Here is a 230,686-nt window from a genome sequence, read left to right as displayed (position 1 = left end):
ACTGTATCTCTGGATTATACTGGCTCAATAGCCAATCAGGTTCAACCGCTCGTAGCCATGAGTTCAGCCGCCAGAAAGGGCCACTTTCGGGGCATGTTATCCTGCTTTTTTCTTCTTTTTGGATCTGCTGCACCAAATGTGTACCTATTTGGGTGAAATCTGCACATAAGGCGGAGAGCCATGGTCTAAACTTGCATAAGCATTGGAGAAGCCCAGACGCCTTTTTTTATCGTCCAGTTTGTGGAGGTAATCCGGGGTCGACTGCCTGCTGGTTTTCCTGCGGGGATGGCTATCTGCTAACTCAACAATGATGAAGAAACATCTTCCCGATGACGAACAATTTGTCCACGCTTTCCTCAGGCTTTTTTTACCCGCTCGAAGGCAGGGTTCGTCAATCTAGTGCTGCTGGTTGCTGGTCTGTCAGCCCAGAACCTAATCATTCACTACGGGTGCACTGACGGCACCATCCGCTATTGAATACCTTACCCATGATGAATTTCCTGAAAAAGCTATTTCAACAAGAAGAACACCGGCCAACAGAACTGGCCCCCGCCATGGCGAAAGAAGTAGCTATGCGCTTAAAGCATGCTGCTGAATTACGCCTGAATAAACAGTATGAGCTCACTATACTTGAATGCAATGAAATCCTGCAGTTCCACCCTGCCTGTCATCTGGCTTACCAGATTCGGGCTCTGGCCAAATATGATATAGATGATCAGGATGGCGCTATCCGGGACTGGAATCGGTTCAAATCGTTGCAAAAGTGGCTAAAGTAAACAGGTCTGTCAGTCGAAAAGCTGACGAGCAATCCAATAGCACGGATTTACTAGCCTTTTTTGGTGCCTTCTTTTGAGCGGCCTGGGAGTTCTGACGCAGAGAAAGGTTGTCCTCAATAAAAACGCCAGAACTCGAAACGCTCATGTATAAAACAAGGCTCATGGTCTAGTTCAAAAACTGGGCGTTTGGTAAGGCAATGAATGAAGCCGATAGGTGAACTAGCCTGTCAGTTGACAAAGGCCACTACGGTCAACTTACCCACTCCCTTACCACGGCTGCCGAAGCATTGGAGCAGGTTAGGACTATTACTCCGATTTTCCACGAATGAACATCGTAAACATTACCGATTGACCTCTCTCCACCTAAACCGCTTTTGAATCAACACTGAATACAATAAATCAATTGCGTCGTTGAATTATGCCTATATGCAGGTAATGTATCTACCCTAAATGGGCAAAATGTGCACCTATTTGGGTGAAATATGCACCTGCTTGTGACAACCATTCCCTAATCTTGTACAAGCATTCAGTGCCAAAAATAACGACTGCCAGAGAGGAGGCAGTAATGATACCGCGGTTGCTTTTTGAGTAGGGCGTTAATGGAGCAAAAGCGAATATTGGCCGGATGCGAGGGGCAACTCATAAGCTGACCTGTCCAGTGCTCCTTCTAGCCGGAACTAAAGAGGAAATAACCCCGCTAGCCACCAGTCGGGCGGTTGTGGCACAACGGCCGAATCGTAGCCTATTGATCTACGAGGGAGATCATTTGCAAGCCACAACTGTGTGGAAAGAAAGGGAGTTTGCTGATGGCTACGTTCGACGCATTAAGGAGTTTGCTGCGAAAATTTGACTTCTCAATTATTGCTCTTTTCTGCGAAGGATGTTTACGCTGCTTTAAGCAGATGATGGCAGCAATTATTAATGAATTACCTACGTACGACTGGTTACCATGCACTTTTTCTAGCCGTTCGCCCACGCGCCAAGGTATATTGGCAATTCGCGAAATAGCAACAGGGCCATCCGCCAGTTCGGCCACTCTTCGGGTAAATTCCGCCATTGAGTTCCGATTCGTGGAAGCTATAAAATAATGTTCATTATTTGGCGTAAATCGTGTTTTCGCTTGCGCTCAAGGTCGAAGAAAGGCGGCATTGCGACCCACTGGGAGTCGCAGGGCGGCCTGTACCGTCAGTTTTGAGAACTGTTTAGCGAGGTCTTTGCATTTTGGTCGACACAAGGATGTCACGATGCTCAGTTCTTCTCAATTCCCCAACATTTTCTCCGTGCTTTTACTTTTTCCAATCCTCTTCGCTTAATCGGGCAGGCTTGTCGAGTAAGATTTTAGTTCATTAAGGCGTTTTTGGCATTCTGTAATTTTGTCTGCATAGCGAGTGGCCATCTCCTGTGATTGACTAACTGTTATACCGCTTGACATGCGGTGTATTAACTCACTCAAACTTTCTATACGGCTGCTTAGTAACTGTCTGTGATTTTTCACCTTGTTGTGTAGGCTGGTTGAGTTACACTTTGCTCTTGTATGTATAACAAGAATTAAAAGTGATAGGTTATGTTTTTCTTATTTTTTTATATGTATATACGGAGTTTTACATAAGTTCAGATTTACTACTTATAGTGAATTGATCGTGCCTGCGCCGATAAGGATGCCGGGTTGAAATCGAACCCATCTGTGGAATCTTCGCCGACGCTCATCGTCCGCATTAACACGATCACGCAGATCTCGGACTGAACGGTAAAGGCGTTTGCGTTGCCGGCAGAATGACTGTTTTGCTTGCAGCATAAACGTGCATGAGCGAGGTAAACGAAGGTCTCGTGCTAGCATGTTTCCCAGACTTACGGACAGATTCTCAACGTGAGTTTATCGCCCGTTGATCAGGTTTTTGTGTATCATCTGCCTGAACTGATTCGGTCGCTGGCGACCCAACCAAATTTCCCTACCGACTGTTCGAAACTGATTGATTTTTTATCTCTATAGGGATAATTATGCAGGAATACCCAAGAAACAGCCTGTAGCGTACGGCGCCACGCAAGAAATCGTCCAACCCAATACTTTATGCTTTTATCCTTACGTATAGTTTTATGTACCCTGGTTGTATCACTGCTGTGCTGTAAGATGGCATGGGCACAACAGGTTGCGATCACGTCTGTTTCTCCTAATCCAGTCTGCGCGGGGTCAATCATCACGGTTGCTTACTCGAGCACGCTGTCTAGTTCAGGTAATGTCACGTTATACCTGAATAGCCCCGATGGAACAAGTGCTTCAATCGGCACTGCATCGACAAATGGCGGGAATGGGTCCGTTTCTGGAATAATTCCCGCTGGTCGGCCCACGGGGTCGTATACCGTTCGCGTCTCCAGGTCCTACGGCAACTCACCGACGGTAGACAGTCCTATCAGTGGTGCGTTCACGGTTAATGCCCTGCCTGCGGCCCCGGTAGTATCCAACCTGGCCTACTGTCTGGGAACAACGGGTGTTCCCCCCTTAACTGCCACCGGACAAAACCTGAAGTGGTATACCACCTCGGCTGGTGGAGCCGGATCGGCCACGGCGCCAACACCCCCAGCATCGTCGGCTGGAACCACCAACTACTACGTGAGTCAAAGCGTGAACGGCTGCGAAGGGCCCCGGGCTACTCTTACCGTAACCATCAATCCCTTGCCGGTTAAGCCAACAGTAACTTCCGCACTTTCATATTGCCAGAATGCCAGCGTTCCCTCGCTGGCTGCAGCGGTAAGCTCGGGTAATAACCTGAAGTGGTATGCGGGTGCGACGGGTGGCACCGGGTCAACAGCTGCCCCAACGCCACAAACATCGACTGTAACCACAACGTCGTATTATGTAAGTCAAACAGATGGCAATGGCTGCGAAAGTGATCGGGCTACTATTACCGTTACGATCAGAGCTACCCCCAATTCACCCGCGGTAACAACTCCGGTTACCTATTGTCAGAATCAGACAGCAGCCCCCCTGTCGGCGACGCCCGTTACCGGCGGTCCCCTGAACTGGTTCGGGCCGTCGAATAATTCGCTGGGTAGCACGGCACCTACGCCCCCAACAAACTCACCCGGCACGACCTTCTATACGGTTAGCCAAACAGTTAACGGCTGCACCAGCACCGCTGCTACCATTACGGTCACGGTTAATGCGACTCCCCCAGCGCCCGCTACCAGTCCGGCTAGTGCCTGTCAGGGGGGCGCAACGGTATCACTGGTCAACAGTGTGACACCTTTATCAGGCAATACGCTGAAGTGGTATACCTCCCCAACGTCGGCTAGTCTGGCTGCGGCTCCCCAGGTCGCGACCACTTCAACCGGTTCGCAGGTGTTTTACGTAAGTCAGACGAACGCCAATGGATGCGAAAGTAGCCGGGCATCCATCACCTATACGGTTTACGCCCGACCAAACCCGCCCACGGTACAGAGTCCGGTAACCTATTGCCAGAACGCGACCGCACTACCCCTGCAGGCAACGGCTTCGCCCGGCGGCACACTTAACTTCTATGGTACAAATGCAACCGGCGGGACCAGTACGACGCAGCAGACGCCACAGACCCAGTCCAGTAACATCTACTACGTGAGCCAGACGGTTAATGGTTGCGAGAGTAGTACACGGGCTCCAATCACGGTGACTATCAATGCGCTGCCGCCCAAACCCATTGTCACCACCCCTGTTGCTTACTGTCAGTTTGCGGTTGCCACTATATTAAGTGCTACGGCGTTGACCAACAATACACTTTATTGGTACGGCACTAACGCCACGGGTGGAACCGCTTCGTCAACCGCACCAACCCCGCCAACCAACGCAGATGGTACATTTACATACTATGTGAGTCAGAAAGATCCCATCGGTTGTGAAAGCGAACGCGCTACTATCAGCGTGACGATCTACCCTAAACCGGCAGCTCCAGCGGTAACTCCGGCCAGCGCCTGTCTGAACAGCATACCTAATCCATTGACACAGTCCGTTACCGCTACCGGTATACTCAAATGGTACACCAGTGCTACGGGTGGCACCGGCTCGACGGTTGCCCCAACACTGTCGACCTCGGCTACTGGCACGACCACGTATTATGTCAGCCAGACGAATGGGAGCGGCTGCGAAAGTGATCGTTCTGCGATAACCTTCACGGTGAACCCACTTCCGGCGGCTCCTGTACCAACACCCGCGAAGAATCCGCTGATTTATTGCCAGAATGAAACGGCAGCCCCTTTAACCGCGAATGGACAAAACCTGAAATGGTATTTGGCGGCCAGTGGGGGAAATCCACTGGCCAATCCGGTTATTCCATCGACGGCTGTTGCGGGCCCACCCATTACGTACTACGTCAGCCAGACGGATGGCAACGGCTGCGAGAGCCCCCGGGCCAGCGTTACCGTCACAACTATATCAAGACCCGCTCCTCCTACGGTGAGTGCTGCGCCGGTGACCTATTGCCAGTATGCCACAGCCACCCCGCTGAGTGCAACACCCATCACAGGCAATTCGCTTAACTGGTATGGTACCAATGCCACGGGCGGAACGGCTACGTCAACGGCTACCCCGACGACAGATATAGCGGATACCAAACTCTATTACGTCAGCCAGACGGATGGTAACGGCTGTGAGAGCAGCAGCCGGGCTTCTATCACCGTCAAGGTGAATGCCAAGCCGACCGCGCCAACGGTAACCACTATCACCCTGTGTCAGAATGCTACCCCCGTTGCCCTGGCTACGGCGGTGACCTCGGGCACCAATCTGAAATGGTACACGGCTCAAACGGGCGGTACGGGCTCAACGGTGGCTCCAACGCTGTCGACCGCTGCTGTAGGGTCAACCACGTATTATGTGAGCCAGACGAGTGCCGACGGTTGCGAGAGTGACCGGAGTGCGGTTGTGGTAACGGTAAAACCGTTGCCGGTTGCGCCTACGTTAACGCTTAACACCCAGAATCTCTGCCAGAGCTCAGTGCCCACCCCGCTGACGGCCATCGCCACGGGAACGTTGAAATGGTATAATGCCTCTGGTCCAATCCCTAGCCCTGTTACACCCTCGACAACCAACGTCGGGCCGACTACGTATTTCGTTAGTCAGATTGTAGATGGGTGCGAAGGCCCGAAGGCTACATTAAACGTGGTGGTTATTCCGAAACCGGTAGCGCCAACGGTTACATCATCAGTTACGATCTGTCAGGCGGCAACGCCCATTACCTTAGCCGCTACCGGCCAGAATTTAAAGTGGTACACGGACCCAACGGGTGGCACTCCATCGGCAACCGCACCAACGCCACCCACTTCGGCGTCGGGTACAACGGTTTACTACGTTACGCAGACCGATGCGAATAATTGCGAAAGCGACCGGGCGGCCATTTCGGTTCGTGTCAAGCAAAAGCCAGCCCCACCCGGTACAGCGGCCCTTAGTGTCTGCTCTAACCAGGTGACGCCCCTGACGGCCACCTTCGCTGCGGGGACTACTCCGAATTGGTATGGCACCAACGCCACGGGCGGAACGGCTTCGGTAACGGCACCGACGCCATCAACGGCCGTTATTGGTGCACCGGTTCAGTATTACGTCAGCCAGACATTGGAAGGGTGCGAGAGCGACCGGGCGTCGATAGCGGTAACGATCAAGGTACTTCCCGTAGCACCAACCGTGAGTTCGACCCCTGTAACGTATTGCCAGGATGCCGTTTCGGTACCCTTATCGGCTACGGCTACCGGTAGTTTAAACTGGTATACGACACAAGCCGGCGGTACCGCATCATCGACTGCGCCAACGCCATCGACGAACAGTAGTCTGCCACCAACCACCTACTACTACGTCAGTCAGACGGTTGATGGCTGTGAAGGGCCTCGGGCCAGTATCGCCGTAACCATTAATCCAAGACCGGCTCAACCCACGGTTGTTTCGTCATTTACGTACTGCCAAAACGCTACAGCTCAGGCATTGACTGCAACGGGGCAAAACCTGAAGTGGTATACGGCCCTGACAGGTGGAACCTCGTTAGCAACCGCGCCAACACCACCGACCACTACACCAGGCTCAACGATATACTATGTTAGTCAGACGAATGCCAACGGCTGTGAAAGTGACCGGGCCAGCATTACCGTAACGATTGTGGCTACGCCGGATGCTCCCGGTGTAACTTCATTGAGTTTGTGTCAGAGCTCAACACCGATTTCCTTGACGGCCACAGCCAGCACGAACGGTGCACTATACTGGTACGGCCTGAATGCCACGGGCGGAACGGCTACCACACTAGCGCCCACACCACCCACCGCCACAACGGGTACAACTACCTACTACGTGAGCCAGCGTGTGAGTGGCTGTGAAGGTCCACGGGCTGGTCTGAACGTTACCATTGTGCCCTTACCTACAGCTCCCGCAGTGGCTCCTACGTCGGTCAGCTACTGCCAGAACGCGGTGGCTACTGCCCTGGTGGCTACTGCTGGCGGTACGCTAAACTGGTACATCAGCCAGGGGGGCGTGGTGAGTCCGTTGGGACAAGTGTCACCAATCCCCTCGACAACGGCTGTGGGGACGACCACCTACCTCGTTAGCCAGAGCGTGAATGGCTGCGAAGGTCCCCGATCAACCATCAGTGTAACCACCAACGCGCTACCACCAGCGCCAACAGTTGCCTATCCGGCGAATACATTGAATTTGTGCCAGAACAGCACGGCCAGTCCGCTAATGGCCACGGGCAGTTCGGGGGGCGTGTTGAACTGGTACACAGTGGCTACCGGAGGAACACCCATTACGGCTCCCGTTACACCAAATACCTCGACGACTGGTACCACCATCTACTACGTAAGTCAGGTATTGAATGGATGCGAAAGCGCCCGGACAACCATTACCGTAATCATCACAGCTACGCCTGCTGCGCCGGGTACAACACCTGCCAGCTTCTGTTACAATACCGTTGCAACGGCGCTGACCGCAACGGCTGTTCCCGGGGGTATTCTGAACTGGTACACGTCCGCTACGGGCGGAACGGCCAGTACGGCGGCTCCCGTACCACCGACCAATGTGGTTGGAACGACGACGTACTATGTAAGCCAAAGCGTGAACGGTTGCGAAAGCCCGCGGACTAGTCTGGACGTGACGATCAAACCCCTGCCTGTAGCGCCAACCGTAACGACTAGTGCGCCAAGCTTCTGCCAGAATAGCGTGTCTACTGCACTGTCGGCTACTCCGATCAGTGGCGGTACATTGAATTGGTATACTGTTCCGACAGGTGGAACGGCCAGCCCAACGGCCCCCATACCGCCAACCAACGTGGTCGGAACAACAACTTACTACGTGAGCCAGAGCGTGAATGGCTGCGAAGGATCCCAGGCCAGCATTGTCGTGACCATCAAGGCCTTACCAGCAGCGCCTACGGTTTCGGCCAGTAGCGTCACGTTTTGTCAAGGTACTACTGCCACCGCCCTGACCGCGGGCTTCAGTCCCGGCGGTACGCTGAACTGGTATACAACACCGACAGGCGGAATATCTTCGCCCGTTGCGCCTGTTCCATCAACCGCTACGCCGGGCCTCACTACCTACTACGTAAGCCAAAGCGTCAATGGTTGCGAAAGTCCATTGGTGCCGATCGTGGTCATCATAAAACTTACCCCATCCGTACCAATCGTTGGGGCATCGCCAATTTATTGCCAGGGCGGAACCGCAACGGCGTTGTCGGCCACCGCACCGGACGGCGGTTCGCTGAACTGGTATACGAATGTTACGGGTGGAACACCGACAACCACACCGCCCGTTCCGCCGGTCAGCAGTCTCGGTGTGGTTACGTATTACGTTAGTCAAATTCTCGACGGTTGCGAAAGTGCACGGGTTAGCCTGACCGCAACCATCAAAGCGGCTCCGGCCGCCCCATCTGCAACGGCTTCAGTGGCGTATTGCCAGGGATCGGTTGCCGTTCCGCTGACGGCGACACCAACGGGTGGAGATGCCCTGAACTGGTACACCACACCCACGGGAGGAAGCCCTTCTGCGGTAGCGCCTGTACCCGCAACCAGCAGCCCCGGCTCGACGCTGTACTATGTAAGCCAGACCGATGCTACCGGCTGCGAAAGTGTCCGGTCGGCGGTTACGGTTAAGGTAAATGCATTGCCTGCGGCTCCGTCGACCGTACCTGCTACGTATTGCCAGGGCAGCGTTGCCACGGCCCTGACCGCTACCCTGAACGGCGGTGTGTCGTTAAACTGGTACACAGCCGCAGCCGGTGGCGTTGGTTCGCCCGTTGCGCCTACACCTGTAACGACCAGCTCCGGAACAACGCCCTACTACGTGAGCCAGACCGACGCGAATGGCTGTGAGAGTAATCGAAATGTTGTGCTGGTTACCGTTACGCCAACGCCAGATGCACCGGTCATTGCCTCCATCGCACCGGTTTGTCAGAATAGCCCGGCGTTTGCGGTGCAGGCTGCCGGACAAAACCTAAAATGGTATTCTGATCCGACCTCTACGGCCAGCCTGGGTAGTTCGGTTCTTCAGTCGACGGCGGTGCCCGGTACGTTCGTTTATTATGTCAGCCAAACGAGCAATTCGTGCGAAGGTGCCCGGGCGCAGGTTCAGGTAGTTGTTAATCCATTGCCAGCCGCGCCAGTCGTTACGAATCAGACGGGTTGTCAGGATGTGGTGGCGCAGCCGCTGACGGCTACCGGTACAAATTTGCAGTGGTACGACGCAAACGATAACCAGATCTCGGCCCCAACGCCCGTAACGAAGGTAGACCTCACGCAGACCTATACGTATAAAGTGAGCCAGACGCTTAATGGCTGTACCAGTCCAAAGGCTACCTTCACCTACACGGTTAACGTTACGCCGTTGCCAACCGTTACGCCGGTGGCCGCCTACTGCCAGAACTCGGTGATAACGCCCCTGCAGGCTACGGGTACCAACCTGAAATGGACTGATCCGAACGGGGTTGTCAGCGCCAATACACCCACGCCGTCAACGGCAGCGGTAACGTCGGGAAGCAGCTATTTTGTCACCCAGACCAGTTCGCTCGGGTGCGAAAGCCGGCCCGCCGAAATAAAAGTAACGGTCAACGCGCAGGCTGTTGCCAAACTGGATGGGAATGCGTCGGTGTATCTGGGTAGTCCGGCACTGCTGACGCTGACGCTGACCGGGGCGGGCCCGTACAGCTACACCCTGTCTGACGGAACAGTCGGCATTGCTGAAACATCGGCAAATTCACCGATAACGACCAAGCAGATTTCTGTTACGCCAGCTGCTACAACAACCTACACGGTAGCGGCTGTGTCGAATGCCTGTGGCATTGGACCTTCCAGCGGAGCGGCCACCGTTACGGTTAAAGTGCCTACGATTACGACCACCAGCTTGTCTGCGTTGTCGGTCTGTGCCGGTACGGCGCTCTCCGTCAATTTTTCAACCACGGGTGAGTTTGTTGCGGGAAATGCCTTCTCGATTGAAATTGCCAGTACGACCGGGGATTCATTAAGCCGGAAATACATACCAATCTCAAACGGGGTGGTTCAGGGATCGTTCATCACCACGACCGTTCCCAGTTCGATTGCGCCGGGACAGTATTACGTGCGGGTTGTAGCGTCGAATGCACCGTACTCGATTGCCGGTACAATCAATCCCGCTGTGCTAACCATACGACCTGTAGCAACGTCCTCATTCAGCGTCAATAAAATGGTCATCTACAAAGGAGAGAGTGTTATACTGTCGTTTAGTCTGGGTGGCGACGGGCCGTGGCAGGGAACCTATGTGGCCGGTACAGAATATAAGTACTTCGTGTCGACAACGAGTGTGTATTCGGCAACGCTGACACCGGCCACGACGACGACATACAAGTCGTTATCGATCGCTAACGGGTGCGGCAATGGGAAGATAGAAGGGGCGGATACGGTAACCGTCACGGTCAATATTCTGACGGCGGAGGAAGATCCATTCGCCAATTCGGTGAAAGTATACCCGGTGCCAGCGGATGGCGAGGTAACCGTTGATATCGATATTCCGTTACAGAGCAAGCCTGCCGAGCTTCGGCTGATTGGTCCGGGCGGCCGCACAACGGAGCAGCTGACCACGAAAAAGCGACAGACGATACTGGACTTGAGTAAGGAACCCGCGGGTACGTACCTGCTGCACATTACCGTCGGCGACCGATCGACGGTGCGTAAGATTCTCAAGTTATAGCCCGTTTTTCGGCGCATGAATCGGTTTGGAGGTATCTACTTCCAAACCGATTTTTTTTGCCATCAATCGGCAATAAGAATGGCCGTATAATCGTCGGGTCCCAGCAATTGCCGGGTGCGCAGTTGCTGCGTGTGAGCCAGAAACTGAACGGGGGAGGCCAGTGCCGTCTGGAGCGGTTGCCAGACTGATTCTTCGAAGGAGAGCTGTTTGCCTGACCAATGACGCAGATGCGCTAAAGCCCGACTACCCAATGCTGTCGGCTGCTGCGCTATTATTCGTATTGTTTCTACATCACCCTGCAGGGTGGCATAAGCCATCAGAAGGTACTGGCCTAGGGCGTCCGATAGCAAGGCGTACTGCTGGCCGGGCTGGTGCGGCCAGCTGCCGGAACGAAAGCCATCGGAGTCGGGCGGATGGAGCCAGTTGAGCAGGTAAGGGGCGGATTCGAACTGGCGTATGTCTGGATTCGCGGCCCGCAATTCGCCCGTCGATGGATTAAAACAAAGCGCTACCGCATCGCCGTATACCATCCAGTGTACGATAGCTGCCTGATGATGCAGCGTTACCAGCGTTGCCGAAGAGCCTTCGCCCATGAACTTACGCTCGATCAGGTAGTTCTGCTGGGCTTGAGGTCGATAGGCATCGAAGAACGATACCCACTCGGCATCGAGCCAACAGGCCAGACTGTCCAATCCCTCAAAAGGCTTATGCGGGACCTGCTGAACCAGATGCCGGGCCCATTCGCCGGCGTAAATACCCGTACCACCGGCACCATCGGCAACGGCCCATATGCCCGCTTCGCTATCGGATCGCCAGGCGTCTTCGTTGTCGGTATAGACCGGTGCTTCTTTGCTGACCGACTGCTGACGGTTTCTCATGAGTCGGGCTGAAGAGCAGCCGTAAAGTGCTGGTTGTGCTGGGTGGGCGTACCGATGTTCATGAATTTGACCAGAGCATCCATGTCGGCGTTGCTGCACATGCCTACGTAGGCGGTTCGCTGGTCGAGCCCGAACAGGCTGGCGATATCGGCATGGTAGGAGGCTGGCATATCGCTCGACATATCGTAGAGCAGCCGGGCGTAGGGGTCAGCGCCCAGTTCATCCGCTTTCGAAGGGAAACGAATCGTTTTGCCCTGCTCATCCGACACGTGAATGTTCATCAGCAATACATGGCCATCCGATGTGTGGAGATTTTTTAACCGGTTGCAACAGGCCAGCAGTTCATCCGTCGTGGCATCCGTCGCTACGCCATCAGTGATGTTAATAACCGTCGGCGGATAAACGTCTTTACCCGCCTGAGCGACCAGCCATTGTTCTATCAGTGATTCGGCCAGGCAGATGGCGCTTTTCATGGGCGTTCGGTGCCGATGAATGGCCTGTAACCAGATGGGACGCTTTTCGGTGGTGGTGATGACCCGCCCCCGGATCGTACGCTGTACAGTAATTTCCTCGACACGAATGGCCGCTTCAGCCAGTTCTGCCGGACTCAGGAATGTTTTTCCGGCCATACCGCCCGACCAGAGCACATTGGCTTTGTCGTCGCTGAAACCGCCGTAGCCAATGAGGGCAATGTCGTAATAGTGCCGGATCTCATCGCCTTTCTGGCAGCGGAGTACCAGCTCCAGCAGGGTTTGGTTGATGATCTGCGCCACGGCCGCGGCTTTGGACAGCGACTGGCCCCGGTAGGTCGTCCGTTCGTCCATTGAGCCCGACTGATCGATCAGAAAGATAAACGCCGTGGGCGTCTGGCGCATGATCTGCGCCGAGTAGGGGCGATGCTTGATGGGCTTTTGCAGAGCGTCCTGTAGCGCGGTCTGCAAATCGGCGGGCGATAACGAGTAAGAGGGTAAGGGTTGAAGACCGGTCATAAAAAGGAGGAGACTAGGATGCGTGAAGCAACTGCCCGAGATGGTCAATCTGCTGCTGCATCCGCTGTTGCAAGTTCGAAAAATGCGCCATTAAATCGCCTTCATGCGTCACCAGTCGATAGGATTCTTCCGCTTTCAACGTGTCAATTTCCAACTGAAGTCTTGTTTGCCGGTCAACCAGTCGCTCGTACCATTGCTGAAGTACAGCCAGTTCGTAGGTTGTTTCTGACTGATCTGTGAGCCACTGACTCTCGTTGAGTTCCCGCACCAGCCGACGGACGGCGGCCAGATCCCGCTGTTTATATACATCATTGAGCCGGGCCATGAAGGTCGCAGCCTGCACCATGCGGTCGGGATCACTGGCATGGCGGTCGGGGTGAGCCAGCATAACGGCCTGCCGATACAGTCGCCGGAGTTCGCTTTCGGCGGTTTCATCGAGCTGAGCAGGCTGGTGCGCAATAGCCTCCTGAACTACCCGGTTCGTCTGGGCAAATCGCTCCTGCCAGGTCTGCGCTTCTTCCGAATCACTCCGCCGACCGGTCTGGCTGGCCCGTCGAAGCGCCAGCTTCATTTGCAACTCGGTCGTCTGCATCAGCAGGTGGCCAAGCTGAGCCCGAAACCGTCGGTAATACTGGTCGATGAGGGATTGACAGCCTGCCTTTTCCTCTTCCAGCCGGGCAATCCGGGGGCTCAAGGCCTGAATCCGGGCTAACAGATCAGCCTTGGCGGGATGAATAACAAGCGAAGAGGGAATGGGATGAGCGTTCATTGATTTTAGTTGTGCCGAAACTACCTCAAAAGTCTTGTAATCACTGCTTTTACCGGCGTCGATGGTCAGTAGCTAGTTATCAAGCTGGATGGTTCATGTCAGAAGTGAGGGACACGAATTGCTTTCCTGTGACTTTTTGAGCAACTTAACCCGATTCCCCTTATTCATTGTGCCCGTACACAGGGCATATGGATCGCGCATGTTTCCGTCAATCAGCGAATATATACAATCTATTGAACTCTCAACCGAAACCCTACAACGGCTTAATTACCTGATTCCAGTCCGGAAGCCAGCTGGGCAGTTGTATTTCAGCAGTGGAAATTTTGCCGTGGCCTTTCGAATGCTGGACACCCGAACGGGCCAGCAGGTAGCGTTGCGCTGTTTCCTGCGGGAAGCCGCCGGTCGTCGGGAGCGACTCCGCGCGATTGCCAGCTACGTGAACGAAAACCCATCGGACTACCTGCTTCCGTTTACCGTTTATCCGGATGAACTCTGGGTCGATACGCGCTTCGGTCAGGCGCGCGACTTTGATGTGACGGTGATGCCCTGGGTGAGTGGGCAAACGCTGAGCCAGTATGTAGCCGATTGCTGCCGCAACCAGCAGGCACAGACACTCGATCAGCTGGCTCATCGGTTTGATGAACTGGCGCGCTGGCTCCTCGGCCAGCCAATGGCCCATGGTGACCTGAAGGCGGACAATATCTTGATCCAGCCCGACGGTCAACTGGCCCTGATCGATTACGACGGCTGCTTCGTGCCCGCGCTGGAGGGGCAGGACGCTACGGAAATCGGTACGCTACCGTACCGGCACCCGGCCCGTACCCCCGCGCAGTTCGACCGCCATCTGGACGATTTTAGTCTGCTGGGCCTCTCTCTGGAACTTCACGCCTTGAGTCTGAACCCCGCATTGTATACCGATACCGACACGCTGCTGCTGACGCTAAATCTCGTCACGGACCCGTTTAACGCGGATCAGTGGAGCCAATTTCGACGGTTATCGTCTGCCAAGGTATCAGCCCGGGCAAGCTTGCTGGAACACGCGATTCACGGCCCGCCAAAGCCAATTCCAGGGCTTATGGACCTGCTTCCCGGTCCGGAACCGGCCATAAATCTACCGGTAGCAACGGATTGGGCGGACACGCCGATTCCGTATCTTCAGCGCCGACAGTGGGGGTTTATCAACCGGGCGGGCGAACTGATTGGTCCGGGTGAGTGGGAACATGTTGGACCCTTTTCGGAGGGGCTGGCGGCCGTTCGAACGCAAAGCAAGTGGGGATTTTGCAATCGGCAGGGCCAGCTGGTTATTGACTGTCAGTTCGATGAGGTTCGGGAATTTAGCGGAGGTCTGGCGCTGGTTCGACAAGTAGGAAAGTACGGGTTTATCAATGGAAAAGGCCAGCCGGTTATTCCCTGCGTCTATGAGGAGGCCGGACACTTTGCCGACGGACGTGCCCTGGTCCGACAGAACAATGCCTATGGGTTTATTGATGAACAGGGGCGGGTTGTCATTCCCGTACAGTTTGAGTCGGCGGGGCACTTCAACGAAGGGTTGGCCCAGGTTCGACAAGGAGGTAAGTACGGCTTTGTCAATGCGAACGGCACGCTGCAGATAGCCTGTGAGTTGCCGTTTGCCGATGCCTTTTCGGGTGGGTGGGCGGCTGTCGAGAAGGATGGTCAGTTTGGGTTTATTAATAAAAATGGCGCCATTGCTATCCCGTACCAGTTCGATCTGGCCGGTAGTTTTGCCGAGGGACTGGCGCCGGTAAGAAAAGGGCGGAAGGTTGGCTTCATTAATGATGAAGGCACTCTCGCTATTCCCTACGAGTTCGACGAGATCATGTACAACGTGGTTATGCCCTTCAAGGAGGGGCTGGTGCTGGTGAAGAAGGGGCGTCTGTTCGGCTACATCAACCGGCAGGGACAGACCGTTATTCCGTTCGAGTTTACGGATGCGGATAATTTTTCGGAAGGCTTGGCGGCTGTTCAGGCGGGGGACAAGTGGGGGTATATCAACCAGACTGGCGACGTTGTCATTGCCTTTGCGTTGGATCATGCCTATCGTTTTCGAAATGGACTGGCGCTGGTTCGGAAGAACAACAAGCTGGTCTACATCGATCAAACGGGGTTTGTTTACTGGGATCAATCGTAGGCAATGGAACGGATGTGTACTCAAGCCAGCTTGCTGAGTAAATCAACCCACTGCCGAACCGTTTCAGGCTTGAGTCGCGTAGCGATTGTATCCATTGCCTTTGCCGTACGTTGGGCCAGTGTTAACCGCCAGTCGTGCGCCAGTACATAGGCGTTGGCTTCCGCAAACGACTGTATCTGCGCCACAATCGACGCATCAGGTTGCAGCAGGTAATCAAAATCATCCGTTTTCTGGCCCCGGTACATCCGGGAAAACTGACGGGCCAGTTCATTAGCCGGGAACAAATCTTCCAGCCATTGAGATTCCCCCAGCGTAATAACGCGATCGGGTACGTCTTTATAGATAGTCTCCTGCAGCGTTTTCGCCAGCGCAGCCGCACATGCCGTTCCATCGAGCAGCACGTAAGGCATTGCCCCTGCCTGTTGCGCCAGCAGACACGCTAACGGTTCTACATCGGCTGGTGAAGCCGTGGGAATAAACAAAAGAGTTTGGGTCGGTGGGTGATGACCCATTTTGAGCAGGTAGGATTGCATGAGTTGCAGATAGACCTGACTCGAAGCTCCGTCGACCAGCACCAGTGAATGCCCGGTCAGTATGTGATCTGACAGGGTCAGGTTCAGAGCCGCCCGAATCGGGTAAAACGAGGCATTCGTATCCGACGTCGAAGCCGAATAGGCATCGGAAACCACCGAGTGACCATCCGACCCGATGTGCAGTATATTGAGGTTGTCCAGCGCCTGACTGCCAATCATAAAGGGCGAATGCGTGGTATACACGAGCTGATTGGTCTGGGCAAGTGAATGAAGGAAGGCTAACAGGTCCTGCTGGGCAGTGGGGTGGAGCGAAAGGCCGGGCTCATCGAGGAGTAAAATACAGTTGGCGTGGCCACCTTTCTGCCCGGCCCGGAACGTCAGGAAAAAGCTAAAGAACCACTGCAGCCCTTTGCTTCGGCCGTCCAGTTCGATTTCTTCCGTTCGTTTTTCATCGCATACCCAAATTCTGAAGTGATTCCCATCCGCCTGAAACCGAAACCGGTAGGCACCCTGACGCCACCAGTCCTGAAAGGCCGCCGTGAGGTGAGCCGAAGCGGTTTGCAGGCTAACTTCCCGCTTCTTTTTGTTGGCCCGTTCCTGCTCGACGGTGTTCTCCGGCGCGGCCTCGATTTCGGTACTCTCGATCCGGCCATATGAATCGCGGGTCAGAATCGTTGTCTGACTTACTTCCGCGCCTAGTGCCAGAATTTCGTCCGGTTTGAGTTGAACGAAATCAAATAGCAGGTTGAGTGTCCGCACTTTGGCCTGTTCCCGAATGCTAAGGTCCGGACGAGTGCTGTTCTGGATAACGTGGGGCAGGTAAATCTCAGTGTCCAGGTTGTTGTACTCGGAGTAGTAAACAAAGCGGGGCAGTTGATCGAGAAACAGCCGTTGCTGGTCTGCGGAGAGCACCAGGCGCTTATTGGCCAGCAGCCGGGCAATGTTTTCCAGCGGTGTTTTTACCTGTTCATCGACGAAAACTCGAAACGGTTGCCGCCGGGAATACTTGACCGTACTGAATTCATCGATCTGAGCGACAAGGTTATAGACATCGTACTCGCCCAGGCTACCGGATTCCGGCAACAGCCCGATCAGCCGGTCAATAAACTCCCGTAAATCCTGCGTATTTTCTTCCTTATCTCTGGTGATCAGCTCACTCGTCAGATACGTTTCCCAAAAGGTACTCAGTAGCGTATGGATGTGTTTGTTCGGATACTGCTCCAGACACGAAGCCGGAAAATGTACGTTGTAGGCCCCCGTATAATACCGGGCCACCTCGACCGTTGCCAGCAGTTCCATCGGGTAGTCCAGTCCAACGATAGATGCCAGCTGATCCCTCATCTTCGCGTCGGTCGCAAACGTGGCCCGAATAAACGGTTCTTTCGCTGCGTTGTTTTCGAAGGCCAGGTAGTGCTTGCGGGGGTAATCCGCCAACGGGTCGATAGGGGCGTTATCGGCCGGGTTCAGTTTGTGTAAGGCGGCCAGCAGGTTCGTCTTTCCTGATTCATTGGTGCCGACCAGACACAGGTATTTATCTACGTGTAGCTCACCTGAATCGTCAATCGACCTAAACTTGGTGACCCGGAACGACGTCAATCTAAAAGGCATTAGGTACCAGTGATTTAGTTATCCACAAATATAGCTGAACGATTCAGGTGCTGTTTCAGAATTGGGGTGTAGATTTCTCCGTCTAACTCAATCAATTGTACGTACTCAACTTTCCGTATTGAGAAAAAAGATTATCGGGAGTAGGGAGTCTGTACACTTTATTAAATTCACCTACCGCCTGTTTGAAACTGCTTGACTTTATCGGCCTTATGGGGATAATATGCATGGTTCTGTTTCTCTGATAAGATTATACAGGGTGTATTCTAATGTACCAGAAACTAACTCATTTTTATGAATCTACTTATACGTCTAGTTGTAAGCATGCTCTTTGCGTTGCTGATAGACTGCCAATGGTAGCGCGCTCATTTATCAAGAAGGATTTTGTCTCTTGTGTTTCCATGCGTGTCCATTTGGAAAGGAATTCGATTGACTAATAATCGATTATTTGAAGCCATCGTTGTTACTATGTTGCCGATACGTTCCTAAATCTGCACTCTGTATGAATAACCTACAAAAAGAAAATCTAAAAAAAGAACAAAAGGATTCTGTTAGCAAACCCAAAAAAAACAGTAAGAAAAAGAAGAAGAAGCCTGGCCAATTTGGTGTTGTAAAAGAAGACAAAGAAGAGGGAATTTCATTAGTAGAGCAATTGGAAACGTTGAATGCCGCAGAGGCATTGAGCGTATTATCGAAGCCACAAGTTTTTCAGGTACCTGATATAGCACTGCAGCAGGATATTGTCAGCAGTTTGGAAAAGATATTAGGAGATTCGGACAAATCACTTCTTTTTATCGGTGCGATTCAATTAACGGAGCTTGAGGAAACTGATACGCTAAATGACTTAATCAAAAGTACTCAATTGGTAAATCTTAAATCTGAGTATGAAGCATCTAAAGCTGGTGAGAATGGCGATAATGCTCATGCTCTTGCTTCCAATCTAAACCTTTATAATGAAATTGATGAAACGTTGAAAGCTAAAATTATTAAAAATACCCTCACTACTATGCATGAAGCAGGCCAGTTAGAGTATTTTAAAAAGAGTGAACTAATTAACGATGAATGGAAAGTCCTGATTGAGGTTCATTATTATAGAAAGAGAGGTACTGGTAATGGAAATAAACTACACAAGGATACGCTAGGTCAAACGTTGTTTGTCAATCTTAACTACTTGAATGATCAGGAAATTGCAGGGCCGGAGTTTGTTATTAATCCGTATAGTGATGAAGAAAATCAGGCTCGTATCAAAAGCAGACTGCCCAATAAATTTGTCAAGGATTTAAAGTTAGTGGGCGATAGCTCTCCTAATGGGAGTATTATTGAAACAACGGATATTATGGCGAATGGTGTAGTAGCTTTTGTTGATGAAGCCATACATCACACTACGCCTATTGTGGAACATCGTAAGGTTACCTCGGAACAAATTGGGTCTGTATATACAGATATCAAAAAACAGTGCAAAAAGTATAACGAAGCAATTAATAGCAAACTAAGTTATTTCAAAAACACAGACCTTACCTCATATTTTTCAAAATTGGATGATAAATATAAAAATGATGCCACAGGTTGGTTACAAATAATGACTGCTCCGGGAAGCTCCCAATATAATCGACATGGTCTTAAACAACTATTGCCACATATGCCGGATGAAGAAATTGATCGGCTAATTGAGATAGGTGGGTATAAAAATTACGGTGAAGCTTCTATTCCAAGATTTCAAGGTAAAGACACAGTTTTGAAGCCAGTGCGAATGGAAGCGGTCTCACCCATGCAACGCCGGATGAGTATGCGCTTAACGAATAATAGTGCACCTCCTGACCCAACCCAGGGAGAAGCACGTAAGTTTTTTCGCACCTGGGTGCGTGCGGTGCGTAAATAAGTTTACATTCAGAAGTCTGTGAACTAATTCTGAATATACGCTCACCTCCGCAGCGTCTGTTTCTCCACTTCCTCCAGCGATTTTCCCTCTTTGTGAAATTCCCGGTTAAGGCTTACTAAAATGTCGTCCTGGGTAATCGGGCGCTTGCGGTTTACCGAGATCATAACGCAGGAGCGCAGCACGTTCATAATCAGGGCACCGGAGATAGCGAACCGTTCGGCTATTTTGTCGAAATCTACTTTCGGGTCGACCTCAACCGAGTCTCTAAACGCCTGCCGCCACAAATTGGCCCGCTTCGATGCATTCGGTGCCGGAAAATAGATCATAGACTGGAAGCGCCGGGCGAAGGCTTCGTCGATGTTGTCTTTCAGGTTGGTAGCCAGCACGATTACGCCGGGAAAATTCTCCATGCGCTGGAGCAGGAAGGCTACTTCCTGGTTCGCGTGTCGATCGTTGGACGATGTTGTTTCGGTCCGTTTCCCGAAGAGCGCGTCGGCTTCGTCGAAGAACAGAATCCAGCGTCGGCGTTCGGCCAGATCAAAAACACGGCCCAGGTTTTTTTCGGTTTCACCGATGTACTTGGAAACGATCATGGACAGGTCGATCCGGTACACATCCAGCCCCGTCGATTTGCCCAACAGGCCAGCGGTCAGGGTTTTGCCCGTACCGGGCGGGCCGTAAAACAGGGCGCGATACCCCGGTTTAAGATATTTCTTCAGCTGCTTGTTTTTCAGAATAACGTCCGAGTTATCAATCCAGGTTTTGATCTCTTTCACTTCTTCCATAATCTGGAAGTCGAGGATCAGATCATCCCAGTCCAGGGCCGTGGTGACCCGACTGGCCGGAAAATCGGTGCTGAAATCGGGGCGGTTGCTTTCGCCGGTAGTGAGCAAGGCGCGGTATTCATCGGATATGGTCAGGGAACCACAGGTTGACGGTTCATTCGGCCCCGATGGCCCAACCAGAATAATGTTCAGCTGCGTAAGCGCCGATTCATGAAACAGATGCGTTTGCAGACGAATACGGCGAGTCAGGTCAGCCCCCGCGACCAGGAACAAAATGGTTTCGACCGTCGGTAAAAAGCCGCCCCGCGTGTTATCGCGAACGCCACCGAATTCAGTGAACACCCGGTCGTAGGTGCTGTTGCTGGTGTAGAAAAAATCGAGTACCTGCGGTCGAATATGGGGCGCAAGCGCCATGATCAGCATTAAGCGCTCGTAGTTATCCAGCCCATGTTCGCGAATGAGCTGCGCGTATGCCGATTCATTGTTCGTTAAATCGGGCTCATCAATTTCTTCAACAGAGCTATACAGACCTTCCTGTTCAAAATAAAGTTGAAAACGGGCTGAAATGACGGCCTCCAGCCAGATCAATTCCTGCTCCAAGGCTGTTGCATTGACCGTAATGGCAAACAGGTCGGCACTTGTTACGTCACTCATGGTATCCTTTCGTTAGCTTGTCCAAGGCTGCCTGCTGGTTCCGGATAGCCTGTTGTTGCGCTTGTATTTGCCTGTGGTATTGCAGCCAGGCAATGCCCCGACCCAGGCCGAAGGCCAGGCCGAGTAACACCAGCATTTCGATCAGGGCCACCCAGGGATTTAGTGGATTCATGGTAAAAAGAGGGGGTTACTGTCTCGGGACTCGCCCCGGCGCATTTGTTCCTGCCAGCTACGCAACTCATCCCAACGACCATCGGCCGCCAGTAGCGCCTGTCCGGGCCAGGTAGCCGGATCGTAGGTGTGCAGCAGCGGGCCATGTTCGGCTAGCACGCGTCGAACAGTGGTCACGGGCGTTTGGGCCAGTTGCGTAAACCGGAAGACGCCGATGCTATTCAGAATGGCTTCCGCTTTTGGATTGATACCGGCAATTTCTTTTAGATCATCCCGCCCCGGTGTCGCTGAGAATACTTCCTCGACCTCCGGCTCAAGAATCAGTTCCTGCTCCAGGGCTTCTTCCAGCGCCTGCCGCTTGGCAACCAGTTGACTTAGTTTCTGTCGGAAGCGTTCGCGATAAATAAAATAAGCCAGTAATGCCGTTCCCTGAAGCATCAGGAAGTGCAGCAGACTGGCGTTTTCTAAATGAAACGGATTCAGATCAAACATACTCAACGTCGTTCTACAAGCAACGTTACCCGCCGGTTGGCTTCGCGGCCTTCCGGCAGGGCGTTGGGCGCAATGGGTGATTTATCGCCCTGGGCAACAATCCGGAGCCGTCGCCGGTTGGCCCCCTGTTTCACCAGCGAGTCCTGAACAGCCCGCGCCCGTAGAAACGACAGGCGTAGGTTACCCGCTGCTGTTCCGGTACTATCGGTATGGCCCGTAATCACCAGTCGTTCCTGTCGATGGTCGCGTAGGTAGGTGATGGCTTCACGGGCAAACTGTTCATTATCGGGTGTATGGATGTACGTTGTGCCGCCCGTCGGGAAATACAGGTGCAATGGGTGAAACAGGTCCGTATACTTCTGGTGCTGTGCCAGCCAGTTGGCGTCGATGGTGATAGCCTGAAACGCAAACGACAGCGCATTGGTCGAGTCCTGCACAAACAGCAGAGCATTGGAAGCTTCGCCCCAAACCTTGACCTGCTCGTCGGGCACCCCGGCGTTCACTAAATACTGCTTCACACTGGTGGCCCGTACAGCCCCTAGGTTGGCAACCAGCGTTTGCTTACTCTCGGCGGGCGTATGATAGCCAATTACTGTGAGTAGCCGACGGGGATTGGCTTTCAGGTAATCAGCCAGCGTATCAATGGCTGACGGATTATCTGTCGATTTAAGTTCGCTACCCGACTGCCGGAACAGATTACCGGGCAACTGAAGGCGTAGCGTAGAGCCGTCGATGATGTAGATGGGGGATAGGACAGGGTCTTCCGATAGCCGAATCCGTTTGATGTAAAACAGATGTACACAAACCGAAACGATGACCCATGCACCCAATGCTACCCACCAGACCCAAAGACGGCTCATACTACCTAATTAGCTGTTGATCGGCCAACCGGCATCATATTTAGCTGTGCCAACCGTTACTTTTTCGGCCGTTATGGATATATCTGCCGAAAAGTTGCTTGAGCCGGCGGGCTGGAAACCCTCTTTATAGCTGGTTATATACCCATTTTTGAAATCGACCGTCCGGAAGATCGCATCTTTACCCGACTGCCAGAATTCTGCTTTTCCGTCGATGGCTTTATTCTGGGCATTAATCATCGTATCAATCAGCTTCTCATTCTGGGTTATCTCAATGGTGAATGACATTTCACCTGCCAGAACGGCCGACGAAGGGCGGCCTTTCTGGTCGAAATCCCGTGAGAAAGAGGTACCAAAACTAAGAATATCAAATTCATTAGTCCCGATTGTCAGTTTTGCTGTAAAGCCTGGGTTTGCATCTGCCATATTTGTATCTGATTATAGAGATTAGAATTTATTTTTTGACAGGCCAACGCTGATCCAGCACTGCCTCCTGAATCTTTATTTTCTCGGCTGATATGGTGATTGAACAGGAATATGCAGCCCCTGCTACCGAGAACGATTCACTGTAGTTGACGATATAGGCATTCGTAAATTCAATCTTGCGGGTAATGCCATCGTCGCCCGCGTCAGTGAAAGCTAATTCTCCTTTGTCAAAGGGTTTGTTCTGCGAATTGACCATGTGCTCAAGCAACGTGGTTTTATCTGTTATTTCGACGGTGAAGGAGAACTGGCCACCCATGATGTGGCTGGAAGGCCGCCCTTTTACGTCGACACTCCGCGTGAAACCAATGTCTCCGCCAAGAATGTCGTATTCATCGGTTCCTAGTTTGATCTTACTTGAATAGGGCATGCTGTTGTCTGATTAAGAGTTTTAAATTGATTCGTTATGCCTGAAAACAGAAGCACAGGAACACATTGGTTTCATTCATTGCGTCGTGTTCCGTATGCCTCTGTTCTCAAAAAAACTAGGCTTGACCGTAGTCAGATACCCACTCTGGACTTTCCACGTCATCACCCCGGCGACCGTCTAACCGGATCACAAAGCTCTTGGCCGGGAAGTAAGGTGTCAGGCGAATATCAAGGTAGATACGATCTTTCACTTTGTCGTCGCGCTCCAGACGCATGATACGGAACTGATCGATTAACTTGTCGGAACCCTTGATGCTGTCCAGGAAACCGGCAATCTGACGGCGCAGATCGGCTTCGATAAGCGAGTTCCAGTTTTCGAACGCCCGGCGGTTCAGGAAGTCGAACAAGACTTTGGTGATGTAATCGAATACCCGAACAACGGAATAGGTCTGCAACCCCATGTTGTCGCCGTTGAAGAGGGTCTTGCTGCCGAAAGCCATCACCCGACCGTATTCGTCGATCATGGGAACCAGGTTCAGCCGTTCAACCGCCGACAGTTCGCTTTTGCGAAGGGGGAACCGCACGCCGGGTACTTCATTCATACCGCCGTGTTTTTTACCCGCCGTTACCTGCGACATCAGTGTGTAGTAAATTTTGCCGGCTAGGGCCATGGATGGCGGAACATATAAATTCTCAACCTCGCCTACTTCGGCTACTTTGCTACGGCCCACCACCCAGTTACAGGTCATGACCACGCTGGAGCGGAACAGTTCGGCACCGGTCATGTTGGCCGTGCTGAACAGGTCGATCACGTCTTCCGAGCTTTCCAGATCGGCGAAGTCGGTGAACAGAGTTACTTTATTGTTATGGGCAATTTTGGCCCATTTTTCCAGCACCGCATTCGATCCCATATAGCCAGGAACCACCATCAGCGAATAGTTCTGACGGAGGTCGAGCCGGTCATAGTTCTGCTTCAACTCATCGGCAATGTAATCGATGAAACGGGAGTTGTCCAGGTCGGTCAACTGCTCGAAGCTGGCGTTCACAACCGTAATGTTCGGTAGTTTGTCGGCTTCGGCGTTTTTATAGAACAAGGAGAGTGCACGGTAGCTGGTTTCCAATTCACGCGTCGTTTCCAGCGCCGTCAGCAGGTTCTTCTGCAGGTTTGCTTCGACTTCACTGGCTTTTTCCTTGGATGTATCGAGCATTTCGTTCTGGTTGTCGGACGAGCTGAGCACGTCGATCCAGAGTTTGAGTTTTTCTTTCAGGACCGCCCGTTCGGTTTCTTTGGTCGGGTCGCCCAGGTATATTTTTTTCCGTGCTTTACGATCAGGATTCAGGTTCTGTGAGCCGTCGATAAAGCTTTCGATAAAGGCGTAGCCGCCGTAAGCTGACAGTTCAGAAATGCCGGGAAGGGCCGCATGGCGACTAACGCCGGTAGAGGGTCTGGCATCGAGTTGTGCCGATGGTGTTGTTGGTTCGCTTTCCATAAAGGCGATAAAGGGACTGAAGGGTAGAAGAGAAGATGTTTTTACCGGCGGTTATGCGTCGGTTTTTTCGTTGGCGTCGAGTTCGGCAACCAGCGCCTGCAGCGTCTGGATCAGCGCGGCTTTTGTATCCGGATTACCCAGCGCGGTCTGCAAGATACGGTGCCCCTGTAAGCGACGGCTAATTTGTGTATACTCTTGATATTGAGCATCTAACGACCGCAGGAATGGGCTTTGGGCTACCATCTCTTTAACCCGGAAATCGGCTACGCTCCGAAACTTCATGGTTTCTTTCGTCGGCATGCCATCCAGCGACTCCATTTCGACTTCCACCTCGGGTTTGAAGTGATCGAAAACAGCCTCAACCGTCTTCAGGCCATACACAACTTCCGGATTGACTGGAGCCTGTTGCGTCAGTTTCTGTGCCAGCAACGTGCGGTTATAGGGGATGCTAACGATACCCTCTGCTGATTCTGGCTTAATCTCATTACCACCAATTTCGAAATCGAACATGTCTTATTTGGGCTGATTTTTAAGTTTATCAAAGCTATCAATAAGACGACGGGGCACAAGGCAACCCACTGACGCAGAAAGGCAATTTCAAACAAACGGTACTTTTTTTTGTTCCGCCCAATCGGGGTTCGACGGCAAGGCCCGGGCGAGCATTCAATCAAATTCTGTGGCTGGATCAGCTCACTGTTTTTGAGTTTAGTTTTTGTCATCCCGACGCAGGATCGGGATGACAAAAAACATCCTCCAACGAGTTCTTATAGACTAACGTACCTGCCAGACCAGTTCAGCCGTCTCGTCGTTCCAATCGACATGTACGGTCTGGCCGCTTTGGAGCTGACCGGAAATAATCAGGCGGGAAATTGGCCGGCGAAGCTGGTTACGAATAATGCCGGCCAGCGGGCGAGCACCGTACTGGGGCGTGAAGCCCTGCAACGCCAATTGCCGACGGGCTTCGTCCTGTACCGTTAGTTCGATACCCTGCTGCTTCAGGCTCTTGTGCAGGTGCGCCAGCTGAATGTCGAAAATACGGACGACGTTTTCTTCCTTCATCGGGGAGAACGGAATGATCTCCGTAATGCGGGCCAGAAACTCCGGCCGGAATTGCCCGGTCATCCGCGTCATCAATTGCTGGGACGTCGGCATCCGCCGGGCCTGAAACTCTTCGCTGATCCATTCACTGCCGATGTTGGACGTGAAGATGAGCAGGGCATTCGTGAAATCGCCTTCCTTTCCTAGCTTATCGTGCAATCTACCTTCGTCCATGATTTGGAGAAAGACGTCGAATACCGAATTGTGGGCCTTCTCAATTTCATCGAATAGCACCACTGAATAAGGCTGTTTTCTGATTTTATTGACCAGCAGGCCGCCTTCTTCGTAGCCCACGTAGCCCGGAGGGGCGCCGTAGAGTAGGGCGGCCGAGTGTTCTTCCTTAAACTCCGACATATCGAAGCGAATCAGCGCCCGCTCGTCGTTGAACAGAAAATCGGCCAGGGATTTCGATAGTTCGGTTTTCCCGGTTCCCGTCGGACCCAGTAGGAAGAACGAGCCAATCGGCTGGCCAGCCCGCTGTAATCCACTGCGCGATTCCAGGATAGCATCGGATAAGGCGTGCAGCGCATGATCCTGCCCGACAACCCGGCGTTGCAGAAAACTCTCCATCGTCAGAAGTCGCTCTTTCTCCTGCGCCTGTACTTTACCCATCGGAATGCCCGTCTTGTGGGCAACTACGGCGGCCAGATCGCTGGTCGTTACGGCGGCTTCCTGCTGGCTAGCCAATAGCTGAAAACGGGCTAGTTTGGCCATGATATAGTCGTGGTAAGCCGCAGCGGTTTCCAGTTCGGCGGGGTTGATGTCATCTTCCCATTGCCCCAGCAAAACCGGGCTGACCTGGTGGTGTAGCAGTGTGTCCAGCCAGCGGTATTCTTCCAGTACCTCTTCGGGGGGCAGTTCGCCTTTGGTCAGCTCGTTTACACGCTGTTCGATCTGCGTTAGTTCACTGCTGGAGGTTTCCATCGCCATCCGGATGGCCGCCATCGTTCGGTCGAGCAGATCAAGGGCGGAGTCAGGCAGGCGACGTTCCTTGCTGTATCGGCGGGCCAGCCGAATGCAGGTGGCAATAACGTCTGGCTGAATCTGCAACTGATGGTGTTGCTCATAGGCCGGCGCCAGCCCCCGCATCATTCGCTCGGCTACTTTTTCCGTGGGTTCGCCCACCGTCAGCATCTCGAACCGGCGGCTCAGGGCCTGATCGGGTTCAATGAGTTTGCGGTATTCTTCGGGCGTTGTCGCGCCGATCACGGTTAGTTCGCCCCGCGCCAGTTCGGGCTTCAGCAGGTTAGCAACCCCGTTTCCTGCTGACCCCTTCGGGTCGAGCAGCATGTGGATTTCATCGATGAACAGAATGCATTTCTCATACTGCTTCACGTCTTTGATCACATTCTTGAGTCGATCTTCTACCTCGCCTTTATACGACGCGCCGGCCAGGAGTGCGCCGGGGTCCAGTTCGAGCAGAATGGCGTTTTTCATCCTGGCGGGCACCAGGCCGGCCACGATCTGCTGCGCCAGTCCGTCAATCAGGGCCGTTTTGCCAACGCCCGGATCACCTACTACCATCACATTCGGCTTGCTGCGACGCCCCAGAATTTCGAGCATGGTCCGTACTTCCTGGTTGCGCCCAACAACGGGGTCCAGTTTACCGGCGCGAGCCTGTGCAGTTTTGTCGATGCAGAATTTTGGTTCTCCTTTCGGGGCGTAACTGGCGGTGGCCTGCCCGTTGGAGCCGGGTGCCGGGCCCTTGTCGGGGGCGGGCGATGACAGATCACGGACAAACCGGTCGAGCAGATCGCGTTCCGTCAGGGGTAGGGAGCGGAGCTGATCAGCCGTAAAGCCAATGCCGGGTTTGGTCAGCGCGGCCAGTACGCAGATGATTTCGACGTAGTCCAGTCCCAGCTTAACCCGCAGGAAGTCCGCTTCGGTCATGACCCGCTCCACCGATACATCGTACTCCGGCTCCGTTACAACCAGTGCCGTGCGCGGCATCTCTTCCATCCAGACATCGGCCCAGTCGAAAATATATGCCACATCGTGCTGCAGGGCGTTCAGAAGGGCGCTGCCTCCTACATCGTCGTGGAGTAGGGCGCGCAGCAGGTGAGCCGCCGAGAACTGTTCATTATGGTATTCACGAGCCAGTGCGCGGGCAATGTGCAGGGCTTTTTCGACGGACTGGTGTAAGGGGAGTTGGCGCATTAGAAAGAAAGGTTAAAGGCAAACGTTATTTGAAAAGGTCTTCGCTGATCCAGTAGTACGTCCGTTCATTGGACGTGAATCGGCTATTGCGGAACGTAGGTATTCGACGGAAGTAGTCGCGTCGTTCGCGCAGCAGGTACAGTACCTGATCGAGCAGCGCGTCCGACACCAGCTTGCGGTTGGTTAGCTCGTCGATAGGCAGGCGTTTGAACAGCGGATTCGGAACGGGTAAATCCAGAAAGCTATACAGTAGCTGATCGAGGGTGGTTGTGGTTTTGCCTGACAGGCCTGCTTCGCTCAGGACCTGCCGGTATCGATGCTGGAGCCGGAGCCGGTCGAGGCCACTGGCGGGGTCAATATCGTCGCCACTCAACTGGTCGAGCCACCGGCTGATCCCGTCGTATTCATCGACCGGAAGCAGGGCAATGTATTTCCAGCGGGTGCCATCGTTGCGTTTGGCCGGAGTGTAGGCCCGCGACAGATACGGATAGTCGTCCAGGCGGTTCAGGGTAGCAGCACTGGCCGGTAATTTCATTCCCGCCGACGCATAGACCGGCGACAGTTTGGGATTGACCCGGTCGCCCTGCGGTTCCAGGCGCTGAAACGTTTTCTCCAGGGCGGCCGTAACCGTCTGCGATTCGTTCGCGACCTGAAGAAACAGGCTATCCGTTGCCGCGTACAGTTCCTTGAACGGCAGTACTTTGTTCTTCCGGGGAAACAGCACCCAGCCTGGGATCATACTATGCTCAGGGTAAGCAAGCTGATACACATTCCGGTCGCCCATCCGAAGGTTAAATTCATTGGTGGGCGTTACCATATCGGGCCGGACGAGCCGGGCTTTTTTGAGTTCGCTACCGCGATCGGCAATGGCCTGAACCAGTTCCCGGCTGTGGATGATAAAATTGTTGGGGACGTCGCCCGGAGCGCCGAACACCTGAAAGGAGAGCAGTCGGCATTCTACTTTTTTCAGGGCCGCCGGAATCAGAACCCCGTTGACAACCGACTGGACGTCTCCGTTGATGCCTACCAGCACAATAATGTTGTTTTCACTCGGGTGGGCCGCAAACTGTTTCAGGGCCTCGCCAATTCCCGACCGGATGCACTTGACGTCTGTTTCCGAACGGTTTCGGGACTGGGGAGCGGTTCGGCTGATCAACCCCAGCAGGCTGGTATAGTTGGTTGTCAGGGGCATTACCGTCACTTTCCCTTTGAGCGTAAGGCTTTTGTTGTCCGGGCTTTTTTCGTATTCATTGTAGATGGTTGCGCCAACCTGTAGTGTAATCGTCCGGGTTGTGTCCTGCGTTAACTGCGTAACCGTGTACTGGATGGTATTGAGCAACTCGCCCCAGTAGGGCTGCATGGCCGAACTCCCTTCAATGACATACATCAGGTTGTAGTGGCTGCTGCGGGACCGAACCGTGGTGAGTACCTGATTCGAAATCGACCGGCCCAGGACGTTCAGAACCGGTACCTGCCGTTTTTCTACCAGGGGCGTCAGCGCATTGGTCAGGATTACCGTCTGGCTATCCGCTCGGCTCAACTGTTTCAGTACCGGATATTTGGGGCCAAGCTGGTTCCAGGAAACCGCCGGAAACGGATTATTGACCAGCGTTGAATCACGGCCTCCCCTACGTAGTGCAGAAATCGATCGGTAAAAGGCTATCGGCGGGGCCGATTGATTCAGGGTGTCGGCCTCAATGAACACGCGCTGCCCGATGGGTTGCAATACCTCAATGGGTGTCCAGCCCAGCATAATCTGTTTGACGCTGTCGGTGGGAAACCAGGACGCCCGTCCGACCAGTGCCTGCTGGCGGGTTTCGGAGAGTTTATACACGTACGCCAGCTCGTACAGACGCATTCGGGTTTCGGCGGGCGTTTGTTGGCCGGGATCGGCAAAAAGCCGGACGGAATCGTGCGAAAAATACTGGTCAGGATTGGTCAACAGGGCGGGCTGAGACAGTACAGCACTGACAATCTGCGCCCGGCGCTGGTCGGACGATCGGCTGCTCTGGTTGGCCAGCAAAAAACGGCTTTTGAGCGCCCAGCCGTAATACACGGCGGCCTTCCGGTCGGCAATGACGCGCCGGGAAAATTTATTGCCAATGGGGAGCGCCGGATCGTATTTAATGATTTTCAGGTACCCGTTTCGCTCCTTCAGCACGTAGAACGCTTCCATGAAGTTCATCTTCCGGAACGGTACTGTCCCGTTCGAACCCCGGAAGGTCGTGTTGTTATTTCGGTCCGAATACACGATCCAGGGCGTGCCACCGGGCGGTTGCAGGCTGGCTTTGAACCCCTCGGTCGAAATGCCCACCCCGGACTTGATCTGACTGGGGTTTCCCGATACCGGAACCAGATTGGCCGGTTGCCGGGCTACCCGTAAAAAAAAAGGCAACTGAGCCGTAGCCAACGGGGGGGCAATCAGCCAAAGCCCCAGAAAAACAAGCCAATACGGAAGCCGGACCAATCCAGGTGTCGGATCAGACAAAGAAAAAAGTCCGTAAATCGGCAAAAATCTCATGGTTTATGTTGAGTCACGTTTAAGCGGGTGATGCAGGACGTTGTCGAGTCAGATACGACCGCAACCCCGTCTATATGAACGCCCTGATCGAACTGAAGCCCCATGCAATAGGAGTAAAAATCGTTGGCTTTGGTGCTGTTGATCTGCACCAGTGCACCGTTCCGGTTACACAGGTATCGTCTCAGTAAATAATTGTAATGGGTATTGAAGGCCTGACCATCCGCAATTTGCTGTAGTCGCTGCCGAATATCGGTCCCGACATAATCCAGTGAGTCGACGGGTGGGTCGAACCGGTTGAATCCCCGGACGATGGTAATCTGCTTTCGGATGGGGTATTTCGTGACATCGGTCATCAGTTCGACGGTATACGTGCGGGGCCTTGAGCGATCTTCGTCGGCCGGGTAGCTGTAAATAGCCGTCTGATCGCGGGAGTCGATCTGGCCGGTGGCACCAAAACGCCACGTGAACTGACGGGCTCCCCCGCCCACCGCCGTAAAAACCAGTTTCTCGCGCTCATAACCAGTGCTCGGGCCCTGGATACGCACAAGTGAATCCCGCCGGTCGGTCAGTGGTTTGGGTCTGACTACCACCGTAAAGGTGCGGGTTGCTTCCTTGTTGACGCGCAGACGAATCAGGTACGTGCCCGGCTGGTAGTAATAAATGACACCCCGCGACCGCCACGACTCCTGCCCATTCCCAAATTCCCAGCGCCACTGTTCGGCCTGGCCGGTGCTGTCGGTATACCGGATCGGTTGGCCAACGACTTGCTGGATGGGGTACACGCGGGCCTGAATGTCGAGTTCGGAGGTGTACCAGTACAGCACGAGAAGTATGCCTGCCGTTAGCAGAAAGGCTTTGGCCGACAAGGTCATTTTACTGTTCATAACACTTACCGGGAGCTGATGATGGGCGGAGTTGTACCCGCTGCTGGTGCAGAGCCGGGAAACATACCCACGCTACAGTCGTCTAATTGTTTGCGGAACAGGCCAATGTTCGATTGCTTGCTCCAGATCAGTTTCTTGTCTACGTACATCATCCGGTAGAAATCCGCGATTTGAGCAAAGGTCCTGAACCGGGTGCCTTCCTGCTGAGGGCCCGACAGCCGCCGAATTTCATTCAGGTGATCCTCAATATCGACTTCAATGAACACGGCGTTGATTTGCGGTTGATAAGCAACGATTGAATGATAGGCCGAGTCGAGCAGTGGTATATTGTCGAGCTGGCTGGTCAGAATTCGCTCTTTCATTTTGATCTGATCCGACAGGTATTTCGATTCGTCACTGGAATAGGTTTTATTCCGAAAGGCAATCCAGCTTACCACAACGGACAACAGGCTTATGGCGGCCAGCAGGTACAGGAACTGCAGCCGCCGTTCGCGCATGGTAAGCCGAAAAAAAGTATTCATAATGGGTTAATTAATAGGCTCTTGTGCTTCTTCCTCGCTTAGCCTGCCGATTTTTTTCTACGGCCTGCTGAAGGCATCCTCTCAACTCATCCCGCAGATCGCCTTCTTCCAGCATGGACTTGCTGAGCGAGTCTTTTAGGAGAAGCATCTCGTTTACGTGACTGAACAAACGGTTATACACCACGAAATACCGCTGCGTTTTTTGCTGCTGCCCCACTAATCGGATAAACTCTTCTTTCTTCCGGGTAATCAAACGCTGCAATTGCTGATCGTCCTGGTTCTGATTAGTGTTCATCAGGCTCATATAGGTATACAGGGAGTCAACTTTATCCGCCAGCATGGCGTCGGTATAAATGACCCGATCGAACGCTTCTTTCTGCTGAATCAGTTGAGTGGCCTGCCGCGAGCTAGTCTGGACACAGGAGTAAACACAGCCGATGGTAACCAGCAACAGACTGGTAAACCAGGTCAGAAAGTGGTTGAACGCCTGCTTAATTTCTTTATGATTTAACGATTTCATCTGTTTGCCAAAATTCTTTCACCAGAAACGGGTAACTTGTTTTTTCAATAGTCCATTTGTCCGTTGATCATGTCCGCTCCCCATCAGTCGTCCGTTTCGTCCCCGTATTTTCTTGACCTGCTCGATGTCGATTTCAAGGCCGAAATTCTGGCCGCTTCATTAGCGAGTCAGCAAGTGGCCCCCGAACGGATCGTTATCAATCCAACCGGACTCTACAGCCGGGCGTATTCCAAAGACATCGAAGACGTCAGGGACTGGTTGCTGGAGGGGTCTACCTTCATCTACAACCGGATCGATACGCCCCGCGAAGGATTGTTCGATATGATGCCCCAGTACCTGTTCTTCAAGCCGATTGAACCGGCCAATGCCGGCAACGTTGATCAGCTACTGGACGATATCCGCCGGGATCGTGATGAGGAGCAGCAGGCCCGCCTGTTTTTTCTGCCCTTCGACGCCGAACTGAATTACCTCCGAACCTTAGCCGTTCATTACGACAATTCCGTTAACCACCTGGACCATGCCACGGCCATCATTGCGCAGTTCGCCGAGCAGTGGCCCATTCTGAACGACATGAGCCGCCCGCAGGCAGGCGTCTTTATTCAGATATTGCCCTGGCTGCACGTACTCCGCAGTAATCTGCCCTGGTTCGGCCGGTTCCTGCATCTCTTCTTCGGGGTTCCGGTTCAGGTTGAAACCGGCCGCCGACGACCCGAGTCAACCCACGCCGATAGTACCCTGACACTGGCCGACTTCCGGCTGGGTGTCGACTCGGTGGTTAGTGATCATTTCAGTTCTGACGAACACACCGTACAGATTACCGTTGGCCCTGTTCCGGACGCGCTGATCGCTGACTTTCTGCCGCACACCCAAACGATTGCTTTGTTGCATAAACTGGTCGATTATTTTTTGCCTGTTTCCAGTGATGTTTCTGTTTCTATCTTAACGGAGCCGGATGTTCTCCAGCCCGACAATACCTTTCTGGGCTATAACTCCTTTCTTTGAGCAGGCACCATCAAGTTCCCGAATTGGCCTGGTCCAGTCTGTGTCAGGAGCCTTATTTTGGTCTGGTACTTCTTGCTGGTGGTTGCCTGAACGGACTGCTGTATTGTAATCGTCTGTTTTTGGCTGCTTCGTAAATGATTGTTGAGCAGCCGTCGGGTTCCACCAGCAGGTAATGATTCTGCACAATCTGTCGGGTACCGACGCGACTGATGATGTATTGATACACAGTTGGCTGGGCGGGCAAAGGAGCGAGACTCGGCCAGGTAAACGTCGGTTCCTGAATAGGGCCGTCATAGACAAGTCGGAACACAACCTTGGTCGCGGTTGGCGTGACAGGAGCCCGTACGGAGTCAGAGCGAATGGCCTGGGCGCGTATCGAATCAGCCCGTACGGAGTCCATTCGTACCGAATCGGATCGAACGGAGCGGGACCGGAGAGAATCGGCCCGCACCGAGTCCGAACGGACAGAATCAACCGATGCGGAGCGCAATCGGGTAGAGTCGGCGCGCAGGGTATCCGGACGTACGATAGCCGTCTGAAGTGAATCGACGGGCTCGGCCGTTTGGCTGACCGGCTTCGTCTGACCGGGTTTGCCTGCTTTGGTGAACTTGGCCCGGCTGGGTTTTCCTTTTGCCGCCGGGGTAGCCGTTCTGGCAACCGCTACCAGACGCAGTTCGTATAATTTCAGGGTATAGGCCGGTTCACGGGGAGCCGTTGGCTGAACCTTCTCGGCTGATGGTCGCTTGTAAAAACCCAGCGTTCCCACAACGGGCTCACTCCGGCAGGTCTGCTCAAAATTATCAACCCGGGTTGTTGAAATCGAGTAGAAGAAATAGCTCGCCGTATCGGGTATCGCCAGTTGAGCGGGCCAGGTCAGCTGGGGTTCCTGAACCGTTTTATCATAGACCAGTTTGTTGCCCGGCAGGGTATAGAGCCGGAATGAGTACCGCTCTCCTTCGGTATAAATGGGCGCACTGCTTCGCCACCGAATAACCGGCTGACTGGTCGTGCCAACGTAGTACTCGTTGATCTGAGCCGGGTCAAGAATGGGCGTATAGCAACTGGGCCGGGGTGCCGTTGAAGGAGCCGCGGTAATGGTACGCGGCCGTTGTGAAGATAAAAACCGGTACGAAATCGTGGCCTGAACGCCAAGCGTTGTTAAATCGACCTGTTTCTGGTTGAAATTGTTCGTGCTGCCTACCTGCGAATACCCGAACGAGCTGAATGAGGTGTTAGCCGACAGACCAACGCCCACCTGTTGCGTCAGCTGATACTTGACACCGGCACTCGCCGTAACCCCCGCCCTGAACCGCTGGGCGCTGGGTATCGCGGCTGAAAGAAACACGTCCCGTTGAGCGTTCGTCAGGTAAGCCCCCAGAACAGGAGCGTCGTTGTAAAAGAGCCCCCCCCGGAGGTCGATATCCAGCAGTAGCCGCTGGCCAAGCGGAAACGAGAGAGCGGGACCGATCGTCAGCATGAAGCTGTTCAGGGATTTAAGGGGTAAAAAGCGGGGAGTCGGGTATTGCGGAATTCCCGGATCTTTCTTGTAGGCGTCGCTGACCGATAGGTTCTGGTACCCCATGGAAAAGCCCAACCCCCAGTAGCGTCCAGGAAAATAATCTGCCGACAGACTGGCCTGGAAACCTTGCGTCAGATAAAGATTTTCGTTGGCGTATCCTTTGGGCAGCAACCGGTTGTAACCAGCGGAACCGCTCAGCCGCCATTTCACAGGAACAAAGGCATCAATGGTTGTAGCTTGGGTGAGTGTTAACGGGTTATAGTTTAGTGAATCCTGTGCCGCCACACGATTGACCAGGACGAGAACAGCACAACTAAATATAATCCAGAAAAAGAGACGCATAAACGAAAAACAGGGAACAGGGCTAAACGCTAAACTTGTGGGGTTGCCTGAGTCAGGAACAACCGGTAGGCTGTCACCTGGCCCGACCGATGAATCAGCTTCTGATGAAGTCCCTCCATCATCACCCGCCATTCATCCGGCGTAAGGGTGCAATCCTCTGCCGGGTGCAGGCTGATATCGACGGTGCGAATCAGCCCTTCCCGTTGTGTGTTGCCGGTCGCTACGCCCTTCCTGATCGTCACGGAGTCCAGTAACCCCCCTAATTCATGGTGAAAAAAGGCCCTGATGTCTTCCAGCGTGACAATCCGCTGGTGGGTCATTAGCGCATACCGGTACGTCTGTACACGGTGAAGCGCTGATGGACGGCTGCGACCACCGAGGGTAGTTGTCAGTAGCTTGATGCTCTCGCTATGCAGACTATTTGAGCTGTACGCTTGCAGGGAGGTACCCGCGGGTATGCGGTTGGCTAATTCGCAGTTGGTTGTCCAGAAGTCAACCTGCATGGTATCGCCTTCTTCGAACGGCTTGAACAAAACGTATTGATTGAGGGCAATCGGTGGCGTAATGGTGGTATGAACCTTGCGCTCCAGTTGCTCGATCTGGTCCTGAAGCTGGGTCAGCAACAAGCGCACCGTATCCTGCCCGTACACCGCAAACGCCACCGACTCATCGCGCAGCAGTTCCAGCAGAAAGGTCAGTTGTTCGCGGGCGTTCCGAACGTCGAACCGCTCAACCCCACCCCGACGAACGGCGTACCCGCCTTCTTCGATGTGATCGGCCTTGTGGAAGGGAAATGGCGTAAAGACCCGCTCTTTACTGTCCACGACCATTCTGACCAGCAGCAGTGTTTCGAAGGGTGCCGTCTGGATCGGAAGCAGGTTATAATTGGCGTTGGTGCGGTAAAGAATTCGGTTGGCTTTTCGGTTGAGGGCCGGGAACGCATTCAGCTCAACGGCTATTTTTTCCAGCACGGTCTCATCGAAGCGGGCCGGAAACGTTACCTCCAGCCACAGCAGCGGTTCGCTCCCCAACGATTGCAGTCCCTGAGCGCCAAAAACTTCCCTAAAGGCAGCCGGATAGGGGACCCTGAACGTGTCCAGATCACCGGTGTCCAGCTGATTTATATGAACAAAGCGCGTCTGGTACGTTTGCCGGATGTCGCGTTCGAGTTGGTAGCTGATTTCGTATTCGGATAGTAGCTGGGCGGGTCCGTCGTTTTCGCCTTCACCAGCTACGGCATAGGCTGGTCCGGTAGCCGTCTGGACCGGAACCCCGTTCAGGTACCAGTTGCTTAACGCCAGCAGGGGCAGTAATGGCTGCGAGTCTACATCGCCCGGCCAGTTGAAAAAGAAATTGACCCGGTCAAGCGACTCAATGGCCGGGTTGAGCGCTAGACCGATCCAAAGCGTTTTGGGGGCCAGTTTTCGACCGGGTACGGCCTGCGCTACCAGCCGTTTACCCAGTTGGGGGTGAATCGCGTGGAGGTGAGCACTTGACGCGAGGTACGCCACCCGCCCATCGATAAGCTTCAACGAATCGACGGGCGTGAAAAACAAATCCTGCAAACTATCCAGTTCACCCATCAGCTGCGATGCGTATTTCTGCTGAAACAGAAAGCTTTGGTTCGGGCCTATTTCGACCACGGGCTCGGCCGGGTAAGCCTGCATAATGGCGTGGGCTGGCCGGGGAATGGTCAGCAAGTCGGGGGTTAGCAGGTCGGCCAGGCGCTCAAGAACCCGCCCCTCCGATTCCATAAACTCGTTGCTTATTTTATACACCTCATTGGCCAGGGTATCGATCAGCATCCTGACAAACGAATCGAGGTTGTTCAGGTCCCGAACGCCCCACATCTGCATCATGTGCAGCAGCAACCGTTGCCGAATGGCTTCTTTGGAAAAATAAGATCGTTGGTCACTCAGCGGCATGGGTGGTCGGGTAGTTAAGAGGAATTGCCAGAAGAAACGCCTGGTTAGGTTGACATCTGCCCGATGTGCAACTGGGTCGCAAACCGGAATGGCTCTTCCGTTTCGCACAGAATGGCATTGACCGTTACGGTTGCCAGCCGTCGGTATTCTTCCGGTGTTGCATCGAGCCGATGCTCAACGGGCTGGAACTGAACCGTTACTTTAGGACTCTTCAGTCGGCGTTCATGCTGCCGGATCGACGCTTCGAGTGAGTCGCACAGGTAATCGATCCAGCGGCTGTTTCGAATGGTATGATCGAACTCAATGTCCCATATTTTGCAGCCGAACGAGCGGTCGCTTCGTAGTTCACCGTACCGGGTATGCAGCAGCAAATACAGCGTCTGCGCAATCGAAACGCCCACGCCACAGGTTGGCAATTCGTTGCCGGCCATCAAAGGTCCAAATCGAATTGGGAGACGGTAAAATGGCTGATTCATAGTTACTTATGGGTCGTACGGTAGGGGGTCTTAACAAATCCTAACCAATAAACAAAATTGGTTGGGAATCGACAAGCATTTTCTTACATTCGGCGTGGTTAATTCCGGAACCCAAATTCAACCCTATTTGCCTGCTCTCTTCGGTACCTGATCAGGCGCTCTTACTCTCTCGCTTCCCCTTGCCATGTCAGCTTACTCGCTCGTTACCGAAACCACGTTACTCATCGAGGGCAAACGAATCTCGTCTTTTCGCTCGCTAACCCTACAACAGTCCATTCATTCGACGCATGAATTCCGAATCCATTTCGAACACGATGCTATTGAAGAATTGGTGACGTTGTTTTCGGATCAGTTTGACCAGCTGCAACGAAAATCCATTGACCTTACCGTCAAAGGCGACCCGTCGACAGATCCGCTGGAGTTCAAAGGCGTTATTACCCAAACCGAGCTACGGCAACAGGACGATGGATACTGGGGACTCATGACGCTGATCGGTCATGGCCATTGCGAAGCCTTACGGACCGTGCCCGGTACCCAGACCTTTATTGATAAGTCGATTTCGGACGTGGTATCGGCCTCTCTCAGTTTATACACACAGCCTAAAAAGGTAACGGCTCCGCTGGGTCCCGCCAAACTGCCATTCTGCGTCCGCTACCAGGAGTCGATCTGGGATTTTCTTAAACGGCTGGCCTATGATTTTGGCGCCTGGTTTTATTACGACGGGGCAAAACTACAATTCACCACCAGCCCCGGCACGCCGTCGGCACTAACCCTGACGTTCGGGGCCAACCTGATTCACTTTCGTACGGGTGTACGGGCCGCCCCGACCTACTTTAAGCAGTATGATTACCTGCCGGAAGAGGATCGTCGGCTGGAAACGGAAAGTGCCAAAGACCTGGCTCCGTACGGCAAACCCGAGAGCAACGGAGTCATTAACCCGCACCCGGCCCAGGCCACTGCCGATATGACGCCCTATCGCGACAACCGCAAAGCGGCCCTGGCGGCCGAGGAGAAGTATATGGAAGGGCAGGCAAAAGTGCCCGGACTGTATCCGGGCTGCAAAATCATTGTGAAGGATGCGCCATCGGGCAAAGGCGGGCAATCCGTACCCTATCTCGTCACCGATATCGTGCATTACGTGAGTGGCGTCGGGCAGTACCACAACCGGTTCCGGGCCATTCCAGCTACGGTGGTCGCCATGCCCGTCCGTAAACTGGTACGCCCCATGGCCCAGACCCAGATCGGCGTCGTTATGGAGAACAAGGATCCGAAAGGGATGGGCCGCGTGAAGGTGCAGATGCTCTGGATGAGCAGCCCCGACACAACCCCGTTTATCCGGATGACCCAGCCCCACTTCGGGGTTCACGCCGACAACAAAAAAACGCGGGGCTTTCAGTTTGTGCCCACGGTTGGCGATCAGGTGATGGTGGGTTTCGAATACAACGACCCGGAGCGCCCCTTTGTCATTGGCGCGTTGCCGCACGGGAAGAACAGCGCCATCGACACCAGTAAGCCCGAGGAAGAAAAACACATCAGCGTGGGCAGTGGCAGCACCCTGACGTTTATCGAAAAACCGGCCGTAAAGGAGATTCATGTGCAGGTCGACGACAAAAACTTTATTAAGATTACTGTGCCGAGCGGCAATGGTACGATTACGGTGCAGTCGTCTAAAGATATCCTGATAAAAGCCACGGCTAAAGTTACCGTTGAAGCACCGGAAATTGTCCTCTCGGGCACCACAGTTACGATAGAAGGCAAGCAGGCGGTGAATATAAAAGGGGCGCAGGTGAAAATTGAAGCTACAGCGCAGATGGCTGTGAAAGGCAGCATGACCGATATCGAAGGAACGGGTACGATGAACGTCAAAAGCTCCGGCATGACCACCGTGAAGGGCACAATGGTTATGATCAATTAACTCGATCCGGCTTAGCTATGCCCTTTGTTGCTACCAATCCGTTGAGCCAGCGGCTGGCCGTCATGGAACGACTCTGGCTGGAATTCCGGCGGTTGCCCAATGCTCGTCTATGCCGCTGGCTGTTTGCGCCGGGTGAAGGCTGGTTTCTGGATGTTTTTCTCCAGGAACAGGCCGGTCCCGATGCCATCTCCAACGATATATTCTTTACCCTGCGGACGCCGGTTCATCACTGGCAAACGTATTTTGAGCTGGCACTGAACGAATTAGCCAGTCAGATTGATCACGATCTGGCACTCCTGGCCGAGCGGGACTTAGTTCGTACCTGGACCGGTGAGCCGGGAAAAAGAGAAGCAGATTCTGTGATTCGTTTTGTGGACTATCTGAACCGGTTTGTCAAAGAGCTGGGTAAGTACACCGATGGGGTATGCGTGTTGTGTCTGCAGCCGCAGTCAACCGAGAGTCCGGCTGTACTGGAGCAAGTGCTGACGGCGTTGCTGCAGGGCAGGCTATCGCCCGATATTCGCCTTATCGTTGCCGATACGATTGGTGAGGAACAACTGACCACCCTGCCGGGCCGGTTCGGTGCCGTGGTGTATTCGCACGCTATTGACCTTCAGCTTCAGAAAGTGATTCGACAGTTGGCGTCGTTTGGATCGCCGACGGCCCCTGATGTTAAGTTTCGGCAATGGCATGCAGAGTTGTCCAACGCAATGGCCCAGCGTAATTTGCGGGATGTCGAGTATTTCGCCAACAACTGCCTGCTGATTTGCCAGCATGAACAGTGGTATAGTCTGGAGGGAAGTGTCCATCTGTCGGTCGCTCACGCTTACGTGAATCATCGTCGGTACGAGGACGCGTTGGACCGCTACAGTCGGGTAATCGACCAGATGGAACGGTTATTCAGTCAGGGCGATGGGGCCGCCGGTCGACTAAGCATCATAGCCTGGTTGGGTATGGGTGGCGTATATGGCGAGTTACGCCAGCGCCAGCGTGCTATGGACTGCTATAATCTGGCCAGCGAACGGGCCGAAACCCTGGAGGAGTGGCTACTGGCCATCGAAAGTCACCGCCGACTAGCCGTCGCCCACGCGCAGGAAAGCCGGATGCGCCTGTCCGAAACGCACTATCGTCAGTTGTTAACGCTGGCTGAACATCTTCCTCCGGAACAGCATCAGGCCGCCCGTCTGTCGGATATTGGCCAAGTCTACTGGCAGCAGCAACAGACGCCCGAAAAAAGACAGAACGTATCTGAACGGCTATCTCAGCTTCTCGGCCCCGGCTGGCGAAAAAAATAACGGTACCCTTAGTAACTATAAAACAGCTGATGTGCTGTCAGATTCTCAAATCTGACAGAGAAGATTTCTCAAAACCTTGTGTCGATAGGCTTCGAGAAACCTCACTTGTCGGTTGTAAGTAACCGACAGCACCATACCATCATTCCGTTACCTTCTTAGTATGCCAGAATCACCAGTATTTCGATCAGGGTTGCGCCGGTTACTTTATCCCGCTGTTGTGCGCAGCGTAGGACGGGACGAGGAAAGCAATGATCAGTTGGACGAAAGCAGACAGCGGCTGGGGCTTCGGCCGGAAGACAGCCAGGTACTTCCTGCCGCACGCCGTACGCTGGCCGGGCGATTTGTGGACATAGCCACTGGCGAGGTCCTGATTGAACAGGTCGATGTGGACATTCCGGGTGTGGTGCCGTTTCGGTGGGCGCGTTTCTGGCGTTCCAATCAGCCAATTGCCGGATCGATGGGTAATGGCTGGCGTCATTCGTATGACATTACGTTGCTGGAAGATCGGCACAGTCGTCAGGTAATCATCCGCCTGCCTGACAACCGGGGTATCTTATTTCCGGCTTTAGCCGAAGGGGAAAGCTTCCTGGACCGATCCGAAAAACGGCGGCTTCGTCGCGATCAGTACGGGTATCAGTTGCAGGGGACCGATGGCCTGATCTATTATTTTGCGACGAATCCGAGCGGTAGCCTTTGCCGGTTGGCGTCGGTCGGAACCATCGGTACTACTTACCGGCTTCGGTTCAGCTACACCAGTACGGGGCAGCTTCGGCGAATAAGTGACGATTTTCAGCGGGTTATCGATGTCGTAACGAATGCCCATCAGTCCATCAGCCGACTAGAGATCGTCTACCCCAATCAACCGCAGAAGCGGCAAACGCTGGTGGAGTATCAGTACGATGAGCTTCACGATCTGAGAGATGTCGTTGGTCATAATCAGCCGATGGCTCAGTATCATTACCGCCAGCACCGACTGATTCGTCTAACCGATTCACAGCGACAAAGTGTTTATTTCGCCTACGAAAAAATAGGGAGCCAGCATGTATGTAATGAACTGACCTTTGAGCGGGGGCAGTCACTTCAATTTCGGTACTTTGTCGAGGAAGGACGTACGCACGTCACGGACAGAGCGGGTGGGGTCAGGCAGTATATACACGAAGAAGGTATCGTTCAGCGCTCTATCAGCGCGGGTGGTCGGCAACGGGTCTGGTTTTTTAGTGCGTATGGTGAACTGCTCAGCGAGCAGAATGCGCTGGGCAACACCTCGTTCTTTACGTACGATGAGCAGGGGAACATGACCCAGGCTGCCTGGCCAGATGGGGGAACGCTCCAGATGCAGTACAACGACCTCGGTCAGTTAATTACCCTGACCGACCGCGCTGGCGGGCTTTGGCAATGGACCTATGATGAAGTCGGCCGACTCCTTACCTGCGCAGATCCGCAGGGAGCAGAAACGATGTTTACGTATGCGGAAGACGGTCTGTTACGAGAACGCATAACACCAGCCGGGCGGAGTGTATGGGGCTACGATGCCTACGCAAACCGGAATCTACACACCGACGAAACGGGTCGGCAAACTACCTGGGAATACGATTTTTTAGGTCAGTTGATCAGCGTTACCCAGCCAGACGGCGCCCGATCGGAACCAGTTGGGAAAATAGATGAACGGGCCACCGTAGCCGATAAAAAGGGAGAATCGACTGCTGCGCAGGACCACCTGACGTACGATGCGGACGGATTGCTCATTCGACTTCGGCGCAGCAATCGCCTGAACTGGCAATTCATCCGGGATGCGGCCGGGCGCGTTCGCGAATATACCCGGCCGGATGGTACGTCGACCAACTTCCATTACAATGCCGCTGGACGACTGACCGAGGTTCTGTTCAGCGATGGGAGCTGGTATCATTACGATTATCGCCCGGATGGCTGGCTTATGGAAGCCGCTACACCAACCACGATCACTCAGTTTACCCGAGATCCCTCGGGCCGGATTGTTGCCGAGACCTCGGGTTCGGTACAGATAACAACAGATTACGACAACGTCGGTCGGTTAACGAGCTGGCAATCGTCGGAGCAGGCTGGCGCGCAAAATACGTACAACGATCAAGGCTATTTAGTCCGGCAGGCGCATGCCGACTGGCAGTTACAGGTCACCCACGACCGGCTGGGTCGCCGGGTGGGGTGCCAGATGCCCGGTGGACTGGAGAGTCGATGGCAGTATAATACCGGGTCGTTGCCCGTCAATCACAAGCTTTTCTGGGGAAGCGGTTTGCAGGCTTCCCGTTCCCAAGCCTATACCTGGGAGCATCGGCGGCTTGTTCGGATAGAGGATAACCAGTACGGAACTGCTGCCATCCGGTATGACCAGTTTAACGACCCGACGGAAGTAATTTGCTCAGCTGGCTGGACAGATCGCTGGGTGGCTGAACGGGCTCACTACCAACAGCGGCTTTTAAAGCCCGCTACCGAAACGGCCGGGCTGGGCTGGCAGATGCTGACGGTCGGTACGGCTCATTTCTACTACGACGCCGACGGATACCTGCGCGAAAAACGGGTGTCGGGTCAGATCTGGACATTTGACTGGCACGAGTCCGGCGTGTTGCAGCGAGTTGTCCGACCCGACAACCGGGTGGTAACGTTCGCCTACGATGCCCTCGGCCGACGCATCGACAAAAAGATCGACGAGTATCAGGTACGCTGGGCGTGGAGCGGCCGTCAACTCCTCCACGAATGGCACCAGCCGCCGGGTGGTGAGCCGGTTCAGCTAACCTGGTATACGGCGGGTGGAGAGGAACCGACGATGCTTCAGGTTGGTAGCCAGTGGTATAGCATTGTCTGTAACGTGGCTGGTCAGCCGCTGTCGTTTCATAATCTACAGGGTGACCCGGTCTGGGCGTGGCGATGGTGCCTGTTCGGGAAAAAGCATACCCTGACGGGACCACCCCACTGGCACACCTACTTGGGAGGAGGGCAATTTGACGATCCGGAAGCGGGACTGATTTACGCCAACTTCAGGTACTATGACGCGGCTACCGGCTTGCCCGTCAGTCCAGAATATTCCAGCCCCGCCGGGTGGGTGCGAGCTGAATGGGTGCCTCCTCACGAACCAGAATCGTATCTTTCCGCTGCCCGATATATTCGAGTGTACTGAGCTTGTTCCAGAGCCTGGTAAAGACGCTTAGAAACTGCTCGACCGCCAGCATGGAACCCCCGATTTGCTGATGGTTATAGTCATGTTCGAGCAAACGCAGAAGCAATTCTTCGAACTGGCCGGGCGTCACATCGGTCCACTCGTAAAAATAGTGTAGCAATTCCTCTTTCTGGCGGGTTGGCAGGCAGTACAACTCCGTATAAATAAGGCTGGTCAGGTTGGCAAAATAACCGACCAGATATACCGGCGGATGCTGGTGATCCAGGTTACGGTACTCAAAAAAAACGGTTCCCAGGTAATCCAGAATGCGGATGCAGAACGATTGAACCCGGCGCGCCATGTCCGACGGCTGAGGCTGGTCGTGCACCTTGCGGATAATTTTGAACGAACTAACCTGAATTTCATTCAGGCCCCAGCCAAAATTCTTGTAATACTGGATTAGCCGGGGGTGGCTCGCAACCGACGCGCAGGGTGGAATGTACTGACTATCAACAACGTAATGCCCCTCGTGGTACGTAGCCTTGCCAATAACCAGATGATGATGTCCCAGATCGTGAGCGTTAATCTGCTCAGACGATACGACCATGAGCTGATAGGAATACTCCGTGTACGGATGGCGCAGGGGGGATTCTTCCGGGTCCGGATTTCCGACGGGTACTTTTCTGAACGGGTTGACAACCAGTACAATATCGTAGTCTGGCCGGAGCTGATCGTCGAGAGTTTGGTTAATTTCGAACGAAGCTGTCAGCACCGTAAACTTCAGAACATCCGGATTGATGGCAATGCGGCAGCCGCCCTGCGTAATCGCGTTACAGCGGAATAACCGAACTTCAACGTGGTTGCTGTTTTTTTCGAGCAGATCGAATTCGTGCGCTACCGACGTTCCTTTTACCGGGGGCAGCAGACCGTAATTATAACTGGTCAGAAATAGCGATACGGAGTCGCGCACCAGATCCTGAACGTGGTGATCGGTTTCGACGAAGTGCTGCTGCGACAGCTTCATGCCGTCGATCCAGTTGATCGGGAGGTGGCTCTTGGGAAATAACATAGGCTGTTAGCTGATTTCTTCCACCCGTTTGGCAACAATCAGGTAGTTTTCTCGAAGGTTATTCTGAGCGATTGTCTGCTCGAAATCAATATACGACCGAAGCCGAAACAAAGAAGGTTTCAGGCTGTAAAACAGCCAGCCATATTCGTGGGCCGTATCATCGAACGTCTGAATCGGGTCGTTCGGGAATTTGTGATTGTAATCATCAACAAATTTCTGAAACCAGGTGCCAAACGGAACATCGCCGGTTGTACGCGCTTTTACCTTAATCGGCGGTTCTTTTCGGTTCGGGTCTTTGTAAATCTGCACTTCCAGCAGCATAAGCCGGTAGTAATCAACGCCCTCCATCGTTACTTCTTCGGCGTGGCGCGGGTAATACCATAATTTATAGATTTCGTTCGGCACGTTCACCAGCGAATGGAAGGTATAAGCAAACAGAACTGGCAACAGAAAAGGTAATAAGCTGCTCGACGCCCACAAATCATACTGGAGCAACCCGTATCGGAGACTGCTCAGGTAATTGAACAGGGGAGTGAACAAAACAATGCCGAAACCAACGACGCTGGCTGTCATGAGCACCACAAAGGTGGGTCTGGTGGCAAAAGCCGGTCCCATATCGGCTATCATCCGACTCAGGAAGAGAATACCGCACAACAGACTTACCAGCTGAACCACAACGTAATAGACCGGAATGAACTGTAACCCGTTCAGGCCAAACAGTCCGGCAAGCGCCATGAGTAAACCACTGAGCAGAACGGTCAGGATCAGCCGCTTGTTGCTCATCAACTCAAGCTTACGGTTCAGCCATATCGTGGCGATGAACAAGCCTAACGTGATTAGACTAACAACGATGTAACTTAGCAGAAACGGGGATATGACATCCATAAGGAAAAATCTAGAAACCTGACTATGCGTGTTTAGCTTAACCGCCAATCATCACGGTCGGTAGCCCTAGTATAATCGAGCCTCCGTGTGCTGTCAGGTCACCCAGGCGAGCCGCTGGTGCTCCGCCAATCAGCACCGTTGCCGAGCCTTTCACGATGGTATCGGGAGGCCCTACGCAGACCAGTGAGTCGCCGACGCGGGCAGCAGGTAGGCTGCCAATCAATACCGTTGGGCAACCGGGACCAACAATGGGGCCGCCCACATGCGGAATGCCGGGTGGGGTTACTTGAGGACAGGTGTGCATATCCGTTAAACGCGCAGCGGGAGGCATAGTAGCAGGACGATGGATGACTAAATACCGGGTGCTGAGTACACCCGATACACGCTTGGCTGGTGACCAGACCAGCCCTTATCCCCAGTAAAGGTGCTGCAGTTCTTTTTTTACCATTGACCAGCGACGTCGGGAAATTATTATTTCGGTACCCGTGGCCAGGCGCAACATGGGGCCCCGGTGCGTGAGCTGTGTTTTCTGAACAAAGTTCCGGTTGATGACGCAGTTCTGGTGAACGCGAATGAAATCATCAATCGGTAATTGATTCTCGTAATGCTTGATGGTATAGGCCATAATTTGCTTGCTGCCGTCGTTCCAGTATAGCCAGCTATAGCCCCGTACGCCCTTGATCATAATCAGATCACTGATCGATCTATTTTGCCAGCCAATCCGGAGATCGTTGACGCGTACGGACAAAATAATGTTTGAAACAGACGTTCCTTCAGAAGTTGAGATAACAAAACTTTTGCTCATCGTTGATGGTAAATACAGAGTTACAAAATGGAAATATCAGCAATAGAGATACTGACTCACTTCTCAGAAGCGGTAAAGAAATGGGTTATTTGTGCGGGCTGAGTGCCTTCTTTATTTTAACAAAAGAAAGAAATGATGGTACTTTGCTTTCGTGCCTTCTTGTTTGCTAGGTGGAGTTAATTAATGCCTTGTCTAGTAGATGCGTACCATCATGAATGGATTAAATCTACACAAAAAGGAATCTTACTGTCTAAAAAGAAGCGTAGATGTATTGTATACAGATTATGTATATCATTGACTAGTAGTACTATAAGATTGGAGATAGTGTTTTCCAGTCAACAGCTACCGTTGCACAGATGTCCACTCGCGTCTGGCCTGCTATCGCTTTTGGCCTTCGTGATAACGATCTTGAGGAGGTAAGTAGGCCGTGTCGAGCGATTGTTGCGAAGCAATCCACTGGTTGTTCATTTGATTAGTTAAGTACATTGGGCTAGTTAGTAATTACTCTGGTTGTTTTTTATACCGAAGTTAGCCGAAGATCTATCCTTGAATCGCTATATGTATATCAACGACACCATTTTGGGTGTGAATGACAACTGATGATATGTGAGCGGGGAATTCCCGTAATTTAGATTTGACTATTTCTGCTGAATGGTAAAAAAGAAGGGTAGGAGAAGGGTATTGTCTGCTGGAGTGGGCATACGGGTAAACCGGTCTTAAATGAAGCAGCCCCCTATTGCCGGAAGAAAATTCTTCCGGCAATAGGGGGCTGTCTGGTAAGTTGATGAACAGGCTAGTTGTTCAGGTCGATGTTTCTTCCAGCCAGGTAATAAAGTTCGGCAACCGCTTTCTGGTACGATGCCTTGAGCGATTCGCTTTTCAGTTGCAGGTCAATCAATTTGGTTTCCCGGGAGTTGACCAGGAAAAGAGAACTCTCCCCCAGGAGAAATTTTTCCGTTTCCCCTCTGACCAGAATCCGCTGGTTTTCGACTGCCTGTTGCTGGGTTGTGATCTGGTCCACCAATGCCTGAAGCTGATTATAGGCCATCTGAACATCGTTCACGACAGATCGCCCCCTGTACTGACGATCCAGCAGCGTTTGCTGGTATTTGATCTGAACCTCCCGAAGCTTACCCCGTTCCTTGCGGAGAAACAACGGGAACACAATATCCAGTCCAACTTTGTAGTTCTGCGGCCGAAACGAGTAGTAGCTGCTCCAGTCGTAGCCAACGTCGAGAGCGGGTGTCTGGCTGAGTAAACTGGCACTCAGGGCAATCTGTGGCTGAATCATCGCCTGCCTGAACCGCTCCTCTATCGTTAGCTGCTGCAATTTACCGTCGAGTTTGAGCAGGTCCGGGTGGCGTTGAGCAGCCTGATCCAGAAGCGATTGCCGGACCAGATCAATCGACATGGCTGCGGGCATCTGCGGCAGCGTGTAAGGAGGCAACTCCGCCGGTTGCCCGTCGGGAGTCCACAAGAAAACGTTAACCTGTAGCCGGGCATTCTGCTCATCAACTAAGGCTTTTTGCCGTTGCACCTGACGATCCTGTACGGTAATCAGCGCTTCTGTTGTATCAATGTAAGCCGCATCGCCCAGTTGCGCCTGCAGGCGTAACGCCCTGAACCGCTGTTCGGCCAGCACGTACCCGTCTGTCAGTAGCCGCCGTTGCTGATGAGCCAGAAACCAATCCCAGTACGCACTGGCCGCATCGTAAAGCGTTTTGTTAATCAAGCTGATTCGATCCGCTTCGGCCAGATTTTGCGCCACACGAGCCTGTCGCACAGCATTCCGTCTGGCATCCATGAACAGGGTTCGCCCAATGGGCATACTCAAACCAACGCCCGTAAGCCCCGTTGGCGGAGTGCGTTCTTCCGGATTGATGTACCGGCCGGCCGGGTCGTTCCGGTCGTAAGAAATGTTGATATCAATGCCAGCGGGCCAGATAGGAATCGCCAACTTATTCTGCCAGTGATCGTAATACAAATCAGAGCCGAACTCTTTACGATCATAATGCGAGACCAGCTTGGGGTCAAAAGCGCCCCGGGCTTGCATCACAACCTGCCTGGCTTCTTCGCCGAATAAACCAGCCTGCCGAATAAGCGGGTGATGCTGCCGGACCAGATCATAAAATACCCGGGCCTGGAAAACCGTTGTGTCCAGGCGGGATGTGTCATTCTGGCCGTGAAGCGTAAACGACAGTACGCACAGCCAAAGAACCAGACATCTCATTAGAAACGTACGTAATGAAGTTAGTCGGATCATGAGGGGGTTGCTTTTGCAGGCTCAGCCTTTAAACTGGGTGGGAATCCGTTGAGCAATCGCCATAGTTCGTACCAGATCGGGACATCGTCGAGCATAACCCATCCGCGTACACCCGACCCGACTCGCAATTGATCTGGCCAGGGCTGGTCGCCCGGTTGCTGGATAGGACGTACCAGTAGCCGATACCGGCCATCGGGGCTGCTCACAGCGTCGATGACTTCCACCTTACCACCAAACGTACCGACCGCTACGCTGGGCCAGCCCGAAAATTGAATGGCCGGCCAGCCGTCGAACTGCAACCGGACAGTTCGACCCCGCTGGATCAGCGGTACATCCATTGCCCGAACGTAAAGCTCGACCGCCAGTTGAGGCTTGTCTGGCTGAAGGGTCGCAATGGATTCGCCAGCCGCGATGTTTTCGCCGATTCCTGTTTTGGCCGGCCGAACGATAAACCCGTTTTGAGGTGCCCGAACCACGTAGAGCCCCTGACGCACCTTCACGTTGCTGATTTCGTTGCGCAGTTTAGCTATTTCACCCGCCGTTTGTGTGCGGCTCGACACGGCCGAACTCAGGTCTGAACGAGCCTTCGCTACGTCCTCATCAAACTGAGCCTGGATTTTACTCAGGTCAAGTCGGGCATTGACCAGTTCCTGACGGGTAATGCTCAGTTTGTTCTCCTGGGCGATAACTTTTGCATTATCTTCCTGGACGCTTACCCGTCGGCCTTCCAGGTCGGTCAGTGAAATAAGTCCGCTTTGGTAAGCCTTTTCGTACCGGGCAATCCGGTCGAGTGTGATCTGGTAGTTTCGCCGAATGGCCCGTAAATCAGCCTCGTCGGCGTCCAGGCGAAACTGCGACTGCTTAACCCGGTTCCGGGCGGCATTCAGATTGACCCGAACCCCGGCTTCGAGTGCCAGGATCTGATTGTTCAGTGCCTTGATCTTGGACAGGTAAGCCTGCTCAGAGCCGACTTTAGCCGCGAGTTGTTCGTTAAGCCGCTGAATGATCGCCGGGTCAAAAAACTCATCTTTGATATCGGAGATGATCAATAGCGTATCGCCCTGCTTGACGAAATCACCATCCTTGACGTACCAGCGCTCAATGCGACCGGCAATGGTATTCTGGATAGTTTGGGGACGATCTTTCGGCGTAAGGGCCGTTAACGTTCCCGTTCCGTCGATGTTCTGACGCCAGGGTAGGAACATGACGACGATGCCGACCAGTAGAAAAAACAGCCACCAGCGCCCCAACCGCCGACTGGTGTCTGGATTGGGTAACGTGCGTAAAGCTTTGATAGGATACCGGTCGAGTTTTTTGATATCGACCCGCTCGTTTGAGATATTTAGCATAAATGATAAAGCAGCCGCCCACAGTTCAGGGCTTTTCGTGCTCAGTGTAATTCAGGTTCAACGTCGGAAGTTGTAAGCGGTAAATCCGTAACGGTGGCAATTTTCTCGACGGCTGTCAGCATATCGAATACTGTATCGACTCCTGACAAAAGTTTATCGACTGCGCCGGTTATAAGAACAATCATCACCTCGGAGGCAACAAATTGACCAAGCGACATCTGGCGGCTAACCACCAGTGATGTGCCAAGAATCAGCAAACCGCCAACGACGATAGTTTTGAAAGCCACTCCGCTATACAGAAATCGTTTGATCACCTTAAAGTGATCCTGCCGGTTCTTGAGATAGCCCGCTACCAATTCGTCCATCTTGGCCATAGCTTCGGTCTGGTCGATCGGCGGATGGTCAGGTTCCTGCCGTTGTTCCGGTAAGGCGCCAGCCATTTCTTCCAGCCAGGCTTCAACCTTGTATTTGTACTTCGATTCGGCCAGGCTGGTTCTGATACCGCTAGGGCTGAGTACCCGGATGACCAGCCACACCGCCAGGGCGACGAAAATACTGAAGCCGATGAAAATCGGGTTGTAGGCGGAGAGCAGTAATAAGCCAAAAACAATCTGAACAACGGCCGTTGTAATATCGACCAGAAGCTTAGGCATCCCTTTCTGAATCGTCAGGACATCGAAGAACCGGTTCATCAGTTCGGGTGGATGATAAGCCGATAACGCTTCGGGGTCAATACGGGGTAGCCGGTAAGCAAATTCAAAGGCGGCTTTGGTGAAAATGCGTTGCTGAAGCACTTCAACCAGTGTTGTTTGTGCTACCAGCAGCAAGCCCGCTACCACGATTCCCAGAATCACCAGGCTAATCATTACGTAGACAGAACTGAAAATGAGACCACTCGAAACCAGGGTAAAAACAGCCTGCGTACCCAGGGGTAGAGAAAGGCTGATGGCACCCGTGATTATAGCGTAGAGGAATATGTAGCCAATGTCCTTTTTTTCGGTAGTAAGAAGACGAATCAGTCGTTGAGTTGGCGAAGGCAAAGGCTCAACAATAAGTTTACTTGCCATTTGGGGAAATTATAGAGATGTTCATGCAATTATATACCAGCGCTTTTTTACCAGCTGAAGAGCGGGCGTATCAGGCTTCTTGACAAGACCATCCGGTTGTTGTTCTGATCATAGGGGTGATGTATCTGGTTGTGTTGAGGTTCTGGTTACTCGTATATATACTCAAAGATGAGCTGAATTTGTTCGTGCGTCAGTCGAGTAGATAAACGGTTGTGCTGTGCAAAATTCTGCATTTAGGATTAAAAAACCATTAAAACCTCAGTTAAATAACTCTGTTCTGCTCCAAATAATGCCCGGCTGAGATCAATTAAGAAAAAAAATAACCGGTGGCTGATTCGCTAGTTTCACCAGCATCTCCGGGTATAGCCGATAAACGTAATCCTACTCAAGTGCGCTAAAAGTGCCTTTGCTGCTTATTAGGGACGGTTTTTTTATAAATCAGGTTTCTAGATATACTCCCGAACAAACCCCGTAGCAACGCTGTGTTGTGAAGCGGGTAAGCCAGTTCCGGTCAGGCTGAACGGTGCTTACGTGAATAGATTAAAGCTATCTCCTTGTCCTGTACAGCATTAAGTAAATCCAGCTGGTAATGTCAGTAACAAGTTGACGGACACTGTTGTTGTACAAGAATCAGCTTTTATCGGTCCGTTAATTTACTTACCCTATTATCTTTCAGTTTGTGCTCTATGCATACCTCGCCATCTTCACATGAAGAAAACAGCCGATTAGAAGCCTTAAGAAGTTACGATATTCTGGATTCGTTGCCCGAACAAGATTATGATGATATTGCCAAGCTGGCTTCCCAAATATGCCAGACGCCCATTGCCCTAATCAGTTTCCTTGAGGAAAAACGCCAATGGTTTAAATCTAGTTACGGAATTGATATTCAGGAGACACCGCGCGAATATGCATTCTGTAGTCATCAGGCCCAGGCTAACCCGGAAGACCCGATGATCGTAACGGATTCGAGAGAAGACAAACGATTTTCCGGTAATCCCTACGTAACGGGCAATCCGCACGTGGTATTCTACGCGGGGGTTCCCCTGATTGATTCAGATGGTTTTTCCCTGGGTGCGCTGTGCGTTATTGACAATCAGCCCAAGCAACTGGAGCAACCCCAGTTGGATGCGCTGAAAATTCTGGCCAAACAAGTAGTAAACCTGATGGAGCTCAGAAGTTCGAACAGGGCCCTGAAGCAGAGTGAAGAGCGGTATGCTGCGTTATCCACGGAGTTGGAGCAGCAGGTAAAGCAACGAACGCAGGAACTGGCAACGGCCAATGAAGCCCTGAGCGATTCGAATAACCTGCTCTCCCGGTCAAACGAAAACCTGCAACAGTTTGCCTACATTGCCAGCCACGATTTACAGGAGCCCTTGCGTAAAGTCCAGTCGTTTGGCGATTTATTGAAAAATCAATATACGGATCAGTTAGGAGAAGGGGTCATTTATTTGGAGCGAATGCAGGGTGCGGCCTCGCGCATGTCGACCCTCATTCGTGATTTACTGAGCTACTCCCGCATTCACACCCGGCGCGAAAACACCATGGCGGTATCACTTAATGAGGTCGTCAAAGCAGTACTGGTCGATCTGGAACTGGCTATTGCCAAAAATGGCGCCGATGTGCAGACTGATCTGTTGCCTACCATTACGGGAGATGCGTCTCAACTGGGACAGCTTTTCCAAAACCTACTGACCAACGCGCTCAAGTTTCGGCGAAAAGATGCGCAGCCCGTTGTCCGGGTAACGGCTCGATGGGTCTCCGCCGATAGTCTTCCGGCGGGTAAGAAGCAAACCACAAGTGCCCTCGCTTACCACCGGATCGATGTGTCGGACAATGGAATTGGCTTTGACGAAAAGTACGTGGATCGAATCTTCCAGGTTTTTCAGCGGCTGCACGGTAAAAGCGAGTATGCCGGTACGGGTATTGGGCTGGCCGTGTGTGAGAAGGTGGCCACTAACCATAATGGGTTCATCAGCGCATGCAGCGCAGCAGGGCAGGGGGCTACCTTTAGCGTATACCTACCCGTTTAAACTAAGCTCCCGCTACCTCATTATACTAGCTGCTGGTCAACAACCTCGCAAATCAGCAGTAAAGAAGAGGTTAGTGCAACGTTAAGATAGTACGCACAGCCGTTGCCTTCTAGGTGGCGGCTGTATTTCGTTGAGCCCCATTACCTCACTTGCTCGAACCTTTCCGCCTGATATGGGTAACTATGACTTACTGCTGTATGCAGTGAATGGTGGAATGTATACAGCTGTCATCTTGTAGGTGATAGCTGTTTTTTTTTGTAAAAATTGATAAATTTTTGGGTTTGCTCTTGTGTGTCGATTTCGATAATTTGTATATTATATGGTACCTTAACTGCGCAAAAATACCTTTGTTGGCTCTATTTTTGCTGCAGATTCATAAAAAAACGTGCGTAGAGATATGTATAAATACATTGATAAACCTGATGTAATCAATGTATTGTATTATGAAAATAGTTAAATTTATTAGTACGTGAAATGACATTTTGACCAAATAAAGGTCTAAAGAGTAAAATAAAACGATTAAATGGACGGTAAAACCCACCCTGCTGACAAGTTGCTAATTGACCAATCGACGTACACAACAGTTTTAGCGAACTGGTTTGAGGCCGTCTCTACTTTTTATAACCATTACAATCAGTTGCGACCTTACATTGCTCAGGTTGGGATAAACAACGTTCCGTCTATAAATTCAGGCCAGTGTCCGGTTGGTCAATTGAGAAGGCTGCTGAGTCGAATGCATCGGGAGTTGGACATGCTGGTGCAGGATATGGACCAGATAGACGCCCCCGAATCGAATTGTACACGCCAGCAGTGCAAGAAACTTGTCAATCATACCCGTGTTCTTACCCAGCTAAACCAACGGGCGCAAACCATGTGTTTGCTCATTAACTTATCCGCTAGTTAGAATAAATACCTGCGTCGGGCTAATAATCAGCTATACTGACGTTGGTAGTTCGAAAGTTATTCGGCTTAACGATAACGCTGTTGTAGGAAGGAAACATAGGGTTACAAAGAATGTATAAGTAGTAGCCTATCGCAATTAGGTATAATAGTAATTATACTCATAGTAAAAAGCGAAAAAATTCAATATCAAGCGGCTCAGTTACGTGTTTTATTATCTATATTAGCCCTATAGAATTTTGAACGCAAAAAATTACTTAAGTAAAAGTAGTTGACGGCTACTCCGCCCATTATCAGTTACTATTTATATGAATGTTGCCCTGGCGGTGATTGTATCAGTGCTCCTGCAAGCAGCCATGACAGTCACCTTCTTCCACGAAGCCCTGACAACCAAACAGGGAACGTATTGCCAAACGAAATGCACGGCCGCTGGCCTTTTGTATCTACTCTTCGCCTGCTTACTCGTCTGGCTATATCTTACCCAACCCCTCCGCTAGCAATCAATACTTTTTTTTATTAAAAACGGCGTTGATCTCTCTGTCAGAGAGAAAACTGTAGCTCGCTTTTCTGCGTACATTGATCGAACGATACAGGAAAACGCATGAGTTACGTACTTTTCTACGGTTGGCAGGTAGGCTACCGTAAGCTCACATCCGTCCAGCTCTTCCAGGATATTTTCAGCTTACTGTCATTGACGCTTACGACCGGGCACACGCCATACTTTGCGGAGAAGTCTTCTCACTTCCCCTCGGCGATACCCAACGTGCAGAAGACGTGATCAGCCAATTCAGGGCGATCGGGGCCCTGTGCCGCCCGATCAACAGGCCACACGTGACAAGCCAACGGTAGGGGGTAGGTGAACCCGATCACAAGACTGAAGCCTGTTTGCCTAATAAAGAATAACATTATCCAGGCCACCCTGATCTGGACCGGCCCTGAACTCACCCCGAATTCTCAAATCGGTCAGGTTTGCCAATACAGACTGCATATCGGCTTTAGTTGCCTTTGCATTTCCTTTCTTCCAACCGCTAAGTTCATCCAGCTTGACCGAATAGTGTGTCCAGGTGGTGTTAGGATAGTGGCTTGTATTAAACGTCAGGGTAGTAGTCCCATCTGTCAGGATAACGTCAGAAGCATTAATCTGAGAATCGGTTGCCGATTGAATCAGATCAAATTTAAGCGTTCAGTCATAATACTTACGAGTTTCATGAACAAAGCTTCGTGAGGCAACGAAATACCAGACTCCATATGCACTATCAATTCCAACTATGTAACCGTCGGGATTACCACCTGTGGCGCTATAACTTCCAATGCCTCCTTCACTAACACGCCAGCCTTCGTTACCGGCGTCAAAACCAACGAAGCCGGGATAGCTTAAGGCATCAAAGCTTTCGTTACAACTGGTAAGAGCGAAGAAGAGCAGACCAACGAAGAAAGCTACTGTGCGAACAATTCTCTTTTCGTAGTATGGAGACATGACCATGGAGAGGCATTGACGTTCATTAGACAGACGTAAAGCTAACTTCAGTTGACTTATGCAAAAATGAAAAGCAGCCACCAAAAACCACATAAACAAAATCTTTCCCGCCAACTCATTGGCTTAGGAGTTGACGAGCCAGCCGTACGATGAACAATGAATTTGTAACGGCATAGCGTTTAAATAAACGCCGAGGCTCCATCGCCAGCCTGTGAAGCCATTCCAAACCAGCGCGCTGCACCCACATGGGGGAACGACCTTGTATACCAGCCAAAATTAGCAATGCGCCACCAACACCCACCATTACTGCTTGAATCCTTCCTCGCATTTGGGCCATCCAACGCTCCTGCTTGGGACAGCCCAGGGCTACAAAAACTAACCGAGCGCCTGTTTCATTGATGTGCGTAATAATGTCTTCCTCTTCAGATGAGGTTAACGGACGAAAAGGAGGGGATAGAGTACCCACAATCTGAATGCTTGGGTACAATTCATAGCACTTTGCTGTAACCTGCTTCAACATATCAGGTGTGGAACCGTAAAAGAAGACAGGTAAGCCCTCTTCCGCTGCCCGCCGGGTTAAGTCGGAGAGTAAATCAAACCCCGCTATGCGGTCTTGTTTAATACCAAGTCGTAAACGAAGTGCCCAAGTCAGAGGAACCCCATCGGTAGTCACCCAATCTGCTTCATTAACGATGTTGGAAAAAGCAGGATCATTGGAGGCTTCTACCGTCATGTGAACATTGGCAAGGCAAGCCATTCGAGATTCCCCTCGTTTCGCAGCTACAATAATGGATTCCTGAATTTGTTGGTATGTGCCTAAAGAGTAAGACAAGCTTAAAACGGATGCTCGATTGAACTGATCTGAATCAGCTTTAGACAATTCAGAAGAGACGAAGAATGTATTCATTAGTGGTGGAGAAAATTAAACGCGAGAAGCAACGGAGTAGTATAATTACATTTGAACAAAGCTGTTTACAAGGTTTAAACAGCGTCGATATTTATGGCTTCTTGATCAATATAAATCTATTCTTCACTTTAGCGTTTCTGTGACGCTATCGATTCATGATATAACTCTACCATTCTTTGAGCTTTGTTATCCCATGAAAGTTCTTGCTGACGAGATCTACAGTTCAAAGCCATTGTGTGTAAAACATCCTTATGAGCATATAAGTAGTTAAGTTCCTGAGCAAAATCTTCAACTGATTGTTTAGTAGTAGTCAATTTAACCTTGACACCAACTTTTTCATTTACGGAGTCCCCCTGACCACACGTATCGAAACATAGAACCGGTAAATTATTACCAATTGCTTCTAATACAACATGTGGAGTCCCTTCAGCCACACTCGTGAAAAAGAACAAATCTGACTCTTGCATCTTTCTCTGTACCTCACTATACTTTATTGATCCATACCAAAAGCATCTATCAGCAAATCCTAGCGATGCTACTAACTTTTTATAATGTTCGTCGTTTCCTGATCCAACTATATGCAACTTAATATTACTATTTTCAGTGGCTGCTACTGACCGTATACATAGCCCTAATTGCTTCCTGAAATCCATTTTACCCACCCATAAAACATTAAAATTTTCCTTCTTTTGTTTGTCAATTACTTGGCGGTCTTGAACGTAGCACCCGGTCTCGTTTAACAAAGGAGACTTTTCAAACAAAAATCTCTCAATAGATGTCTTAGAATTTGACGATGCCGCTATCAAACTAGAAGACCTACTTGCTGCTTTTTTTACTCGATGTGAAAACCTCAACTGCAACTCAGTTATAATATTTTTCAACTGGTAAAACAAGTGGTTTTTTATGCCAGAGCCTTGTAAATAGGCACTTGGGAAGCCAATTTTCGCATCAACTGGTCCCCACACAAATGGAAGGTTATCAATCTTCCATAAATATCCTGGCTCCCTAAAACCAATCATATTTAATTGATGCAAAACTTGAATCTTGTTAGCACTTATTATGTCTAAAGCAATTAGATAAGTTTTATATTGCCAATTCTTGTAATACCTGTAAAACCTCCAATCCCCTTGCCTACTTGACATCTCTCGGACTTTTTCTGGAACAGGATTATAAAAAAAGTGAATATTTTCCTTTTCGGAAAATTTCAATAACTCTTCTTCAATCTGAACTCTCCATCGCCCTTCTGTTATTATAAACAATTCGCAGTATTTACTTAAGTGAATAATCCAGTTCCATGCCATACCAGGCTCAGAACCTAAATTGGGACCGCAGGAGTATGCGTTGATCAAAACTTTCAATTTCATAGCAATTACATAACTAGCTAACAGATGAACTGTACATTATTTCAAGAAACTTGTTTTTAAATACATCAATTGTAAATTTTTGTAAAAAAGCGTTTCTAGCATTCAAGCTGATTAAAGACCTATTTGCTGGATTTGCTAACTCAATAATACAATCTGCTATCTCTGAAGGTGTGTTGTCTCTTAATACTAACCCTGTTACCCCATGTTCAATTGTTGATGGTATTGTCGCGATTCCGTTAGCTATAACAGGTATTCCATACTCCATTGCCTCAATAATTACTCGACCGAACGTTTCCAACTTATACTCTGTAGGAAATATCAATATGTCACATTTATTAAACAATTCTTTCTTTTGATCTGAATCGGCATGCCCAAGAAAATGTACTCTATCTGATAGGCCATGACTGTTAACAATGTGATAGAATTCGATCTCATCTTCTTTTGAAGCCCAACTTCCAGCAAAATAAAAATCAAAATATAAACCATAGTCTTTCAAAATTTTTGCCGCCTGTAAAGCTTTGGGCCATCCTTTAGTTTTTATCATATTAGACAAAAATAAAAGTTTAAGAATCTTTGTGTAATGTTGTTTGGAAGCAAATACAGAACTAAATTCATTATCTGAAACTTTTTGCTCAATTGCGTTTGTAAGTATCAAAATATTGCCTCTGTCAATAATATCTTCTACATCAACAATCAATTCTTCTCCTAATAAAATTACCTTTTGAGATGAAAAAACATACTTGAAGAGCTTGAGTTTAATAAATCCAATCAAGCCTTTATAAATAAGTCTCGTTCTTAAATGAAAGATTATTTTAAAATTAAAAACCTTTAAGATTAGAGCAATAAATATATCGCGCCAGAATGCAAATCCAGACGTTGCTGGCATTAAATAAACTAAATCTGGCTTAAACTTACTAGCATTAATAAATATCATTCTTAATACATTGAAGAATCCAAATATTTTTTTTAAAGAAAACTTATTTAGGTCATGTAAATTATTAGAGTAGTTAATCTTTATATTAATTACATCAAATCTAGCATCATTCTTTAGCACATCTAAACATGTTTTGCTAGATAAGGCACTTCCATAAAAAGGAGGTGGTAATGGAGTTATAAAAAGAACTTTTCGCCTATGGTTAATATTTGACGTAGTCATATATATAGAAATGTAGTTTGCTCAAACGATAAAGACATTTTAAATATCTATTTTTCAAAATAAATATCTGACCTTTGAGACTATTAGGATACTTGCGTAATACAGGTAAAGCATACATATTGTATAACCATTTATTTTCATTTTCTTGTTGAGGGTTAAGTTTGCCCGTTTGTATTTGGTCTGAAGTCTTATTATTATCTGATATTCTAAACCTTACTGTAAATTTATTTATAATAACAAGACTCAAAAAATCTGCGCATCTCATATACCACTCAGAGTCCATCATATAGTGGAACTTGACATTTAGTGGATTATTTTTTAGCAGATCAGCCTTAAATAGTGTACCTGAAGAGGGATGAGTTATGACGCGAAAAAAAGTTCTAAATTTATTAAAATTCAAAAAATATTGCCTCCTGAAAATATCATTTGTTAAGTCTTTAAAAAAAATCACATGTCCATGTATAATGTTAGCATTTTCATTCTTTGAGAATACATTAATATAACTTTGTAACGAACCAGGCATCAGGATGTCATCACTATTTAGCCATAATATCCAACTACCTGTAGCCATTCTAAACCCTTTGTTTAAGGCATCACTTTGGCCTCTGTCAGGCTCTGAGATCCACTTTATGTGATCATATTTAGCCAAAATGGTTAATGTATTGTCACTAGATCCACCATCAATAATTATGTGCTCAATATTCGAGTGATTTTGACTTAAAACTGATAAAATCGTCTCTTCAATATATCGTCCTTGATTGAAAGAAGGGGTAACAATTGAAATCTTTGAATTTTCCATTCATTTATACTTCTTTTATGAATTTTGCAGGGTTACCACCCCAAACTTGATCTCTGGGAATTGATCGTGTGACTATTGAACCAGCAGCAACAATGGATCGGGCTCCTATAATCACACCTTTACATATAATACATGAGGTACCAATAAAAACATCCTCTTCTATGACGATTGGAGAAAAAATAGCCAATTTTAAATCACTTTCAGATTTTCGCACAGATGAATCAGTAGAATGAAAGTTTGTGTCAAAAATTGTGGTACCACCACCTATCTTTACATTGTCTCCAATTATAATATAATTATGACAAACTATTGTTACTGCCGTTATTGCGACGTTATTTCCAATATTCAAATTACTATTCTTGCCAACTAAAAATTTACAAGGTCTGTTATCACCAGTATCTGAATATTTAGAATAACTCCTAAAGTGAAAATTATCGCCTATAGTAAATTTACCACTCAAAGCGACATTGACTCGAAAAGAGCCTAAAGCGTGTAAACAATCCCCATGCTTTACACCATTTAAATAGAAAAGAAAACGCGCGTACAATGACCAAAATCTTGAAAATAATAGTAGCAATAAATGCTTTTGTAATTTATAAAGGTAGATAAGAGTCTTCTGCATATTCTAAAGCTTCGTTATTCTTTTGAAGTAGTAAGGAGATAAGATGCACACAGCAACCATAAGTCTCTGTCTTATACTTATTGATTTAGTAAAGAAAAGCTTGGCTGCTTCTATCCTTAGTATATTCCTAATCCGCTTGTAAAATAATTGAAACTCAACTTCCCTGCGTAATGGTACTGCCAGTAATAAAACCTTAAAGGTAAAAACTCGTAAACTTATGTTTAGGGTTATTGGAGTTTCATTTTTCCAAAAATTAGTCAATAGTAGAAATATTTTATAAAGATCCTCAGAATTTTTCAGTTTCCAAGTTGACATTATTGAATCTTGATTGCCTCGATAATAATGATAAATTGGTTCTTTTGATAAAAAAACTTCTTTTGCAAAATATAATAATCTTAAATTAAAGTGAGCATCTTCGTGTAAGAATCCATCTAAAAATCTAAGTTTGAATTTATTGATGAGTTCTTTGTTTATTATGTATCTTTGGGATGCGCCAACTGAATATTTAGTTAAATATTCAGAAAAATATATTAAACTACTATTTTCAATTCTTCTTTCTGGAAAATTAAAATCAGCATTATCGTAAGAATAGATTAAAGTAGTTGCTATGAGTGGGTAACCTTTTTCTATTATAGAAAATACATTGTGTAAACTCCTATTTACAATCCAATCATCACTATCAATGAACCAAATATATTTACCAATAGCTATATCTAATCCCGTGTTTCTTGCCGCACTTAAGCCTTGATTTGATTGATTGATTAAAACAATATTAGGATATAAATCTAAAAACTTGCTTACGATTCCAATACTATTATCAGGTGTACCATCATTCACTACAATTACTTCAAAGTAATCTTTTGGAAAATTTTGACAATAGATACTTTCTAAACATCTAGCAATATACTTTTCAACTTTATAAACTGGTATTATAATGGACAGTTGCATGAAAATTCTTTATTTTGTTGACATTGTTCAAATTCAAAAGTAGGTATAAGGAAATAGCTACTAACACCATGTTACCACCTATAAAACAGGTAGGATAGAATATTGTAGAAAATGTTAAATATAAGAACCAAGCTTGAATATATAAGTTTCCATTTAAACTTTTAGATAAAATACTATACTTCACTAATAAATAAATTAGTAGTAGAGATAAAGGGATTCCAGCAATAAACGCCAACCCTAAAAAACCTAGGTCAACCCAATTTATAGGCTGCACATGAAGATTTACATCAGCAATATCATGCATATGCCTTCCATAATTAGAATCTCCTGGAAATCCGCTTCCGAATATATATTCCAGGTTATTTAAAAAATGATTGTTTAAAAAATAATTTAATTGAAAAAATCGGACATAGTCATTTTGTAATTTTATATCGGCTCTACTTCGTTCATATGCATGGTTTAAGCTTTCCTGAATTATAGGAATATTCAAGATCATGGCTATTGCTAACCCCGTTGCTAACCAAATAAAAAAGTTCTTTAAAGATAACTGTAAATATTTCCTTTTGTATAGAATGTATAAAAACGAAATTGATATAGCTATTAGAATACTACGTGAACCTTGCAAAATAAAATAAGATGATAAAATTATAGTATATAATAAATATTTAAACTTGAAATCTTGAGTAAATTTATTGAAGCACAATAGTAATCCTAGTGAAAGAAAGCCTTGCCCATTAAACGTCCATCGTACGTCATCCGTACTAGATTCATTTATATTTGAAAAAGAATTAAATATCTGAAAAGGAAAGATTATGAGCTGTACAATAAATAAAATATATAATAACAATGCGAACCACATAATTAGGTCTTCAACAAACTTGCGATTTGGAGCAATTATGGTAATAAAATAATAAAAAAATATTTGGCTTATGAATAAAGAAGTTTTCAAAGATACTAAAAAACTTTGTTCCCTATTTATTGAACAAAATATAAAGTTTGTTACTAGGGCAACTACAAACAGTAGATAAAATTTATTAATTTTTGATTCATTTTTATGCAAATAATTATTTTTCCTTCTGTTACTAGTTATATAAATCCATGCACCTAAAAATAAAATTATCCATTGACATAATTTTATAAAATCATCGTATTCTCTTGAAGGGAAAATTGATAAACTGAAAAAATTCAGCTGTATTATTATACTAATTGAAAATACAATGTTCTTTGTAGCCACCTTTTTTGCTAATTAGATTTTAAGCTTGGTTTTTAAGTTCCAATAGAATTCAACCGGCGGTAAAAAATTCCAAATGCTATTTTTGAGCTTTAGTTTCCTTAATTTCTCCTTTAAGTATTTTGAGCGAAAATTATTCTCTATAACTAAGTTGGTTGCAGGTAACATAGGCCATCTTCCAATTTCAGTTTCCCATTCAATTATAACGTTTTCAAATGAAAAGTTTTTTTTAATATAGTGACATGTATCTAAATATTTTTTCTTATCAATTTCTATCTTTAACAGTTTAATTATTGTTTTTGCTAAGTGTGAAGGTTTAGAATATAAACCATTTGAGTCATAAACTGTACTTATAAATCCAGGGCACCTTATTGTTGCAATTTGGCACCCCATTAGCTGCATTTCAATTGCACTGATCCCGAAAGTTTCCGTTAATCCAGATGGATTTGGAACACCAACTTTGCACTTTTTTAATATATTATTTTTTTCAATACCAAGTGTACCCAAAAAATATATAGATGGTAAAATTTTGTTAGTATCATCTAAAATATATTTAATAAATTTTGTTTCATACTCACTTTCAGCAATACCGTACTTTCCTAGCTTTAAATTTCTGTCATACAGTTTTCCGCTTCCAATCACATAGAGTTTAGCTTTTGGGACCTGTTTGAGAATTTCTTTCCAAGCCTTTGCTAATAGATGGAATCCTTTTGTGGGTACGAGACTACCTAAATAAACTACAGTGAAGTCTTCTTTCTCTAGAATATTATCAATTGGATGAGATTCTATTTCATGCATTTTTACGCCATTGTTAATGTAAACAGATTTATAAACAGACTTATAATCTCTATACAAATCATATGATTCTTTACTTACATGTATTATTCTTATAATACTATCATTATTTGCGAAAAATTTCAAATCTTTGAATTTTATAAAGTTGTGTGCCCATATAATGTATTTGATGTTATTAGCATGTTGATGCATCAATAATTTATTGTGAGTTTTATAATCTATTACTAAAAAACTTATACTTTTTTTTTCACATTGTAGTAAACAGTTTTCTAAATTATTTACTACAATGTAATTTAAATCAGGAAAACAGCCTTGTTCATCAACAAACAATAATACCTCTATTTTATTATTCCTCTTAGATAGCAAATATGATATAGATAATATTTCATATTCAGATCCACCAATTCCTGGATTGCCTTCTAAAGTATTTTCAAGATTAATTTTTGCAAAACCTTTATTTTTCAAATAAAAGCCGATTTTCATTGGAATGAAGATTTTAAATTAAGTTTAAATAAATTTAATTTATTATTTACCACTTGCCTTTCATCGCTATTTAAACCCACTATATATATGATAAAAATAGTGGAAAGGGTGGATAGTAGAGAAATAATAATCAATGACAAAAAGCTATCCGCAAGGCAACTTGCAATATAAGTAGGTACCAGTATTGACAAAACTAATACTACGAAACATCTTTTTACTACTTCATTGAAGTATCCTTTTAAGTCAAATGTAATCGTTACTTTGAATATTAATAGCCTTGCAATGTAAGCTATACAGCAGAACACTAAATGTATGATGAATACGGAATAGGGAGGAGCTCCTAATTTTAAAGCAAGGTAGGAAGCCGGTAAGATGAATAAAAGAATTATACCAATTGTTATTTCGAATAATTTAACTTTTCCTGTTGCCATAACTGATATTATTATTGGATTAGAGATTGCATCAACTACGGATGAAATTAAAATTATCCTTAAGAAGGTATCAGCATATTCTGGTATTATTTGCAGCCAAAGGGAGAGTACATATTTTGTTTTAATAAATATTGGTAAGCACAATATCAACATTAAAAAAAAAGTAAATTTAGAACTAGAATAAATCAGCCTGTGTAGATAATGGACATTTCCAGATGCGTACGATTTTGTTATTTGTGGGTTGATAGCCATTTGAAAATTAGTGAAAAACTGGCTAACTACACCTTGAACCTGTACCGCAATGCCCCTAGCTGCATTTACCGTTGGTCCAAAAAAAACATTTAGCAATATATTTAATCCTTGTATAAAAGTCATAGCAGCGAAATTTCCGAATAAATTCCATCCAGCAAATCCCGACATTTCTTTTGCTAAAGCTATATTCCTTTTTTGTATTTGTATTTTAAAATGAGTTTCCAGGAAATTGCTTTTACAATAATTTATGTAAGCTAGTCTTGTTAATAATTGAATCAGAAAATGTAAAATTGAATAAATTTTTAATTTATCATAATCTACAGTTTGCAATATATATACAATGCATAACTTTAGCACTGCTTCTATTATTGAAATAAATGCAAAAGCTTTCATTTTTTCATGAGAAACTATAACAGCATTGTATGGAACACCTACGATTATAATTACTAGACTTAGCATTGAGAAATGATACACCCAATAAGCAGCGTTTAATCTCTCTATAGGTATTGTCATGTGAGTTTTAAGAAACCACATACCTATAGTTTCACTTATTATAAATATTAAAGCGGCTATAGAAATATGGATAATTAGGCTAACCGAAAATATCTCTCGCATTTTCTTGATGTTACCCTTTTCTAGTTCAAAGGTAAGATATCGTTGTGTTGAAGAAGCCATAGCACCGTTTATGAATGCAAATGATGATATGATTCCCCCGACAACATTATATATCCCAAAATCCTCAACTCCCAACGTATTTAATACTACACGGCTTGTATATAAGTTAACTAACATCATGAACAGCATTCTAAAATACAACAATAAAGTGTTTTTAGCTATCCTTACATTATTAGATTCTATTAATACTTTACTATTCATTAACTCTTGTTTGTTTAATTCTATGAACTCCTCAAATTAGCTAAATATATGTTTATTAACTCGTATAAAGACTAGCTTGTATTTTAATATTATTAATCACATTTTTAATGATACTTTTATTGCTTACCAAGCATTTATATTACCTTTAATCATTGCTCTTAAAGTCCACCAACAAATCTTAATGTCAAGCCAAAAAGATTTCTTCCGGTTGTAGAATCTATCAAATCGAACCCGGTGCTCCATCTTGATGAGTTCGTCTGTTTCCCCCCGACAGCCACGAACCTGGGCCAGGCCTGTGATGCCTGGTTTCGTACGGTATCGGCTTCCGTATTTTGGTAGTACTCGCCAATATTGAGCATCATGTTGAACGGCATGTGGTCTGGGTCCGATAACACTCATCTGTCCTACCAAAACGTTGATGAATTGAGGCATTTCGTCTAGATTCGATTTGCGGAGAAATCGGCCAAGGCGCGTCACCCGATTGTCTTGTTTTTGCGCTTGTTTGAATTGAGCTTTGGGGTTATGGGTCATGGTTCTAAATTTCAGACAATAGAACCAGGTTCCTTTGTAGCCCGTGCGTTTCTGAACGAACAGAATGGGACCCGGAGAATCTAGTTTTATCAATATACCCAGTACGGGAATTAGCCAGGATAGTATGAATAGGGTAATCAGTAGGGAAAAGCAAATATCGAAGCCTCGTTTTCCCAGGTTGTGGTAGTCTACTCTGCGCCGTGTATGAGGCTCAGTGTACACGTACAGGGGTTTGTAGTGTGTGTCAAGACTAAGCATACAAGTTACTGTTTTGATTGGGTGGATTATGGAGTGAGGAGGGAATGTGTATTCTTCGATTGTTACCTAGTGTCGGGCATGACTAGAGCGTCCGTCCGATTCGCGTTGTGGTTAGGCGTTTTTGTTGCTTAACCATTTTTTCTTGTCGGTGCCGCCATAATAATCACCATAGTTGTAATTGTAGTAGTACGATTCTCCTTCGCCGACTCCGTTCAGTACGATGCTAAGCCGCTGGAAGCGTTGTTCTTTAAAGAGCACATCCACCATTTTAATCGAGTTTTTCGGTGTATGGTCGTGGCGTACCATAAACAGTGTGGCATCGGCATGAGGAGCAATCAATTGGGAGTCGGTTACCAGGCCAACGGGCGGTGAGTCGACCAGCACGTAATCAAACTGCTCTTTCAACTCTTCGAATAACTTACCGAGCCGGGGGGAGCTTAGTAATTCTGCCGGATTGGGAGGCAGTGGTCCCGCCGTGATAATGAAGTAATTATCGTAGCCGGTTACTGGTTGTAGGAGTTCGTCGATAGTGGCTTCGCCAATCAGGTAGTTGCTCAAGCCCATGTTATTCTCCATATGTAGACTCTTGTGGAGCTTGGGCTTACGCATGTCCATTTCCAGAATAACTGTCCGATTGTTCACCAGGGCTAGGCTGGCCCCCAGGTTGAGCGACATAAATGATTTACCTTCTCCACTGATGCTGGAAGTGAACAACACTACCTGGGGTGTATTCGGATCGCTCCGCAAGAAATGGAGGTTGGTGCGCAGGGTACGAATCTGTTCGCCAATAACAGATTGCAGCCGGGGCTTGAACACCATGTTGTCTACCGTGATTTGGCGGCTTTTAACCACCTCACCCAGAATAGGCACCTGCGTTACCTCTTCCACATCGGTTCGGTGCAGAACCCGATTATTCAGGGCATCTTTCGCTGTCAGGAAGCCTACAGGGGCTAACAGCCCCAGCAAGCCGAAGATGGCAAAAATGGTCATCTTTACGGGTTTTACGGGTTTACTACCGGCCCGGGCGCTATCGACTATGCGGCTATCCGGAATGGTAGAGGCTGCTGAGAGGGCTGTTTCTTCGCGCTTCTGTAGAAGGTAGGTATATAAACCGTTTTTGATGGCCTGCTGGCGGGTAATGTTGAGCAGCGCCCGCTCTTTACCCGGTACGGTCCGAATCATACCCTCCAGTCGCTTGTTATTGGCGACCAACAGGCCCCGGTTGCTGGTGAGTTGCTGCCGGATGGTCTGCACATTTTCATCGATGCTCGCCTTCAGCGTTTTAAGCTGGCTGTCGAGTGATTGAACCAGCGGGTTATTAGGCGACATGGTACGCGACACGTCATCGCGTTTGGCTTCCAGTTCGGATACTTTTATCAAGAGACCTGTTAAAACGGGATCGCTCAGGCCTAGGGTAGCGGGAGCCAGGCCACTCTGTCCGTCCTGGTGCTGCAGATAACGCTCGACATCGCCCAGCGCACTCAGACGAATATTGACTTCGTTCAACTGGGTATCGTTGTCTTTTACGGTGCTCAGGAAGGTTTGGGCCTGCGCGCCCAGGTCCGTAATGCCCTGGGTTGATTTGTAGAGTTCTACTTCCTTCTCCACGGTCGAGAGTTCACCCGATATCAACCCCAGACGGTTCTCGATAAAGTTGAGTGTATTACCCGCTTCTTTATTTTTGTCGATAACGGCTTCTTTATTGTACTCATTGATGATCTGATTCAGGATCGCAACGCCTTTGTCGGGTACAGCTTCATCCAGCGTCATCATCAGTACCGTGGCCTGCTTGGTGGTCGGTTCAACGGCCAGGTTTTCCATATAACCTTCTACCGTTTCTGTATGATTTCCTATGGTGGCGATAATGGGTTCTAGCTTGTTCGTCAACGGCTTACGCGTCAAGATGCGAAGTTGGCCGTAGGGTGTCTGGATGCTCTGGTTAACCGGGTAGGAAACACCATTCAGCTTTACAGAGCCAGCGTCCACGAACGTAAATTCCAGGGGTTCATCAGGTAGCTGCGCCACGGGTTTTTCCACGAGCAGGCGAATGGGCGAGTCGCCGTAAATCTCTTTTTTGATTGTTCGGGTGGGTGTGTAATAGTGAACATCCAGCCCCAAACTCGTTACGACCCGATCCATGAGGGTGTAGGATTTCAGGATTTCAACCTCGTTCTCTACCACCTTGCTGGGCGTGAAGATGTCGAGTTCTTTCAGCATACTTTCGCCCCCCATGCCTTTTTTCTCGTCTTTGATCAGCAGGCTGGCTTTTACTTTGTAGCCCGGTGGCTGATACAGCAGGTACCCGTAGGCTGCTCCCAGCGCCAGCACCAGTGATAAGACAAACCAGGGCCAGTTGCGCGCATAGCGCATAAGCATAGCCCGCAGGTTCGGCTGAGGTTCAACGTCGTATGCTTGGTAGGGGGTGTATGAATTCGTATTGGTAACCATGATAGCTGGTATTAAAGGCGCGTAACAATGATGGCGATAAAGGATAGAGCACTCAACGCAATGGGTAATAACTGGTAGGTTCGGTCGGCATTGGTGATGCGGGCCTTACCGGGTTCTACGTACACGACATCGTTTGGATGTAGGTAGTAATAAGGGGAGTTGAATACATCCCGTCTGGTCAAGTCAATGTGATTGAACGTTCGTTTCCCGTTCTCTTCCCGAATAATCAAAACATTATCCCGGCGACCGTAGATGGTTATGTCTCCGGCCAGTCCCAGCGCAGCGGGCAAAGAAATGCGTTCGTTGGGAATCGAGAAAAGAGAAGGCCGCGCCACTTCGCCCGATACCGCAATCTGAAAGTTCAGGTTTCGCACGTTGACGGTGGGTTCCTTCAGAAAATCGAGTAGTTTCGTTTTAATCTGGGCGGCCGCCTGGCTATTGGTAAGGCCTACCACGGTTAGCTGCCCCATTAGCGGCAGTTCAATTTTTCCGTCTTCGCTCACGACATAGCCGGGGGTGTAGGGTAGGGGTGTCGTTGGGGTTACCGTTTGGGGGGAGCCTGCTCGTTCGGCCAGTGTAATGGACGCATAGGGATTAAAGAACGTTGTTGCTTCGGGGCTGAGGCTGCTCACCTGCACCGACAATACGTCACCCGGCTTAATGGTTGGAATGTAGCTGGGAACCAGTGCTATGATTGAGTCACTGCTAGCGGCACTTTTCTGGTACAGTACCAGCTCTTTGCTGGAAATACAGCCAGACAGGCACGCTACCAAGCCAATAAGCAAGCACCCGATCCGGGTATACATGTTATTACTAGTCATTTGGGTTACTTTACGAAGTAGTGGATCACTGATCAGCGGTCCAGTTGGTTCTTTAAATAGCTACTGTGATACTGCCGCAATAGAGCATCCAGCTGGTAACCGACCTTGTAGCGCGATGCAATGTTGTAGCCTCGGCTATAGGCATATTCCCAGCGAAATTCTTCCGTTGTCCGAAGTCGTACCCGCTGGCTCTGTACAATTCGTCCTGGCGCCAGGGGAACGGCGAAATTGAACCCGCCCGTGCCCCCGTTTACTGTCTTACTGACATAAAAACCAATCTCTACATTGCCTAACTGCCGAATAAGATCCAGTCTCATCCCCCGGTCCTGGTGCAGGTACTGCCCACCCGACACTTTGATGGTCACATCATGCCGGGGCAGTCGATACGCTACATCGGCCAGGATCAGCACGTTGTTCATGGACTCGTAGTAAAACCCGTTTTGCGGGAAGAAATAGAAGCCCGTTATTCCTGATTCCAGGCCATACGACCAGTTTTTGGTCAGATCGGCATGGCGATACTGTACATTGATACCATACTGATCCGAATAAAATAACCCCGCTGACAGGCTCATAAAATTAACCCCATCCAGCGCCAGAAACTGGTTCAGAAAGGTCGGCGCGGGCCGGATATTCAACCCCTGGTTGTCCAGGTGATTGGCAATGGGAAACAACACCCCCCAGTTCAGGACTAATCCTCGGCTCAGGTACAACTGGCTCTGTAGCAACAGATTCGTTTTCGCTTCGACGGTTTGTTCGCGGTAGCCGAACTGCGCAATGAATTCGGGCAGCAACCGAAAATCGAACTTATAGGCCCGGCTGTTAAACGGATGCTCTTTCGCGAAGCGCTGTCGTTCGGGCCGCGACAGAATCGCGGTGGTTACCGTTGTGTCCAGTCGATACTGAGCGATGGGCACCCCCTGGTAGAGAGGCACAAATAGCTGAATACCCTTCACGGCCATAGGTTTGGCCACTTCCAGCAAACCAATGAGCGGGTTGCGATACAGCCGCTGCTCGTAATACACCCGGTGCTGCGCGCTATCAACGATCAGGTTTTCCATGTTCGACAGCCCTTTCCGCGACTGCGCCATGCTCTCGCACAGGCTGGTCGCCAGCAGAAGTCCAAGCAACCATAACGTGTGTTGCTGGTATTGCTGCCTGGTGAATTGTCTTCTACGTCTCAGCCCGCTCCTCATGATCGTTTCGGTTTACGAAGTAAGGGTAGCGCGTAAGACGTTGCCGCCGTAACCTGATCGCCGTTGAGCAAACCGGCTTGTACGGTCCAGTGCTTGAACAGTAGGGCATAAGCCCCCACATTCAGATGCTGCGAATCCCACTCGACCAGCAAACCGCCTTTCTTGTTGACATTCAGGTTAATGCCTCCAAATGGTCCGGCCAGGTAATAGTAGGGTTTGTCTCGCTTATCGGAGAGGGTGTAACCCGTGAAAATATCCGAATCCTGATCGTTTTTAACTCCTGCACGATACAGCGAGTACGGGCTCCCTACACCCAGCGTAACGGCGGCCGTAATGGACTTCGACAAGTCGATGTGCTTGGTCGCCACCAGTGCATTGGTAATGAGCGAGTTGTCGATGCCAAACGGTGCCGAAACAATAATGGCTACTGAGGGCCGTTTTGCCTTTTCCGTCAACAGAGCGTATTTAACATCGATCTGTCGATCACCTATGCCTTTATCGCCAAAACGAATCGGGCCATTTGGGTTCAGCAAATTGATGTTCACTTCCAGCCGGGGCAACACCGATAAATTGACGAAACAAATGCTCTCCGAATTTCTCCTGTTAAAGCGGAACGCGTAACTGGAAGGGTTAAATCCGTATCCGAAGGACAGGGTTCCATCGGCCACTACCTCCGCTGAGGGAATGTAGATCAGACCGCGCTTCCCGGAAATATTTACCTGCGCCCAGCCCAACCCCGGAAGCCCAAGGCTGAATACCACTCCCATCATGAAAACCTTTTTGGTGGTCTTCATTAGGACAGAAAGATCGAACGGTATGGTATATACGTTATTCATGTATCAGGTAAATAATTGCCGGTACTGACGAAAATCTTTTTTGCTGCTTAGTTAAATTTAACTTTCAGTGAGAGCCCGGCTTCGAGGCCGCTGAGACTCACCTTCTGCGTCGAGCTGCTTGTCTCACTTCTAACAACCTGGTTGTAGCTGCCCACATGATACCGGACGTCGAGCGCCAGATACAGCTTCTTCACCAGCTTCTTCTCGGCACCCACGAACACCTGCACGCCGTAGTTGCTGCCCGACTGCTTTTCGTTGACGGAGCCAGTGTTGCCCACTACCTGCCGCGAAAAATCGTTGTTGATAAAATAACGGGCCACGCTCACTCCCAAGTAAGGCATCAGGAACGGCTCCTTTGTGTCAGTGGTTGATTCCTGATTTGTTGTACGCACGGGAGCTGTTTTGGCAAAGGTGTACTTCAGATCGAGCGAGACCGGAATAATCGAGAGCGTCAGTTTCTCGGAGCGGGTTGTGCCCCCCACGGTAACATCTCCCGAAACGGCATTTTTCCAGTAGCCAACCCGGCCACCCAGGGATAACCCTTTGGTCAGGCCCACTTCGATAGCTGCGGAGGGCATGACACTACCCGAGAATGTAGCGCCTTTACCGGCATTGTAATCGAGCAGCATAGAGTTTTTGTTCCAGTAGTCGAGTGAGGGTTTCCAGTAACTGGCGCCGACGCTGATACTTTTCAGGTTGACCTGTGCCTGTGCGTCTGATGCTCCGACCAACAGGCTACCCACGAGGGCAGCAGCCGATAAAAAGAGGAAATGAGATTTCATTGTACTGATTTAGTATGAGATACGACAATACTTCTTGTAAGCGAAAGCAATGGTATATCAACCGCCATTGCCCTGGTTGTGGCAACTTTTTGTTGCATTGGCCAGCGTTGTCTTAAGTGCGGCCACGGCTGTGTTGAAGTTGCTGTTTATCGTGCTTAAGTCTTTATCCCGGGCTGCCTGGGCATTCACCAGTTTAGCGGCTCCTGTAGCATCGCAGGCCGTTTCTTCGGCTGTCTGTACTTTCGTAAACAAGTCATTGGCGTTAACCAAAGCTGCTAGATAGAGTAGTCGCAGCGGTGTGTATAGATCGCCCAATACAGCTTTATTGGCATCCAGACTAGCCATTCCAGCGTCGAAAGTCTGTTGAGTCACAGCACGTAAGGGCGTGTATTTAGCGGAGAGGCCGGCCTTACAGGGAGCGGTTTCCGCAGCTATGCTCGCCTGTGCCTGGGCATAGGTTGCGTTTATAGCGGCTGACTGGCTGGTCTGGGTTGCCTGTAGACTTGCCAGTGCCGTATTATACGCTGCGTTTGCAGCAGCCTTACAGGCATCGTCATCCTGAACTCCGGCGGTAGTAACGATAGTAGCGACAATGTTGTCACTGGAAACAGCTCCCACGCGCGCGCCAACGGCTTTACCATTCACGGTCGGTAAGGTGAAGGTTGGTAGATACGCTTTCAGAGCCGGATTACTGCTCAGGCTCGTTAACTGGGCTTTCAGATCGGCTGACAGTGCCCCTGTTGTCGACAGCGTTTTAATGACCTCGGGCGTGAAACTAGCCGAGAGTTGAGACGCGGACGCGGACGATATTGCTTTGTTTACGTCGGTAGCGGCCTGTTGTACGGCGGCAGGCACGGTACCCGTAGCACTCAGGCTGGAAAGGCCGGCACTAACGGCACCTGCAGCGGTCGAAGAGGTTATCGAAGCGGCTGTGACCGAAACAGTGGCTGGCGCAGTTGGCGTAATCTCAGGCAGTTTTGCATTTGTAAATCCTGTAAACGTGTACGTGAAAGGCGTCAGTGAATCAACGTCTTTCGTTTTACAATTGTAGAGAATAGCCGCTAGACAAAAGCCGCACAAAAACAACCTGATATTCGGTATTGCAGTTTTCATGTAAATACTTCAGTGTGATAGTGAAACGTGATTGAAATAAGAGTATATAAATTAGTTGCTTACTTGATGCGAATGGACAAACCGGTCTCATCAAGCTGACGTAAATTGCCCTTGCTATATTGGAAAATGTATTGTCTATCGAGTAATACGGGTACTTATTTTCGTTGATACTGCGTTAATACATCACACAATACCAGCATGAGAACACGCCGACCAATCAGCTGATTGGGCGCGTATAAACAGTTTTTTACCATAGCTCTGTACAAACAGAACTGCTTTTCTATAATTTACTTTTCAGGTGACGACAATGATCCCCAAAACGTCAAGAACGAACTGGCTTACAAAAACCAGCAATCGACGTTTTGATCATGTTATATGTGTAATAAACTCGGACGGTAGTACTACGGATCAAGACTGATGTAGTATGTGAACCTGGGGCGATAGTCTGTCTCATTGACATAGTGGACACAGGAAGATTAATAGATGTGGATAACTGATACGCTTATCGTGTTTACCGATAATATGATGAAGTAAATTTACGAATAATTCCGTTTAATAATGTTTTTGGTAGGAAAGGGGTGAACACAGGGATGAGTAACCAGGCATATATGATCAATCGCCTGAAGGAGTATGTATGATTTGTAAAAGGACTTCAATGTACATATTTATAAATAAAGTTGTATTTAATAGATTTTAACTTAGACTTTGTAAATAGAAAAGTATTTTTTGTTGACAGATTTGTATCTGTAAAAGTGACATAATGAATAATTAATCTTGTTTTAATTTTAATCTCTTTTTAATCTGCGTAGCTTTTTAGTATCAAATTTATGATTTAGTAGATTCGTAATTGATAGATTTATGAAAAATCAATGTAGATTAATTAGATATAAATATGCGACCGAAAAGGTACATGTAAAGTATCTAACTATACAATAAATGTATAGTTAGATATAGCAACTGTTATTCGTCTTAGTTACCTGTAAATAGGCTATTATTTAATGTATATACACTTATATAATATGGATAAATTTATACTAAAAAGATAATTTTGTATACTAATATGTATATACAAATTGCTGATCGTATGCTTATTGGGTAGCTATTGAATTAAGTGCACCACAATGGTGGCGAAGAGATTTAGTTATTTTTTCATTATAAATAATATTATTCCGTGATAATGTTAAATGGCTGTATTTGGACGATAAGCCAACTCGAACGATTCTTATGACGAATCAGCCAATAACTACAGGATAGAATAAAAAAGCCCGGCAGGCGGAAGCTGCCTGGGCAACTGGCATAGGTTAGTAAGCTTATTTAGACGACATGCCAGAAGAAAAGTTACGTTGCCCGGCCATTGAATCGCTTTGGCGATTGAACCAGGCTAGGTCATCCCCTAAACAGATATGAACTGCACAGTTGGATTAATCGAAAATTAATTCGATATGTGTGGACTGGATTCGTTACTGAACTACTTTGCCAACGACTTACTAGTTTCAGCAACACATTGTATGAGCGCTTTTGATCAGCTTGTTCCGTTACCCGGTAGCGAAAAAACGGCTCCGGATGCTATTGCCCTGCCAAGGCCTGACCGAAACGAAGTGCTGACCATTACGGTTCGAATCCGTCGGAAGCAGCCCTTGTCAGCCTTGGTCAGCACGAGTAATACCGTAGAAAACGTAGTAAGTCGGAGTGCCTATGCCAGTCAGTTTGGAGCCGACCCTGCGGTAATCAAACAGGTAGAAGCGTTCGCTGCTGCCTACGATTTGAGTCTGGTTGAGCAGAGTGCGGCTCGCAGGAGTGTGTTGCTGCGGGGAACGGTAGCTCAGATGGAACGGGCGTTTGGCGTGTCGTTAAACAATTTTCGTACTTCAGAGGGCACCGAATTTCGGGGTCGGACGGGTTCGATTTATGTACCGGCCGAATTAGTCGATGCTATCGAAGGTGTCTTTGGGTTAGACAATCGTCCGCAGGCGCGGGCTCATTTCCAGGTGTATGAGCCAGAAGACGGATATATTGCACCCAGGGCAGGTGGTGTTTCGTTTACTCCACCTCAGCTAGCCAGCTTGTATAACTTCCCGGCGGGTGTAACGGGTAAAGGACAAAGCATTGCCATTATTGAGTTAGGCGGTGGCTTTCGAAAGGCAGACATCATAACGTATTTTGCTGGTTTAGGATTAAAACCACCAACCGTTGTGGCCGTCTCGGTTGATGGCGGTCTTAACGCTCCCAGCACCGCCGATGGAGCTGATGGCGAGGTAATGCTCGATATAGAGGTCGCCGGAGCTGTTGCGCCGGGTGCTACCATTGTCGTTTATTTTGCGCCCAATACCGACCAGGGATTTCTGGATGCCATCACCACGGCCATTCACGATACAAAATACAAACCATCGGTCATCTCCATCAGCTGGGGGTCGGCGGAGAAAAACTGGACGGCCCAGGCGCTCACGTCATTTAATCAGGCTTTTCAGGCAGCAGCTGCGCTGGGCATAACGGTTTGTGCCGCTGCCGGTGATACCGGTTCCGATGATGGCGTTGGGGACGGAAAAGCGCATGTTGATTTCCCGGCATCGAGCCCGTTCGTGCTGGCTTGCGGGGGTACCAAACTCACTGCTTCTGGCAATAGTATTTCGGCCGAAGTGGTGTGGCATGAAAGCAAGACCAGCGCTACGGGGGGCGGTATAAGCGATGTCTTTGACCTGCCCGATTACCAGCAGAAGAGCCATGTGCCACCGTCGGTGAACGACAAAAAACGCATTGGTCGTGGGGTGCCCGATGTCGCGGCCGTAGCTGATCCTGCTACTGGTTATGCCGTTCGGGTGGACGGTAGTGACCTGGTTATTGGCGGAACGAGCGCTGTGGCTCCGCTGATAGCTGGCTTGATCGCTCTGATCAACCAGCAACGGACCAAATCTGTTGGCTTCATTCACCCCATCATCTATGCTAATCCGAAAGCGTTTCGGGATATAACGCTGGGCAACAACAAGACAACTACGGGCAACACAGGCTATACGGCAACCCGTGGGTGGGATGCCTGCACAGGTTTGGGCGTTCCTGACGGCAACCAATTAGCAACGATACTTGGGGGTAAGGCGACAGGCTGACAATGAGTTCTCAGCTAGCTGAATCCTTGGCAAAATCACATCAAATCAGGAAGTACAGTAGTCCCGGAACAGTTAGCAGGAAAAGAAGAATTAGCAAAAAGATAAGTTGCCAGAGTAGGCTATAATAAACATATCGGCTATTGCCAGCAACCAGGTTCATTAATTCATTTATCCAGTGGCGTATCATTCAGATAAGTAGGTGGTAACGGGGCGCGAAACTAAATGATTTCGGCATACCACCTATGTTATAAAATTGTTATGCCACGGTGTTATTTCCTGCGCTGGTAGAAGTAGATAAATTGAGTTGTCGTAAACGTTTTTTCAGTACTTGTATAATAGCCTGATCCATCGGCCGTCCAACTGATGGCTTCCCCCTGAACTTCGTAAGCAAGTGGCAGCCGCCGGGGGGGCCGGCTGAGAACACTCGCAATGGTTTCTCCCGCCCGGCGGTTATAATAGAAAACCTGCTCGTAGGTACGGATCAGGATTTCTCGGCCATCGGTCGAAATAGCCGCCGACGTAACATGGTCGAAGGGAATGCGCAGGAGGGCAGTCATCTGGGTTGACTCGGTTAGCGATTGTGGATAAGCCGCTCGGTACACGGTCGAGTAAGAACCTTTGGAGATAATGAACAGATCTTTCGTGAGCGGGTCCAGAAGAATGGCTTCTGCATTTTGCGGGCCATCGGGTAGGTGTAACCGGATGGCTTCGGCGTTGGTGATTGGCTCGTCGGACGGTTGACCTTTGCCCACGAGGGCTGGCTCGGGGAAGCGGTAGATGACTTTCTCGGAGTACCAGCCTCTGTTGTCGCCAATATCCGCAACGTAAATATAGGACTTTCCGGGTAGTGGGCCAGGACCCACCGCTATGTCTTCCCAGTCGCGGTTTTTGGCGTTTTCGACGCTGAACCGGGCCACGGCATTTCCTCCGGGGCTTATTAGCTGAATTTGATCAGAATTACCGGAATCTTCTTCGGCCCAGAGGAAGCCCGGATGGATGCGGCTCGCGGCTACACCCGATATTTCCCAGAGATTGGAGTCGTGTATGACCCCAACCTTACGGGCCTCCTTAAATAGCGTGGTGTCTTGCGTCAGTGTATCAACCGAGTAGGTTACCCAGGGTACTGTGTTCGCTGAACGATCTGCGGACTGATGATTGGATGATCCACAACCGCTAAACAGGAGGACAAGTAACGCCAGTTGGCAACGGATGAATCGGCTAATCGACATAATGGCATTCGCCCCTGGTTCAGTCTGAAGCTTGAAACTACTCATTTATTCCGCGTTCGTAAAGCCCAAAAGTCACTTAGGTATGCCATGATCTACGGTTTCTTCGTTGCCTGAACTATTTTCCCTGGAGAGCAGCCGCATTGGCCACACTGCCCGGTACTGACTTAAGTCGGGCTACACGGATACCCGACAGGCGCTTGTGCCATTGAACGTATTCGCTGATGGGATACGCCGAGACAACCACCATGCCCTGGTCTGATGAGGCATGGAGAAGGTGCATGCGGCCGTTGGGTTGCCGAACGGCTAACCCTACGTGCTTCATGTCGAGGCCGGGGCGGGCTGCAATCATCATGACAATGTCGCCCTCGTGGAGCTGGGCTTCGGCCTGCCGGACGTTCTTTGTGGGAATAAATGAAAAGGATTGCTGGCTTAGTGAAGCCTCCGTGAGTGCGACTTGCTTGAATACATCCGGGTTACTTAACAGCGGATACTTATAGGTTGCCGATGTCATGTACGAAACGGGCTTCGCAACGGTCAGACTACCAGGGAGTTCACCACTTACGTCGGCGATTAATCCTTTTCGTTCGTTATCCCGAAGCCAATCCGAGAAATAGTGTAACCGGCTGGCGTATCCATCCATTCGGCCGTTTCGATACCGTAACCGGGTCAGGAAGCTACGGAATGACTGCTCGGTCAGAGTGGGGTTTGGTTTGTTGGCAACGTCCTGCCAGGCCAGCGTGAGGGCCAGCACGCTTTCTAAATACGTAGTGCAATCGAAAGCCCGCAGGTTAACTACCAGTTGTTCCGTCAGGCCTTGGTCGAGCGTATTCGGGATATAAGGTTTGCCGAGAAATTGTTTGCCGATGGCTATGGCCGTTTCGGCCGGGGGTTGGCCACTAACGAGCGTCAGCGAACGTAGATCGCCGGATGTGGTGGTATCCTGTGCCCGTGTACTTAGAAAAAAAAACAGCAGGAAAAGTACAGTAATTAATTTTGTCATGAATGGATGGTAACGCTCGGGTACAGCCTGCCTACAGGACCATACCCGAAGTGTACCACAAATCTACACCTTAATTTCCAGCACCCGCACACTCCAGGGAGGAAGCACCAGCGGGATACCCGTTCGGCCAACGGCTTCCAGAGTTTCGCTGGTCAGGAAAATATCGGTTAGCCGGAGCAAAGCCGACGGGTCGATCCCCATCGCATCGAATGCTGCCGCAGGAATAGCAATCGTTGTGTCGTAGGTTGTGTATGGCGAAAAGTTGCAGATGATGAGCAATTTCTGACGGTCGGTATACCGAAGATAGCTATAAAGCTGGTGCGCATCGTATCCGGCGCTCTGCCCCTGATCGTTTACGTATTGCAGGTCGTAAAAATAGCCGCTCTGGATGGCGTCGGACCCGTTGACGAGGTAATTCAACTGCTGGTAAAAAGCCCGTAGCTGCCGTTGTTCGTCGGTTAGGCCAGCGCCCGTGTATTGGCCGTGGCTGAGCCATTGTTGCCATTCGGGAATGCCCCAGTAATCAAAGATGGTTGTGCGCCCATCATCGCCACTGAACCCTTCGGCACCCTCCGCCCGAACGCCGATCTCCTGACCAAAATACAGCAGAACAGGACCCGTATGCATAGTTGCCGACAGGGTCATGGCTGGCACAGCGGCCCACGGGTTGTGGGCGAAGAAACGCGAGGCAATCCGTTGTTCGTCGTGGTTTTCGAGAAACCGAAGCATGTGTTGCGAAAAATCACCGGACTCCTGTTGCCAGACCCGTGTCAGGTCGTAACATGAGCCGTGGCCTTCCATCAATCGCCGGACGGCATCGTACAGCCCAACTTTGTCGTAGAGATAATCGAAACCGCCGTCCAGAATAAAGGGTCGGTACAAACCAGGTTCGTAAATCTCCGCAATAAAAATCAGGGAAGGGTAACGCTGCTTAACCTGGCGGATGGCCCAGTGCCAGAATTCGATAGGGACCATGTGGGCCATGTCGCACCGGAACCCATCGACGCCCTTGGCCGACCAGAAAAGCAGAATGTCGAGCATTTGTGTCCAGGTTGCCGGAACCGGATCGACATGAAAGCTTCCGTTAAAGACATTGATGCCGTAATTCAGTTTAATCGTTTCGTACCAGTCGTTGCGGTCGGGGGTGGCCGTAATAGAGCCGCTACCCGTTACTTTGGCCGGATATTCGTGCAGTGCACGCGATGGTGTCTGGCTGTCAACTGGTTCGGGAGCAACGAACAGTTGCCCTGGCAGGTAATAAAAATTGTTGTTCGGCGCGAAGCCTACGGATGTGTCGTCTTGCTGGCCGAGGTCAACGACCGACTGGGGTTTGCTATCAGACTGATATTGCCGGGCTACGTGATTCGGAATAAAATCAATGATAACTTTCAGGCCGTGCGCGTGGGTGCGTTGCACGAGGGCGTCAAATTCGGCCATGCGATCGGGCACGCTGACGGCCAGATCGGGGTCGACGTCGTAATAGTCTTTAATGGCGTAGGGCGACCCGGCACGACCTTTTACCACCGCCGGGTCGTCGGGCAGAATACCGTAAGTCGAATAATCGGTCTGGGTAGCGTGCTCCAGAATCCCGGTGTACCAGACGTGCGAAATACCAAACTGCCGGATCGACTGGAGCGCTGCGTCGTTGATGTCGTTGAACTTCCCGCAACCATTTTCGGCATAGGTTCCATTCCACTGGTTTGTCGTCAACTGGTTGCCGAACAGGCGCGTAAAAATCTGATAAATAACCAGTTTGTCTATCAGCGGAACAACGGATGGCGTATGCATAAAGGGAGGTCAGTTCGATATAGAAGAGTTCATAAAGTTGTCTGACGCAAAACTATGGCCTTTTTTTGACGAAAATACTGGGTTATTTTTACGTTATTGTGCATTATTCTTAGTCTGTAACCTAATCTGACGCGTTTATATAAATCCATCTATGAAAAGAATTGCGTTTACTCTACTTATCTTTTTGTCAGCGTGCGCATCAGTTGCTCTGGCGCAGGGCGTGCAGATACAGCGCGTGAACCCCACAAACTGGTGGGTAGGCATGAAAAACCCGGCCCTGCAATTGATGGTGTATGGCCCGAATGCCGGAACCCTGACCTACACAATCAACTATGCCGGCGTCAAACTGCTGAAAACGCATACCGTCGAAAACCCCAACTACGCCTTCCTCGATATTACCGTTGCACCGACAACCAAAGCGGGCACCATTCAGATTGTGGGCAAGCGCGGAAGTCAAATCCTGACCCAGCCGTTTGACTTGAAAGCCCGTGGCAAGACCCCGAAAGGACAGGGGGTTACGGCCGCCGACTTTATATACCTGATCATGCCGGATCGGTTTGCCAATGGTGATCCGGGGAATGATAAATTCCCGGATATGCTCGATAAGGAAGCCGACACCAAAAATCCCTACCTGCGGCACGGGGGCGATTTTAAAGGTATTATTGACCGGCTCGATTACCTGAAAGACCTGGGTGTTACGGCGCTCTGGCTGACCCCCGTACTCGACAATGATGAAACCCTGAAAAAAGAAGGCCCTGATCGAAATCAGGCCGGCTATCACGGCTACCACTTTACAGACCATTATAAAATTGACAAACGATTTGGTGGTAACGCGGGCTACGTCGAACTGGCTGCAGCCCTGCACGCACGGGGGATGAAACTGGTGCAGGATGCGGTGTACAACCACATCAGCGATGATCATTGGTTTTTCAAAGACAAGCCCATGAAAGACTGGGTCAATGAGTGGCCGAGCTATACCGGCTCGACTCACAAAGAGCAATCCCTTTACGATCCGCACGGGTCTACTGCCGATAAGAAAACATTGCTCGACGGCTGGTTTACGCCTTTCCTGCCGGACATGAATCAGCGTAACCCATTTGTCGCCAACTTCCTGATTCAACACGCTATCTGGTCAACGGAGATGTTCAGCCTCGACGCTTGGCGTATTGATACGTACAAATACAATGACCTGGCGTTTATGAATCGTTGCAATCAGGCGTTGATAAACGAGTACCCGAAGATTCATTTATTCGGTGAATCGGTCGTGAATAATCCGGTGGGGCAGTCCTTTTTTGTGAAAAATACGGTAGGTTTTCCGTTCAAGAGCAACCAGCCGGGTGCGCTGGATTTTGTCCTGTACAATGCCTTCAACGACGCCCTGAATCAGAAATACGACTGGGATTCAGGCGTAAACCGGATTCACCAGGTGCTGGCCCAGGACGATGTGTATGTCGATCCCAACAAGCTGGTCACCTTTCTGGAAAATCACGATACGGATCGTTACCTGTCCGTTATTGGCGATGATTACGATAAATACAAAATGGGAGTTACCTGGCTGCTCACGACCAGGGGCATACCGCATTGGTACTACGGCACCGAGATTCTGATGAATGGCACCAAAAATCCCAGCGATGCCGAAGTACGCAAAGATTTTCCGGGCGGTTTTCCGGGCGACAGGAACAATAAATTTGAAACGGCCGGGCGAACGGATAAAGAAAATGCCGCCTTCCAGTTTGTTCGTAAACTAGCCACCTACCGTCGCGACAACCCGGTGTTGCATACGGGTAAACTTATGCAATTTTTGCCGCAGGAGAGCACGTATGTGTACTTCCGCTACGACGGGAGCAAAACCGTTATGGTGGCGACCAACACGGGGGATAAAGAAATCGGACTGGACACGGGCCGTTTCAGCGAACGAATGACGGGTTTTACGTCGGCCCGCGACGTGCTGACCGACGCTAGACTAACTGATCTGAAACTGATAAAACTGCCTGCCAAAACAGCGATGGTACTGGAACTGGTCAGGTAAATGGGCTGGTTTCTACGCCTGGTAAGCATGAACGGGTAGCCGTACTTGCCTAAATCTGGCTACCTTTGGGGCTTACTTTATACAGCCAAAAAAGCGCAAATGAGTCAGATAAAAGCTTTTCTTTTCGACCTCGACGGGGTTATTGTAGACACGGCAATTTACCATTACCAAGCCTGGAAACGACTGGCCACGGAGCTTGGCTTCGACATTTCCGAGGAGTTTAATGAGGGGCTCAAAGGCGTTAGCCGAATGGACTCCCTGGATCTTATTCTGGCTCACGGCGGGGTGACCCTGTCCGACGAGGAAAAGACGAAACTGGCGGATCAGAAGAATAACTGGTACCTCGAACTCGTCAGCCGTATGACAGCGGAAGCTATCCTGCCGGGTGTGGCTACTTTTTTCTCGCAGGTGCACAAGGCAGGTCTGAAAACAGCGCTTGGTTCGGTCAGTAAAAACGCTCCCCTTATTCTGGAGCGCATCGGCATGACCGACGCCTTCGATGTTATTATCGACGGTACCAAAATCAGCAAAGGCAAGCCCGATCCGGAAGTGTTCACGAAAGGAGCGGCTGAATTAGGCGTCAGCCCGGCGGAATGCGTCGTGTTTGAAGATGCCGTTGCGGGCGTAGAGGCCGGCAAACGGGGTGGTATGTTTGTCGTTGGCCTCGGCTCACCGGATACACTCGCCCAAGCCGATTTGGTTGCCCCATCTCTGGCAGACTTAACGGTCGATGAGGTGCTGAGCAAGAGTGAATAGGTAATGTTTTCTTTTTCAGGAGTAGACCTGATGTAAAAATACGCTGAAGCGAGTACGTCAATACGGTAACGATGTCGTCCCAAACGGCACTTGGCTAGTTGGGACGACATCGGTTAAAACGAGATCCAGCCAGAGAACTTGATGGCAAAGGGGGTGACAGGTATGCCCGTTCGGCCGAGATTGTCGCGGTAGGTGAGCCGATGAATGGCATCTACACGCAGTACTTTAAAGATATTATCGACCCCATACCCGACTTCGACGTAGGGCGTTCCGTTTAGCGAACTAAAGCTTTCTACAGCTTGTCCGGCTTCGGTTGTTGCTGGGATGACGGCTAGATTAGCCGTCGACACGCTTCCGACCAGCACTTTCGCCGTAACGAGTTCGCGCCATTTCAACCGACGCAGGCCGGGAACCCGATTCAGCAGCAACCCACCAAAATTATGCTCGATCTGGAGCGTTGCCCAGCGGTCGCAGATAAACTCAAAGTAGTTCATCAGGTTGTAGGCATTGCCAACGTAAAACGAGGATTCGTTGCCCAGTGGCGTATAGAGCAAAGGGTAGGGGACCGTAGACGGAATAAGGCCCGCGCCAACACTATAATAAGTCCTGCCCAGAATGCCCAGTCGAACAGAGTGTTTCATGTTCAGAGCAATACGCTGGTAGGTAAAATCGCTGCCAAGTACGTTCCGAAGACCCAGCGAATAACGCAGGGTGAAAATCGGTTTACGGATGGCTCCTGAACTGACCCGCACATTGTCATTTTGCAGCATGACCTCGTCGGGGGCGAAACGGGTCTCGGAAATCAGCTCCGTGATCTGGTATTGACTCCGAATGCGCTGATCATTATCCTGTAGCTGGGGCTGGAACGCAAACGGGAACAGCGGTTCGAATGTACGGCTGCGTAACGCCACTGTCTGTGTAAATCCCTGGCCTACTTCCCGACGAACGTACGCTAGCTTCTCATCCTGAAAATAAGCCCGGCGGATCGTTCCAAACCGCGAATAAGCCCCAAATAACGAATTGTTGCCAATATTGTCCGACGAGATGCCCACGCGTTCCAGATCGTAACTCTGCCGGACACCAATAACGGTCCACGGCTTGCGGCTGACGATATACTCGACGTTGGCGCTGTATTTTAGTCGTTCATCCTGCGTACCATAGGCTGCGTACCCGCTCAACTGCCACCGGCGGCTAAAACCAGCATTGGTGCGTAAACCAAGCCGGAACCGATGGCCCTCAATATTGTTGCTGGCGTACGTGTACAGAAGCGGCCCCAGTTCAATATTCCATTTGCCGAGTGGCTTATACCCTAAAACACCGATTCGGATGATCTCCCCGGCTATTTTGATAAATGGTACATTTCGAACAGAATCGACCACCTGCATGGCCCGTAACTCATTCGGCATGAGTGACGTAGGACGTACGCTTTGCCAGTAGGCAACATCCGCTTCCTTATAGTTGTCAGCTAGTTCAATCGACGGGTCATAAAAACCAACGTCTTTGGGCTGATTTTCGATAATGTTGCTGGAGGCTGTAAAAAAGCGAATCAGGGCACCCGGCGCGCGGGGAGTTGGTTCGTCCGTGTCAATGGTTACCTGCGTCTGGGTAGGGAAGCGAAGTCCGGAAGCCATGGTTTCCCAGTCCTGTTCGATGTGTAGTTCGTCGACAAAATTGATATTCGCCCGTTTGTCGACCCGGGCATCGATCTGGGCCAGCGCCCGGTGCAGGGTATCGATTAGAACCGTTCCGGTAAAAGCCAGGTCACTGGCTCGTTTGGGCGTAAACTCGATCGCAAAGCATACCGCGTTGTTGAGTAAGACCGTATCTTTTAATCGGAATGTGTAAACCGTTTCCCACTGGTTACCCATTGGCGAGGGAATATCCTTTTGCAGAATGGACAGCGAATTTCGGTAAAAGTTGTACTGTTGAAAAGAGGCCCCCGTTAACTGGGCGATCAGGCCATTATCGCTGACACCCACCCCCGTTATGTGGGATTTCAGGACGTGTTCTTTGCCTTTTATCGGACTTGTGCGGGCGTAAAAAGTAGAAACGGTTTCGGAGATAAATACCGGTACAGCGGGCTGGCCATTCACATCCGTGATGGCGGGAAGCTTCCCTAATAACCGACTAATGGGGCCTGGCTTCTTGTTGTTTTTACGCTTTTGCGTGAAGTTATTGATATAACCTTCCACTTTGGTATAGCTCTCGTACTGGTACGCGAGCAGTTTGGCCGGGTTGTAATCATCGCGCCGACGAACGGCTTCCCGCATGATGCGGTAGGCCGGGTCGCCCCCTCTGGCGTATACCTTTACTTCCTGAAGTTTAGTGGCTGCGGCCGTTAACCGGGCGTTGATGGTCTGCGTTGTCAGCGCCAAAATAGGGTAGGAGCCCGTACGATACCCCAGACTCAACACGATCAGGGAGTCAGATAGCTGAGCAAGACGGAGAGAATACCGCCCCTCCACGTCGGAGGTAGTGCCGGATGTTTTGCCTTTCACCGCAATGCTGGCAAAAGGAATTCCCTCACCCGTTGCTGCATCCGTTACTCGCCCTGTAACCACATAGGTCGCTGGTTGAGCCGTTGCCAGCAGCACTAAGCCAGGCTGCACCAATAATAGCAAAAAGCAGGTAACTGTGCCGTATAAGTTTAGCTTCATTCAATCTCAGGCAAGACAGGTATCGATACAGTAACTCTCCAATAGTCAATAGAGTTTACTATTGTACGCTGTCTAGGCCACTTTCGTTGCAGTGGGGCGTGCCGCACTGATCGCAATCCGCCCATTACTGCACCGACGGAAAGGCACGCTGGGCCGCAATGATCTGCCATTTTTTGTCCTGCTCTTTCAGTAAATGGGTATACACAGATGGCGAAGTGGCCGTCGAATTCGTGGCTGTACCATACACCAAGATCAGGTGGTCGTCGAGGATTTCAGCATGGTCAACTTTGGCCTTAACGACTTCAGGACCGGTGCGTTTCAGAATATTTTTCTGTATATCAGAGCCGCTCAGAATGGTGCCAGCTTCGGTGAGCATCGTTGTTTTAACGGGCATGATGGCCGCCAGAGCTCCGGTATCTCCTTTCGTATAGGCCGTAGCGTAAGCTGTTTCAACCGCGCTGGCAATGGAGTCGACTTTAGTCTGGGCCATCGGTCCACCGCGTGGCCGTTCGCCCCGTACCAAATCTTTACCGGCATTGGCCAGTCCTTTAAAAAACGGCAAATCAAAACCGATACCCAGGGCAAAAATGACCACAAGAACGACCGGAATAACAAACTCCTTCTGGATGGCTCCCGTCCGGCGGTTTTTGGTGTACCCCGTTATCGATGCCCAGTTATTGACAATATGAAACAGCGACGCGGCCACGAACAATACCCCAAACCAGGCGTGGGTATGATCGACCAGGTGAGAGCCCTGTCCGAAGTAAATCAAAAGGCCGGTGACGGACAGTACAAAGAATACCGCAGCAACGGATAAACTGACCAGGTTTTTGGATTTCATAGGAATGGCTGTGTAAGTGATCTGGTAAAAATACGTGCGGAAAAGGCAAAAAGAAACCCCTTCCGCAAAGCAGAAGGGATTGATCACCAACCTAATCTAATTGTCAGAAACCCCGCCAGTATGTCTGGCGGGGTGTAGTTTCATACTAGCGTGGACGACCACCGCCGGAACGGGTACCACCCGATGGAGCCGATTGTTGAGCAGGCTGCTGCTGGTTATCGCCACCGCCTTCGCCGTCTTTCACGTCGTCGTTGTTCACCGATTTTTTTCGTTTTTGTGGTGCATCGAAGCTCATTTTACCAAGCTTGTAACTGAAGGTCATGCGAACACCTGCGTTGTAAAAACTCGTTTCCGAATTCTGGCTCAGGATGGGCGACGACAGTTCTGAACGCTGGACAAATGGGTGGTTGAAAATATTTTCGGCGGCCAGTCCCAAACTCGCTCTTTTGTCGTTAAACTCTTTCCGCATGCCAATGCTGTAGAAGTACATGGCGCTTTGGTAACCCTGTAACTGGACCTGTTTGCCCCGGCCCCCGCCGAACAATTGAAAGCCCCAGCCATTGCTCAGTGAAAGACTGCTCTGAATGCGTCCGGCTATAACCAGACCAGAATTTGAGGCAGCATAAACCGGGTTTGCATTGTTATTTGTCAGGCTCACGTGGTAAACGTCGATACCACCCCCCAGCTGAAGTTTACGGAACAGTGTTCCATTTCCAAACAGATTCACTCCGTAAGCGTCCTGATGGCCAACGTTTTGGTAGTTCGTCTGAATTACCTGCTGAAACACCTGGCTGATTGGGTCGCCGATGGGCTGTTGAACAACATCCCGAACGGCCGTGATCTCACCGTTAGTTCGCCGACCGAATAACGACGCGTTCAGGTACAGTCCTTTAATGTTACCGCTGGTGCTGAACTCAATGTTATCGGTGAACTCAGGCGACAGGAGCGGGTTACCGCGTGTGATGTTGGTCGGGTTGGACGAGTTAACGTTTGGGTTCAAGAACTGAATACCAGGCCGCTGAATTCGGCGGTTATAGGCCAGTTTCAAAATCCGGCCTCCTTTCAGACTTTTAGAAATGTTAACGCTTGGAACAAGGGTACCGTAGTTCGGAATGTCTGTGGGCGTTGCTGTGGCTTCGTTGCTGAAACGGGCGTCGATGATGGTGTATTCGTAACGCGCTCCGGCTTTGATGGTGTACTTATTCTTCGTTGTCAGCGTATAGGACAGGTACGAAGCACCGATGTTCTGGTTGTAGTAGAGTGTGTTCGCTGGCCGGGAATTGTCAAGAACGAAATCGCCCGTGTCGCCCGTGGCGAGGTAGTACTGGTAGTCACTGTTTGCCTTCCGGAAAATACCTTTCACGCCAAATTCAAGCAATTGATTTGTTTTGATGGGCGTCTGGTAATCAATCTGGAGCGTGGATTCCTGGTTGTAGCTTAAGTTATCGTTGCGGATTCTGGACGAGATGGTCTGGAAATCAGTTCCCCCCAGAATATCTGACACAAAGTCGTTCGTCCGGTTGTTCCGGCTGAATAAAGCAAGAATGCTGAACTCCTGCTGCGGCTTATAAATCTTGGTGTACGTTACGTTCGCATCGACCGTACCCGATAAATCGGTGGTCTTTACGTTCCGGTCACTAACGGTCGGGAAGTAACTGGTTGGTGCGAAAGTCTGCGTCAGCAGGTTGTTTTGCTGGGTTGTGCCATTCCGGGCACCATACCGAATGCTGGCCGTGAGCGACGTCCGTTTGTCAATATCGTAATCCCAGCCCAACTGATAGTTACCAAACAGTCGCTGGCTCAGGGTCGTAGCTGTTTGCAGCGTGCGGGTAAAGGCAGAGTACGTATTGGTTGCCTGGTCGTAAGACCGGGTGCTCTGGTCATTCAAGAACGCTCCCTTTACGTTGTATTCGGCCCGCCCGAAACCACTCAGCGAGAAGCCCATCTTGCCCGTGCGGTAATTGCCGCTTAGGCCCAGGTTACTACCCCGGTTTCCTACACCACCGTTCACGTCGAGAGTAGCACCTTGCAGGGTTGTCTTTTTGGTGACAATGTTGATAATACCCGCTGATCCTTCGGCATCGTACTTGGCCGATGGCGACGTAATTACTTCGACTGTTTTGATCATGTCGGCTGGAATCTGCTTTAACGCATCGGCTACGCTGCTGGCGACAATGGTACTGGGCTTGTTGTTGATCAGGACCGTAACGTTGGCACTACCCCGAAGGCTCACGTTGCCGTCCAGATCGACCGACAGCATGGGCACTTTCCGGAGAATATCGCCGGCATCGCCCCCTTTGGCGGCAATATCCTTATCGGCGTTGTACACCAGCCGGTCCACTTTCTCTTCAATCATGGCAGCTTGCCCTACTACGTTTACTTCATTGAGTGTTCGAACGTCGGCTGCCAGTTTAATGGTGCCCAGATTGATGTCGCTGTTGCGGTCAATGGTAATGAGGCTGCTCCGTTTGTCTTTGTACCCGATAAACGAGTACTGAAGTCTGTATTTGCCGGGGGCTATTTTACCAATCGTGAACTTACCTTTTGCATCAGCCGTGGTGCCGTCAATGGGCTTATTCGTCGTGGTGTTGAGGAGGGCAATCGTGGCAAATTCAACCGGTTTGGTGTTTGCGGAGTCAGTGAGCACACCGCTGATTTTGCCATTCCCGCGGGCAATCGGGTCCGTCTCCGACGTAGTCGTGGCGGGCTGGGGCTGCGTACCCGGTGCCTGAATCAGGGTAGGACCACCCGGCGCGGTAAAATTTCCCGGAGGGGTGGTTGCTGGGGTAGTGCCAAACGGATCGGGTACCGGATTGGCGGGGGTAACAACCGGGGTTGGCTGGCTCGTTGATGGGGTAACGGCAGTACCACTGGCTGGCGCACCCGGTACTGTAGGGGTTTGAGCGAACAGCGTTGTGGAACTAACGATGAGTAAGGACAGTAGCAGGGCTTTCATGAGATTGTCTAATTAACGGGCTAAAGTTGGTCCTGCCTGTTTGCACCAAAAAAACAATCTGGCCGAATGCCGTTTTTTTTGTCCCGAAAGCAAAAAATAGCCGGGTGAAGAATAAACGGGCAGCTGGAACTTTTAGGCAGGAACTGGCTGGTCTATTAACCCGCGGGATGGCCGAACGGTTAATAAAAAGGTTTTGACCGGGCTGGTGCCTTATTCCTAAACCAGTACATTTGTCGGTTACTGGGCTTCTTGTCCAAAGCAGTTTTTACGGTTTATGACGCGACTCTTTTTATTTCTGGCTTTTTTCTGTCCCTTCTTTTTTCTGTTTACCTACAATTCTGGCTATGGTTACGATGCGTACGAATATTTAATCATTGGTCGCAGCCTCAACGAAGGGTACGTACTGTACGACTTTATTCCATCCAAATCCTACTTACTGTATTCCTCCACAAATGTTTTACTGAATCTGCTGGGGGGCTACAACCATGTCAGTGTTTCCGGGCTCATTACGTTGCTGGCAACCGGGGTGGTTGTATCGGCCTGGCGGGCAGCGCGTTTGTTTAGTGAGCGAGCGGCTCTCATTGCCGTGGGATTAACGGCCGCCAGTTGCTGTTTTATGGAAATGAATTTCCTCGAACCAGAAAGCTGGGTGTCAATCTTTGGGCTGAACGCGTTTACGCTGGCGGTAGGTGGAAAGCAACACTCAACCTGGCGCTGGCTGGGGGCGGGCGTTTTACTGGGTATGGCCATGTGTTTCAAAAGCGTTGCCGCTTTCTACGTCGTAGGATTTGGGGCGTTTATTTTCGTGCTGTTCTTGACCGGTCGACTCACGTTCTGGCCCATGGTTGGACGGGGAATGGTCGTCTTGCTGGGCTTTGCCCTACCACTCGTCTTTTCGGCCTTGTATTTTTACCTGACCAATCGATTGGAGGCTCACCTGGAATGGACCTATATCTATCCGTTCGGTGGGTACCCGGCTCACACCATCTTTCTGGTAAAATTTCTCATCAAGCTAAGCTGGTTCCTGCTATTACTGGCCGTTTCGTTTGGGCTGGTCTGGCAGCAACCTTACCGTAAACAATACCAGCAGACTCCTGCCCTCTGGCTGGCTTTACTGATGGCCGCCTTCGCCTGCGTGGCCATGCTCAAGACTCAGGCCAGTCATTATTTCTTTCCGGCAGCCGTTTTTTTTGCCCTGCACCTCGGCTTTATGGCCGATGCCTGGTTGAGCCAGTATGAGGCCCGCCATCAGACGATGTCATACCGGCTGGTATTGTTGGGAGGTGGTCTGGTAGTTGTGCTGTTGCTGATCAGCGGATTACTTTACCGGCCCGCCACGATCAAGCGGCTGGTGACTATTGCTGATTATTCGGGTGAGGAGCAGGCGGGGGCGTTTATTCGGGAAAAGGCTGGCCCAACCGGAAAGGTATTACTTTTTGATAACGCCTTGAGCCTGTACTACTTATCGGATCGGGAACCGAATGTGCCGTTTGTTTTTACCGAAATGCAGACATCGCACTACATTGAATCGCACCCCGATACATACGGACAGGCCCTGGCCGATACCAGCCTGAAACTGGTTGTGTTCGGCAACCGGTCGAGCGTTATTGACGACAGTACGGCCCTGAGTAAACCGGCCAATGCCTATGCCATTCAGCAGTTACGAGCTGGCTTGCAGAAGAATTTCGTACAGGTTAAAGATTCCCGTTTTCCGTTGCTGTACTGGGTGCGAAAGTAACCCGAAAGTTGTTTGCCCGTTATCGCTTATATTTGTTTTATGCTGCTATCTGTTCTCATTCCTGCTTACAACGAGATTCACTCTATTGATACATTATTGGCTAAGATTCAGGCTGTTCCCATAAACAAAGAAATAATTATTGTCGATGACGGATCGACGGACGGCACCCGCGAGCGACTGAAAGCCCTGGAGGCCGTGCCCAACACTAATATTCGGGTTGTTTTTCACGCCCAGAACCAGGGTAAGGGGGCGGCCATTCGCACGGCTATCCAGCACATGACGGGCGACATTGCCATTGTGCAGGATGCCGATCTTGAATATGAGCCACAGGATTACCTGGCCCTGGTGAAGCCGATTGCCGACGGTCAGGAGAAAGTGATTTACGGTTCCCGGTTTCTAAAGCCCGAGAACCGCCATTCGTATTTTAGTTTCTACATTGGTGGTCAGGTAGTTACCCTGCTGACCAATGCGCTCTTCAACCAGCGCCTTACCGACGAGCCCACCTGTTATAAGGTGTTCGATGCTGATTTTCTGCGGTCTATTCCGCTCGAGTGTACCCGGTTCGAATTTTGCCCGGAGGTAACGGCCAAAGTAGCCAAACGGGGTATTCGTATTAAAGAGTTACCCATCAGTTACTACCCACGTTCCATTTCGGAAGGTAAGAAAATTTCCTGGCTGGACGGGATAGAAGCGATTTGGGTGTTGCTTAAATACAGGGTGGTGAAGTAAGCGCAGGTTTTAGTCCTCCCGTTCCTTCAGCGCGCTCAGAAACAGCTTGGGGACCGGAACACTGAAGTGCATGGCTTGGCCCGTAATCGGGTGCTCAAACGCCAGCACTTCGGCGTGCAGCCCCAACCGACCGATGGGGTCTTTGGTGGCACCGTATTTAGCGTCGCCTACCACCGGGTGACCAATGTCCTGCATGTGTACCCGAATCTGGTTTTTACGACCCGTTTCCAGCTCCAGTTCCAGCAGGGAGTAGCCGTTGTTGGCTTTCACTACTTTATAATTCGTGATGGCCAATTGCCCATTGTCGGGGTTTTGGCTCGAATACACGATCAGGGCTTTACTTTCCCGCAGGTAAGACGTGATCCGGCCCTGTTCCGGGTTGGGTACCCCCTCCACCAGGGCCATATAGGTGCGCTCTTTGGTGGTGGCGTTCCAGGATTCCTGCATGAGTTTTTGCACCCGTTCGCTCCGGGCGAACATCATCACGCCCGATGTCTCGCGGTCGAGCCGGTGGATGATGAAAATCTTGTTTTTGGGATCTTCCTTTTTAACGTAATCGCTCAGAATACCGTACGCTGTGCGATCCCGCTCTTTATTGGTTGCCATCGACAGCAACCCGGCCTGTTTGCTGATAACAATCAGGTTTTGATCTTCGTACAAAATGGTTAAGCCCCGATACTGCGATGTTTGGGGAGCCCGGTTGGCAGCCACTGTAACGATTTGCCCCGGCTTCAGCGGGTGATTGAACTGCGTAAATACTTTTCCATCGACCAGGATTTGCTTGTTGCCCAGCAATGACTTGATATTATTCCGGTTTTTGTGCGGCAATTGAGCAATCAGAAAGGCCATTAATTCGGACGCTTCCGAAACGGACAGAGTAATATCGGTTCGCTGACCGCGCGGCCGACGGGGCGGCTGATTTGGGTTATCCATGCCGCAAAGGTACATCTTCATTTTTGATCTTACCCGCCCGCTTTCGTTTCTTATTGGCCCGACCAACTAGCATCCGGGACTAGTACGAAGGCTGGTTTACCCGGCTTATTTGCCCAGCCACTCCTTGAATTCGGTCATCCGGTCGCCACTAACGAACACCTCCTGCCGTGATTTGGGGGTAAGATCCAGCTTAAGCTTGCCCGCCGAGAATGTATGAATCGTTTGGATGGCAGGCAGCGAAACCAGAAACTGACGGCTGATCCGAAAAAAATAGCGTGGGTTGAGAAGTTGGGTAAGTTTGTCCAGACTGTAATCAACGGGGAGAGTCAGGCCGTCTTTCGTCACCAGAAAAACCACTTTCTCTTCCAGGTAAAAATAGGCGACCTCCCGCGTTTCAATGCTTCTAATCTTGGTACCCACCGTAATCATAAACCGTTCTTTGTAATCGGTATGGTTCGATTTGCCAATCAGATTGAGCAGCGTTTCAATGTCGTGTGAGGTGGATGTATGCTGGCCGAACTGCTTTTTCAGGGATTTGAATTTTTCGATCGCGGCCACCAGCTCGTCATAGTTGATCGGCTTGAGCAGGTAGTCGATGCTGTTGACCTTAAACGCCTGGATCATGTATTCATCGTAGGCCGTTGTGAAAATAACGGGTGTCGTCAGTTGCGTTTGCTCAAAAATGCGAAACCCAAGGTCATCTTCGAGGTGAATATCCATAAAAACCAGATCAACCGGACGATCTGACTCGCTAAACCAGGCTACGGCTTCGGCAACGGATGGAATACGGGCCAGAACCATGATGGCTGGATCGTATTTGTGGAGTAAACTTTCGAGCCGCTTCGCTGTCAGGTTTTCGTCTTCAATAATGACTACGTTCATAGGCTTAACAGGTGAATCGGACCGCCGAGGCCAAACAGATAAATCAGAACTACCTGCCGAAACAAGATCGGGCAACCCGCTTCGGGTACCTAATTTTAGGTAAGTAATGGGACTTTGATGATAAAATTTCCTTCACTTTCGCCAACCCAAACGGATCGGTCTGTGAGCATGGCATACCGGGTAATGATATTCTGAAGGCCCATACCCGTTGATGTTTCGGATTGGGGACGAGGCTGTAAATTGTTCTTCACGACCAGACAATCGTTGTCGAGTAGGATATGCACGCGCAACGGTTCTTTCGTCGACATGCGGTTGTGCTTTACGGCATTTTCGACCAGTAACTGGAGCGTTAACGGGGCAATACTGTAACGGGTCTGATCGGCTTCGGGTACGTTGATCACAACATCGAACTTGTTTTCAAAGCGGATATTCAGCAAAAAGCGATAGGCCTGAATAAACTCCAGTTCCGTTTTGAGCAACACGCGCTCATTGTCTTTCTGCTCCAGAATGTAGCGGTAGGCCCGCGATAACTGGTCGATGAATTTTTCCGACAACTCCGCATCCGCGTGAACCAGTGACGACAGTATACTAAGGCTATTGAACAGAAAATGAGGATTTACCTGGCTTTTCAGCGCGGCAAACTGGGCCTGCACATTTTCTTTCTCCAGCCGTTCGGCCCGTACCTGAACAAGCTCCAGTTCGCGGTAAGTACGTCGGTTAGCGGCCAGGTAGAACGCGGATAACATGGCCATTACGGTCAGGCCGTTGTTTACCCGTCGTCGCTGGTCGTTCCGTTTACGGCGTTCCTCCAGAATATTGGGGGGCAAAACGGGCTTTGGCTGGTGTATATCCTGCTCGCGGGAAATGCCAAAATTTTTCTCAATCACCGTATCCATGCCGTGCCAGATCATATAGAACGCAAAATTGAAGATCAGTGCCAAGGTGCTGGCAATGAATAGTGTAGCCAGCTGGGCCGGGATTTTAAATTCGATGAGAAACCCCTCGCCAAACCGTTTGAACAGGACCTGCTGAAGCCACTCGGTAACCGTGAGCCAGGCGAAGAAAAACAAAACGGTTAAAATCGTTTCCAGTATCCAGAAGGGAATATTTCGGCCCATGAGAAGCCAGCTTAACGACGATACATTGACGTATAACCGAATAGGCCAGTAAATCACGAATACGCTTATAGCGAGTTGCCATTTTTGCGAAGTCGTTAGCCGGTAGGATATCATGGTGGGATGAGTTTACTAAACAAAACTACTGACGACCCGTAAAAAGCAAAAAAGAAACCGGCGGAATGCCAGATTCGGGAATCTGAATGACGCCATTCTGATTATGAACGGGTAGCGAATGAGCCTGAGCCAGGCTGTTGGCCCGGAGTAATTGGCCGGACCGGGCCATTCCGTTGAAAAATACTGGGAGAAGACTGTACATTTGCCCCAAACCCCCTTTGGTATGAATCGCCTTTTCTTTGGTCTGCTGTTTGTCATGGCAGGGTGTGGCCCTTCCTCAAAAACAACAGAGAAACCGGAAGCCGGAACGATCGCTGCGGACTTTAAACTTCCCTATCGGCTCACCGCTCCCGACGAAAAATACACGCTGCCGGGTACGCTGAATGAGATTTCGGGCCTGACGTACTACAAAGACGATAAGCTGCTTTGTGTGCAGGATGAAGAGGCCGTCGTGTATGTGTTCGATACCAAAAAAGGAAAAGTAGTCAAGTATTTCGGCTTCGGTGGGTACGGTGATTTCGAGGGTATCGAGTACGTAAACGACGAGGTATATGTGCTGGAAAGCAACGGAAGACTCTATCGGTTTGCCCCGGAGTCGACCAAAATTGGCCGCACAAAAACCGATTTGCCCAAGAAAACGGAAGTGGAAGGGCTCGGTTATGATCCGAAGACAAAACGCCTGCTGATTGCCGTTAAGGAAGGCAAAGGATCGAGCGACAAAGCCGTTTATTCGTTCGACCTGGTCAATAAGGCCGTTTTTAAAGACATGAGTCTGAACGATGAACAACTGAAAGCCGCGGGCATTGACCCCAAAACGTACAAGCCATCGGGCATTGCGGTGCACCCCATAACGGGTGAGTGGTACATACTCACATCCGTCGGCAAGCGGCTGGTCATTACAAGCCGGCAGGCCAAAATTACTTATTCAGAACCGCTCGACCCCGACGTATTTCGTCAGCCCGAAGGAATTTGTTTTGCGCCAAACGGCGATCTGTACATAGCCAGCGAAGGACGGGGCAAACGGGGATACATCCTGAAATTCAAGTACCAGAAGTAATCCTGGTTATTTTTTGAACGCCAGCGCCTTAATGGGTTGAATTCGATTGATAATAACCGTGGATAACCAAAGCACCAGGCTGATCATCAGGAGGGTAGCCGCATTGAGAGCCAGGACCGTTTTCCAGTCGAAGGCAATGGGAACGTAGCTGATGAAGTAGTTTTTCGGGTCAAGAGGAATCAGCTTGAAACGTTCCTGTAGAAAGCAAATTCCCAGGCCGACGGCATTGCCGATCAGCAGACCCCAGCCAACCATGTTCAGGCCGACGAAGACAAACATGCGTCGGATGAGGGCATTAGTACCGCCCAGGGCTTTCAGTAATCCGATCATGGGCGTTCGTTCCATCATCAGCACCAGCAAGACCGATACCATGTTGAACGAAGCGACAAACGTGATCAGGCTGAGCAGTATAATCATGTTGCGGTCGAGCAGCAGCATCCAGTCGAAAAGAGGACGATACTGGTCCGTAACGCGGGTCAGGCGCATGTTGGGTGTCATAGCCTCAAAAACATTGTCGGCTGCGGATTTTAACTGATCAAAATCGTTCACGTAGATCTCGTAACTCCCCACCGAATCGGGTCCCCACCGATTGAGTCGCTGAACGAGCCTGATGTCGCCCAGGGCAATGGTTTTGTCCACTTCCTCAAGCCCGGTTTCATAAATGCCAACGACCGTCATCTTACGAGCGCGGGGCGGATTACCCAGAAAATACAACGGCACGGCATCCCCAACGTTTACTTTTAACTGGTTGGCCATCAGTTGACTTAGTAGAATATCGGTAGATCCGGAACCCGTGTCGGCACCAACGGCGGGTACATTGCCCGCCACCAATGATTCCCGAAAAAGATTCCAGTCATAATCTTTCCCTACACCTTTCAGAATGACCCCGCTCAGTTCTTCGGGCGTTTTTAGAATACCCGCTTTCAGCGCCACGGCCTGAATGTGGCGCACACCGGGAATACGGGTACTGTCCTGATAAAGAGTTGTTTTTAGCGGAAGGGCCGTTTCTTCGTAAGACGCGTTGTTGGTAAACTTGCTGACCTGCAAATGTGCCCCAAACAGAAAAATCTTCTGCTCGATGGTTCGCTTGTAGCCAAACAACACGGCAAACGCAACGATCAGGATGGCCAGCCCGAGGGCAATACTGGCTATGCCAACGCGGGTAACGGTAGCCGAGAAACTACCTTCCGGTGCGCGACGAACCTTCCGGGCCAAAAAAACAGGGACGTTCAAAATGAGTAAGGTTAATGAGTTAGCCGTGAGTTGACTCACCTAACTTCTTTGTTATGGTGCGTAAAAGTAAGAGTTTTGCATGACGCACTTCCTGCTTGCCACGATGACTTTCCTGACAAAACTCTTTTTTATTGCCTTTAGTGTATTCGCCGTTGCCTGCCAGGCGCAAACGAGCAAACGAAAAACAGTCGCTGCGCTCCAGACCGGAGCCGATCAGATGAACCTGTATCTGCCCGCGTTGCAGGGAAAACGGGTTGGCCTGGTAGTCAACCATACCTCCCGCGTTGGTGCGTCCCACCTGGTCGATAGCCTGCTTTCACGGGGCATTACCATTAAAACCATTTTTGCGCCGGAGCATGGATTTCGGGGACAGGCTACGGATGGGGAAGAGATCAGCAGCGGGCGCGATCCGAAAACAGGCATTATGATTACCTCCCTGTACGGAAAAAACCGGAAGCCAACACCCCGGCAGATGGACTCGCTGGACGTAGTTGTGTTTGATATTCAGGATGTAGGAGCCCGGTTCTATACGTACACGAGTACCATGCACTACGTGATGGAAGCCTGCGCCGAAGCAAACAGACCCATGATTTTGCTGGATCGCCCGAACCCAAACGGCCATTACGTAGATGGCCCGGTGCTTGACCCAGCATTTAAATCGTTCGTTGGCCTTAATCCGATTCCGGTCGTGTACGGACTGACCATGGGTGAACTGGCTCGAATGATCAACGGACAGGGGTGGTTGGCGGGGAGCAGAACGTGCCCGCTGACGGTGATTCCACTTAAGAATTATACCCATCAGACGCCTTACACCCTGCCCGTGCCGCCATCGCCAAACCTCCCGAACCAGCAGGCTATTCTGTTGTACCCGTCCCTTTGCTTTTTCGAGGGAACGGTCGTTAGTGTAGGGCGCGGAACCGACAAGCAGTTTCAGGTCATCGGGTCGCCTTACACCAAATACGGCCCGTACACCTTCACCCCAGTCGACAAGCCAGGGGCCATTAATCCTCCCCTGAAAGGGCAGCTTTGCTATGGCCTGGATTTGTCCACCGTTACGGTGTCAAAACAAAGCCTGATGCTCGATTATTTCTTCGACTTCTTTAACCGGGCAACGGATAAAAGCCAGTTTTTTCTGGCCAACAAGGGCATTGACCGGCTGGCGGGTACCGACCAGTTTCGGTTGCAGTTACTGGCGGGTGTTCCCATGGCGACGATCCGGAAAAGCTGGCAACCCGGTCTGAAGGCCTATAAGGTGATTCGCAAGAAATACCTTTTGTACCCCTAGCCCCGGCTCCATACTTTACGCTCTTTTGTTACTTGTGTACTACCCACTATTTAGCGACAATGAAGTACATTTGCCGCACATTAATTTTGCTGGTGAATTTCCTCCCGTAACTCCGTGAGATTTCTATTTATACTTTTATTGCTGAGTGTATTGCAGCCGCATCGTGGATTCGCACAGGTTTCCGTTGCTTTTGATCAGTGGCCCGCCCGCCTGCAACTTTACCCGCGCGATCAGAGCAACCAGTGCACGGTGGCCATTTCCGGGCGAGTACCTCTCAACGAAGTCAGCGCCGTATCTCTTGTCGTACTCAGAAACCAGGATCGCTACCAGTACGCCCGAACCACGGTAGATGCCAGTACCGGGCGTTTCGCGTTCAAGCCGGTTATCAAAGCCGAGTTGAGTCAGTACAGCTTTCAGGTATTTGTGCACCGGCCTACCTCCGGTGATTCCGTTCAGGTAGCCATTCGGGACAGCATTGTTTGTGGGGATGTGTTCCTGATCATGGGCCAGTCCAATGCTCTTGGGCGCATTAATGAAAACGCATTCAGAAGCGAATTTTGCCGCACGTTTGGTGTCAACAACGGTCCTGTGACCTATAACCCCGCCGATACTGCCTGGTGCATGACCAACACCACCGAAGGGACGAACAGCCTGTGGGGCGTTGAACTGCAACGCTACATTAAAGAACAACAAGGTATTCCAACAGCCGTCATCAATGGTGCGGCCGGGTCGACCGATATTGTCAGCCATGCCACCCGGGATGCCAATCAACCGGCTTCGATGAACACCTTGTACGGCCGTTTGTACTACCGGGTCAGCAAGGCGGGGGTTGCCGGTCAGGTGAAAGCCATGATCTGGCGGCAGGGTGAGGCCGAAGCCGCCAACGACCCCGACGTGTACATACGTGTATTTCCGCAATTGTACAGTTACTGGAAAACCGATTATCCCGGCTTGAAAAAAGTATACCATTCGCAGCTCAACCTGCTCACGAATGAGGTCATCAAAGCAGGCGCGTTGCGGGATTTCCAGCGCCGGTCGAAAGCGCTGTTTGGCGATAACGAGCCAATTGCCACGGTGGGATTACCCGGCTATCAGGGGCTTCATTATGATGAGGTGGCCTATCGTCAATTTGGGCTGGAACTGTACCGGCTCATCGCCCGCGATTTTTACGCGTCGGCTGATACCAGTAATATTGCTTCTCCCAACCTGCAGCGGCTCTATTACAACAACGCCAGGCAGGACGAGATCACCCTTGAGTTCGAGCCTGGTCAGGACGTACACTGGCCTGCCGACACAACCATTACCAACCCCGCGACGGGCCATAAGTACACCCAGAGCTTATCAAATTTCGTGTATACCGATTACCCGAATGGCGAGAGCGGGCTCGTCAAATCAGTAACGGAGCAGGGAAATCGACTGATCGTGAAGCTGACAAAGCCCGTTACGGCCAGTCACCTCACTTATCTGCCTTCGTCGTATAAAGACAATGAAATCGGGTTTTACGCCGGTCCGGTTATTCGCAACCGCCGGGGAATGCGGGCTCTGACGTTCTATCAGGTGCCAATTGCTGCACCACTGCCCGCCATTACGGATCTGCGCGCCGTGCCAGTTGATACAAGTTCGATCAAATTAACGTGGAATAGTATAGCTGACAGTACGACGCAATGGGCCATCGAACGGGCCGATAGTGCCGATCTGTTTAAGCCAATTGCGTTGCTGCCAGGTACCGCCGTCACGTATCAGGACGTACGACAGGTGAATCAGCTTAATTCGCTTAAGGTTGGGAAAATCTACAAATACCGGGTGCGGGCCACCAGCAGCCGGTCCGCATCCGACTATTCGCCTACGGCAACGGCTTCGCTGCAACTGGTTTTGAATGTTAAAGTAGGCCCCGAACTGGAACTGGGTTATACCGGATCACTGGCCAATTCGAGTTCACTAGTGTATCCTAATCCGGCAACGGACCAGGTAAATGTACGCCTGCCGCTAGACTGGAGTGGCGATGCCATTTCGCTCACACTAACCAACGAAGCGGGTAAAACGGTGCTGCAGCGCAACTATCAGGTGCCAGCAGGGACGCCGTTTTTCTCGTTTTCAGTCACGTCTATACCGACCGGTACGTATGTGTTAGCCATACGGTACAAAACTGGTGGGGTTCAGTGTCGATTACTGGTTACCCGCTAAGCATTCAGGGGTAAGGTTACGTCGGTTAGGGCGTTTTTAAGGAAAAATGCCCTAACTTTGCATTTTAGAGACCTATTCATGGCCACCGAACAGATTCTGATTCTTGATTTTGGTTCTCAGTACACGCAACTCATTGCCCGCCGGGTGCGCGAATTGAATGTTTACTGCGAAATCCATCCGTATAATCACCTCCCAACCATCACGCCCGACGTCAAGGGCATTATTCTCTCAGGCAGTCCTTCATCCGTTCGTGATGCCGATGCGCCCGAGGTCCATCTGGCTGCTTTCCGACACAAAATGCCGCTACTGGGCGTTTGCTACGGCGCTCAACTACTGGCTCATACGAGCGGGGGCGAAGTCAAAGCGTCGTCCATTCGTGAATACGGCCGGGCCAAGCTGGGCACAGTTCAAGCAGAAAGTCCGCTGATGAAGGGAATCGACCAGCACTCGCAGGTGTGGATGTCGCACGCCGATACCATCACGAGTGTACCCGATACGTTTGAGATCATTGCGTCGACGGATACGGTCCATGTGGCTGCTTTCCAGGTAGCCGGTGAACCCACCTACGGTATTCAGTTTCACCCCGAAGTAACGCACTCGCTGCAGGGTAAAACGCTTCTTCATAACTTCGTTGTTGATATTTGCGGCTGTTCGCAGAACTGGACGGCAGAATCATTCGCCGAAACGACAATAGCTAACCTGAAGCAGCAGCTCGGCGACGATAAAGTCGTTCTGGGGCTCTCCGGCGGTGTCGACTCGTCGGTAGCGGCTGTACTCATCCACCAGGCTATCGGTAAAAATCTGTACTGCATTTTTGTTGATAACGGCGTACTCCGGAAAGATGAGTTTGAGGGGGTATTGGAATCGTATAAAACACTGGGCCTGAACGTAAAAGGCGTTAACGCGAAAGATCAGTTTTACACCGCACTGGCTGGTTTGACCGATCCGGAAGCTAAACGTAAAGCCATTGGGCGTACGTTCATTGAGGTATTTGACCATGAGGCTCACCTGATCGAAGGGGTATCCTGGCTGGGCCAGGGAACCATCTATCCGGATGTTATCGAATCCGTTTCGGTAAAAGGCCCTTCAGCAACGATCAAATCGCACCATAATGTGGGTGGTCTTCCTGATTTCATGAAGTTGAAAGTTGTGGAGCCCCTGAATACCTTGTTCAAAGACGAAGTCCGCGCCGTTGGTCGGACGCTGGGCCTGCCGGAAGCTATTCTCGGTCGGCATCCGTTTCCGGGACCCGGTCTGGCCATTCGTATTCTGGGCGACGTGACCGCCGAAAAGGTAGACATCCTGCAACAGGTCGATGCGCTGTTTATTGACGGGTTGAAACGTGAAGGGCTGTACGATAAAGTATGGCAGGCGGGTGCTATGCTTCTGCCCGTACAATCAGTAGGCGTTATGGGCGATGAACGGACGTATGAACGGGTCGTAGCCTTGCGGGCCGTAACGAGCGTAGACGGTATGACCGCCGACTGGGCACACCTTCCCTACGAATTTCTGGCTGACATATCCAACGAAATTATCAATCGCGTAAAAGGCGTTAATCGGGTTGTGTACGATATTTCGTCGAAACCACCTGCCACGATAGAGTGGGAGTAGGCGTTATCAATTTACGCTATATACGTTGCCTGAAAATACCCGATGCTATAGTCGCCATCGGGTATTTTTTATGTAAAAACATATGCGACAAACTACCCATTTGTTATCCTTTTAGCTACATTTAGCGCTGGTACTTACTATTTACGAAGATGAAAACAACGAGCATAAACCGACTAATGATCTTTGCGTTGGCTGGCGTATTGATGAGTTTAACGACCTGGGCGCAGGGAGATAAAGCGAACCGACCCAGCCCACCCGCCATGGCTACCGGAAAAGTCAACGGGGCCACGATCAGCATTAACTACAGCAGCCCATCCGTGAAAGGTCGCCCTGTCTGGGAGGCTTCCAGCACGCTTGCACCCTACGGAAAAGTGTGGCGCTCGGGTGCAAACGAAGCTACAACCTTCGAAACCGATAAGGACATTATGGTGGAAGGTAAGCCGTTGCCCGCTGGTAAATACGGGTTCTTTACCATTCCTGGCGAGAAAGAATGGACCGTTATTTTCAATAAAGTCGCTAATCAGTGGGGTGCTTTCAAATACGATCAGGGGCAGGATGTGCTGCGCGTAACGGCAAAACCGGTCAAGTCAGCCCAGATGAATGAGCGACTGGTGTATGATGTGACGGGGAAAGGTGTCTTGCTGCGCTGGGAGCATGTTGAACTACCCATTGCCATCAAGTAAGTTTGCTTTGAGAAACAATGGATTGAGATCTGTTTATCGGAAAACAACAAGGCCGACCCCACTGTAGCGGGGTCGGCCTTGTTGTTTAATGGAGCGAATTATTAGTTCAGCTTCAATGCATCTTCGATGTTGTTGATGCCTGATTTCGTTGCGTCAGCAGCATCGTCAACTTTATTGTTGTACGCGTTTTTGGCGCGTTCCTGGTTGTATGTCGATTGTGCTTCGTTCTTGTATTGGTCAAACTTGTTTTCGGCTTTGTCAGCGTATTTGTTCGCTGTGTCTTCGGCCTTTCCTACAAGTTTGTCAACCTGCGACTTAATTTGCGATACACCTTCTTCCCACTGGCTTTGCAGATCATTGACATTTTGAGTCAATTTATCACGGGTTTCTTTGCCGCTACGGGGCGCTGTTAAATAACCAATGGCTAAACCTGCTAATACACCTCTTATAAAGCTCATAATCTTGTTAGTTTTGAATTTCGTTTGGGATTACCTCTATTGTCTAAAAACTATGCCATTTTTTGCAAATAGATACTAGTGACCTGTTAGTGAGGAAATTAGTCGCCCAGTTGATATTTTATATTCGTAATATCGACCATCTTTTGAGTAGTTTATTCCACAGGATAGGGGTTGTGGGTGGGCAACAAAAAAGGCCACTCTCTTCAGAATGGCCCTTGCGGATAAACGATGTATCGAACAAACAGGACTACAACTGCCGGTTTTCGGCCAGTACTTCCCGTATGTCATTAATAATCTTACCCGCCAAATGATCGGCGGTTGCCAGTGTATCTGACTCTGAATAGATACGAATGATTGGTTCCGTATTGGACTTTCGAAGATGAACCCATTCTTTATCGAATTCAATCTTAATGCCGTCAATGGTATTGATGGGATTCTTGGCATACTTGGCCTGAATGCGATCCAGCACGGCATCAACATTGATGTCGGGCGTCAGCTCAATCTTGTTTTTGGAAATGTAGTAGTTCGGATAGATTCGGCGCAGCATAGACGCAGACTTACCAAACTTTGCCAGATGCGTCAGGAAAAGGGCAATGCCCACTAGGGCATCGCGGCCGTGGTGTAAATCGGGGTAAATAATACCACCGTTGCCCTCGCCACCAATTACGGCATCTTTTTCTTTCATCATTTCTACTACGTTTACCTCGCCCACGGCAGAGGCAAAATGCTGCCCCCCGTGCTTCCGGGTCACGTCGCGCAGGGCAACCGTACTCGACATGTTGGAAACGGTGTTGCCGGGTTTATTTTTCAGCACATAATCGGCAACGGCAACCAGCGTGTACTCTTCGCCAAAGGCCGAACCGTCTTCGCAGATTAAGGCCAGCCGATCTACATCAGGGTCAACCACAATGCCCAGATCGGCGTTGCCTTTTTCCATTTCTTTACTAATGTCGCGCAGATTTTCGGGAAGCGGCTCCGGATTATGGGCAAAGTTGCCGGTGGGCTCGCAATGCAGTTTGGCGATCTGCTCAACGCCGAGTGCTTCCAGCAGCATAGGAACCGCAATGCCGCCGGTTGAGTTGACCGCATCAACCACGACCCGGAAATTGCGGGTGGCAATGGCATTCCGATCGACCAAAGGGAGGGCCAGAATCTGGTCAATATGTTTTTGCAGCCAGGTGTTATCGGCTGTGTACTTTCCTAGTTTACGAACTTCCGCAAAGTCGAAGGATTCACTCTCGGCGATGGCCAGCACGTCGGCCCCATCCTGCGCGGAAATAAATTCGCCGGTTTCATTGAGTAACTTAAGGGCATTCCATTGAATCGGGTTGTGGCTGGCTGTGAGAATAATACCGCCGGCTGCGTTTTCGCCGGTTACCGCCAGTTCAACGGTAGGCGTGGTCGAAAGGCCCAGGTCAATCACATTCAGGCCCAGACCCTGTAAGGTGGCAGCTACTAGTTTGGAGACCATTTCTCCCGACAGGCGACCATCGCGCCCAATAACAACCGACTGGCGTTCGGGATTACGTTGCCGGAGCCATTGACCAAATGCCGCTGTAAACTTAACAACATCCAAAGGGGTCAGTCCGTCTCCGCTGCGCCCCCCAATCGTTCCTCGAATCCCGGAAATAGACTTAATTAATGCCACGTTTTGGGTTGGGTAAAGAAATGTATATTAGCCTGCAAAGATAGTCGATGCGGCCTAAGCAATCGGTGTTCTGGCCTCCTAAAGTTCAACCAAAAAGGGCGCACAGACCTTGTTACATGAAAAACAACTCAGACCGTAAGGTTGAGTTAGCCCGGCCTTTAAACGTGCCGCTGATGGGCGCAGCTAACTCCGGCTTGGCCGTTGAGGTCAGAAAAATGTGCCGGTTCAGCACAAGCGAGCCCTCTGTCGGGTCAAATCCGCGCCAGCCAGCCCCCGGCAAATACACCTCAGCCCAGGCGTGCAGCTGGTGTTCCTGTTGCGGATTTCCGAACAGATAGCCGCTGACGAAACGGGCCGCAAGGCCCAGACTTCGGCAGGCAGCCATAAACAGGGTTGTGTAATCCCGGCACGAACCCTTTCGAAGGGTCAGTGTCTGCTCGGGAGGAAACGGCGCACCTAATTCCCGAATCTCATACGAGAATTTTCGCAGGGCCTGGTTCAGGGCGATCAGAAAACCCGTTGTCTGCCAGTTTGCCCCGGCCGCCAGTTCCCGAGCCCAGCTTCTGACGCGGTCCGAAACCCCTACCTGTTCCAGATAAGGCTGGAGCAGATCTTCGATGGCCGGCGGATAGCGAAAGGGCACCCGCTTGGTATCGAACGGATACAGCACAAAATCGAACGAATTGAAATCGTCGGACTGAAGTTCAATGTCAGCCGATACCCTGAGATGTTTCGTTGGGTGGTTGAAATAAACCAGTTGCTGAACATTTCCTTCCACGTCCACATTGCGGACCAGTCGCGCAGGTTTCGGGTCGATCAACAATTCATAATGCAGCAGCCGCTGGTAGGGGTAAGTCCGGGGGTACAGATAAAGCATTTGCGGACCCAGGGCCACAGGGCTATCGTAGGTGTATTCGGATTCGTGCCGAACGTGAAGCTGCATAATAGCCGATGTGTGGTATAATATGTATGATGTATTATATATGATGTTTACCCGGATTTAATATATCATATATAATACATCACAGTTCATCACTTCTTCGTAGAACGCACTTTCTCAAAAATAGGGTCCATCCAGTAAGTCGGTACTTTTCGAACCGAGTTGCCCAGCAAAGCACTCCACTGGTGAGAAATTTCGTCCATGTCTTCTTTCTCAAGCCGGTACTCCGTCATGTGAAAGCTATCTTTCGGATAAACCACCACGTCCAGCGGATAATCCACATCATTGGCACTGACGCGGGTGGCATCAAACGCCAGAAAGCCGATTTTCAGCGCGTCGGCCATGCTGGATTCGTACGATAGATTTCTGAACAACAGAGGTTTGCCGTACCCGGAATTGCCAATGATCTTAAAAGGCGATCCCTGATCTACTTCGACCCAGTTGCCCTCCGGATACAACATGAAAAGCTTATGTTCCTCGTCATCTTCCAGTTGCCCACCCACAATCGCGTTCAGGTTGAAGTTCAGGCCACTGGCGATAATAGACGTTTTGTCTTCCTGCGCCACTCGTTTCACCTGTTCCCCGAAGGCATTGACTGCCTTGTATAGTTTGTTGAACGAGCGATCCTGCTCGGCCAGTACTTCTTTAAAATAGGTAATCGCTTTATCGCGTACGGAACGCAAACCCGATGTCATGATAAACAGGGAGTGATTCTCGACCTCATGAACCGAAATTTTCCGGTTAGACGATACTTCGGAGCCCGAAGTCAACCGTCTGTCAGCGATGGCAACCAAGCCCGACGCGACTTTAATTCCTAAACAATATGTCATTCTGTGCAGTGGGAAAGCAACTCGTAAACCCAACAAATATACAGGTTGCCCACGTTTTTGTTCGATTTACGGGCCTGATTTCTCGAAAATGCTGGCGTATGCGTCCAGTCAACAGCTTACTTGAACTTACCAAAAAGAAAGCGCTTCTGTCTATTGATACCGGTGCCCGCGTCACAGAAAAACGGCCTTTCCAGGCTATTTACCAAGTTTGGCAAAACACTCAACTCACCGCTTTTTACGCTACGCGGGTTTGTTTTTGGATATTGATTGTGTTACTTTGGCAATCAGAAGGTGTTCATTCCCTCTGCCCATTTTATAATGAACTTTGACGACGAAGACGACGACGATAGCTTCATGGACTGGGATGGCTTCGATGAGGACTATGACCCTGAAGAAGCTCGTGCCGAAATGGAGGCCGAAAACCGGCGCATCAAAAATTTACCTATTCTTCGGAAAGCCAATGAATTAATGGAGTTGACGCAGGCTATAGTCGAAACCATTAATAAGGAGGAAGATGTTCTGATGATGCACGAGCAGATGCTGGCAAATGCTATGATGCTGGCGCCAAAAATTGTTGGTGCCGAAGGGGGTGATCTGTACACGCTACGTATGGAAAACGCGGTCATTATAAAGATGCACGCCCGTGAATTGCTGGCTCAAACGTCCTACTGCAAAGCCGAAAAGCTAACGCAAACGGCTTATCTGAACGTACTGCGGGAGGAAATTGAGCAGTTCAGGCTATTGTTCGTCGAATGGGTCAACAGCTTCGATAAAGATAACGATGCTCCGGATGACTGGGGTCTCTTTTACTGAATACGGCACGCGTTGATGCCGGGTTAATCAGTAAGGAAAATACATAAGCAGAAGGCCACCCGGGTATAATCCGGGTGGCCTTCTGCTTATAAAACCCTTTGTTTTTGCTACGTGCTTGCCGAAAACTAATAAAGTGGAGTTGCCTGCCTGCGGTTATGGCTGGTAAACTACATTTGTGCCATACTACTAACTTCGTTATGACGAGATATATACACGTTTTTGTCTTGGTCTTTAGGCTATTGAACCGAATACATGTAGTCTCTGTCGCTCTGTCACTCATGCTGGCCACTGCTGCGTGGGCAACCGACGATAACGAGAGCCAGACCCCAACTGTATTGACGGTATCGGTTAGTTCCGCAACCGTTTGTGCGGGTACCAAAACAGACTTAACCGCTTCGGGCTGTCCGGCCAACGGGGCCATCCGCTGGTCGACAGCTCAGACTGGAGCCACCATTACGGTAACGCCACTCCGAACAACGACCTACACCGCCATCTGCGAAGTACCTGCCACAACGGGTACCACGACCAGCACGAACGTAACGACCACCACGGCTACGGGCACTGTACAAGTCTATACGCCTATTGTGGTTACCCCCACTTCGTTATCTACGCTGTGTAACGGCGGGAAAGATGGTCAGGTAGCGATTAATGCCACCGGCGGAACGGGCGCGCTTCAATACCAATTTAACGGGCAACCTTTCCAGACAGCCAATACTACATTCGGTAACCTGACCGCGGGGACGTATGCTGTGGCGGTTAAGGACGCCATCGGGTGCGTTGCCCAGGCCACGATCGAGGTGAAACAGCCCCCGGTACTGAGCGTCAGTGTTTCGCCCGTACTACCGAAGTGTGTCGGTGGGGCAGATGGTGCGCTGTTAGCCGTGGCCTTTGGTGGGGTGGGTGACTATCGGTACCTCATCGATTTCGGAGCTCCTCAGGTAAGCGGCACGTTTATAAACCTGAAGGCAAACACAACCTATTCGCTGGGGGTGACGGATAAAAATAACTGTGTATTTTTTCAGGATGTGCGAATTGGCTCACCGGTTCCCTTCGATATTAAGCTGGAGACAAAGCCCGCCCGCTGTACGGGATCGGCCGATGGTATTGTTACGGTGTCGGCGACAGGTGGGGCAGGGGTATACCAGTATCAGTTGGGAACCAGTCCCTTTCAAACAGGGACCCAGTTTACGGGGCTGGCCGCGAATACGTATGAAGTAACAGTACTGGATGGAAATGGGTGTCAGGGGAAAAAATCGGTAGCCGTGTCGCAGCCTACCCCCCTACAATTGACCGCCGTTGCCGGAGCCGTCAACTGCTTCGGACCCAATAGCGGTTCCATCAACGTGACGCCAACCGGTGGAACGGGCGCAACGCAATATCAGCTGTCTACGGGCAAAGTGCCCCAAAGCAGTAACGTCTTCACTGGGCTTGCTGTGGGCAATTATACCATAATTGGTACCGACGCCAACGGGTGTAGCGGCCTCGTTTCGGTGGCAATCGGGAAAGCCGAACCGCTGAAGACTCAGGCTGTTTCGATGGCGGCTACCTGCTGTGTTTGTCCAACCGGCGCCGTAAAATTCACAACAACGGGAGGAACCGGCACGGTCAGGCAGTATCAGGTTATCGGGCAGGCTTATCAGACAGAGAATCAGATCAGTGGTCTTCGACCCAACACATACAGGTTTCGTGTAGCCGATGAAGCGGGCTGTACCGATTCTGTCGTAGTCGCGGTGACGGACGGAGCTGCCATAACTCTATCGACGGGTACGATCAAAGACGTAACCTGCCCGGGTGGTCAGGATGGGCAGGCAACAGTGCAGGTAGTGGGGGGAGCCAAGCCCTTTAGATTCTACTGGACTACCGAACGGCGGGATACACTGAAATCATTTACGGCTAGTCAGACCAGTCTGGCGCAGGGAACCTACACCGTAAGTGTCGTCGATAGTAATCAGTGCTCAACAAGTACATTGTTTGTACCCCTGAAAGCACTGAACCCGGAACCGGTCAAACCATTTATCAAACAAACGGGAAGCGCTACCCTGTCAACGGACCCCGCAACCGGCATCCAGTGGTATATTCGTGTGGGTGCTGAACCCGGCAAGGCGGTTCCTAACGCAACTGGATCTTCGTTGATTCCGCTTCAGAGCGGTCAGTACTATGTGGTTGTTACGGCCAATGGTTGTGCCTCGCCACCATCCGATTTTATCAATGTTGTACTGACGGCTCTGAATGAACCGGCGTCGCTACTAGCTGCCCGGGTTGTGCCCAATCCAATCACCGATCGATTGCGCATAGAGGTCGAGCAGGAGGAGCGATCGGCTATACTGGTTCAGCTACTCGACGCAGCGGGCCGATCCGTTATGGTACAACAAATTCCTCCTTTTACGGGCAAAAAGCAGTCCGAATGGCCGCTGACAGGCGTGGCTACCGGAAGCTATCTGTTGAAACTAAATGCCAACGTTCGCCAATCGATTCTTCGGGTGCTGGTGGAGTGACCGGTTACGGTGTTTGACTTGGGGTTGCCTACTGGATAGATGGTTCGTGAAGACACGAACCTGGAAAAACGAGTCCTCACGAACCATACTCCACGAAGGTATGGCCGCGTCAGCCAGCCACAAACTGAACCGTTTACAACCGCTCTTCGAACAGTTTCAGGATTCGTTTGTACTCGTCCATCCAGCTTGTGGGTTCAACAAAGCCGTGGTCTTCCATGGGGTAGGCAGCCACTTCCCAGTTGTCTTTCTTAAGTTCGATCAGGCGCTGCATAAGCCGAACGGTATCCTGAAAATGAACATTCACATCGACCATGCCGTGGCAAATGAGCAGGTAGTTTTTTAGCCCCTCCGCAAAGTAAATGGGCGAGGATCGACGGTAAGAGAGCGAGTCGTTCTGCGGTTCGTTCAGAATGTTGGCCGTATACGGATGATTGTAAGCGGCCCAGTCGGTAACGGGGCGCAGGGCTGCTCCGGCTTTAAAGACATCGGGGGTCGTAAACATGGCCATCAGGGTAATGAAGCCGCCATACGAACCACCGTAAATACCGATCCGCTTGGCATCTACCCCCTGCGTGTCAACCAGCCATTTGGCCGCATCAACATGGTCCTCCAGATCTTTGCCGCCCATATGCCGGTAAATGCCCGTGCGCCAGTCGCGACCGTAACCCGCGCTGGCCCGGTAATCGATGTCAAGAACGGTATACCCCATATCGGTCAGTAGGTTATGGAACATATACTCTCGCGAATATTGGCTCCACCATTTATGCGCGTTCTGCAAATAACCGGCTCCGTGCACGAAAACGACCGCTTTGCCAGTCGGCGTTTTCGCTTTATACAACCGGGCGTAAATCGGCTGCCCGTCGCGGGCCGGAATCGTGACAATGGTTGGTTCTTGCCAGGGGTAGGCCTTGAAGGCATCGGTTTGCGAACTGGTCAGTTTAATGGGCGTAGACACGCCAGCTGTCTTTGACGAAGCCGACCGGGAAGACATCTGTTCAGCGGTAGCGGATGCCTGCTGGTTAACGCCTACCAGGTACAACTCCCAAGGCTGGTTGGTCGACGAATACCGAACGGCCATCAGGGTTTCATCGGGTGATAGAATGACGTCGTTGGCCCCCGTCATGTTGGTCAGCCTTGTCCGTGCTGGCTGAGACGCTGTATTGTTTCCGTTACGACCACCGGCTACCGGCATCCGGTAAAAATGCTGCTCGCCGGGATGAACTTCGTTGGTTTGCAGAAAGAACTGGGTTTTATCTTTTGATAACTGCACCTGCTGTACCTCAAACTTGCCCGACGTTAGTTGCCGGCGTTCACCGGTTAAAGCGTTGATTGTGTAGATATGGGAGTAGCCGTCCGCTTCCGACTGAAACCAGAGCGTCTGGTTATCGGCCAGAAAATTCATGTTGCCCGGCGAGTTGAGCGAACCGATACCCGGTCCACCAATCCAGGTATCCTCGTGCTGACGGTCAAGTAGGGAAAGCGTCAGCGTTTCCGGTACGAAGCGCATGATCCAGCGATCTTTGTTATCCAACGACCGAACTACAACGACGCATACCTTCCCGTCATCCGACCAGACAGGTCCGTTGATAACGACCGGACGCGTCTTTTTGGCTGTATCCGCCTTCGTCTTGCCTGTCGACTGCAGATAAGCCGGTTTGTCCATAATACCCGGAATGTCTTTTATGGATACCGACCGAACCGTGTCTCTGGCGATGTCATACACGAAAAATTCCTGACTGGCAGCGGGAGCCCCCACTTTTGTCCGGCCCGGAATTTCTTCTGTATACCCTGATTCGGTGACGTAGTTGGGAACCTGTGTATTTTTTACGCCGGTTGCGGGCTTCGTCAAACGATACGTGACGAAACGGCCATCCGGGCTGAGTTGGGGATTAACGACCGTTTTGTCATCGAGGTAAATTTCCTTTGCCCGTTTGGGTCGGTCGGCCTTGTTGATTCGATCCGCTTCGTCCTTTTTCTCCTTGCGTTCATTCAGTACCGACGACAGGCGGAGTTGATCCTGTTTCAGAAATTTCTCTTCGTCGCTCAGTTTGGGATCGGCTTTTTTAGTGCCCGTCCGGAAATCAGTCAGTTGCGTCAGCTCACCGGTTTTCAGGTGGATGCTGAACAAATTGGACCCGCTACGCCGAAAGACGACCCGTTGTTCATCACCGGAAAAGGTGGGGTCGGCTTCGTTTTCAACGGTATTGGTTAACTGACGAACTGACCCTGACGTTACATCGAGCAAAAACAGATCGCCCTGCCGGTCGAATAGCCGTTGCGTATAGGCACGGTTATAAGCCGATGCGGGTGGGGTCGGCAAAGCCCGTCGCTCGCCGGGATTAACCTTTACCGGTTCTGAAGCTATTACCGTTTTTTTGCGGGAATCACGAAGAATAGTCACTTTGTACAGCGAATCGCCTTTCGTGGGACCGCCCTTCACCTGGCTGGGGTTCCAGGTAAAATAGAGCGTTTTGGAATCGTCGGACCAGAATGGGTTGGTTGGTGAGGTGCCGACCCATACTTTGGGGTCCTGCATGATGGTTTCGACGGTGAGTACAGATCTGTTCTTTTGTGAAGATTGTGCCCAAAGCGATGAGGCAGGCAACAGAAGTAACCAGTAAAGGAAGCGATTCATTGATGAACGACGGGAGAGATTGGTCAAAAGGTGGAAATTAGGAAGAAAACGGCGAAAGACTTACTTTTCGATATGAAAACGCGCATCAATCCGGCTATTGAACCCATGGTTCAGGAGTTTAAAAAGGTCTTGCAGGAGCTTTACGGGGATCGATTGGTCGATGTGGTGCTCTATGGCTCTTATGCGCGGGGTGATTACGATGACGAATCGGATATTGATCTCATGGTCGTTCTGACTGATGAAGTCGTTAATACCTATGCTGAGATACGTAAAATAACGGACATAGAGACCGAATTTTTATTGAGATACGGATTCGCGATCTCGCCCTTACCCGTCTCACGTAAAAAATACAAGGCTTCATATGGCGGAGTCTACCAAGAAGCGCGAAAAGAAGGATTAACTATATGAAAGAAGAAATAGATCGGTTTTTGGAACACGCGGTTGATGCGCTGGATGATGCAAATTATTTATATCAGGACGGACGTGTTCTAGCCTTAGCAAACAGAGCATACTACGCTATATTTTATTGCGTCTGCGCACTGTTAGCGTCTGAAAAAGTACATACTAAAAAGCACCAGGCTGCGCGTGCAAAATTTAGTGAGCTATTTGTGAAAACTGGCCGGTTTGATGTACAGGCGAGCAAGATTGTAGGAAACAGTTTTGCTGCCCGTCAATCAGCAGACTACGATATGGATTCATTTTTGAGTGATGTTGAAGCACAATTGTTGCTTGACGATGCCAGAGCATTCTACGCCCTTACGACGGCTTATTTTGATCGAAATCCGGTAGCGTAGCATTGGCTGGATATGGAAAGGTGGTATCTTGCTTACGGAAACAATTATTTGTTGGATGAAGTACATTGTACACGCTTATGATCATACGGATTCCGGTGCGCTTGACCGGCGCATGGCTGTTCGGTCGGCTCACCTGACGTATGTTTGTCAACTGAAAGAGAAGGGGCAGTTTGTGCTCGGAGGGGCGCTTCTCAGCCCTGAACAAACCATGATCGGGTCTATGCTTCTCCTCGAACTGGAAACAGAAGCCGACCTTCAGGACTACCTGAAAACTGATCCGTATATAGTGGAGGGTGTCTGGGAGAATGTGGACGTGAAACCATTCCGTCAGGCAGATGTATAACGGCCGAATCCACAAATTTCTACCCGCAATGCGCCCGCACCGATCACGAATTACCTGCCTGGTGGGCATCCTCCTCGTCCTTAGTTTAGGATCACTCTCGGCCTGTGGGCAGGAGAAAAAAGCAAAAACAGCCACGGTTCCCGTTGACACCACCATTGTTGACGACGATACACTTGAAGTCGATGACGTGTCTGGAATTAAACAAACAGAGCACGCCCGTTGATTAACTAAGTGTATAACCTAATACAGTACGAATTTTGATAGACGCAGCAATATTTGATATGGATGGGCTGCTGGTGGACTCTGAGCCCCACTGGCGTGCTATGGAACAGGTTGTGTTTGCTACCGTTGGCCTGCACCTGACCGATGACGAATGCAAGCAAACCACCGGAATGCCTATTCTGGAAGTTGTCCGGTACTGGTTTGCCAAGGCACCCTGGTCGGAGGAGGCCGCAGCGGGCCGTAGCCTCGAAAACCTGGCCGATGCCATCACCGACGGTGTGCATGACCGCATTGCCCGGCTAGCCGAACCCATGCCGGGGGCCATCGAAACGTTACAGTTTTTTGTCAGCCAGGGTATTCCAACGGCCATTGCTTCGGCATCGCCCATGAGCCTGATTGAAGTCGTGGTTAATCGGCTGGGCATTCGGGATTTGCTGACGCTCTGGCATTCAGCTACGCTGGAAGCCCGGAATAAACCGGCTCCTGATGTGTATCTGGGTACGGCCCGTAAGCTAAATGTATCGCCTGCCAACTGCGTAGCCTTCGAAGATTCGGGAAGCGGACTGAAGTCGGCTCATTCGGCGGGTATGCATACCGTAGCGGTACCGGCAGCGTTTGAGTATAATGACTCGAAGTTTGCTATGGCTGACGTCATTATACCGTCGCTGACTGCGTTTACCGCCGATACCTTCAGTCAGTTACAGACCAACGATCAAGCGTCCTAATTTCCTAAATCGTGCCCTGTGCACCCCTTAATCCTATGAGAATTTATCAACTTGATGCCTTTACCGACAAGCTTTTTGCTGGTAATCCGGCGGCTGTTGTGCCCCTGGCGGAGTGGCTGTCCGATGAGCAGATGCAGCGGATAGCCGCCGAAAATAACCTGGCAGAAACGGCTTTCTACGTCAAAACCGACGAAGAAAACACGTACCATATTCGCTGGTTTACGCCCACGGTAGAAGTTGATTTATGTGGCCACGCTACCCTGGCAACGGGTTACGTGGTGTTTTTCCTGGAAAATGAATCGCCTGAAAAAGACCAGATCTTTTTTAACTCCCGCAGTGGTCTGTTAAAGGTTTGCCGGGGCGAAAACGGCTGGCTTACCCTCGACTTCCCGGCTGATGTAGTACACAAAGCCAATGTACAACCACCCGCGCTGATAACGAGTATGGGCGTAAAACCAGTCGGCGTTTTCAAAGGCAAAACGGATTATATGCTGGTTTACGAAACGCAAGCCCAGATCGAAGCCTTGCAACCCGATTTTCGGGAGATGAGCAGCGTGCCAGCCCGGGGCGTTATCGTCACCGCGCCAGGACAGGACCAGGAGGGCGGATCGGTTGACTTTGTATCGCGATTTTTTGGGCCGCAGTCGGGTATCGACGAAGATCCCGTGACGGGATCGGCGCATACGACGCTGGTACCTTACTGGGCTGAGCGACTTGGCAAAACGGAACTGACGGCCCGCCAGCTTTCCAAACGGGGTGGTTACCTGCGTTGTAAACTCAACGACGATGGCGAGAACCCCGTCCGGGTTGATATATCGGGGCAGGTGCAGTTGTACCTGACGGGTGAAATCAATCCGTAGTCAATTTAGTTAGCACGTTTCAAACGTAGAGAGAGGCCGTACCACGGTTCTGAATCGTGGTACGGCCTCTCTCTGTAACGTGTTTTCGTTAATTCATGCCGTAGCCCATTACGCTTTTCTTCAGATAAAGCGTAATGGGCTATTTAGTTTTCTAATTTTAATTTGTAATAAATCTAAACAAGCTTACCTTTGCTCTTGTAAACGACTCCAGTAAATGACAACCGAGTTCAACTTTTCTGAGAATGCCGGTCCAGTAAGCGATGCTAAAGCGCTCGTTCAGACTAATCCATTTTTAGGTCAGGAATGCGTACTGAAAAAGTGCTGCAAGAAGTTCAAGAAAGGAAAACGTTGTAAAAAGTGCCCGGAATAACAGGAGCGGCTTCTCATAAAATTCAGCTTTGCGTCCTTTTCCGCTGCCCGGTGAACCCATCGGTTGCCTTTGTTGTCATTGAGGTAGATGCATCTCTATCTACACATACCGTTCTGCAAGCAAGCCTGCCATTATTGCGACTTCCATTTTAGTACTAGCCTGCGACAGAAATCGGCTCTGGTCGATGCACTCTGCACTGAAATCGCGTTGCAGAAAGACTATCTGCCCGGTCGAACGCTCGAAACAATCTATTTCGGCGGAGGAACTCCTTCGTTATTGACTGAGAGTGAGTTACGCCAAATTATTGCCGTTATACAAACGCACTTTACCGTGTTGTCCACGGCTGAAATCACACTCGAAGCCAATCCCGATGATCTGAGTCGGGAGAAGCTTACGATGTTGCGAACCTATGTGAATCGCCTGAGCATTGGTATACAGACGTTCGATGAAGCGACGCTTCGCTGGATGAACCGTGCCCACACCGCTACGGAGGCCGAAACCTGTGTTCGGCTAGCGCGGGAAGCGGGTTTTGAGAACATGAGCGTCGATCTGATCTATGGAATCCCCGACAGAGAGACAGCCCGCTGGCAGCTTGATCTGCAAAAAGTCCTTGCCCTTAATGTACCACACCTGTCGGCCTACGCGCTGACCATCGAGCCTGATACTGCTTTTGGCCGTTGGGAGAAAAAAGGAAAAATGCTCCCTGCCGATGAAAACCTTGCCGCCGAGCAGTTTGAGGAGTTGACAAAAGCACTGCGGGAGGCCAGCTACGACCACTACGAAATTTCCAATTTTGCCAAACCCGACCAGTACGCCCGGCACAACAGCGCCTACTGGCAACGTCGGCCATACCTCGGAATTGGGCCAAGTGCGCACTCCTACAACGGTCATTCGCGGCAGTACAATCTGGCTAACAATAGTCGGTACATGGCTGCTATCGGGCAAGGCGAACTTCCCGCTACGGTCGAAACGTTGACGATGGCCGATCAGGTGAATGAGTATTTATTAACCGGTCTCCGTACCAAATGGGGCTGTTCGCTCAGTGAGCTTAATGAACTGTCAATGAGCGATTTTTCCGAAAAACAGGCTCGCGATCTTACCGATATGTACGCAACGGGCTGGCTGTTACGCGATGGTGATCGTTTGGTGTTGACTGAAGCAGGGAAGCTTTTTGCCGATCGGGTGGCCGCTACCTTGTTTGTCGAGGACTAGATGTAACGCTTTTTCATAAATTGCCCGTTAATTCGTGGAAAGCGCGGGTTTACAACCATCGGCGTATTATTTTCGCGGTAAGCCTCTTCGTTTATGAACCCGCAACGCCCGGTCAACACTTTTCGTACTTCTCCACCGCCGATCCCTAGGCCTAAGTCCCCCAACGCGTCTGCCCAGCGAACGCAGCCAGCCAGTCGGAAACCCGCACCGGAAAAGAACGCTTCGTCGGGTAAGTGGGAGCACGCACGTCGCTTCATGCGCAAACACCCGCTCATGGAGCGGGCTTACTGGTTTGCGATCAAAGCGTTTCTCTGGCTTTTCTTCGGCTCGTTTGGTTATGTGATCGTTTTGAAATACGTGCCGGTCTGGGTGACTCCTTTAATCGTATCGCGCTGGATGGATACCTTCGGTACCGACGAAAGCAGCCAGGTTTACAAGAGATGGCGCCCGTACGATAAGATCAGTAAGGAGGCTGCGCTGGCGGTGGTATCGTCTGAAGATCAGGCTTTTCCAACCCATTGGGGCTTCGACTTCGATGAGATACAGGACGCTATAAAAGAAAACCAGACGCGCAAACGGCCACGGGGAGCCAGCACAATTTCGCAGCAGGTAGCTAAAAATGTATTCCTCTGGAACGGGCGCAGCTACATTCGCAAAGGTCTTGAAGTGTATTTTACGGCGCTGATCGAGCTGATCTGGGGTAAAAAGAGAATTCTGGAAGTGTACCTGAATGTAGCGGAAACGGGCCCAATGACCTTTGGGGTTGAGGCTGCTGCACAACGCTACTACGGTCATTCATCGGCCACGCTATCCCGCGACGAAGCCGCCCGGATAGCGGCCGTATTGCCTAATCCACGCCTGTTCTCCATCAAGAAACCATCGGCCTATATCCAGCGCCGGACGCGGCAGATTGCCCGGCAGATGCGCTACCTGGGCGGGCAGAAATACATTCGAAATTTGTAACAATTCTTTCGGATACTGAGGCCCGTTACGCATACTTAGCGCCTGAGGTTGGTTCGCCGATGCCATTTTTTAAACGTCACCGCTTCACGCGTACGGATCTGCCATTCAAGGACAGGTAGTTTCTCCCTACAGAGCATATAGGGGTCGGTTCGCCATACACTGTTCGTTAAGCGAAGCCTCCGGGTTCTTTGTAGTTCAACTCTTTTTTTCTTCCCTGCCGTTCTTCCTGCTGTAGGACGGGTCAGCTGGCTGACCATTGTATTGGTATAGATAGTAAAACTCCCCCTAAAACGTCTTTCCTGATAAGCTACATAATCGGCTGTTTTCACAATCGTAGTCTATGCTGGTGTACTTACTTTCCTGAACTTTTAACCAGAATGCCCTCATGAAACCGTCAAGACGAAATTTTTTGCAGTCGCTGGGCGTGGGAGTCGCCGGATTGACCGCATCCAGCCCATCCATCGCTTCAGGTCCGGCCAAACCCAAAACGGTAAAACCATCCGCAGATGAACAGGTACTGTTCGTTGGCGACAACATTGCGGTAGCCCAAACGGAATACGGCAAAGTCAGAGGCTTTATTCTCCGGGGGGTGCATCAGTTTTTGGGCATACCATATGGCGCAGACACGTCGGGGAAAAACCGGTTCATGCCCCCGCAGAAACCCACACCCTGGACAGATATTCGTCCTGCGCTCTGGTGGGGAAATTCGGCACCGCAAATCATGGAGAAACGGTATGCCAATCCGTATGCCTCGTTTGTCGATCACTGGAACTACGACGATGTGTCGGAAGACTGCCTTAAGCTAAACGTCTGGACACTAACGCTAGATACTCAAAAGCGGCCGGTAGTCGTTTGGCTGCACGGGGGCGGCTTCGTGAACGGAAACGCGATTGAACAGGATGGGTATCATGGCGAAAATATAGCCCGGCTGGGCAACATCGTTTTCTGCTCACTCAATCACCGGCTCGGTGCGCTGGGCTATACGGAGCTGAGTGCGGCTGGTGGCCAGATCGCCGGACCGCTTAAATCATCCGGTAATGTGGGTAATCTGGACATGGTGGCCGCCCTCGAATGGGTTAAGAACAACATCGCCAACTTTGGTGGAGACCCCAACAACGTAACCATTATCGGGCAGTCGGGGGGAGGAGCCAAGGTAACTACGCTCATGAATATGCCCTCCGCCAAAGGATTATTTCACCGGGCGGTGGCGCTGAGTGGCAGTTCGCTGTCGGGTACTAATAAAGAGTATGCCGAAAAGCTAGGACTCAAGGTGATGGAAGAGGCCGGGTTAAAGCCCGGCGAATTCGCCAAACTGCAGCAGATTCCCTGGCGTGACTACATCGATATTGCGAACCGGGCCGCTGAGAAAATGAGCGATGAAGCCAAACGACTTGGTCTCCTGCGCGGGGGCTTTTCGCCCGTAGCGGATGGGATAGCTCTGAATGAAGGCCCTTTCTTTAAAGACCCCAGTCACTTTTCGGCGGATATTCCGCTGCTGATCTGTTCGACGTTTCATGAGCAAAACCCCGACCGGACGGACGCCAGTCTGGAACGTATTTCGCTGGCCGAAGTAAAGGAAAAAATCAGACCCCGTTTCGGCGACAAGGCCGGCGAAATTGTGGATGCGTACGCGAAGAATTTCCCGAAGGCCCGTCCTATCGAGATCTGGGCGCTGGTCGTTTCCAACCGAAAAAATGCGGTTGCGGCCGCCGATGCAAAAGCCTCGCAACAGAAAGCCCCCGTTTATCTGGCCTGGTTTGGCTGGCAGCCTCCGCTGTTCGATGGCCGGATGCGGGCGTTTCACTGCGACGATATTTGTTTCTGGTTTTACAATACCGACCTGATGCTGACCCATACGGGGGGAGGTAAACGGCCCCGAGCGTTATCGGAAAAAATGGCGGGCGCGTTTATCAATTTTGTGAAAACCGGAAATCCAAACGGGGGCGGCTTACCCACCTGGAAACCGTACACGAGCCAGAACGGGGAAACCATGATTCTGGATGATTCACCGAGCCTGGTTAACGATCCGGACCGCGATGCCCGAAAAACATTGACTTAGCGAGTGAAAACGGCTTACCCGTAAAATAGATGAGAAAGCGTACTGTACTGACCATTCTGCGTACTCGTGTAATCGTACTCCTTTGTGTTTTCTGTGGATCGGTCTTTGCTCAGACTACACCCAAATCCGTTAATGAGCCGCCCCAAACGCCGTTTGAGTTAAAGAACGGCGATCGGGTGGTTTTCCTGGGAAACTCGCTGTTCGAGGATGATTTTCAGTATGGTTATCTGGAACTGGCCCTGACAACCCGGTGGCCTGATCGCGACGTTACCTACCGTAACCTCGGCTGGACGGGCGACAACGTATTCGGTGTTGCCCGAAGCACCATTACAAACCCGCCCACCGGTTATGAGCTGTTAATGGAGCACATCACGAAAGCCCAGCCGACGGTTGTTTTTATTGGTTACGGTGGAGTCGAAGCCCAGGATGGGGAAGCAGGTTTACCGACATTTCGGGATGGATTGACGAAACTGATCGACAAGATTGACCAGCTTGGGGCAAGAACGGTGCTACTATCGCCCATTCCGGTCCTGTCTGCCGATTCTGCCCAAAACCCGGCGGAGCGTAACGCCATGCTGCAACGGTACGCGGCCATGATTGCCCAAACGGCTGAAGAGCGGAGCAAACTGTTTGTGGATCTGTTCAGGCCAATTCAGGAACTGGGCAAAACCGCGGCCCTTACGGAAGATGGCGTTCATCTGAACGAACTGGGCTATTATTACCTGGCTAGCAGTCTGGAAAAAGGGTTGGGGTTACCACCCCGAATGAAGCCAGCTTCGATAACGATTACCAAAACGACTCCGGAGGCAGCTGCCCCGGTGAAGCTACGGGAAACGAATGACAAAACAGATCCGCTGACCTTCACCCTACAGTCATCATCCCTGCCGCTCCCGTTGCCTGCCAACGAAACCAACGTGGTTGATACGGGGCGGCCGGTTCTTAAGATAGCGGGGCTGAAAAAAGGCATGTATACCCTTACAGCCGACAATGCGGAAGTGATAACGGCACCGGCCAGCCAGTGGGAAGCGGGCGTGGAAGTAAAGCAGGGACCATCCTTTGAGCAGGTGCGTGAACTGCAACGCATGATTTTAAAGAAAAACGAACTGTTTTTCTTTCAGTACAGACCGTTGAATACGACCTACATCCTTGGCATGCGCGCCTATGAACAGGGGCGTCATGCTAAGGGGCTGGAAGAACAAAGCCTCATTATCAAGTGGCTGGAAGGGCAGATCGCCACGAGCCGTACGCCCAGGCCGACTGTCTACAAACTTACCCTGTTGAAGTAGCCCGAACGTCATCCATATGAACGCCCTGAAAACGAGCTGGCCCGTGAAATTCTGTCGCCGACTGATCCTTATCCCTGCTGCATTGCTGTTCATTGCGTCCGCTAATCAGGGCGATCAAAAAGATAACCCTGATCCGGATGTAAAGCGGGAACTGGAGTCCTTCAAGGTCGCCGATGGTTTCGAGGTGACGCTGTTTGCGGCTGAACCGCTGGTGGCCAAACCGATCCAGATGAACTGGGACGCCGATGGCCGGTTGTGGGTTGTAAGCAGTACGGCCTATCCGCACTTAAAAACGGGTGAGCAGGCCAATGACAAAATCTTTGTTCTGGAGGATACCGACGGCGATGGCAAGGCGGACAAATCAACCATTTTCGCCGAAGGGCTGATTACACCGACGGGTATTTTACCCGGCGATGGGGGCGTTTACGTGGCCAACTCAACCGAAATTCTGCACTTTGCCGATACCGATGGCGATGGGAAAGCCGATAAAAAGCGTCGTATTTTAAACGGCTTTGGTACGGCCGATACCCATCACCTCATTCACACCTTTCGCTGGGGACCGGAGGGTCTTTTGTATTTCAACCAGTCCATTTACATCTACAGCCATGTCGAAACACCATCCGGTATCAAGCGTCTGGAAGGGGGCGGGGTCTGGCAATTAAACCCTAAAGAACGCGAACTGGCGATTTACGCCAAAGGGCTGGTCAATCCGTGGGGGTTGCAGTTCGATCGGTGGGGGCAAACTTTTCTGACCGATGGGGCGGGTTTTGAAGGCATTAATTATGCCTTTCCGGGGGCTACGTTCCTGACGTCGCCGGGAGCCGCCCGAATTTTGCGGGGGCTAAATCCGGGTCAACCCAAACACAGCGGACTGGAGGTCATATCGGGTCGGCATTTGCCCGAGTCATGGCAGGGGAGTGTTATCACCAACGACTTCCGGGCCAACCGCATCAATCGATTCAGGCTGGAAGAACAGGGTAGCGGGTATGCCTCCAAACAGGTTGATGATTTGTTATGGACAGACCATGTCGCTTTTCGGCCGGTCGATATCTCCGTCGGACCGGATGGCGCTATTTACGTGGCCGACTGGTACAACCCCATCATTCAGCATGGGGAAGTCGATTTTCACGACCCGCGCCGGGATCACGAGCACGGCCGTATCTGGCGAATCGTTGCCAAAAACCGGCCTTTGGTCAGGAAGCCATCGCTGAGCAAGGCCAGCGTTAGCGAGTTGCTGGACAATTTGAAAGTACCGGAAGACTGGACCCGTTCGCAGGCTAAACAGGTCCTTAAGGCCCGCGGGGCTACCGAAGTCGTGCCGGCCCTGCAAAAATGGGTTCATGGGCTAGACAAAACAGACGCTGAATACGAGCACAATCTACTGGAAGCTCTCTGGGTGTATCAGACGCTGGATGTAGTAAACGAGCCGCTTCTTCTGCACCTGTTGAACGCACAGAACCACAAGGCGCGGGCCGCGGCACTGCGGGCGCTTGAACTATGGTATCCCAGGCTGCACAACGTACCGGCGCTGCTGACCAAAGCGGTAACAGATACGCATCCCCAGGTACGACTGGAAGCGGTAATTGCCCTTCGGAAAGTGCATACGGCCGAAGCCGCCCGAACCGCACTGACCGTGTTGGACAACCCGATGGATGAGTTTCTGGACTTCGCCCTGTGGCAGACTGTTCGTGAACTGGAACCCTTGTGGATGGCCCAGGTAAAGACAAATCCCGACTTCTTCGGAAACGTCCGAAAAACTACGTTTGCGCTGAAGTCCGTGAATAATCCGGCTGCGGTTACCCGGCTGGCTCAGCTTTATCAACAGGGTCAGATTCCTGACGAGTACCAGAGAGACGTGCTCAGTTCAATGGCTAAATTCGGCAACGCTGCCGATTTGACCATTCTCTTCGATCAGGCTGTACCAGGAAGTAAAGGTCAGCCGAAATCGGTGGCTGCTCAACTGAATGCGCTGGAAGATGCCGCCCGACGGGGCGCAAGGCCAACGGGCGATTTAAACCGAATTGCCCGTTTCGTTACCAATGACGAAGAAACAATTGCGTTGAGTGCCATTCGGCTGATTGGCTTATGGCAACTGAACGACCAGGGTAGCACGCTGATTAATCTGGCCAAAAAGGGAGACAGGAATGTACGAAAAGCAGCCCTTGGTGCCTTGGCTACACTAACTAACGACCAAGCTCGTACCGCGATAATCGCGATGACTAATGGAAGCAATCCCGCCGAGTTACGGCTGGCTGCGGCTACTCAGTTGGTTTCGATGAATGCTCCGGAAGCTGCCCGGCTGGGGGCTGACCTTCTACGAACCTTGCCCGCGCAAACCGATGTTACCGAGCTTTTTCAGGCATTCCTGGCCAACAAAGCGGGCATTCGGTTATTGGCTGATGAATTAACGACCAGAAAAATACCCGAAAGTCGAGCTAGACAGGCCCGGCAATTTTTGCAGCGCAACCTGCCGTCTAACCGGCGAAATACGGACGATACCAAACGCCTGACACAAGCTCTGGAAGCATCCGGTGGGGTTCTATTGCCCGAAAAAATGCCTCAGGAGCTAACGGATCAGGAAATTGTCAGTCTGGCTAAAACCGTTAAAGAAACGGCCGATCCGGTTAAAGGTGAGTTAGTGTTTCGACAAAGCAATCTGAGTTGCCTGACCTGTCATGCCATTGGCGGAGCCGGTGGTCGTATCGGTCCGGATCTGAGCAGTCTGGGAACGAGTTCGCCATCTGAAACCATTATTCGGTCCATTCTGTACCCCAACCAATCCATTAAAGAAGGCTTCGAACTTCAGCGGATCGCTAAAAAAGATGGGAGTGAACTAATGGGGTATCTGGTAAGTAATGGTACCGCCGAAATTGTGTTGCGTGATGTGAGTGGTCAGGAGGTCTCCATTCCCAAAAGCCAGATCAGTGCCATTGATAAAGTGCCCGGCTCGTTAATGCCTCCGGGATTGACGGCCAGTCTGGATCAGGAAGCTTTTATCAACCTGGTCGGCTTTTTGTCAAAAATGGGTGAGTCAGGGAAATTCCGGGTACCCACTGCGCGGTTCGTCCGTCGCTGGAGTACCGTTTCGCCCACAAACGAACTGGCTCGGAAAATCGCGGCCGAAGGGCCAGGCTACATCATCAGGGACAATGCGAAAGTAGCCTGGCAGCCAGCCTACAGCCAGGTTGCCGGCGATCTGCCAATCGGCGAACTACCGGTCGTTGACGGTACGACGGGCAAACGGCTCAGTTTCGTCCGGTTTGATATTGACGTGATCAGCAAAGGAAACGTAAACCTGGCCATGAACTCAACGGCGGGCGTGAGTGCCTGGGTCGAACAAAAGCCGCTTAAACTAACCGATCGCGGAGTAACGGACGCGTTCGCGCCGGGCGTTCATACCCTGACAATAGCTATAGACCGGGGTGTGTATAAGGGTGCTTCGCTGAGTATCCAGCTGGTAGACGCGGAAAATTCGCCCGCTCAGACCAGACTTGTCCTTGGACGGTGAGAAGCTATGATTGCATTTGGTTACCAACCAAAAACGCGGCATACTACTCAATTTGGACATATTAACCTTATTTTGTTTAAGGTATGGTAACAGACACGTCACAGCCAGGCAATGTTGACTAGGGATATTTGCGGGATTTTTCAACTCCCCAAAAAATGGTCAACTTTACAAAGCTTTTTGTTTTATTTCTTCTTTTTATCGTCCATGTTTCGAATGCTCAGACCAACCTGGCGGGCATTTCCGGACGGGTAACGGCTCAGGATGGAAAACCCCTGGAGATGGCGACGATCCAGGTCAAAAACGAGTCTACCGGTTTCAAGGCCAATACCGTTTCCAACGAAAAAGGCGAATTCCGTTTCAAGGAATTGCCGCTGGGTTTACCCTATTCAATCACGGTTCAGTTCGTTGGCATGGCAACTCAGTCCCAGACTGGCTTTGCGCTTAACCAGGGAGATCTGCTGCAGGTATCCTTTAAACTGGTCGAAAATTCCCAGCAACTGGAAACGGTTGTGGTTTCCTCCACGTCACTACGGAACAAGATCGAAAACATCGGTACGGCAACGGCTATCACGGCGAAGGACATCAATCGTCTGCCCGTAAATGGACGCAATTTCTCGACCCTGTCAGACCTGTCGCCCCTGAGCACGGGCAACAGTTTGGGGGGGCAGCTGGGGTCAGCGACCAATTTTACCATCGATGGTATGGCCGCCCGAAGTACCATAGCCGGTGGGCAACCAACGGGTGCGTATTCGATTACGATGGAAGCCGTCCGGGAATTTCAGGTAGTCACCAACCAATATGACGTTACGTATGGCAATGCCGGTGGTGGCACAATTAGTTCGGTAACCAAGTCAGGCACGAACAAGCTGAGCGGCAGTGTCTTTAACTTTCTGCGAACAAGCTGGCTGTCGAGTCCGTACGGGCTCAATCAACAGCCCAGAAATCTGCCCTTCAATACGGCGCAGTATGGCTTCTCGCTGGGTGGCCCCATCATCAAAGACAAACTCCATTTCTTCGTTGCCTGGGACCGACAGGCGAGTACGCAACCGCTGCTGATCGCGCCGATTCAATCGACGGCCGATGCCTTGCGGTACAACGTGACGCAAGCTACCGAAGACCAGTTTCTGAGCATTGCCCGCAGCAAATACGGTGTCGGCAACGAACCCCAGTTTGGTCAGTTTACCCGGTTTAAGAATACGCACGCGCTGTTTGGCCGGATCGACTGGCAGATTAACGCCAAAAACCTGCTGACGATCCGTAACAACTACATCTACGACCTGGATAATCAGTCGGATAATGATAACACGACGATCAATATGTACGAGGTGTACAGCACCCGTAAGAGTGCCAACAACAGTTTATTGGCTTCGCTTCGGACTACGATTAGCCCGAAAGTGACGAATGAACTGAAACTGCAGCACTTCTGGGAGTATAACCAGATGTACACCAACCCACAACTGCCCGAAATGAATATTCCACGGGCTACCGTCGCGAACGTAGCGTCTGTCAACCCGACCGATTCGACCAAAACGCTGTATACGAACATTCAATTGGGCGGCCAACGCTACGGTGGCGACTATTTCAATAACCACCTCGTTCAACTGGTCAACAACGTGTACGTAAATACCAACCAGTTCAACTTCACCTTTGGGGGTGGTCTAACGTTCAGCAATCAGAATTCGATTTATGGTAGCGAAACAAACGGCCGGTTCTGGTACACGGAACTGACCGCCTTTAACAACCTGGCCCCTTTTCGGTTCACGCGCGACGTTTACCTGACCAACACGCCCAATGTCAAATTCAATGTGCTGGTGCCAAACCTCTACGCGCAGGCGCAAACGATGGTAGCACCCGGCCTGAACGTTACGGCGGGTATCCGGGTCGATTATACCGATTACCTGACCAAGCCCAATTTTAACCAGACCGTGTTTAATACGCTGGGCCTGCGGACCGACAATAAACTGGCGACGCTACAAGTTCAGCCGCGCATTCAGGCAACCTGGGATGTTCGTCAGGATGGCCGGGACATCATTCGCCTGGGTGGCGGCATCCTGGGCTCGGCCCTCAACCCGTACTCGATGATCAATAACATGGTCTTCGACGGTAGCCGCATCGCCAGCATCGACGTAACCGGTAATCTGGTCCCTACGCCTAACTTCCCGGCTTATCGCGCCAATCCGGCTTCGGCACCGGGTCTTGATCTGATCAATAACCCTAACGTGCCCAAGCTGTACACCATCAACATGAACGGTAAGGATGCCAAAGTGCCAGTCGTTTACAAGATCAACGGGTCGTATAGCCACTTTTTCACGAGTAATTTCCGGATGAGCATTGCGGGTTATATGTCGTTTGCCCGTAACAACTATACGTACATTGACAAAAACATGGTGGACCAGCCGTATTTCACGCTGTCGCAGGAAGCCAATCGCCCGGTATACGTACCGGCTTCGTCTATCTTGACATCCAACGGTTCTCAGAACTGGACCTTAGGCCGGAAAACAACCGAAGTAGGCCGGGTGCTGGAACTGGGCAGTCTGGGTAAAGTGAATCAGATGGCGGTTGTGGTCGACGGGAATTACCGGTACTTCAAGGATGGCGAAATTGCGTTCTCGTACACTTGGAACGATACCAAAGACAACACGTCCTACAACGGAAACGTAGCCAACACAGCCACGTTGGTCCAATACACCGCTGGCGATCCGCGTACGCTGAATCAGATGAACTATTCTGACAATCAGTTTCGGACCAAGATCGTCGTTTACGGGAACACACCTACCTTCCACGGCTTCAACCTCGGCTTCCGCTTTTCCGGCCTGAGCGGCACGCGCTATTCGATGGTGGTGAACGGCAACATCAACGGTGATTTTGTAGAAACCAACGACCTGGCTTATGTCTACGACCCAAATCGAGGAGAAACACCGCAGTATTTGAAAGAGGGTATCAATGCGATTCTGAACAATCCGAACGTAGAAAACAGCGCCAAAGATTACATTCGAAACAGCTTCGGAAAAATTGCCGAGCGCAACGGTGGGGTAAACCCATTCTATGGAACACTCGACCTGCGTCTGACCTACAAAGTCAAAACGTTCCGCAACCAGTACATAGAACTATCGGGCGACCTGTTCAACACGGCTAACCTGCTCAATAAAGCGTGGGGTATTAACCATGCGCTGGGTGCGACTTCGCTGCTAACCCGATCGGGCTTCGACACAACGACGAATAATTACAAATATGCCGTGAACACGAACGCGGGTGTATCGAACCTGAGTGGTAACCCCTACCAGTTTCAGCTCGGTGCGCGGTACGGATTCTAGTAGTAGGTTGCTAGATGAGTACGAAAGGGAGGTTACCCATTTTGGGTAACCTCCCTTTTTTGTGCACGCCAGTGCGATGCTTGCATCTGCCACCGCAAGCATCGCACTGGCGACCCGGCCAAAACCACACATATCACCAACCAGCTATTTTGTGCCAAAAGAATAACGTCAAAAAATTATAAATTAAATCTTATTTTTGTAAGGGATGATTGGATGTTCATCCCAAGGGACGGTATGATTTACGCATGCCTGCGTCAGACATATATAGTCAATCAAATTGGTGTAGGTAGCCTACCCGAATTAGCTTAACGACTTGGACGAACTGCAACTTTGGACCGCTTTTCAGTCGGGTGATGAGGATGCGTATACACAGCTTTACCAGCTACACATTCGGGCTATGTACCGCTATGGCATGAGTCTGGTATCGGCTTCGGAAGCCTTTGTGCTGGATTGCGTACACGATGTGTTCACGGAAATCTGGGTCAAACGAACCCGTCTTTCAACACCTGCCAATGTCCGGCATTACTTACTGAAAGCGCTTAAAACCCGGATCATTCATCTGCTCGAACGAAAAGAGCGCCCGTTTCAGCCATTGACCGAAACGGATTACGATGCCCTCTGGACCGAGCCTAACGACCTGGAACTGCTGGAAGAATTAGAAGCCGCTAATTCCCGAAAAGATCGCCTGCAACGATTGATCGCTCAACTGCCGCCCCGCCAGCAGGAAGCACTTAAATTACGCTTCGTTGAAAACATGAATTATGACCAGATTGGCGATGTCATGGAGGTCAATCATCAATCGGCTAAGAATCTGGTGTTTCGGGCTGTTGAGAAGCTACGGGGGTGGATCATTCTGCCTTTTTTAACTTTTATTATTTTTTTTATAAATAAGTGAGTACGTTTTCGCATTCTCGTCATCTACTGACAAACCCGGTAGATTTTGCAGCACGACTACGATCAATTCTCATCCGCTGATTTCCTGACCGACGATTTTTTTGTCAGCCATCACCTCGCGCCAACTCCCCAGTCGACGGCGTTTTGGGAGGCCTGGTCCAAAGAGCATTCGGTGGAACAATGGCAGCAGGCCGTGAGCCTGCTGGACGCTATTCGGCTGGGGCTCGATGGGTACGCGCAGACCTGTCTGCCGGAGGAAACTATTCGTCAATTACTCATCCGGATTCAGCAAACGAATGCCCGGCAACGCAAGGCAGCGGGGCCTGTAATCCGGCTCGCCCGAATCAAGTGGGTGGCGGCCGCTTCTATTAGTCTGGCCATTGGTATCTGGTGGCTGACCTATACTGAAACAACGCCTTACGAACACCGGCTGGCTACCCTGGAGAAGACATTCACCGAAAAAGTCAATACGACTGAACAACCCCAGCTTATTCAGTTACCGGATCAGTCGGTTGTATCGCTGAACCCGAAAAGCCGGTTAAGCTATCCGGCCGATTTTGGTCAGAAAAACCGGTTGGTGTACCTGTCCGGCGAAGCCACCTTCGCCGTGACAAAGGATACCCGGAAACCGTTTCTGGTGCTGGCCAACGAACTGGTTACCAAAGTAGTTGGGACAAAGTTCAGGATCAGGGCTTTTTCAAAAGAAGATCAGGTTCGGGTCCAGGTGCTTTCCGGGCAGGTATCGGTTTACCGCGATCAGGCCAACCCCGAACGCGTGCACCAGAAAGGTGTTCTGTTGCTGCCCAACCAGCAGGTTGTGTTTACCCGAGAAACGGACCGGTTCGACAAATCCCTGATCAGTCAACCATTTGTCCTGAAGATACCCGGCCGCCTGAAGCAATCTACCCCGTTTGTCTATAATGAAACGCCAATGGCTCAGGTTCTGCAGGACGTAAAAGAAGCGTATGGCATCGACATTCTTTACAATAAAGAAGCGCTCATTGATTGTCAGTTAACCTCCTCAATGGATGGATTGTCTTTTGATCAGAAACTGATGATCATTTGTAAAACGGTCGGCGCAACCTACGATGTTATTGATGGCCAGGTGGTTATCAATGGCGGAAATTGCCGGTAAACCGGTTTGGATCACCTCGTGTCTCTACCCGTTACATGATTAGTAAGACGACTGCCTATGGACCAGTAACCCCCGCTTAGTTTAGTTAACCTGACGTGAAAAAGCCAATGGTGGAGCAAGCACCATTGGCCCAACGCTTCCCTGGTAATAACAGCCCGTAATGGGCTGACAGGAATTGCTTTGCCCGATTTCAACCCGACAAAACCAATCAAAATTATGAAAAAAGTAAACCCTTACTTACTAAGGTGTATGAAATGTACGTTCTTCCAGCTTGTGCTGGCGCTTACCTTCGCGGGTGTATCGTGGGCCGACGATGCGTCGGGTCAGGAAATGCTGGATCGTCGGGTAAGCCTGACCATTCAGCATGAATCCATTAAAACGGTGCTGCGGAGTATTGAAAAGGCTGCCAATGTCAAGTTTTCCTACAGTCCTCAAATTGTCCGCTCGAAACAGCTCATTTCCATGCGCGTACAGAACAGTACGTTGAAAGATGTGCTGGAAAAGCTGCTGGTTCCATTGCAGGTCAGTTTCAGTATTTCCGGCGAGCAAATCATCCTGGCCCGCACGGCTGCAACCGCCGTTACTATTGAGTTGGGCGACCCCGCCGACGGACTCGACGCGCCAGCCGATCGAACCATTTCCGGCGTTGTTTCGGACGAGAAAGGAGAGGGCCTGCCGGGGGTGAGTGTCGTTGTTAAAGGAGCTACGCGGGGCGCGGTAACGGATGCTTCGGGGACCTTTAAACTGACCCTTCCCGATGGTGCGCAGACATTGGTTTTCAGTTTTGTTGGCTTCACTACGCAGGAAGTTGCGCTCGGAAACCAGACAACGCTGAACGTGCAGCTAAAGCCCGACGTGAAATCCATCAATGAAGTCGTTGTGGTCGGTTATGGATCGTTGAGCCGGAAAGAAGTCACCAGCGCAGTCACCCACTTATCCGCCGGTGATCTGCTACGGGTTGGCAGCAACAGTCCCTTAATGGCTATTCAGGGTAAGGTGGCCGGTTTATCCGTTACCAATACGGCCGCTGGCGATCCGAACTCAACCCCTAGCATTCAATTACGCGGGGTTTCGTCGCGTAGCGCCGGACTGGGGCCGCTGTTTGTTATTAACGGGGTGCCGGGTGGTAATCTGGATAACATCAACCAGAATGAAATCGAATCCATCGATGTCCTGAAGGGAGGGGCCGCGTCCGCCATTTACGGAACCCGTGGCAGTAACGGGGTTATCGTGGTGACGACCAAAAAAGGATCGTCGGAGTCGCGCATTTTCTACGATGGATACACCTCGTTCGATTTCATCACCAACAAGCTGTCCGTGCTTTCCCACGACGAGTTTCTGGCCAACAAACGCGGGGTAGATCTGGGTGGCAATACCGACTGGATGAAAGCCGTTAGCCGAAGTCCCGCTTTCTCGCAAAAACACACGTTGCAGTTTTCGGGCGGGAACGGAAAAACAAACTATTTCACGTCGCTCGATTATCGAAATGCGAAAGGGATCGACCTGCGGTCGGCGAAGCAGGAGTATGGCGGGCGGGTAAACATCAACCATACATCCGCCAATAATCTGTACGCCATTACCTTCAGTGCGGCTCCCCGGTACGCCAAAACCAGCGGGGCCGATTATAGCGGATTCAACTATGCCCTGACGCTCAATCCTACGCAGCCCCTGTACGACAACACCGGCAACTATGCGTATATCAACAATGGCTTTTTTGCCAACAACCCGGTCGAAAACGCCAAAAACGTTTTGTCGGGTCAGGAAATAAAATACCTGGATATCAATAGTTCGTTCAAGCTCAATCTGCTCGATAACCTGTCAACCCTCATTACGCTGGGCGAAGTGAGCTCATCTTTCCGGAATGAAGGATTCAGCCCGTCTACGCTGACGACGGTGATCAACGGGACGAAGCGGAACACGGCGTATCAATCGCTGGATGAAAACGATCAGAAGAGTTTCGAATGGACGGGTAACTACGCCCTGGAGACTGGAAAACATTCGTTCAAGTTGCTGGGCGGGTATTCGTATCAGTTCTTCATGTCGTCTGGATTCAATGCGTCCAATGAAAATTTTCCGTCGGATGTGCTGACGTACAACAACCTGGGAACGGGTCTGTGGAATCTGGAAAAGGGAATCAACAATGTAGGTTCTTACCGGAACAGCTCTAAACTGGCTGCTTTCTTCGGTCGGGTAAACTACGATTTTGACCAGAAATATTACTTCTCGGCCAGTTTACGACGGGAGGGATCGTCCAAGTTCGGGTACGATAACAAATGGGGCTATTTTCCAGCCGCATCGGTCGGCTGGCGCATTACCCAGGAGAAATTCGGGCAGGGCATTGGCTGGTTGAACGAGCTGAAACTTCGGGCGGATTACGGGGAAACCGGCAACCAGGATTTTGGCAATTACCTGTCGCTGGATACCTACGGCGGATACGGGTACTACCTCTACAACAACACGTCCTACCAGGTGTGGGGGCCAAGCCAGAACACGAACTACAATTTGCGCTGGGAGAAAGCAATCAACGTCAACGTCGGTCTTGACTTTGACCTTTTCAAAAATAGCCGGTTAACCGGTAGCTTGAATTACTACGTTCGCACCAATAAAGATCTGCTGGGTTCGTACAATGTGCCTAACCCACCCAACGTGCAGGGGTCTACCTTTGCGAACGTCGGGACGATGCAGAATTCGGGTCTGGAAATTCAGTTGAGCGCTGCGGTGGTGAATCAGAAAGATTTCTCGTACAATCTGGCCTTTACCGGCGCGACCAACAGCAATAAGTTCGTCGCCTTCTCCAACGATGCTTACAAAGGACAGACCTACATTGATGTTGTGGGTATGCCCGCACCGGGTAGTCCGGGTAACATTCAGCGTTTGCAGGAAAATACCCGGATCGGCAGTTTTTATGCGCTGAAATCGGCCGGGGTGGATGAAACGGGCGCGTTGCTGGTGTACAATAAGGCGGGCGATGTGATTGTTGCCAACAAAGCGACCAATGATGATAAGCAATTCGTAGGCAATGGGTTGCCGCAGTTTACGGCCGGTTTAACCAACAGCTTCAGGTATAAAAAGTGGGATTTGACCGTTTTTCTGCGGGGGGCGTTTGGCTACAACGTATTCAATACTTATGCCTTTTATTTAGGAACGCCCTCCACCCAGCAGAATGCCAACACGCTTACCTCGGCGTACGATGGCGGCAAATACTCGAAACTGACCAATGCCGCTACGTACTCCAGCTTGTCGGATTACTTTCTGGAGCCGGGTAGCTTCGTCAAAATTGATAACGTGACGCTGAGTTATACCCAGCCACTGACGGTTAAATTCCTGCGCTCCGTTCGGGTTTACGCAACCACCCGGAACCTGAAGACCTTCAGCAAATTTACGGGCGGAGATCCTGATTTAATTCAGGTCAACGGTTTATTTCCGGGTGTCAATCAACGGGTTGATAATGGTAATACCGTTGGTACGCTGAATTATTTTCCATCGACCACCCAACTGCTGCTGGGTCTGCAACTCACGTTCTAATCTTACGACAACATAGCCAATGAAACGGAATCCTATTTTTACTATGCTGGGCAGGGTATCGGCCTCCTGTATGCTGCTGATGGCAGTGGGGTGTACCAACCTGGATGAAGTTTTGTACGACAAGATTACCTCCGAGAATTTTCTGCAAACCAAAAACGACGTCATTCGGGATTTTCTGCGCCCGTTTGAGCACAGCTACTGGACCATTCAGGGCGGCTCAACCTTTATGCTTCAGGAGAACAGTACCGATGAATTGATGACACCTAACCGCCAGGGCGACTGGTTCGATGGGGGGCAGTATCAGCGGGTTCATAACCATACCTGGACGCCCAACGACGGGTACACCAGTGATGCCTGGAATGCCCTGTATGGTGGTGTTACCCTGGCGACAAATACGCTGGAGGATTTACAGGCCATTACAGACCCCGGCAAATTTGAGATGACCCAGGCCGAACTGGATGGCATGATTGCCGAAGTGCGGACGCTCAGAGCCTGGCTCAACCTGAGGCTACTGGATTTTTACCGGAACATCGTTCTGGTGAAAAAAGTAAAAGGCGAATCGGCGGGCGGGCCACAGGTTTCGCCCCAGGAAGCGTTTTCGTACATCGAGCAGGAACTGAAAGAGTCGCTGCCCAAGCTGCCTACCCGCCAAAGTTTGGGCGATAATGCCATTGGCCGGTGGACACAGGGGGGAGCGGCTGCCCTGCTGGTTCGGCTCTATCTGAACGCTAAAGTGTATACCGGTACCGACCATTTTGCGGATTGTGCGACTGTATGTCAGGATATCATTGCCGGGAAATACGGCACCTACGGGTTAGAAACGCGGTGGGACGCTCCATTTGACTACACCAATCCAACCTCCCCGGAAGTCGTCTTTGGCTTTCCCGGTAGCTTTGGCCTAACACACTGGCAGTACGACGGGGGAATGTATTTCTGGATGCTGCCCGTGAACGCAACCTATTATTTTGGCTTTACCGATTTTGGCACGGCCAACCCTAAATATGCCTTGCAACCCGGCAGAGACGTAGATAGCACGGAGTACAGTTTCGCCCTGGGTAAGCCGTATTTGAAATTCAAAAAATACGCGGATGACTACCGGCTGAAAACCTATAAAAACTTGGGTAACAGTACGCGGGAAGGCATGTTCCTATCGGGTTATCTGCCTTACATTAACTCGAATGGTAAAGTCGATACCGTTCGCTCGACCAAAGGTCCTTACGCACTGTTCTTGCGGGATCAGGTTGGTATGTTTCTGGATGCCAAACCGGGTACCAAAATCGCCGATAAACAATCGAATATGAACCACGCCGACCAGAATTCGGGACTCGTGCCGGTTAAGTATCCGTACTATCCGAGCAGTGACCCGAACAAGATTTCGTCGGCTTACGCGGAAATACGGCTGGCTGAAATTTACTATTCCCTGGCCGAGTGCAAATACCGGGCGGGCGACAAAGCATCGGCGGCTACGTTACTGAATACCGTTCGGACCCGGAACTACCCGACGGGCTCGCCCAGCCTGTATAAGCCAGACGGTAGCCAGTTAACCGATCAGGAAATGATTGATGAATGGGGACGCGAATTTTTGGTGGAGAGCCGCCGTCGTACGGACCTGATCCGTTGGGGTGTCTTCAATTCGGGCACCTGGTGGGATAAGCAACCCGATGCCGACAACCACACCGCCATTTTCCCCATTGGCCAGAATGTGCTGAATGTCTCAACCCAACTGAAGCAAAATCCGGGGTACTAAGCAGGAACGTTGACGTTTTTTTATCATTCTGACGCAGCCGGGCCGCCGGCTGCGTCAGAATGATAAAAAAATACCCCGCAAATGGTTAATGAACAGTTTCAAAATGAAGCCTTATAGGGGCTAGTGAATAAATTGCAGGAAAGAAAAGTCGGGATGACGCATCTCAATTTCGTTCTCGCTCGATTCCCGTTGTGCTTCAGCTGCGTACACGACCATGTCATCTTCATAGGCGTTAATGGCCGCCCGCAGGGTTTCGTATTTTCCGCTGGTGAGGGTAGTGGCTAACGTTAAGGCATCTATCAGTCCGGTATTTACGCCCTGGCCGGCAAAGGGGGGCATCAAATGAGCGGCATCCCCAATCAGCGTGATCGGCAACGGACGATCCTGTTTCCAGGGTTTACCCAGCGGTAATTTTCGGGTTGGCAAGCCAACGAAAAAGGATGTAGCCCGGACTAATTGCCGGTACCGTTCGTCCCAATCCGAAAACCTGTCGAGAAGAAATTGGCGGATGCTGTCTGTATCCTGAGCGGTCAATCCATTCCCCTGACTCCATTCGTCGGGCCTCTTAAAAATTACGCCATAGCTCAATGCACCATTGTTATAGGGATTGGCAACGAATAAGTTACCTCCGTGGGCGGTCATGAGTCGGTGCCCATCGCAGAGCTGGTAAAATTCCCGACAGTTTAGTGCCGGCTGAGGTACGTCGCCCTGTATGATGAAGGTGCCGGTATCCTCAACCTGGGTATCCGTAACATAACTTCTTACGTTGGACATTCCCCCATTGGCAACGATCACCAGATCGGCGGTTGCATCGGGTTTACCGTCGAATTGTAACCTCCACTTTCCGGCCTGTTCGTCCAGTCCTGTACATTTTCGGTCCCAGACAACGGTGCCGCTCTGTAGACTATTGAGCAACAATTGCCGTAGATCGTTTCTGTTTATTTCTGGATTATCATATTGATTATCAGGTGTAACCTGTGTCGTAGACAGCACGTTCGCCCGTTCGTCGGTAATGAGTACACCCATAGGAATCGCCGTCCTGTAATAGCTTTCCAGCAGACCTGCCTTTTCCATTGCTTTCTGTCCGGAATGTTTGTGCAGGTCGAGTGTACCACCCCAGATTCGGGTTTGTGCGTCTTTATCCCGTTCGTAAACGGTTACCGCTACGCCTTCCTGCTGCAGTAGTTTGGCCATGGTCAGCCCAACGGGTCCCGCCCCCAGAATGGCTACGTTCTTATCGTTCAGTAACATGATTTTGCCTGGCTTAATGATAAGGCAAAATTTCACAATGCCCGCGTATCAGTCTTGTACAAACGCGACAAAATTGCTTGAAACAGCCTGTTTCCCTTTTTTTGCTTTCCGCGCAAATGCCGCTGGAGTCGTACCGCTGTGCCGCTTGAATTCTCTACTCAGATGAGCCTGATCGGTGTAGCCCAGTTCATGCGCCAGGCCGGCCAGATTAATGGCTGGATCGAGCCATAAGTGGTTTCGTACCTGCTCGAAGCGTATCAGGCTGGCTACGTCTTTGACCGTATGCCCCGACGATTGCTTGAACTTTCTTTCCAGGGTACGAACGGTAGCGTGAGCCGCCGTTGCTACCTGTTTCACGGGTATGGTGCCGTTTGTGTCCCGCAGGGCAACACCCGCTTTGTGCAGCATGCTGTCAGTTGTATTGCCCAAGCTGTTATCCAGAAAATAGGCTTCTACCTGAGCCAGTGCTTCTTCTTTCCGGCCAGCCCGGATGTACGCTGCCAGCAGGGCCTGGAGCTGAGTAATGGGATGGTCGAATACCTGCACGCCGTCTTTACCGGACGGTAGGCCGAGCAGGTCGAACACCGTCCAGGGAAAGCACCGGACAGCAATGATTTCCAACTGGTTTTGCGCGTAAAAATAGACAGGCTGGTTGAGCAATCCCACCATAAACGGTGACGGCAAGGGCTGCAAGGCTCCGTTATAAGAAAGGCTACAGGCGCTGCCGAAGTAAAAAATCAGTTCAGCGTAGCCATCCGGTACCACCTCAAAGCTCGATGGTTGTTCGCCAAAATCGAGTTTGTCGTACCAAAAGCACTGTATGGCGTTTCGTAGGGTTGAGGGCGGGGCAACTTCCAGGTGATGCATAGGGAAAGATAACCTATTTTTTTGTAATGTGTCGAGCCCAACCCCCTACCGCAAAAGCATACGTTCTGCAATAGGGGGTTGGGCTCGGCGGTACGCTTGATCGAGAATGCTAGCGACTGATCTTACTTTTTGGCTGAAGCAATCACGTCATTTGCCATTTTTACGTAATCTGCATTTTTAGCTTCGCTCGCCAGCGCAACCGTTTTCTCGGCGCTGGCAATGGCACTGGCTTTTTCTTTCAACTTCAATTCAATGCGGGCTTTCAGTAACATGATCCAGAACGCTTTCGGATTTTGTTCGGTGGCTTTGGTTACCCAGTTCAGAGCTTGTTTCAGATCCCGGTTGGTGTCGTAGTAATAGCTGGCGGCTTCAAAATAAGCCGGCTTCTCGGAGGCTAGGGAAGCCTCAATGTTCTTTACGATCGTCTGATCAATGTCGGCCGTGATCGCAACGGGAACACGGGTTTTATCCCACATAATTTCCAGCACGGCCGAGTTCGGCTGAATATCGGCGATGTTGATGGTAAACGTTTCTACTTTGTTGGACAACGTGGTCGGTTTCACGGTAACCCGCACCACTTCGTTTTCCGTCTTATACGCGCCCACATTGGCACCCAGGGCCAGATCTTTGGAAAGCATAACCTCCCAGCTGGTTTTTCCCGGAATCGTGAACAGCCCGTAGGTACCCGCTTTCACCTCCTTACCTTCCAGTTTCACATCCGATGAGAACGTAATTTTGGAGGTTGCGTTGGCACCGGTACGCCATACCTTATCGTAGGGAACCAGGTCGCCGAAAATGGCGCGGCCTTTTACCGCTGGCCGGGAGTAATCGAGCGTAATGTCGCCCAGGGCGAAGCTTTGTTTGGTGATTTGAGATGGGCTGGCCGCTGGTATTTTCAACTGAGCCTGAGCTACGGAAAGTGAACAGAGCGTCAGGAGAACAGCTACGGCAAAAGGTGTAAAATTGAAACGCTTCATAAGAAAGTAATGATGATCGTATTGTTTGTGTGTTTTCTTTTTAACGCTCAAAGGTACAGATTAATAGGCCTGCTATACTTTTGTCGGCAGTTATGAACACGTATTTTTCGATTAGTCTATAGGGTATCGACAAAATTGGCGAGACTGACCGTGTTTTTAATTAGGTATGGTGTCAGCCGGATCGCCAGTGCGATTCTTGGAAATGTGGAGTCAGTTTCTTAAAACTGACTGGCGCGGACGGTTCGCCGGGGCGGGCGAACCGTCCGCGATGCTTACATCGTGGCCTGTTGATTGATAAGAAGGAGGTTTTGATCGGACTGGCGTTTCAGAAACCTTCCTGTGTCAGGTGCTTACATCTGACACCACAGACAAAGACATGGATTTCAAACTCCGATAAGGACGCCCGACTCAAAAATTCTCGACAGACTAGCGATTGAAAATCAGAAAAGGCCCTGTCCCAGGATTTGCGGCAACGCAACGGGCTTGTTTTGGAGAATAAGGAAGTAGACTAGCCCGGCCAGAACTAAATAGCTGAATGCCAGCCACTTTTTTTTCTGGGCGAACTCGGCCGGGTGATGGTAATAATCATAAATCATGGATGCTGACAAGCCCATGACCATTAGAAAGAACGAGAATACCCCAAAATCTGTTCGGTAAGGACTCACCGACTGCATGAACTTTGCGCCCGACAGGATGTACAGCAACCAGGCTCCGAACCCTGCCCGATACAGGTAGACGCTCAGCCGCCGGTCGTTTTTAAGGTCAAAAAGGTCGTCAGTGAATTTTTCAGACATAGCCTGCTTTACTTTTGGGCTTGTGAAAATACAAACTCTTTCTATTAAACGCAAAAAACACAATGCTTGATTCACAACCGGTTGACACCGTTCAGGAATTTAAGACAATGCAGGTCGAGCTGGTACGCGTCGACGATGCCTTTCATTTTGAAGCACTTGGGGCGTCAGGCGTGCCCCAGCACATGGATGCCGCCACCGACATTGGTGGGCATAACGCGGGAGCCCGCCCGATGGAAATGTTGCTGATGGGCCTGGCAGGCTGCTCGGCTATCGACGTCGTACTGATTCTTCAAAAACAGAAACAGGTAATTGACGATTTCCGGATGAAAGTGGACGGCTTACGGGAAAAAGACGCTAATCCATCGCCCTTTAAAAAGATTCATATCACGTATCTGCTTAAGGGTCAACTAGATGAGGTGAAAGTGAAACGAGCCATTGACCTATCGATGGATAAATATTGCTCGGCAACGGCGCAGTTCCGACCCTCCGCCGATATCACGTATTCATTCGAGATTCAGGCCTAACCCAGGGACTATACGCAGCGAAAAATGTAAACGGATTCACTGTGCTTAACCCCTCTTCCTGTCGGGCGAGGGGTTTTATTTTGCCTAAAATTTGCCTTACCCCTCACGACTTACGACTTTTGTTTATGCAACAATACCACGATCTTCTGCGCCATATTCTCGACAATGGCTCCCGCAAAACAGACCGCACCGGTACGGGTACCATCAGTGTTTTTGGCTACCAGATGCGCTTTAACCTACAGGATGGCTTTCCGCTACTGACGACCAAGAAAGTACACACCAAGTCGATCATTCATGAATTATTGTGGTTCATCAAGGGCGACACCAACATCAAGTATCTAAAGGACAATGGCGTTTCCATTTGGGATGAATGGGCCGATGAACGGGGTGATCTAGGGCCCGTTTACGGCAAACAATGGCGCAGCTGGCAATCGGATGGGCAAACAATCGACCAGTTGAGTGATGTACTGAAGCAGCTTAAGACAACGCCCGATTCGCGCCGAATGATCATTTCGGCCTGGAATCCTGCCGACGTACCCAGCATGGCCCTGCCGCCCTGTCATTTGTTGATGCAGTTTTATGTGGCCCCGCCAGACCCCGGAAAAGGAGAGACGCTGAACAAACTCTCCTGCCAGCTTTACCAGCGTAGCGCGGATGTGTTTTTGGGCGTGCCCTTCAACATTGCCAGTTACGCGTTGCTGACGATGATGATTGCGCAGGAGTGCGGCTACACCGCCCACGAGTTTATCTGGACGGGCGGGGATACCCATCTGTACCTGAATCATCTGGAACAGGTGGAAACCCAACTCGCCCGCGACAGTCGACCGTTGCCAACCATGCGACTGAATCCAGCGGTGAAATCTGTATTCGATTTCACCTACAACGATTTTACACTCGAAAACTACAACCCGCACCCAGCCATTAAGGCCCCTGTGGCGGTGTAGTCTATACGGAATGATGGTTTATTGCTTCACCAGCTTCTGGTATTCATGTTCAACCATGTTCTGCTCATTGCGGTGAAACACACTGACGTAGTGTGATAATAGACCAATGCCCCAACCAATCATGGCGAAAACAGGCCAGGGAAAAAGAGTACCTGCGTGGCCCGCTGAATGAACGGCGAAGGCGGTAAAGGCCCAGACAAGCCACAAACCACCATTGACAATCAGGAACGAGCGTAGGTGAATACGAAAACCGACACGCGCTTTTGCTTGTTTCCACAAATAAGGGTCGCGTTGAGGAGCATGATGAATCGTTTCCATGACCTTGATTTTTGTTATGATTGGTGAAACAGGTTATCTGTCTTGATGAATCAAAGATCAGGGTGCGTGGCTCGTGTTTTTCCTGAAATCTGACCAATTGCCAACCTTGCGGAGTGAACTCACTCATTACCATGACCAATTCCGAAATTGTCGACCTGCTTGAACTAACCGGTCGGTTAATGGAGCTTCACGACCGTGATGCTTTTAAAACGCGTACCTTTCAGGGGGCGGCCTTTACCCTCGATAAATCCACTGCCGACCTGGGCAACCTGTCCGTTGAGGAGCTGGTTAAACTGCCGGGAGTCGGAAAATCCATCGCACAGAAAATCCGGGAAATAGCCGAAACGGGCCACCTGACGGATCTGGATGAGCTACTCGCCCAAACGCCCGAAGGTGTGCTGGACATGTTTCGTATAAAAGGGCTGGGCGTGAAGAAAGTCCGCACGCTCTGGCACGAGCTGGGCATAACGAATCTCCGTGATCTGCAACTGGCGGGCGAGAATGGCCAGATTGCCAAGATCAAAGGGTTTGGCGCCAGTACGCAGGAGAAAATCCTGGCGGCATTAGAATTCCTGCAGGAGCAGCAGGGTAAGGTTCGTATGGATAAGGCAGCCATGGTTGCCACCCTGCTTCAGGACGAGTTATCGACTCGTTTTGACCGCGTCGAAACAAGCGGGCAGGTACGTCGGAAAGCGCAGGAGGTTGATATTATTCAACTGCTCGTTCAAACCAGTGATCCGGTTTCGGCAATGGCCATCCTGAATGCGTTACCGAATTTACAACCCAACGAAGCCGGGTCATCGCCGTTTGCGTGGCGCGGAAAACTGACGGGGTTCGATGTGCAGGTGGAACTGCTGTTGTACCCGGCCGAGCAGCTAAACCGGCAACTGTTCATCCACACGGCCGCCGATCTCCATTTACGGCAGGCCGGAACCGGGGGGATTCCCCTGCTTCAGGTAGCTTACGCCAGTAACCTGTCGGGTGTGGTGATCCCAACGGCTGATGCACCGGGCGTAGTGGAGACGGAAAGGGCTATCTACCAGCAGGCAGGTTTGCCCTACATCGTGCCTGAAATGCGCGAAGATGACTTTGCCTTTCGCTGGGCCAGTCGGCATGCCAACGACGAACTGGTTACCTGGGATGATCTCCGGGGAACCCTGCATAATCACAGTACCTGGTCGGATGGAAAGCAATCGGTAGCCGGCATGGCCGCCTACTGCCGGGAGCTTGGCCTGAGCTATTTCGGTATTGCCGACCATTCTAAAACGGCTTCGTATGCCGGTGGGCTCGACGCCGAACGGGTGCATCAGCAACAGCTAGAAATTGATGAACTGAACAAGGGGTTCGGGGCCGATTTCCGTATTTTCAAAGGGATCGAGTCTGATATTCTGGGGGATGGTGCCCTGGATTACGATGATGCCACGCTGGCCACGTTCGACTACGTCGTGGCATCGGTCCACCAAACCCTGACCATGTCGCTGGAAAAGGCCACAACGCGGTTGTTGCGGGCCATCGAAAATCCGTATACAACCATCCTCGGTCATCCCACCGGACGCTTATTGCTCGCCCGCGAAGGATACCCCATCGATCACCGGGCTATTATCGACGCCTGTGCTGAGCACAACGTCATCATTGAGATCAATGCCAGCCCTTACCGGCTCGACATCGACTGGCGCTGGATTGACTACGCCATGCAGCAAGGGGTTATGTTGAGTATCAATCCCGATGCGCACGACCTGGTTGGGTTGCTGGATATGCATTATGGCGTGGCCATCGGCCGGAAAGGCGGTCTAACCAAAGCCATGACCTTTAACGCCCTCACGCTGGAGGAGATGAGTACTTATCTGAAGGAGCGACGGGAAAACATACTTAAGTAGGCAAATATGCTTCGTTGAGCATGAATTAATAAGTAGTTAAGGATCGACAGAAATAGGGTAAATCAACCAGGTTACGTCTTTAGTCCATTAAGTATCAGCTTAATGGACTTTTTGCTTCTACGCTTTCTAACCACCACTCTATGCGATTTATACCTTTACTGTTCTTTTCCTTATTGCTACTGACCAAAGCTATAGCTCAGCAAAACACCCCTTCGGCAGGTGCCTCGCCAACGTTTTCGGCAACGGGCTACGTTCGGGATGCGAAGACCGGAAAGCCCATTCAGGGGGTTAACATTGTCGTTTTGAACGTGTCGAAAGGGTATGTGACGGCAAAAGATGGGTTTTACGTGGTGCAACTGCCGCCCGGTAATTACGTGTTGCGCTTCTCGCACGTGGGCTATCGATCTAAACAGGATACGATTTCGTTGCAGAAAACGCTCTTTCGGGAAGTGACGATGGACGATGATGCCAAAGATCTGGAAGAGGTCGTGGTGACGAGTGAAACGCCCGATCGAAATGTTCGTAAAGTTGAAATAGGTGTCTCACAACTAACGATTCGCAGCATCCGCCGAATTCCGCCCCTGATGGGCGAAGTAGATATTGTGCGCAGTCTGCTGTTGTTGCCGGGGGTAACAACGGTTGGCGAGGGCGCACCGGGGTTCAACGTTCGGGGGGGGAGTGCCGACCAGAACCTGATCCTGTTCGATGACGCTCCGGTATTCAATTCCAGTCACCTGATGGGTTTTTTCTCGGTGTTCAACCCCGATGTCGTGCGCGACGTAACCCTGAATCGGGGTGGGGTAGCAGCCGCCTACGGGGGAAGGGCATCGTCGGTGCTGGACGTGAAGATCAAAGAGCCGGATGCCGAGAAATGGAGTGTCAATGGCGGCATTGGCATCATTTCCAGCCGGTTAGGTATTGAGGGGCCGATTATAAAAAATAAACTATCGTTCCTAGCGGCTGGCCGGGCATCGTTCAATGATTTCTTGTTTAAGCTGGCACCTCCCAATCTGAAAGGTACACAAGCCAATTTCTACGACCTGACGGCTAAACTCAAGTACCAGCCCAACGAGAAAAATACGATTACGCTAACAGGCTATTCGAGTAAGGATATCTTTAAGCTGGCGTCCGATTCGCTCTCCGGGCAGGAAATCAATGCCTCTTCGACCCGGTTCAACTACCAGACAATGAACGCCGTGCTGCGCTGGAATTACTTCATGAGTAAACAGGTCAATCTGGCTACATCCGTCATTCTGAGCCGTTATCAGGCAGATCTGTCTTCACCCGATTCCGCCAATGCTTTTCAGCTGAAGTCGGGTATCTGGCACCGTCAGATTAAGTCCGACCTGACGTATACGCCCAACGAAACCCACCAGTGGCAGGCTGGTATAAGCGTCATCGATTACCAGATTCAACCCAATACGCGTATTCCGGGACCGATTTCCAACGTGCTACCGGTCGATCTGGCCCGCGAACAGGCGTACGAACTTGCGGCCTACGTCCAGGATGAATGGAAAGTAAATCCGGCGGTGGCTATCATGGCCGGGCTGCGCTATTCGGAACTGCTGAACCGGGGGCCGGCAACGGTCCGTACGTACCAGGAAAACGGCCCTCGGGAAGACGAAACCGTTGCTGCCCGGCAAACTTACGGCGCGGGTAAACTTTACAACTCCATGGGCGGGCTGGAGCCCCGGCTGGCGGTGCGCTGGTCAGTGAGTGAGGGCAAGGCTATTAAGGCCGGGTATAGCCGATTGCGGCAGTACATTCAGCAGGTGACCAACACAACGGCCGCCCTGCCCACGTCGCGCTGGCACCTGAGCGATATGTATACCAGGCCCGTCATCGCCGATCAATGGTCGCTTGGGTACTTCAGCAATACCGCCGACAACGCCATTGAGGCATCGGGCGAAGTGTATTACAAAATGCTGACCAACGCCATCGACTACCGGGACGGGGCCGAACTGCAACTGGCCGAAGCGGTTGAAACGCAGATTGTGCAGGGCAGCGGTCGAGCTTACGGGTTTGAAGGGCTATTGCGCAAAAACAAGGGCCGCTGGACAGGCTTTATGAGTTATACCTACGCCCGTACCTTCCTGACGATGAATAGTCAATACGCCAGCGAACGGGTCAATAACGGGAATCCGTATCCGGCCAATTACGACAAGCCCCACACCCTCAACGTACTGGCTACGCACCGGCCCACACCCTGGTTCAGTCTGTCCCTGAACTTTACCTACAGCACAGGGCGGCCAACGACGCAGCCATCGGCCATTGCCCGGGTGGGCGGTATCCTGGTTCCGATTTACCTCGATCGCAACCAGCAGCGCGTTCCGGATTACCACCGGCTCGATTTTTCGATGACCTTCGAGCAGAATCCGCTCAAACACAAGAAGAATCAAAGCAGCTGGGTATTTTCGGTTTACAACGTGTACGCGCATAAAAATGCGTACTCCATCTTCTACAAGCTGAGCCCGGCCTCGGCCTCGGACGCCTACAAGCTATCCATTTTCGGCACCGTTTTTCCCTCACTGACCTATAACTTCAAATTCTGATGAGACTACGACTACCCGTTTTCGCGTTGGCTCAGCTCCTGCTTTGTGCCACGCTCGTCGTTTCGTGCGTTACGGAATTTCAGCCCGATGCGGTCAGCATTGCCCCTTCACTAATTATTGAAGGACAGATTACCGATCAGGCCGGCCCGTACACGATCAAGCTTACCCGCACCGCCGACTATTCCTACAAAAGCCTGAACCTGCTGGAAACGGGCGCTACAATCGTTATTTCGGATAACCTGGGCAATCAGGAAACCCTGAAGGAGCAGTCCCCCGGTGGGACTTATCAGACCACCAGCCTGCAGGGGGTAGTCGGTCGGAGCTACACCGTTCGTATCCAGACGAAAGACGGGAAGACGTACGAATCTGATGCCGAGACATTGTCGGCGGCCCCACCCATCACGAAAATTTATTCCGAATACACCAAAGAGACCGGTGGGGTAAGTTCAGCGAAGAATCAGGGTTGGGATGTTTACCTGGATACGAAAGATCCTGACACACTGGGTAATTATTACCGGTGGGTATGGACACATTACGAATTTACGGCGGTCTGTGCGAAGGTGGAGCTATCGAATGGCACTGTACAGGGATCAGGTTGCTGTTCAAACTGTTGGGACATCACCCGCTGCTACACGTGCATCAACATCACGTCAGACGTCAACATCAACGGAAAGGCTGTTAGCCGACAGTTTATTTCGCGTGTTCCTTATAAATCAAAAAGCGCCTACTACATCGAAGTTCAGCAGCAGGCCATCAGCAAAGGGGCGTATGAGTTCTGGAAAAGCGTCCGGCAGTTGACGAGTAACACGGGTGGTTTGTTCGATGCTGCTCCGTCTACCGTGCGGGGCAACGTGCATGCGCTGAGCGATCCAGCCGAAATGGTGTATGGCTATTTTGGGGCAACGGGTATCTCCGAGCAGTACATGAATGTGGATCGCAGGAACGGAGAGGGTACTCCCGATGTTGATCCTCCAGTATTTGTGCCCCAGCCATCGGCTTGTGTTGTCTGTGAAAATAGCCTGTACCGAACCCCTAACAAGCCACGGTGGTGGAATTTTTAACGCGCTGAACCAGGAAAAGAAACGAGTCCGGCTAAATGAATCGGGGTATCGTAGCGTTAAAACAACAGGCCGTCCGTCAATGGGTCTTTCATTAGTATGACACTACGAACTATTGGATTTATCGTTTGCTTATTTCCCGCCCCGGCGCTGCGGATGGACGTCACCCCGCCTTTCTACAGGGAACATCGAACTGTACCGAACGGCCAAACGCCAGCTCTGAAGGCGGAAATAGATAAGCTGTTCGAGGCTACTAACCAGGTACGAGCGGAAAAAGGCCGGGCCACCCTGCAAAAGGACGCCAGGCTCATGGCCGCAGCCCAGCAATACGCTGAACTCATGGCCGCTCAGGATGAGATGTCCCATACGCTCAAGGGGCTTAGCCTGGTTGATAAAGCGAAACGCGTGGGGTACGATTACCGGAAACTAAGTGAGAACATTGCCCTCAATACGGATCTGGACGGCCGGTTTGTGGTGTATGAGCAGTGGATGAAATCGAAAGGGCACCGCCAGAATCTGCTGGCGCCTGACGTAAGCCAGATCGGGGTAGGGGTTGCGGGGCCCAGCAAACAAGACCGACGGTACTATTACTGTCAGATTTTCGGGGCTCCGTTAGGGCGGGGAAATCAGTGAGGTTGTCGTTGATGGAGGAGCAAAAAGGACAGGCTTCGGGTAATTCAGTTTAAAACTGGAAATAAGGCAATAATTCGTTAATACAGAACCACCTGATTTAAGGGTTACTTTGCTACCTGTCCAATCAAGCAAATCCTATACGTTATGAATCAACTGGTGAAAAAGCGAATTCTTCCGTCGGTCGTATTGGTCATGCTGGCCGCTACAGCCTGCTTGCAAGCACAGTCTCTGCATCGGCTACCCATAAAGACCGTTCAGGATCTTCATGCTTATTTTAAATGGTCTCCCGGCAAACCACCGATCATCAGCGGACACCGGGGAGGAATGGGTGTCGGTTTTGCCGAAAACTCGCTGACGTCCTTCGAACATACGCTAACCTACACGCCTGCCTTTTTCGAAACTGATCCCCGGCTTACCAAAGACAGTGTTATTGTCTTGCTCCACGACGCCACCCTGGATCGAATGACAACCGGCACCGGAAAGCTTTCGGATTACACCTGGGAAGAGTTAAAAAAACTTCGTCTTAAAGACGCCCAGGGTAACGTAACCCAGGATCGGATTCTTTCTCTGGATGAAGCTATCGACTGGGCGCGGGGGAAAACGGTACTGAATCTGGATCGAAAAGATGTGCCATTTTTCATGACAGCGGCCATCATCCGGAAGCACAACGCCGATGCGTTTGTGATGCTTACCGTTCATTCACCCGAGCAGGCCCGGTATTATTACGAAGACAACAAAGACCGAATGTTCTCGGCCTTTATCAAAAATAAACAGGAACTGGAGGCCTATGAAAAGGCCGGTATTCCAGCTGCCAGCCTGATTGCTTACATCGGCCCAACGGTCAAAGCCGAAAACAGGGAGCTTTACCAAATACTCAATGGCAAAGGAATTATGTGCATGATTTCGGCTGCATCGAGTTACGACAAGCTGCCTGATGAGCAGGAACGGCGAACGGCTTACCGGGCTATCATTGACGATGGGGCGAGTATACTGGAATCAGACCGGCCCGTGGAGGTTGTCAAGGCCCTCAAGCTTCGTCAAACAAATCAGCCTGCATCAACTGGGTCCGTAAAATAAAGTATCTCCTGTTACAATGGGTTCATTTGGCAGACAATGCCATCCAAACAATGGCCCTGTTGATCCCGCTCGGATGCACTTTCCTTTGCGTTTGTTCATGAAGTAACTTTATGGCCATCTGGTGCTTTTCTCACTTTGGATTGGAACTAAGACCGCTATACTGTAATGCCGAATGGTTCGCTTATGATAAAACAGTTTCTCGTAGCCCTGATCATAATTGTCGCTGGCCAGGCGAAAAGTCAATCAATTGTTGAGCAGAAAAAATTTTCGGTCCGGGGAGGACTGAGCGGTGGCTTTGATGTAGGCGCCGGATTCAATAAAAAGTACGTTAATCCTAGTCTGGTCTATTACGAACTTACCAGTCTGGCGAAAAGTAAATCGGTATTTGTTGGCTGGACAGGACGATTGAGTAGTTTCTACGGCAACGACCTGAACTATTACACGGCACCAGCCCGACTGACGCGCCAGGAAGCCATTGACACCGTCAGCTTTGGGCGTCTGTCGCAAACCTCGTTGAATGTTGGTATTCGGGCCGAGTGGAAGTTGGGTAGACTTCAGCTTGGTGGCAGTATAGACTTGCTGGGACTTACATTCCTGGGCCGTTCCCGAGTGGGCCGAGTCTATTCCTCAACGGGCCTTTTCAACCAGGTAGATTCGCTGGGCCAAACGGTACAAAAGCCGTTTCAGGGGCAGGATGCTTATCAGTCAGCTTCGCCCACCCGATTGAATGTGAAACTTTGGGGTGATCACGCTAGGGGTATGTCAACCACCGAAGTGTATGCGCGTCTTTACCTGGTCAACAACGTTGCGCTGAAAGTGGGCTACCAATGGCTGAGCACCGAAATAACGCTTCGGAATTGGGATCAGGTGGCTGGTAATGATCGTTTTCGCAACCGAATAGGCTCCGTTTATGCCGCCCTGACGTTTCCCCTTACTCCCTGGTAAAACGTTCTTTGGCTACGGCCACTTGGACGGCCTGATTGGGTTTACACCTATCCTGACTGCCTGCTCGATTACTGTAGGAGATTTAACAACTTGATGGATACAACTGATACAAACGAGCGTAGTGTTTTGTACGCCCACCTGAGCGAAATACACCACTCGACTATTGTAGGAATTGACCTTACTGGGTCAGAGAAAAAGAAGTGTGGCTGGGCCGTTTTAACGAATGGCCAGGTTAACACCCGGACTATTTTTACGGACCATGAACTGATTGCCGAAACAGTCCGGCAAAATCCGGCGGTGATCTCGATCGATGCGCCCTTGTCTCTGCCAGCAGGCCGGATCAGTGTGTACGATACGGATCCTGGTCGGCAGGCGTTTGGTATCATGCGTGAGTGCGAGCGCATTATGGCCAAAAGGGGTATCAGGTCTTATCCCAGCCTGATTCGAAGCATGCAGAAGCTGACCGAACGAGGCATCAAACTGGCTACCGAATTCCGACAAATGGGGTTCACCGTGATTGAAAGCTACCCGGGCGGTGCGCAGGATATACTGGGCATTCCGCGTAAGGGAAAAAGTATTCCGCTGCTCGTAGACGGACTGCGGGCGTTTGGCCTTCGTGGGGTATTTGATCAGGCGGGTGTTACGCACGATGAACTCGATGCCATTACGGCCGCCATTGTCGGATGCTTTTACCTGGCAAACCGTTACGAAGCCTTGGGAAATGAACAGGAAGATTACCTTATTCTGCCTCGCCTGGCCATTAACTAATCACAAAACTGGCCTGGCAACCGTCAATCGAACGTTGAGTCGACGGTTGCCAGGCCAGTCAGGACCTGTCATGAAACACAAAAATGATTACTTGCTAACATCCCACCAGACCCGATCGGTCAGCTTGGCATCCTGACCGGATTGGGGATTGGTCGTCTGCTCCGAGCGTGGATACAGGAAACGCCGGGGAATATCGGAGAGAGCATTTTGTACCTTACTGAGCAGGGGATAGCCCGTCCGTCGCCAGTCGGTGTAGTTTTCGGGCGATAAATAGTTGGCAATCACCTTCTCTTCGATAATCAGCCGTAAGGCATTGTTCGCTGTCAGGTTGCCCCGCCGGGCCAGGTACGTAGCGGCATCGGCATCCGATACCCCCAATGCACTCATGTTGGCTTTTACCGCGCTCTGGTAGATAGGTGCGGCCGCCGTGGCCCCTGATTTATAAAAGGTAGCTTCGGCTTTCAGAAACAGGGCTTCGGCATAGGTCAGGATGTACAGGTCCGAACTGGCCGACCCGTAAAAATCACCCAGAACCGAGTACGCTTCCAGCGAGCCCAAATCCTGCGTACCAATTGAGCGACCTGTGTACAAGCCCGTTTCCCGCGCCGGAGCGATGATTTTCGTCAGACGGGGGTCTTTCCGAAATACCAGCGTATCAACCGCCTGTTGTGACATAATCTGGGTCGATACGGGCAGAAAGTTCTGATTCTGCTTGTTTTGCTCTCCAGCTCCGCCCAGGTAAGGCATCTTCATGTCGTCGCTGTTAGCGGCCATGCCGTTTTGTAAAGCCGCCAGTGCCAGGTCGGCCTGGGCAGTAGCTGAGTGGCCGGGTGCTTTAATCAGGTGCAGGGCGTAGCGGGCCTTGAGCGTATAGGCCGCCCGTCGCCACTTGTCCATGTCGCCTTTGTAGTAATAGTCATCACCCGATGGTTTACGGGCCGATTTTTTATTGATGCTGGTGATCGCCCGATCCAGCAGGGAGTCGATGGTGGTATAAAGGTCCTGCTGCTTGTCGTAAGTGGGCCGAAAATTACCGCTGCCCTGAAATGCCTGCGAATACGGTACGTCGCCCCATAAATCGGTGGTCATGGCCAGCGTAAAGGCATTCAGAATATCGGCAATCGCCGAGTAATTGTAACTCTGGTTTGCTTCGGCTCTGTCGTGCAGCAACCGCATATTCTGCAGGCAGGTCGTGTAGTTGATAAACCATTGGTTGTTCACGTCTTCGTTCAGCTGGCGGTAGGTGCCTTCGTTGGGCGGGGGCTGATTGACGGCAATCATCTGCGTCCAGTGATTGGTGTACCGGGCCGCGTCGCCCGCCATCAGTTCGTTGGCAACGGCCAGTTCGAGCGGAGCCAGCAGCAGCGATTCCTGAACCGTAAGTGGCTGGTTGGGATTCTGGTTTATATCGATATAGGTCTGGCAGGCCGTCTGACTCAGCAGCAGGCTACCCAGTGCGAAAACACAACGTTTTTTCATGATGTAGGTGGCTAAACGATTAGAAACTGAAGCGAACGGAGAACATGACCGAACGCGACGAAGGCGCGGAATTGGCGTATATACCCTGAGCGCCGTTTGACGAGCCGTAGGAACTTACTTCCGGATCGGGACCCGTAAAATGAGGCCGGTAAATGAACAGGTTGCGGCCCGTAACGCTTACCGAAGCCGTTTTAAACGGCGTTTTAGCCAGCCAGGCGGAGGAGACGGAGTAGGTCAGGCCCAGGGTCCGGAGTTTGATGTAGGTCACGTCCTGCACCGTTGCCTCGCCGATGCCGTTAATAGTCCGGTAATAATCCTGCGCCTGAACCAGTTTCGTATTGGGTGTTCCATCGGCGGCATTTACCCCTTCCACAACCCGAGGCTGCCGGTTTTCCGTAACCTTCGGAGTGCCATAAAAATAGCCATAACCATCGTCAGAGTTGATAACGGCGCCCCCTTTCCGCATATCCACAAAGGCATTGAGCGAAAACGCGCCATAGCGCAGGCTGTTGTTGAGGCCCATCAGCCAGTTGGGAGAGACATTGCCGACGATACCCGTGCCATCCTGATAAGGTAAGCCATTGCTGTTGATCAATAGCTGTCCGTTGTCGTTACGGGCGTATTTGCCCGTTATCAGCGAGCCATATTGCTGCCCCAGAACGGCCCACGATGTGCCCACCTGAATCCGATCCAGGCCACTGTTAATTTGCGTAACGATGCTTCTAATGCGGGTAAACGTATAGGTCAGATCCCAGGCAAACTTGCCAGTCCGAACGGGGGTGGCATTCAGCAGAAATTCAAACCCTTTGGTCTGCATCGAGCCGGCGTTCAGGATGGTGCTGCCGTAGCCCGAAGCCGCCGAAACGGGAATGCCATCGGTGAGCAGGTCGACGCTGTTTTTGTTGAAATACGAGGTTTCGAAGCTCAGTCGATTCTTCAGGAAACGCATCTCCAGCCCCACTTCAAACTCATTGGTCCGTTCATTTCTCAGGTCTGAGTTGCCTAGGTTTGTACTGAGCAGAAACCCGTTCTGGCCCTGAAACGGAAAGTTATACGCGCCGAGGCTTGCGACCTGATAGGGCGTATTTAGCCGGTAAGCACCGATGTTGTCGTTGCCGACGCTGGCCATCGAGACGCGCAGCTTGCCGAAGCTAATGGCCGACGACAGACTCGCTGGCAGCAACTCCGAAAAGATAAAGGCAAAAGCTGCCGAACCGTAGGGATAAAACTGTCTTTCCTGTGAGAGTACCGAACTGCCATCATAGCGACCCGTCAAGGCCAGCACGAGCATCCGTCGGTAGTCAAAGTTGGCCTGAGCGTAGAAACCAACTTTCCGGGTGAGGTAATGGGCTTCCGAATAGGTTTGTTTTTCGGTATTCGACATGTTATCGAAACCGGCAATGGCAAGCCCAACGCCCCGCGTGGTGATGTATTGACCGTAGGACGAATAAATATTGTTACCCAGCGTCAGGGCCATATCCAGTTCGCCGACCTGCTTGTTGGCGCGTATGATCAGGTCGTTATTGAACTGGCGGAACGTATTTACCTGGTCCACGATCTGCCCTGTGGGTACGTTGGCTGATCCGCGTGCTTCGGTGTATTTTACCTGTTCGCCGTACATGTCGGCCCCTGCCCGCTCAATAATGGTGAGCCAGCTTTTGGGTTGGTAGTTGATGGTTACAACCGGAATGTAGCGATTCACCTGCGATCGGTTATGGATGTTGTCGAGCGCCCAGAACGGGTTGTTCCGCGAATACCGGAACACACGCTGGGTTCCGTCGGCGTTGGTCGCTGGGAACGGATTCCAGGAAACCGGCCCAGCATACACCGTCCACAAGGGGCTTTGCAGGCTATACCCTTCCGGTACGCGGTTGTTGTCGGTATTCGAATAGTTTAGCTGAAAAGTAGCGTTGACTTTTGGAGAGATCTGGGTCGTGTATTTGGTAAAGAGCGTATGCCGCAACAGATCGGTGGTGGGAATGGTACCCAACTGCTTGAAAAACGTGTACGAGGTGAAATACGTCGACCGATCGCCGGGGCTACCGCTGATGCTGACCGAATTGTTTGTGCTTACGCCAGTCCGGAAAAACAGATCGGGCAGAAAATAGGATGGGGCCGGCTGGCCGTTGATCTTCAATGTATCCATCAGGGCTCCCCAGGAACTGCTCGTTTTCTGATCTTCCCCGTTGAAAAACTTACCCCGGTCGCCCTGCGAGTACTTTCGTTGTAGATCGGGGTACAGTGCCTTGTCGAAGGACAAATCGGAGGATACCGCAACCGTCGGTTTGCGATTGCCTGACCCGCTTTTGGTGGTAATGATGACCACCCCGCGCGCGCCCGCCGAGCCGTATAAGGTGGTAGCAGCCGCGCCTTTCAGCACGTTAACACTCTCGATAATCGACGGATCGATATCAACCAGTCGGTTACCCCCTCCGCCCTGATCGGCGTTGCCGGTTTCATCGTTGTTAATTGGAATCCCATCCAAGACAATCAGCGCCTGGTTGTTGCCCAGCAGGGAGGTGGCACCCCGCACCACAATCCGGGCGGAAGCACCCGGCATACCCGATGAGTTGGTAATCTGAACACCCGCTACCTTACCCGTCAGGGCATTCAGCACGTTGGGTTCTTTGGCCTTCATCAACTGCTCGCTTTTGAGCTCCTGCGTGCTGTAGGTCAGACTGCGTTTTTCCTGACTAACGCCCAGTGCCGTTACGACAACCTCGTTCAGAACGCTGCTGCTCTGCGTCAGCAGCACGTCGATGGCCGTCCGGTTCTTAAGGTCTATTTCCTGGGTGCTGAACCCGATGGCGCTGACAACCAGGCGACTGTTGGCGGGTACGTTAAGCACAAAGCTACCATCGGCAGCCGTTGTCGTTCCGGTAGTACGGGTATCTTTTAGCACCACGGTGGCCCCCGGTACGGGTGAGCCGCCTGTTTCGGTTACTTTCCCCGTAATTTTTACGGACTGGGCCAGGGCCTGAACAACGGAGAGGAGGGCCAGCAGGCACACGCAACCACGACGTAATTGGTGTCTCATTAAATCAAGATAGTAAGGTTAGACAATTGTTTGAGTACTAAGCAAAAGTACTCTAGCTGTCCTATCTTGTCCTGTCAATGGTTCACCAAATATAATATTAACTTAACCACTCCTATTGGTCATATATTTGATAAGAGTTTATTTTGGTAAAATATTGTATGTTCTATTATAAATTAGTTTGTTAAAATACTATCAGGGTGAGTTGAGAATTATTTCTGCTTCTACTTATAGACTATTGTAAAAAAAGGTTAACCCCGGAGGCACAAAGAAAGCAGCGATACAAAAGCTAACAAGTAGCTGCTTTGTTCCTGTATTCTCTGTACCTCCGGGGTTAAAACCTACTGCTGTCTGCGTGTTTGCCTGAAATCGAACGGTTGAATTGGTAAAATGATTTACTCACGCACGAGCCGCAGACCATAAACGGGCCCCGCTGAGTTGTTGGGTTTGGCCTGGAATGTAACGGTTATTGTCGATTTGCCTTTGGTTAGCTCCTGCGGAATCCTGTAGGCAATGTCGTAAAAACGGCTTTCCTTGTACTTATTCAAATCTTCGCTGGCAATTACCTTCCCATCGACCAGCACGTCAAATAGTCGCCCGCGATTGTCCATTCCCCAGTAGGTGCCGATCAGAATGTTCTGGGCGCTCGAATCGACCTTCATCGTGAAGGTCATCGAACCACCTCCGTTCGCTACCCGGTATTTGCGGGTGTGATCTTCGCCCGCTTCCAGCTTGTCACCGGTTAAATTATGGTCGCGTTCGGGTTGCATCTCGCCCAGACGAAGCATATCCACGGTCCGGCGTTCCAGATCGGCGTCATCCTTACGCTTTTTCTCGTACAGCGTTTGCTGGGATTTCCAGCTTTCGGGCGTAAAAACATCCCAGTACACCGTGTAGTAGTTATCCTGAAGGTCGTAGAAGGGCTTCAGCTTCACCAGCGTCGATTCGCCAGTGCTCATCGTTTCAAATTGCAGCGGCTGGCGTCCCAGCCGCTGGCGATCCAGTGGCTGGATCGCGGGTTTGATCCAGCGATTCGGGTCGGCCTTGCTGGTCACAAACACGGGCACGCCCTGCGTAGGGTCAGGTTCTTTGGTGCCCAGGTCGCCGGCCAGCAATACCGGACCATAGAAGAAAGCCTGGCGGGCCGGATTGTCGGGCATGGCCATGTAGTGTAGATTGGCCGGTAATGTCAGCTCAATTTTATCACCGGTTTTCCACTTGCGCGTCACGACAACGTAGCCATCGTCCAGTTTACCCGACACTGGTTTGCCGTTGACCTTAACGATCATTTCGCCGTTTACCCAGCTCGGTTTACGAATTCGAACAGGCAACGAAACGGCCTTTTCGGTTCGAATGGTCAACGATACGTTCGGATCGGTTGGCAGGTTGGACGCCATTGTCAGTTGCAATCCTTTTTCTTGCCAGTTCAGTTCCGATGGAATGAACAGGTTAACGTACAGGCTACCATCGGCCCCCTTGAAGTAAATACTCTCACCGTATTTGACGTGGTTTTCCATGCCCGTACCCACGCAGCAGGTAAAGCTTTCTTCCTCATCGCTGAAATGCTTGCGGGTACCCATCCGAAGCGGCACGAAGTAGCAGACCATGCCCGTTTTATGGTTCTGCGATGCCAGGATGTGATTGTACAGGCCCCGCTCATAGAAATCCATGTACGATGCGTTGGGGTGCAGCGCGAACAGATGCCGGGTTAGTTTCAGCATGTTGTGCGTATTGCAGGTCTCCATCGTATTGTCTGTCAGCTTGTCGGCCAGCTGGTCGGGCGTGCTCAGGTATTCGTAATTGCTGTTGCCGCCGGGCGCGTAGGTATGGTGGTTCACAATCGTGCGCCAGAAATAATCCGAGCGGGCAAAATCGTTCTGGTCGCCGGTGAGTTCGTACCGCCGAATGGTGCCAATGAGCTTGGGAATCTGCGTGTTGGAGTGCTTGCCCGGCAGAATGTCCTTATGGATCGCCAGCGAATCCAGAATCTTCCGGTCGTGAAATTTGTACGATAGATCAAGGTATTTTTTGTTACCAGTCAGTGCGTAGGTGTTCACCAGTACGTCGTTCATACCGCCGTATTCGCAGAGCAACATTTTCTGAATTTGCTCATCGGTCAGGTTTTTCAGAATAGCGTCTGTCCAGTCGGCCATGCCGACATTGATTTTCAGCGCCTTCTCGTTATTACCATACAGGTAGGCATCCAGCAGGCCCGCCATCACCTTGTGCACCGTGTACCAGGGCGACCAGGCTCCGTTGAGGTCGAAACCCCGTGAGCGGATAATGCCTTGCGAGACTTCGGCAAATACACTGTCTTCGCGTGGTATCGCGCCGATATACCCCGTTTTGCGGGCTTTCTGGCACTCGTCCAGTTCATCAACGATGTAGTTGACCCGTTTCAGGTATTCCGCATCGTTAGAGGCCGCGTACTGAAGCGCCAACGCCGACAGGTAATGACCCAGCGAGTGCCCCGCCAAACCCGACGATTCCCAGCCGCCGTATTTTTCGCCTTTGGGTTTGAGCCCCGAATGAACGCGAAACTCGGAGAGGAGCCGGTCAGGTTTCAGATCCAGCAAGAAGCGGGTATCGGCTTCCTGCGCCGTTTTGAACGGGCTGTCGAGCACTCTTACCGCGCTGAGTGGAAACGAGTAGGCTTTGATCGGTACCGCCGTTTTTACTTTTATTTTAGTGTCACTTTTTTCCGGCAGGTACGTCTGGGCGGTGGCAAAAAGCGAAAGAGCGAATGAGTGAATGAGCGTTGCACTGACAAGACGCAGGCGTTTATTCGATAACTTCATAGCACGGGGTAGTACGGGGATTTACTCCATTAATGGCATTTCGCTCTTTCACTCTTTCGCTCTCTCACTCGTTGCGTCGACCCGCCACTCGATGATGCCGCTGGCTGCTTCTTTTGGCAGTTGAACCATCATACGCAGGGCACCTGTCTGGACCGGCTCGAATGTAACGGTGTCGAATTTGTCCTTGCTAACGCCGTAGGGTGTTTTGGCTTTCACGTCCTGCCAGTCGCCGGAGGCTGTCTGGTAGAGCAGCTTCCAGGAGGCCGGAATCCGGCAACCGCCCCACGGACTATCATCGAACCAGTATACCTTCGAGGAGGAAACGGTGGTGGGTTTGGCAAACGTGTATTGTACCCATTGCAGCGTATCTTTTTTAGGCCACCAGTGGTAGTACAGGTTGTCGCGATCGTTGGAATTTTTCGGCGTGTCCTGATCGTTCAAGGCTACCAACGCTTTAGTGGGGTGCGAAGCCGTGATGGTGCTGGTGGAGGCAATTGTGGGGGCGGGGACGGGTTTGGCCGCTTCCGGTTTTGTGCCCATCCACACCGTCATTTCACCGTTGCCCCGGTTGGCCCAGCTATAGTATGGAATAGCGGTGAGCGTAGCCGAACTGGTTTCAAGATTGTTATCAGGGCCTTTTTTTACTTGCTCCACCTGCCCGGTAATCAGTTCTACGCCACCCAGAACATTGGGTTTGAACTCGGCTCTGAGCGACGCTTGTTCCGGAATAATCAAATCCAGTACATGACCAGTAGGCGAATCCGGCCACTCGGCGCAGTACACCATCGGACCCCGTTCAAGGGCTACTTTGTCCCGATCCGCTTTCACCTTATCGTTCGCCTTGATGCGCCGGATTTCCATTGGCAATGATAAGCGAATAACATCGCCTTTCTTCCAGGTTTGGTTCAGGATTGCATAGCCGTTTTCCAGTGTATAGGTCGCTTTGTGGCCGTTAACGGTCAGCGTAACGGGTGCTGCCGACTGGCTGGCAAACGAATACAGATCGCCCGGAACGGGTTGATTCTGCGCCCAGCCGGGGATTCGAATGGCCAGTTCAAATGCTTTCGGACTGGCCGGTGTTACCGTAAACGCGACGTCGCCGTCCCAGGGGTAGCGCGTTTCCTGCGCTACGGTAAGTGCTGTTCCGTTGAGGGTTACGTTGGCGGTACTGTTTACAAACAGGTTGGCATAGAGCCGGTTGCCGCGCTGGGCATAGACGTAGCCGGGCATAGACGGAATAAAACGGCAGACGTTGCTGGGGCAGCAGGCGCAGCCAAACCAGGCACTGCGGGCGTGCTGGCCTTTCGACTCCAGGGGATTGGGGTAAAAGAAGCGGTCGCCACTGAGCGATACACCCGATAGCATGCCATTGAAAAGGCTGCGTTCCAGTACGTCATAAAACTTGGCGTCGCCGTGAAGCAGAAATAGCCGCTGGTTCCAGTAAATGTTGCCGATGGCTGCGCAGGTTTCGTTGTACGCGGCCATATTGGGCAATTCGTAAGCCGGGCCAAACCCTTCATGGCCGCCTTCAGCCCCGATGCCACCCGTGATGTAATACTTGTCATACACCACGTCGTGCCAGATCCTGTCGATGGCGTTCAGGTAGGCTTTGTCGCCCGTAATGGCGGCCACATCGGCCATGCCCGAGTACATATACGTGGCGCGAACGGCATGACCAACGGCTTCGGTCTGCTGCACCACCGGCTTATGGTCCTGGCTGTATTCCTGCCCTTTACCGCGCACATCGAGCAGAAACTTAGCCAGATCGAGGTAGGCTTTTTTGCCCGTAGTCCGGTATAATTTGACAAGCCCCATCTCCACAATCTGGTGACCGGGGGCATGGCTGAGTTTGCCGGGACCAAAATCTTTCACCAGCAGATCGGCATTTTTGGTCGCTACCGTCAGCAGGGAGGTTTTGCCCGTAGCTTGGTAGTGCGCTACGGCGGCCTCGAACAGGTGACCACTGTTATACAACTCGTGGCTCAGGTCCGACTCTTTCTCCCATCGTTTCAGGCCCGACCAGGGGTGAGGATGGAGCGGATCAATGGTGCGGGCCGTATACAGATACCCATCCGGCTCCTGTGCCGCGGCCACGTAACGGATCAGCGAATCGACCTGGCTGTCGAGTTTTTTGTCGGGGAAGGTTTGCAGGGAATAACTGGCTCCTTCAATGATTTTATAAATATCCGTATCATCGAACGGGAACTCGGTGCAGAACTTCGTGCCCGCTTTGAGATGCCCGGCTACCAGAAAATTATCGACCCGACCGGTGCTGTAGCAGTGCTTCAGGGCAATGGGAATCGTCACGTCGCGGTTAAGCCGGATGCGGGGTGCCCATAACTGATCCGTCACTTTCACGGCCGTGAAGGGCACGGGCTGAATGGGATAGTCCCCCCCTGATTTTTTCGGGGCCGTTCTGGTCTGCGCGAAACTGAATGCCGTTAACCCGGCAAAGGCCAGGGTGAGCAATTTCTTTATAGACATGGCTGCAAATTCGTTAGGCTAGTGGCACGACGAAGGTACGACGCTCCGGAGATGCGGTTTTTGCCGTGATTCGCCAAATCTGGTAGTTTATTGACAAAACACATTATAATCCATTTAAATGCGCTGCCAAACTGTTTACTTACCAAAGAATTGACTAGCTGCCGATAAAATGCCCAACAATTACATGGACTATTTTATCTTGAGCAGCCTTTTACGCTATGGTGACAAGCGCCTGTTTACCGTACTTACTCTGTACTTGCCTGAAACGACAATGCACACAACCGACAAACCAGATCACGAATTGAAGCCGCGCCTGGGGCTGCTGGATGCCACCATGATCGTGGCCGGATCCATGATTGGGTCAGGCATTTTTATTGTGTCGGCCGAAATAACCCGCAGTGTCGGTGGAGCGGGCTGGATGCTGGGTATGTGGCTCCTGGCCGGGCTGGTTACCATCATTGCCGCTGTGAGTTACGGCGAGCTGGCCGCCATGTTTCCGAAGGCCGGGGGGCAGTATGTTTACCTCCGGGAAGCGTACAATCCACTGGTTGGGTTTCTGTACGGGTGGTCGTTTTTTGCGGTTATTCAGACCGGAACGATTGCTGCCGTCGGAGTCGCGTTTGCCAAGTTTACCGCCTACCTGATTCCGGCTTTCAGCGACACGAACACCTTGTTCGAACTGGGATTTTTTCGTTTGTCAGCAGCTCAGCTGGTGTCCATTGGCGTGATTACCCTGCTGACCTACATCAATAGCCGGGGCGTTAAAGAAGGGGCAGCCCTGCAAACGTTTCTAACCATCGTCAAATTACTTTCGCTCTTCGGGCTGATTGTCTGTGGATTCATCTGGGGCGCGCGCGCCGATATCTGGGACGCCAACATGCAGGATGCCTGGAATTTATCCAGTTTGACCCTGGCCGACAATCAGGTAGTAGCCAAACCGCTCACGGGTCTGGCTGTTTTCGGCGCGATCGCCATTGCCATGAAAGGTACCCTGTTTTCGAGCGACTCCTGGAACAGCATCACCTCAATTGCCAGCGAAGTGAAACAGCCCCAGCGAAACATTGGACTGAGCCTGGTGCTGGGTACGCTGGTCGTGACGCTGGTGTACATGCTAACCAATGTGATGTATCTGGCCGTGGTGCCACTTAAAGACATTGCCTTTGCGGCCAGCGACCGGGTTGGCGTTGTAGCGGCCGACCACATTTTCGGCAATAGCGGTACGGTTATCATTGCCATCATGGTCATGATTTCCACCTTCGGCTGCAACAACGGGCTGATTCTGTCGGGGGCGCGGGTGTACTACATCATGGCCAAAGATGGGCTGTTTTTTCGGCAGGCGGGTCTGCTCAATAAAAACGATGTGCCCGGCTACAGCCTCTGGACCCAATGCCTCTGGGCGAGTGTGCTTTGCCTGACGGGTGAATACAATAACCTGCTGGCATTGGTGATTTTCGGGGTCTTAATCTTCTACATTCTGACAATTCTGGGTATCTACCGACTACGTATCAAACGCCCTGAGCTGCCCCGGCCTTACAAAGCCCCCGGTTATCCGTTTCTGCCCGCCGTTTACGTCGTCATTGCGCTGGCTCTGGCGGTGCTGCTGCTTCTGTTCGAAACCAGCTACACCCTGCCCGGACTAGCCATTATCCTAACGGGTATCCCCATCTACTACATCATGGTTCGCCGGCAGGGGTAGGGTTTTCGGCAGGGTCTCAGTACTGAATTTATTAGAATTAACGAACCTAGTTTCCTGGCGCGTCATGCCTAAACAGGAAGTTAAGGCAGTTTCATCACTGCAACATACACTTCCCGGCAACGTGGAGAATCTATCTGTCAAACAACTACTAGAAAACGATATCAGCGCCATGCGTCAATTGTTCATTAATCTGATTCTGCTGTTATCCGGGTATGCCGCCATGGGTCAGGCATTACAGGCCGACTGGCATTTCGACGTGAGCATGGCCCAACCGGCTACGCACACCTACCGCGTAACCTTCCAGTGTCCATCGACAAACGTACCGGCGTTGACCCTGAAAATGCCCGCCTGGACGCCCGGCTATTATCAGTTGATGAATTATGCCGCCAACGTCGATCATGTGCAGGCAACCGATGAACGCGGAAAAACGCTGAACTGGGAAAAAACGGGTAGCCATTCGTGGACGGTGCAGATGGGTACGGCGAAGAAACTGGTATTCAGCTACGACGTAAAGGCTACCCGCAATTTCGTAGCCAGCCCGTATCTGGATGAGGACAAAGGGTATATATCACCCGCTGGTCTGTTTGTGTATGTGCCCGGTCAGCTTCAGCAACCGACAACGGTAACGGTTCACCCTTTACCCGGCTGGGCCGACCTGGTTGCGACGGGGCTGGACTCCATCGCTGGTCAGCGGCATACGTTTACGGCTCCTAATTTCGATGTGTTATATGACAGCCCGATGCTGATGGGTAAGCTGGAGCAACTTCCCGCATTCACGGTTGACGGCATTCCGCATCGGTTCGTTGGCTATACCATGGGCAAATTCGACCGGGCGCAGTTTATGGCTGATCTGAAAAAAATAGTGGCGAGCAGCGTGGCGGTCATCGGTGATATTCCTTATAAGCACTACACATTTCTGGCCATTGGGCCGGGCGGTGGTGGTATTGAACACCTGAACTCCACGTCGATTAGTTTCAGCGGATCGAGTCTGCACAACCCAGTTGACCGGGCAAGAGTGTACAACTTTCTGACCCACGAATACTTTCACCACTACAACGTCAAGCGAATCCGCCCCATTGCGCTGGGTCCTTTCGACTACGAGCGCGAAAATCGCACAAACATGCTGTGGGTATCGGAGGGGCTGACCGTCTACTACGAAGACCTGATTCTCCGGCGGGCCGGGCTAAAGAGCCGGAGCGATGTACTCAACAAGTGGCAAGTTCGTCTAACGGAATTTGAAAACAAACCGGGGCGGCTGTTTCAGTCAGCCACGCAGGCCAGTTACAACACCTGGTCTGACGGGCCATTCGGGAGGCAGGGCGATGAAGCCTACAAAACCATTTCGTACTACGAGAAAGGACCGATTCTGGGCCTCCTGCTGGACCTGAGCATCCGAAACGCTACGCAAAACAAACGCTCGCTCGACGACGTAATGCGTACGATCTACCAGACCATTTACCGGAAAGAAAACCGGGGCTTCACCGATGTCGAGTTTCAGAAAATCTGCGAGAAAACGGCCGGTACGTCGTTGGCCGACGTGTTTCAGTATGCCTCGACCGTGAAACCCATCGACTACCCCAAGTACCTGGCCTACGCGGGCCTGAACGTTACCGAAGCCAGCCAGACCCAGCCGGGGGGCTGGCTGGGCATCAGTGCACGGGCTAACAGCGACAGCATTCAGATAAGCCAGGTTGACTGGGAATCGCCTGCCTGGAAAGCAGGCCTGCGTACCGGCGATCGGCTATTACAACTGGATGGGAAACCTGTCAATGTTGATGAACTTCAGGTAGTTAGTCAACTCCGAAAGGCAGGCGATTCGATTCAACTGCTGGTGCAACAGAACGGTCGTCCGACAACGAAAACCATTTCATTGGGTACGCGGACAACGCGTATTATCAGACTGGCGCCGATGCCCAATCCTACCGCGTTGCAAACGACTATTCTGGATGACTGGCTGCGGGGAAACTGAGTACGACAAAACAGCGAAATACATATAACGATTACGATCAACTTTAGCAATGAATCAGTGGATGACTACTACATTATCCGGCAGCCGCGCGGGGGCGTTGGGACTCTTATTTTGGCTGGGAGCGTCGTCGGTTGTTTTCGGGCAGGGGACTGCCGGGGATTACGCCCGGAGTGAAGCCCTGAAAGAAACGCTGCGAAACAAGCTGTATAACGCTCCGGCTCAGATCAACTGGATACCCAATACGCAACGGTTCTGGTACTTGACCCGCACCCGGAAAGGCAGCGAATTTGTGGTGGTGGATGCGGTCAAAAAAACGCGCCAGCCAGCGTTCGATGCACAAATGGTGGCGCAAAAGCTTTCGGAAGCGACCGGTAAAAAGATCGATCCTTATAAGCTGCCGTTTACGAGTATCACGTTTGGCAAAGACGACGAGCGCGTGGAGTTCGTAGCCGAGGGCTCGGTCTGGCAATATGGGCCGGGTACGGTAGCATTTGCTAAAAAAGGGCCGTTCAAAACCGAAACCACCGATAACCGCTACTGGGGTAATGCCTGGGATGAAACCGCCAAACGAGTGGTGCCATCGCCTGACAGCAACTGGACGGCTACAATCAAAAATTACAATGTGTACATAAAATCCCGAAAAGACGGTACGGAAACCCAGCTAAGTTTCGATGGATCGGCGGGAGATTATTACGCGAGTACCATCCGCTGGTCACCCGATTCGAAGAAGCTGGTGACCAACAGGGTGCGCCCGAATGAGAAGCATCTGATCTATTTCGTCCGGTCGTCGCCCACCGATCAGCTACAGCCCAAACTCGAAAACCGCGAGTACCTCAAGCCCGGCGATGCCCTGCCCATTCGGCAGCCGCACTTGTTTTTGCTGGATACCAAAAAACAGATTCCGATCGACAATGCCCTGTTCAATCAGCAATTCAGCCTGACCAATCTGGACTGGCGCGCCGACAGCCGTGCCTTTACGTTTGAGTATAATCAGCGCGGTCATCAGGTGTATCGGGTGCTGGAAGTTGACGCGACGACGGGCGCTGTCCGTCCGCTGGTCGAGGAGCAAAGTTCTACCTTCATCGACTACAGCGGAAAGCGCTTCCGGCACGACGTGGCGGATGGAAAGGAGATGATCTGGGCGTCGGAGCGCGACGGCTGGAACCACCTGTACCTGATCGACGGCTCCACCGGGAAAGTTAAAAAGCAGATTACCCAGGGCCAGTGGCTGGTGCGTGAGGTTGTGTTCGTTGATGACAGAAAACGCACGATTCTCTTCGCGGCCAGCGGTAGAGTAGCCGGGCAGGATCCCTACCTGATTCAATATTACCGGGTTAATTTTGATGGCACCGGCCTAACGGCGCTCACCAGCGAAAACGCCAACCACGTAGCCCGGTTCTCGCCCACCTTCAGGTATTTTACCGACACCTATTCCCGCGTCGATCTGCCGCCCGTGACGGTACTTCGTAGTGGGACCAACGGCGACGTGCTGATGGAGCTGGAACGGGCCGATATCGCCGATTGGCAACAGGCGAGCTGGAAAGCACCGGAAGTTTTTTTGGCCAAGGGGCGCGACGGGGAAACCGATATCTGGGGCATCATCATTCGCCCGACACAGTTCGACCCGGCCAAAAAATACCCGGTGATTGAGAACATCTATGCTGGACCGCAGGGGTCGTTCGTTCCCAAAAACTTCATGGCGACCAACACATCCATGCACGAACTGGCCGAACTGGGGTTCATTGTTGTGCAAATTGACGGCATGGGTACGTCGAATCGCTCGAAGGCCTTTCACGATGTTTGCTGGAAAAACCTGAAAGATGCCGGTTTTCCCGACCGAATCCTGTGGATGCAGGCAGCCGCCAAGAAATACCCGTCGCTTGATTTGGCCCATGTAGGCATTTACGGCACGTCGGCGGGTGGGCAGAGTTCGGCGGGTGCTTTGTTGTTTCAGCCTGACTTTTACAAAGTCGGTGTGTCGTCCTGTGGTTGCCACGATAACCGCATGGATAAGTTATGGTGGAACGAGCAGTGGATGGGCTACCCCATTGGGCCGCACTACGCCGAGTGCTCGAACGTAACGAATGCTCATAAACTACAGGGTAAGCTTATGCTGATGGTTGGCGAGGTAGACGATAACGTAGACCCGGCATCGACCATGCAGGTGGCCGACGCACTCGTTAAAGCCAACAAAGATTTCGACCTGGTGGTATTGCCGGGGGTGGGGCACTCGTCCGGGGGCGATTTTGGCGAACGTAAACGCCGGGATTTCTTCGTTCGGCACCTATTGGGCGTAATGCCCCCCGCCTGGCCAGCCACTAGTACAGCACCGTAACCAACGAATGAAAGACGCCAGCCGGGTCAGTTACCCGCTGTTCCGGCCAGTCACGCAGGAATAGCGGGTAACTGACCCGGCTGGCGTTTAAGTATTTAAGTAGGAAGCCGGTTGTACGGCTCACCCGTTTTTTACATTTCGTAATGATTACGGATCATCCGTTCGTAGATTGTGGTTGGCAAAATCCGCTTCAGGATCACCGAGAACTTCTCCAGTGGTTTGCCAACCCGGTACAGGCGTTTCACCTGTGGCGACTGAATGATCGTCTCCAGCAAGGGACCAAAAACCGAAGACTCGATGCCATCGCTAACGCTCTGGTCGATCAATTCGTAGGTTCGGTCGAAGGTCGCTTTGTAGATACTATCGGCGGCTATAGACGCTTTCAGACGGTTTTTGTTGATGTCGGTCCGGGTACCGCCCGGCTGCACGGAACACACCTGCACACCAAAGGGAGAGAGTTCCAGCCGAAGGGCCTCGGTGAGCCGTTCAACGGCTGCCTTGCTGGCACTGTAAGCCCCCCGGTAGGGTAGCCCAGCTTCAGCCGCGATGGAGCTGATGTTTACGATCAAGCCCGACCGCTGCTGGCGCATACTGGGTAAAGCGGCCTGTATCGTCCGGATAACACCGAGGATATTCGTGTCAAAAACCCGTTCTACATCCGTGAGAGACAGCAATTCAACGGGGGCTGCAATGCCCAGCCCGGCATTGTTGATCAACACGTCCAGCCGCCCTTCCTGCTGCATAATCTGATCGACGGCCTGCTGAACGCTTACCGGGTCAGTGACATCCATTGCCAGCATCTTAACCGATTGTTTAGACAGACCCGCCTGACGCGAAGTCCCGTATACGATGTGTCCGCGCTGGGCCAGATAGGTGGCTATTGACTCACCTAAGCCCGTTGATGCGCCAGTGATCAGAATTACTTTTGCCATAATACAATGCTTACGATCGTAGTAAAAGAGGAGGGTGTCGTTCCTGGAGAGGACCATTGCCGCCCGAGCACGCGCATGATTGGTCAACGCATGTCCACAAACCTATGGCAATTTTACGAACAAATGAATTTATCCGGCGGTCGACGAGCTAATTCAGGTTTAGTTTATAAAACCCGGCTAAACGCACGCTTATAACTAAATTCTTCCTCGAAGTAGAAGAAGTAGCCTAATGTAGGGGTGTCAGTCGGAGAGAAAATGGGTTTCCCTCCCGCGGTTCGTGTCTCTGCGAACTATTCGTGCGTCAGCTCGCGCGTTGGGTAGCGATCAATTCTTTGGCGGCTTCGGATTTACCCCGTCTCCAGAAATGGACGGAGTTTAGAGCCGGTGCCGCTACCGCCAGCTTTTTAGTTTGTGTCCATAGGCTGCGTAAAACAGCAGGTAACCATAGCAGGGGAGGAGTATCCAGTAGGCCTGCCGCAGCGAGAGGCTATCGGCAAAATACCCGTACACCAACGGCATAATGGCGTTTCCGCAGAGTCCCATAATCAGTAATGATCCACCTGCTTTGGTAAATCGGCCTAACCTTGCCAAAGCCAGCGGCCAGATGCCCGCCCACACCAGCGAATTAGGGAGTCCCAAACTTACCAGAAACCAGAACGAGATTGTCATATGGTGGCCAAAGAGCGTTACGTGCCCCGGTGCAAACAAAATTCCCAGGCTGAACAGTATCCCCAGTAACGTGCAGACGCGCAGCGCATTGACCTGCCGAATGAAGCGGGGGATCGTGATGATACCGATGATATAGCCGCAGATGGTGGCAAACAGAATATACGAAGGAAATCCTTTTGCGTCCAGCAGTGAAACCCCCATTGAAGTGGCATAGCCAATCACGGTATCGATAGCGATAACCTGGGAGCCGACGTGAAAAAAGATCGCCAGTGCCCCTAACACTAGATGCGGAAATTGTAGCACACTGCTTTTCCCCGAATTGGCTACAAAAATCTCGTCGCTTTCGTGCTCGGTGTCGATCTCGGGCAGGGAAGAAAAGCGAATAAATAAGCCCAGTCCAAACAACACGGCACTCACGCAGGCATAGGGAACCATAACCCGCCGAATTAGTTCGTTCAGGGCTACGCTTCGGTCGCTGGGAGACATAAGCGGCAGTTGCCTGAATAACTCCGCGTCCGAAGCTCGCAGAATTACGGCTGCAAACAGCAGCGGGGCAACAATACCGGCCGTTTTGTTACAGATGCCCAGGATACTGATCCGCTGGGCCGCCCATTCAATTGGCCCCAGAATAGTTACGTAGGGGTTGGCCGCCGTCTGAAGAACGGCCAGCCCCGTACCAATGGTAAACAAGCCTATCAGGAACAGCCCGTACGTTCGGGTGTACGCGGCCGGAACAAAGAGCATCGCCCCGAACGACATAACGAAAAAGCCGGCCATCATGCCCCGTTTGAATCCTACTTTCTTGAGCAGCATTGACGCGGGTACCGACATCACCAGGTACGAGATGTAGAACGCAAACGCAACCAGATACGATTGAAAATGAGTCAGTTCGCAGGCTATCTTGAAATACGGAATCAGGATTGAGTTGATCCAGGTGACGAAGCCAAACACAAAAAACATGACTCCGATAATCAGGATGGGACCGGTTGTGCTTTGCCCGGTTGCAGCCTTACTGTCTGGCGTATTGGTGGTAATCATGGTATGCTGCGATTGGATTGGATGCCTGTTTGCCCGTTCTGACTACGCTTACTGTCCGTAAGCATCCCGATCCACATACAGAGTGCAAGCGGAATGCTGACGCAGAATCGAGGCCGGACAACCCGTCGTGATTGGTCCGGTCAGCATTGCCCGAACGGCCTGGCGTTTCGTTTTGCCGGGAACCACGCAGAACAGGTGATTGCCGGAAAGAAGGGCAGGGATTGTCAGCGTCATGGCCTCTCTGGGAACGTCGTCGAACGTGGGGAAACAACCATCATTCACCTGCTGCTGCCGGCAAACATCATCCAGCTGAACCCGTTTGATGATCGCCGGATCGTTGAAATCGGCGACGGGCGGGTCGTTGAAAGCCAGGTGGCCATTCTCACCAATGCCCAGGCAAACGATGTCGATAGGGCCTTCCTTGAGTAACTGATTGTATCGTTGGCAGGCGACCTCCGCCCCCGCCGAATCATCGATCAGATTGACCGTACGGGGCGAGACTTTTGCAAATAGTCTGGTAGTCAGAAAATAAGCGAACCGCTCCTTCGCACCGGCGGGTAGCCCTACGTATTCATCCATATGAAACACGTCAATCCGGGACCAGTCGATACCGTCGGCATCCGCCAGAAAACCCAGCATTTCGTTCTGGGAAGGCGCTGCCGCAAATACGACCCGGAGCGTTTCCTTTTCGGCCAGTAACTCCTTTATTTTCGCCGTTATATCGTTTCCGGCGGCAGCGCCCATTGCCTGACGGGTCTCGAAAATGCGCACCTGTAAGGCATCGACCTGTTCACTTGTTGACTTCATTCGAGTGTAGTCTGGTTTGAATTTTCTGTTTTTCTGTCATCCCGACCGGTCCGCCGGTGCGGCAGGATGACTATTCGGTAGGAAAAGAGCCAGTTACTGAACGGCTGACAAGGCTACCGCTAGTGTACCGTGACAGCTACGGCGCGGAATTAACCGATGATTACGCGAAGGTCGTTGCCGGTTCCCGAGCGTAGACGATCCGGCCATTGACGATGGTTGTATCGATGTTGATGTCTTGGTCGAAAATCACCAGGTCGGCGTCTTTGCCGGTAACCAGAGAGCCTTTGCGAGCGTCGACGCCCATGATTCGGGCGGGCGTTGCGCTGGCCATCCGCACTGCGTCCAGGAGCGATACATCCGCCAGTTTTATCATGTTGCGAACGAGCTGGCTGGTCGTTGCCACACTGCCGGCAAACGAACTGCGGTCCAGCAGTTTGGCGACGCCATCTTCAACCAGCACCGGTAAACCATTCGTCCGTGAGCCAAGTATACTTTCTCCTTCGGGCATACCGGCTGCCCGCATGGCGTCGGTAATCAGCGCGATCCGGTCAGCCCCTTTAATTTTATAGACCAGCTTGAGCAAGGGCGGGGGCAGGTGAATGCCGTCCGCAATCAGTTCGACATCCATGTCCAGTAACAACGCACTCTCGATGGCACCAGCGTACCGAAACGCATTACGGCGAGTCACGCCCGACATGGCCGAATACAGGTGAGTGGCCAGCGTATAGCCATTCTCGTACGCTTCCAGCACATCGGCATAAACCGCATCGGTGTGGGCTATAGCCGCCAGGATTCCCCGTTGGCGCAGCCGCCGACCAAATTCGATCGCGCCTGTTAATTCCGGCGCGGCACTCCAGCGGACAATGGACGATGAATACGCCAGGATTTCTTCGTACTCGGCCGGATCCGGATCGCGGATGTAGCGAGGGTCCTGCGCACCCCGCTGACTCAGGGCAAAATAAGGCCCTTCCAGATGAATGCCCAGGAAGGCCGCGCCCCGGTGGTTGCGGTCCTTCGCTTTCTCGTAGGCGTCCAGTGTACGCAGAAGATCGTCTTTTTCGGCCGTTAATGTAGTCGGTACCAGTGCGGTCGTGCCGTATCGGGCGTGTAGTTCAGCGATGGTTAAAAACGCTTCTTCCGTGCCGTCCATAAAATCATGACCACCACCGCCGTGTACATGGATGTCGATAAAGCCAGGGGCCACAAACTTGCCCTGCGCGTTGAGTTCGATAGCCCCCGGAACCTCGACATCCCGTTCATGAACGCCCTCGATAATACCATCCCGAATAATGAGGGTGCCCCCCCGAATGTAGCGAAAGGGTGTAATGAGTATGCCGTTGGTTAATTTTAGAAGTCCCATTGCCGTAGCTGATACGCTGGTGACGCGTGAGTCAAATCAGACCGTTGGTTCCCAGCCGGGTTGATAGGTCCGACGCCAGAGTTTTTCCGCTTCCCGGTTGTTTTTGATGTGCCCGTTGGCTGGGTCTATGGCAAGCGCGCCCCCCGTTCGCTGGGCAATATTGCCCAACTGGCAAAGTAGCGTACTCTGATGGCCACCAACGATGTCGGAAGCCAGGGCAGTCCCTTTTTTGATGCTGTCGAAGAAGTTCTGGATGTGGATGGCATCCAGCGCCTGCGACGGATCCATCCGGTTGCGGGGATCAATCGGAAGGTCGTTCTTTACCTCGCTGACGAGCTTATTCTCCAGATCGTAGATTTTATACGCGTTGCCTGATTCGATCAGCAGTGAACCCGTTTCGCCGTAAAACATGACCCCGGCGCTATTCCCTTCAATGGTGCGTCCGTTACAGCTTCGGCCTTCCCAGGTCATGGCTGTATTGTTCGAAAATTCCAGGTTGATGACCTGGGTATCGGGCGTTTCCCAATCGTCTTTGTACCGGTATCGACCGCCAGACGATGTTACTTTGGTTGGAAACTCAACGCCCAGACCCCAGCGCATGAGGTCAAGCATATGGGTGCCGTTGTTGCACGATTCGGCCGTACCCCAATGCCAGAACCAGTGCCAGTTGTAATGAATGAGGTTGTCTTTGAAGGCTTTACGAGGAGCGGGCCCCTGCCACAAGTCATAGTTCAGCCAGCTGGGTACGGCCGTTTCTTTACCGATGCCGATGGATGGCCGGTTGTTGGTGTACCAGCCTTTCGCGAAGTAAGGCCGACCGATAACGCCGGTTTTTACCTCCTGGATGGCCCGCGCTACGTTGGGCCACGATCGGCGCTGGTTGCCCATCTGAATAACGTTTTTGTATTTCCTGACGGCCGCTACCAGCAGTTCCCCTTCGTGGGGATTATGGCTGCAGGGCTTTTCGAGGTAAACGTGCTTCCCGGCTTTGGAGGCTAGTAATGCAGCGGGCGCGTGCCAGTGGTCGGGTGCCGCAATAACCAGGGCATCCAGGTTTTTATCCTCCAGTGCTTTTCGGAAATCGGGCTGGTTTCTGGGCTTCGTCGTTTGGTTGCCTTCAACCGTCGACAGGCATTTCCGGGCGGCTCTCTCGTCTACATCCGAGATGGAAACCACGTCGCAATTTGGCTGGAGAGAGAAGTTACCTGCCAACGCCAGCCCACGACTGTTGACCCCCATAATGCCCACGCGTACTTTTTCGTTGGCACCCGGAATGCGTGCGTAACTCGCGGCACTGAACCCCGGTAGAACCCCGCCCACCGACAAGACAGCGGTGCCCGCCAGGGTTTTTCGGATAAAATCTCTTCTTGACGTGTCGGAAGAGACAGGGGTTGGTTTGCTCACCTTGATCGAACGGGTTAAAGGTCTTTCTATTTAGCGATTCCTGTCTTTCGGGCTTTTGCCATCACATGGTCCAGCTGTACGGTGGCCCCGTTCTGGCGTTTGCTTTCGTCGGCGGCTTCCATAAAGGCAAAAATCTCAATGGTCTCCTCCGGGGTTACCGGCGACACGCCCGTCTCAAAATAGTGTATAATCTCCTTCAGTAATGGCTCGTAGCCACCATAGGGGCCCAGCTTCAGGTTACCAGCCTGCGTGTAAACCGTCCCGCCATAGTCGTGTTTGCCCGTTCGCGTGCCCCGAAACGTACCAATTCGGCCATCGGCCCAGGTGCCGACAACAACATCGGTGCCGTCCGTGTGAACGCGCACGACCTGTCTGCAACCGGTTCCCATGGTGGTGTAAAGTGTTTCTACTCCGTGAATCCCGTACCAGAACAAGTCGGGATGCGTTTTTTCGAGAACCGCGGGGCTAAACGTATCGGCCCCCAGAACCTGGCGTTTGTCAAGTCCTTCCAGACCCTTGATATAGCGCAGCGAGGATGCAGAAAAAACGGGGATATTGACTTTCTGGGAAAGTTCGAAAATAGCGATTACATCGGGGAGGGAAGCGGCAATGGGCTTATCGATAAAGACGCGTTTGCCCGCTTTAAGTACCTGGGTAACCTGTTCGAGATGAAGCCGCCCGTCGTTCGTTTCCAGTAAAACGACATCTACTTTTTTGAGTAACTCCTCGATGGAGTCCACCACCTCTACCGTCAGTTTTTTGACTTCGGTGGTGTAGTCAGGAATTCGTTTGGCGCTGCTTTCGATGGTTTTGCTACCGTAGGGGTAAGCCGCCACAACCCTATAACCGGCATAATCGGTGCTGGCCCCCGGCGCGTTGAGCGCTTTGACAAACGCTACACTGTGGGAGGTATCCAACCCGATCATACCGATTCGTTTGCCGGATTCTACGGGAGGACTCAATGGCCAGGGGAGGGGTGTAACGCCCAACGCAAGGCCACCCAATGCCGCTTTTTGTAAAAAAGACCGACGATTGTGAGTCATCCTGATCGTGGAGAAAAGAAGGGTTTAGGAATAGTCATCGTACGCTTTCGGGTACGTACCCGTAAATATACACACAATCTCACATTAGCAAGAAATCCAGCCTGAAACCTGATTAAAATTTTGCTGACGAAACGCCGGTATACAAACTATATGGCTCCTGACAGAATAACCTAGTGAAACTAATTGCGATAAAACGCCTGATTCTCCCGGGTAACAATGTCGATGGGCATGTAGTACTCTTTGGCGACCGGGGCCGAGAGTACCAGGTGCTGATAGAGCGCCATAATGCTTCGATAGCCCTGGTCTTTGGGTTGGTGGCAGATAAGAAAGTCGATGGTTCCGGAAGCTAGAAACCGGATATTTTCGCTGACAAAATCGTAACCGATCAGGATGGGCCTGGGGGCAGGTGGCCGACCATCCAGAAAGCGGGCTACGGAGAAAACCCTGGAATTGCTGACAAAAACCGCATCGATGTTGGGGTTTGTATCGAATAATTGCTGAAGGTGGCTGGCGATGGAGTCAAAGTCCGTTTGCTGGATGTCGGCCCGCAAAATAGGGTATGTGGGGGCATGTTCCGCAAAATAGGCCCTGAATCCCGCTTCAATTTGCCGGTAGGTAAAGCTGTCCAGCGAGGTGGCGATGTTGACAACCAGCAACTGGCTGGTTTCCCGAAGCCCGTACGTACTCAGCTTGCCCGCCAGGTAACCGCTCTGGAACAAAGGCGGACCGATGTAGGAGAGCTTTTTCTGGCCCGGAATGTCGGCGTCGATAAAAACAAACGGAATACCCGCCTGCTCACAGGCTGCGGTAAATACCTGGGCAGCATCGACAAACGAGGGAGCCAGCACAATACCGTCGACGGACGAATCCAGGATTTGGTTCGCCTGCGTTTTGAAGGAATCGGGATCGTTCAGGTTGAAAAAAAACAGGGTTACGGTAATGCCGTATTGTCTGATTTCGGCTTCGGCCTGCTGGATGCCCCGCCGGGGAGCTTCCCAGAAATCCGTTTCCTCCGTAACCGCCGGAATCAAAACGGCAATGGAAATGGTTTTCCCGGAAGCCAACCGGCGGGCCAGCAAATTGGGCTGGTAGTTAAGCTCCGCAATGATGTTGTTTATTTTCTCCCGAGTCTTCGCCGAAACGCCCGTCCGGTTGTGAATGACCCGGTCGACGGTGGCAATGGCTACGTTGGCACGCCGGGCAATTTCTTTAACACCCTGTAATTCCTTTTTTTTCATGGGTTAAGTAAACGGTCATGTTGTTAGCCAAATCAAGCTTACCTGGTGGAAACTTCCTGAACCCGCCCCGACGCAAACGACACGTTACTCGTTAACTGGCCTCCTGATCCGGAAAGTCAGCGCTCAGCGTCAACTCTTTCCAGCTGCTGAAATTCTCCTTCAGCGAATCCGCTTTTTCCATTGCCAGTTTATAGGCCATCTCGCCGAGCAGAAGTCGCAGCGGAGGGGAAGCACTTTCAACGGCTTTAATAATGGCTTCGCACCCTCTGACGGGGTCGCCTTTCTGATGACCACTGCCCTGAAGGCTGGCCGCCATGCGGGCCCCCACGCTTTCTTTGTAATCCTCAAGCTGCACTTCCGTGCGGGCGGTAGAACGGCCTGCCCAGTCGGTCCGGAAAGGCCCCGGCTCAACCAGTAACACGGTAATTCCCAGCGGTCCCACTTCTTTCGACAGTGATTCGGATAAGCCTTCTACCGCAAATTTGGTGGCGTGGTAGTAGCCCGTAGCCGTAAAACCAACCAAACCCCCAATCGACGAGAAATTGATGATATGGCCGCTTCGCTGCTCACGCATGCCGGGCAATACCGCTTGAGTCATGTTGACCAGGCCGAAAAAATTGGTGTCGAACTGGGCTCTGATTTTTTCGTCTTCTCCTTCTTCAATGCTGGTGAAATAGCCGTACCCGGCATTGTTAACCAGCACATCAATGCTGCCAAATGTTTCATTGGCTTTGGCAATGGCCGCGGCTACCTGATCTTTTTTTGTTACATCGAGGGGCAGCACAAGGGCTGTGTCTGAATAGCCTTTGGCCAGATCGGTCACCTGATCAACTTTCCGGGCGGTAATGACGGCCTTCCAGCCTCTGGCCAGGATTAATCTGGCTAATTCCCGGCCGAAGCCAGTGGAGCAGCCAGTGATAAACCAAACGGGAACGGTTTTATGTTTCATACGAATTTGTTTACTTTCTCGGGGCTATCTTATTCCTGCGCAGCTTGTACGTTCATGCAGAGAGGCCTAAGCCGATGGAAACTTGTTGGATGGCGGGCTAGTCACGAAGCGGGCCGACCAATAGGATAACGCGCAAGAGGAAATTAGGTTATACAAGCCGTTGACTTGCCTTGATGGATCCCAACCAGCCCCGAAGAATCGATTGCGGATCCTTACAAGAAGCAAATGCGGCCGGGAGCGGTAAACAAAGTCTAAAATTAGACGATGTTTTGGCTTTACTCAGTTATCGACAAGCCTCAACAATGGTTGCATCACCTTGTTGGTTCTGAGACGAAAGGCACATGCCTATTGAATAGGTTAGCCGTGGATCTGGACAACGGAATGTAGCTGGAAACGGCTGAATGGGCAAATTCAGGATGTTCTGTCACAAAGGGGAGTTACCTTTACGGAAAATTATACCCACAACTTTCCTGCCGTGAAAATTAAACAATGCCTGATTATTGACGATCAGCCGGACGATGTCAACACCTTACAGACTTACCTCGATAAGATCACCTTTTTTGCCGTGTCGGGGGTAACCGCTACCCTTGAGGAAGCGATCCGCGTCCTGGCGCAACACCCGGTTGATCTGATTTTTCTGGACGTTCAGCTTGGTGACCAAACGGGCATGAACCTGCTACGCTCGGGCGTAAATCTGCCGCCCGTCATTATCACCAGTGCCTATGCGGAGTATGCCGTCGATAGTTACGAGATTGGCCGGGCCGCAGACTACCTGCTGAAACCCTTTACGTTCGAGCGCCTACAGCTGTCGTTGACCAGAGCCTTACAATTTCAGGTTCGGGAAAACAGCATTACAGATGTTGATGGCATCTTTTTGAAGATGGGCCGGCGCATTCAGCGGTTTGACTACGACTCGATTGTTTACATAGAATCGTATGGCGCCTACGCGAAAGTATACACGCTGGAACAGACGTACGTTGTTAATGAGCGAACGGCAGCGTTAGCGAATCTTCTCCCCAGTCGGCAATTCATCCGGGTTCATAAGTCCTATATCATCAACATCAGCAAGATTACCAGCTACGACAGTCGGTCGTTATGGATCGGGGACGTTAAAATACCAATCGGGCTTTCCTTCAAGCCAAAGCTCGAAGGAATATTGTCGCTGTTCGAAGAGTAGCCGTCCGTACTGGGGTCATAAACTAGATGTTGACCGCAGATGCCAGTATAAACAAGGTTGTGCACGATGTATCCTAATTGGAGATTATATTACATTATCTTTGTTGTTTATAACGGCACAATCCATGCGTTCAACAAGGTGTGCTCGCTTTTTTTTAGCGATGCTTACTGGATTTACTTTACTGCACATTTCCAGTACCGCAGCTCAATTGGTTGACAGGAGACCCGTAAATGACGTCCGTAAACAGGCTGGCACCGACTCGCTGCACGTGCAGCAACTAATGCGCCGAAGTGATTTTTTCTACGACACCAATCTCGATTCGAGTCTTTATTATGCGGAACGAAGCGTCGATCTGGCGAAAGCTCATCTTTCCAGCCAGCTATTGGCAAAGACGTACGCCAAACTGGGTCACGTTCTGTTTAATCGATCGGAGTTCAGCAAGAGCCTGACGGCTTTCCAGCGTGTGGAGCAACTGAGCCGGTCCCGGTTGCCAGACAGCACGCTGCTGAAAGCCAGAATTTTCACCGCTATGCTATACCGAACCGGAGGTAATTACTCGGAAGGGCTCCGGTTGGCGTTGGCGGCCCTGAAAATGTACGAAAAACGACCTGCGCATTACGGTCGTGAGGTAGCCTATCTGTTTACGGAACTGGGGGTTATTTATGATGATCTCCGTAATACCCGTATGGCCCTGGCCTATCACCAGCGACGGCTACGCTTCTCGGAACAGGGCGACCATAAACGGGAACAGTGCATCGCCCTGTCCAATCTGGGGTACTTCTATTTACGTAACGGCCAGTACAAACAGGCACATGATTATACGCATCGGGCACTTGAGGGAGCCTACAAACTAAACAGCCAGCTCGCCATTGCCGATGCATTAGGCAGTCTGGGTACAATTGCCTTCCGTCAACACCTTTATCGGCAGGCCGCTCTGTACCATCAGGATAACGTGAGGATGACGGCCAGCATAGGGGCGAATGAACCTTTGGGAGTTGGCCTTACCCAACTGGCGCAGGATTACGAAGCAATGGGCAACTACGCGAAGGCAGAGCAGCAGATTCGGCGGTCGGTACATATATTAAAGAATATACAGTCTGTCTATCATCTACGAGCGGCCCTGCTGGTGCAAAGCCGGGTACTGGAGCGGCTAGATCGTTTGCGGGAGTCGTTGACGGTAGCCAGACAAGCCTATGTACTGTCCGACAGTATGATAGGCATTGATAAACAAAAAACCATCGCTCAACTCCAGGCCAGGTACGACCTGAGCCAAAAGCAGCAACAGCTGGCCACGCTAAACAAAAACTTCCTTATTCAGCAACAGGCAACCCGGGCTGTCAATCTGGAACTCAGTTTGACGCGCCAGCAACGGTTACTGTACCTGATCAGTGCGCTCCTGCTTAGTCTGCTGCTGAGCATGGGTTACATCAGTTACCGTAAACAAGAGCGAACCGGGATTCTGCTGGTTCAGCAAAAAGACGAATTAGCGCAACGAGCCGGCCAATTGACCGAGTTAAATAAAACGAAAGATAAGCTATTCTCGCTCATCAGCCACGACTTACGGGCACCCGTAAGTCGACTGAAATACAGCCTTCTTGATCTACAGAATGCCAACCAATCGACGCCCGATTTGCAGCTGTCTCTGGCTCAGCTAGACAGCCAGGTCGATCATATTCTGGCCCTGCTGACAAATCTGCTGGATTGGTCTTTCTTGCAGATGAGAGGATTTCAAGCCAACATGCAGCCAGTCGATCTCTTCGATGTCATCGACGATACAATCGGTCAGATGGAGATGCATCTTCAACAGAAAAAGATTCGTCTGATCAATCACGTAACGCGCCAGACGCTGGTTCAGGCTGACAAACATTACCTGGCCTGTATCGTCCGAAACACGCTGAGCAATGCCATCAAATTTACCCCCGACGAAGGCTACATTCGACTGCATGTCGTTAGGGAGGAAGGAAAGACCCAGCTTATCATTCAGGACACGGGCATTGGTATGTCGGCCAACCAACTTGACCGACTGATGACGGACCCACAGATACGGACGGGTACACGCGGGGAGCCGAGTACCGGACTGGGAATGCGATTGTGCACGGAATTGATAACGCACCTGTCGGGAACGCTGCACATTACCAGTCAGCCTAACGAGGGCGCTACCGTGCAGGTAAATTTACAAACCGTTAATAGTCCTCAACCTGTTTGCTGGCCGGTCTGATGGGGTCGAGCGAGCGCCCGCCCGTGTACCGAGCTTTGGGTACTTGCCTGTTTTTCAGTAGCGTATGGACGAAACTTCGTCGCCGACGGGCTACTGGTAACCATCCCCCCGGCGCGCACCGGATCATTGCCTGCTCAAGGCTGAAATCCAGCCCATTAATGAACACCGGGTTAACGGCCAAGCGCCGATGTATACGAATTAAACTGTCTTTGGGCAGGCGGGCACTCATGTGCTTTAGCGAGTAAGGCACCAGTATACGCTGACCGTCGGCCCAGTATAGCCAGGTGTAATTTAGTTCAGACTCCATGTATACCAGCTCACGAATCAGTCGCTGCTCGCGTCCCGTACCCGTCGAATATACGCTAAGGTGTGGCTCGCCTTTTGGTTCAATACACATAAATTAATCCAATGCAATGCTATTACCATTCATTGACTGGCACAGTCGTCTTACCACTCAGCGAGTCAATTCATAAATGTATAACGTGACTCGGATTTGCCCTCGCGAATGGTATATACGTACCAGTTGATTACACAAACATTGTCTTTGTTCACATGAATAATTGGGTACCCATGGAAGCTGGCCGACGTGATACAGACCGTTGGGAGTGCAGGGTCTTCATAAAAAATAGCCTGTCGCCAACTGATTACCGGCTGGTAACCAATTGACGACAGGCTTGCAATGCCGACTGGTAGGCTGATTAGCTAAAGGAACCGAATCCATCCGTCGCAGAGCCCGTTTTGAGCGTCAGGCTGCGGACACTGCCAAGTGTTTTGATCTTGGGTTTGGTATAGGCTTTCTTGGCAAGCTTGTTGGTAGCGGGCTTGCTGGATTTTGCTGGATTTTTCATGGATAATTTTTTTGAGTACCCCTTCACAAGGAGGTGGAAAAAGTGGTTGTAGGCCGAAAGATCGGCTGAGGTTCGTTATAGACGTGCTGCTTCATCAACGGGTTAGGTACTGAACGGTGAAGAAGCAGCACGGACTACTTTTCGGACTATTGCGTGACCAAACGATAAGTGCGGGTGGTACCTCGCTCGGTAACCTTGAGCAGATAGATACCTTTCGATAGGGATGACATCGACTTGATGCGGACACTTGAATCGGTACTGTCAGTGCGGATGAAGGGCAGTTCGCTCCCCGCAAGGGTGAACAGGCTTATTTGTGCCGTGGCTGGCTCATCTAGTTCGAGGGTAAAGCTACTCTGCACAACCGGGTTTGGATAGACACTATACCGGGCATCAATCACGACGCCTACGGCACTGAATGTCTGGCCCGAACCAGTCCGGTCTACCTGCCGTAAGCGGTAATAACTCGTTCCGCGATAGGGGCTGGCGTCAATAAATTTGTACGATGTTGTGCCCTTTTCATTCGCGGCTACATCCCGTATCTGACCTATTTCTTCGAACGTAATCAGGTCCTTACTGCGCTCAACGATAAAGGCCTGGTTGTTGAACTCCCAACTGGTGCTCCAGGTCGTCAGTACAGTCTGATCCGATTGAACCTTTGCGCCGAAGTTGATCAGTCCCACCGGCAGGGCCGCCGTGAAGGTGATAACCGCATTGCCCGTGTTGGCACTTTCCTTACCAGCCGCGTCGATGGCCTTGAAGGGAATGGTGACCGTTGTGGATGTGGTGGCGGTGGGGTCAACCGTGATGGTGACGGTTGGATTGCCGTTGGCATCGGTTGGGATAACCAGCGCCGTTAGCGCAGCTACATTGGCCGTCGTATAGGTGGTTCCGTTAACGACGATGCTGGTGGCACCGGTCGGGAACTGGGTGATGCGAATGCCGGTCACCGCGGTCGGATCGCTGCTGGGGGTGGTGCTGGTGAAGGTTGAGGCTGGTACAGTGGCCTGATTGGTGCCACTTGGGGTAGTGCCGCCGTTGGCTGTACCGCTACCGGCAACGGGAGGCTGTTCGGTGCCGAAGTTGGCATTGGTCACGCTGGCCGTTACGTTGCCCAGCGAGAGGATGCCGTTGGGTGTACCATCGTTAGCAGTCGAAGCGCCCAGGTTCTCTCCCGTGTTGACCCAGCCTGTGGGCAGCGATGACGCGTAAGTAGCGCCCAGGTTTGTGCCTACCGCAACGGATTGACTCGACAATACCGTTGTGAAGGCACCACCCTGTGAGCGCAGAAGTGTGTACGTTCCATCTGCATTGACCGATGTTTCTGCCAATGTGGTGTTCGTGCTGTTGTCGGCCAGCAGGACGAATAGGCCACCGGCGTTGGTGCCCTGGCCGTTGATGCCGTTGCCGATCCCGTCGACATCATTGAAAACCTTGCCCGAAATGGCCAGCAGACCGACGGATTCCTTTTCGGAAACCGATTCAAACGCCCAGTTGTCGATGTACGAGTTATTTCCCCACGACGAATTGGCATTGCCATTGTAGGCCCATCCCCGTACACCACCCGTAACGTCACTGTTCACGCCAGCGGTGCCGTCTTTTCGAGTTGGCGGATTACTGTTCTGAGTACTCATTTCGGAACTAGTGTCGTCCCAATACAGGGTAGGGCTGGTCGTATTTCCTGAGGCTCCTCCATTCTGACGGACCAGAGTTAGCCCACCAAACCCTTCAACGTCATCCAATACAAAGTGAATTTCCTGACTCTTATCGATCAATACCGTCGATTTAAGACTGGCGTTGATCGTCACACCCGTGCCCGTTGTGTTGAACCGGTACGTATTGGCCCCTGTCGTTGCGGGAATCGTTGTCGTGTAATCAGTAGTCCCGTTTCCATCCTGGTCGATCTGCAGGGTAGCCGACGTACCATTGTAGTTACTGATGTTGAAGGTGTAAATGATCGAGTTGCCATCAACAGTCGCGTTCAGATTGGAAACGTCCGGGTTCTGAATGGCGGGCCGTAACCAAGTATTCGATCCTGCGTTGCTGGCCAGATCCCAGATCGGTGCCGAAGCGGGTAACGTGGCATCGGGCTGGGTAAAAAACTGCTTGTAATAGTTTGCCGAATAGGTGTTGTAATCATAGCTATTAAATCGGGTTGCCCGATTTGCATTCGTGACAATGCCAACGTTGGGCGACCCGACGGCTGATCCCGAAGCTGATGCGCGGGGCAAACTCTTCCGCAAAGGCACATAACCAGCCTTACCGGCATCCGCTACACCAACGGCATCGGCATACACGTTGGAATCCCAACCCGAGTAGTTATTGAAGGTACTTTTATAAATACCACCCGAAATGTTGACATACCATAGCGTAAACGTGGCCAGTCCGTTTCCCGTACCTGAATAATCCTGGTGAACGGGTAGCAGAAGCGTATAGGTACGGCCCCCAATGGCAGTCGACCCATTGGCAATGGTAACCCCGTAGCTGCGCCACTGACTTGCTCCGCCCTGTGGAACAACGAGGGTCCAGATGCCACCCTCATTGGCCCCTACGGTGTAGCTTTGCGCACTACCGGCATTAACCGTTTTCTGCCCGTTCGGGGTGTATAGTTTCCAGCCGTCCGTATTGTAGTTGCTGATGGCCGCGTACGTGCCTGCGTTTAAAATCTGGCCCGAAAATGAATATGTCTCACCAGGCTTTACGTATGTGTACACGTATGTAGGGAGTGTAATGTGTGTGGAGTTTGTCGCATCCTGGGTACCCGCAGTACCAGGAACGGTACACGTTAAACACACGCCCTCTCCGGACTGGGCGTAGGACGTATTACTGAAAATACCAGCGAGCGCAAGCGCCACAGCGGGAAAGAAGGCAGATCGAAATCTGGACGGTAAACGTTTAAACATAGGGAAATTGGATTATAGTTAATTTACACTAATACATTAATGATTACTGATATGTATGTAATTAATGTATTAGTGTAGAGAAGTTGGCGAATGTAATAGTGTAGTGATCAATACCTGAATTTTTTTCCCGAGCGGTGGGGACAAAGGTCATTATTGTATAAAATACTTTGAAATAGATAAATTTATAATAAAATAATACTATTAAAATATCTTTAAGTATACTGATAAATTATTCTGGGGAAGCTGTAGTAATACGTTTCTGTATAAAAGACGATATATGGAATCAGACTATGGTAGACAATACTAAAGTTGATCATTACTCATGTTCACATGTGTAATAGCCTATCCTTAGGCTATCGTGCCAGAATAGGCAGGAGGGCTAGTTAAGCTGCTCCGTAGAAACAAACAATTGCGTTGAGAGCAGACTGGTCTATACAAGATCAGGCGAAGTTATATGGATAATAAAATCGGCCGATTGTGGCGAAGCTATGGCAGCATGACTAAGTAAATACCATTAAAGTTAGATTAATTTAACGGAGCGTAATACTGTCAAAAGCGATCCGATGGCTGTCTTTGTAAGAACATGTTTAATATAGTAACGTGTTGATTTATAGTATTTTAATGTGAATTGGGCTAGCCAGGATACCATTCATTACAAAAGGCGACCGGGAAAACTATTTAACTTCTGTTTAGTATTTATACTGACTTACAACAAAACCATCAATCAGCGATTATGAATACTTCCGAAACAGCCGTAGACCAGGCAAGTGGTCTGGTTACAGGCTTTAAAAGCAACAAACACGGTGATATTGACGCCATTGAGCTTGACACCAGCAAGGAGGGTATCATCCTGCATTTTCCACCCCACACGGCCAGGCAGATCATGGACAATGTTGCCGTTGGTCAACAAATAGTTGCCAGCTATACCAGAGAAGAAAAGCCTGGAAAAAAAACAAAGTATGAACTGGACTCGATAAAGAGCGATCAGCAGAATAACACGCTGACCGTTGCTGGTAAAAAGCCCGAAAAGGCTGCTGCCAACAGTTCAGTCGAGACAATCAAACCTGAGACATTTACGTTGGTTCGTGACAAGAAGGAGGAGCCCGTCGCTATTCTGGCCGATAATAAGCTGATTCATCTGCACAAGGACGATAAAGAAATAGCCGAGGCTATCCGATCTGATTCGGCGCTGACGATACAAGCCGTGTTGCGTCCCGACGAAGGGTTTGTAAACGAGCAGAATCTGCCGGTCTATCACATCAAGAGCATTGATATAGACGGTCGGTCGTTCCAGCCGTCGAAAAAGAAATAAAGTGTTGGGGAGACTAGTGTTAATAGTCTCCCCAACACTTTTACGGATCAACTTGATAAAAAACTACCTTTATGAATCAGGCCTGGCTTTATCCTCTTATTCTCGTTGCGGGTGCGTTGCAAGCTTGGGGGCCACCCATGAATGGTGCCCTGCAAAAGTCGGTCAGCAACCCCTGGCTGGCCAGCGTCATTTCCTTTTTGCCCGTTGTGGCGCTGTTGAGTTGTGTCTTTTTATGCCTTCCCAAACCCATGCCAAACGGAGAGGGGCTGGCCAATATGCCTTGGTGGGCGCCACTGGGCGGTTTGCTGGGGGCGGGGGCCGTTGTGGTCGGACTGATGTTTGTTAACAAAGTAGGAGCTGGTACGCTGGCGGGTTTAACGATAACGGCAAACATTCTCATGTCGCTGTTAATCGATAAATACGGCTGGTTTGGTATGGAGCAGCATCCGCTGAGTCTGGGTCGTATTGCCGGCGCAGTCCTGCTGATTGGTGGTATCTACCTCGTATCCAAATACTGAATAATCTGTCTATCCGTTAGTTATCGGCGCTGCTGAATACTTAGTTCCCAAATTGATGAATGCACATGGACCTCTGCTGGTTGCCCATTTGGGGGACTTACACATAACAAAGGCAGATAGTCAGAATTATATTGATTTTCTGTCGATTCTCGTCCAGTTGGAAACCGAGTGCAGCCCATTCGTCGATTTTCTGGTATTGCCGGGCGATAATGCCGATGATGGCCTTGCTGAACAATACGGGTTAGTGACAACGGCGTTGAAACTGGTGAGTAACCCCGTTCATATCATCACCGGCGACCACGATATGGCCTCGGGAAATCTGGACGCTTTCTACTCGATGCCATTGACTGAAACGTTGCCGATGGCGTATACGGTCAGAGGGGTCCGGTGCTTGTTTCTGGACATGAGTGGTACTGGATCGGGCGGCCCCGATTTCAGATTTGGCGAAAACCAACTTACCTGGTTAACTGATCAACTGACCCAATCAACGGCCCGGGGTGAAACGGTTGCTCTGTTCATGCATACCTACCCCGCCGACTGTACAGATGGGTCGGAAATGAGTACACTCAATCATTTGATTGCCAGTAATTCAGTAGCATTAGTCGATATAGGGCATACGCACTACAACGAGCTGGCAAACGACGGCCATACCATTTTTGCTGCTACCCGATCGACCGGGCAGATTGATGAAGGGCCCGTCGGGTATTCGCTCGTTAGTGTCGATGAGGGCACGGTGAGCTGGCGGTTTAAAACACGGCACGAGGCCTTTCCCTTTGTGTTGATTACGACACCCGCCGACTACCGGCTGTGGCGGGAAGATGCACAGGCCCGTGTTGGTGGGCTAACTACCGTTCGGGCTTTCGTGCTGGGAAAATCGCCGGTTAGGCACGTTACCTGCCAGCTCAATCAGGGCCCGCCCGTATACATGACCCGTTCGCCTGACGGAAGGCTGTGGGAAGGTCAGCTTAACATACCCGAAAACCCCGTGCTGACGCTTACCGTGGAAGCCATTGATGACCGGGGGCGGCCTGGTCGCCACACGATCGATTTGGCAGGGCCATTTACGCCGGGCCCGGTCCGGCAGAAGAACGGGAGCGATGCCGATTCAATTGGCGCCTGGCCCCAAAACGGTATTTTTGGCACGCAACTGGGCCCTAACCGAAACGGTGGCCCGTCATAAACTTATCATTCACTTAATACATACTATGGTTATCAGTAGTATCTGGATTATCTCGCTGGTTGCCATTGCCGGTATCATTGTCCGCCCGTTCAACGTACCCGAATTTGTCTGGGCGGTGGCTGGGGCCGTTCTGCTTCTCATGCTGAAACTGATCACTCCTGCCGAAGCGCTAACGGGCGTTGGAAAAGGTACGGATGTATACCTCTTTCTGATCGGGATGATGCTATTGGCGGAGACCGCCCGCGACCAGGGGTTGTTCGACTGGCTGGCTGCCCAGGCGACGAACCGGGCCGACGGCTCTGCCAGCCGGCTATTTGGGCTCATATACTTGGTCGGGATCATTGTCACGACGTTTTTGTCGAACGATGCAACGGCAGTCGTACTGACCCCGGCGGTGGCTGCGGCTGTTAAAGCGGCTGATGTTAAACGGCCGTTGCCCTACCTGTTTATTTGCGCGTTCATTGCCAATGCCGCGTCGTTTGTGCTGCCTATCTCAAACCCGGCCAATCTGGTTATTTACGGCACGCATATGCCTTCGCTGTTGCACTGGCTGGCGCAATACGGGCTGCCCTCGCTGGTGTCGATCGCTGTTACCTATGGCGTCCTTCGTTACACGCAGCGGACCAGTTTACAGGGGGGCGTAGCGCGCGCCATTCCAGTGCCTGCTCTCTCTACGGGGGGCAAGCTAGCCTTGGTGGGTATTGCCCTGACGGCACTGGTATTGCTTGGCGCGTCGGCGCTGGATGCTGAACTGGGTCTGCCAACGGCCATTGCCGGTGTGCTGACGTCTATTGTGGTGCTGATAACGACCAGAACGAATCCATGGGTTGTTATCAAACAGGTGTCGTGGTCGGTGCTGCCGCTGGTAGCCGGTCTGTTCATATTGGTGGAGGGACTTAACAAAACAGGGCTTGTGGAACACCTGACGACCTTGTTGCAGCAGGGCACGGCGCGTTCCGTAACGCAAACGGCCTGGTTGAGCGGGGGCGGGCTGGCATTGGCCTGTAACCTGATGAATAACCTCCCGGCAGGCCTGATTGTAGGGTCTGTGGTGCAGGCCGGCTCGGTACCCGATCTGATCAAGAGTTTTTTGCTGATTGGTATCGATCTGGGTCCAAACTTGTCAGTTACGGGTTCACTGGCTACGATTCTATGGCTGGTGGCGCTGCGACGGGAAGGCTTGCAGGTCAGTGCCTGGGCTTTCCTCAGGCTGGGTATCCCGGTTATGCTGATTGCCTTGCTGGCCAGTCTGGCAACCGTATGGATACAATATCAATTCTAATAGCAGATCGCCTAGGTAGTTAGCAGGTGATCATTAATTTGTGGCTCCATTATGAGCCGGAAAAACATAAACCAGCGCTTCTCGCTGAAGGATAACTTCGTCAGTCTGAGGGTACCATCTTGACCCGGCACACGTTACGAAGTAAATTTTGGTAAACAGCGTTTCTCAGGCGCCTGAGAAACGCTGTAGGTTGGTTTAAGCTGAAACCAAAAACCCCCTACTCGTTATCCATATGCAAGGGTTCGGCGATCAGGGTTACTTCCAGAAAATTAGCGTAAAAAGGCCCATTGTTGGTACTGTCAAACCAAACGCATTCAACGCAATTGGTCTGATTGGGATCAGCTAATTTATTGATTGTCATGATAGGGCTGCCGGATTTAAGTTGAACTAAGTCGCCAATTTTGAATTGAGTTTGCATTAATATAGTTTGTTTGAGAATTAGGTGCATTGGTAATCACTCTGCCGAACCATGCAGCTGTTAATGCATCAGGCAGGTGGGGTGTTTTACCGGTACAGATGACGTCTTATGTCGTCTCATACCGATTCTTGTCTGAGGCAGGCGCATCAGTAATCATCTATATAGTACGGCTAACGGATGAATCGTCCGATCAACTTAACTAACTACATGTGGCAACCACCTGATTTTGACACAAAATTACTTACCTATTTGATAGTATAGTTGTGTATCAAAAGAATGACTAGTTGTACATTAGGTCATTATTGACAAGAGCGTGATTTAAAAATAATACCATCAACGTCTAAGATTACTAATTGCCTGGGGTGAAATGTGTGAAATCACCATTTCCTTGTATGAAAGCACTAAAAAAGTTACTCGATTGATTTATTAACAAATAGTACACAATAATATTATTAGTGTTAATTTAAGTTTAAGCATAGTATTGTTTATAAACAATATAATCGAAAGTTTTTACTTAATAGTTCGAACGGAATCGGGTGTAGTGGCAGGAGTAACCGGCGCGCCAGACTATGTCTGATTTAGAAAAGTTCGAATTGCTCAATTTCCAAGCAACAGTACGCAAGCTGAAAATAATGCTTTCAGAACTAAACAAGCGTAGTCATATCAGGGGTAGGTTGGGGCAGTTGAAGACGCGTTACGTAAGTGAAAAGCATCGGGGTGTTAGGCTAATTCGATGAACTAGCCGACCTATTTGGTTACCAATAGCCAGCCTTAGCTTGTCAGTTTTTTAGGAAAACGGCAAGTTACAGCAGGCTAAACTAGGCCTAAGCAGATCTACTACTGTTTCAGATTGGTAATTGGCGCGTCAGCTTCGATGAGGTGCTGCTCTTTAAGAGCCTGCCAGAATGCCTCGGGAATGACTACTTGCAGCGATTCAACGTTTTGCTCCACCTGCTCCGGGGTGCGGGCACCGGGAATAACCGAAACCGCTACGTCGGGATACAGGGCAAACTGGAGGGAAGCTGTTCGTAAATCAACGTCAAACTGGCGGGCAATAGCCCGTAAACGGTCACGTTTTTCCAGATATTCTTCCTTAATTGGTTTTTCGGGATCGTAGTTATAGCGCTCGCTGCCCGACAGAAAACCCGCATTCAGATTTGATCCCATGACCAGTGACAGGTTACGCGCGCGTACGGCCGGGAATACGTGCTTTAAAGCATAGGCATGATCGATTAGCGAGTATTGAGATGCCAGCAGGAACACGTCGGGGTCGGCGACATCGATGGTTTTCAGAATCGGTTCAGGACAGTTAACTCCCAGTCCCCAAGCCTTGATAACGCCTTCGTCACGCAACTGGCTCAAAGCGGGGAAAGCCCCTTTCTCGGCAATAGCAAACTGGTCGAGCCAGTCGGTGGGTAACAGTTTATTATCCGGCGACAGATCGTGGACGAATACAATATCCAAACTATCAATCCCTAACCGTTGAAGGCTGTCTTCGATGGACCGTCGTATACCGTCGGCCGTGTAGTCGAAAGTAACATTATTGGGAGAATGGGCATGAGGGAAGTACTCTGCTCCTTTATTTTGCTTACTCGCCCGCAGCATCTTGCCTACTTTAGACGAAATAATGTAATCCTCGCGTTTTTGGTTGTGCAGGAAATGCCCATAGCGCCGTTCGGCCAGCCCCAGCCCATACCAGGGAGAAACATCGTAATAGCGAACTCCGGCCTGCCAGGCAGCCTGAAGCGTATGGTGAGCGGCCTCGTCGGAGATGTACTCAAATTCGTTGCCAATGGCGACGCCCCCCAGCCCGATTGAGGGTAAGTGTTGCTGGGCCCATGTAGGAGACTGGGCAGGTGATGTATTGTTCATAGTCGCTGAGTAGCGCTGATTAAACCAACGCTATAGCACTAACCCAATAGAGCCCCTGCTGTTCAGCAATCCATGAGCTATGCGGATAGAGGGCTTAAGGATGAACGATATGGCATCGCCCGAAAGAACTTACCACCAACCGCGAAAGGCTATTTCTACTTGTGAAACATCCAGCGGATCAATGTATATATAGGAAAAATATGTGCAATAATTTCTTTAATTGATCATAAATTTTTAGATTTGTGTAAGTAAGACACATATCTAAAATCAGGTTCAGCAATGAGGTCGATTCAGGATGAGTTGCCCGTATTATGGAATCGCTTCAAAAATGGCGACGCAAAAGCGTTCGGCCAGCTGGCTCAGCAGCACTATGGGCTGCTCTTTAACTACGGTACCAAGTTTTCCAAAGACCATGAGCTGGTTAAAGATTGTTTGCAGGATATATTTCTGGACCTCTGGAAAAACCGGAACCAACTAAGCGAAACGGCCTTCGTTAAAGCATACTTAATGACAGCGTTGCGGAATCGAATGCTTAAAGCAGTACGCCGTGGCACCCCTTTTGAGTCGATTGACGAATTATGTTTCGAGCCGGACAGTCCTGAATTGACCGTTGAAGACCTACTGATTGTTGATGAGCACCAGGGTGAACAGACCCAACGTCTCCAGCAAAGCATTCGTCAGCTTACCAAACGGCAACAGGAAATCATCTACCTGCGCTTTTATCAACATCTGGAACACGAAGAGATTGCCGACTTGATGCAACTGAGTCGGCCCAGTGTAGCTAACCTGCTTCACCGGACAATTAAGGAACTTCGACATAAACTGGTCTGGTCGACGATCTCGGCTACGCTGTTTTTTCTGTCCTTCCTGGCGCGCTGAACACAAACCGCAGAGTATTCTATAATTTTTTCAAAAAAAACTTTCGTTTTTTGGTTATGAACGCCGTGAAAATGGACTACTGATTATAGAGCCATTTCATAGTGCATCCATGATGAATTTTCATAATCATACGGCGGAGGAGCTGGCCGCAGATTCATCCTTTGCCAACTGGGTTCTCCGGTCCGATGAGCGGGATACCAGATTTTGGGAGGAGTGGATTGCCCAGAATACAGACCGGCAGGAGATTGTTACTCAAGCCAGACGTCTGGTATTGGCAGTTCATGAACTCCACCAGTGGCCTAATCTCACCAATCAGGAAATTGCGTCTGAGATCAGGCAACTGGTAGAGCACGCGCAAAACGATCAGGAACGGCCCGAAACGAAGATACGACCGCTGTGGCAAGGGGGGCGGCTATGGTGGCAGAGCGCTGCGGCTGCTGTTCTGCTGCTGATCGGGGGAGTCTGGTTTAGCCAGCGAGTCAGTCAGGTAGATGCCGCAAGGGGCCACGCTGCTCCTTCCGAAGCAACGGACCGGATCGTACGCCAGAACCTGGGTAATCGGCCCATGACGGTTTTGCTCAGTGATGGCAGTGTTGTTACGCTGAACCGAAACAGCCGACTTACCTACCCACGTGTTTTTGCAAAGGAATTGCGGGTGGTTACCCTGGCAGGAGAAGCTTTTTTTGAGGTAAGTAAAAATCCCAGGAGGCCGTTCCTCGTCTTTACCGACCGCTCCGTAACAAAGGTTCTGGGCACCAGCTTTCGGGTACGAGCGTTTGCCCGCGAACCCAATGTAAACGTAGTGGTACGGACGGGTAAAGTCGCCGTGTACGCCCTGGATCACGCGCCGACGGAGAAGAAACTGGTCAACTACGAAAAAGGGGTTCTGTTGTTGCCCAACCAGCAGGCTGACCTGACCGCCGGCCAATTACACAAACGGGTGGTGGCCAGTCCTGCGCTGGCTGCGGCAACCCAGGTAGGTCCCTCCGAAATTACGTTCGATGATCAGCCGGTTGCCGATGTATTGCTTACCCTCTCCCGGCTGTACGAAATAGACATCAATTTCGATGACAAAGCCCTGGAGCACTGCCGGATTACCACGTCGTTTTCCGAAGAAACCCTGCCCGAACGGCTCAGCAGCATTTGCCGGGCCATCAATGCCTCGTACACGATTGAGAATGACAAGATCGACGTAAGCAGCCGTGGCTGTTTACCAGTGCCTACCCTAAAAACCCCTTAAGCCTATGATGTCAAAACCGGTCTACTGATCATGAAAAAAGCAACGGTGGGTCCAGCACCGTTGCCTTAACTCTCCCCACTGTCTACCGTCAGCAACGTCATCTTCTACAAGATGCCAGGGGAGCTTTTGTCCTATTCGAAACGAAATTGAACAAACAAATCTATGCCTAAATGTGAGTCATTACAAACCTTGGCGTTTGGTATTATGAAGCTACTTGCTTGTCAGTTACTGCTGGCTGTTTTTGTTGGAGAGGTCGGTTTAGCCAGCCCCTCTGTCGCGCAGGGTGTTCTTGATCGCCCGGTTACACTACAGGTAACGAATCAGAACATTGGTTCGATCCTGACGCAGCTCCACAAGCAGGCTGATGTACGCTTTACCTACAGTTCGTCCATTGTTGAAACGAACCGGAAGGTAACCCTATCGGTCGTAAACGAGCGGTTGTCGGAGGTGATGAACCGATTGTTCGGGCCGCTTAACGTAGCGTATAAAGTGGAAGGGAAACAGATCATTCTGTATAAAAATGAGCGGGGTGGTGCTGCCGGGTCGAATGAGTCGGCGTCGTTACGGACGGATGGCCAGGTAGCCATTACGGTAAAAGGACGCGTTACGGACGATAAAGGCATGGGCCTGCCCGGGGCCAATGTGCTCATCAAAGGAACCACCAATGGCACCGTCACCGATCAGGATGGGGCGTATGCCCTTTCGGTACAGACCGGTACCGAAACGCTGGTGTTCTCTTTTATCGGGTATAGTTCGAAAGAAGTCGTACTAGCCAATCGCACAACGGTGGACGTGCAACTGACGGCCGATGACAAGTCGCTCTCCGAGGTCGTAGTCGTGGGGTATGGCACCCAGCGCAAGGCAGATCTGACCAGTGCCGTCGCCAGCGTTAAAGCCGAAAACTTCGTAAAGGGAGCGGTAAAAGATGCGGGACAGCTTTTGCAGGGAAAAGTAGCCGGACTAACGATCAGTAACCCCAGTGGTGACCCGACGGCCAACACGCAGATCGTTCTGAGGGGAACCGCTACGCTGACCAGCAGCACGCAGCCGCTGGTTCTGATTGACGGAATACCGGGCGGGCTGAACACCGTAGCACCGGAAGATATTGCTTCGATCGACGTATTGAAAGATGGATCGGCGGCCGCCATTTACGGAACGCGCGGTACCAACGGGGTCATTCTGATTACGACCCGTCGGCCACAAGGCGATATTAAACCAACCATCGAATACAGTGGATACGTCAGTACCCAGACGATTACCCGGAAGCCTGATTTGCTGACGGCCACCGATTACCGGCGGCTCATTCCGCAGGGCGTTGGCTTCTCGGACCTGGGGGGCGATACCGACTGGGTCAAGGCGCTGTCGAGAACTCCGCTTATTCATGTGCACAACGTAACTCTGCGGGGCGGTAATGCAACAACTAACTACCTGGCCACGGGTACGTACCGGTATTTTGAAGGCATTTTACTGAAGTCCGACAACCGCACGTTTACGGGTCGGGTGGATATAAATCACAACATGTTCGACAACCGGTTGAAGCTCAATATCGGGTTGTTGAGTACCAATAATCGTTACAACACATCGGGCGACGGGGCCAGCTTTAACGGCTACACCTACCGGCAGGCGTTGATTCAGAACCCAACCCAGCCCATCACCAATGCCGATGGCTCCTGGTATCAGCAAGCGGGGCTGTTCAACTACGATAATCCGCTGGCGCGTATTTATGAATCGGATGGCGAAAACAAATCGCTCAATACACGCTACAGCGGAAGCCTGACCTGGTTACCAATCAACGGGCTGCAAATAAAAGCGCTGACCTCCTACAACCAGTTCAATCAAACGCGGGGCTACGCAGAAACGAAGCAAAACATCTCGACCATTCGGGATGGCCGGAACGGCTATGCCTCACGGGGTACGCAGGCCGTAACCGATCGGCTGGTGGAGCTAACGGCCAGTTATGATCATAGCCTTGGCGATCACCGTCTGTCGGCCTTGGCCGGTTACAGCTACCAGGATAATGTGTATGAAGACTACTACATGCAGAACTGGAACTTTCCTACCGACAAGTTCACGTACAATAACATCGGCCTGGGTAATGCCCTGAAAACGGGTCTGGCACCCATCGGCAGTGGGAAGTCGGCTTGGAATCTGGTTGGATTTTTTGGCCGATTGACCTACAACTACCTGGACAAATACCTGGTTCTGGCAAGTCTGCGCCGGGAAGCATCATCCAAATTTGTGGGCGCTAACCAACCCTGGGGTACATTTCCGGCCGTATCGGTTGGCTGGCGTATCAACCGGGAGGGGTTCCTTCAGAATGTCAAGGCCATCGACGATCTGAAACTCCGTGCGGGGTACGGCGTAACGGGTACGGCTCCCGACGACTTGTTTCTGGGGGTAGCCCGGCTTAACTACAGCGGCTATTTCCTGGTGAATGGTACGTGGGTGCCGAGTCTGGTACCCGCCAGCAACCCCAACCCCTACCTGCGCTGGGAAGAAAAACGAGAAACCAACATTGGGCTGGACTTCTCGTTTTATAAAGGCCGGTTGAGCGGTTCGATCGACCTGTATAATCGCGAAACGAACGGATTGCTGTACGATTATCCGGTTCCGTCGCCCCCCAATTTGTTCGGGACAACACGGGCCAACGTTGGGTCGATGCGTAACCGGGGCGTTGAAGTGATCATCAATACGGTACCGCTTCAGACCAAGACGTTCGTCTGGAATTCGAGTGTCAATTTCTCGTCCAACCAGAACCGGCTGACGTCGCTGACGAATGACCTGTATACCCTGACCAACGATTTCTTCAACGCGGGTGGTACGGGCGAACCAATCCAGACGTATACCAGCCGGGTGCAGGTGGGTCAGCCCATTGGTAACTTCTACGGCTTTAAAGTAGTGGGCGTGGGTGATGATGGTAAGTGGATTTACCAGAACAAAGAGGGCCAGCAGGTGCCCTACGACAAATTTACCCACAGCGATGAGGATAAAATGGTGCTGGGAAATGGCCTGCCAAAATACTACGCAGGCTGGAATAACAACCTGCGGTACAAGAATCTTGACCTAGCCGTTACCATGCGGGGCGCCTTTGGGTATCAGATTCTGAACTTCCAGCGGATGTATTACGAGAATCCGGGCGTCACGCAGTATAACCAGCTGAAATCGGCGCAGGAGCCGGTGTTCGGGAAAGCCGTTCTTAACAAGAATGTACCGCTTGAATACAACAGTTACTACGTAGAAAACGGTGATTTCTGGAAGATTGACAACATTACGCTGGGCTATAACCTGAACCTGGCGAACAACAAGATCATTCGCAATGCCCGCGTCTACGTATCAACGCTGAACACCTTTCAGTTCACGGGCTACAAGGGTATCGATCCGGAAGTGAACCGGGGCGGACTGGCCCCTGGTCTCGATGATCGGGATAAATACCCGTCAGTTCGTACCTACACGGTTGGCTTAAACCTTAACTTTTAATTTACTACCCGATTCACATGAAAAAATACAATCGAATTGTCGGGGTTGTTGTATTGCTGTCTTTCGTTGGAACAACGTTCAACGCCTGCACCAAACTTCAGGATGAAAATTATACCCAACTGGTGAGCAGCGCGTTCACCCCAACCACCCAGGACCTGGCATCGTTGGTTGGGCCCGCCTATGGCAACTGGCGCCCGCTGATGATGCAGAACAACGGCTTTTTCAGAACCAATGAAATCAGTGCGGATGAACTGGTTATTCCCTCCCGCCCGAACGGCTGGGTGGATGGGGGTATCTACCGGCGGATGCACGAGCACAAATGGACCGCGCAGGAAGGCAATACGTACGATAACTGGAACAATGCCTTCGGGGGCATTACGAACGCAAACCGGGTAATTTACCAGGTCGAATCCGGGCAAATTCCGATAACGCAGGGGAAAGATGCCCTGCTGGCCGAACTGCGGGTGCTCCGGGCCTCGTACTACTATGTGCTGTGTGACATTTTCGGTAATGTGCCCATCGTGACCAAGTTTAACGTGGAGGATGGCTTTCTGCCGGATCAGAGTTCACGGGTCGACGTCTACAATTTCATCGTCAAGGAACTGACGGAGTCGTTGCCTTTATTGAGTGATAACGCGGACAAGAGCACCTACGGGCGTTTCAACAACAAATGGGCCGCTTACGCGCTATTGGCTAAAATGTACCTCAACGCGCAGGTATTTTCGGGTACGGCGCAATGGGATAAATGTGCCGCAGCCTGCGACGCGATCATTAACTCCGGTAAGTTTCAGCTGGAAACGAATCAAAAGGATGTTTTTAAAACCCTTAACGAAAACTCGAAAGAGATTGTCTTTGCCATTCCTTACGACGAAATATACGGGCAGGTATTTAGCCTGGCCATGGAAACGCTCCAGCCAGCCAACCAGAAAACGTATGGTATTGAAGCTGCCTGCTGGGGCGGCACCTGTGCGATTCCTCAGTTTATCAACACCTATGACCCGGACGATAGCCGGCTGAAAGATAACTGGATCCAGGGGCAGCAGTATGACGCATCCGGGCAGATTCTATTGGGCAGTATGCGCGCAACCAACGGAAAACCACTGATTTACGTCAACGCCGTGCCGGGCATCGATTCGTCGGAAGAAGTACATGGCTATCGACTGGGCAAGTATGAATTCAAACAGGGACTTCGGGTCAATATGAGCAACGACGTTCCTTTATTCCGGTATGCTGATGTGCTGATGATGAAAGCCGAATGCCTGCTGCGTACGGGAAAGGCCGATGAGGCTGCGACCATTGTGAGCCAGATCAGACAGCGGAGTTTTAAAAACAATCCGACAAAGGCTACCGTGACCAGCGCCGATTTGATGAAAGGAAGCGTGTACAAATACGGCCTGACCCGTAATGGTCAATTCACCACCACCGAAACGGGTACGGATGTGCAGTACGGTCGTTTTCTGGACGAACTGGGTTGGGAGTTTACGCAGGAAGGGCGCCGTCGGCAGGACATGATCCGGTTTGGTATTTATACGAAGAAATCCTGGCTGTCGCACACACCAAATGGGGATTACCGCATCCTGTTACCCATTCCCCAGGCCGAAATCAACAAGAATCCCAAACTCAAGCAGAATCCGGGTTACTAGTCCGCTAGAAGGAAATACTATTCAATAGCGATGAATAACGGTGATTTGTGAGATCGTATGGTCCGTAGTTCGTGTCTCCATGAACTATGGACCATACGACCCAAGAAAGCGGACAACAAATCCCATAAAATTGTACCCAACCGTAACTTTTGACAGACAGGTGGAAACGTTAGTAAACACAGGGGCAGTCCAGCCGGGGCTGACCCAACAAGAGATGATCCGATTCGGACCGATAGCGGAAGGGCTAGTGGTCTGGGGCAGTCTTTGTTTTATACTGCTACTATCTGCCTGTCAGCCCGCCAGTAAACCCGATTCGGATCACCTGTTTTCTCGGCTACCAGCTGACCAGACCCACGTTACGTTCCGGAATGACCTTCCCGAAGATGAAGACACCAACCCCCTCGTGTACGAATACACGTACAATGGTGGGGGAGTAGCCACGGGCGATGTGAACGGCGATGGCCTGGATGATCTCTATTTTACGGCGAACAAAGGCGACAACAAACTTTTTTTAAACCGGACGCAGACGAACGAACGGGAACATTCGACCATTCAGTTCGAAGACGTGACAACGCTGGCTGGCGTTGCTGATACCCAAAACTGGAAAACGGGGGTCACGATGGCCGACGTCAATGGCGATGGTCGGCTGGATATTTACGTCTGCCACTCGGGTAACATTGCCCCGGAGAAGCGCGTCAATCGTTTATTCATCAATCAGGGAAATGATACGAAGAACAGGCCCCGGTTCAGGGAAGAAGCGGCCCGGTACGGATTGGCCGATTCGGCCTTTAGCACGCAGGCGGCTTTCTTCGATTTCGACCACGACCATGACCTGGATATGGTGCTGCTCAACCACAGCCCGCGTCGGTTCGAAAACCTCGACGATGTGGGCATTGAGCGCATGATGAATACACCCGATAAATTAACGGGGGTAAAGCTATACCGCAATGACAATGGTTATTTTCACGACGTTACCCAGGTCGCTGGTTTACGAAACACCCGTCTGGCGTATGGACTCGGTATTTCCATTGCTGATGTTAACAACGACGGCTGGAATGACTTGTACTTATCCAACGACTACCTGGCCCCGGACTATCTCTACATCAACCGGCAGGGGCACTTTGTTGACCAGACAAACGCTGCCCTGGGCCACACCTCGCAGTTCTCGATGGGTAACGATATTGCCGATATTAACAACGATGGCTGGAGCGATATTTTTACCATGGACATGCTGCCGGAAGATAACCGTCGGCAAAAACTCCTCTTCGCTAATGACAACTACGAGCTTTTTGCCCTCCGCGAACGTACCGGCCTCCGGAAACAGTACATGCGCAACATGCTGCATCTGAATCAGGGCTTTGTGGAGAAAAAAGGCAGGGATGAAACGGGTAAGAGCGTGGCGCAGTCTGTTTCGCCAACGCCGGTTTTCGCGGAAGTGGGGCAGGTAGCGGGGGTGTCAAATACTGACTGGAGCTGGGCACCCCTGGCGGCCGATCTGGATAACGACGGCTGGAAAGACCTGGTTATTACAAACGGGTACGTCCATGATTACACGAACATGGACTTTCTGAAATTCATGGGCGATTACGTAAAAGCGAATCAGGGAAACATTCAGCGAAGTAACCTGCTGGAACTGGTACGCCAGATGCCTTCGTCCAACGTTATCAATTACGTTTTCCGCAACAATGCCGGTTCGGTCCCCGCTGACCTGGTGGATCAGGGCAGCCTATTCACTAACGTGAGCCGGGAGTGGGGGTTCGATACGCCCTCCAACAGCAACGGAGCGGCCTACGCCGACCTGGACAACGATGGCGATCTGGATATAGTCGTCAATAACATCAACCAGGAGGCTTTCGTGTATCGAAATAATGCGGACCGGCTTTTTCATCACAACACACTATCCGTGAACCTTCGGGGTGAGGACAGGAACCGCTTTGGGGTGGGGGCCGCAGTCACGCTCTACAGTCACGGAACCCGGCAGCGGCAGGAACAACTCCTGTGCCGGGGGTTTCAATCGAGCGTTTCGCCGGTGCTCCATTTCGGGTTAGGTAACCAGACCAGGATAGATTCCATACGGGTGGTCTGGCCGGGCGGGGCGGAGCAATGGCTAAAAGCTGTGGCGGCCAATCAAGTCATTACGGTTCAGGAAAGGGACGCCCGGCGCACCGCTGATCGATCGGCGGACAACCAAAACCCAGTTTTCGCCATCGTGTCGTCGCCGGTCAGTTTTACCCACGTTGAAAACGAAGTTAATGATTTCAAACGGCAACCGTTATTAACCAATTCACTGTCCTACAGTGGCCCCTGCCTGGCGAAAGGCGATGTAAACGGTGATGGACGATTGGATCTGTTTATTGGGGGAGCTTCCGGCTACGGTGGTCGTCTGTTTATCCAGCAAGTGTCGGGCCAGTTTACCGAATCCAGCCAGCCAGCGCTGGTGGCGGATTATTTGCAGGAAGATACCGATGCGGCTTTTCTGGATGCTGACGGCGACGGCGATCAGGATGTGTACGTGTGCAGCGGGGGCTACGACAATTTTCTGCCCAACGACGCGCTTCTGCAGGACCGACTGTACCTCAACGATGGCAAAGGGCATTTCAGAAAAAGCCCCGATGCGCTGCCGAAGATGTATGCCAGTACGGGTTGCGTTCGGGTAGCTGACTTGAACAGCGATGGGCATCCGGATCTGTTTGTCGGGGGGCGGGTTGTACCGGCCCGTTATCCGGAACCCCCCGAAAGTTATGTGCTGCTCAACGACGGACACGGCCATTTTCGTGATTATACCAACCAGGTTGCCCCGTCCGTCAAGCACCTTGGGATGGTAACCGACGCGGCCTGGGCAGACATGAATGCCGACGGGAAACCCGACCTGATTACGGTGGGCGACTGGTTACCCATTCAGATCTGGATCAACAAAGGGGGCAAACTTCAGGACCGTACTACAGACTATCTGCCCGCAAACCTGACGGGCTGGTGGAACCGACTGCTCGTTGCAGACCTGAACGGTGACCATAAGCCCGACATTGTGGTGGGCAACATGGGCCTGAATACGCAGTGCAAAGCGAGTGCTACCCAGCCCGCCGACCTGGTTTACAAAGACTTTGATGACAACGGCACCATTGATCCCATTCTGTGCATGCCTATTCAGAAACAGCCGTATCCGTTCGTTTCCCGCGATGAATTACTGGACCAGATAAGCAGTATGCGGACACGGTTCACGGATTACAAAAGCTACGCGGAAACCAGGCTGGACGATGTGTTTACGAAGGCCGAACAGCAGGGGGCAAAAACGTTGCGCGTCACGAACCTTCAAACAACGGGATTTGTCAGTTCACCTACGGGGCGGTACCATGCCATTCGGTTACCGATAGAAACGCAGTACACCCCCATTTATGCCCTCGATACCCTGGATTACAACGCCGATGGACACCTTGATCTGGTCATGGGTGGCAACATCACCCACAGCCGAATCCGGTTCGGCAACAACGACGCAGGCCTGGGGCTTCTGTTGCGGGGCGATGGCCGGGGGGGCTTTACGTACGTACCCCAGAAAACGTCGGGGCTGGCGATTCGGGGTGACATTCGGAGCTTTATTCAGGTAAACGGGCTCTTGCTCGTCGGGCGAAACAACCAGTCAATCATGGCAGCCAAAATCGCAAAAAACTAATGCGTATAAGCCTAATCGGTATACTGGTCTGGGTAATGGGTCTGCTGCTGCCGTCCTGCCGCCCCGCTACACCGCCCCAGTACCAGCCGGGCCGGGAGCAGATTATCGAAGTTATCGACCAAATGAATGAGTTAATGATGCACGACGTCACGAACCCGCCCCTGGCCAGTCGTTTTTTTGCCTACGCCATGCTGGCTGGTTACGAAACGCTTAGTCAGTCGGACTCGACGTTGCAACCCCTGGCCAAGGTGTTGACTGGTTATCCGGTTGTTAGAACGCCCGCCATAACCGGCTATAATCCGCAACTGGCGGCCTTGTTTGCCATGCTGGAAACCGCAGGCCGTATGCAACCTTCCGGTAAAAAACTAGTTGACCGGCAGATCGATCTGCTGGAACACTACCGTCGGCAGGGCATGCCCGATGATACGTTGACCGCATCGCAGGCCTATGGACATGAGATTGCGAAGGCGCTGGTAGCTTACGCGAAAAAGGATGGCTACAACCGGCTGAGCGATTATCCGCGTTATACCCCGGCCAAAGGCGACGGCTACTGGTACCCAACACCCCCGAGTTTTCTGGCGGCTATCGAACCCCATTTTAATAAAATAAGACCGTTCATCCTTGATTCTGCCGCGGCTTTCAAACCCGTTGTCCCTGCCGTGTACAGCCGAGCGACGAACAGCAATTTTTATCGCCAGCTAACGGACGTATGCCGAACGGGTCAATCGCTGACGGTTGAGCAGAAGGCTATCGCATCGTTCTGGGATTGTAATCCGTTTGCGGTACAGGATGTGGGGCATTTACAGATCGGGCTGAAAAAAATGTCGCCGGGGGCACACTGGATGAAAATCGCGGGTACCGTCTGCCGTCAACGAAAAATTAGTTTCGCGAAAACGCTTCAGGTGCACACACTGTTGGCGATAACGCTGATGGACGCGTTTATCTGTTGCTGGGATGAAAAATACCGAAGCAATCGCATCCGGCCTGAAACCGCCATTCGGCGCGCCATCGACCCAAATTGGAAACCACTGCTCCAAACGCCCCCCTTTCCGGAGTACCTGAGTGGACATTCGGTTGTTTCCGGCGCGTCGGCCGAAGTCCTGACGTATTTTTTCGGGGATAACCTGGCCTACATTGATTCAACTGAAATTGGATTTGGCCTGCCACCCCGGCGTTTCACCTCGTTTCGGCAGGCTGCTGAGGAAGCGGGTATATCGCGCTTTTACGGCGGTATACACTTCATGGATTCCGTGCAGGAAGGACTTAAGCAGGGGCGAAAAGTAGGTTCGTATGTGGTGTCGGAGTTTTCGGGACCCTTACGATCACAAACCAGTGCCAATACATTAACTCATACAATAACTTTATGAAATCAGTCTCTTTTCTCGTGGGGGCCACACTACTGGTTGGGCACAGCCTGGCTCAGGTAGTTCAGAAAGGCTACCCGATTGCGCCGGTTCCCATCAATCAGGTTAAGTTCACCGATAACTTCTGGTTGCCCAAGATCAGAACCGTTCAAAAAACGACCCTTCCGTTTGGTTTCGATAAGTCCTACAAAGAGGGGCGGATGGATAATTTCCTGATTGCAGGAGGTAAAATGCAGGGGACGACACGCGGCAAAATGCCCTTCGACGATACAGACGTTTACAAGCTCATCGAAGGAGCGTCCAACTCACTGATCAGTTCGCCCGACAAAAAAATGGCGGCTTACCTTGATTCCCTAATTACCATCGTCAAAGTAGGGCAGGAGCCCGATGGGTACCTGACGACCTGGCACACCATAGACCCTAATCATCCCCCGGCCGATTGGGTAAAGCCCGGCCCGCGGTGGCAGGGGGAGATCATGAGCCATGAACTTTACAATGCCGGCCATCTCTACGAGGCAGCCGCTATCCACTACGTGGCTACCGGCAAACGCAATTTTCTGGACATTGCCCTGAAAAATGCCGATTTACTGGTTAAAACGTTTGGGCCTGCGCCAGGTCAGCAAAAAGCACCGCCGGGCCATCAGATTGTGGAAACCGGGTTGATCAAACTCTACAACATTACCCACAAGAACGAGTACCTGAAGCTGGCTAAGTTCTTTCTCGACGCGCGGGGTGATTCCACGACGCACAAGCTGTATGGAGCCTACAGCCAGGATCACGAGCCGGTTAGCAAGCAGGACGAAGCGGTTGGCCATGCCGTTCGCGCAGTATACATGTACGCGGGCATGACCGACGTAGCGGCTTTATATACCGATAAAACCTACCTGAATGCGGTTAAAGCGCTCTGGGAAAATACCGTGAACAAGAAAATGTACATTACGGGTGGTATTGGCTCGCGGCATGAGGGGGAAGCGTTTGGCGAAAATTACGAACTGCCCAATAAAACGGCCTATAATGAAACCTGCGCAGCCATCGGTGATGTCTACTGGAACCAGCGGTTATTTATGCTCACCGGCGACGCCAAGTACTACGATGTTATTGAACGAACGTTGTATAACGGGCTGATTTCGGGTATTTCGCTTCGCGGTGATGAATTTTTCTACCCGAATCCTCTGGAGTCAGATGGGCAGTACAAATTCAATTTTGGTGCTAGTACCCGCCAGCCCTGGTTCGACTGTTCCTGCTGCCCTACCAACCTGGTTCGGTTTATTCCGTCGGTTCCGAATCTGGTGTATGCTACCCAAAAAGACAGCCTGTTTATCAATCTGTTTGCGTCGAACCAGGCGCAGGTTCGACTTAACAACGTACCCGTCACAATTAAACAGCAGACTGACTACCCCTGGAATGGCGCGGTCAACATCACGGTGAATCCGGCCAAACAAGCCCGTTTTAGTGTAAAAATTCGCATTCCCGGCTGGGCACGGAATGAAGTGTTGCCGGGTAATCTGTACGCCTTTACCAACCGGACAACAGCACCGGTGCAACTGACGGTGAATGGAAAAGCGGTGCAGCCCGATAGCCAGTCGGGATACGCTACCATCACCCGGAACTGGAAACAAGGCGACGTAATTGGACTGGTGTTGCCCATGAGCATCCGCCGGGTCGTGACAAACGAAGCGGTGAACGAAGATAAAGGGCTGGTGTCACTGGAATATGGCCCGGTCGTTTACTGCGTGGAGGGCGTTGATAACCAGAACAAAGTAACCGACATTGAACTACCCGACAGTGCTTCGCTCCACATCGAGAAAAAAGCCGAGTTGCTGGGGGGCGTCAACATCATTACCGGCGCTGTGCCTCTCAAGAGTCAGCCGGCGGGTAAGCTGAATCTGGTGGCTGTACCCTATTACACCTGGTCGAACCGGGGAGTAGGTCCTATGAAAGTATGGTTGCCGCGTGAGAAGTAATCAAAGGATCGTTTATTTACTAGGTTGGGAATCAGAAAGGGGGAAGATCTTGTCTTCCCCCCTTTTCTTTACAATGCCTGCTTGAGGTGAAAAGCCATTGGCAGCTGCGCCGGTCGTTTCTGTCAGGCAGGCTGCATCTGGTTTACGGTTGCGCTACATCCTTACCCATCGCTTGCCCGCTCATCCGGCTACTTTCCCAACGATCCCTACTTTCTGATTAATCTGGTTACAATCCCGGTTTTGCCCAACAATTCGGCGTTAATTGGGCTTATAGGCATATGAGCACTCCTTCTATTCCCGATACGAACCTGTCCCTGCAAGAATCCGACGGTCGTCAGCTATTACAGACCTCCATCAGCGATTATGTGGATTTTTTAAAGAAACAACCCACTTTCTGCGGAACCCCCGAGCAGCAGGAAGCGATGATCAATCATGTTGCCCAGGGCCATGACCTGATCAAACTGGTAGCCGCTGAACGGATGAAGATCACCCGGCAACTAGATCACCAGAAGCATAACTGGATGGAACTGGAAAAAGAGCTGACAGCCCCTCTCGTCGCGGCCATGCAACCCCTGAAAGATGCGGTTGAGCATTACAACCGGGAGTTACTTCGGATTCGGGCGCACCAGGGTGAGGCAACCCCGTCGGCAGATGGCACATCGCCCGACGAAACCACCTGGCTAACCCCGGAGGTGGCCCGGGTGGCTCTGCCAAAAGGGGTGCAGATGAAATGGGCCTTCAAGATAGTAGACGCGAATCAAGTGCCCAATGGGTATTGGATAATTGATGAAGTAGCCATCAAAGCTGCCATCAGCAATGGCATACGCACAATTCCCGGCGTTGAGATATACGAGGAAGCTGTTACAACCTTTCGGCGGTAACCCCGTCGACACGCTACACTCACGAAGCAACCTGACTGCCTTGTTTGACGATTGTGAAGATGACTTTACTGCCGTCTTCGCTCAGCATTTGCTGGTCGATGGAGGCTTTTTCCTGGTAATGGTCAAGCGTTCCTTCAATTAGACCTAGAGCCAGATCGGACAGTCGGCGGCTGGAATGATAAACCATCTGCAGGGTATCCTCATCCACTCGAGTCGTAAGAAAGTGGGGCAATTCCGCGTCTGGATACAGTTTTTTGACTTCTACGTGAATGTAATCGTCCACCGTACTCAAAAAGGAGAAAGCATCGGGAGCCGCCAGAATGAAGTGATGGTAATTGGTAACAAAAGTCCTGAACAGAAAACGGCCGTATTCCCGCAGTAGGTCGGCTGCGGGAACATGGGTACACTCGCTCAGGTTCGTAACCAGGTGGGTCATTTCACTGGAAGGATACGTACCGGCCGATGTATAATTACCACCAGAGGGTAAATTACTGGTTAACAGCAATGTGTCGACCAATTCGTAATTGTACTTTTGCTCGACCATATCCAGGAACTGGGTGAATACAATACCTCTCATTGGTTATCTATGTTTGTGTTTGGTATGGTTATGATTAGACGTCAGGCGAGATGGTTGGGCTCTACCAGCTCAAAATGACGTTCCAGTAAACGCATCAGGGCTTCGGGGCGAAGCGGTTTGTGAAGAAAATCGACAACGTGCCTGTTCGACAGGGCTCGCTTGTGGTCTTCGGGGTCAAAGGAGGTCGTCAGCATGACAACAATGATTTTGGCCCGGTAACAGTCGTCCAGTTGATTGTACTGCTCCAGAAAGTCCCATCCGTTCAGGCCCGGCATGTTAATGTCTAGAAAAATAATACTGGGTTTGGCAACCTCGTCCAGGTTTTCGTAACAGCCCGACTGGGTCAGAAAAGCAAGCGCTTCCTTTACATTGGTGATGGCTTTAACCGGAACGTTGAGACCAGATCGTTCGATTATTTTGGTGTGAAACAGGTTGACAAATTTATCGTCATCGACTAGGAGAATACTGTCAAGGTCTTTGAATTTTCCCATAAAAGACTCGAAATTAACTTGTTAATAGTTGATAGGTATAGTAAAAAAGAACGTAGCGCCCTCGCCAGGTGCTGATTCGACCCATAGATCACCACCGTGTAGCTCAATGATCTTTCGGCAATGGGCCAGGCCAATCCCATTTCCTTCGTAGGTATCGAGGTTGTGTAATCGCTGAAAAATCAGGAAAATCTTGTCTTTGTGAATTGGGTCAATGCCAATGCCATTATCGCTGATCGCAAACATCCAGCACCCAGCGCTTTGCTGGGCCGAAATCGTAATGAAAGAAGGCACATGTTCTTTCCTGAACTTGATGGCATTACTAATCAGGTTTAGAAATAACTGCCGTAACTCAAGCGGATAAGCAGTAAGTTGAGGTAAATTTGAATAAGCCAGTGTTGCTCCTGTCATCCGGAGACGAGTCAGCAAATCTTCTTTTACCGTATCAACGATTTGAGTACAATCGACAACGGAGAGATGTCTTTCCTGGCCAAGGCGTGAGTAATCCAGCAGACCTTTAATCAAATTCTTCATCCGGTCTGCGCTCTGGCTGATGATGTTCAGGTAGCTTCGCGCGGTGTCGTCGAACTGCTCGGGATGCTCAAGGCAAAGTAATTCGATAAAATTCATCACGTTCAGCAGGGGTTCCTGCAAGTCGTGGGAGGCAATGTAGACAAATTGTTCAAGCTCCTTATTTCGATTTTCCAGACGCTGGGCATTCAGTCTGAGCGCTGTTTCGGCCTGTACCCGTTCGGTTAGGTCTCTGGTAATTTTAGCAAAACCAATTACCTCGCCCTGGTCATCGTGTAGGGCCGTAATCGTTATAAGTCCCCAAAAAGCACTTTTGTCTTTTCGAAAACGCCATCCTTCATAATAGGCGCTTCCCTCACGGGCGGCTTTGTTCAGCAGTTGTTCGGGCAGGTTAAGTTGACGATCCTCGTCGGAATAGAAAATGTTGAAATTCTGCTGAATGATCTCCTCAGCCCGGTAACCCTTTATTTTTTCGGCCCCCTTGTTCCATGTTTCAATATTTCCTTGCTTACTTAACAGAATAATGGCATGATCGTCAATCTCATCCATCATTCTAAGTAAACGTTCCTGTTTGGTATCAACTTTCATTTACCGAACCAATAAGTCATAATAATCCATATAAATATAAACTTGATATTTATTAAGTTTATAATATTCATACAAAAAATTATTAAAGTATTAACACTTCATATGAATAATAATAGTTATGTTATGCGCTAATTGATTTGCTTTTAACCTGTTAAAGTAGAATATATTGGTCAGCCACGGCTGTTGCTCCGGTTTGTGTGGGCTAATCTATACGAAGGATATCGGGAACCGTTGGGGCAGATTTGCCCGAGAAACAACGTATTTATGTGGAGCGGTTTAGCCTGGTGTACGCATTCAGTCAAAGACACTACCGGAACTACCCCAGCCAATGAGCAATTCCGATAGTGTAGGCAAGGGGTTACTAGGTTACGACTGAGGCTCCTCAAATAGCGGAGCATAATCGTCCGACAGTGTAACCTTTAGCTTGTGCAGTTCGCCTTCAGTGACCATCTCCTTCAGTACCGACATAAACTGGTGCGTATAGCGTTCGCCCGTAGCTGCGTCGACGCCGAGTTTGTCGGCTACGCGCTGATAAAATTCGGTTAGCTTGAACCGTTCGCCCTGGTCGCGGTCCTCGGGAGACACTTCCCGGATTATGTCGAGTAGGGGACCCGGCAGTTGCGCCCCCAGATTATCAGCTGCGTTACCAGCCAGGTGAGCCGTCAGGGTATGCAGAAACGCACGGGTGATGTCGAGTACGTCACCTTCCGACTCGACAGAAAGGACCGCTTTGGCCTGGTGAATGAATTCTGGATATTGCATATTGCTGGACTGAATTAGTTATGATTGGTCAACCCGCCGTTTGGGCAAGATGTTGGCCTGAATACCGACTTTACGTTTACAAATCGGCTATTATCGATGCTATGAACGGCGAGTAGATTCAAGTAAGCTGACGGTCAGCGGCATTACTAACGCGGCACCCGGCGAGGGCGTAGTAGGGTTAATTCGATTCGTTCAGAAATAAAAAACAATCCGGCTTCGAATCAGGTAAGGTAATGACAGGATCAACTATATCCTGTTTATGTACCCTCGATGGTAATTTCTCAACGATATGAATACGCTACAAAATCCACTGACTAAGTATCCTCAACCCCCCTACGAGCAACAGGACAAACAGGGCGGGGCCGGTACGGAAACCCAGATGAATCCCATTGCCGACCACGGTGAAACATCGTACAAAGGCTCGGGAAAATTAACGGGCCGCAAAGCCATCATTACCGGGGGCGATTCCGGTATTGGCCGGGCGGTGGCCATTGCTTTTGCCCGGGAAGGGGCCGACGTGCTGATTTCGTACCTGGATGAAGACGAAGACGCCAAAGAAACGGCAAAATACGTGGAGGAGGCTGGCCGGAAAGCAGTATTGGTACGAGGTGATATTCAGCAGCCTGCGCACTGCCAGCAGATGGTGAAACAAGCCGTCGACGAACTGGGCGGGCTGGATATTCTGGTCAATAACGCGGCTTACCAGATGGCACACGAATCATTGCAGGACATTTCGGATGAGGAACTGGATCGGACTTTCCGTACCAACATTTTTGCTATGTTCTACCTCTGCAAAGCGGCTGAGGAACATATGCCACCCGGTAGTACGGTTATCAACACGACATCGGTGAACGCCTACAAGCCCAGTCCACAGTTACTGGCCTATGCCGCTACAAAAGGCGCTATCCAGAATTTCACGGCCAACCTGGCGCAGGTGTGGGCCGAGAAAGGCATTCGGGTAAACAGTGTTGCGCCGGGGCCGATCTGGACTCCCCTGATTCCCGCCACCATGCCGGAAGAAAAAGTAAAAAACTTCGGACATGATGTACCGCTGAAACGAGCCGGACAACCCGCCGAACTGGCAGCTGTGTACGTTTTACTGGCGTCGACCGATTCAAGTTATATGACAGGCAGTACCGTACAGGTAACAGGTGGCTCGCCAACTATCTAGACGCTATTATGTCTATTATGCAACGGCCCTTCGTCAGCGAAGGGCCGTTTTTTGTTGTTGAGTCTATGGTTTTCATTCCGCTGATTATCTGGGCTCTATCCGTGCTACGACCTGTTTTATCTTGGCCGCGGCATTATGGCTGGGGCGAGTCGTAAAGTTCTCCACGATTCGGCCATCGGCATCAATCAGAACATAATGCGGGTACACACTGATTGCGTATTTCTCTTCCAGCGTTTTCTGCCAGGCCGGATCAGCCAGCAAATTCACCGTTTTCAGGCCAACTTTCCGGATGGTTTCCCGCCATTTGTCCGGCTTGGTAATTGTGCAGATACTGACAATTTTCACGGGCTGCCCCTCAAACTGTTTCACTAACTGGTTCTCGTAGGGAAACTCGTGGTAGCAGCCGCCACAGGTTGCAAACCAGAAGCATAAGTAGACCGCCTGCCCCTTAAACTGACTCAGGCTAACTAAAGAATCATGGGTATCGGGCAGAAAGAATCCCGGCGCTTTGTCGCCCGGAGATAAAACGGCTGCTTTCTTGGCCGATCGCTGGTTGAGGTATATGAGTAGATACTGATAATGAGCCGGAAAAGTATTCATGGCCAGTTCTGTTCGAGCCCGCTCGGGATTATCCTGTACGCCATAACTGATTGCCCAGAGACGGAAAAAGCCGCCTAAATCGGTGCCTAAACGTTGGTTAATCAGCTTGTCAACTGCGGCTTTGTCCTGGCTTTTATTAGTGACAGAGATACCAGCGTTCTTGGCCTGATGATTAACATATTCCCGAAGAAAATTCAGATACGCATAGTCGTACTGGGCTGCCGGATTTCGTGCCGGAATGCGTTGAAGAAAGTCAAAATAATCCGGGGGAATTGACTGCTTCTTCTTTTGGTAGTCCGGCTGATACCAGCTCATGTACAATCGTAGCATAGCATCGTTGTAGCAAATAGCATCTGACTCAAATCGGACAAAAGGGGCGGGTACTGAATGCGTTTGCTGGTATTGCTGCAAAAAAAAGCGTTCGGAGCTAGTCAAACTATCTAGCTTATGTCGGAATCCGGCCAGATCCTTCGACTGAACACCAGCGTTCATGGCTGTTTGATTAGGAGCGATGGTGAACCGTGCGCGTTTTGCCAGATAATAGTTCTGCTCAGCCTGCGTATGCCCGGTAAAGCGATACCGTTCTGTTAGCGATGAACCGGATAGTGTGATATGGACATGAACGGTATCGCCCGGTACTAGCCACAAGTCAAGCTGATCCTGACCAATGCTTAAATACCCCGTTTGGGTTACCCGAACCGGACACCGAAGCCAGGTTTGGGTTTTACTACTCGAAAGCGAGTCCTGCAATTCGGAAAAATCAAATGCCGGAAATACATGGTAAACCTGTGCCGTCAGCGGAAGGCTACCTGCTGGATTTTCCGTTGTGATGTGGAGGGTAGTGACGCCCGACGTTTTAATTGGCTGCCCGATAGCCCGGTTGAATAAAGCAACCAGTTGGCCGACGTACAGGATTGTAAAAATCAGCTTCATATTCGTTGCGTGTCTTGATGGTATATGAACTACAAGTATAGTTTAAATAAAGACAAAAACAACTATTTATTTAGGTGAACTCGTGCTACTGGCTGTCGATGCAGAGTAGTGGTCATCTTTTTAAATAACCTGCCGGTGAATCAGGGTAATGAGGACCGCTAGGAAAAGAAAGTTAAGTGCCAGGGCAAAGCCCATACCAATCACCGCCCGCCAGGAATGCGAAAGCAGCGATGATCATTCATGGAATATCCGTAGATTGCTCCTACCAACTGATCTTTTGGATAAAGATGACTATCGCGCACTTGTTCAACAAGTTAAGGCAATTTGCACTGGTATTGTCAGGGTGCCTTTGGGTAAGCTCCTGCCTGGGACAAGCCATTAAAAAACACCTCATTCCGGTAGCCGATTCTAAAATCTACGTCGAAGAAAGCGGGCAGGGACCGGCTCTGCTGTTGTTACACGCCGGACTCCTGGATCACCGTATGTGGCAACAACAGGTGAGCCAGCTTAACCAGCGATTTCGAGTGCTCAACTGCGATATGCGCAAACATGGGCTAACCCAGGATGGCGATTCTACCTTTCTCAACTCAACCGGCCTAGCGCTGGTTCTGGATTCGCTGAAGGTGTCGACAGCGCACGTTATGGGTTTGTCATTAGGAGCCGTTGCCGCAGTGGATCTGGTGCTTGCTCACCCCCATCGAATCGATAAACTGATTTTGGCAGCCCCGGGATTAATTGGTTATGACCTGAATCATGACTCAGTTCTGGTTGCTAACCAACGCAAAGAAAACGCGGCTAAACAAAGAGGAGATACATTGGCTTATGTAGACTATTTTTTGCGCTCCTGGGCAGATGGCCCCCATCGCTCACCAACTCGTGTTAATCCGCACGTTCGCGCTCAGATGAAGCGCATGGTTAGCGACAATCTGAAGCACCATCAATGGGCTACTGGCTTCTGGTTCAAAGATGACCCTCTGCCTATCGATCAATTGGGCTTTATTCGCTCAGAAACGCTGGTGCTGGTCGGGGATCAGGATATGAGCGATATTTTAGCGATCAGTGATGTGTTAACCCACAAAATACCCCGCGTTAAGAAAGTGGTTATTCCGGGAGCCGCTCATATATTGAATCTGGAAAAGCCGGTTCTGTTTACCCGGATCGTCAAGTCATTTCTGGAAAATTAGCCGATTCGCTGTAAGGGCAATAAAACAGCGGACCCGACCCATCGCTAAAGGATGAGTGGATTTGGCTATCACTTCGACGGGCCGTCGATGCGGGGTAATGCCCAGCCTTTCCGAATGGCTTGCAGACGAATCAGGGTGATAAGGCCTGCCGAGAAAAGAAAATTAAGCGTTGGGTCAACACCAAGCCTGATCCCCGCCAGGTAGCCAATGGCTCCCGCCAGACAGGCCGTGGCATAAATCTGCCGGTCAAAGATGAGGGGTAGATCATTGACCAGGGTGTCGCGCAGTACACCGCCGAACAACGCAGAAATCAAGCCCAGCAAAACAGCCGCCCAGGCGTTGACCTCAACACTAAGTGCTTTTTGCAGCCCCAGAATGGTGTATATGCCAATACCAAGTGTATCGAAGAACAGCAATGCCCGTCGTAGTTTGCCCAACCACCAGCGACGACCTACTACAGCAAGACCAACGCTGCCCAATACGACGATCAGGTAGTTCGGATCGCGAATCCAGGCAATGGGATGAGCGCCTAGGATGATGTCCCGCAACGTGCCGCCCCCGGTAGCGGTCAGAAAGCCAATGAAGCACAGCCCAAACAAGTCATGGTACATCTTTTTCTGAAGGGCCGACAAAGCCCCCGACACGGCGAAGACGCCCGTACCACATAAATCAATCAGGTACCACGTGGTCATAAGAAGAAAGCAATGGGAAGTTGATGGTCATCCCGATAAGCAAAAGGCAAATCGGTTGAAGAAAAAACGTATTCATGCGTATTCGGGAGGGCCAAAAGTAGGCAAAAAGCACAAAAACGTGTCTCGCGCAGCGGACGAAATCGAGTTGAGTAGAACTGGTACTAGTGGTTATCGGTACGTTTCTGCTGGCGTTTGAGGTGATAAAGCAAGAACGCGGTGCCAGTTTGTACTGACACCGCGTTCTTAAGTATGGGCCGATTTTTTGATTACTCCCGGTTGAGCCATCGTTCAAACGCTGAACGAACTCGGCGTTCGGGCTAGGTCTGGGGATCTTCGGCTGGTTTTGGCGGGACAACTTTATTTCCTTTTCCGGGGCGGGTTTTCCCATAAGAACCTCGCGAAATTTTTCCTCTTTTTGACTTTATGTCTCCTCGTCCCATAACTGGTGTTCGTTTAGTTAAGGCCTGATGACAAGGAAAACATGTACATTGTTCAGAAAAATGGTCGATCAGGACTTTTTGTTAGGCTAGCGGCATCTACTTTAAGGCGCGGGCCTCCACACCAGCTGTGGTAATCTTAACCGGCTTGATGGCACCGTCAGCATCGAAGTACATATGGTCGATGCAGGTTTCCCGGTGATTGCCATCGGTTTCCGTTAACGGACGACGGTGATAAACGATATACCAGTCATCCGTCCCCGGCACCTGAATAACCGAGTGGTGACCGGCTCCCGTGGCTACTGTGGGGTCCTGCTGCAAAATCTTGCCTACCCGCTCAAACGGACCGAATGGCGACTTGGCCACGGCGTAGGCAACGGAGTAATTGGGACCTGTCCAGCCGCCTTCCGACCACATAAAGTAATACTTCCCCTTCCTGACGAACATGGTAGGCCCTTCAACGTATCCTTTAGGCGTTATCTCCCGGAAAGTCGTGCCATCGGGAAAAGGAAGAAAACCCGTAAAGTCGTCGTTCAGACGGGCAATGTTGCAGTGGCCCCAGCCTCCGTATAACAGATAGTACTGACCATTTTGATCTTTAAATACGTATTGGTCAATGGGTTGGGCGCCGTTGTGAATTTCTCCGACTAAAGGCTTGCCCAGGTAATCACGGAACGGGCCAGCGGGGTTATTGGCAACGGCTACGCCAATGCCGCCCACTTCTTTCTTCGAATCGTGAATGTCGTTCGCCCCAAAAAAGAGAAAGTACTGTCCTTTTTTCTCAATAATTGACGGTGCCCACATCGCTTTTTTCGCCCATTTAACGGCCGACGAGTCAATAATTCGGCTGTGCTTGGTCCAGGTGACCAAATCAGGGGAGGAAAACGCATCCAGAAATACCTGCTGTTCATAGGGAGCCGAATACGTTGGGTAAATCCAGTATTGCTTCCCGAAGAGAACGCCTTCAGGGTCGGCATACCAGCCGGGAAAAATAGGGTTGCCACTTTTAGCTGGCCTGGAAGCGGTTTGAGCAAAACTGCAAAGGGTGATGAGGGTAAGCGAAAAACAAAGAATAGACCGTTGGAGACAAGGCATAACCATGAGTAGTGAAAGAGTGCTGAGGCTGATTAAGTGCTAAAAATAAGCATAATAATGCTTTTGCTAATACACCCCTGGGCCGTGAGGACACGGCCCAGGGAAAGAAAGAAACACGACAAGCCCCGTTAAACGTAAACGACAGCGTATTTCTTTCCCGGCAGGGAGCGGACAAATCCCTGAAATTCAAGGGTGAGAAGCAATGAGGCTAGTCGACCCATCGGAATTTGGCTCTTCCAGCTTAACTCATCAACGTGCAGATTCGTTGATTGACGAAGTAACGCCAGTATCTGGCTTTCTTCATCCGTGATATTTACGGGGAAAGCGGGCAGCGTTTTCGTCGGAGAAGCCGCATTAAGCGCTGTATCCCAATTGAGGGCTTCGATAATATCCCGGGGACTGGTATAAATCTGGGCTTTGTTTTCCCGGATCAGCTTGTTACAGCCCGCCGAAAAGGCCTGATTCAACTGCCCCGGAACGGCAAACACCTCGCGGTGGTAATTATTGGCGTATTCAGCCGTGATCAGCGCACCGCCCTTGGCAGCCGCTTCGACCACAATGACGGCATCGCTCAAGCCCGCGATGATTCGGTTGCGCGCCGGAAAAAGATGCGCATCGGGTTTGGTACCGGGCCTGCTTTCGGTGAGTAAACCGCCCTGTTCAAGCATGTCGGTGGCCGTTTTCTGGTGCACGTTCGGGTAGATGATGTCCAGACCACTCGCCATCACCCCAATGGTTGGCAGTCCATTCACCAGACTGGAACGGTGCGCGGCAATATCAATACCATAAGCCAGACCGCTGATGATAGTGGCGTTGTAAGGCACGACGGCTTCAATGATTTCCTGGGTAATCCGCCGACCATATTCTGTGGCCTGCCGGGTACCGACCAGCCCGATCATGCGGAGCGTATTGAGGTTGCCCGCCCCCCGAAAATAGAGCAGGGCGGGGGCGTCATATAGCGATTTGAGCCGGTCCGGATACGCTTTATCAGTGTAAAACAGGACCGAAGCTCCCAGCTTTTCCAGCCGCATCATGACCTGTTCCGCATCTGACAGAACGCCGGATTTCAGAACGGCACGGGCCGTCACTTCGCCAATACCGGGCACTTTCATCAGGCGAGCCAACGGCGACTGGAATACGGCGGTCGCTGAGCCACAATAACTGATGAGTTGCCGAATAAGAATACTGCCCACACCCGGAACGAGCGTAAGGGCAATTTGATGCTGGGTATCAGTAGACACGAAACAGGAAAATTAATTTATAAGCATTATAATGTTTTTTGTATACTACTGCAAGCTTACCGATTTATGTTCAGAAAAACCAGTATCGGCAAAACCAGTGCCTTTGGTCAGGTGGAGAGCGGTCGTAAAGAAGACAAGCTGTTAATCCCGTTTTAATGGTATCAATCTGGTAACACTGCGGTCATATTCAGGTAAAGCAGGCGTGGTTCCTTTGTGAAAACAAAACTTTCCAAGAGCCATCTATTCATGTTTACCCCCAAATGTACCCTGTCGTCGGCCATTTTACTCAGCTTGCTTGCGCTGGCTGGCTGTACCGATCATCGCCTGACCGATAGCCCTGTCATTACGGTTCAGAATCGATCTGTAACGCCCGTACTGGCTAGATTGCTGCCGGGCGTGTCGGGCGGCCGTGTTGGTGCCGAGACCGTCAAACTATATTCCTTGCTCAGCAGTGACGATAAGCTGGAGCAATCACCCAACTATGTGTTCGGGGGCTCGGCCGATGGTGCCGGGATTTTCCAGAATCCGGATGGTAACTACACCATTCTGGTGAACAATGAAGATAACTTCGCCGTATCACGCATCACCCTCGACAAATCGTTTAAGCCGGTTAAGGGAGAGTACGCCCTGAACTCGGATGGTGGAACATGGCGGTTGTGTTCGGCTACGCTGGCCACGCCCGTAGAACATGGTTTCGGTCCTGTCTTCCTCACTTGTGGTGAAAGCGGTCAGGAGTCGCGTACCCATGCGCTCAAGGTTGATGCCGATGCCCAGCAGGCCGGTATGTCCCGCGAGGTAGCCGGGCTTGGCCGCTGGAGTGCCGAGAACGCACTTCCATTGCCCAAAACGGCATACCCTGGCAAAACAGTTATCGTAATCGGCGATGACGATTCGGATGTGAACGGCGGGCAGCTGGCTATGTACATGACCAACACCGTTGGCGATCTGGAGAACGGATCCCTCTACATGCTGCGTCGGCCCGATGGCAACCAGCGGGAAATGGATATGAATCCGGGAACCGTTTATGACGTCGAGTTTACCAGAATTGAGAATCAGAAAACCCTGACGGGCGCGCAGATCAACGCCAAAGTAAACGAGCTGAAGGGCATCAAGTTCGGCCGCGTCGAAGATGTAGACTACCGGAAAGGGGGTGGGGCCAACGGCCGTGAAGTATTCTTCGCCGTTACGGGGCAGAACAACACGGGCGTTAACGCCGATTACTCCCGGTCGAAATACGGCCGTATTTACCGCCTGACCATGGATGCCAATGACCCGACGAAAGGGAAGCTGGAGGTCATCCTGAATGGAGACGACCGGAGCGGCATAGCGAAGACATTTCAGGATCCTGACAACGTTTGCGTGACGACCAACTACATCTACATCATGGAAGATCCAAACGAATACGGCGACGAGAAACACGATGCCTATGTGTATCAATATAACCTCAATACCAAGCAACTAACGCCGGTTATTGAACTGGATCATCGCCGGACGGAAGCCGATGCCGCCAAATACAACGTTGGGGGTACGTCGAAACTGGGCTCCTGGGAGAGCAGCGGTATGATCGACGTCTCGGACGTGACAGGCCGCCCCAACACGTTTATGCTGGGTATTCAGGGACATACCTGGCGTGCCGATAAGTACAAAGGAGTTGATGGCGGGTCGAAACGAAAAGATGAGAACCAGGCCAGCCAGCTCATCCTGATCGAAGGACTACCCCGCTAAAAATCCCACCAGACAATCGCCTGACCGTAGTTCTGCTTTGGTCAGGCGATTTTGCTATTCCTTATCTACTGATAAAATAATCATGCTTCTGGAACAACCGTCGGCAATCGTTACTCCGCCCACTTTTCGAGTAAGCCTTTGGTGGCTCGTTGTGCTGATCGCGGGCCTGCTGTTTTTGTGTGCTGTTTACGGGTTCGTGATCGGGCCGAAACCAAAACCCGCTCAGGCGGTGAAGCTGGCGTTTATGGAGGATGTAACCGACCTCGACAGCGCGGTGAGCCAGTTGCAGCAAGTGATCAGCACCAATCGATCAGATCGGGAGATACAAACAGCTTTCCGGCGGGCGCGACTGGCCTTTAAACGAACCGAATTTCTGACGGCCTATTACAATCCAGAGACAACCCGCTCCCTCAACGGGCCAAATATTCCGGATGTTGACGACGATCTGCGCGTCAATGCGCCCGAAGGGTTTCAGGTACTGGAAGAGCTTTTGTTTCCTGCTCTCGATCCCGCGAATCGAACTGAAGCCGTCCAGCAGGCCGCTATCATTCGCTCGAACGTGAACCGGTTGCGTAAAATCTCCGAAAATAATGAGTTGACGGATAGCCATGTATTCGATGCCATGCGGCTTGAGGTATTCCGGATTATCTCACTAAGTATCACCGGTTTCGACTCGCCCATTGCCTTTTACTCGCTTCCCGAAGCCGCCAGCGCACTCGAACGAATGCAGCAGCAGGTGGCCTGTTACGAGCTGGCCGGGCAGGATGCCGAACTGGCCCAACGACTCGATCAGGCGTTTGCCAGCGCCATAAATACCTTGCGCGCTGCCCGTAGTTTCGATTCCTTCGACCGGCTTGGTTTTATCAGCCAGCAAGCCAACGTGCTGAGTAGCCTGTTGCTGGATGCCCAGAAGGCCCTGTCCATTCCCGTCTTCATCGAAAACAGACTACTGTCCACCACCGCCCGAACGCTGACGGATTCGGGCGTATTCAATCCCGGCTACTTCGTGAACCTCGATGAGCAACGGCCAACGCCGGATCGGGTGGCGTTGGGAGAGAAATTGTTCGTTAACCCGGTCTTATCGGGAAACGGTAACCGAACCTGTGCCAGCTGCCATCAGCCCGGCAAGGCGTTTACCGATGGCGAAGTTAAAAGTCTCGCCGTAGAGGATAACGGACGTCAAAGCACCGTTCACCGGACACTCCGTAATGCTCCTACGCTGGTCAATGCGGCTTTTCAGGCTGTTCAATTTGCCGATTCACGGGTGGTTTTTCTGGAAGATCAGGCGGGTGATGTGATTCAGAATGAGCAGGAAATGCACGGCTCGCTTCCGAAAACGGTTAAGGCTCTGCGCCAGAACGCGGAATACCGGACCTTATTCGCCAAATCATACAAAGACGGCATCACAGAGCAGACGCTTAAAAATGCGATCGCCAGCTACATTCGTTCGCTGACCAGTCTCGACTCCCGGCTGGATACCTATTTTCGCGGGCAGACAGCCGCACTGACTGCCGAAGAAAAACAGGGTTTCAACCTGTTCATGGGCAAAGCAAAATGCGCCACCTGCCATTTCTTTCCGCTATTCAACGGTACGGTTCCACCAGCCTATCAGGAGACGGAAAGCGAAGTGCTGGGGACACCCGCTACCGTTGCGGGTAAACAAGTCGATGCCGACGTCGGTAAATTCGTGCTGACCAACCGGGAGCCGCACCGCTACGCCTTTAAAACGCCCACTGTTCGTCATGTGTCGAAAACGGCCCCTTATATGCATAATGGCGTGTTTCGTACCCTCGATGAAGTCGTTGATTTCTACAGTAAAGGCGGAGGGAATGGGTTGGGCTTCAACCTACCCAACCAAACATTGCCATTCGACAAACTAAACCTTACGAAGTCGGAAAAGAAAGCACTGGTAGCCTTTATGGAGGTATTGTAGGCGAGGGGAGAAGCGCCCCAAAGATCATTCAGTAACTGCTAGGCTATCCTCCGACTCGTCCTGGTCGGGCTCGGGTTCCGGCTCAACGGGTCTGTTCAGGCTTGCCCGCATCCGCTCCAGTCCGGCCTTTATCTTCTTCAGTTTGTTGATGTAAACGGCGTGTTCGCGCCGGTTGGCGTCGCGGGTTTTGAGGTACTCGCGGGCACCGGGCAACGTATAGCCTTTGTCGTTGATTAAACCCAAAATCTCTTGCAGGTGGTCGATATCGGCCTGGGTGTACACCCGGCCACCAGAGCGGTTTTTCTTGGGCTGAAACGTCGGAAATTCCTGCTCGTAATACCGTAGTTTGGAGGGGTTAATGCCAAACATCTCCGCCACTTCTTTTATACCGTAGTACAACTTCCCCCCGTTTTCCATACTGCAAACTTGGAAAGCTGTCTGAATAAACGCAAGTTTTGCCGTAAATTTGCCCCGGTTACGCATAAATACGAGCCTTTTACGAGCGCGTACGTATCGCTCCCGCCCGACTTATGTCGTATGACTCGCTTGCTTTACAATTTTACTATGACTTCCCACGAAATACGTCGGCATTTTCTCGACTTCTTCCAGTCCAAGCAACACCTGATTGTGGCCTCGGCTCCGCTCGTCGCTAAAAACGACCCGACGCTGATGTTCAACAACTCGGGGATGGCGCAGTTCAAAGACTTTTTTCTGGGTAACGGCACGCCCCCGTCCAAACGGGTAGCCGATACGCAAAAGTGTCTGCGCGTGTCGGGGAAACACAATGACCTGGAAGATGTTGGCTTTGATACCTACCACCATACCATGTTCGAAATGCTTGGTAACTGGTCATTCGGGGATTACTTCAAGAAAGAAGCCATTACCTGGGCGTGGGAGCTGCTGACGGAGGTGTATAAACTGCCTAAAGACCGGCTGTACGTATCCGTTTTCGAGGGCGACCAGAAAGACAATGTCCCCTTCGATCAGGAAGCGTTTGATCTGTGGAAACCTATTGTCGGCGAAGACCGGATCATTTACGGTAACAAGAAAGACAATTTCTGGGAGATGGGCGATACCGGCCCCTGCGGTCCCTGCTCCGAAATTCACGTCGATTTGCGGTCGCCCGACGAGATTGCCCAGCAGTCGGGGAAGGAACTTGTCAATGCCGACCACCCGCAGGTTGTTGAGATCTGGAACCTCGTATTCATGCAGTTTAACCGCAAAGCCGATGGGTCGCTGGAGCCGCTGCCTGCCCGCCACGTCGATACGGGGATGGGCTTCGAGCGGTTGTGCATGGCCATTCAGGGCAAACGGTCTAACTACGACACCGATGTGTTTTCGGGTACGATCAATGTAATCGAAGAACTGTCGGGCAAATCATACGGCGGCACGATGGACAAGTCGGACGTGGCGATGCGCGTCATTGCCGATCACATCCGGGCTGTATCCTTCGCCATTGCCGACGGGCTGGTGCCCTCGAATGCTAAAGCGGGTTACGTGATCCGGCGAATTCTGCGTCGGGCCATCCGCTACGGCTATTCGTACCTGAACCTGACCGAGCCGTTCATGACCAAACTCGTGCCAACGCTGGCTGCGCAGTTTGCCGACGTGTTCCCCGAACTCAATGCCCAGCGGGATTTTGTCGCCACGGTTATTCGGGAAGAAGAAGTGTCGTTTCTGCGGACGCTCGGAACGGGTTTGGGCCGACTGGATCAAATCATTGGTGATCTCAATGGAAAAGGAACGACGGAAATTCCCGGTGAAACCGTATTCGAACTAAACGATACCTTTGGCTTTCCAGCTGATTTAACAGCTTTAATTGCCCGCGAAAAAGGCCTGACGATTGATGAAGCCGGTTTTCAAAAAGCCCTTCAGGAACAGAAAACCCGTTCCCGGAAAGACGCTACGTCATCGGCCGGGGATTGGTTGGAGTATACCTACACTGATGATTATAGGTTTGTGGGTTACGACGATACGCAATCCTATTCATTCATCAGAAAACTAAGAAAAACTGAAGGCAAAGAGGGTGTTCGTTACCAAATAGTATTAAGCGACAATCCATTTTATGCGGAATCAGGTGGACAAGTAGGGGATACTGGGATACTTGAAGTTACTTCAGTAAGAATCAGAGGGGAGGTAACCGAACCAGTTGAAATTATTGATCAACAAGTAAGAATAATAAATACCGTCAAAGAAAACGATTTGGCGGTTCTTATTAGTGACGATAGTAGAATAGAGAAGTGGTTCAACGAGGATTGGACGGCAATTAGTGTTCATGCAAAAGTTGATACTACCCGGCGTGGTTTGACCAGCAGCAACCACTCGGCCACGCACCTGCTTCACGCGGCTCTGCGCGATGTGCTGGGCACGCACGTAGCGCAGAAAGGATCGTATGTGGGTCCCGATGCGCTTCGTTTCGACTTCTCGCACTTCAGCAAAGTGACGGATGAACAACTGGCGGAAGTGGAACGGATTGTAAATGAGAAGATTCGCGAGGACATCAAACTCGATGAGAAGCGGAACGTCCCCATCGCGGAAGCCAGAGAATTGGGTGCCACCGCTTTATTTGGTGAAAAGTACGGCGATTTTGTTCGCGTAATTACCTTTGAACCAGGCTACTCGGTTGAACTGTGTGGCGGTACGCACGTTCCGGCAACGGGCCATATCGGCCTGTTTAAATTTACGGGTGAGGGCTCCGTATCCACCGGAATCCGGCGGGTCGAAGCTAAGACCTCGGCGGGCGCTGAAACGCTGGTGAACGAGCAAATGGCCGTTGTTTCGGAATTGAAAGAATTGCTCAAGGCACCCAAAGACGTTGTCAAAGCCGTTCAATCGTTGCTGGACGAGCGGACCGCATTGCAAAAACAAGTCGAAGCCTTGCAGAACGAGAAGATTCAGCAGATTAAAAACAGCCTGCTTGATAAAGTGACGGCTTCCAACGGGCACCTGGTGCTCGTGGAGCGCGTAGAGGTTCCCAACGCCGATGCGCTCAAGCAACTGGCGTATGACCTGAAAGCCAAAGTAGACAATCTGGCTGTTGTGCTGGGTGCTGATATTAATGGTAAGCCGCAACTGGCTGTCATGCTACCCGACTCGCTGATTCAGGATAAGAAATTGAACGCGGGCCAGGTGGTGAAAGAACTGGCCAAAAACATCAAAGGTGGGGGCGGTGGTCAGCCGTTCTTCGCTACAGCCGGTGGTTCGGATTCGTCGGGACTGGATGCCGCCCTGGCGCAGGGAAAAGCGTTGCTGGGATAATTTTTTGTTAATAATGCGTTGAACCGGTGTAAGAGATCAATATTGATTTATTATGCCGGTTCAGAGTTCGAGGTAAATCAATCTCAAATAGATAACTCATGGCAACGCTACAACTAACACTTCCTGATCAACAATTATCAGCTTTACAAGTAAAGGCTGAATCGGTAAACCTTACGGTTGACGAACTTTTGACACAGGCTATTGAATCGTTAGTGGCCACGTCTTCTGTTCAGGAACAGGCCATTGACTACGTCCTTGCCAAAAATAAGTTGCTCTATAAGCGATTGGCTTAAGGGTACGATTTTAAATTGCACGAGCGCATCATTGAGCAGTCTGGAGGAAGCTTGGGCGTTCGAAACAGTGAAATCGTTGAGTCAGCTTTGGTTCAACCTTTTGCTACTTTCGACGGACACGATCTTTATCCAACGCTAGTCGATAAAGCAGCAATGACGGGTTATCTGTTGATATGCAATCATCCATTTGTTGATGGAAACAAGCGGATCGGCCACGCTGTGATGGAAGCACTGCTGGTTTTAAATGGATTTGAGATTTCAGCCAGTATAGACGAGCAGGAGCAAATTATTCTACAGGTTGCTGATGGCGCTCAAACACGAGAAAGCTTTACCCAGTGGGTAAGTCAGCATATAAGTAAGTTATGAATCAACCTATTGGTGTATTCGACTCCGGCTACGGCGGCCTGACCGTTCTGCGGGAGATCGTACAGACGCTACCCCAATACGACTACATTTACCTCGGCGATAACGCCCGAACGCCTTACGGCACCCGTTCGTTCGACACAGTTTACCACTACACACTCGAATGCGTTCAGCACTTGTTTGACCGGGGGTGTCGGCTGGTGATTCTAGCCTGCAATACGGCGTCTGCCAAAGCGTTGCGCAACATTCAGCAGCTTGATTTGCCTGTACTGGCACCCGATCGGCGGGTGCTGGGGGTGATTCGGCCCACGACGGAAGTGATTGGCAATTATTCCAAAACCGGCAACATCGGGGTACTGGCTACCCGCGGCACCGTTACATCAGAATCGTATCGGGTCGAAATCGAGAAATTCTTTCCCGGCGCGGCCGTTTTTCAGGAGGCCTGTCCCATGTGGGTACCACTGGTCGAGAATGGGGAGTACGATAGCCCCGGAGCGGACTACTTCGTTCAGCAGCATATTGGTCGGCTACTCCAACAGTCGCCAGCTATTGATACGATCCTGCTGGCCTGTACCCATTACCCATTGCTGCTCCGCAAGATTCAGCAATATGCTCCATCGAGCACGACAATCCTGAGTCAGGGTGGGATTGTTTCCCAGAGCCTGGCCGACTATCTGGCTCGCCACCCGGAAATAGAAGCGCAATGCAGTAAACAAGGTCAACGAATTTTTCTTACCACCGACTCCACCGAGGACTTTGACCGGCAGGCTACTATCTTCTACGGGCAATCCGTTCGGTCAGACCATTTGACTCTATAATGCGGATCGCCCATGCAGCCCGCACTACTCTGGTTTGGCAGCAGCCGTGCTGTCCGCTTTTTGTTTAGCGGCTTCTTTAGCTTGCTTCTTGAAAAATCCACGCAGGAGGAAGTTGCTTTGCGCGGCTTTCAAATCCTGATTAAGCAGCACGGTTCCCTGGCTGAGGTTACGCAGCGTTGTGCGAAGGTTCGTGGCTGTTTCCTGATCGGTGAGCAATACACCCAGCGGGCTGTTGGTATTATTTAGTTTCTCGGAAGCCCGGTTGAGGTTGGTCGAGGTCTGGCTGAGTGTCCCGACCGTTTGGTTTGCCGCACCAGCCGCTTTTTCAAGCTGCGATGCGGACCGGCTCAACCGGCGAAACACGGTGGTATCTGTCACTAATTCGTTGGCGAGCGTACCTTTCGTGTTTAGTTTGGCGGCAAACGACGAAACCGAACCCGTTATTTTTACGGTGTTGTCGGAGGCACGTTCCAGATTTTTCATCGCCCGTTTGAAATTATCGGCCACAATGGAATCGGTTAATACAGCTCCCACGGTTCCCTTACCGCGTCTTAAATTACCAACCAGTTCTTTAAAGTCGTTGGTAACCTTGAGCAGGTTGTTGTTATTTTCCTGTAAGGTTTCCATGATCTGATCAGAACTAAGGGCTTCCGACGTTTTGAGTCGATCGCCATCTTCTACTTCAGGATGGCTGGTGGTTCCGCCCGTAATGACAACGATTTTGTTGCCAATCAGCCCGTCAGAACTAATGGTAGCATCGGCATTTTTGCGGATATACTGCTGCGAGCTTTGTTCAATACTCATGTCGACTTCGACCTGCGCGTTTCCGTAGAAACTGATTCGCTTGACGTTACCGATCTTGACCCCCGAAAACCAGACGTTATTGCCGACTTTTAAACCGGCTACGTCTTTGAAAACGGCCATGATTTTGATGCTCTTCGTAAATCGTTTTTGTTGTCCACCCAATACAAACACCCCGGCAACGAATATGGCAATGCCCACCAGGACAAAAATGCCGACAACAACGGAGCGTTTGTTCGATTCAGTACTCATAATGATGGTTTATAGTTCTTGGTTTTTAGTAGCGAGCATAAGTTACGTTTACGGATAGGTGTAGCATCCAGTATACTACAAACCACACACTGAAAACCGGAAACGAGTTATTCTGTTTAATCCACAAACTTGTAATTGTAAAACTGCTGAATGCGCTCGTCGGGGTCCGCAAATACGTCATCGAACGGGCCAACACGTTCAAACTTGCCGTCCAGCAGCATGGCCACCCGATCGCCGGTGGTTTTCGCGCAGGTCAGATCGTGCGTAATGACAATAGACGTTGCCTTGAATCGTTCACGCACCTCGTTGATCAGGTTGTTGATCTCGATACTCGTGATAGGGTCAAGCCCTGATGTCGGCTCGTCATATAACATGATCTCGGGTTGCAGAATCAGCGTTCGGGCAATGCCAATGCGCTTCCGCTGACCACCGGATAGTTCGGATGGCATCTGGTTGATCGTTTGTGACAGGCCCACATCATCGAGTGCTTTTTCGACAGCTTTGTCAATATCGGCCCGGCCCAGGTTACGGATGTTACGCACGAGGGGAAATTCCAGGTTTTCCCGGATACTCATGCTGTCGTATAGCGCGCTGCTCTGGAATGAAAAGCCTACTTTTTGCCGAAACTCGTCCAGTTCCCGGCCCCGCAGCGACTCCACCTCCTGTCCCAGCACAACCACGCTGCCGGCGTCGGGCTTCAGCATGCCGATGATCAGTTTGATCAACACGGATTTACCCGTACCCGATCGGCCCAACACCGCGACGTTTTCGCCCCGGTTTACTTCCAGATCAACTCCCCTCAAGACATGCAAATCGCCAAAGGACTTGTACAGGCCTTTGATCTGAATAACGGCTTCCGTAGATGGTGTCATAATGTAAAAAACGAAAGATCGACGGATGGAAAAGCAAGCGGGCACCGCCTTGCGAACTCATTCACCTGGTCACCTTTTAGGTCAATTTCCGCGCAGCGCTCCTATAATCTGTAACGATAGAAGTTCTTCGATGAATACTAAAAACATGGATGTGACAACGGCGGAGTTAGCGGCTTTGCCAACGCCTTCGGTGCCCTTCGATGAGTGATACCCCTTGTAGCAGCCAACCATGCCGATGGTAAACCCGAACACGGTTGATTTCGTGATGGACGCAAAAATATCGAGGTACGTAATGGCACCAAACACTTCCTGCATAAAGGATATGAAGCTGGTTTGTTCGTTCTGGTTGACGTTTATGTAGGCGCCAAGCAGCCCGACAAAAATGGTGTACATCGTTAACAGAGGAATGGTAAACGACGTAGCCAGTACCCGGCTGACAACCAGAAATTTAAAGGGGTCAGTGCCCGATACTTCCATAGCGTCGATCTGTTCCGTTACGTTCATGGAACCAAGCTCGGCACCAATACTCGATCCTACCTTGCCGGCCGCAATCAACGCCGTGACCAGCGGACCCAGCGCCCGGACAATAGCAATGGCAATAAGCGAAGGAAGCCAGGACGTAGCGCCAAACTCGGAAAGGGAAGGGCGCGACTGGTTCGTGAAGACGATACCCGTAATGAAACCGGTTGTCGAGATCAGCAGCAGGGAACGAAACCCTACCTCATAACACTGCCGGACAACTTCTTTGAACTCGTAGGGTGGTATGACCGCTTCCCGGAAGAAGCGACCGATAAAAGAGGCCACATCTGCCAGACCCAGAAAAAAGGAATCAAGCCGCCGGGTTATAACGGGCCGATCAGTAGATTTAGGAGTATCAGACTGCATTCAAACACTGAAGAGAAAGCCGACTGGATGTGCCCTGCCGGATATACGTTAATAACTGATTTTGGTGATTAGGGTTTATTTTGAGAGAGGGAATATGCGATTGCGCTCATTGTGTACTCACTAGATAACCCGAAGATCGACTAAAAGTAGAAAAATTAGCCGAATAGCAACCAGACACACCCCGAAGAGTTACTGGTTCACAAAACCTGTCGGTAAAAATAAGCGTAAGGTCGGTATAAAAAAACGACCTTTGTGCCTCAGTAACCCGGCTACACCGTTTTTGCGCGGGTCAGCTCCCTGATTATGATTGATATTGGACGAATAAATACCCTGACAGCCCTTCGCCAAACTACTGTTGGCTTTTTTCTGGGCGACCTGACTGACCGGAAATCGCAGGATTTTAGTAATGATATACTGCTGCCTAACAAATACGTACCGGACACGCTCGCCGTTGACGATGATATTGACGTATTCGTCTACACGGATTCGGAAGATCGCCCCATTGCTACCACCTTAACGCCCGCCATTCAGCGTAATGAGTTTGCCGCACTACAGGCGGTATCGGTTACCTCAGCTGGTGCCTTTCTGGATTGGGGGCTCGAAAAAGACCTGTTGGTGCCACACCGTGAGCAGGCCTGGCCAATGGAAGTTGGCAACTGGTATGTGGTGTTTATGTATCTGGACGAAACAACCAATCGGCTGGTAGCATCGAGCAAAGTAAATCGCTTTCTGGATCCGGACGTCGGCGACTTATTTGTGGGAGAAGAGGTGCAACTGCTGGCCTATGAAATGACAGATTTGGGCGTCAACGTCATTATCAACAACCGATACCGGGGGTTGGTGTACGCAAACGAAATTTTCCGTACGGTCCGTCCCGGCGACCCGCTCATTGGCTATATCAAACACATCCGCGACGATGGGCGGGTAGACGTGAGCCTGCAACGAGCCGGTTTCGAAAATGTCGAGCCCAACGCCCGTCGCATTCTGGCTACCCTCAAAGCTGAAAACGGGTTCCTGCCCCTCACCGACAGCACGTCTCCCGAAGCCATTTATGCTGCCCTGGAAATGAGCAAAAAGACATTCAAGAAAGCGATCGGCACGCTGTACCGGGAACGAAAAATCGTTATCGAAGAAAACGGAATCCGGCTGGTCTGAAATTAGGCTTTAAAACAGACTCCAACTGTTTGGGCCTCAACTTTTCCATGGTTCGTGTTTTCACGAATCCCTCTTGTGCCAGCCAGCGCTGCCTGTGTTTCCCTGGGTTGGTAAAGACACGAACCAAGGGAAACACAGGCAACACCTCAAACCAGCGAAGCACCAGCGTGGCCAAATGGGTGATACGCGGTTTGTATAGCTGGCGACAGAAAAGAGGAGTAATCGTCGGGGCGCGACATCATTTCTTTATAAAGCAGGACCCGGTAAAGGTAATAACGGGTTTCTCGCGGAAGCTTCATCCGGTAATAGTCACGGTGATCGTCCTGCTTCAACTGGTTCTTCACGTAACCCGGCCCGGCGTTGTAAGCCGCTGCGACCAACGACCACGAACCAAGCTGTGTATACAACGTTCTCAGGTATTTGCAGGCAGCTTCGGTTGCTTTTAGTACATTGAATCGCTCGTCGATTCGGCCACCTACCTTAAGTCCCAGCGCCCGCGCTGTACCCGGCATCAGTTGCCAGTATCCGGCAGCGCCCGCCCGCGAAACAGCTTTCGGCTGCAAGGCACTTTCGGCCAGCGGAATATAGCGAAAATCGTCGGGGATGTCGTATTTCTCCAGAATCGGATCAATGATCGGGAAGAATGTATCGGCCCTTTGCCGGAGGTTGCCCAGGTCGCTGGCGTGGGTGCGGAAAAGCGTAAAAACATGTTTCCAGCGGTCAACGACATCAAGTTGATCCAGTGGTAAACACTCGCCACAGAAATCAACATCAAGCAGGGGAAGCTCGGGCGAATTCGCTGATAAGGGTTGATGGATAGCCGATACGTCAGAGCGACGATTTAGCAGGGCTGTCGCATCAGACTGGGTTACTGCGCCGGTTCTGGCGGGGTGAAGATTGGGAATTGCCGAGGAGCCGATGCCCGGGGCAATTAGTTTGGCAGCAACGGTGACGGCCGGACGAATAAAAGCCATCAAAAAAGGAAATCCAACGCGTTTGAACAAAACTTAAATCAGGATGGTACTTCGTTTATAACGGCAGGATGACTAATTCAGTGCCTTGATAATCAATATAGTATACAGTATTCCTTCATATAAATAACCGAAGACTCAACGATCTTGATTGAATTAAGCTGACTATCAAGGCATTAGCCAGTGTTGATTCCATCCGTCTTCTGCCAGGGTTGCAATGCATGCGATTTGCTCCTCAGACACAGATTTATCTGCTGGTTCGATTTGTTTTTAACAGTAAAAAAAGGCTACTTCTGCACTTTACCACCTGTAGTTAACAGTCCATTCAAATGCCATTACGCTCCCGAGATTGGTTTGGCCGCACCGGAAAAGACGGCTTTATTTATCGTGCCTGGATGAAAAATCAGGGCTTCCCGCACCACGAATTTGAAGGGAAGCCCGTAATCGGTATTTGCAATACGTGGTCGGAGTTGACTCCCTGTAATGCCCACTTCCGGGAACTGGCCGAAGCCATTAAGCGGGGTGTCTGGGAAGCGGGCGGTTTTCCACTGGAGTTTCCGGTTATGTCGCTGGGCGAGTGCCAGATCAAACCCACCGCCATGCTCTTTCGTAACCTGGCCAGCATGGATGTCGAAGAAAGCATTCGGGGCAACTCAATCGATGGAGTCATTCTCATGTGCGGCTGCGACAAAACGACGCCGTCGCTGGTGATGGGGGCGTGTAGTGTCGATATTCCAACCATGGTCGTGTCGGGCGGGCCGATGCTGGCCGGGCGCTTCCAGGGGCGTAAAATCGGCACGAGCGATCTCTGGCGCTTTGCCGAATCCTATAAAATGGGTGAGATGAGCCAGGCCGAATTTGTGGCCGCCGAAGCGAGCATGGCCCGTAGCCAGGGGCATTGTGCCGTAATGGGCACGGCCAGTACCATGGCGGCTATGGTGGAGTCGCTGGGGTTGTCGCTGCCCGATAATGCCACAATACCTGCTGCCGATTCGCGCCGGAAAGTTCTGGCCCACATGACGGGTGTTCGGATGGTAGAACTGGTGAAAGAGGGGATTAAGCCGTCGCAGCTTCTGACCCGGAAAGCCTTCGAAAATGCCATCATGGTCAATGCGGCCCTGGGTGGTTCAACGAACTTTATTCTGCACCTGACGGCCATTGCCGGACGGGTGGGTGTCGATTTATCTTTGGATGATTTCGATACACTATCCGCCAAAATCCCGTTGCTGGCTAATTTACAACCATCCGGCGAGCATTTCGTGGAAGATTTATTTTATGCCGGTGGTCTACCCGCCATTATTCGCGAACTGCGTGATGTGCTCAACAACGACGCTATGACCGTGAATGGGTACTCGATTGGCGACAATTGTGCCGATGCCCGCTGTTACGATCCGGCCGTGATTGCTTCCATCGAACAACCGTTTAAGCCTGAGTCGGGCGTAGCGGTGTTACGGGGTAATCTCTGCCCGAACGGGGCCGTATTAAAGCCGTCGGCCGCTTCACCCCACCTGATGCAGCATACGGGTCGGGCGGTCGTGTTCGAAGACATTGATGATTACAAAACCCGGATCGATGATCCGAACCTGGACGTTGATCCAACCTGCGTGCTGGTTCTGAAAAATGTGGGGCCGAGAGGATATCCGGGAATGCCCGAAGTGGGAAACATG

174 protein-coding genes (1 of these 174 only partly in view) are annotated in these 230,686 nt (G+C 51.1%); 76 read left to right on the top strand and 98 right to left on the bottom strand.

Going from position 1 to position 230,686, the window contains the following annotated elements; all coding sequences use genetic code 11:
* The first annotated feature begins 488 nt into the window (after window positions 1-488).
* Window positions 489-776 (top strand): hypothetical protein, encoded by a 288-nt coding sequence (locus tag ACYU87_RS09840; RefSeq protein WP_461133894.1) that lies wholly within the window; start codon window positions 489-491, stop codon window positions 774-776.
* 742 nt (window positions 777-1,518) lie between these two features.
* Here the strand turns inward: ACYU87_RS09840 and ACYU87_RS09835 are convergent.
* Window positions 1,519-1,833, bottom strand: coding sequence for a hypothetical protein (locus ACYU87_RS09835; RefSeq protein ID WP_461133893.1), 315 nt, complete (start codon window positions 1,831-1,833; stop codon window positions 1,519-1,521).
* Between the two features lie 1,071 nt (window positions 1,834-2,904).
* Here ACYU87_RS09835 and ACYU87_RS09830 point away from each other — a divergent pair.
* Entirely contained in the window at window positions 2,905-10,935 is an 8,031-nt protein-coding gene (locus tag ACYU87_RS09830; RefSeq protein ID WP_461133892.1) for an Ig-like domain-containing protein, read from the top strand.
* A 62-nt stretch (window positions 10,936-10,997) separates the two neighbouring features.
* Here ACYU87_RS09830 and ACYU87_RS09825 read toward each other — a convergent pair whose 3' ends face one another.
* From ACYU87_RS09825 to ACYU87_RS09815, 3 genes are read right to left on the bottom strand one after another with little or no spacing between them, the layout of a single operon-like run.
* Window positions 10,998-11,813 carry a hypothetical protein gene (locus tag ACYU87_RS09825; RefSeq protein WP_461133891.1) on the bottom strand — a complete coding sequence of 272 codons (816 nt, stop codon included), beginning with the start codon at window positions 11,811-11,813 and terminating at the stop codon, window positions 10,998-11,000.
* Entirely contained in the window at window positions 11,810-12,802 is a 993-nt protein-coding gene (locus ACYU87_RS09820; protein WP_461133890.1) for a vWA domain-containing protein, read from the bottom strand. The genes ACYU87_RS09825 and ACYU87_RS09820 overlap by 4 nt, the downstream gene beginning before the upstream one ends.
* A gap of 13 nt (window positions 12,803-12,815) precedes the next feature.
* Window positions 12,816-13,571, bottom strand: a complete 756-nt coding sequence (locus ACYU87_RS09815) for a hypothetical protein (RefSeq protein WP_461133889.1) — start codon at window positions 13,569-13,571, stop codon at window positions 12,816-12,818.
* 136 nt (window positions 13,572-13,707) lie between these two features.
* Between ACYU87_RS09815 and ACYU87_RS09810 the strand changes: the two genes are divergently transcribed.
* Entirely contained in the window at window positions 13,708-15,720 is a 2,013-nt protein-coding gene (locus tag ACYU87_RS09810) for a WG repeat-containing protein (RefSeq protein WP_461133888.1), read from the top strand.
* Between the two features lie 20 nt (window positions 15,721-15,740).
* Here the strand turns inward: ACYU87_RS09810 and ACYU87_RS09805 are convergent, their stop codons facing one another.
* A complete protein-coding gene (locus tag ACYU87_RS09805) occupies window positions 15,741-17,861 on the bottom strand; it encodes an AAA family ATPase (protein ID WP_461133887.1) in 2,121 nt (706 codons plus the stop codon).
* A 499-nt stretch (window positions 17,862-18,360) separates the two neighbouring features.
* On the opposite strand from ACYU87_RS09805, the gene ACYU87_RS09800 reads away from it, so the two are divergent.
* Window positions 18,361-19,737, top strand: a complete 1,377-nt coding sequence (locus ACYU87_RS09800; protein WP_461133886.1) for a hypothetical protein — start codon at window positions 18,361-18,363, stop codon at window positions 19,735-19,737.
* A gap of 41 nt (window positions 19,738-19,778) precedes the next feature.
* Here ACYU87_RS09800 and ACYU87_RS09795 read toward each other — a convergent pair whose 3' ends face one another.
* The 13 genes from ACYU87_RS09795 to tssO (ACYU87_RS09735) form a co-directional block, all read right to left on the bottom strand.
* Window positions 19,779-21,176, bottom strand: coding sequence for an ATP-binding protein (locus ACYU87_RS09795; RefSeq protein WP_461133885.1), 1,398 nt, complete (start codon window positions 21,174-21,176; stop codon window positions 19,779-19,781).
* Complete coding sequence (locus tag ACYU87_RS09790; protein WP_461133884.1) at window positions 21,169-21,348, bottom strand: hypothetical protein; 180 nt, start codon at window positions 21,346-21,348, stop codon at window positions 21,169-21,171. Before ACYU87_RS09790 ends, ACYU87_RS09795 begins: the two co-directional genes overlap by 8 nt.
* Window positions 21,345-21,839 (bottom strand): hypothetical protein, encoded by a 495-nt coding sequence (locus tag ACYU87_RS09785; protein WP_461133883.1) that lies wholly within the window; start codon window positions 21,837-21,839, stop codon window positions 21,345-21,347. The genes ACYU87_RS09790 and ACYU87_RS09785 overlap by 4 nt, the downstream gene beginning before the upstream one ends.
* A gap of 2 nt (window positions 21,840-21,841) precedes the next feature.
* The gene (locus ACYU87_RS09780) at window positions 21,842-22,699 is read right to left on the bottom strand and encodes an OmpA family protein (RefSeq protein ID WP_461133882.1); all 858 of its coding nucleotides are present in this window, start codon (window positions 22,697-22,699) and stop codon (window positions 21,842-21,844) included.
* Between the two features lie 9 nt (window positions 22,700-22,708).
* Window positions 22,709-23,122 (bottom strand): type VI secretion system tube protein TssD, encoded by a 414-nt coding sequence (gene tssD, locus ACYU87_RS09775; RefSeq protein WP_461133881.1) that lies wholly within the window; start codon window positions 23,120-23,122, stop codon window positions 22,709-22,711.
* Between the two features lie 28 nt (window positions 23,123-23,150).
* Window positions 23,151-23,549, bottom strand: coding sequence for a type VI secretion system tube protein TssD (tssD, locus tag ACYU87_RS09770; RefSeq protein WP_461133880.1), 399 nt, complete (start codon window positions 23,547-23,549; stop codon window positions 23,151-23,153).
* A gap of 115 nt (window positions 23,550-23,664) precedes the next feature.
* Window positions 23,665-25,038: a type VI secretion system contractile sheath protein TssC gene (locus tag ACYU87_RS09765; protein WP_461133879.1), complete on the bottom strand. Its 1,374-nt coding sequence runs from the start codon at window positions 25,036-25,038 to the stop codon at window positions 23,665-23,667.
* A gap of 51 nt (window positions 25,039-25,089) precedes the next feature.
* Window positions 25,090-25,548, bottom strand: coding sequence for a hypothetical protein (locus tag ACYU87_RS09760; RefSeq protein WP_461133878.1), 459 nt, complete (start codon window positions 25,546-25,548; stop codon window positions 25,090-25,092).
* Between the two features lie 261 nt (window positions 25,549-25,809).
* Window positions 25,810-28,293 carry an ATP-dependent Clp protease ATP-binding subunit gene (locus ACYU87_RS09755; protein ID WP_461133877.1) on the bottom strand — a complete coding sequence of 828 codons (2,484 nt, stop codon included), beginning with the start codon at window positions 28,291-28,293 and terminating at the stop codon, window positions 25,810-25,812.
* A 25-nt stretch (window positions 28,294-28,318) separates the two neighbouring features.
* Window positions 28,319-30,814, bottom strand: coding sequence for a type VI secretion system protein TssR domain-containing protein (gene tssR, locus ACYU87_RS09750; protein ID WP_461133876.1), 2,496 nt, complete (start codon window positions 30,812-30,814; stop codon window positions 28,319-28,321).
* Window positions 30,811-31,698, bottom strand: coding sequence for a PKD domain-containing protein (locus tag ACYU87_RS09745; protein WP_461133875.1), 888 nt, complete (start codon window positions 31,696-31,698; stop codon window positions 30,811-30,813). Before ACYU87_RS09745 ends, tssR begins: the two co-directional genes overlap by 4 nt.
* 5 nt (window positions 31,699-31,703) lie before the next feature.
* Window positions 31,704-32,219 carry a type VI secretion system TssO gene (gene tssO / locus ACYU87_RS09740; RefSeq protein ID WP_461133874.1) on the bottom strand — a complete coding sequence of 172 codons (516 nt, stop codon included), beginning with the start codon at window positions 32,217-32,219 and terminating at the stop codon, window positions 31,704-31,706.
* A 10-nt stretch (window positions 32,220-32,229) separates the two neighbouring features.
* A complete protein-coding gene (tssO, locus tag ACYU87_RS09735; RefSeq protein WP_461133873.1) occupies window positions 32,230-32,739 on the bottom strand; it encodes a type VI secretion system TssO in 510 nt (169 codons plus the stop codon).
* A 69-nt stretch (window positions 32,740-32,808) separates the two neighbouring features.
* On the opposite strand from tssO (ACYU87_RS09735), the gene ACYU87_RS09730 reads away from it, so the two are divergent.
* Window positions 32,809-33,741 carry a type VI secretion system baseplate subunit TssG gene (locus tag ACYU87_RS09730; protein WP_461133872.1) on the top strand — a complete coding sequence of 311 codons (933 nt, stop codon included), beginning with the start codon at window positions 32,809-32,811 and terminating at the stop codon, window positions 33,739-33,741.
* A 52-nt stretch (window positions 33,742-33,793) separates the two neighbouring features.
* Here the strand turns inward: ACYU87_RS09730 and ACYU87_RS09725 are convergent, their stop codons facing one another.
* Genes ACYU87_RS09725 through ACYU87_RS09715 form a run of 3 tightly spaced genes read right to left on the bottom strand, consistent with a single transcriptional unit; the run spans window position 33,794 to window position 38,003 of the window.
* On the bottom strand, window positions 33,794-35,602 hold the full coding sequence (locus ACYU87_RS09725) for a hypothetical protein (RefSeq protein ID WP_461133871.1): 1,809 nt from the start codon (window positions 35,600-35,602) through the stop codon (window positions 33,794-33,796).
* A gap of 29 nt (window positions 35,603-35,631) precedes the next feature.
* Window positions 35,632-37,527 carry a hypothetical protein gene (locus tag ACYU87_RS09720; protein ID WP_461133870.1) on the bottom strand — a complete coding sequence of 632 codons (1,896 nt, stop codon included), beginning with the start codon at window positions 37,525-37,527 and terminating at the stop codon, window positions 35,632-35,634.
* A 44-nt stretch (window positions 37,528-37,571) separates the two neighbouring features.
* The gene (locus ACYU87_RS09715; protein WP_461133869.1) at window positions 37,572-38,003 is read right to left on the bottom strand and encodes a GPW/gp25 family protein; all 432 of its coding nucleotides are present in this window, start codon (window positions 38,001-38,003) and stop codon (window positions 37,572-37,574) included.
* Between the two features lie 184 nt (window positions 38,004-38,187).
* Here ACYU87_RS09715 and ACYU87_RS09710 point away from each other — a divergent pair, with 184 nt between their 5' ends.
* The 3 genes from ACYU87_RS09710 (at window position 38,188) to ACYU87_RS09700 (ending at window position 44,364) form a co-directional block, all read left to right on the top strand.
* Window positions 38,188-39,918 carry a type VI secretion system Vgr family protein gene (locus ACYU87_RS09710; protein WP_461133868.1) on the top strand — a complete coding sequence of 577 codons (1,731 nt, stop codon included), beginning with the start codon at window positions 38,188-38,190 and terminating at the stop codon, window positions 39,916-39,918.
* Window positions 39,919-39,935: 17 nt separating this feature from the next.
* Window positions 39,936-41,213 carry a hypothetical protein gene (locus tag ACYU87_RS09705; RefSeq protein ID WP_461133867.1) on the top strand — a complete coding sequence of 426 codons (1,278 nt, stop codon included), beginning with the start codon at window positions 39,936-39,938 and terminating at the stop codon, window positions 41,211-41,213.
* A gap of 160 nt (window positions 41,214-41,373) precedes the next feature.
* Window positions 41,374-44,364 (top strand): DUF6531 domain-containing protein, encoded by a 2,991-nt coding sequence (locus ACYU87_RS09700; RefSeq protein ID WP_461133866.1) that lies wholly within the window; start codon window positions 41,374-41,376, stop codon window positions 44,362-44,364.
* On the opposite strand, the gene ACYU87_RS09695 is transcribed toward ACYU87_RS09700, so the two are convergent.
* From ACYU87_RS09695 to ACYU87_RS09665, 7 genes are all read right to left on the bottom strand, one after another.
* On the bottom strand, window positions 44,258-45,412 hold the full coding sequence (locus ACYU87_RS09695) for a hypothetical protein (protein WP_461133865.1): 1,155 nt from the start codon (window positions 45,410-45,412) through the stop codon (window positions 44,258-44,260). The two genes, ACYU87_RS09700 and ACYU87_RS09695, sit on opposite strands and share 107 nt — an antisense overlap.
* 6 nt (window positions 45,413-45,418) lie before the next feature.
* Entirely contained in the window at window positions 45,419-46,297 is an 879-nt protein-coding gene (locus tag ACYU87_RS09690) for a TssN family type VI secretion system protein (protein WP_461133864.1), read from the bottom strand.
* Between the two features lie 37 nt (window positions 46,298-46,334).
* The gene (locus ACYU87_RS09685) at window positions 46,335-46,628 is read right to left on the bottom strand and encodes a PAAR domain-containing protein (protein ID WP_461133863.1); all 294 of its coding nucleotides are present in this window, start codon (window positions 46,626-46,628) and stop codon (window positions 46,335-46,337) included.
* 78 nt (window positions 46,629-46,706) lie between these two features.
* On the bottom strand, window positions 46,707-47,102 hold the full coding sequence (locus ACYU87_RS09680; protein WP_461133862.1) for a LytR/AlgR family response regulator transcription factor: 396 nt from the start codon (window positions 47,100-47,102) through the stop codon (window positions 46,707-46,709).
* Between the two features lie 793 nt (window positions 47,103-47,895).
* Complete coding sequence (locus ACYU87_RS09675) at window positions 47,896-49,332, bottom strand: TolC family protein (RefSeq protein WP_461133861.1); 1,437 nt, start codon at window positions 49,330-49,332, stop codon at window positions 47,896-47,898.
* Between the two features lie 29 nt (window positions 49,333-49,361).
* Window positions 49,362-50,714 carry an HlyD family secretion protein gene (locus tag ACYU87_RS09670; RefSeq protein ID WP_461133860.1) on the bottom strand — a complete coding sequence of 451 codons (1,353 nt, stop codon included), beginning with the start codon at window positions 50,712-50,714 and terminating at the stop codon, window positions 49,362-49,364.
* A gap of 41 nt (window positions 50,715-50,755) precedes the next feature.
* Window positions 50,756-51,781 carry an ABC transporter transmembrane domain-containing protein gene (locus ACYU87_RS09665; protein WP_461133859.1) on the bottom strand — a complete coding sequence of 342 codons (1,026 nt, stop codon included), beginning with the start codon at window positions 51,779-51,781 and terminating at the stop codon, window positions 50,756-50,758.
* A gap of 686 nt (window positions 51,782-52,467) precedes the next feature.
* Between ACYU87_RS09665 and ACYU87_RS09660 the strand changes: the two genes are divergently transcribed.
* The 4 genes from ACYU87_RS09660 to ACYU87_RS09645 all read left to right on the top strand — a co-directional run bounded on the left by ACYU87_RS09660 (window position 52,468) and on the right by ACYU87_RS09645 (window position 55,489).
* Window positions 52,468-53,811: a GAF domain-containing sensor histidine kinase gene (locus tag ACYU87_RS09660; RefSeq protein ID WP_461133858.1), complete on the top strand. Its 1,344-nt coding sequence runs from the start codon at window positions 52,468-52,470 to the stop codon at window positions 53,809-53,811.
* A gap of 523 nt (window positions 53,812-54,334) precedes the next feature.
* A complete protein-coding gene (locus ACYU87_RS09655) occupies window positions 54,335-54,715 on the top strand; it encodes a hypothetical protein (protein WP_461133857.1) in 381 nt (126 codons plus the stop codon).
* A 304-nt stretch (window positions 54,716-55,019) separates the two neighbouring features.
* Entirely contained in the window at window positions 55,020-55,208 is a 189-nt protein-coding gene (locus tag ACYU87_RS09650) for a hypothetical protein (protein WP_461133856.1), read from the top strand.
* Window positions 55,209-55,312: 104 nt separating this feature from the next.
* The gene (locus ACYU87_RS09645) at window positions 55,313-55,489 is read left to right on the top strand and encodes a hypothetical protein (protein ID WP_461133855.1); all 177 of its coding nucleotides are present in this window, start codon (window positions 55,313-55,315) and stop codon (window positions 55,487-55,489) included.
* 111 nt (window positions 55,490-55,600) lie between these two features.
* On the opposite strand, the gene ACYU87_RS09640 is transcribed toward ACYU87_RS09645, so the two are convergent.
* The 18 genes from ACYU87_RS09640 to ACYU87_RS09555 form a co-directional block, all read right to left on the bottom strand.
* Window positions 55,601-55,879: a laminin B domain-containing protein gene (locus ACYU87_RS09640; RefSeq protein ID WP_461134361.1), complete on the bottom strand. Its 279-nt coding sequence runs from the start codon at window positions 55,877-55,879 to the stop codon at window positions 55,601-55,603.
* Between the two features lie 15 nt (window positions 55,880-55,894).
* A complete protein-coding gene (locus tag ACYU87_RS09635) occupies window positions 55,895-56,188 on the bottom strand; it encodes a hypothetical protein (RefSeq protein WP_461133854.1) in 294 nt (97 codons plus the stop codon).
* A gap of 115 nt (window positions 56,189-56,303) precedes the next feature.
* On the bottom strand, window positions 56,304-57,095 hold the full coding sequence (locus tag ACYU87_RS09630; RefSeq protein ID WP_461133853.1) for a WecB/TagA/CpsF family glycosyltransferase: 792 nt from the start codon (window positions 57,093-57,095) through the stop codon (window positions 56,304-56,306).
* 128 nt (window positions 57,096-57,223) lie between these two features.
* On the bottom strand, window positions 57,224-58,459 hold the full coding sequence (locus tag ACYU87_RS09625; protein ID WP_461133852.1) for a glycosyltransferase family 4 protein: 1,236 nt from the start codon (window positions 58,457-58,459) through the stop codon (window positions 57,224-57,226).
* 13 nt (window positions 58,460-58,472) lie between these two features.
* Window positions 58,473-59,615, bottom strand: coding sequence for a glycosyltransferase family 4 protein (locus ACYU87_RS09620; protein WP_461133851.1), 1,143 nt, complete (start codon window positions 59,613-59,615; stop codon window positions 58,473-58,475).
* A complete protein-coding gene (locus tag ACYU87_RS09615) occupies window positions 59,596-60,414 on the bottom strand; it encodes a glycosyltransferase family 2 protein (protein WP_461133850.1) in 819 nt (272 codons plus the stop codon). The genes ACYU87_RS09620 and ACYU87_RS09615 overlap by 20 nt, the downstream gene beginning before the upstream one ends.
* Before the next feature lie 4 nt (window positions 60,415-60,418).
* Window positions 60,419-61,036 carry an acyltransferase gene (locus tag ACYU87_RS09610; RefSeq protein WP_461133849.1) on the bottom strand — a complete coding sequence of 206 codons (618 nt, stop codon included), beginning with the start codon at window positions 61,034-61,036 and terminating at the stop codon, window positions 60,419-60,421.
* 3 nt (window positions 61,037-61,039) lie between these two features.
* Entirely contained in the window at window positions 61,040-61,984 is a 945-nt protein-coding gene (locus ACYU87_RS09605) for a glycosyltransferase family 2 protein (RefSeq protein WP_461133848.1), read from the bottom strand.
* Window positions 61,953-63,218 carry an O-antigen polymerase gene (locus ACYU87_RS09600; RefSeq protein WP_461133847.1) on the bottom strand — a complete coding sequence of 422 codons (1,266 nt, stop codon included), beginning with the start codon at window positions 63,216-63,218 and terminating at the stop codon, window positions 61,953-61,955. The genes ACYU87_RS09605 and ACYU87_RS09600 overlap by 32 nt, the downstream gene beginning before the upstream one ends.
* 12 nt (window positions 63,219-63,230) lie before the next feature.
* On the bottom strand, window positions 63,231-64,493 hold the full coding sequence (locus ACYU87_RS09595) for a glycosyltransferase family 4 protein (RefSeq protein WP_461133846.1): 1,263 nt from the start codon (window positions 64,491-64,493) through the stop codon (window positions 63,231-63,233).
* Window positions 64,490-66,052: a lipopolysaccharide biosynthesis protein gene (locus ACYU87_RS09590; protein WP_461133845.1), complete on the bottom strand. Its 1,563-nt coding sequence runs from the start codon at window positions 66,050-66,052 to the stop codon at window positions 64,490-64,492. The genes ACYU87_RS09595 and ACYU87_RS09590 overlap by 4 nt, the downstream gene beginning before the upstream one ends.
* Before the next feature lie 123 nt (window positions 66,053-66,175).
* A complete protein-coding gene (locus ACYU87_RS09585) occupies window positions 66,176-66,841 on the bottom strand; it encodes a sugar transferase (RefSeq protein ID WP_461133844.1) in 666 nt (221 codons plus the stop codon).
* A gap of 111 nt (window positions 66,842-66,952) precedes the next feature.
* Window positions 66,953-69,289 carry a GumC family protein gene (locus tag ACYU87_RS09580; protein WP_461133843.1) on the bottom strand — a complete coding sequence of 779 codons (2,337 nt, stop codon included), beginning with the start codon at window positions 69,287-69,289 and terminating at the stop codon, window positions 66,953-66,955.
* Between the two features lie 11 nt (window positions 69,290-69,300).
* A complete protein-coding gene (locus ACYU87_RS09575) occupies window positions 69,301-70,110 on the bottom strand; it encodes a polysaccharide biosynthesis/export family protein (protein ID WP_461133842.1) in 810 nt (269 codons plus the stop codon).
* A gap of 32 nt (window positions 70,111-70,142) precedes the next feature.
* A complete protein-coding gene (locus ACYU87_RS09570) occupies window positions 70,143-71,237 on the bottom strand; it encodes a YjbH domain-containing protein (protein ID WP_461133841.1) in 1,095 nt (364 codons plus the stop codon).
* Window positions 71,238-71,299: 62 nt separating this feature from the next.
* On the bottom strand, window positions 71,300-72,097 hold the full coding sequence (locus ACYU87_RS09565) for a YjbH domain-containing protein (protein ID WP_461133840.1): 798 nt from the start codon (window positions 72,095-72,097) through the stop codon (window positions 71,300-71,302).
* A gap of 89 nt (window positions 72,098-72,186) precedes the next feature.
* Window positions 72,187-72,921, bottom strand: a complete 735-nt coding sequence (locus ACYU87_RS09560; RefSeq protein ID WP_461133839.1) for a hypothetical protein — start codon at window positions 72,919-72,921, stop codon at window positions 72,187-72,189.
* Between the two features lie 57 nt (window positions 72,922-72,978).
* Window positions 72,979-74,034, bottom strand: coding sequence for a hypothetical protein (locus ACYU87_RS09555; protein WP_461133838.1), 1,056 nt, complete (start codon window positions 74,032-74,034; stop codon window positions 72,979-72,981).
* A 1,508-nt stretch (window positions 74,035-75,542) separates the two neighbouring features.
* Between ACYU87_RS09555 and ACYU87_RS09550 the strand changes: the two genes are divergently transcribed.
* Window positions 75,543-77,135, top strand: a complete 1,593-nt coding sequence (locus ACYU87_RS09550; RefSeq protein WP_461133837.1) for a S53 family peptidase — start codon at window positions 75,543-75,545, stop codon at window positions 77,133-77,135.
* Window positions 77,136-77,404: 269 nt separating this feature from the next.
* On the opposite strand, the gene ACYU87_RS09545 is transcribed toward ACYU87_RS09550, so the two are convergent.
* The 3 genes from ACYU87_RS09545 to ACYU87_RS09535 all read right to left on the bottom strand — a co-directional run bounded on the left by ACYU87_RS09545 (window position 77,405) and on the right by ACYU87_RS09535 (window position 81,152).
* Window positions 77,405-78,409 carry a hypothetical protein gene (locus ACYU87_RS09545; protein ID WP_461133836.1) on the bottom strand — a complete coding sequence of 335 codons (1,005 nt, stop codon included), beginning with the start codon at window positions 78,407-78,409 and terminating at the stop codon, window positions 77,405-77,407.
* Between the two features lie 70 nt (window positions 78,410-78,479).
* Window positions 78,480-79,364 (bottom strand): N-acetylmuramoyl-L-alanine amidase-like domain-containing protein, encoded by an 885-nt coding sequence (locus tag ACYU87_RS09540; protein WP_461133835.1) that lies wholly within the window; start codon window positions 79,362-79,364, stop codon window positions 78,480-78,482.
* A gap of 63 nt (window positions 79,365-79,427) precedes the next feature.
* The gene (locus ACYU87_RS09535; protein ID WP_461133834.1) at window positions 79,428-81,152 is read right to left on the bottom strand and encodes an alpha-amylase family protein; all 1,725 of its coding nucleotides are present in this window, start codon (window positions 81,150-81,152) and stop codon (window positions 79,428-79,430) included.
* A gap of 151 nt (window positions 81,153-81,303) precedes the next feature.
* Here ACYU87_RS09535 and ACYU87_RS09530 point away from each other — a divergent pair, with 151 nt between their 5' ends.
* The gene (locus ACYU87_RS09530; protein ID WP_461133833.1) at window positions 81,304-83,181 is read left to right on the top strand and encodes a glycoside hydrolase family 13 protein; all 1,878 of its coding nucleotides are present in this window, start codon (window positions 81,304-81,306) and stop codon (window positions 83,179-83,181) included.
* Between the two features lie 99 nt (window positions 83,182-83,280).
* On the top strand, window positions 83,281-83,937 hold the full coding sequence (gene pgmB, locus ACYU87_RS09525; protein WP_461133832.1) for a beta-phosphoglucomutase: 657 nt from the start codon (window positions 83,281-83,283) through the stop codon (window positions 83,935-83,937).
* A gap of 113 nt (window positions 83,938-84,050) precedes the next feature.
* Here pgmB and ACYU87_RS09520 read toward each other — a convergent pair whose 3' ends face one another.
* The 3 genes from ACYU87_RS09520 to ACYU87_RS09510 form a co-directional block, all read right to left on the bottom strand.
* Window positions 84,051-86,594: a DUF5686 and carboxypeptidase-like regulatory domain-containing protein gene (locus tag ACYU87_RS09520; protein WP_461133831.1), complete on the bottom strand. Its 2,544-nt coding sequence runs from the start codon at window positions 86,592-86,594 to the stop codon at window positions 84,051-84,053.
* A 124-nt stretch (window positions 86,595-86,718) separates the two neighbouring features.
* The gene (locus tag ACYU87_RS09515; protein ID WP_461133830.1) at window positions 86,719-87,435 is read right to left on the bottom strand and encodes a DUF4405 domain-containing protein; all 717 of its coding nucleotides are present in this window, start codon (window positions 87,433-87,435) and stop codon (window positions 86,719-86,721) included.
* 145 nt (window positions 87,436-87,580) lie between these two features.
* A complete protein-coding gene (locus tag ACYU87_RS09510; RefSeq protein WP_461133829.1) occupies window positions 87,581-90,391 on the bottom strand; it encodes a TonB-dependent receptor in 2,811 nt (936 codons plus the stop codon).
* A 274-nt stretch (window positions 90,392-90,665) separates the two neighbouring features.
* Here ACYU87_RS09510 and ACYU87_RS09505 point away from each other — a divergent pair, with 274 nt between their 5' ends.
* The gene (locus ACYU87_RS09505) at window positions 90,666-92,129 is read left to right on the top strand and encodes a glycosyltransferase family 39 protein (protein WP_461133828.1); all 1,464 of its coding nucleotides are present in this window, start codon (window positions 90,666-90,668) and stop codon (window positions 92,127-92,129) included.
* Window positions 92,130-92,168: 39 nt separating this feature from the next.
* On the top strand, window positions 92,169-92,858 hold the full coding sequence (locus ACYU87_RS09500) for a glycosyltransferase family 2 protein (RefSeq protein ID WP_461133827.1): 690 nt from the start codon (window positions 92,169-92,171) through the stop codon (window positions 92,856-92,858).
* Between the two features lie 9 nt (window positions 92,859-92,867).
* On the opposite strand, the gene ACYU87_RS09495 is transcribed toward ACYU87_RS09500, so the two are convergent.
* From ACYU87_RS09495 to ACYU87_RS09480, 4 genes are all read right to left on the bottom strand, one after another.
* Window positions 92,868-93,791: an RluA family pseudouridine synthase gene (locus ACYU87_RS09495; RefSeq protein WP_461133826.1), complete on the bottom strand. Its 924-nt coding sequence runs from the start codon at window positions 93,789-93,791 to the stop codon at window positions 92,868-92,870.
* Window positions 93,792-93,896: 105 nt separating this feature from the next.
* Window positions 93,897-94,673: a LytR/AlgR family response regulator transcription factor gene (locus ACYU87_RS09490; protein ID WP_461133825.1), complete on the bottom strand. Its 777-nt coding sequence runs from the start codon at window positions 94,671-94,673 to the stop codon at window positions 93,897-93,899.
* A 95-nt stretch (window positions 94,674-94,768) separates the two neighbouring features.
* Complete coding sequence (locus ACYU87_RS09485) at window positions 94,769-95,902, bottom strand: sensor histidine kinase (protein ID WP_461134360.1); 1,134 nt, start codon at window positions 95,900-95,902, stop codon at window positions 94,769-94,771.
* Window positions 95,903-95,930: 28 nt separating this feature from the next.
* Entirely contained in the window at window positions 95,931-96,107 is a 177-nt protein-coding gene (locus ACYU87_RS09480; RefSeq protein WP_461133824.1) for a hypothetical protein, read from the bottom strand.
* A 21-nt stretch (window positions 96,108-96,128) separates the two neighbouring features.
* Between ACYU87_RS09480 and ACYU87_RS09475 the strand changes: the two genes are divergently transcribed.
* Window positions 96,129-96,962 carry an SdiA-regulated domain-containing protein gene (locus ACYU87_RS09475; RefSeq protein ID WP_461133823.1) on the top strand — a complete coding sequence of 278 codons (834 nt, stop codon included), beginning with the start codon at window positions 96,129-96,131 and terminating at the stop codon, window positions 96,960-96,962.
* A gap of 6 nt (window positions 96,963-96,968) precedes the next feature.
* Here ACYU87_RS09475 and ACYU87_RS09470 read toward each other — a convergent pair whose 3' ends face one another.
* Window positions 96,969-98,195 carry an ABC transporter permease gene (locus tag ACYU87_RS09470; RefSeq protein WP_461133822.1) on the bottom strand — a complete coding sequence of 409 codons (1,227 nt, stop codon included), beginning with the start codon at window positions 98,193-98,195 and terminating at the stop codon, window positions 96,969-96,971.
* A 79-nt stretch (window positions 98,196-98,274) separates the two neighbouring features.
* Between ACYU87_RS09470 and ACYU87_RS09465 the strand changes: the two genes are divergently transcribed.
* From ACYU87_RS09465 to ACYU87_RS09450, 4 genes are all read left to right on the top strand, one after another.
* Window positions 98,275-99,480, top strand: a complete 1,206-nt coding sequence (locus ACYU87_RS09465) for an exo-beta-N-acetylmuramidase NamZ family protein (RefSeq protein WP_461133821.1) — start codon at window positions 98,275-98,277, stop codon at window positions 99,478-99,480.
* Window positions 99,481-99,594: 114 nt separating this feature from the next.
* Window positions 99,595-101,664: a sialate O-acetylesterase gene (locus ACYU87_RS09460; protein WP_461133820.1), complete on the top strand. Its 2,070-nt coding sequence runs from the start codon at window positions 99,595-99,597 to the stop codon at window positions 101,662-101,664.
* A 78-nt stretch (window positions 101,665-101,742) separates the two neighbouring features.
* Entirely contained in the window at window positions 101,743-103,275 is a 1,533-nt protein-coding gene (gene guaA / locus ACYU87_RS09455) for a glutamine-hydrolyzing GMP synthase (RefSeq protein ID WP_461133819.1), read from the top strand.
* Window positions 103,276-103,424: 149 nt separating this feature from the next.
* The gene (locus tag ACYU87_RS09450) at window positions 103,425-103,958 is read left to right on the top strand and encodes a DUF2911 domain-containing protein (protein WP_461133818.1); all 534 of its coding nucleotides are present in this window, start codon (window positions 103,425-103,427) and stop codon (window positions 103,956-103,958) included.
* 101 nt (window positions 103,959-104,059) lie between these two features.
* Here the strand turns inward: ACYU87_RS09450 and ACYU87_RS09445 are convergent, their stop codons facing one another.
* From ACYU87_RS09445 to ACYU87_RS09430, 4 genes are all read right to left on the bottom strand, one after another.
* Complete coding sequence (locus ACYU87_RS09445) at window positions 104,060-104,416, bottom strand: YtxH domain-containing protein (protein ID WP_461133817.1); 357 nt, start codon at window positions 104,414-104,416, stop codon at window positions 104,060-104,062.
* A gap of 247 nt (window positions 104,417-104,663) precedes the next feature.
* A complete protein-coding gene (glmM, locus tag ACYU87_RS09440; protein ID WP_461133816.1) occupies window positions 104,664-106,064 on the bottom strand; it encodes a phosphoglucosamine mutase in 1,401 nt (466 codons plus the stop codon).
* A 112-nt stretch (window positions 106,065-106,176) separates the two neighbouring features.
* Window positions 106,177-107,007, bottom strand: coding sequence for a transglutaminase family protein (locus tag ACYU87_RS09435; protein ID WP_461133815.1), 831 nt, complete (start codon window positions 107,005-107,007; stop codon window positions 106,177-106,179).
* 89 nt (window positions 107,008-107,096) lie between these two features.
* A complete protein-coding gene (locus ACYU87_RS09430; protein WP_461133814.1) occupies window positions 107,097-107,834 on the bottom strand; it encodes a peptidase in 738 nt (245 codons plus the stop codon).
* Window positions 107,835-108,152: 318 nt separating this feature from the next.
* Between ACYU87_RS09430 and ACYU87_RS09425 the strand changes: the two genes are divergently transcribed.
* Together ACYU87_RS09425 and ACYU87_RS09420 are read left to right on the top strand one after the other, a co-directional pair.
* Entirely contained in the window at window positions 108,153-108,647 is a 495-nt protein-coding gene (locus tag ACYU87_RS09425; RefSeq protein ID WP_046574745.1) for a hypothetical protein, read from the top strand.
* Window positions 108,648-108,925: 278 nt separating this feature from the next.
* The gene (locus ACYU87_RS09420; protein ID WP_461133813.1) at window positions 108,926-111,142 is read left to right on the top strand and encodes a SprB repeat-containing protein; all 2,217 of its coding nucleotides are present in this window, start codon (window positions 108,926-108,928) and stop codon (window positions 111,140-111,142) included.
* A 133-nt stretch (window positions 111,143-111,275) separates the two neighbouring features.
* On the opposite strand, the gene ACYU87_RS09415 is transcribed toward ACYU87_RS09420, so the two are convergent.
* The gene (locus tag ACYU87_RS09415; RefSeq protein ID WP_461133812.1) at window positions 111,276-113,777 is read right to left on the bottom strand and encodes a S9 family peptidase; all 2,502 of its coding nucleotides are present in this window, start codon (window positions 113,775-113,777) and stop codon (window positions 111,276-111,278) included.
* A 72-nt stretch (window positions 113,778-113,849) separates the two neighbouring features.
* Here ACYU87_RS09415 and ACYU87_RS09410 point away from each other — a divergent pair, with 72 nt between their 5' ends.
* From ACYU87_RS09410 to ACYU87_RS09335, 16 genes are all read left to right on the top strand, one after another.
* The gene (locus ACYU87_RS09410; protein WP_461133811.1) at window positions 113,850-114,185 is read left to right on the top strand and encodes a nucleotidyltransferase domain-containing protein; all 336 of its coding nucleotides are present in this window, start codon (window positions 113,850-113,852) and stop codon (window positions 114,183-114,185) included.
* Complete coding sequence (locus ACYU87_RS09405; RefSeq protein ID WP_461133810.1) at window positions 114,182-114,571, top strand: HEPN domain-containing protein; 390 nt, start codon at window positions 114,182-114,184, stop codon at window positions 114,569-114,571. The genes ACYU87_RS09410 and ACYU87_RS09405 overlap by 4 nt, the downstream gene beginning before the upstream one ends.
* 55 nt (window positions 114,572-114,626) lie before the next feature.
* The gene (locus ACYU87_RS09400) at window positions 114,627-114,914 is read left to right on the top strand and encodes a YciI family protein (protein ID WP_461133809.1); all 288 of its coding nucleotides are present in this window, start codon (window positions 114,627-114,629) and stop codon (window positions 114,912-114,914) included.
* Window positions 114,915-114,942: 28 nt separating this feature from the next.
* Window positions 114,943-115,137, top strand: coding sequence for a hypothetical protein (locus ACYU87_RS09395; RefSeq protein WP_461133808.1), 195 nt, complete (start codon window positions 114,943-114,945; stop codon window positions 115,135-115,137).
* Window positions 115,138-115,171: 34 nt separating this feature from the next.
* Window positions 115,172-115,861, top strand: coding sequence for a hexitol phosphatase HxpB (gene hxpB / locus ACYU87_RS09390; RefSeq protein ID WP_461133807.1), 690 nt, complete (start codon window positions 115,172-115,174; stop codon window positions 115,859-115,861).
* Window positions 115,862-115,896: 35 nt separating this feature from the next.
* Window positions 115,897-116,721, top strand: coding sequence for a PhzF family phenazine biosynthesis protein (locus ACYU87_RS09385; protein ID WP_461133806.1), 825 nt, complete (start codon window positions 115,897-115,899; stop codon window positions 116,719-116,721).
* Between the two features lie 457 nt (window positions 116,722-117,178).
* On the top strand, window positions 117,179-118,303 hold the full coding sequence (gene hemW, locus ACYU87_RS09380; protein ID WP_461133805.1) for a radical SAM family heme chaperone HemW: 1,125 nt from the start codon (window positions 117,179-117,181) through the stop codon (window positions 118,301-118,303).
* 93 nt (window positions 118,304-118,396) lie between these two features.
* Window positions 118,397-119,266 (top strand): monofunctional biosynthetic peptidoglycan transglycosylase, encoded by an 870-nt coding sequence (mtgA, locus tag ACYU87_RS09375; RefSeq protein ID WP_461133804.1) that lies wholly within the window; start codon window positions 118,397-118,399, stop codon window positions 119,264-119,266.
* A gap of 385 nt (window positions 119,267-119,651) precedes the next feature.
* Window positions 119,652-121,325, top strand: coding sequence for a carboxylesterase/lipase family protein (locus ACYU87_RS09370; protein WP_461133803.1), 1,674 nt, complete (start codon window positions 119,652-119,654; stop codon window positions 121,323-121,325).
* Window positions 121,326-121,354: 29 nt separating this feature from the next.
* Complete coding sequence (locus tag ACYU87_RS09365; RefSeq protein WP_461133802.1) at window positions 121,355-122,611, top strand: SGNH/GDSL hydrolase family protein; 1,257 nt, start codon at window positions 121,355-121,357, stop codon at window positions 122,609-122,611.
* 16 nt (window positions 122,612-122,627) lie between these two features.
* Window positions 122,628-126,119 (top strand): PVC-type heme-binding CxxCH protein, encoded by a 3,492-nt coding sequence (locus ACYU87_RS09360; RefSeq protein WP_461133801.1) that lies wholly within the window; start codon window positions 122,628-122,630, stop codon window positions 126,117-126,119.
* Window positions 126,120-126,274: 155 nt separating this feature from the next.
* Window positions 126,275-129,433, top strand: coding sequence for a TonB-dependent receptor (locus ACYU87_RS09355; protein WP_461133800.1), 3,159 nt, complete (start codon window positions 126,275-126,277; stop codon window positions 129,431-129,433).
* A gap of 313 nt (window positions 129,434-129,746) precedes the next feature.
* Window positions 129,747-130,328, top strand: coding sequence for an RNA polymerase sigma factor (locus ACYU87_RS09350; RefSeq protein ID WP_461133799.1), 582 nt, complete (start codon window positions 129,747-129,749; stop codon window positions 130,326-130,328).
* Between the two features lie 45 nt (window positions 130,329-130,373).
* Window positions 130,374-131,462, top strand: coding sequence for a FecR family protein (locus ACYU87_RS09345; RefSeq protein WP_461133798.1), 1,089 nt, complete (start codon window positions 130,374-130,376; stop codon window positions 131,460-131,462).
* Between the two features lie 249 nt (window positions 131,463-131,711).
* The gene (locus ACYU87_RS09340; protein WP_461133797.1) at window positions 131,712-134,987 is read left to right on the top strand and encodes a SusC/RagA family TonB-linked outer membrane protein; all 3,276 of its coding nucleotides are present in this window, start codon (window positions 131,712-131,714) and stop codon (window positions 134,985-134,987) included.
* Window positions 134,988-135,006: 19 nt separating this feature from the next.
* Window positions 135,007-136,734, top strand: coding sequence for a RagB/SusD family nutrient uptake outer membrane protein (locus tag ACYU87_RS09335; RefSeq protein WP_461133796.1), 1,728 nt, complete (start codon window positions 135,007-135,009; stop codon window positions 136,732-136,734).
* A 120-nt stretch (window positions 136,735-136,854) separates the two neighbouring features.
* On the opposite strand, the gene ACYU87_RS09330 is transcribed toward ACYU87_RS09335, so the two are convergent.
* The 4 genes from ACYU87_RS09330 to ACYU87_RS09315 form a co-directional block, all read right to left on the bottom strand.
* A complete protein-coding gene (locus ACYU87_RS09330) occupies window positions 136,855-137,985 on the bottom strand; it encodes an FAD-dependent oxidoreductase (protein ID WP_461133795.1) in 1,131 nt (376 codons plus the stop codon).
* 48 nt (window positions 137,986-138,033) lie between these two features.
* Window positions 138,034-138,852, bottom strand: coding sequence for a helix-turn-helix domain-containing protein (locus ACYU87_RS09325; RefSeq protein ID WP_461133794.1), 819 nt, complete (start codon window positions 138,850-138,852; stop codon window positions 138,034-138,036).
* 122 nt (window positions 138,853-138,974) lie between these two features.
* Window positions 138,975-139,829 (bottom strand): DUF2911 domain-containing protein, encoded by an 855-nt coding sequence (locus ACYU87_RS09320; RefSeq protein WP_461133793.1) that lies wholly within the window; start codon window positions 139,827-139,829, stop codon window positions 138,975-138,977.
* Between the two features lie 440 nt (window positions 139,830-140,269).
* Window positions 140,270-140,623, bottom strand: a complete 354-nt coding sequence (locus ACYU87_RS09315; RefSeq protein ID WP_461133792.1) for a hypothetical protein — start codon at window positions 140,621-140,623, stop codon at window positions 140,270-140,272.
* 62 nt (window positions 140,624-140,685) lie between these two features.
* Between ACYU87_RS09315 and ACYU87_RS09310 the strand changes: the two genes are divergently transcribed.
* Window positions 140,686-141,147 carry an OsmC family protein gene (locus ACYU87_RS09310; protein WP_461133791.1) on the top strand — a complete coding sequence of 154 codons (462 nt, stop codon included), beginning with the start codon at window positions 140,686-140,688 and terminating at the stop codon, window positions 141,145-141,147.
* A gap of 125 nt (window positions 141,148-141,272) precedes the next feature.
* Window positions 141,273-142,091, top strand: coding sequence for a thymidylate synthase (locus tag ACYU87_RS09305; protein ID WP_461133790.1), 819 nt, complete (start codon window positions 141,273-141,275; stop codon window positions 142,089-142,091).
* A gap of 18 nt (window positions 142,092-142,109) precedes the next feature.
* Here ACYU87_RS09305 and ACYU87_RS09300 read toward each other — a convergent pair whose 3' ends face one another.
* A complete protein-coding gene (locus ACYU87_RS09300; RefSeq protein WP_461133789.1) occupies window positions 142,110-142,409 on the bottom strand; it encodes a 2TM domain-containing protein in 300 nt (99 codons plus the stop codon).
* 131 nt (window positions 142,410-142,540) lie between these two features.
* Here ACYU87_RS09300 and ACYU87_RS09295 point away from each other — a divergent pair, with 131 nt between their 5' ends.
* The 7 genes from ACYU87_RS09295 to ACYU87_RS09265 all read left to right on the top strand — a co-directional run bounded on the left by ACYU87_RS09295 (window position 142,541) and on the right by ACYU87_RS09265 (window position 151,319).
* The gene (locus ACYU87_RS09295) at window positions 142,541-144,286 is read left to right on the top strand and encodes a helix-hairpin-helix domain-containing protein (protein ID WP_461133788.1); all 1,746 of its coding nucleotides are present in this window, start codon (window positions 142,541-142,543) and stop codon (window positions 144,284-144,286) included.
* Between the two features lie 140 nt (window positions 144,287-144,426).
* Window positions 144,427-146,838, top strand: a complete 2,412-nt coding sequence (locus tag ACYU87_RS09290) for a TonB-dependent receptor (protein ID WP_461133787.1) — start codon at window positions 144,427-144,429, stop codon at window positions 146,836-146,838.
* The gene (locus ACYU87_RS09285) at window positions 146,838-147,899 is read left to right on the top strand and encodes a DUF4249 domain-containing protein (RefSeq protein WP_461133786.1); all 1,062 of its coding nucleotides are present in this window, start codon (window positions 146,838-146,840) and stop codon (window positions 147,897-147,899) included. Before ACYU87_RS09290 ends, ACYU87_RS09285 begins: the two co-directional genes overlap by 1 nt.
* A 96-nt stretch (window positions 147,900-147,995) precedes the next feature.
* Window positions 147,996-148,529, top strand: coding sequence for a CAP domain-containing protein (locus tag ACYU87_RS09280; RefSeq protein ID WP_461133785.1), 534 nt, complete (start codon window positions 147,996-147,998; stop codon window positions 148,527-148,529).
* 144 nt (window positions 148,530-148,673) lie between these two features.
* Entirely contained in the window at window positions 148,674-149,606 is a 933-nt protein-coding gene (locus tag ACYU87_RS09275) for a glycerophosphodiester phosphodiesterase family protein (protein ID WP_461133784.1), read from the top strand.
* Window positions 149,607-149,789: 183 nt separating this feature from the next.
* Entirely contained in the window at window positions 149,790-150,551 is a 762-nt protein-coding gene (locus ACYU87_RS09270; RefSeq protein WP_461133783.1) for a hypothetical protein, read from the top strand.
* Between the two features lie 93 nt (window positions 150,552-150,644).
* Window positions 150,645-151,319, top strand: coding sequence for a DUF429 domain-containing protein (locus ACYU87_RS09265; protein ID WP_461133782.1), 675 nt, complete (start codon window positions 150,645-150,647; stop codon window positions 151,317-151,319).
* Window positions 151,320-151,406: 87 nt separating this feature from the next.
* On the opposite strand, the gene ACYU87_RS09260 is transcribed toward ACYU87_RS09265, so the two are convergent.
* The 4 genes from ACYU87_RS09260 to ACYU87_RS09245 form a co-directional block, all read right to left on the bottom strand.
* Entirely contained in the window at window positions 151,407-152,798 is a 1,392-nt protein-coding gene (locus tag ACYU87_RS09260; protein WP_461133781.1) for a SusD/RagB family nutrient-binding outer membrane lipoprotein, read from the bottom strand.
* Between the two features lie 19 nt (window positions 152,799-152,817).
* On the bottom strand, window positions 152,818-155,835 hold the full coding sequence (locus ACYU87_RS09255; protein ID WP_461133780.1) for a SusC/RagA family TonB-linked outer membrane protein: 3,018 nt from the start codon (window positions 155,833-155,835) through the stop codon (window positions 152,818-152,820).
* A gap of 392 nt (window positions 155,836-156,227) precedes the next feature.
* Window positions 156,228-158,630, bottom strand: a complete 2,403-nt coding sequence (locus ACYU87_RS09250; protein ID WP_461133779.1) for a beta-L-arabinofuranosidase domain-containing protein — start codon at window positions 158,628-158,630, stop codon at window positions 156,228-156,230.
* Window positions 158,631-158,678: 48 nt separating this feature from the next.
* A complete protein-coding gene (locus ACYU87_RS09245; RefSeq protein WP_461133778.1) occupies window positions 158,679-161,114 on the bottom strand; it encodes a glycoside hydrolase family 127 protein in 2,436 nt (811 codons plus the stop codon).
* Between the two features lie 169 nt (window positions 161,115-161,283).
* On the opposite strand from ACYU87_RS09245, the gene ACYU87_RS09240 reads away from it, so the two are divergent.
* From ACYU87_RS09240 to ACYU87_RS09230, 3 genes are all read left to right on the top strand, one after another.
* Window positions 161,284-162,810, top strand: a complete 1,527-nt coding sequence (locus ACYU87_RS09240; protein ID WP_461133777.1) for an APC family permease — start codon at window positions 161,284-161,286, stop codon at window positions 162,808-162,810.
* Window positions 162,811-162,874: 64 nt separating this feature from the next.
* Entirely contained in the window at window positions 162,875-164,779 is a 1,905-nt protein-coding gene (locus ACYU87_RS09235; RefSeq protein ID WP_461133776.1) for a M61 family metallopeptidase, read from the top strand.
* A gap of 49 nt (window positions 164,780-164,828) precedes the next feature.
* Window positions 164,829-167,114, top strand: a complete 2,286-nt coding sequence (locus tag ACYU87_RS09230) for a S9 family peptidase (RefSeq protein ID WP_461133775.1) — start codon at window positions 164,829-164,831, stop codon at window positions 167,112-167,114.
* 131 nt (window positions 167,115-167,245) lie between these two features.
* On the opposite strand, the gene ACYU87_RS09225 is transcribed toward ACYU87_RS09230, so the two are convergent.
* The 8 genes from ACYU87_RS09225 to ACYU87_RS09190 all read right to left on the bottom strand — a co-directional run bounded on the left by ACYU87_RS09225 (window position 167,246) and on the right by ACYU87_RS09190 (window position 176,554).
* A complete protein-coding gene (locus ACYU87_RS09225) occupies window positions 167,246-168,046 on the bottom strand; it encodes an SDR family oxidoreductase (protein WP_461133774.1) in 801 nt (266 codons plus the stop codon).
* Window positions 168,047-168,436: 390 nt separating this feature from the next.
* On the bottom strand, window positions 168,437-169,753 hold the full coding sequence (locus tag ACYU87_RS09220; RefSeq protein WP_461133773.1) for a sugar MFS transporter: 1,317 nt from the start codon (window positions 169,751-169,753) through the stop codon (window positions 168,437-168,439).
* 48 nt (window positions 169,754-169,801) lie between these two features.
* A complete protein-coding gene (locus ACYU87_RS09215; RefSeq protein WP_461133772.1) occupies window positions 169,802-170,560 on the bottom strand; it encodes a glucosamine-6-phosphate deaminase in 759 nt (252 codons plus the stop codon).
* A gap of 160 nt (window positions 170,561-170,720) precedes the next feature.
* On the bottom strand, window positions 170,721-171,920 hold the full coding sequence (gene nagA, locus ACYU87_RS09210) for an N-acetylglucosamine-6-phosphate deacetylase (RefSeq protein WP_461133771.1): 1,200 nt from the start codon (window positions 171,918-171,920) through the stop codon (window positions 170,721-170,723).
* A 36-nt stretch (window positions 171,921-171,956) separates the two neighbouring features.
* On the bottom strand, window positions 171,957-173,324 hold the full coding sequence (locus ACYU87_RS09205) for a Gfo/Idh/MocA family protein (protein ID WP_461133770.1): 1,368 nt from the start codon (window positions 173,322-173,324) through the stop codon (window positions 171,957-171,959).
* Window positions 173,325-173,350: 26 nt separating this feature from the next.
* The gene (locus ACYU87_RS09200) at window positions 173,351-174,367 is read right to left on the bottom strand and encodes a Gfo/Idh/MocA family protein (protein ID WP_461133769.1); all 1,017 of its coding nucleotides are present in this window, start codon (window positions 174,365-174,367) and stop codon (window positions 173,351-173,353) included.
* Window positions 174,368-174,546: 179 nt separating this feature from the next.
* Complete coding sequence (locus ACYU87_RS09195; protein ID WP_461133768.1) at window positions 174,547-175,605, bottom strand: LacI family DNA-binding transcriptional regulator; 1,059 nt, start codon at window positions 175,603-175,605, stop codon at window positions 174,547-174,549.
* A 91-nt stretch (window positions 175,606-175,696) separates the two neighbouring features.
* Entirely contained in the window at window positions 175,697-176,554 is an 858-nt protein-coding gene (locus ACYU87_RS09190) for an oxidoreductase (RefSeq protein WP_461133767.1), read from the bottom strand.
* A 475-nt stretch (window positions 176,555-177,029) separates the two neighbouring features.
* On the opposite strand from ACYU87_RS09190, the gene ACYU87_RS09185 reads away from it, so the two are divergent.
* Complete coding sequence (locus tag ACYU87_RS09185) at window positions 177,030-177,731, top strand: LytR/AlgR family response regulator transcription factor (RefSeq protein ID WP_461133766.1); 702 nt, start codon at window positions 177,030-177,032, stop codon at window positions 177,729-177,731.
* A 160-nt stretch (window positions 177,732-177,891) separates the two neighbouring features.
* Complete coding sequence (locus ACYU87_RS09180) at window positions 177,892-179,949, top strand: tetratricopeptide repeat-containing sensor histidine kinase (protein ID WP_461133765.1); 2,058 nt, start codon at window positions 177,892-177,894, stop codon at window positions 179,947-179,949.
* Here the strand turns inward: ACYU87_RS09180 and ACYU87_RS09175 are convergent.
* The 3 genes from ACYU87_RS09175 to ACYU87_RS09165 form a co-directional block, all read right to left on the bottom strand.
* Window positions 179,915-180,346, bottom strand: a complete 432-nt coding sequence (locus ACYU87_RS09175) for a LytTR family transcriptional regulator DNA-binding domain-containing protein (RefSeq protein ID WP_461133764.1) — start codon at window positions 180,344-180,346, stop codon at window positions 179,915-179,917. The two genes, ACYU87_RS09180 and ACYU87_RS09175, sit on opposite strands and share 35 nt — an antisense overlap.
* 301 nt (window positions 180,347-180,647) lie before the next feature.
* A complete protein-coding gene (locus ACYU87_RS09170; protein ID WP_461133763.1) occupies window positions 180,648-180,797 on the bottom strand; it encodes a hypothetical protein in 150 nt (49 codons plus the stop codon).
* Between the two features lie 146 nt (window positions 180,798-180,943).
* Window positions 180,944-183,697 carry a T9SS type A sorting domain-containing protein gene (locus tag ACYU87_RS09165; protein WP_461133762.1) on the bottom strand — a complete coding sequence of 918 codons (2,754 nt, stop codon included), beginning with the start codon at window positions 183,695-183,697 and terminating at the stop codon, window positions 180,944-180,946.
* 733 nt (window positions 183,698-184,430) lie between these two features.
* Here ACYU87_RS09165 and ACYU87_RS09160 point away from each other — a divergent pair.
* From ACYU87_RS09160 to ACYU87_RS09145, 4 genes are all read left to right on the top strand, one after another.
* Window positions 184,431-185,009: a hypothetical protein gene (locus ACYU87_RS09160; protein WP_461133761.1), complete on the top strand. Its 579-nt coding sequence runs from the start codon at window positions 184,431-184,433 to the stop codon at window positions 185,007-185,009.
* A gap of 71 nt (window positions 185,010-185,080) precedes the next feature.
* A complete protein-coding gene (locus ACYU87_RS09155; RefSeq protein WP_461133760.1) occupies window positions 185,081-185,527 on the top strand; it encodes a DMT family transporter in 447 nt (148 codons plus the stop codon).
* Window positions 185,528-185,582: 55 nt separating this feature from the next.
* Window positions 185,583-186,707: a metallophosphoesterase family protein gene (locus ACYU87_RS09150; RefSeq protein WP_461133759.1), complete on the top strand. Its 1,125-nt coding sequence runs from the start codon at window positions 185,583-185,585 to the stop codon at window positions 186,705-186,707.
* A gap of 25 nt (window positions 186,708-186,732) precedes the next feature.
* Entirely contained in the window at window positions 186,733-187,989 is a 1,257-nt protein-coding gene (locus tag ACYU87_RS09145) for an arsenic transporter (protein WP_461133758.1), read from the top strand.
* A gap of 217 nt (window positions 187,990-188,206) precedes the next feature.
* Here the strand turns inward: ACYU87_RS09145 and ACYU87_RS09140 are convergent, their stop codons facing one another.
* Together ACYU87_RS09140 and ACYU87_RS09135 are read right to left on the bottom strand one after the other, a co-directional pair.
* Entirely contained in the window at window positions 188,207-188,407 is a 201-nt protein-coding gene (locus ACYU87_RS09140) for a YodC family protein (protein ID WP_461133757.1), read from the bottom strand.
* An 837-nt stretch (window positions 188,408-189,244) separates the two neighbouring features.
* Entirely contained in the window at window positions 189,245-190,279 is a 1,035-nt protein-coding gene (locus tag ACYU87_RS09135) for an aldo/keto reductase (protein ID WP_461133756.1), read from the bottom strand.
* A 279-nt stretch (window positions 190,280-190,558) separates the two neighbouring features.
* On the opposite strand from ACYU87_RS09135, the gene ACYU87_RS09130 reads away from it, so the two are divergent.
* The 8 genes from ACYU87_RS09130 (at window position 190,559) to ACYU87_RS09095 (ending at window position 205,394) form a co-directional block, all read left to right on the top strand.
* On the top strand, window positions 190,559-191,158 hold the full coding sequence (locus ACYU87_RS09130) for an RNA polymerase sigma factor (protein WP_461133755.1): 600 nt from the start codon (window positions 190,559-190,561) through the stop codon (window positions 191,156-191,158).
* Window positions 191,159-191,267: 109 nt separating this feature from the next.
* On the top strand, window positions 191,268-192,398 hold the full coding sequence (locus tag ACYU87_RS09125; RefSeq protein WP_461133754.1) for a FecR family protein: 1,131 nt from the start codon (window positions 191,268-191,270) through the stop codon (window positions 192,396-192,398).
* A 204-nt stretch (window positions 192,399-192,602) separates the two neighbouring features.
* Window positions 192,603-195,875, top strand: coding sequence for a TonB-dependent receptor (locus tag ACYU87_RS09120; RefSeq protein WP_461133753.1), 3,273 nt, complete (start codon window positions 192,603-192,605; stop codon window positions 195,873-195,875).
* A gap of 17 nt (window positions 195,876-195,892) precedes the next feature.
* On the top strand, window positions 195,893-197,518 hold the full coding sequence (locus tag ACYU87_RS09115) for a RagB/SusD family nutrient uptake outer membrane protein (protein WP_461133752.1): 1,626 nt from the start codon (window positions 195,893-195,895) through the stop codon (window positions 197,516-197,518).
* A 160-nt stretch (window positions 197,519-197,678) separates the two neighbouring features.
* Complete coding sequence (locus ACYU87_RS09110; RefSeq protein ID WP_461133751.1) at window positions 197,679-201,185, top strand: VCBS repeat-containing protein; 3,507 nt, start codon at window positions 197,679-197,681, stop codon at window positions 201,183-201,185.
* Window positions 201,185-202,552: a vanadium-dependent haloperoxidase gene (locus ACYU87_RS09105; protein ID WP_461133750.1), complete on the top strand. Its 1,368-nt coding sequence runs from the start codon at window positions 201,185-201,187 to the stop codon at window positions 202,550-202,552. The genes ACYU87_RS09110 and ACYU87_RS09105 overlap by 1 nt, the downstream gene beginning before the upstream one ends.
* Window positions 202,549-204,513: a glycoside hydrolase family 127 protein gene (locus ACYU87_RS09100; protein WP_461133749.1), complete on the top strand. Its 1,965-nt coding sequence runs from the start codon at window positions 202,549-202,551 to the stop codon at window positions 204,511-204,513. The genes ACYU87_RS09105 and ACYU87_RS09100 overlap by 4 nt, the downstream gene beginning before the upstream one ends.
* Before the next feature lie 278 nt (window positions 204,514-204,791).
* Entirely contained in the window at window positions 204,792-205,394 is a 603-nt protein-coding gene (locus ACYU87_RS09095; protein ID WP_461133748.1) for a hypothetical protein, read from the top strand.
* Window positions 205,395-205,413: 19 nt separating this feature from the next.
* Here the strand turns inward: ACYU87_RS09095 and ACYU87_RS09090 are convergent, their stop codons facing one another.
* The 4 genes from ACYU87_RS09090 to ACYU87_RS09075 all read right to left on the bottom strand — a co-directional run bounded on the left by ACYU87_RS09090 (window position 205,414) and on the right by ACYU87_RS09075 (window position 208,340).
* Window positions 205,414-205,971, bottom strand: a complete 558-nt coding sequence (locus ACYU87_RS09090; protein ID WP_461133747.1) for a heme NO-binding domain-containing protein — start codon at window positions 205,969-205,971, stop codon at window positions 205,414-205,416.
* A 41-nt stretch (window positions 205,972-206,012) separates the two neighbouring features.
* Window positions 206,013-206,462 (bottom strand): response regulator, encoded by a 450-nt coding sequence (locus tag ACYU87_RS09085; protein WP_461133746.1) that lies wholly within the window; start codon window positions 206,460-206,462, stop codon window positions 206,013-206,015.
* Window positions 206,463-206,483: 21 nt separating this feature from the next.
* Entirely contained in the window at window positions 206,484-207,578 is a 1,095-nt protein-coding gene (locus ACYU87_RS09080) for a sensor histidine kinase (protein ID WP_461133745.1), read from the bottom strand.
* Between the two features lie 366 nt (window positions 207,579-207,944).
* A complete protein-coding gene (locus tag ACYU87_RS09075) occupies window positions 207,945-208,340 on the bottom strand; it encodes a DUF2267 domain-containing protein (protein WP_461133744.1) in 396 nt (131 codons plus the stop codon).
* 289 nt (window positions 208,341-208,629) lie between these two features.
* Between ACYU87_RS09075 and ACYU87_RS09070 the strand changes: the two genes are divergently transcribed.
* A complete protein-coding gene (locus ACYU87_RS09070; protein WP_461133743.1) occupies window positions 208,630-209,511 on the top strand; it encodes an SDR family oxidoreductase in 882 nt (293 codons plus the stop codon).
* A gap of 84 nt (window positions 209,512-209,595) precedes the next feature.
* Here the strand turns inward: ACYU87_RS09070 and ACYU87_RS09065 are convergent, their stop codons facing one another.
* Window positions 209,596-211,044, bottom strand: a complete 1,449-nt coding sequence (locus ACYU87_RS09065; RefSeq protein WP_461133742.1) for a TlpA family protein disulfide reductase — start codon at window positions 211,042-211,044, stop codon at window positions 209,596-209,598.
* Between the two features lie 287 nt (window positions 211,045-211,331).
* Here ACYU87_RS09065 and ACYU87_RS09060 point away from each other — a divergent pair, with 287 nt between their 5' ends.
* Complete coding sequence (locus ACYU87_RS09060) at window positions 211,332-212,228, top strand: alpha/beta fold hydrolase (protein ID WP_461133741.1); 897 nt, start codon at window positions 211,332-211,334, stop codon at window positions 212,226-212,228.
* A 68-nt stretch (window positions 212,229-212,296) separates the two neighbouring features.
* Here the strand turns inward: ACYU87_RS09060 and ACYU87_RS09055 are convergent, their stop codons facing one another.
* The 4 genes from ACYU87_RS09055 to dprA all read right to left on the bottom strand — a co-directional run bounded on the left by ACYU87_RS09055 (window position 212,297) and on the right by dprA (window position 215,693).
* Entirely contained in the window at window positions 212,297-212,920 is a 624-nt protein-coding gene (locus tag ACYU87_RS09055) for a trimeric intracellular cation channel family protein (protein WP_461133740.1), read from the bottom strand.
* Between the two features lie 317 nt (window positions 212,921-213,237).
* Window positions 213,238-213,360: a 30S ribosomal protein THX gene (locus tag ACYU87_RS09050; RefSeq protein ID WP_461133739.1), complete on the bottom strand. Its 123-nt coding sequence runs from the start codon at window positions 213,358-213,360 to the stop codon at window positions 213,238-213,240.
* Window positions 213,361-213,456: 96 nt separating this feature from the next.
* The gene (locus tag ACYU87_RS09045; protein ID WP_461133738.1) at window positions 213,457-214,452 is read right to left on the bottom strand and encodes a glycoside hydrolase family 43 protein; all 996 of its coding nucleotides are present in this window, start codon (window positions 214,450-214,452) and stop codon (window positions 213,457-213,459) included.
* A gap of 128 nt (window positions 214,453-214,580) precedes the next feature.
* On the bottom strand, window positions 214,581-215,693 hold the full coding sequence (dprA, locus tag ACYU87_RS09040) for a DNA-processing protein DprA (protein ID WP_461133737.1): 1,113 nt from the start codon (window positions 215,691-215,693) through the stop codon (window positions 214,581-214,583).
* A gap of 246 nt (window positions 215,694-215,939) precedes the next feature.
* On the opposite strand from dprA, the gene ACYU87_RS09035 reads away from it, so the two are divergent.
* On the top strand, window positions 215,940-217,418 hold the full coding sequence (locus ACYU87_RS09035) for a PhoX family protein (RefSeq protein WP_461133736.1): 1,479 nt from the start codon (window positions 215,940-215,942) through the stop codon (window positions 217,416-217,418).
* Window positions 217,419-217,500: 82 nt separating this feature from the next.
* Window positions 217,501-219,351 carry a cytochrome-c peroxidase gene (locus tag ACYU87_RS09030; RefSeq protein ID WP_461133735.1) on the top strand — a complete coding sequence of 617 codons (1,851 nt, stop codon included), beginning with the start codon at window positions 217,501-217,503 and terminating at the stop codon, window positions 219,349-219,351.
* 24 nt (window positions 219,352-219,375) lie between these two features.
* On the opposite strand, the gene ACYU87_RS09025 is transcribed toward ACYU87_RS09030, so the two are convergent.
* On the bottom strand, window positions 219,376-219,768 hold the full coding sequence (locus tag ACYU87_RS09025; protein ID WP_461133734.1) for a MerR family transcriptional regulator: 393 nt from the start codon (window positions 219,766-219,768) through the stop codon (window positions 219,376-219,378).
* Window positions 219,769-219,915: 147 nt separating this feature from the next.
* Here ACYU87_RS09025 and alaS point away from each other — a divergent pair, with 147 nt between their 5' ends.
* The 4 genes from alaS (at window position 219,916) to murI (ending at window position 224,083) form a co-directional block, all read left to right on the top strand.
* Entirely contained in the window at window positions 219,916-222,609 is a 2,694-nt protein-coding gene (gene alaS, locus ACYU87_RS09020) for an alanine--tRNA ligase (RefSeq protein WP_461133733.1), read from the top strand.
* 98 nt (window positions 222,610-222,707) lie between these two features.
* Window positions 222,708-222,902, top strand: coding sequence for a hypothetical protein (locus ACYU87_RS09015; protein ID WP_461133732.1), 195 nt, complete (start codon window positions 222,708-222,710; stop codon window positions 222,900-222,902).
* Window positions 222,903-222,917: 15 nt separating this feature from the next.
* Window positions 222,918-223,268, top strand: coding sequence for a type II toxin-antitoxin system death-on-curing family toxin (locus ACYU87_RS09010; RefSeq protein WP_461133731.1), 351 nt, complete (start codon window positions 222,918-222,920; stop codon window positions 223,266-223,268).
* Window positions 223,265-224,083: a glutamate racemase gene (gene murI, locus ACYU87_RS09005; protein ID WP_461133730.1), complete on the top strand. Its 819-nt coding sequence runs from the start codon at window positions 223,265-223,267 to the stop codon at window positions 224,081-224,083. Before ACYU87_RS09010 ends, murI begins: the two co-directional genes overlap by 4 nt.
* A gap of 24 nt (window positions 224,084-224,107) precedes the next feature.
* Here murI and ACYU87_RS09000 read toward each other — a convergent pair whose 3' ends face one another.
* From ACYU87_RS09000 to ACYU87_RS08990, 3 genes are all read right to left on the bottom strand, one after another.
* The gene (locus ACYU87_RS09000) at window positions 224,108-225,136 is read right to left on the bottom strand and encodes an MlaD family protein (protein WP_461133729.1); all 1,029 of its coding nucleotides are present in this window, start codon (window positions 225,134-225,136) and stop codon (window positions 224,108-224,110) included.
* 116 nt (window positions 225,137-225,252) lie between these two features.
* Window positions 225,253-226,008, bottom strand: a complete 756-nt coding sequence (locus ACYU87_RS08995; RefSeq protein WP_461133728.1) for an ABC transporter ATP-binding protein — start codon at window positions 226,006-226,008, stop codon at window positions 225,253-225,255.
* Window positions 226,009-226,089: 81 nt separating this feature from the next.
* Window positions 226,090-226,893 (bottom strand): MlaE family ABC transporter permease, encoded by an 804-nt coding sequence (locus ACYU87_RS08990; RefSeq protein WP_461133727.1) that lies wholly within the window; start codon window positions 226,891-226,893, stop codon window positions 226,090-226,092.
* A gap of 303 nt (window positions 226,894-227,196) precedes the next feature.
* On the opposite strand from ACYU87_RS08990, the gene ACYU87_RS08985 reads away from it, so the two are divergent.
* Window positions 227,197-228,048, top strand: coding sequence for a CvfB family protein (locus ACYU87_RS08985; protein ID WP_461133726.1), 852 nt, complete (start codon window positions 227,197-227,199; stop codon window positions 228,046-228,048).
* 146 nt (window positions 228,049-228,194) lie between these two features.
* On the opposite strand, the gene ACYU87_RS08980 is transcribed toward ACYU87_RS08985, so the two are convergent.
* A complete protein-coding gene (locus ACYU87_RS08980; protein WP_461133725.1) occupies window positions 228,195-229,022 on the bottom strand; it encodes a lytic transglycosylase domain-containing protein in 828 nt (275 codons plus the stop codon).
* Between the two features lie 326 nt (window positions 229,023-229,348).
* Here ACYU87_RS08980 and ACYU87_RS08975 point away from each other — a divergent pair, with 326 nt between their 5' ends.
* Window positions 229,349-230,686, top strand: partial view of an IlvD/Edd family dehydratase gene (locus ACYU87_RS08975; protein WP_461133724.1) — the 5' portion only. 369 nt of this gene lie beyond the right edge of the window; the window shows 1,338 of its 1,707 coding nt (coding positions 1-1,338); it begins with the start codon at window positions 229,349-229,351; the stop codon falls past the right edge of the window.

It is taken from the genome of Spirosoma lituiforme (assembly GCF_054776635.1).
Note: the sequence above shows the minus strand (reverse complement) of the source record. Positions and strands in the feature narration are given on the sequence as shown.

Coding starts and splice junctions, on each gene's coding strand:
- ACYU87_RS09840 (WP_461133894.1), top strand. CDS start 489: ATGATGAATTTCCTGAAAAAGCTATTTCAACAAGAAGAACACCGGCCA.
- ACYU87_RS09835 (WP_461133893.1), bottom strand. CDS start 1,833: ATGGCGGAATTTACCCGAAGAGTGGCCGAACTGGCGGATGGCCCTGTT.
- ACYU87_RS09830 (WP_461133892.1), top strand. CDS start 2,905: ATGGCATGGGCACAACAGGTTGCGATCACGTCTGTTTCTCCTAATCCA.
- ACYU87_RS09825 (WP_461133891.1), bottom strand. CDS start 11,813: ATGAGAAACCGTCAGCAGTCGGTCAGCAAAGAAGCACCGGTCTATACC.
- ACYU87_RS09820 (WP_461133890.1), bottom strand. CDS start 12,802: ATGACCGGTCTTCAACCCTTACCCTCTTACTCGTTATCGCCCGCCGAT.
- ACYU87_RS09815 (WP_461133889.1), bottom strand. CDS start 13,571: ATGAACGCTCATCCCATTCCCTCTTCGCTTGTTATTCATCCCGCCAAG.
- ACYU87_RS09805 (WP_461133887.1), bottom strand. CDS start 17,861: ATGCCTTTTAGATTGACGTCGTTCCGGGTCACCAAGTTTAGGTCGATT.
- ACYU87_RS09800 (WP_461133886.1), top strand. CDS start 18,361: ATGAATAACCTACAAAAAGAAAATCTAAAAAAAGAACAAAAGGATTCT.
- ACYU87_RS09795 (WP_461133885.1), bottom strand. CDS start 21,176: ATGAGTGACGTAACAAGTGCCGACCTGTTTGCCATTACGGTCAATGCA.
- ACYU87_RS09790 (WP_461133884.1), bottom strand. CDS start 21,348: ATGAATCCACTAAATCCCTGGGTGGCCCTGATCGAAATGCTGGTGTTA.
- ACYU87_RS09785 (WP_461133883.1), bottom strand. CDS start 21,839: ATGTTTGATCTGAATCCGTTTCATTTAGAAAACGCCAGTCTGCTGCAC.
- ACYU87_RS09780 (WP_461133882.1), bottom strand. CDS start 22,699: ATGAGCCGTCTTTGGGTCTGGTGGGTAGCATTGGGTGCATGGGTCATC.
- tssD (WP_461133881.1), bottom strand. CDS start 23,122: ATGGCAGATGCAAACCCAGGCTTTACAGCAAAACTGACAATCGGGACT.
- tssD (WP_461133880.1), bottom strand. CDS start 23,549: ATGCCCTATTCAAGTAAGATCAAACTAGGAACCGATGAATACGACATT.
- ACYU87_RS09765 (WP_461133879.1), bottom strand. CDS start 25,038: ATGGAAAGCGAACCAACAACACCATCGGCACAACTCGATGCCAGACCC.
- ACYU87_RS09760 (WP_461133878.1), bottom strand. CDS start 25,548: ATGTTCGATTTCGAAATTGGTGGTAATGAGATTAAGCCAGAATCAGCA.
- ACYU87_RS09755 (WP_461133877.1), bottom strand. CDS start 28,293: ATGCGCCAACTCCCCTTACACCAGTCCGTCGAAAAAGCCCTGCACATT.
- tssR (WP_461133876.1), bottom strand. CDS start 30,814: ATGAGATTTTTGCCGATTTACGGACTTTTTTCTTTGTCTGATCCGACA.
- ACYU87_RS09745 (WP_461133875.1), bottom strand. CDS start 31,698: ATGAACAGTAAAATGACCTTGTCGGCCAAAGCCTTTCTGCTAACGGCA.
- tssO (WP_461133874.1), bottom strand. CDS start 32,219: ATGAATACTTTTTTTCGGCTTACCATGCGCGAACGGCGGCTGCAGTTC.
- tssO (WP_461133873.1), bottom strand. CDS start 32,739: ATGAAATCGTTAAATCATAAAGAAATTAAGCAGGCGTTCAACCACTTT.
- ACYU87_RS09730 (WP_461133872.1), top strand. CDS start 32,809: ATGTCCGCTCCCCATCAGTCGTCCGTTTCGTCCCCGTATTTTCTTGAC.
- ACYU87_RS09725 (WP_461133871.1), bottom strand. CDS start 35,602: ATGCGTCTCTTTTTCTGGATTATATTTAGTTGTGCTGTTCTCGTCCTG.
- ACYU87_RS09720 (WP_461133870.1), bottom strand. CDS start 37,527: ATGCCGCTGAGTGACCAACGATCTTATTTTTCCAAAGAAGCCATTCGG.
- ACYU87_RS09715 (WP_461133869.1), bottom strand. CDS start 38,003: ATGAATCAGCCATTTTACCGTCTCCCAATTCGATTTGGACCTTTGATG.
- ACYU87_RS09710 (WP_461133868.1), top strand. CDS start 38,188: ATGTCAGCTTACTCGCTCGTTACCGAAACCACGTTACTCATCGAGGGC.
- ACYU87_RS09705 (WP_461133867.1), top strand. CDS start 39,936: ATGCCCTTTGTTGCTACCAATCCGTTGAGCCAGCGGCTGGCCGTCATG.
- ACYU87_RS09700 (WP_461133866.1), top strand. CDS start 41,374: ATGCCAGAATCACCAGTATTTCGATCAGGGTTGCGCCGGTTACTTTAT.
- ACYU87_RS09695 (WP_461133865.1), bottom strand. CDS start 45,412: ATGTTATTTCCCAAGAGCCACCTCCCGATCAACTGGATCGACGGCATG.
- ACYU87_RS09690 (WP_461133864.1), bottom strand. CDS start 46,297: ATGGATGTCATATCCCCGTTTCTGCTAAGTTACATCGTTGTTAGTCTA.
- ACYU87_RS09685 (WP_461133863.1), bottom strand. CDS start 46,628: ATGCCTCCCGCTGCGCGTTTAACGGATATGCACACCTGTCCTCAAGTA.
- ACYU87_RS09680 (WP_461133862.1), bottom strand. CDS start 47,102: ATGAGCAAAAGTTTTGTTATCTCAACTTCTGAAGGAACGTCTGTTTCA.
- ACYU87_RS09675 (WP_461133861.1), bottom strand. CDS start 49,332: ATGAGATGTCTGGTTCTTTGGCTGTGCGTACTGTCGTTTACGCTTCAC.
- ACYU87_RS09670 (WP_461133860.1), bottom strand. CDS start 50,714: ATGCTAAATATCTCAAACGAGCGGGTCGATATCAAAAAACTCGACCGG.
- ACYU87_RS09665 (WP_461133859.1), bottom strand. CDS start 51,781: ATGGCAAGTAAACTTATTGTTGAGCCTTTGCCTTCGCCAACTCAACGA.
- ACYU87_RS09660 (WP_461133858.1), top strand. CDS start 52,468: ATGCATACCTCGCCATCTTCACATGAAGAAAACAGCCGATTAGAAGCC.
- ACYU87_RS09655 (WP_461133857.1), top strand. CDS start 54,335: ATGGACGGTAAAACCCACCCTGCTGACAAGTTGCTAATTGACCAATCG.
- ACYU87_RS09650 (WP_461133856.1), top strand. CDS start 55,020: ATGAATGTTGCCCTGGCGGTGATTGTATCAGTGCTCCTGCAAGCAGCC.
- ACYU87_RS09645 (WP_461133855.1), top strand. CDS start 55,313: ATGAGTTACGTACTTTTCTACGGTTGGCAGGTAGGCTACCGTAAGCTC.
- ACYU87_RS09635 (WP_461133854.1), bottom strand. CDS start 56,188: ATGTCTCCATACTACGAAAAGAGAATTGTTCGCACAGTAGCTTTCTTC.
- ACYU87_RS09630 (WP_461133853.1), bottom strand. CDS start 57,095: ATGAATACATTCTTCGTCTCTTCTGAATTGTCTAAAGCTGATTCAGAT.
- ACYU87_RS09625 (WP_461133852.1), bottom strand. CDS start 58,459: ATGAAATTGAAAGTTTTGATCAACGCATACTCCTGCGGTCCCAATTTA.
- ACYU87_RS09620 (WP_461133851.1), bottom strand. CDS start 59,615: ATGACTACGTCAAATATTAACCATAGGCGAAAAGTTCTTTTTATAACT.
- ACYU87_RS09615 (WP_461133850.1), bottom strand. CDS start 60,414: ATGGAAAATTCAAAGATTTCAATTGTTACCCCTTCTTTCAATCAAGGA.
- ACYU87_RS09610 (WP_461133849.1), bottom strand. CDS start 61,036: ATGCAGAAGACTCTTATCTACCTTTATAAATTACAAAAGCATTTATTG.
- ACYU87_RS09605 (WP_461133848.1), bottom strand. CDS start 61,984: ATGCAACTGTCCATTATAATACCAGTTTATAAAGTTGAAAAGTATATT.
- ACYU87_RS09595 (WP_461133846.1), bottom strand. CDS start 64,493: ATGAAAATCGGCTTTTATTTGAAAAATAAAGGTTTTGCAAAAATTAAT.
- ACYU87_RS09590 (WP_461133845.1), bottom strand. CDS start 66,052: ATGAATAGTAAAGTATTAATAGAATCTAATAATGTAAGGATAGCTAAA.
- ACYU87_RS09585 (WP_461133844.1), bottom strand. CDS start 66,841: ATGCTTAGTCTTGACACACACTACAAACCCCTGTACGTGTACACTGAG.
- ACYU87_RS09580 (WP_461133843.1), bottom strand. CDS start 69,289: ATGGTTACCAATACGAATTCATACACCCCCTACCAAGCATACGACGTT.
- ACYU87_RS09575 (WP_461133842.1), bottom strand. CDS start 70,110: ATGACTAGTAATAACATGTATACCCGGATCGGGTGCTTGCTTATTGGC.
- ACYU87_RS09565 (WP_461133840.1), bottom strand. CDS start 72,097: ATGAAGACCACCAAAAAGGTTTTCATGATGGGAGTGGTATTCAGCCTT.
- ACYU87_RS09560 (WP_461133839.1), bottom strand. CDS start 72,921: ATGAAATCTCATTTCCTCTTTTTATCGGCTGCTGCCCTCGTGGGTAGC.
- ACYU87_RS09555 (WP_461133838.1), bottom strand. CDS start 74,034: ATGAAAACTGCAATACCGAATATCAGGTTGTTTTTGTGCGGCTTTTGT.
- ACYU87_RS09550 (WP_461133837.1), top strand. CDS start 75,543: ATGAGCGCTTTTGATCAGCTTGTTCCGTTACCCGGTAGCGAAAAAACG.
- ACYU87_RS09545 (WP_461133836.1), bottom strand. CDS start 78,409: ATGAGTAGTTTCAAGCTTCAGACTGAACCAGGGGCGAATGCCATTATG.
- ACYU87_RS09540 (WP_461133835.1), bottom strand. CDS start 79,364: ATGACAAAATTAATTACTGTACTTTTCCTGCTGTTTTTTTTTCTAAGT.
- ACYU87_RS09535 (WP_461133834.1), bottom strand. CDS start 81,152: ATGCATACGCCATCCGTTGTTCCGCTGATAGACAAACTGGTTATTTAT.
- ACYU87_RS09530 (WP_461133833.1), top strand. CDS start 81,304: ATGAAAAGAATTGCGTTTACTCTACTTATCTTTTTGTCAGCGTGCGCA.
- pgmB (WP_461133832.1), top strand. CDS start 83,281: ATGAGTCAGATAAAAGCTTTTCTTTTCGACCTCGACGGGGTTATTGTA.
- ACYU87_RS09520 (WP_461133831.1), bottom strand. CDS start 86,594: ATGAAGCTAAACTTATACGGCACAGTTACCTGCTTTTTGCTATTATTG.
- ACYU87_RS09515 (WP_461133830.1), bottom strand. CDS start 87,435: ATGAAATCCAAAAACCTGGTCAGTTTATCCGTTGCTGCGGTATTCTTT.
- ACYU87_RS09510 (WP_461133829.1), bottom strand. CDS start 90,391: ATGAAAGCCCTGCTACTGTCCTTACTCATCGTTAGTTCCACAACGCTG.
- ACYU87_RS09505 (WP_461133828.1), top strand. CDS start 90,666: ATGACGCGACTCTTTTTATTTCTGGCTTTTTTCTGTCCCTTCTTTTTT.
- ACYU87_RS09500 (WP_461133827.1), top strand. CDS start 92,169: ATGCTGCTATCTGTTCTCATTCCTGCTTACAACGAGATTCACTCTATT.
- ACYU87_RS09495 (WP_461133826.1), bottom strand. CDS start 93,791: ATGGATAACCCAAATCAGCCGCCCCGTCGGCCGCGCGGTCAGCGAACC.
- ACYU87_RS09490 (WP_461133825.1), bottom strand. CDS start 94,673: ATGAACGTAGTCATTATTGAAGACGAAAACCTGACAGCGAAGCGGCTC.
- ACYU87_RS09480 (WP_461133824.1), bottom strand. CDS start 96,107: ATGTACAGTCTTCTCCCAGTATTTTTCAACGGAATGGCCCGGTCCGGC.
- ACYU87_RS09475 (WP_461133823.1), top strand. CDS start 96,129: ATGAATCGCCTTTTCTTTGGTCTGCTGTTTGTCATGGCAGGGTGTGGC.
- ACYU87_RS09465 (WP_461133821.1), top strand. CDS start 98,275: ATGACGCACTTCCTGCTTGCCACGATGACTTTCCTGACAAAACTCTTT.
- guaA (WP_461133819.1), top strand. CDS start 101,743: ATGGCCACCGAACAGATTCTGATTCTTGATTTTGGTTCTCAGTACACG.
- ACYU87_RS09450 (WP_461133818.1), top strand. CDS start 103,425: ATGAAAACAACGAGCATAAACCGACTAATGATCTTTGCGTTGGCTGGC.
- ACYU87_RS09445 (WP_461133817.1), bottom strand. CDS start 104,416: ATGAGCTTTATAAGAGGTGTATTAGCAGGTTTAGCCATTGGTTATTTA.
- ACYU87_RS09435 (WP_461133815.1), bottom strand. CDS start 107,007: ATGCAGCTTCACGTTCGGCACGAATCCGAATACACCTACGATAGCCCT.
- ACYU87_RS09430 (WP_461133814.1), bottom strand. CDS start 107,834: ATGACATATTGTTTAGGAATTAAAGTCGCGTCGGGCTTGGTTGCCATC.
- ACYU87_RS09425 (WP_046574745.1), top strand. CDS start 108,153: ATGAACTTTGACGACGAAGACGACGACGATAGCTTCATGGACTGGGAT.
- ACYU87_RS09420 (WP_461133813.1), top strand. CDS start 108,926: ATGCTGGCCACTGCTGCGTGGGCAACCGACGATAACGAGAGCCAGACC.
- ACYU87_RS09415 (WP_461133812.1), bottom strand. CDS start 113,777: ATGAATCGCTTCCTTTACTGGTTACTTCTGTTGCCTGCCTCATCGCTT.
- ACYU87_RS09410 (WP_461133811.1), top strand. CDS start 113,850: ATGAAAACGCGCATCAATCCGGCTATTGAACCCATGGTTCAGGAGTTT.
- ACYU87_RS09405 (WP_461133810.1), top strand. CDS start 114,182: ATGAAAGAAGAAATAGATCGGTTTTTGGAACACGCGGTTGATGCGCTG.
- ACYU87_RS09400 (WP_461133809.1), top strand. CDS start 114,627: ATGAAGTACATTGTACACGCTTATGATCATACGGATTCCGGTGCGCTT.
- ACYU87_RS09395 (WP_461133808.1), top strand. CDS start 114,943: ATGCGCCCGCACCGATCACGAATTACCTGCCTGGTGGGCATCCTCCTC.
- ACYU87_RS09385 (WP_461133806.1), top strand. CDS start 115,897: ATGAGAATTTATCAACTTGATGCCTTTACCGACAAGCTTTTTGCTGGT.
- hemW (WP_461133805.1), top strand. CDS start 117,179: ATGCATCTCTATCTACACATACCGTTCTGCAAGCAAGCCTGCCATTAT.
- mtgA (WP_461133804.1), top strand. CDS start 118,397: ATGAACCCGCAACGCCCGGTCAACACTTTTCGTACTTCTCCACCGCCG.
- ACYU87_RS09370 (WP_461133803.1), top strand. CDS start 119,652: ATGAAACCGTCAAGACGAAATTTTTTGCAGTCGCTGGGCGTGGGAGTC.
- ACYU87_RS09365 (WP_461133802.1), top strand. CDS start 121,355: ATGAGAAAGCGTACTGTACTGACCATTCTGCGTACTCGTGTAATCGTA.
- ACYU87_RS09360 (WP_461133801.1), top strand. CDS start 122,628: ATGAACGCCCTGAAAACGAGCTGGCCCGTGAAATTCTGTCGCCGACTG.
- ACYU87_RS09355 (WP_461133800.1), top strand. CDS start 126,275: ATGGTCAACTTTACAAAGCTTTTTGTTTTATTTCTTCTTTTTATCGTC.
- ACYU87_RS09340 (WP_461133797.1), top strand. CDS start 131,712: ATGAAATGTACGTTCTTCCAGCTTGTGCTGGCGCTTACCTTCGCGGGT.
- ACYU87_RS09335 (WP_461133796.1), top strand. CDS start 135,007: ATGAAACGGAATCCTATTTTTACTATGCTGGGCAGGGTATCGGCCTCC.
- ACYU87_RS09330 (WP_461133795.1), bottom strand. CDS start 137,985: ATGTTACTGAACGATAAGAACGTAGCCATTCTGGGGGCGGGACCCGTT.
- ACYU87_RS09325 (WP_461133794.1), bottom strand. CDS start 138,852: ATGCATCACCTGGAAGTTGCCCCGCCCTCAACCCTACGAAACGCCATA.
- ACYU87_RS09320 (WP_461133793.1), bottom strand. CDS start 139,829: ATGAAGCGTTTCAATTTTACACCTTTTGCCGTAGCTGTTCTCCTGACG.
- ACYU87_RS09315 (WP_461133792.1), bottom strand. CDS start 140,623: ATGTCTGAAAAATTCACTGACGACCTTTTTGACCTTAAAAACGACCGG.
- ACYU87_RS09310 (WP_461133791.1), top strand. CDS start 140,686: ATGCTTGATTCACAACCGGTTGACACCGTTCAGGAATTTAAGACAATG.
- ACYU87_RS09305 (WP_461133790.1), top strand. CDS start 141,273: ATGCAACAATACCACGATCTTCTGCGCCATATTCTCGACAATGGCTCC.
- ACYU87_RS09300 (WP_461133789.1), bottom strand. CDS start 142,409: ATGGAAACGATTCATCATGCTCCTCAACGCGACCCTTATTTGTGGAAA.
- ACYU87_RS09295 (WP_461133788.1), top strand. CDS start 142,541: ATGACCAATTCCGAAATTGTCGACCTGCTTGAACTAACCGGTCGGTTA.
- ACYU87_RS09290 (WP_461133787.1), top strand. CDS start 144,427: ATGCGATTTATACCTTTACTGTTCTTTTCCTTATTGCTACTGACCAAA.
- ACYU87_RS09285 (WP_461133786.1), top strand. CDS start 146,838: ATGAGACTACGACTACCCGTTTTCGCGTTGGCTCAGCTCCTGCTTTGT.
- ACYU87_RS09280 (WP_461133785.1), top strand. CDS start 147,996: ATGACACTACGAACTATTGGATTTATCGTTTGCTTATTTCCCGCCCCG.
- ACYU87_RS09275 (WP_461133784.1), top strand. CDS start 148,674: ATGAATCAACTGGTGAAAAAGCGAATTCTTCCGTCGGTCGTATTGGTC.
- ACYU87_RS09270 (WP_461133783.1), top strand. CDS start 149,790: ATGATAAAACAGTTTCTCGTAGCCCTGATCATAATTGTCGCTGGCCAG.
- ACYU87_RS09265 (WP_461133782.1), top strand. CDS start 150,645: ATGGATACAACTGATACAAACGAGCGTAGTGTTTTGTACGCCCACCTG.
- ACYU87_RS09260 (WP_461133781.1), bottom strand. CDS start 152,798: ATGAAAAAACGTTGTGTTTTCGCACTGGGTAGCCTGCTGCTGAGTCAG.
- ACYU87_RS09255 (WP_461133780.1), bottom strand. CDS start 155,835: ATGAGACACCAATTACGTCGTGGTTGCGTGTGCCTGCTGGCCCTCCTC.
- ACYU87_RS09250 (WP_461133779.1), bottom strand. CDS start 158,630: ATGAAGTTATCGAATAAACGCCTGCGTCTTGTCAGTGCAACGCTCATT.
- ACYU87_RS09245 (WP_461133778.1), bottom strand. CDS start 161,114: ATGTCTATAAAGAAATTGCTCACCCTGGCCTTTGCCGGGTTAACGGCA.
- ACYU87_RS09240 (WP_461133777.1), top strand. CDS start 161,284: ATGCCCAACAATTACATGGACTATTTTATCTTGAGCAGCCTTTTACGC.
- ACYU87_RS09235 (WP_461133776.1), top strand. CDS start 162,875: ATGCCTAAACAGGAAGTTAAGGCAGTTTCATCACTGCAACATACACTT.
- ACYU87_RS09230 (WP_461133775.1), top strand. CDS start 164,829: ATGAATCAGTGGATGACTACTACATTATCCGGCAGCCGCGCGGGGGCG.
- ACYU87_RS09225 (WP_461133774.1), bottom strand. CDS start 168,046: ATGGCAAAAGTAATTCTGATCACTGGCGCATCAACGGGCTTAGGTGAG.
- ACYU87_RS09220 (WP_461133773.1), bottom strand. CDS start 169,753: ATGATTACCACCAATACGCCAGACAGTAAGGCTGCAACCGGGCAAAGC.
- ACYU87_RS09215 (WP_461133772.1), bottom strand. CDS start 170,560: ATGAAGTCAACAAGTGAACAGGTCGATGCCTTACAGGTGCGCATTTTC.
- nagA (WP_461133771.1), bottom strand. CDS start 171,920: ATGGGACTTCTAAAATTAACCAACGGCATACTCATTACACCCTTTCGC.
- ACYU87_RS09200 (WP_461133769.1), bottom strand. CDS start 174,367: ATGACTCACAATCGTCGGTCTTTTTTACAAAAAGCGGCATTGGGTGGC.
- ACYU87_RS09195 (WP_461133768.1), bottom strand. CDS start 175,605: ATGAAAAAAAAGGAATTACAGGGTGTTAAAGAAATTGCCCGGCGTGCC.
- ACYU87_RS09190 (WP_461133767.1), bottom strand. CDS start 176,554: ATGAAACATAAAACCGTTCCCGTTTGGTTTATCACTGGCTGCTCCACT.
- ACYU87_RS09180 (WP_461133765.1), top strand. CDS start 177,892: ATGCTTACTGGATTTACTTTACTGCACATTTCCAGTACCGCAGCTCAA.
- ACYU87_RS09175 (WP_461133764.1), bottom strand. CDS start 180,346: ATGTGTATTGAACCAAAAGGCGAGCCACACCTTAGCGTATATTCGACG.
- ACYU87_RS09170 (WP_461133763.1), bottom strand. CDS start 180,797: ATGAAAAATCCAGCAAAATCCAGCAAGCCCGCTACCAACAAGCTTGCC.
- ACYU87_RS09165 (WP_461133762.1), bottom strand. CDS start 183,697: ATGTTTAAACGTTTACCGTCCAGATTTCGATCTGCCTTCTTTCCCGCT.
- ACYU87_RS09160 (WP_461133761.1), top strand. CDS start 184,431: ATGAATACTTCCGAAACAGCCGTAGACCAGGCAAGTGGTCTGGTTACA.
- ACYU87_RS09155 (WP_461133760.1), top strand. CDS start 185,081: ATGAATCAGGCCTGGCTTTATCCTCTTATTCTCGTTGCGGGTGCGTTG.
- ACYU87_RS09150 (WP_461133759.1), top strand. CDS start 185,583: ATGAATGCACATGGACCTCTGCTGGTTGCCCATTTGGGGGACTTACAC.
- ACYU87_RS09145 (WP_461133758.1), top strand. CDS start 186,733: ATGGTTATCAGTAGTATCTGGATTATCTCGCTGGTTGCCATTGCCGGT.
- ACYU87_RS09140 (WP_461133757.1), bottom strand. CDS start 188,407: ATGCAAACTCAATTCAAAATTGGCGACTTAGTTCAACTTAAATCCGGC.
- ACYU87_RS09135 (WP_461133756.1), bottom strand. CDS start 190,279: ATGAACAATACATCACCTGCCCAGTCTCCTACATGGGCCCAGCAACAC.
- ACYU87_RS09130 (WP_461133755.1), top strand. CDS start 190,559: ATGAGGTCGATTCAGGATGAGTTGCCCGTATTATGGAATCGCTTCAAA.
- ACYU87_RS09125 (WP_461133754.1), top strand. CDS start 191,268: ATGATGAATTTTCATAATCATACGGCGGAGGAGCTGGCCGCAGATTCA.
- ACYU87_RS09120 (WP_461133753.1), top strand. CDS start 192,603: ATGAAGCTACTTGCTTGTCAGTTACTGCTGGCTGTTTTTGTTGGAGAG.
- ACYU87_RS09115 (WP_461133752.1), top strand. CDS start 195,893: ATGAAAAAATACAATCGAATTGTCGGGGTTGTTGTATTGCTGTCTTTC.
- ACYU87_RS09105 (WP_461133750.1), top strand. CDS start 201,185: ATGCGTATAAGCCTAATCGGTATACTGGTCTGGGTAATGGGTCTGCTG.
- ACYU87_RS09100 (WP_461133749.1), top strand. CDS start 202,549: ATGAAATCAGTCTCTTTTCTCGTGGGGGCCACACTACTGGTTGGGCAC.
- ACYU87_RS09095 (WP_461133748.1), top strand. CDS start 204,792: ATGAGCACTCCTTCTATTCCCGATACGAACCTGTCCCTGCAAGAATCC.
- ACYU87_RS09090 (WP_461133747.1), bottom strand. CDS start 205,971: ATGAGAGGTATTGTATTCACCCAGTTCCTGGATATGGTCGAGCAAAAG.
- ACYU87_RS09085 (WP_461133746.1), bottom strand. CDS start 206,462: ATGGGAAAATTCAAAGACCTTGACAGTATTCTCCTAGTCGATGACGAT.
- ACYU87_RS09080 (WP_461133745.1), bottom strand. CDS start 207,578: ATGAAAGTTGATACCAAACAGGAACGTTTACTTAGAATGATGGATGAG.
- ACYU87_RS09075 (WP_461133744.1), bottom strand. CDS start 208,340: ATGCAATATCCAGAATTCATTCACCAGGCCAAAGCGGTCCTTTCTGTC.
- ACYU87_RS09070 (WP_461133743.1), top strand. CDS start 208,630: ATGAATACGCTACAAAATCCACTGACTAAGTATCCTCAACCCCCCTAC.
- ACYU87_RS09065 (WP_461133742.1), bottom strand. CDS start 211,044: ATGAAGCTGATTTTTACAATCCTGTACGTCGGCCAACTGGTTGCTTTA.
- ACYU87_RS09060 (WP_461133741.1), top strand. CDS start 211,332: ATGACTATCGCGCACTTGTTCAACAAGTTAAGGCAATTTGCACTGGTA.
- ACYU87_RS09055 (WP_461133740.1), bottom strand. CDS start 212,920: ATGACCACGTGGTACCTGATTGATTTATGTGGTACGGGCGTCTTCGCC.
- ACYU87_RS09050 (WP_461133739.1), bottom strand. CDS start 213,360: ATGGGACGAGGAGACATAAAGTCAAAAAGAGGAAAAATTTCGCGAGGT.
- ACYU87_RS09045 (WP_461133738.1), bottom strand. CDS start 214,452: ATGCCTTGTCTCCAACGGTCTATTCTTTGTTTTTCGCTTACCCTCATC.
- ACYU87_RS09035 (WP_461133736.1), top strand. CDS start 215,940: ATGTTTACCCCCAAATGTACCCTGTCGTCGGCCATTTTACTCAGCTTG.
- ACYU87_RS09030 (WP_461133735.1), top strand. CDS start 217,501: ATGCTTCTGGAACAACCGTCGGCAATCGTTACTCCGCCCACTTTTCGA.
- ACYU87_RS09025 (WP_461133734.1), bottom strand. CDS start 219,768: ATGGAAAACGGGGGGAAGTTGTACTACGGTATAAAAGAAGTGGCGGAG.
- alaS (WP_461133733.1), top strand. CDS start 219,916: ATGACTTCCCACGAAATACGTCGGCATTTTCTCGACTTCTTCCAGTCC.
- ACYU87_RS09015 (WP_461133732.1), top strand. CDS start 222,708: ATGGCAACGCTACAACTAACACTTCCTGATCAACAATTATCAGCTTTA.
- murI (WP_461133730.1), top strand. CDS start 223,265: ATGAATCAACCTATTGGTGTATTCGACTCCGGCTACGGCGGCCTGACC.
- ACYU87_RS09000 (WP_461133729.1), bottom strand. CDS start 225,136: ATGAGTACTGAATCGAACAAACGCTCCGTTGTTGTCGGCATTTTTGTC.
- ACYU87_RS08995 (WP_461133728.1), bottom strand. CDS start 226,008: ATGACACCATCTACGGAAGCCGTTATTCAGATCAAAGGCCTGTACAAG.
- ACYU87_RS08990 (WP_461133727.1), bottom strand. CDS start 226,893: ATGCAGTCTGATACTCCTAAATCTACTGATCGGCCCGTTATAACCCGG.
- ACYU87_RS08985 (WP_461133726.1), top strand. CDS start 227,197: ATGATTGATATTGGACGAATAAATACCCTGACAGCCCTTCGCCAAACT.
- ACYU87_RS08980 (WP_461133725.1), bottom strand. CDS start 229,022: ATGGCTTTTATTCGTCCGGCCGTCACCGTTGCTGCCAAACTAATTGCC.